We start from the raw sequence: 230,686 nt of genomic DNA on the forward strand, positions 1-230,686 counted from the left end.
GTGGACGCATCACTGGTGTTCGGGTTGTCATGCCAATGGCACTGCCCGGTAGCTAAATGCGGAAGAGATAAGTGCTGAAAGCATCTAAGCACGAAACTTGCCCCGAGATGAGTTCTCCCTGAGACTTTAGGTCTCCTGAAGGAACGTTGAAGACGACGACGTTGATAGGCCGGGTGTGTAAGCGCAGCGATGCGTTGAGCTAACCGGTACTAATGAACCGTGAGGCTTAACCTTACAACGCCGAAGATGTTTTGGCGGTTGAGAGATGATTTTCAGCACTGATTCCGGATTTTCGGGAACGAAAGATAAAAGATTCGTTTCCGGCAACAGAATTTGCCTGGCGGCACTAGCGCGGTGGTCCCACCTGACCCCATGCCGAACTCAGAAGTGAAACGCCGTAGCGCCGATGGTAGTGTGGGGTCTCCCCATGCGAGAGTAGGGAACTGCCAGGCATCAAATAAAACGAAGGGCCCTGTCGGAAGACAGGGCCTTTTGTTTTATCTGTGGTCTGCCGGTGAGCACTCTCCTGAGGAGGACAAATCCGCCGGGAGCGGATTTGAACGTTGCGCAGCAACGGCCCGGAGGGTGGCGGGCAGGACGCCCGCCATAAAATGCCAGGCATCAAATAAAGTGAAGGAGCCCCTCCGCCAGGACGGGCTTTTTTGCGTGTGCGGTAACTATAAAAATGTAGGCCTGATAAGCGCAGCGCCATCAGGCAACCTGCACCGCCGGATGGCGGCTCCACCTTATCCGGCCTACAGGAATTATCCCGCCTACGAAGCTGGTGTTCTTGTAGAACCGACAAGAGTACATCCCACCCAATCGTTAACGATGAACTATCCTTTACACGTGCTTATATAAGCAGTGAGGATTTTCATTGGCTATCAAACCTTTTAACTACCAGCAAGACTTTTCCAGCATTGACTTCCGCCAGCAGCCTGAATTGTATCAGGTTGGACGAGGCGAGCAGGGGGTGCTACTGGTTGAACCCTACAAAAGCGAAATTCTTCCTTTCTGGCGCTATAAAGATGAAGCATCGGCGATGAAATCCGCAGAACAGATCTACCAGTTGTTCGAAGCTTACCGGCAGCAGGATGATTTCGTTGGTATGGACATGGCGCGTAAATTTATTCAGATGGGATACACCCGCGCCAGGCGATACGCTAACTATAAAGGCGGTAAAAAGTATGCAGAAGACGGCAGCCTGAATACACGGGGTAATGATCCTATTAAGGCCGCGGCGGCAACGGTTTTCAAAGGTTGGTGGGATAAAATTCGTCAGGACGAAGACTATCTGAAACGGAAACGCCAGCATCAGGCACGGTGGGGATAAAAATTAGCAAACAAATAATTAACACTTTATTTACTTTTTGGTCTCGCGTAATCTGAATCTCCAAAATAAAAGGCCGATTAAGCCTGGCAACAAGGAGAACAGTATGGCAGAAATTATTCAGCGTATAGATAAAAACAACGCTGAGGCTCCGGAGATGCGGCGACGCATATGGGCTATCGTGGGGGCCTCTTCCGGAAACTTAGTGGAATGGTTTGATTTCTACGTCTACTCTTTCTGCTCGCTCTATTTTGCACATATCTTCTTTCCTTCTGGTAATACCACCACTCAGCTTTTACAAACAGCAGGCGTCTTTGCCGCCGGTTTTTTAATGCGGCCTATCGGTGGTTGGCTGTTTGGACGCATTGCCGATCGACGCGGGCGCAAAGCCTCAATGTTGATTTCGGTGTGCATGATGTGCATGGGGTCGCTGGTGATTGCCTGCTTACCTGGTTACGATACCATCGGCACCTGGGCACCGGCGCTGCTACTTATTGCAAGGTTATTTCAGGGGCTCTCGGTAGGGGGAGAGTATGGGACCAGCGCGACATATATGAGTGAAGTTGCGCTTGAAGGTCGTAAGGGATTTTTCGCGTCGTTTCAGTACGTTACGCTTATCGGTGGCCAACTACTGGCATTGCTGGTCGTTGTGATTTTGCAGCAGGTTCTGGAGGATGCTGAGCTTCGTGCCTGGGGATGGCGTATTCCCTTTGCGCTGGGCGCCGTGCTGGCGGTTGTGGCGTTATGGCTACGTCGCCAGCTGGATGAAACCTCGAAGCATGAGACTCGCGCATTAAAAGAAGCCGGTTCGTTGAAAGGTTTGTGGCGTAATCGCAAAGCCTTTTTGATGGTGCTTGGTTTCACCGCGGCAGGCTCGCTGTGCTTTTATACCTTCACCACCTATATGCAGAAATATCTGGTAAATACAGCAGGTATGCATGCCAATGTCGCCAGCGGCATTATGACGGCTGCGCTGTGTGTTTTCATGTTGGTGCAGCCGTTATTCGGCGCGTTATCCGATAAGATTGGCAGGCGCACTTCTATGCTATGTTTTGGCGCGCTTGCGACGCTTTTCACCGTTCCAATTCTCTCCGCGTTGCAGAATGTGACGTCGCCTTATGCCGCATTTGCTTTAGTGATGTGCGCGCTATTGATTGTGAGTTTCTATACCTCGATTAGCGGGATCCTGAAAGCGGAGATGTTTCCGGCGCAGGTTCGCGCCCTGGGCGTCGGTTTATCTTACGCGGTAGCAAACGCGTTATTTGGCGGCTCTGCGGAATATGTCGCGCTGTCGCTAAAATCTGTCGGTATGGAGAGTTCGTTCTTCTGGTATGTTACCGCGATGGCCGTTCTGGCTTTCCTGGTTTCGCTGATGTTGCACCGTAAAGGAAAGGGCTTACGCCTTTAGTATCGCGCCATTTGCCAGATAGCGTAACCGGTTGTCGCGCCAGCGACATCCCAGACAAAATCTTTCCAGCTCCAGCCGCTGCCTTCCGGGCGGCTGTCCCAGAGTTCTTTTGAGGCTCCGAGACTCAAAGAAAACATCAGCCCTATCGCTGCGCTGCGGTCAGGGCTTACTCCCTGGCGACGCGCATACTCATTACCGGCTGCCGATAGCATCGCTGATGCCATAAAATGTTGGGCTTTATCCTGACCGCTCCAGTGGTCGTTAGCCAGATGGCTGCACCCGGAGAGAAACAACACCGTAAAAGGAATCAACACGCGCACCAGTTCACTCCTAAGAGAAAACCCCGTACAGGACGGGGCTTCGATTACAGGATACGGCTAATTAATCTGTCGATGCGGATCCGGCGCAGGCGGCGAATCAATTTACGCACTTTTATCGGATAGTCGGCAATGCTCTGCAGGTCACGATAATGTTTTACGATGGTTGTGTGCGTTCTGATAAGTTCCAGCTCTTTTTCCCGCTGAGGGGCAAGCTCCTGCTTAGGATCGTGGATCAGAATGGCGTTTTCCAGATCCAGACGCCAGGCGCGAGGATTCAGATTGTTGCCGGTGAGTAGCATCCATTTATCATCTACCCACATCCCTTTCAAATGATAGGTATTGTCGTCATCTTTCCACAGACGCACCACAAGCTGATCGGTATTGACGTAATACTGTAAACGGCTCAGGAAGCGGCGCAGGTTAATCTCATAGAGATAGGGCAGCGCGCCAATGATCTTGAACGGTTCATCTTCCGGAATGTAAAAATCATTCGCGGTTTTATCGCCAACAATGATTTCGACTTTCTTTCCGTCGCGCAGTAGCTGAATAATATTCCGCACCAGTACCGCTGGTAGATTGAAGTAAGGGGTACAAATGGTGAGCTTATGCTCCGCACAGGGCATGAGATGGAAAATGGTTTTGTTCAGCAGACTGGATTTGCCAAGCCCGACCAGCGGCGTAACGGAGAGCTGCTCGTCATTAGCGTCACCCTGAAAATGATATGACGCATCCCGCAGCTCCTGACGGTATAAGCGGATATCGTTTTTAATCTCCGGGCTTTTCGGACGCTGGGTATTATCCAGACGATTCACACCACGGCCATTCATCAGATTTTGCGTCACCCAGTCAAACATGATGTCTGCCATTTGCCGATTGCGAATCAGCTGGTAGCGATCGTAGCGATATTTGTCATGCTGATGGAGATAGACATCGTTCAGGCTGGCGCCGCTGTACAGGACGCTATCATCAATGATAAAGCCTTTAAAATGCAGTACGCCAAGCGCTTCTCGCGTATTAATCGGTACGCCGTAAACCGGGACATCAATGCCGGGGTTTTCCTGCGCCAGTCGGCAATACCAGTCTGCATTGGTATTCGAGGCTGCTGCGCCAATGCGCCCGCGTTGCGCGCGATGCCAGTCGACCAGCACCCTCACGTCCAGTTCAGGACGCTGCCGTTTAGCCGCATAGAGCGCGTCGAGTATACCTTTACCCCCATCGTCCTGTTCCAGATACAGGGCAACGATACAAATACGCTGCGTCGCGCTGGCGATTTTCTCCAGCAGTGTCTCCCGAAAAGTAGCAGGAGTATAAAAGAAATCTACATCATCAACTGACTGAGAAATCTTAGGGAGTTGGGCAAGGTGTTGTTGATGTTTATTACGCTTAAATTTTGACAACATCACAGTGCATTTCTTCTCTGTTCATTGAAGGGTCCTCTGTGCTATGCAGACGACATAAGCGAGCAATAATAACATCAGTACCCGTTAAAGTGGTCAACATTTCCAGTACATTACTCACGATTCATCACATTTGGCCAGATTCAGCGTCAATCCCACGATGCCCTCGTCGAGCTGAATATCGACCTGAAATCCCAGTTTTCTGGCCAACGCGACCATGCCGCGATTGTTCGGCATCGTAATACCGTTCAGCCGCTTCAATCCGTGATCGCGAGTATAGGCAATCAATTTCTCCATTAAACGGCGTCCTAAACCCAACCCTTTGAGATCTGAACGCACCAATACGGCAAATTCGGCATCTACGTTGTCAGGATCGGAAATCGCGCGCGTTACGCCGAGGATCTCTTCAGCGTTGTCCATCCGCCTCACGGCCACAAAGGCCATTTCTCGATCGTAGTCGATCTGCGTCATGTTGGCTAAATCTTCATGGGTGAATTCGTTGATCTCGCTGAAATAACGGTAGTAAAGATCCTCTTTGGTGACCTGGGCGATGAATTGTCGTAGTTGGGGCTCATCTTCCGGCAGGATCGGACGGAACAGGCAGCGATCGCCATTTTTCATCTCCACCCACTCTTCAAGCTGGTGGGGATAGGGGCGTACCGCAAGTCGACTTTCGTTATCGCCATCAAACGGGGCAATATCCAGCGTCACATCCAGCGCGGTAAACTCACTGGCGGAAGCCAGCAGCGGATGGATATCCAGACGCTGAATTTCCGGGCAGTCGACAATCAGGTTTGAAACCTGGACCAGCAGCTGGCTTAAACCGACAATATCCAGCGGACGCAGCGCGCTACGGGCGCGAATTTTCCGCTGTTTAATGCCCTGAATCACCAGATAGCGCGCCAGATTCATGTTGAGCGGCGGCAGCGCGACGACCGCCTGCTCTTCCGGACGCCACTCTACGCCGCCTTCACCCAACATAATCAAAGGACCAAACACCGGATCGTGCTCGACCACCACTCGAAGCTCCTGCGCGCCGGCGCGGTTAGCCATGCTTTGTACCAGCAAACCGTGAATCCGCGCCTGCGGCCAGGCCATCTTTACACGATCAAAAATGGCGTTCGCGGCCTGTTGTACCTCGCTTGCGGTCCGCAGGTAAAGCATGACCCCCTGAACTTCAGATTTATGCGGAATGTCGGGCGAGCGCAGCTTGAGAGCTACCGGATAGCCTATCTGTTCGGCGATATGCACCGCTTCAGCGCTGTCGCTGGCAATCCAGGTTGGGAGCGTGTGCAGCCCATAGGCGTGTAAAATCGGCTGTACTTCATGGGTATCCAGTGAGGCGGCGCCTTCCGCAATCGCCCGCTGTAACAGATTATGCGCCTCAGCGGTATTGGACGTCAGGTTACTCGGCAACGCTGGCGTTTCCCGCAGTTGCTTCTGGTTACGCCGGTATTCCACCATATGCATAAACGCGGTAATCGTGCCTTCCGGCGTACGGTAGGTTGGTAATCCGGCTTCGCTGAACAGCCGTCTTGCCTCCTGAGACGAGAACTCGCCGCACCAGTTTGTCAGCAGCGTAACAAACTTGCCTCTGGGGTGGCGCTTAATCGTCTCGATCAGGGCATGGGCGCTTTCCGTACCCGGCGCGGCAGCGCTGGGAGAGTGGATAACCATAAGCGCGTCAAAATCCTGACTGGCGAGCAGGATATCCAGCGTTTTGACGTAATGTTCGCTGCTGGCGTCATCACACAGATCCAGCGGATTGGCAATATCTATGTGCGGGGGAAGCGCCTGCCGTAGTTGCAGGCAGGTCTCTTCGCTCAACGTCGCCAGCTTGCCGTTACGCGACCACAACTCATCTAACGCCAGCGCGGCAGGCGCGGCGCCATTGCTGATAATCATCAGTCTGTCGCCGCGTAGCGGACGCATATGGCTCAGTGTTTCGACGGCGGAAAAAAGCTCGTGCGTATCCTGGACTCGCAGCAGGCCTGCGCGCTGGATGGCCGCATCCCACGCAGGGTCCATTCCCGCGCTGGTATTAAGTAAACGCTGGGCTGCCGGGCTTCGGCCGCTTTTAATCACCAGAATCGGTTTGTTACGTGAAGCGCTACGGGCGGCGGAAACAAAACGGCGGGCGTCGCTTAACTGTTCCAGATAGAGCAAAATCGCGCTGGTCTTGCTGTCGCGCGCCAGATAGTCCAGTAGTTCATCGACATCAATATCCAGGCTATCGCCCAGCGCGATAAAGTAGGAAAAGCCCATTTCACGCTGTTGCGCCCAGTCAAGAATAGTATTGGAAACGGCGGCAGACTGGGAAATAAAAGCGAGCTTGCCCTGTTTAATCGGGACGGGAGAAAAGCTGGCATTCAGCCCTTGCCACGGCGCGAGGAGCCCAAGACTGTTTGGACCCAGCAGACGCATTTTATAATGCCGGGCACAGGCAAGAAGTTCTTCATGTTGCGACGTGGGAGCAGAAAGGATAATGCACGTTTTACACCCTTTCGCGCCAAGCGCGTCCAGTAATGCCAGGTTACGGCTGGCGTTAGTGCATAAAATAGCCAGATCGGGGGTGAAAGGGAGACTGGCGATATCCGGCCAGGCCATGACGCCTAAAACGGCTTTCCAGGCGGGCGTCACGGGAAGGACGGGGCCATTGAATCCGCCCGCCAACAAGTTACGCATCATCAGGTAACCCGCGCGGTGGGGCTTCATTGATGCGCCAATCACCGCGATCGATTTTGGCCGCAGTAGCGCTTCCAGTCCTTGCTGGCTCATACCGGTTTCCCTTACACAGAAGTGACCGGATAATTTTAAACGCTTTCGCTATTTTATGCTGTGACGTTTCCCGGATGTTGCGTTTTTCCTGCCAGATAGCGCGTTTTAAAACGGGTGAAATGTTCACCTAAACTGGTTGCCGCCTCGGTATCTCCCGCCAGATCTAACAACGCTATGGCGACTTCGGCGGTACAATATTGCCCTTCGGCATGGATTTCACGCAGACGATAAGCTGAAAGACGCGATAAATCGACGGAAATGACCGGCAGATGATCCAGATAAGGGCTTTTACGAAACATTTTACGTGCTTCGGGCCAGGTGCCGTCCAGCATAATAAACAGCGGCGGTTTCCCGGCGGGCGGGGTGGAAATGACCTCGCGCGCTTCGCCGGCGTAGGACGCAGGAAAGACCACTATCGGTTGATAATCCGGATGCTGTACCAACTCCAGCAACGCCTGCGGCGGCTCGGTACGCGACCACTGAAACGCCGCGGTATCCGGCAAAATATCGGCTATCAGCCGGCCGGTATTGCTGGGTTTCATCGGTTCAGTGTCAAACATGACCAGACAAAAACGGCTTTTCGCCTGAGAAGGCGTTAACGTATCACACAGGCAAGATTTTAGCGGCAGCAGGCAGCGTTGACAGCGGCGAACCCGATTGCCTCTGGCAAGAAAAGGGCGTGTAGCGCGCGCAAGCCGTTCGGCGCGTAACTGAAGGACAGCGTTATTGGTCATAGAAAGCGTTTGCGGAGAAAAACGCTATTGTGGCAGAGGTGAAAACGGGGCACAAGATGCGCCCCGTGGCGTTTACAGCGCTTCGTTCAGCCAGCTGTCGAAAGGCGCTTTAGGCACTGCGCCATTAAGCATATCGACCACCTGTCCATGTTTAAAAATCATAATCGTCGGGATGCTGCGGATACCGAAACGGGCGCTGAGTTCCCGTTCCGCCTCGGTATTCACTTTGACGAAACGGACTTTACCGCTGCGCTCTTCTGCGACATCCTCGAAGATTGGCGCAAAGTTACGGCAAGGGCCGCACCAGGGGGCCCAAAAGTCGATCACCACTGGAAGATCGTCCTTCAACAGTTTGTCCAGCGTTTCGCCGGTCGCATTAATGACTTCTCCGTCAAACAACTCATGACCGCAGCGTCCACATTTTGCCGCGTCCTGAAGCCGATCGTCGGGGATGCGGTTAATGGCCTGACAATGGGTACAAACGGTGTTCATAGCTAACCTCTGAATACGTCGGAAGACGTCCCGCTGCGCGCGGGATGTTTCTATAATGTTACATATTATCGAGGAGTCTGTGCTAAACAACAATGTGTTTTATTCAATGAGTACAATAGTCGCAAGCTTTTAAACGAAATCATGGCTAACCGGATGCACATCGGGTAATCTTCGCGCTTCGCGCAGCGCTGGTGGAGAAAAGCATGAACGATGAATTAAAAAACAAAAGCGGCAAAGTCAAAGTGATGTATGTCCGTAGTGATGATGACTCTGATAAACGCACCCATAACCCGCGTACCGGGAAAGGGGGAGGCCGCCCAGCAAAGTCTCGCACTGACGGTGGACGTCGCCCCGCCCGTGATGAGCGAAATAATCAGAGCCGTGACCGTAAACATGAAACTTCGCCGTGGCGCACCGTGTCCCGCGCGCCAGGCGATGAAACGCCTGAGAAAGTCGATCATGGTGGTATTAGCGGTAAAAGTTTTATTGACCCTGAAGTTTTGCGTCGCCAGCGTGCGGAAGAGACACGCGTCTACGGCGAAAATGCCTGCCAGGCGCTATTCCAGAGCCGTCCTGACGCCATCGTGCGCGCATGGTTTATCCAAAGCGTGACCCCGCGTTTTAAAGAGGCGCTGCGCTGTATGGCGGCGAATCGTAAAGCCTACCATGTGGTGGATGAAGCCGAACTGGCAAAAGCTTCCGGCACCGAGCACCACGGTGGCGTGTGTTTCCTGATTAAAAAGCGTAACGGTACGACCGTTAAGCAATGGGTAAAGCAGGCGGCGGATCAAGACTGTGTGCTGGCGTTGGAAGATGTCGCTAACCCGCATAATCTGGGCGGCATGATGCGTAGCTGCGCGCACTTCGGCGTGAAAGGCGTGGTGGTACAGGATGCGGCGTTGCTGGAGTCCGGCGCGGCGATTCGTACCGCGGAAGGCGGGGCGGAGCATGTCCAGCCAATCACTGGTGAAAGCATTGTTGACGTACTGGATGATTTTCGTCAGGCGGGGTACACCGTGGTGACGACGTCCAGCGATCGCGGTCAGGCGCTCTTTAGTACGACCCTGCCGGAAAAGATGGTGCTGGTCTTAGGCCGTGAATATGACTACCTGCCGGAAGCGGCGCGCGAACCCGACGATCTGTGCGTGAAAATTAACGGCACCGGGAACGTGGAAAGCCTGAATGTGTCGGTTGCGACAGGCGTGCTGCTCGCCGAGTGGTGGCGACAGAATAAAGCGTAAGGGCTGCAGCCCGGTGACGCAACGCGCGCCGGGCCAATGATGTACTTCCTGCCGCCCGGTCAGACAAGGCGCTTTCGCGCCGTTATCCGGGCGATAAAACGGCGAGCCGCCAACGTTATTCACTCTCAGCCGGTAATACTGGCGTCCAGTCGATAGTTTTCTCGCCGTGTTGTTCCAGCCATTGGTTCGTTAGCGCAAAATGGTTACAGCCAAAAAATCCACGGTGCGCAGAGAGTGGCGAGGGATGCGGGGCTTTCAGAATATGGTGGCGCTGTGGATCAATAATCGCGCCTTTCTTCTGGGCGTGCGAGCCCCACAGCAGGAAGACGACCCCTTCGCGGTGTTGGTTAATCAGGCTTATCACTTTATCCGTAAAGGTTTCCCACCCCAGGCTGGCATGAGAGTGCGCCTGGCCTGCCCGTACCGTGAGCACCGTATTCAGTAACAGTACGCCCTGGCGCGCCCAGCTTTCCAGATAACCGTGCGCGGGGCGAACAAAGCCGGGAATGGAGGCTTCCAGCTCTTTGTACATATTCACTAATGACGGCGGGGGAGCGATCCCAGGACGCACGGAAAACGCCAGACCATGTGCCTGGCCGGGGCCGTGGTAAGGATCTTGTCCCAGGATCACCACCTTAACGTCGCCCAGTTCCGTAAAGCGAAAGGCGTTAAACACATCTTTTTGCGGCGGGTAGACCGTGATACCCGACTGACGCTCGCCAGCAACAGTGTGAAGCGTATTGATAAAGTAAGGTTGCTGTTTCTCATCAGCCAGCACATCGTGCCAGGTTAACTCAGTCGCCATCTCGCTCTCCTGCGAATTTCCAGTTCCCTTAGCTTAACTGCTTCTTTCTGCAGTGCAAAATCCTGCGTGCTACAAAAACGGTTACCTACAAAAGATAGTTGAAAATTTATGTAAAAAGTTTATAGGTCTGAATGGTGTAAGTTGATGTAAAACAATAAATTCCCTTCATCACCCTTTTTGTGGTGTGGTTTTTATTGATTTAAATCAAAGAATGAAGGGTGATCGAAGGGTATATATACACTCAAGCAACAATGGTTTTACCAATTGGCCGGGATTAGGCCGACCGAAATCAAATAATTTTGCCTGGGGAGGCATCACATGATTACAGGTATCCAGATTACTAAAGCCGCTAACGACGACCTGCTGAATTCCTTCTGGCTGCTGGACAGCGAAAAAGGCGAAGCGCGCTGCATCGTTGCAAAATCCGGCTTTGCTGAAGATGAAGTTGTGGCTGTCAGCAAACTGGGCGAGATTGAATACCGTGAAATTCCGATGGAAGTTAAACCGGAAGTACGCGTTGAAGGCGGTCAGCATCTGAACGTTAACGTTCTGCGTCGTGAAACACTGGAAGATGCGGTTAAGCATCCGGAAAAATACCCGCAGCTGACTATTCGTGTTTCTGGTTATGCGGTGCGTTTTAACTCCCTGACGCCGGAACAGCAGCGCGACGTTATCGCTCGTACCTTTACCGAAAGCCTGTAAGGCTTATCCGGTAATAACAAGCGGAAGAGGCCGGGCCTTTTCCGCTTTTGTTTTATTTGGGTCAGTAAAAAATCCGCACCGCGCAGTACACCAGCAGTAACGCCAGAATGATATTTAACTGGCGACCATAATGGCGAAACGCCCGCTGAAACAGATGTCCCGCCAGCGCCCAACACACATTACCGAACGTGCCGATCAATGCCAGCAATATACTGACGCCGATGACCCAGTTCAGCGCCTGCGTTTGCGGTAAAACAAATGTAGACAGAGCGGTAATGCCGTAAAGAATAATTTTGACGTTCACAAACTGCAGGCCAAAGCTTACCCAAAAGCCAACCGGTTTTGGTCTGGCGTTCTCATCCGCCGCTGGACTGGTGGCAATTTTCCACGCCAGCCACAGGATATACGCAGCCCCCACCCAACTGAGTAAATGAATGATTGCCGGATCGATAACCGCAAGGGAAAACGCGATCCCGGCGCACAGCAGCATAACGACCAAAAATCCCAGACTCATACCTGCCAGTACACGAATACTCTGCCGAAAACCATGTGCAGTTGCTGCGCTAAGCGCGAGAATATTGTTAGGGCCGGGGGTAAGGGCGGTGATTAATGTATAAGTCCAGAAAGCGCTTAAAAGCATCGGTGTCACTTGTCATCTCCTCTGTTTTAGCAGACAGTACCCGATATGAAATATTTAAAAAAATGAATGTTTTTTAATTCTGAATTCGAGATTTTCGATAGGTTGGTGGTTATGGATCTGCGTCGGTTTATTACGCTGAAAACGGTAGTGGAAGAGGGCTCGTTTCTGCGGGCTTCGCAAAAGCTGTGCTGTACTCAGTCGACGGTAACTTTTCATATTCAACAGCTTGAACGTGAGTTTTCCCTGCAACTGTTCGAGAAAATAGGGCGCCGAATGTGCCTGACCAATGAGGGGAAAAAGCTGATGCCGCATATCCATGAACTGACGCGTGTGATGGAGTTGATTCGTGAAGCCGCAAGGCAGGATGCGGAACCCGGCGGAGAGCTGCGCGTGGCGACAGGTGAAACCTTACTGGCGTACAAAATGCCGCAGGTTTTACAACGTTTTAAGCTGCGAGCGCCGAATGTCAAATTGTCGCTACAGTCGCTGAATTGCTATGTGATACGTGATGCGTTGCTGAATGACGAGGTCGATCTGGGCGTTTTTTATCGCGTAGGTAATGATGACGCGCTCACGATGCAGCAACTGGGGGAGCAGTCGCTGGCGCTGGTGGCCTCTCCACTGCTACAGGATGCTGATTTTACGCAGCCAGATCAGCATATTCCCTGTAGCTTCATCATCAATGAACCGCAATGTGTCTTCCGCCAGCTGTTTGAAAGTACGCTACGGCAGAGGCGGATTACGCTGGAAAACACCATTGAACTGTGGAGTATTGAAAGCATTAAACAGTGTGTGGCTGCTAACCTGGGCATCAGCTTTTTACCACGTTTTACCGTTGAACGAGAACTTAGTACCGGTCAGTTGAAAGAGCTGCCGTTTAGCGCGCCGTCGCTATCGATCATGGCGCTGTGCGCCCATCATGCCGGGAAAGCGGTCAGCCCGGCAATGCAGATATTTATGCAGTGTATGGAGGCGTGTTTTACCGTGGAAGATAAAAAAATGCCGGGTTAACGAACCCGGCATTATCATCACTCTTCGCTGGATTGCTCCTGCATTTTCGTACCGCTTGGCTTGCGGCGCTTACCGATATTTTTTGTATCGCGGTGACGTTTCTTCACGCGCGGCTTCTCTTTTTCTTTCTCTTTTTTCTTCTCGGCGCGTTTCGCCAGCACTTTTTTCGACGGTTTGCCGGTCAGCTTTTCGCTTGGCGCACGCGTGGTCGGGCGAAGCTCATCAATGACGCGCGCTTTTAGCGGCTCTTCGATGTAGCGACCGATTTTCAGCAGCAACAGATGGTCGTGGGCTTCTACCAGCGAGATTGCAGTGCCTTTGCGACCCGCACGGCCTGTACGACCAATGCGATGCAGATAGGTATCGCCACTGCGCGGCATGTCGAAGTTAATGACGTGGCTAACGTCAGGAATATCAATCCCGCGTGCCGCGACGTCGGTCGCGACCAGGACGTTAACGCGACCGTCGGTGAGACGCTTAATACCTTCGTTACGTTTGATCTGCGCCATCTCACCTTCAAGATAGCAATTGTTGATCCCTGCCAGACGCAGCGTTTCAGCCAGTTCATGGACGCGTTCACGTTTACGTACAAACACGATAGAACGGGTTGCATCGTCTTGTTTTAGCAGGTGCTTCAACAGCGCAACTTTATGTTCGAAATTGTCGGCACGGTAGTACCACTGGTGAATTTTCTTGCGCTCGCGGGTTGACGGATTGGCGGAAACCTCAACCGGGTCTTCCAGCAGGCGCTCGGCAAAATCTTTAATCGCATCGCCTTCCAGCGTGGCGGAGAACAGCATCGTCTGTTTACGCCAGCGGGTCTCACCAGCGATATGTTCAATGTCCTGAGCGAAGCCCATGTCGAGCATCCGGTCAGCTTCGTCAAGGATCAGTGTTTCAACCGCCCGGCAGTCAAAGTTCTCTTCTTTTATATATTGCAGCAGACGGCCCGTCGTGGCGACCACGATATCCTGGTTTTCGCTAAACACTTCAGCATGGTTCATATAGGCCACGCCGCCGGTAATCGTGGCGATATCCAGATGAGTATGCTTAGCCAGTTCACGAGCGTGATCGGCAACCTGCATTGCCAGTTCGCGGGTTGGCGTCAGGATCAGAATGCGCGGCGGCCCCGATTTTTTACGCGGAAAGTCGAGCAGGTGCTGCAACGCCGGCAGCAGATATGCCGCCGTTTTACCGGTGCCTGTCGGCGCAGAACCGAGTACATCACGGCCATCGAGCGCAGGCGGAATGGCGGCAGCCTGAATGGCGGTCGGGCGAGTGAAACCTTTATCCTGGAGGGCATCCAGCAGGCTTTCGTCGAGTTCAAGTTCGGAAAAAGTCGTTACAGTCATGTTCTACCTCTGTGTGGGGCGCTGATTATAGACGTTACGGCCGCAATCTTCATCTGTTTGTATGGATATCCCTTCTCAGGTATTGTTTTCACCCGGCGCTGTCGCCGTTTTTTGCAAGGTTGTTTTTACATGTCTCAGTCTGGCTCCGTTCTTCGTCGTAACGGATTTACGTTTAAACAGTTTTTTGTCGCACACGATCGGTGTGCGATGAAAGTGGGAACTGACGGTATTTTACTCGGGGCGTGGGCGCCGGTCGCGGATGTAAAGCGAATTCTGGATATCGGTACTGGAAGCGGTCTGCTGGCGTTAATGCTGGCGCAGCGGACGGATGACAATGTGCCTATTGACGCCGTGGAACTGGATGCCGGGGCTGCCATGCAAGCGCAGGAAAACGTGGCTCACTCTCCCTGGCCGCATCGAATAACGGTGCATACTGACGATATTCAGCGTTGGGCGCCTCGCCAGACGGTACGCTTTGATCTTATTATCAGCAACCCGCCTTATTACGAACCCGGTGTGGAATGCGCCACGCCGCAGCGGGAGCAGGCGCGTTACACCGCTACGCTGGATCACCAGACGTTATTGGCTATTGCGGCGGATTGTATTACCGAAGATGGCTTTTTTTGCGTAGTCTTGCCGGAACAAATAGGTAACGCTTTTACGCAGCAAGCGCTCAACATGGGATGGCATTTGCGATTACGTACTGACGTTGCGGAAAACGAAGCGCGCTTGCCGCACCGGGTTTTGCTCGCATTCTCCCCGCAAGCCGGGGAGTGCTTTAGCGACAGATTAGTGATTCGCGGGTCAGACCAGCATTATTCTGAAAGTTATACGGCGCTGACCCAGGCATTTTATCTGTTTATGTGAGGCGTTAACGGCGAAAGGATCGATGGGCCTGATTCAGCCAGTTGTTGCGGATAATCCAGCGTAAAGTGCAGCCCCCGGCTCTCTTTACGCATCATCGCGCAACGCACAATCAGTTCGGCCACTTGCACCAGATTGCGCAGCTCCAGTAAATTATTCGAGACGCGAAAGTTGGCGTAATACTCGTCAATCTCTTGTTGCAACATGGTAATACGCCGTAGGGCGCGCTCCAGCCGTTTCGTCGTGCGCACAATCCCCACATAGTCCCACATCAGCAGGCGCAGTTCATGCCAGTTATGCTGAATCACCACCCGCTCATCGGCGTTCTCCACGCGGCTTTCATCCCAGGCGGGAAGGGCGTCAACGCTGTGGACAGAAGGCATTCGCCTGTCGATATCCATTGCTGCGGACCAGCCGTACACTAAGCATTCCAGCAACGAGTTGGACGCCATACGGTTAGCGCCGTGCAGGCCGGTGTAACTGACTTCGCCAATGGCATATAAGCCGTCTACATCGGTACGACCATAATCATCGACGACCACGCCGCCGCAGGTATAGTGCGCGGCAGGAACAATGGGAATCGGTTCTTTGGTTAAATCCATCCCCAAATCGAGCAGTTTCGCATAGATCATCGGGAAGTGCTGGCGGACAAAATCGTCAGGCTTGTGGCTGATATCGAGAAACATACAGTCTGCGCCGAGTCGTTTCATCTCATGGTCAATAGCGCGGGCGACAATATCGCGCGGCGCCAGTTCCCCGCGTTCGTCAACGTCCGGCATAAACCGTGAACCGTCCGGACGTTTAAGGTATGCGCCTTCGCCACGCAGCGCTTCGGTAAGGAGAAAATTACGCGCCTGCGGGTGATAAAGGGCGGTGGGATGAAACTGGTTAAATTCCAGATTAGCGACCCGACAGCCTGCGCGCCAGGCCATCGCGATACCGTCACCGGAGGAAATATCCGGGTTAGTGGTATATTGATAAACCTTTGAGGCGCCGCCGGTCGCCAGCACCACCGACTTCGCATGACAGGTTTCAACCCACTCTTTATTGCGATTCCAGATCCAGGCGCCGACGACCCGGCGAGGCCCCGGCAGACCCATTTTATCGGAGATAATTAAATCAACGGCGTTGCTGCGTTCCAGCACCTGAATATTAGGATGATTTTGCGCCCGACTGACCAACGTGGTTTCGACTTCCTTTCCGGTAGCGTCGGCGGCATGAAGGATACGGCGATGACTATGGCCGCCTTCACGCGTGAGATGATAGCTCTCCTTGCCGTTTGGCTGGACATGCGTATCAAACAGGACGCCCTGATCGATAAGCCACTGCACGCAGGTACGGGCGTTGCTGGCGACAAACTCCACCGCGTGGCGATCGCAAATTCCGGCGCCGGCAATCAGCGTATCTTCGACATGCGACGCTATACTGTCGGTTTCATCAAACACGGCGGCAATACCGCCCTGCGCATAAAACGTGGAGCCCTCGCTCACCGGCCCTTTACTCAGGACGATAACCTTATGTTTTTCAGCCAGACGCAGCGCCAGCGAGAGTCCGGCCGCGCCGCTGCCGATAATTAACACATCACAGGACAGTTCAGGAGTTGTCATCATGGTTTTTGTTTAATTTACTAAACATGGTTGCGGCAGATTAGCACTATATGGCGCTAAAAAGCACGTTATGATTTCGCTGGTGTTGTGCTTATTAAACATAAAATAAAAATACGGCGAGAGATAAACGGCAAAAAATATTTTATAGGGCAGGGTGTTAGCGTCGGATTTTGTAGTGAAATAAAGATGCTGTTAGGTTACTCTGCAAACGACGAAATGGGCATTTCTGTACAGATAGTGCGTTGTTCAGCATCTGTAGACTTATAATGGAAGATAAGACCTGTCTACAACATGACAAACAAAAACAAATGCGTAACGGAACTTTACGAAACATAGACACTCTAACCTGTTGCTTGCTCATAGTGCGGCTTATGGAGTGGCGTTTCGAAAGCGCGTGGAAATTTGGTTTGGGGAGACATTACCTCGGATGAGCGAGCAGTTAACGGACCAGGTCCTGGTTGAACGGGTCCAGAAGGGAGATCAGAAAGCCTTTAACTTACTGGTAGTGCGCTACCAGCATAAAGTGGCGAGTCTGGTTTCCCGCTATGTGCCATCGGGCGACGTTCCCGATGTCGTACAGGAATCATTTATTAAGGCCTATCGCGCGCTGGATTCTTTCCGGGGGGATAGTGCTTTTTATACCTGGTTGTATCGTATTGCGGTCAATACCGCGAAGAACTACCTGGTTGCGCAGGGGCGTCGTCCGCCTTCCAGTGATGTAGACGCGATTGAAGCAGAAAACTTTGAAAGCGGCGGCGCGCTGAAAGAAATTTCGAACCCTGAGAACTTAATGTTGTCAGAAGAACTGAGACAGATAGTTTTCCGAACTATTGAGTCCCTCCCGGAAGATTTACGTATGGCAATCACCTTACGGGAGCTGGATGGCCTGAGCTATGAAGAGATAGCGGCTATCATGGATTGTCCGGTGGGGACGGTGCGTTCACGTATCTTCCGGGCGCGGGAAGCTATTGATAATAAAGTTCAACCGCTTATCAGGCGTTGACGATAGCGGGATACTGGAAAAGGTATTAGGCATGCAGAAAGAAAAACTTTCCGCTTTGATGGATGGCGAAACGTTGGATAGTGAGCTGCTCAAAGCGCTTACGCACGACCCGGAAATGCAGAAAACCTGGGAGAGTTATCACCTGATCCGCGATTCAATGCGGGGGGATACGCCTGACGTTCTCCATTTCGATATATCCGCCCGCGTGATGGCCGCTATTGAAAACGAGCCAGTACGTCAGGTGACGCCATTAATCCCTGAGGCCCAACCCGCTCCGCAGCAATGGCAGAAAATGCCGTTCTGGAAAAAAGTGCGTCCGTGGGCGGCGCAGCTTACCCAAATGGGCGTGGCGGCGTGCGTTTCACTTGCAGTTATCGTCGGTGTCCAGCACTATAATGGGCAATCTGAAACATCCCAACAACCTGAAACGCCGGTTTTCAATACCCTGCCTATGATGGGGAAAGCCAGCCCGGTAAGTCTGGGAGTGCCTTCTGAAGCAGCGCCTGTCGGCAGTCAGCAACAGCAGGTACAGGAGCAGCGTCGTCGCATTAATGCCATGTTGCAGGACTATGAACTGCAGCGCCGACTGCACTCCGAACAGCTTCAGTTTGAGCAGGCGCAAACCCAGCAAGCCGCGGTACAGGTGCCAGGAATCCAAACTTTAGGAACGCAATCGCAGTAATGAAGCAACTTTGGTTTGCCATGTCCCTTGTGGCGGCTAGCCTGTTCTTCTCAGCAAACGCCTCGGCCGACCCTGCGTCCGGGGCGTTATTGCAGCAGATGAACATCGCCAGTCAGTCACTGAATTACGAGCTGTCATTCGTCAGCATCACGAAACAAGGCGTTGAATCTCTGCGTTATCGACACGCACGCCTGGATAGTCGCCCGCTTGCGCAATTGCTACAGTTGGACGGTCCCCGCCGGGAGGTCGTACAGCGTGGTAATGAAATCAGTTATTTTGAACCGGGCCTTGAGCCGTTCACCCTGAACGGTGATTATATTGTCGATTCCCTGCCTTCCCTGATTTACACCGATTTCAAGCGTCTGGCGCCTTACTACGACTTTATTTCCGTCGGACGCACCCGTATCGCAGACAGATTGTGCGAAGTTATCCGCGTTGTGGCGCGCGATGGTACGCGTTACAGCTATATTGTCTGGATGGACATGGACACCAAACTGCCGATGCGCGTTGATCTGCTGGATCGCGATGGCGAGACGCTGGAGCAGTTCCGCGTTATTGCGTTCACGGTGAGTCAGGATATCGGCAGCAACATGCAGGCGCTGGCGAAGGCGAATCTGCCGCCGCTGCTTTCTGTTCCCGGTGGCGAAAAAACGAAATTTAACTGGAGTCCATCCTGGGTGCCGCAAGGCTTTAGCGAAGTTTCCAGCAGCCGTCGTCCGTTGCCGACGATGGATAACCTGCCTATCGAATCGCGGCTTTATTCTGACGGTCTGTTTAGCTTTTCCGTCAATGTGAACCGGGCGACGCAAAACAGCAGCGATCAGATGCTGCGCACCGGGCGCCGAACGGTTTATAGCAGCGTTCGCGACAACGCGGAAATCACCATTGTCGGCGAGCTTCCGCCGCAAACGGCGAAGCGCATTGCCGACAGTATCAAATTCAGGGCAGTACAATGATTAAAGAGTGGGCAACCGTTGTCTCCTGGCAGAATGGTCAGGCGGTGGTGAGCTGCGACGTTAAAGCGTCATGCAGCAGCTGCGCCTCCCGTGCGGGATGCGGCAGTCGCGTGCTGAATAAATTAGGGCCGCAAACCACGCATACTATTGTTGTGCCAAGCGCGGAGCCGCTGGCGCCGGGGCAGAAAGTCGAGTTGGGCATCGCCGAAAAAAGCCTTTTAGGTTCGGCGTTGCTGGTCTATATGTCGCCTTTAGCAGGGCTATTTCTTTGTGCGGCGCTTTTTCAGATGCTGTTTGGATCTGACCTTGCCGCATTAAGCGGGGCCGTGCTGGGCGGCGTGGGCGGTTTTCTGGTTGCCCGCGGCTATTCCCGAAAACTGGCGGAGCGCGACGCCTGGCAGCCGGTGATTTTAAACGTTGCCCTCCCGCCGGACCTTGTTCGCGTCGAAACTACCTCAATAGAAACGCGCCAGTAAACGTTTTGCCCAACGGTACACCTGCCGCGTTGGGGTGTTGTCCCGATAAGCATGCGCTTTTCCTGCGTTGCGGTGTTTTACAGGGAAAAGCGAGGCGTTTTCCAGTTCCCGCTCTCCTTACACTATGAACATTTCCTCGCCTTAGCGTTGTAGTGTAGAATGCGGCGTTTCAGTTAAAACAGACGTTAAGCTCAGAACAGCGACCTCTAAAGTCTGGTCAACCAGGCGTAAGGCATAATAATTTATCTCTATGAAGAACATACGTAACTTTTCGATCATTGCTCACATTGACCACGGTAAATCGACGCTGTCTGACCGTATTATCCAGATCTGCGGTGGCCTGTCTGACCGTGAAATGGAAGCTCAGGTACTTGATTCGATGGATCTTGAGCGTGAGCGCGGTATTACTATTAAAGCCCAGAGTGTGACGCTGGATTTTAAAGCGTCTGATGGTGAAACTTATCAACTGAACTTTATCGACACGCCGGGACACGTTGACTTTTCCTATGAAGTTTCCCGTTCGTTAGCCGCCTGCGAGGGCGCGCTGCTGGTGGTGGATGCCGGCCAGGGCGTAGAAGCGCAAACGTTGGCGAACTGCTACACCGCGATGGAAATGGATCTTGAAGTGGTGCCGGTGCTTAACAAGATTGACCTGCCGGCCGCCGATCCGGAGCGTGTGGCGGAAGAAATCGAAGACATTGTCGGTATCGATGCGACGGACGCGGTACGCTGCTCCGCCAAAACGGGTGTCGGCGTGACGGATGTTCTGGAACGCCTGGTGCGCGATATCCCGCCGCCGCAAGGCGATCCGGACGGCCCGCTGCAGGCGCTGATTATTGACTCCTGGTTCGATAACTACCTGGGCGTGGTATCGCTGGTGCGTATTAAAAACGGCACCATGCGTAAAGGCGACAAAATTAAAGTGATGAGCACCGGGCAGACCTACAACGCTGACCGCCTGGGGATTTTCACGCCGAAACAGGTTGATCGTACCGAGCTGAAGTGCGGCGAAGTAGGCTGGCTGGTCTGCGCCATTAAAGATATCCTCGGCGCGCCGGTTGGCGATACCTTAACCTCAGCGCGTAACCCAGCGGAAAAAGCGTTGCCGGGCTTTAAGAAGGTGAAACCGCAGGTCTATGCAGGTCTGTTTCCGGTCAGCTCCGACGATTATGAAAGTTTCCGCGACGCGCTCGGCAAGCTGAGCCTGAACGATGCCTCACTGTTTTATGAACCGGAAAGCTCCTCGGCGCTGGGCTTTGGTTTCCGCTGCGGCTTCCTCGGCCTGTTGCACATGGAGATTATTCAGGAGCGTCTGGAACGCGAATACGATCTGGATCTGATCACCACTGCGCCGACCGTGGTTTATGAAGTAGAAACAACGGCGAAAGAGACTATCTATGTTGATAGCCCCTCCAAGCTGCCGCCGTTGAATAACATTTATGAACTGCGCGAGCCTATCGCCGAATGTCATATGCTGTTACCACAAGCCTATTTAGGTAACGTTATTACGCTGTGTATTGAGAAACGCGGCGTACAAACTAACATGGTGTATCACGGTAACCAGGTCGCGTTGACCTATGAAATCCCGATGGCGGAAGTGGTGCTCGACTTCTTTGACCGTCTGAAATCAACGTCGCGCGGCTATGCGTCTCTGGATTATAATTTCAAGCGCTTCCAGGCTTCCGATATGGTGCGTGTTGATGTGTTAATCAACAACGAGCGTGTCGATGCGCTGGCGCTGATCACGCACCGTGATAACTCGCAAAGCCGTGGTCGCGAGCTGGTGGAGAAGATGAAAGATTTGATTCCACGCCAGCAGTTTGATATCGCGATTCAGGCGGCGATTGGTACGCATATTATTGCCCGTTCGACGGTAAAACAGTTACGTAAAAACGTGCTGGCGAAGTGCTACGGCGGCGATATCAGTCGTAAGAAAAAACTGCTGCAGAAACAGAAAGAAGGTAAGAAACGCATGAAGCAGATCGGTAACGTCGAGCTGCCTCAGGAAGCGTTCCTCGCCATTCTGCATGTCGGTAAAGACAATAAATAATCCCTAAGGAGTTGGCATGGCGAACATGTTTGCCCTGATTCTGGTGATAGCCACACTGGTGACGGGCATTTTATGGTGCGTTGATAAGTTTGTTTTCGCGCCAAAACGTCGGGCGCGCCAGGCTGCCGCGCAAACGGCGTCGGGAGATGCGCTGGATAACGCTACGCTCAATAAAGTGGCGCCTAAGCCGGGCTGGCTGGAGACCGGGGCGTCGGTTTTCCCGGTTCTGGCGATCGTTCTGATCGTTCGTTCATTTCTTTATGAACCTTTTCAGATCCCGTCAGGCTCAATGATGCCGACACTGCTTATCGGCGATTTTATTCTGGTGGAAAAATTTGCCTACGGCATTAAAGATCCGATCTACCAGAAAACCCTGATTGAAACCGGTCATCCAAAGCGCGGGGATATTGTGGTATTTAAATATCCGGAAGATCCTAAGTTAGATTACATCAAACGCGCAGTCGGTTTGCCGGGCGATAAAATCACTTATGATCCGGTTGCGAAAGAGGTGACGATTCAGCCTGGCTGTAGCTCCGGTCAGGCGTGCGAAAACGCGCTACCGGTTACCTACTCTAACGTTGAGCCGAGCGATTTTGTACAGACCTTTGCCCGCCGTAACGGCGGAGAAGCGACCAGCGGTTTCTTTGAGGTTCCGCTAAACGAGACAAAAGAAAACGGCATTCGCCTGACCGAACGTAAAGAGACGTTAGGCGATGTGACCCACCGCATCCTGATGGTGCCGATAGCTCAGGATCAGTTGGGCATGTATTACCAACAGCCAGGACAACCGCTGGCGACCTGGGTTGTACCGCCGGGGCAATATTTCATGATGGGCGACAACCGCGATAACAGCGCGGATAGCCGTTACTGGGGATTTGTTCCGGAAGCGAATCTGGTCGGTAAAGCGGTCGCTATTTGGATGAGCTTTGATAAGCAGGAAGGGGAGTGGCCGACAGGCGTACGCCTGAGTCGTATCGGCGGTATTCACTAACTGTGACGAAATGATTGTTCACGCTGCCGTCTTTTTAGCGGCAGCGTGAATTATTTCCTGGATAAATTCCCTCAGACTAACGACATCCCCTGTCGTTGTGTATAGAATATTCCCCCGAAGTTTTAGGTTGGCGCCGTTTGGTCGCCACGGCACACGAAACAGCGTTGGTTATAGACAACCTTCTTTCCGCTGCAGCGATGCGGCAGGACAGATGACGTGTATCAGGTCTGTTTCGTGTGCTGGATTGTTGACGCATTCATTTATTGGTATCGCATGAACCCCATCGTAATTAATCGGCTTCAACGGAAGCTGGGCTACACTTTTAATCATCAGGAGCTGTTGCAGCAGGCATTAACTCACCGCAGCGCCAGCAGTAAACATAACGAACGCCTGGAATTTTTAGGCGATTCAATCCTGAGCTTCGTTATCGCTAACGCGCTTTATCACCGTTTTCCACGGGTGGATGAGGGAGATATGAGCCGTATGCGCGCCACGTTGGTACGTGGTAATACGCTGGCGGAATTAGCCCGTGAATTTGATTTAGGCGAGTGCCTGCGTTTAGGGCCGGGCGAATTAAAAAGCGGCGGATTTCGTCGGGAGTCCATTCTGGCGGACACCGTGGAAGCGTTAATCGGCGGAGTATTTCTCGATAGCAATATCCAGACCGTCGAGCAGTTGATCCTTAACTGGTATAAAACCCGTCTGGATGAGATAAGTCCGGGCGATAAACAAAAAGATCCTAAAACGCGCTTGCAGGAGTATTTGCAGGGTCGCCATCTGCCGCTGCCATCTTACCTGGTTGTGCAGGTGCGCGGCGAGGCGCACGATCAGGAATTTACTATCCACTGCCAGGTCAGCGGCCTGAGCGAACCGGTGGTTGGCACGGGTTCCAGCCGTCGTAAGGCGGAGCAGGCTGCCGCCGAACAGGCGCTGAAAAAACTGGAGTTGGAATGAGCACTGACAAAACTTACTGCGGATTTATTGCCATCGTCGGACGTCCGAACGTTGGCAAATCCACCTTGCTGAACAAACTGCTCGGGCAGAAGATTTCGATCACTTCCCGTAAAGCGCAGACCACGCGCCACCGCATTGTCGGTATTCATACCGAAGGCCCGTATCAGGCAATCTATGTCGATACCCCGGGACTGCATATGGAAGAAAAGCGCGCCATTAACCGTTTGATGAATAAGGCGGCGAGCAGTTCGATTGGCGACGTTGAGCTGGTGATTTTCGTTGTGGAAGGCACCCGTTGGACGCCGGACGACGAAATGGTCCTGAACAAACTGCGCGATGGCAAAGCGCCGGTTATTCTCGCCGTTAACAAGGTGGATAACGTGCAGGAAAAAGCCGATTTGCTGCCGCACCTCCAGTTCCTGGCAAACCAGATGAACTTTCTTGATATCGTACCGATCTCTGCTGAAACGGGTATGAACGTCGATACCATTGCCGGTATCGTGCGTAAACATTTACCGGAAGCGATTCACCACTTCCCGGAAGATTACATCACCGATCGCTCTCAGCGCTTTATGGCGTCTGAAATCATTCGTGAAAAGCTGATGCGTTTTCTCGGCGCCGAGCTGCCGTATTCCGTTACCGTTGAGATTGAACGTTTTGTTACCAACGAACGCGGCGGCTATGATATCAACGGGCTGATCCTCGTCGAGCGCGAAGGGCAGAAGAAGATGGTGATTGGCAACAAAGGCGCCAAAATCAAAACCATTGGTATTGAAGCGCGTAAAGACATGCAGGAGATGTTTGAAGCGCCGGTACACCTGGAACTGTGGGTGAAAGTGAAATCCGGCTGGGCCGATGACGAACGCGCTCTGCGCAGTCTCGGTTACGTAGACGATCTGTGAGTTAACACAGCGTGGAAGGGTGGCAGCGCGCATTTGTCTTGCACAGTCGCCCCTGGAGCGAAACCAGCCTGATGCTGGACGTCTTCACGGAAGAATCGGGGCGCGTGCGCCTTGTCGCCAAAGGCGCGCGATCTAAACGTTCCAATTTGAAAGGCGCGTTACAGCCTTTTACACCGTTATTGTTACGCTACAGCGGACGCGGCGAGGTGAAAACCCTGCGCAGCGCCGAGGCAGTTTCTCTGGCGCTGCCGTTAAGCGGTATTACGCTCTATAGCGGCCTGTATATCAACGAACTCCTCTCTCGCGTACTGGAATATGAAACGCGCTTCTCCGAACTCTTTTTTGATTATCTGAACTGTATTCAGGCGCTGGCGGGAACCACCGGCTCGCCTGAACCGGCGTTGCGACGTTTCGAACTGGCGTTGCTGGGTCATCTGGGGTATGGCGTCAATTTCACCCACTGTGCAGGCAGCGGCGAACGGGTGGATGACACCATGACCTACCGTTACCGCGAAGAAAAAGGCTTTTTCGCCAGCGTCGTCATCGATAACAACACCTTTACCGGACGGCACCTGAAAGCGCTGGAGGCGCGGGAATTTCCGGATGTAGATACCCTGCGTGCCGCTAAACGCTTTACCCGTATGGCATTAAAGCCGTATCTTGGGGGAAAACCGTTAAAAAGCCGGGAGCTGTTCCGGCAATTTATGCCCAAACGCACAGTAAAAACGAAGAAAGATTAACGAGGATTGTCATGGCTGAATTACTGTTAGGCGTCAATATTGACCACATTGCCACGTTACGTAATGCGCGCGGCACCGACTATCCGGATCCGGTACAGGCGGCGTTTATTGCTGAACAGGCAGGCGCGGACGGCATTACCGTACACCTGCGCGAAGATCGTCGCCACATTACCGATCGCGATGTGCGCATTCTGCGTCAGACGCTGCATACGCGTATGAATCTGGAGATGGCGGTGACCGAAGAGATGCTGGCGATCGCCGTAGAAACCAGGCCGCATTTCTGTTGTCTGGTACCGGAAAAACGCCAGGAAGTCACCACCGAAGGCGGCCTGGATGTGGCCGGACAGCGCGATAAAATGCGTGATGCCTGTGCGCGCCTGGCGGCGGCTGGCATCCAGGTTTCGCTCTTTATCGATGCCGATGAAGCGCAAATCAACGCGGCGGCGGAAGTCGGCGCGCCGTTTATCGAAATCCATACCGGCTGCTACGCCAACGCAGAAACCGATGCGGAACAGGCAAAAGAGCTGGCGCGTATTGCCAGCGCCGCGACCCTGGCGGCCCGTCTGGGGCTAAAAGTAAATGCGGGTCATGGCCTGACCTACCATAACGTCAAAGCTATTGCCGCACTGCCGGAAATGCACGAGCTCAATATCGGTCATGCCATTATTGGTCGGGCGGTGATGACGGGGCTGAAAGAGGCGGTGGCTGAAATGAAACGTTTGATGCTGGAAGCGCGCGGCTAATGGCGATTCTCGGCCTGGGAACGGATATTGTAGAGATTGCCCGCATTGAGGCAGTGATCTCCCGTTCCGGCGAACGTCTGGCAAGGCGTGTGCTCAGTGACAACGAGTGGGCTATCTGGGAGACGCATCAGCAGCCGGTGCGTTTTCTCGCCAAGCGTTTTGCGGTCAAAGAGGCGGCAGCGAAAGCTTTTGGCACCGGCATCCGCAACGGTCTGGCGTTTAATCAGTTCGAAGTGTTTAACGATGAGCTGGGAAAACCACGTTTGCGGCTGTGGGGCGAGGCGTTAACGCTGGCGGAAAAACTCGGTGTGGCGCACATGCATGTCACGTTGGCCGATGAACGCCATTACGCCTGCGCTACGGTCATTCTGGAAAGTTAGATTTGCCGGATGGCGGCGTAAACACGTTACCTGACCTACAGGCCGATATATTGTCGGCCTGATAAGCATAGCGCCATCAGGCATTGTTGCGTTGGAAGTGCGTTAACCCGCTTACAGTTTATCTGCGTGATGCATCAGAACAAACTTATCCCACAACTGTTCTTCGGTTTCGACATGGGCGGGATCCTGCAAAATCGTATTGGGGATCGGACAGACTTTCTGACAGGTCGGCGTTTCGTAATGGCCTACACACTCGGTGCATTTGTCGCTGTTAATCTCATAAATGCTGTCGCCCATTGAAATCGCCTCATTCGGGCACTCCGGCTCGCACATATCGCAATTGATACATTTTTTGGTGATTAACAGCGCCATCAGGAAATTCTCAGAAACAACACAAATCGGGCGGGCATTATACGCCTATTTTCTGCTCGGGCCAGCTCTTTTCTGGCGCTGATTTGTTATCTACAGTGTAAAAATTTTTGATCTGCTTGAGCAGGCAGATGGTTGCGTTATCCAGTGAAAGGTCATTACTGTGCACCAGCATGACAGGAATAAAGAATGCGGGGATGCCCAGTGAAACCAGGCGAACATTTTTGGGTGTCGATAAATGGGTTAGCGAGCGGGTAATAAATGCGATGCCAATCTGCGCTTCGGCATACTCAAGGCATGAGTAGTGGTTATCCAGTTCGCAGATGACGTTAGGAACGACTTTGCGGTTATTAAATTCTGTGGTGATGATCCCTCTTAATAGCAGAGAGTCATTAAGCACGATAATGGGCTGGTCGTTTAAATCTTTTAGATGCAGACGTTCGCGTGTCGCCAGAGGATGAGAAAGTGGGATTGCAGCGATAATTTCATCTTCAAACAGCATGGTCGAGCTTAGCTGGGCAGGGAGCGCTGTTCGATAAACAATGCCAATATCAACGGCGCTATCCGTCAGCTTTTTAATGGTTTGCTCAGTTGAGAACTCTTTAACATTTAAAGATATTTCCGGATGGTGCGCCATAAAGTTGCGAAAAGCGGGCAGGACCAGGTAGCTGCCTGACACCCCGATTGAAATAGTATCGCGCTGTTGATCCTGATAGGGAAGAAGTTCATTTTCGGCATTTTTTAAATCCAGCATTATTTTGTTAGCGTGTCGTTGCAAAATAATGCCTGCTTTTGTTAATTTAATTCCTCTACCTTTTCGCTTAAATAATATTGTTTTAAGTGATGACTCAAGTTGTTTGATTTGCTGACTTAATGATGGCTGAGTGATAAACAGGCGACTGGCTGCCCGACCATAATGTAATTCATCACACAATATCAGGAAGGAATGTAGTTGTTTGATATTCATTAAAATTTAATGCCAATCGATTGGGTTTTGTTATAACGATTATAAAAAATACCAAATTGTTTGCCTATTTTGCTTTTTTTAAACTGTGATCAGTGCATTTTAAAAAGGGAAAATTATGTCGGCATCAATCAACCGCTGGGGAATGCTTGCCGCTCACGTGTGCATCAATTTTGTGCTCGGGGGCGTCTACGCATTTAGCTATTTCAAAACACCACTCATGGCGCAATATCACTGGGATCCGGCTACGCTGGCGTTAGCATTCTCTATCAACATGGGGATCATTCCTTTACCGATGATTTGGGGCGGGAGAATGATCGACAATGGTAAAGGAAAGCAGGCGATAGTTATCGGTGGTATCCTGTTTTCTTTAGGTTTTATCTTGTCCGGGTTTGTGGATAATTTGCCCATGCTGTTTTTAACCTACGGCGTCATTGCCGGGTTGGGATCGGGCCTGGCTTTTACGGGTAATCTTAATAATATTCTGAAATTTTTCCCTGACCGTCGCGGTCTTGCCAGCGGTATCGTACTGGCGGGTGTTGGCGTCGGGACGCTACTTTGCACCCGCCTGGCCGAATATTTTATGGCGCAAACTCACGATGTTAGTCGGGCGTTGTTATATCTGGGTATTGTTTATCTGGTGGTTATTTTTATCGTCCAGTTCTTTATTCGTAGCGCGCCAGCAAAAGATAGTGGAGGAATTAAAGCGTCGCCACTGGATAAAGACTATCGGCACATGCTGAAAGATCTGCGCTTCTGGCTGCTGTTTATGATTCTGGCGCTGGGCGTGTTCTCTGGGATGGTAATTAGCTCAAGCTCTGCGCAAATTGGTATGACGCAGTACGGTTTACTGTCCGGTGCATTAGTCGTTAGCCTGGTCTCGATATTTAACTCAATTGGTCGCCTGTTCTGGGGAGGGTTAACCGATAAATTAGGCGGCTATAATACACTGGTTATTGTTTACCTCTTTACTTGCTTGTGTATGCTGCTGTTATTTTTCTTCAATGGCAATACTTCGGTATTTTATTTCAGCGCTCTGGGCGTGGGCTTTGCTTATGCCGGTATATTAGTTATCTTCCCTGGCTTGACCAGCCAGAATTTTGGTATGCGTAACCAGGGACTAAACTACGGCTTTATGTATTTTGGTTTTGCCGTCGGTGCGGTTATTGCTCCTTACGTCACGTCCGCTATTGCAAAATATACCGGAAGCTACAATACAGTATTTATTTTGACAACGGTGCTATTGCTTATTGGAGTCGTGTTGACCCTGATAACGAAAAAATATGTCGCAACGGTTTTAGCCAAAATTCATTAATCAGATAATAAGGAAATAAAAATGAAAATTGCAATCGCAGGTGCAGGCGCTATGGGATGTCGTTTTGGCTATATGCTGCTGGAGGCCGGGCACGACGTGACGCTTATCGATAGCTGGCAGGAGCATGTCGACGCTATTCGTAGCAAGGGGTTGTTTGTCGAAACGGAAACGACTCAGAAGTATTACCCCATCCCTGCTATGTTGGCTGATGAATCCCAGGGGGAGTTTGAGCTGGTTATTCTGTTTACCAAAGCCATGCAGTTGGATAGCATGTTACAGCGTATTAAGCCATTACTGCCAGCCGCGAAAGTGGTGATGATTTTATCTAACGGCTTGGGAAATATCGAAACGCTGGAGAAATATGTCGATCGGCAGAAAATCTATGCGGGTGTGACGTTATGGTCCAGCGAACTGGAGGGGGCTGGGCATATTATGGCCACCGGTACCGGAACGATTGAACTGCAGCCGATTGCCAGCCAGGATTCGGCTCAAGAGGCTAAGGTCATTGCCACCCTTAATAGCGCGGGATTGAATGCTGAAATAAGCCCTGACGTATTATTATCGATCTGGAAGAAAGCAGCCTTTAATAGCGTAATGAACACCTATTGCGCGCTACTGGATTGTAATGTCGGCGGATTTGGTCAGCGGCCTGGTGCTTTAGATTTAGCGCAAGCGGTAGTTGATGAGTTTGTATTGGTTGCTGCCAGCCAGAATATTCCGTTGACTGAGCAAATGGTGATGAATACGGTGAAGAAAGTGTTCGATCCGCGTGAGAGCGGCCACCACTATCCTTCTATGCATCAGGATTTACATAAAGGCCGACTGACTGAAATCGACTATTTAAATGGTGCGATTGCGCGAATCGGCGCTCAGAACAATATTGCTGTACCGGTTAACACACTCCTGACGCAATTGATTCACGCTAAAGAAGCGCAATAAACTTGATGGCTCTTCTGCATGAGGCGGAAGAGCCATTTTCAAACCAGTTTTTTTACCAGCGCCTCGCTATGGCGAATACGCTCCGGCGCCCGCTCTAAATCCTGTTGTACCAGCGCCATAAACAGTAAGTCGGTCAACATCATTTGCGCATGTGTCGAAGAGATAGCGGCGCTGCGCGTCGCCTGCTCTTCAGCAATCGTATACAGACAGCGGGTGGCGCGCTGCTGCAAGGCGTTGGGAGAAAAACCGGTAATGGCCAGGATTTTCGCGCCTGCGCGTAATGTTTCGTCCGCCGCCAGGTTCAGCTCGCGCCGCTCCCCGGAATAAGAGATCGCCAGCAGCAGATCCTCCGGCGCCAGCGCCTGCACCGTCGCCAGCAGGGCGTGCATATCGCGCTCAACCACCGCGTTAATGCCAATCTTCAGTAGCTTCCAGGCAAAATTTTGCGCCACCAGCCCAGAGGCGCCAATCCCGGTGATCACAATACGGCGGGCGTGGCGCAGCATCGTGACGCTTTCTAACAGCTTTTCTTCACTGTTAACGTCCAGCGTGGCGTGCATCGCCGCCACATTCTCTTTAATTAATTTTTCCCCGACCAGGCGCATCGGATCGTCGCCGCGAATCTGGTTATGAACGGGAACGGAATGCGGATTAGGATTGCTGGCCAACGCTTCGCTGAGAGCCAGTTTCAATGCAGGAAACCCTTTAAACCCCAGTTTTTGCGCGAATTTGACTACGCTGGATTGGCTGACGCCCGCTTCGGCCGCCAGTTGCTGCGAGCTCAGATGTCGCGCCGTATCCGGTTGCGCGAGCAGATAATCCGCCAGTTTCCTGTCGCTTTGCGCGAGATCCGGATAACGCTGGCGAATACGAATCAAACAGTTCATGGGCAGCTCCTGCGAAACGTGATGGCGACGACAAAACGAAATTTCACTCGCCTGGGGGAATATTCTATTCCATCATGGACGCTTATTATGAATTAAAAATTCCAGAGGGACAAAAATGAATCTTGGTACCTTAGTGTCTGAAACCCGTAACCCGCAAACGATGGATCTGGATGCGTTGCCTACTTCTGAATTAGTTAAGCGTTTTAATGAACAGGATACGCTGGTAGCGGAAGCAGTAAAAGCCACTCTGCCTGACGTTGCGCGTGCGGTGGATGCCGCGGCGGCGGCGCTGAAGTCTGGCGGACGTATCATCTATATGGGCGCGGGCACCAGTGGTCGGCTTGGCGTACTGGATGCCTCAGAATGCCCTCCGACGTTTGGCGTTCCGCACGGTCTGGTCGTCGGGCTGATTGCCGGTGGGCCGGGCGCGTTGCTGAAAGCGGTCGAAGGCGCGGAAGACAGCCAACAGGCAGGCGAAGACGATCTTGTCGCGCTAAATCTGCAAGAACAGGATCTGGTCGTGGGGCTCGCGGCGTCGGGTCGTACACCCTATGTGATTGGCGGCCTGCGCTATGCGCGACAGTCCGGTTGTACCACTGTTGCCGTCTCCTGTAATCCAGATTCGCCGATTGCGCGGGAGGCTAATATCGCTATTTCGCCCGTTGTCGGGCCGGAAGCGCTTACCGGCTCCACGCGGCTGAAATCCGGCACCGCGCAGAAAATGGTGCTCAATATGATTTCTACCGGCGCGATGGTGAAATTCGGCAAGGTCTATCAAAACCTGATGGTGGATATGAAAGCCACCAACGTCAAACTGGTCGATCGCGCGTGTCGGATGGTCGTTGAAGCGACCGGGATAGGTCGTGAAGAAGCAGAAGCGTTGCTGAAACAGACCGATTTTGAGGTTAAGCCCGCCATTTTGATGGCGCTTACGGGGCTGGATGCTGCAGCCGCCAGGGAAAAACTCGCCGCTCATCAGGGCTTTTTAAGGGCGGCGTTAGAACACTAAAGAGGTGTGTATGGATAAGACGGCAGCGCTCGCCAGCGACATTTTACGTGGTATCGGCGGAGAGCAAAATATTCTGCGCCTGGAAAACTGTATGACGCGAGTCAGGGTGGAGGTACAGGACGACAGCCAACTGGATATTCCGCGCTTAAAAGCGTTGCCTGGCGTCAGTGGATACGTAAAGCAAGGGGAGCAACATCAGCTGATCGTTGGGCCGGGGAAGGCTGCGCAGGTGGTTGATGCGATGCGCGTGCAGATTGCCGCAGGTGGTGTAAAGCCGGACGATGCTATGGCGCGTACCAAATCCGAGGCGAAAGCGAAGTATAAAGCGCCGATGAGCGATGCGTTGCGTAAGCTGGCGAATGTTTTTATACCGCTTATCCCCGCCTTTATCGCATCCGGCTTGATTACCGGCATTATCAACATTCTTAAACGTCCGGATATCGTCGGCGATGTTGCCGTCCACTATCCTAACCTGCTGGGCCTGATGGGGATATTTGGTAGCGCGGTATTCGCTATCATGAACATTCTTGTTGGCGTCAATACCGCGAAAGTCTTTGGCGGATCGCAGGCGTTAGGCGGCGTGATGGCGGGGATCCTTTCCAGCCCGCAACTGGCGCAGATTACGCTCTTTGGCGAGGTGCTTCAGCCGGGACGGGGCGGCGTTATCGCCGTCCTGCTGGTGGTGGCGTTAATGTGCTGGATTGAGCGCCAGTTCCGTAAGCTGCTGCCGGGGTCGCTGGAGTTAATTCTTAACCCTTTATTGACGACTGTTATCACCGGCGCGGTAGCGATTGTCGCTCTGCAACCGCTTGGCGGCTGGATTTCAGACGCTATCGCTCACGGCGCGTCCTGGGCTATCGATCGCGGCGGTTTTCTGGTGGGCGCGGTGTTAGCCGGAACCTTCCTGCCGTTGGTACTGACCGGGCTGCATCAGGGGCTGGTGCCTATTCATGTGGAGCTGGTGCAAGCGCACGGCTATAACGCGCTGTTTCCCATCCTGGCGATGGCGGGCGTTGGTCAGATAGGCGCGGCCATTGCCGTACTGATGAAAACCCGCAATGCGCGGCTCAAAAAGGTGATTAAAGGCGCGCTTCCGGTCGGACTGCTGGGGATTGGCGAGCCGCTGATTTTTGGCGTCACGCTGCCATTGGGTAAGCCATTTATTGGCGCTTGCCTCGGCGGCGCGGTAGGCGGGGCGTTGATCAGCTACTGGAAAGTGGCGACGGTAATTACCTTTGGTATTTCCGGTTTGCCGCTGGCATTAACAATTGTTGCCGGAAAAGTCCTGTTCTATCTGTTAGGCTATTTAATAGCGGTAATTGCCGGGTTTATTTTTACCTGGCTGCTGGGGTTCAATGATCCAGAGGAGTAAGGTTTGGTCAGCCACGAGCGTCGTGTCGTCTTTTTTGATTTGGATGGAACGTTACATCAACAGGATATGTTCGGCAGTTTTCTGCGTTATTTGCTGCGCCGTCAGCCGCTAAATGCGCTGCTCGTACTGCCGTTGTTGCCCATTATCGGTATCGGTTTACTGGTAAAAGGGCGTGCGGCCCGCTGGCCGATGAGTCTGTTGTTGTGGGGCTGTACTTTTGGCCATAGCGAAACGCGTTTGCAGGCGCATCAGGCGGATTTTGTCCGTTGGTTTCGCGCTAACGTCACGGCGTTTCCGGTTGTACAGGAGCGTCTGACCACCTATCTATTGAGCTCTGACGCGGATATCTGGCTTATTACCGGTTCTCCGCAATCCTTGGTAGAGCAAGTCTATTTTGATACGCCGTGGCTGCCGCGCGTTAACCTCATCGCCAGCCAGATGGCGCGACGGTATGGCGGCTGGGTATTAACCGTGCGCTGTCTGGGCCATGAAAAAGTCGCGCAACTGGAACGTAAAATCGGTACGCCGCTGCGTCTTTATAGCGGCTACAGCGACAGCAAACAGGATAACCCGCTGCTTTATTTTTGCCAGCATCGCTGGCGGGTGACGCCGCACGGCGAGTTGCAGCAGCTCGAATAGTGAAACGCATAGCGTCTGTGTATAATGCCGCCCGCTTTCATTACCGGAGTTACCTCTTTGTCTGATGTCGAATTAGATCACGAATACTGGATGCGCCACGCGCTGACGCTGGCGAAACGCGCCTGGGACGAACGCGAGGTCCCGGTTGGCGCGGTATTGGTGCATAACCATCGCGTCATTGGCGAAGGCTGGAATCGACCCATTGGCCGCCACGATCCTACTGCGCACGCTGAAATAATGGCGCTGCGTCAGGGGGGGCTGGTATTGCAGAATTACCGGTTACTGGATACCACGCTGTATGTCACGCTGGAACCCTGTGTGATGTGTGCAGGCGCTATGGTGCATAGCCGCATTGGACGCGTTGTCTTTGGCGCGCGCGATGCAAAAACCGGCGCGGCCGGATCGCTAATTGACGTGCTGCACCATCCGGGAATGAATCACCGGGTCGACATTATTGAAGGGGTGCTGCGCGATGAATGTGCGACGCTGCTCAGTGATTTTTTCCGTATGCGTCGTCAGGAAATTAAAGCCCTGAAGAAAGCCGACCGTGCGGAAGGCGCGGGGCCGGCAGTATAGCGCAATGCCGGATAAGACGTTGCGCGTCGCCATCCGATAAGACCATCGCGCTATTTTTCTTCTTTCTTCTGCGGCGTAAACAGTAAAGACGGCGAATGCGTCAGGTAGCCTGATGACTGCGATAAAAACGACAGGAGGGGGAAGGGCGCTTTATTCAGCTCCTCCGGCGACACCGCCGGGTAATCCTGCGCCAGTTTCATGGCTTCCGCTTCCTGCTTTTCTTTTTCCTGCAAATACCCCACTAAACTTATCTGGTATTTACGGATATTTTCCACATAAGCATAAGCCTCATGTCCACGCGCGTAACCGTAGGTTAGCTTACTGTAATACGGTTTTTGGCTTAACAGAGGCAAACGCTGCTTCACATCGGTCCAGCTATCCGGATTGCCTTTGGTTTTTACCGTCAGCGATCTGGCATCGAGCATGTGCGCATAACCCATATTGTAGGCGGCTAAGGCAAACCAGATACGCTCGTCTTCCGGAACGGTTTCGGGAACTTTAGCCATCATATCTTCAAGATAGCGAGCGCCGCCGCTGATGCTTTGCTCCGCATCGGTACGGTCGGTCAGCCCCAGACTTTGGGCGGTATTTTTAGTCAGCATCATCAGGCCGCGCACGCCGGTTGGCGAGGTCGCCAGCGGGTCCCAGTGTGATTCCTGATAAGAAATCGCCGCCAGCAGGCGCCAGTCTATCTCTTTGGCATATTTTTTAAATAACGGCTCCAGCTCCGGCAGGACGTTATCCACCGCTCGCAGGAAAGAGCGGGTATCAACGTAGTCGAAATCATCGCCATGCCCCAGATATTTCTCTTCGATCCGCGCCAACGACCCGTCTTCATTGATCGAATTGAAAAAATCGAGCAGCGCGGCGGAGAGCGTATTATCGTCGTCCAGTCGGCTAAACCAGGTCACGGGCTGTTCATCCGTGACATCCAGCGCCACGGCCAGCTCGGGATGAACGCGCTGAAACAGACTGATCGCCACTGAATCGGCAATGGTGTAATCCAGTTTGCCGCTGATGACCTCTTCCAGCAGCGTCGTCGAGCCTTTTTTATCATCCACTTTCCAGCTCAGGTCGGGAAACTTTGTCTCTTTTAAACGCTGTAAGTCATTGACTACGACGTGCCCTGGCGCAATGGTAAGCTGATTCTCGTTAACGGTCGCCAGCGAACGTGGGCGATATTGTCCGACCCGGTAGACGAGCTGTTGCGAAACCGAGTAATACATGGGACCGGGCTGATAGTTTTTAACGCGTGCGCTGTCGTAGACCAGCCCAGCCGCGAGCAGGTCGGCATTGCCGTTATCCAGATCGTCAAACAACTGGCTGATATTCTGGCGCACCGTCACTTTCAGCTTCACGCCGAGATAGTTGGCGAACTGCTGCGCCAGTTCATAGTCCAGACCATATTTTTTACCGTTGATAACGGAATAGGTTAATGGCGAGTCGATCGTACTGACGCGCAGTATCCCCCGGGCTTGAATCGCGGCGATATGGTTTTCGGTTTTACCGAACCAGGGGATTGAGGGCCAAAGGGCTGCTGCCAGCAGCAGCGTCAATATGCCGATGAACAGATAATTAATCTTTAATTTTTTCAATTAGTTAATTCTCTGGATCGTGCGTTGCCTCAGGCTGAAAATGATGTTTTGCTGCAATAGATAAGTCATTAATGAGCGGCATTTTGCGTAACAATGCGCCAGTTGGCAACTTATTCGCAACGATAGCCGCACCGTATGACAAGAAAAAGCGGTGATTTTATTTCTACGCAAACGGTTTCGTCGGCGCGTCAGATTCTTTATAATGACGGCCGTTTCCCCCCTTGCGCACACCAAAGCTTAGAAGACGAGAGACTTATGATGGAAATTCTGCGTGGTTCGCCTGCACTGTCTGCATTCCGTATCAATAAACTGCTGGCGCGCTTTCAGGCTGCCAACCTCCAGGTCCACAATATATACGCTGAGTATGTCCATTTTGCTGACCTGAACGCCCCGTTAAATGATAGCGAGCAGGCGCAGCTTACCCGTCTGCTGCAATACGGCCCGGCGCTTAGCAGCCATACGCCGGCGGGTAAACTCCTGTTGGTCACACCGCGTCCTGGTACCATCTCCCCCTGGTCTTCAAAAGCAACGGATATCGCCCACAACTGCGGCCTGCAACAGGTTGATCGTCTGGAGCGCGGCGTAGCGTACTATATCGAGGCTTCGACGTTGACGGCGGAACAGTGGCGACAAGTGGCCGCAGAGCTGCACGACCGTATGATGGAGACGGTGTTCTCTTCTTTAACCGATGCGGAAAAACTGTTTATCCACCATCAGCCTGCGCCGGTTTCCAGTGTCGATCTGCTGGGAGAAGGCCGTCAGGCGTTAATTGACGCCAACCTGCGTCTTGGTCTGGCGCTGGCGGAAGATGAAATCGACTATTTGCAGGAGGCGTTTACCAAACTGGGGCGCAACCCGAACGATATCGAACTGTACATGTTCGCCCAGGCGAACTCCGAGCACTGCCGCCACAAGATTTTTAACGCCGACTGGATTATCGACGGTAAACCGCAGCCGAAGTCGCTGTTTAAAATGATTAAAAACACCTTCGAAACCACGCCGGACTATGTGCTCTCTGCCTATAAAGACAATGCCGCGGTGATGGAAGGATCTGCGGTGGGGCGCTACTTCGCCGATCACAATACTGGCCGTTACGATTTTCATCAGGAGCCCGCGCACATTCTGATGAAGGTCGAAACGCATAACCACCCAACCGCTATCTCTCCGTGGCCGGGGGCGGCGACCGGTTCCGGCGGCGAAATTCGTGATGAAGGCGCCACCGGGCGTGGCGCGAAACCAAAAGCCGGGCTGGTGGGCTTCTCCGTTTCCAACCTGCGTATTCCGGGCTTTGAACAGCCGTGGGAAGAGGATTTTGGCAAGCCGGAACGTATTGTCACCGCGCTGGATATCATGACCGAAGGTCCGCTGGGCGGCGCGGCGTTTAACAACGAATTTGGTCGCCCGGCGCTGACCGGCTACTTCCGTACTTATGAAGAGAAAGTGAACAGCCACAATGGCGAAGAGCTGCGCGGCTATCACAAGCCGATCATGCTGGCGGGCGGGATCGGTAATATCCGCGCCGATCACGTGCAGAAAGGCGAGATCGTCGTCGGCGCGAAGCTGATCGTCCTTGGCGGCCCGGCGATGAATATCGGCCTCGGCGGCGGCGCGGCATCGTCAATGGCTTCCGGCCAGTCTGATGCGGATCTCGATTTTGCCTCTGTTCAGCGCGACAACCCGGAAATGGAACGCCGCTGCCAGGAAGTGATCGACCGCTGCTGGCAGTTGGGCGACGCTAACCCAATCCTGTTTATCCATGATGTGGGCGCGGGCGGTCTCTCCAATGCGATGCCGGAGCTGGTGAGCGACGGCGGGCGCGGCGGGAAATTCGAACTGCGCGACATTCTTAGCGACGAGCCGGGCATGAGCCCGCTGGAAATCTGGTGTAACGAATCCCAGGAGCGCTACGTACTGGCGGTCGCGGCTGACCAGTTGCCGCTGTTCGATGAACTGTGTAAGCGCGAACGTGCGCCGTATGCGGTCATTGGCGATGCTACCGAAGAACAGCATCTTTCGTTGCATGATAACCATTTCGACAATCAGCCGATCGACCTGCCGCTGGATGTCCTGCTGGGCAAAACACCGAAAATGACCCGCGATGTGCAAACATTGAAGGCGAAAGGCGATGCGCTGAACCGCGCGGATATCACGATTGCCGACGCGGTAAATCGTGTTCTGCATCTGCCGACCGTGGCGGAAAAAACCTTCCTTGTCACTATTGGCGACCGTACCGTCACCGGTATGGTGGCGCGTGACCAGATGGTTGGCCCGTGGCAGATCCCGGTAGCTGACTGCGCGGTCACTACCGCCAGCCTCGACAGCTACTACGGCGAAGCGATGTCGATTGGCGAGCGCGCGCCGGTGGCGCTGCTGGACTTTGCCGCCTCCGCCCGTCTGGCCGTCGGTGAGGCGTTGACTAACATTGCCGCGACGCAGATTGGCGATATCAAGCGCATTAAGCTTTCCGCTAACTGGATGGCGGCAGCCGGTCATCCTGGCGAAGATGCCGGTTTGTATGACGCGGTTAAAGCGGTGGGAGAGGAACTCTGTCCGCAGCTTGGCCTGACGATTCCGGTGGGCAAAGATTCGATGTCGATGAAAACCCGCTGGCAGGAAGGCAACGAACAGCGCGAAATGACCTCGCCGCTGTCGCTGGTGATTTCCGCGTTTGCCCGCGTGGAAGATGTGCGTCACACCCTTACGCCGCAGCTGTCAACGGAAGATAACGCCTTGTTGCTGATCGATCTTGGCAAGGGCCACAACGCGCTGGGCGCAACGGCGCTGGCGCAGGTCTATCGTCAGCTTGGCGACAAACCCGCGGACGTGCGTGACGTCGCGCAACTGAAAGGCTTCTATGACGCCATGCAGGCGCTGGTCGCTGCGCGTAAATTACTGGCCTGGCACGACCGTTCCGACGGCGGTCTGCTGGTGACGCTGGCCGAGATGGCCTTTGCCGGCCACTGCGGCGTGCAGGTCGATATCGCCGCGCTGGGCGATGACCATCTGGCCGCACTGTTCAACGAGGAGCTGGGCGGCGTGATTCAGGTACGCGCTGAAGACAGAGACGCGGTCGAAACGCTGTTGGCGCAGTACGGCCTTGCTGACTGCGTCCACTACCTTGGTCAGGCCCTGGCTGGCGATCGCTTTGTGATTACCGCTAATGACCAGACGGTATTCAGCGAAAGCCGCACTACGCTGCGTGTCTGGTGGGCGGAAACCACCTGGCAGATGCAGCGTCTGCGCGACAATCCGCAATGTGCCGACCAGGAACACGAGGCGAAAGCGAATGATGCCGATCCGGGCCTCAACGTGAAGCTGTCGTTTGATATTAATGAAGATATCGCCGCGCCGTACATTGCGACAGGCGCACGACCGAAAGTCGCTGTACTGCGCGAGCAGGGGGTGAACTCTCATGTGGAGATGGCGGCGGCGTTCCATCGTGCGGGCTTTGACGCGATTGACGTCCATATGAGCGACCTGCTGGGCGGTCGTATCGGTCTGGGCAACTTCCATGCGCTGGTGGCTTGCGGCGGCTTTTCCTACGGCGACGTGCTGGGGGCGGGCGAAGGCTGGGCGAAATCCATTCTGTTTAACCATCGGGTGCGCGACGAATTCGAAACCTTCTTCCATCGTCCGCAGACGCTGGCGCTGGGCGTGTGCAACGGTTGCCAGATGATGTCGAATCTGCGCGAGCTGATCCCGGGCAGCGAACTGTGGCCGCGTTTTGTACGTAACCATTCTGACCGCTTCGAAGCCCGCTTCAGCCTGGTAGAAGTGACGCAAAGCCCATCGCTGCTGCTGCAAGGAATGGTAGGCTCACAGATGCCGATTGCGGTTTCCCATGGGGAAGGGCGCGTTGAGGTGCGTGACGATGCGCATCTTGCCGCGCTTGAGAGCAAAGGCCTGGTCGCCCTGCGCTACGTTGATAACTTTGGTAAGGTGACCGAAACCTATCCGGCTAACCCGAACGGTTCGCCGAACGGCATCACGGCGGTGACGACCGAAAACGGTCGGGTGACGATTATGATGCCGCATCCGGAGCGCGTATTCCGCACCGTCGCCAACTCCTGGCACCCGGAAAACTGGGGCGAGGATAGCCCGTGGATGCGTATCTTCCGTAATGCGCGTAAGCAGCTTGGTTAATTAGCCCGATAGCCATTAAGCCCCTCTTCACGAGGGGCTTTTTTGTAGACGGCGCTTATCAGGCCCACGGGGAAGCGTGGTTGTAGCTACCGTCTTGAATGTCAAGCGGTAGGCCGGATAAGGCGTTTACGCCGCCATCCGGCAATAAACTAGTGCTTATGCCGCAAGATTAAAGTGTCGGGAAATCCCGACATGAGTGGGGGATAGGTTGTCGCCAAAAAGAGACATTTAACTATTTGATTTTAAATTGTTTTATTTTTAGGTGTTGCAGGTGTTGCTGATTGGCGACAGAAAGGGCAAAAAACAGACAGAGCCATTTTTAGCATGAATAACGATATTTTTCATATCTATCATTGTGTTAACAAAGTCTTTTGAATGTTGGCACAATTACTGCATAATGATAACCAGTGGCTCATTCACCTTCTTATGTCAGCCCCTTAGGGACGCGCTACATAAACTTCGAATGACGCACAACAAGGTGCCTGCCGTCCAACTTCTGATAATAGCGTAGCTTTATCAACCTCCGGGCGAAACGTCGAGTTAGGCACCGCCTTATTCCATAACAAAGCCGGGTTTAGCCCGGCTTTGTTGTATCTGGCGCTTCCCTCGGTTAGCATCTTTTTTATTCTTCTTTTATGTGAGCGACACGTTGAAGCGCTGGTCTGTTTTCCCCCGTTCTTTACGACAATTGGTCATGCTGGCCTTTTTGCTGATCCTGCTGCCGTTGCTGGTTCTGGCCTGGCAGGCGTGGCAAAGCCTTAACGCGTTAAGCGATCAGGCTGCGGTGACTAACCGCAGCACGCTTATTGACGCCCGGCGCAGCGAGGCGATGACCAACGTCGCGCTGGAGATGGAGCGAAGCTACCGACAGTATTGTGTGCTTGACGATCCGACGCTGGCAAAAGTGTATCAAAGCCAGCGTAAGCGCTATAGCGATATGCTGGACGCCCATGCCGGCGTCTTGCCGGATGATAAGTTGTATCAGGCGTTACGCCAGGATTTAAACGCGCTGGCGCAATTGCAGTGTAAAGATAGCGGCCCGGAAGCGGCAGCGGCCGCGCGTCTGGAGGCCTTTGCCAACGCGAATACGGAAATGGTGCAGGCGACGCGTACCGTGGTTTACTCGCGCGGGCAGCAGTTACAACAAGAAATCGCCGAGCGCGGACAATTTTTCGGCTGGCAGGCGCTGGTGCTATTTCTGGTGAGCCTGGCGATGGTGCTACTTTTTACCCGCATGATTATCGGGCCGGTGAAAGGAATTGAACGGATGATTAATCGCCTGGGCGAAGGCCGTTCTTTAGGGAATACCGTCACCTTTACCGGTCCGCGTGAATTACGATCGGTGGGGCAGCGCATTATCTGGCTGAGTGAGCGTCTGGCGTGGCTGGAATCCCAGCGCCATCAGTTTCTACGTCACCTGTCCCATGAGCTGAAAACTCCGCTGGCCAGTATGCGCGAGGGGACAGAGCTGCTGGCCGATCAGGTGGTTGGGCCGCTGACGCCGGAGCAAAAAGAGGTGGTCGATATTCTGGATGGCAGCAGTCGTAATTTACAAAAATTGATTGAGCAATTGCTTGATTACAACCGGAAACTGGTAGACAGTGCCACAGAGCTGGAAGCGGTCGATATCGCGCCGCTTGTGGATATGGTGGTTTCCGCCCACAGTTTGCCTGCCCGCGCTAAAATGATGCATACCGATGTCGACCTGGAGGCCGAACGCTGCATAGCAGAGCCCATGTTGCTGATGAGCGTGCTGGATAATCTCTATTCCAACGCGGTGCACTATGGCGCTGAATCCGGTAACATTTGTATCCGTAGTCGCTCTCAGGGCTCCACGGTTTATATCGATGTGGTTAATAGCGGCGAACCGATTCCGCAAACCGAAAGAGAAATGATTTTTGAGCCTTTTTTCCAGGGAAGCCACCAGCGAAAAGGGGCGGTAAAAGGCAGTGGGTTAGGGCTGAGTATCGCCAGAGATTGTATTCGTCGAATGCAGGGAGAGATCCAACTGGTGGATGACAACGCGCAGGAAGTTTGTTTTCGCATCTCGCTGCCATTGCCTGCATCTGACAAACACTAATATGAATTTAAGCCTGGTGCGTATGTCACACGTTTTCGTCCAAACTATTAAACGATGCCTTTTGCGGTGGGGAATACCGGTGGGCATATCGTGTCTGGCGCTGACCGCATGTGTTCCCCATGCTTCACAGCAACTGCCCGGTAGCGCAGCGCAGGACACGCTCCCCCATTATCAACTGGCGGATTATCTCCCGACGGCGTGCGCGGATATCTGGTCGCTACGCGGGCAGGCGGTGGAGACGAATCCGCTGTACTGGCTACGCACGATTGACTGCGCCGATCGTCTGATGCCGGTTCAGTCGCGCGCAGAGGCGCGCGCGTTGACGGATGATAACTGGCAAAATGCCTTCAGGCGCGGGATTTTACTGGCGGATGCAAAAATTACGCCGCCGGAGCGGCGCGCCATAGTGACCCGTCTGGAGGCGTTAAGCGCGCAAATACCGGCTCAGGTACGGCCCGTCTACCAAATCTGGCATGACGGTCAGGCGCTGCAATTAGCGCTTTCTGCCGAACGTCAGCGTTATAGCAAGCTCCAGCAAACGTCAGATAGTGAGCTGGATGCGCTGCGCCAGCAGCAACAGGCCTTGCAAACGCAGCTCGATCTTACCACCCGTAAGCTGGAGAGTTTAACCGATATTGAGCGCCAGCTTTCGACACGAAAACCGGCAGGGAATTACAACGCCGATACGCCGCATACGAATGACAAACCCGCGACGTCTGAAGAAGGCGCGGCGCCGTCGCCGTCACAAGATGAGGTAACGCCATGATAAGCCGTAAACCGGCGCACCTGCTGCTGGTCGATGACGATCCCGGATTACTGAAATTGCTCGGTATGCGCCTGACCAGTGAAGGATACAGCGTCGTGACCGCAGAGAGCGGCCAGGAAGGACTGCGGGTACTGCATCGGGAAAAAGTGGATCTGGTAATAAGCGACCTGCGCATGGACGAAATGGATGGTATGCAACTGTTCACAGAAATTCAGAAAGTACAGCCAGGAATGCCGGTTATCATTCTGACGGCGCATGGCTCCATTCCGGATGCGGTGGCCGCTACCCAGAAAGGCGTATTCAGCTTTTTGACGAAGCCGATCGACAGAGACGCGTTATATAAAGCGATAGATGAAGCGCTGGAACAGTCCGCTCCCGCGACGGACGATAGCTGGCGCAACGCTATCGTTACCCGTAGCCCGCTGATGCTGCGACTGCTTGAACAGGCGCGCATGGTCGCGCAGTCGGATGTCAGCGTATTGATTAACGGACAAAGCGGCACCGGAAAAGAGATTTTCGCACAGGCGATTCATAATGCCAGCCCGCGCAGTAACAAGCCGTTTGTCGCCATCAACTGCGGCGCGTTACCGGAACAGTTGCTGGAGTCCGAATTATTCGGCCATGCGCGCGGCGCCTTTACCGGCGCAGTGAGCAATCGTGAAGGGTTGTTCCAGGCGGCGGAAGGCGGCACGCTGTTTCTGGATGAAATTGGCGATATGCCCGCGCCGTTACAGGTGAAGCTGCTGCGGGTGTTACAGGAGCGCAAAGTCAGGCCGCTGGGCAGCAATCGCGATATTGATATCGACGTGCGAATTATTTCCGCGACGCACCGCGATCTGCCGAAGGCGATGGCGCGGGGCGAATTTCGTGAAGACTTGTACTACCGGCTGAATGTCGTGAGCCTGAAAATTCCGGCGCTGGCGGAGCGTACCGAGGATATTCCGCTGCTGGCTAATCATCTGCTCAGACAGTCGGCACAGCGGCATAAACCGTTTGTTCGCGCCTTTTCTACTGATGCAATGAAACGGCTGATGACGGCAAGCTGGCCTGGCAACGTGCGTCAACTGGTCAACGTCATTGAACAATGCGTGGCGTTAACCTCTTCGCCGGTGATCAGCGATGCGTTGGTCGAGCAGGCGCTGGAAGGCGAAAACACCGCGCTGCCAACTTTTGCCGAAGCGCGAAACCAATTTGAACTGAACTATCTGCGCAAGTTACTGCAAATTACCAAAGGTAACGTGACGCACGCGGCAAGGATGGCGGGGCGCAACCGCACGGAATTCTATAAGCTACTCTCCCGTCACGAACTGGATGCGAATGATTTCAAAGAGTAGTTTTCATGCCGTAAAGTAGCGCGAAATATGTTACGTTTAACCGATCAAAACACAGGCGACCTTTTCAAGGAATAGCATGAAAAAGATTGATGCGATTATTAAACCCTTCAAGCTGGACGATGTCCGTGAAGCGCTGGCCGAGGTAGGTATTACCGGCATGACGGTCACTGAAGTCAAAGGCTTTGGCCGTCAAAAAGGCCACACCGAGCTGTATCGCGGCGCGGAATATATGGTGGATTTTCTGCCGAAGGTAAAAATTGAAATCGTTGTGCCTGACGACATCGTGGATACCTGTGTTGACACCATCATTCGTACCGCGCAGACGGGGAAAATCGGCGACGGTAAGATCTTTGTCTTTGATGTCGCCCGCGTTATTCGTATCCGTACTGGCGAAGAAGACGACGCGGCTATCTGATGTGCCGATTCGCTGCCCGTCCCCTCCTTGTGGGCAGCGAACCACCGTTTAATCGCCCTGCGGTAGCGCCGATGTAGTCCGGGTGCAAACCCATCTCAGGCCGACAATGGCGACGATCAGCGCCACGCAACTTAGCGTCCACTCGCCCATTTGCGAGAAAAAGTGTCCGTAGGCGGCTACCGCCGTATCACTAATTTGCGATTCCGTGGTTTGTTGCGCGACGACGCCAGCCAGCCAGTTAGCGACCGCGCCGGTCGCCAGCATATAAATACCGGTCAGCACGCCCGTGACGCCAGGCAGGTTGAGGCGGGTAATTTGCGCCATCGCGACCGGATCAATAAACAGCTCTGCAAAGCCCATCAGTGCCAGCCCTGCGATCATCATTCCCATTGATGCCTGCCCGTCTAACCGGGCCTGATGCGCGTTTAGCGCCAGCAGCATAAAACCGCCGCCCATTAATACCAGCCCCACGGCAAATTTAAGCCAGACGCGCAGCACCGAGCGGGCGCTCTCTTTCGGGCTGCTCAGCCACGCCAGCACCACGCCCGCCGCCATCACCGCAATCGCATTGACCGACTGGAACAATGCGGTGGGGACGGTCATATTCAGCCAGTGGCGGTTGACAAAACGGTCGATGAATAAACTGATCGAACTTCCGCCCTGCTGCGCCAGAACCCAGAAGAGAGTGCCGGTGATCATTAACAGAACGATTTGCCACAAGGCGCGACGGTGCTCGGGAAATTTAACCATAATACGGGCGATAAGTTGCGCCGCGAAGACGCAGACAATGGCCAGCACATAGCCAGACCAGTTATTTTCCAGCAGGAGGGTGAAGAATACCGGCGCGATACACAGCATTAATACCAGCCAACCCCAGGTTGGAAGGGCGAATTTAACCGCCCGCAGCGCGGGGCGATTAACCCCACGCGTCTGCTGAAAGTGGCGATGACCGCTTAAAAAGATGAGCAGGCCGATGAACATTCCCACGCCCGCCAGCGCAAAGCCGACATGCCAGCCATACCACTGCGCCGCCAGACCACAGGCGATCGGCGCGGCTATCGATCCAATATTCCCGGCGGCGTAGAGCAGCGAGAATCCCCCGTCGCGGCGGTTGTCATCAGGGGCGTAAAGTTCGCCCAGCAGACAGCTAATATTGGATTTAAACAAGCCGTAGCCGCAGATAATAATGGCCAGCGCCGCATATAAACTCAGCGTTGAATCAGATTCTAAGCCCAATACCACATGACCCAGCGTCATCAATAAGGCGCCGGTGATAACCGCCACGCGGTTGCCAAGCAGGCGGTCGGCAAGCCAGCCGCCAAGAATAGGGGTAACGTAAACTAAAGAGGCGTAGGCGCTGAAGAGGTTGATCGCGTGGCTGTCATTAAAACCAAGCTGGTGGGTAAGATAAAGGATGAGTAAGGCACGCATGCCGTAAAAGCTGAAGTATTCCCAAATTTGAATCGCCACGATGTAAAAAATCGCGCGCGGTTGTGAGGGTGTTTTCATAAAGTCTCCTTGCTGCGTGAAAAAAGGGAAGTGGCAAGCCACTTCCCTTTGGTACTTATTTCGTATTTTCTTTCAGCACCTTAACGGTGTAACGTCCGTCTGCCTGACGATAGGCGCCGTGGATATCGGTTTCGAAGCCCGGATAGTGGGCGCCGATTTCGCACAGCATTTGCAGGAATTCCAGTACCGGACGGCTTTCCTCGGTGATCATTTCACCAGGCATTACCAGCGGCACTCCCGGAGGGTAAGGAAGGATCATATTGGCGTTGACGCGTCCAACCATCTCTTCAAGATACACCTCTTCCGTTTCGCCATGCAGCTCTTTCTGGAACGCAGTATACGGCGTCATCACCATTTTCGGCAGCACTTCAAACGCACGGTACATTAAGTCCGGCAGATTATGATGTTCGACCAGTTTATGAATATTCTGCGCCAGTTCCTGGATGCGCATATTTTCATAAAACTCAGGCGCTTCGCGGTACAGTGCCGGCAGAATGTTTTTGACGCGCAGGTTCAGGTCAAAGGCGCGTTTAAATTCAGTGAGCGCGCGCAGCAGGCTCAGAGCTTTGGTTTTGTCGATACCAATGCTGAACAGGAACAGCAGGTTGTATGGACCGGTTTTTTCTACGATGATGCCACGTTCATCGAGATATTTGGCGACCAGACTTGCCGGAATACCGAACTCATCCATCGTACCGTCTTTCTTCATCCCCGGCGTCAGGATAGTGACTTTGATCGGGTCGAGGTACATGTGTTCGTTATCGATATTTTTGAAGCCATGCCATGCGCTATCTGAACGCAGCGGCCAGCACTCAGCTCCATCGATATGTTCCGGCTGCCATACGTCAAAGAACCAGCCGTCAGATTCGCTTTTCAGGCGTTTAATTTCTTTACGGAATTTAATCGCACGTTCAATAGAGCCGTTAATCAGGCGTTTACCCGCATTACCTTTCATCATCGCCGCTGCGGTTTCAGTAGACGCTACGATACCGTAGTGCGGAGAAGTGGTGGTATGCATCATGTAGGCTTCGTTAAAGGTTTCTTCGTTAATGTCGCCTTTAACATGAATCATGGATGCCTGTGAAAACGCCGCCAGCAGTTTATGCGTGGACTGGGTTTCATAAATGATTTTGCCTTCTACACGGTCGCCGCTCATACCGCATTTACCCTGATAAATAGGGGAGAAATTGGTATAAGGCACCCAGGCGGAGTCAAAATGAATGGACTTCACATCCAGAGTTTTCTTGATGTAGTCAGTGTTATACAACAGACCGTCATAGGTTGAGTTAGTAATAACAGCGTGGACCGGCCAGGTTGCGTTAGGCGTCTCTTTTACCCGTTTAGCGATAGTGGCGTGCTGGAACTCGCTTTGCGGGATACCGCCAAGAATACCGTAGGCGTTACGGGTTGGGCGGAAATAAATCGGCGTAATGTCGCTCATCATCATCAGATGGGTCAGCGATTTATGGCAGTTACGGTCAATCAGTACCGTGCTGCCTGCCGGCGCGGAGTACATACCGACGATTTTGTTCGCCGTAGAGGTGCCGTTCGTCACCATGTAGCTACGTTCGGCGTTAAAGACGCGGGCGATATACTCTTCCGCTTCTTTATGCGGGCCGGAGTGGTCCAGCAGCGAACCCAGTTCGGAAACGGAAATCGAAATATCGGATTTCATCGTGTTCGGGCCGAAGAAATCATAAAAGATGCTGCCGACGGGGCTTTTCTGGAAAGCGGTCCCGCCCATGTGGCCAGGCGTACAGAAAGTATATTTCCCTTCGCGCACATATTTGAACAACGCTTTTGTCAGCGGCGGCAGAATATTGTCGATGTATTCATCGGTATTCTGGCGAATTTTCGCCGCGATATCGGCTGCGGCGCCTAAAGCATATTCAAAGAAGCGAACCTGCATTCTCAGATCGTTGAGGCTGACGTCCAGCGTAGAGTAGCTGTTGGCGAAGGCGTACAGCGGCATATACTCGTTCAGCTTGCTAATCTCTTCGCAAAGCTCAAGGTTATATTTATCCCAGTCGAAAATGACGCCGCAAAGGCGGGAGTTATTTTCAATCAGCTTCAGCAGGTCTTCTCGGTCGTTTGGATAGACGATACGGAAATTTAAACCTTCCAGTGCACGATGCAGTTCACGAATAGGCTCTTCTTTAAAGTAGACGCCCATGTGGTTCATGATAGCAATAACGTTCATAGTCTTGTTCCTGGTAAAGTGGGCCCCTCCCGCTACGCTATAGCAGGTGACGAAAGGGGCTTTGAGAAAAAGGAATTAGCGGTTAAAGCGCTTCAGCCGTATTGTTGTCGCTGTCGTTGTTCTGGCGCTGGTGCATTTTGCGACCGTAGAACATCAGGATGATCAGACTGACGATAAAGGTGCCGGAGAGTTCGAAGGAGCTGGCGCCCATCAGTGCGATGAAGCAAAATGCGCAGCCCAGTACAGAACAAATCAGGCTTACCGAGTTACGGATGTTGAACCCTTCGAAGCGAATCAGGTCAACACAGGAGTAGAAGTACGGCAGCATGGTAAGCAGTACGGCAATCCCGGTCAGTTCGCCGAACAGGTCGGACGCTTTACCGCCGCTGGAGTTCATGATGGTGATCAGAATCATCAGCGCCGTCATTTTCACCGCAGCCAACAGCAGACCTTTTTTCGGAATACCGTTTTTATCCATTTCACCGTAAATTTTCGGGAAGTTGCCGTCGTTGGCGGCGCGAACCCCAGCCTGGCCGACCAGCATCATCCAGGAGCCCAGAGACGTCAGGCAGGCGAAAGCGGTAAAGGCGGAAACCAGCGGCGCAGCCCAGCCACCCAGAATCGTGGAGGTACTGATAGCGAACGGCGCGCCGGAAGAGGCCATAACGGAAGCTGGGAACATCCCGGCGATAACCTGAGTCGCGGCGATATAGATGATGCCTGCCAGCGCGGTACCCAGCATGGTTGCCAGCGGTACGGTGCGTTTCGGGTTTTTCACCATGCCGGTGCTGACGGCGGCAGACTCAACGCCAACGAACGCCCACAGGCAGAGCAGAATACTTTTAACAATGGCGTGAGAGTCGGTCGTCGTAGACGTGTTCCAGTTCGCGTGATAGGTCGCGATATCGAACCAATGCCAGCCGGCGACTGCGGTCAAGACTACCGGGATCAGCACCAGGAATAGGCCAATCGTTGTCAAGCGGCTGACCCAGGCCCCGCCCAGCATATTAATAAAGGTGAACAGCCAGACGATAGCAATACAGGCAATACCTGCCGGTATTGGATTATTTAATGCCGGGAAGAACGTAGAAAGATAAGAAACAGCGGTAATGCCGATGGCTAAGTTACCAATCCAGTTTGCGTGATAATAAAGAACGCCAGTCTGGAAACCAAACGCCGGAGATATTTCCCCAGCATAAGCGATAGGGCCACCCTGTTGAGGGTTTTTGGTTGCCAGCCTCGCATAAACATAAGCCAGCGACATTGCCCCAATAATAGAAATTACCCAGCCCCAGATGGCAATGCCACCAATACTGGCAAGGTTGGCGGGTAATAATGCAATCCCGCTCCCCATCATATTACCGGCAACGACGCCAGTACAGGCAAATAGCCCGATCTTTTTGACAGAACTCATGTTCATTTCTCCTGAGCTGTATTTTTAAGAACCGGGCTTATGCTTCATATATGCTGCGTGCCCGTTCAACTGTCGACAAGATTAACGAATGGGTTGAGATAAGTCCTAAAGAAAAAGTGAAATAAACACAAACATGAAAAAACTGATAGATTGATTTTTTTTGAATTAACATATAAATATCATGGAAAATATCATGAAAGGATAAACATCGTTTAATTACAAAGAGTTATATTTACATATCTTTGCAATGAATATGTTGCCAAAATTAACATAAGTTATTTTTGGCAACATGTTTTTCACAAAATAAAAGCGAAAAATTTAATATCTTTTCGCTTTTATTTGTCATGGTTCAGCGTTAAATTTAATCTTCTGCCAGAAAACTATTCAGATAAGGGACAATTTTCTGAACGGATGTCTGAAATACGCCGTTCTCGATCCAGTACAGAGTGTTTTCACCTGGACGTAAATTAAAGGCGGTCAGATAGGCATCAGCGGCCAGACGATTCTCACCTTTCATTTCGTAAACTTTCCCCAACAGGACATAGTTAAACCACGACATTTCAAGCTCGATGCTTTTATTGATTTCCTCATACGCTGCATCGATATCACCTTTGCCTAACAGATCGACGGTCTTGATTTTATAATAAACAGACGTTTTCTCAACGCCCGGAATTTGATCTATTTTTTTAAACTCTTCGTTCAGTGCGGCCACTTGTTCTTTATCAAACGGCTGCTGTGATTGCCGTAATACATCTACCAGCACTTTATATTCATAGGCATAGTTGAAATCAGGCGTTTCCTTAATAATGCCATTCAGAATATCGCTGGCTTTACCTAGCGCCTGCGCATCGCCGCTCAGAATAAGCTGGCGCGCCTCATAAAAACGCATCAGCGCGGTATTTTGCGGCGTTCTGAACAGGGCCAGTTGTTCTCGCATACGATTAGGCCAGGGCTGTGTTAAAACGAAAGACAGGCTATTAAACAGATCATCCTGGATGGACAACTGGTTAGTATTGGTGACGAAATAACGCTTATCCAGCATGGTTGAACCATCGGCGTTATCAATGAGCACTACAGACATAAAGCACTGCTGCGCCCGATAGTGGCGCTGATTGACAAACTGAATGGTTAACGTCTTACCGGAGCTGCTTGGCTCATTGACCCGGTAATTGGTTTTATCGTGCACCATAAAAGTCGAGTAGGTGTTCAGCAGGTCGGTGATTAAGCCGCCCAGACCGATGGCGTAGGACTCCTGCGAGACCCAGTTATTACAGGAATTGCCGCCTTCAAAACGAACATCTATATCTCGTGGGTTAAGTAATAACCGCGTTTTTGTTACCGCGGCATTATGATCTACCACCGACATCACGATAAACACCACCAGCGTCGCCAGCGAGAGCAGGAACATCACCCACGTCCAGAAAGCGGCGATACGCGGCTTTTTCGCCTTTTTAGTCGGCGTTTGCAAAGAGGCGGGCGGCACAGGCGTAGCGGCAGTAGCCCCCTCTGTCGGTTCTGCATTCGTTGCTGCGATCGGCGGCGGCGGCGACGTTGATGAATTATCGATCTCATCGCTATTTTCTTCGCACCAGATAACCGGCGCCGTCAGCTTATAGCCGCGTTTAGGTACGGTAACGATGTATTCAGCATTGCTGTCTCCGCCATCTCTTAATGATTTGCGTAGTTCAGAAATGCTTTGGGTGACAACATGGTTGGTCACGATGGTGCGCATCCAGACATGATCAATAATGTTATCCCGGCTTAACACTTCATCCGGATGATGCGCAAAATACATCAGAAGATCGATCAGCCGTGGTTCAAGAGTAATCTGGCGTCCCTGACGACTGATCTGATTAACAGAAGGTGTAACCAGCCACTCTCCAATGCGTACAACAGGTTGCTGCATAAAAAGATGCCCTAACGAGCTAAGTCAAACGTTAATAATAACACGATTTGCACAGACTTTTTTTATTCCCCTTTTTTGTAAAAGAAAGGCATAAAAAGCAGCGCAATAAGCAGGAGAACAGGGAGGAAAACGGGCGTTCGCCTTAACGATAACGCCCGTTTTTTCAGCGGATTTCTTGCAATTACAGCACTTTATGCGGGCCGAAGCATTCGTAATGAATGTTTTCGTTATTCACGCCAAGGGAAACCAGTTGTTTTGCGGCAAACTGCATAAAGCCTACCGGGCCGCAAAGATAGAACTGCATTGCCGGATCGCTGATCGCGGCTTCCAGTTTGCTTAAATCCATCAGCCCTTCGCTGTCGAAGAGGCGTTGGGCGCGATCGGCCTCGGTCGGTTCGCGGTACCAGGTATGGGCAGTGAAACGCGGCAGTGTACGGCCCAGCTCGCTCACTTCGTCGGCAAACGCATGGACGTCGCCGTTCTCCGCCGCGTGGAACCAGTTCACCTGCGCGGTATGCTGTTCTTTCGCCAGCGTATCGAGCATCGCTAACATCGGCGTCTGGCCGACGCCAGCGGAAATCAGCGAAACGGGGGTATCAGCGGCGACATTCATAAAGAAGTCACCTGCCGGCGCAGCCAGATGCACCACATCGCCCACGCTGGCGTGGTGGTGTAACCAGTTTGATACCTGGCCGCCGTCTTCACGCTTCACGGCAATACGGTACCCTTTGCCATCGGGTTTACGGGTCAGTGAATATTGGCGGATCTCCTGATGCGCAAAACCTTCCGGCTTCAGCCAGACCCCCAGATACTGCCCGGGACGGTATTCCGCCACCGTACCGCCGTCGACTGGTTCAAACTCAAAGCTGGTGATCAGTGCGCTACGCGGGGTTTTTGCAACGATGCGGAAGGGGCGCGTGCCTTCCCAGCCGCCGTCTTTGCTGGCGTTCTCGTGATAAATCTCGGCTTCCCGATGAATAAAGACGTTAGCCAGTACGCCATAGGCTTTGCCCCACGCGTCCAGCACTTCCTGGCCCGGGTTGAACATTTCGTCCAGCGTCGCCAGCAAATGCGTCCCGACGATGTTGTACTGCTCCGGCTTAATCTGGAAGCTGGTGTGCTTCTGCGCGATTTTTTCTACCGCCGGCAGCAACGCCGGTAAATTTTCGATATTGCTGGCGTAGGCCGCGATAGCATTAAACAGGGCTTCACGCTGATCGCCGTTACGCTGGTTGCTCATATTGAAGATTTCTTTGAGCTCCGGGTTATGCGTAAACATACGGTCGTAGAAGTGGGCGGTCAGTTTCGGTCCTGTTTCAACCAGTAGGGGAATGGTGGCCTTTACTGTAGCGATGGTTTGTGCGTCAAGCATACGTGCTTCCTTTATGTGAAAATCTAATGATGTATATCAAATACATCTTATAAAAATACCCTTGCATTGTAAATGGTTCTTCTCTGCTTTACGTTATGGAGGTAACAACGTGAAAAATCTGCATCACAAAGCTGAAAAGAAATCCGTTGAAATTCGTCAGGCTCTCGTTCAGGAAACCCTTATCTGACGCATAGGTAATCGTTTGCGTAAAAACCTTTGTCAAGACCTGTTATCGAAGAATGATTCGGTTATACTGTTGGCCGAAGTCCCACGGACTGCCTTTTCAGGCACAAATTTTATTGTTAGCTGAGTCAGGAGATGCGGATGTTAAAGCGTGAAATGAACATTGCCGATTATGATGCCGAATTGTGGCAGGCTATGGAGCAGGAAAAAGTACGTCAGGAAGAGCACATCGAACTGATCGCCTCCGAAAACTACACCAGCCCGCGCGTGATGCAGGCGCAGGGGTCTCAGCTGACCAACAAATACGCTGAAGGATATCCGGGCAAGCGCTACTACGGCGGTTGCGAATACGTTGATGTCGTAGAGCAACTGGCTATCGACCGCGCGAAAGAACTGTTCGGCGCCGACTACGCTAACGTGCAGCCGCACTCCGGTTCTCAGGCTAACTTCGCTGTTTACACCGCGCTGCTGCAACCGGGCGATACCGTTCTGGGTATGAACCTGGCGCAGGGCGGCCACCTGACTCACGGCTCCCCGGTTAACTTCTCCGGTAAACTGTACAACATCGTACCTTACGGTATCGATGAGTCCGGTAAAATTGACTATGACGAGATGGCGAAGCTGGCCAAAGAGCACAAGCCGAAGATGATTATCGGTGGCTTCTCTGCCTACTCCGGCGTGGTTGACTGGGCAAAAATGCGTGAAATCGCTGACAGCATCGGCGCATACCTGTTTGTCGACATGGCGCACGTGGCGGGCCTGATTGCCGCAGGCGTTTACCCGAACCCGGTTCCCCATGCTCACGTTGTCACCACCACCACCCACAAAACCCTGGCGGGTCCGCGCGGCGGCCTGATCCTGGCGAAGGGCGGCGATGAAGAGCTGTACAAAAAACTGAACTCCGCCGTGTTCCCAAGCGCGCAGGGCGGCCCGCTGATGCACGTGATCGCGGGTAAAGCGGTAGCACTGAAAGAAGCGATGGAGCCGGAGTTCAAAGTTTACCAGCAGCAGGTGGCGAAAAACGCCAAAGCGATGGTAGAAGTGTTCCTGAACCGCGGCTACAAAGTGGTGTCTGGCGGCACTGAGAACCACCTGTTCCTGCTGGACCTGGTGGATAAAAACCTGACCGGTAAAGAAGCTGACGCCGCGCTGGGCCGTGCTAACATCACGGTGAACAAAAACAGCGTGCCGAACGATCCTAAGAGCCCGTTCGTGACTTCCGGTATCCGCATCGGTTCTCCAGCGGTCACTCGTCGCGGCTTCAAAGAAGCGGAAGTGAAAGAGCTGGCTGGCTGGATGTGTGACGTGCTGGACAACATCAATGATGAAGCCACCATTGAACGCGTGAAAGCGAAAGTACTGGATATCTGCGCCCGCTTCCCGGTTTACGCGTAAGCGCTTATGCTGTGAAAATGGCCCGATGGCGCTGCGTCTGTCGGGCATTACTTATGCGCCATAACGTGACGCCGCCGGAAGTCATTATCCGGCGGCGTTGCCGTTTGAACTTCTCCCTCCGCTTGTTAATCTTATGTTACCCTTGCCAGCGCAACCGTTTACCGCCAGACTATCGCCTCCAAACGGGAGGGAATCATGGCATTGCATTCCACGCGCTGGCTGGCGCTCAGTTATTTCACCTACTTCTTTAGTTACGGTATTTTTCTGCCCTTCTGGAGCGTCTGGCTCAAAGGTCTTGGGCTAACGCCGGAAACCATCGGTCTTCTGCTGGGCGTGGGTCTGGTCGCGCGTTTTCTCGGTAGTCTGCTCATTGCGCCTCGCGTAAGCGATCCTTCGCGGTTGATCTCCGCGCTGCGCGTACTGGCATTGCTGACGCTGGTATTTGCGCTGGCATTTTGGGCAGGAACGCATGTCGCGTGGCTAATGGTGGTGATGGTTGGGTTTAACCTCTTCTTTTCACCACTGGTGCCGCTGACCGATGCGCTGGCCAATACCTGGCAAAAGCAAATTACCCTGGACTATGGTCGGGTGCGGCTGTGGGGGTCCATCGCCTTCGTGATAGGGTCGGCGCTGACCGGTAAGCTGGTGAGTTTATACGATTACCAGGCGATTCTGGCGCTACTGACGCTCGGCGTCGCCTCGATGTTGCTGGGTATGTTGTTACGTCCCAGCGTGCCGCCGCAAGGGGAAAGCCGTCAGCAGGAGAGCGCAGGCTGGCCCGCCTGGCGTACGCTGGTGGCACAAAGTTGGCGTTTTCTCGCCTGCGTCTGTTTGCTGCAAGGGGCGCACGCCGCCTACTACGGTTTTAGCGCCATCTACTGGCAGGGGGCTGGCTATTCAGCATCGGCGGTCGGCTATTTATGGTCGTTGGGCGTGGTGGCGGAAGTGATCATTTTCGCCCTGAGTAAAAAGCTATTTCGCCGGTTTAGCGCCCGCGACTTGCTGTTGCTTTCCGCTGTGTGCGGCGTGGTACGCTGGGGACTGATGGGCTGGAGTACGGCGTTGCCGTGGCTGATTGTGATACAAATCCTGCACTGTGGCACGTTTACCGTTTGCCATCTGGCCGCCATGCGCTATATCGCTGCGCGTCAGGGAAGCGAGGTGATTCGTTTGCAGGCCGTCTATTCCGCTGTGGCGATGGGCGGCAGCATCGCGATTATGACGGTATTTGCCGGTTTTCTGTATCAACATCTGGGCGGCGGCGTGTTCTGGATTATGGCGCTGGTGGCATTGCCCGCTATCTTCCTTCGGCCCAAAGTGGTTGCCGCGTCATGATTCCAGGATCTTGCGGATCTGCTGCTGTTGGTGCTCTGTGAGGGTGCGATCCGCATGAATTAATGGCGGTGAGAAGAGCGGTAGCGGCGTGGCGTAAGGGGTAACAATCAGCGCTACGCCGCGCGGGCATCCCTCTTTTTGAAATGCCTGGAGCGATAGCCGTCTGATATTCAGCGGCAACAGGGTCAGTTCACGCAGTTGCTGCTCAATATGCGTCTCCAGCGCATCATTTTTATCCGCTAACAATACGATCTGTCTCTCATGCAAATCGTTATCCTGCATTAGCCAGGCGCCGAAAATCACTGCCACCAGCCCCGTCTCTTCCTCGGAAAAGTGGATACCATATTCGGCTTCAAACCCGGCGAGCGCCTCACGTGTGGTGCGAACCAGACGCGGATAAAGACGGTTGAACTCTTCCGGAAGCGTATTATCGATGCCAATCGTGAATAAACTTCGGTTCAGCGCCTGGGCGAGATGGACATACAGCTGATCGTTAAGCCCTTGTTCGTCGCTGAAGCGTACGTTCCCTTTTTCTCGAAAGCGCAGCACCAGCCGCGCCACCTCCAGTCGCAGTTGCTGCGCCCGTTGATGCGTGTCGCGAATCGGGTCGGGGAGGCGAATCATTGAAAACAGTAACGCCATAAACAGCGCTTCATTGAGCGGTGCGGCCTGCATCACGTGGCGCTGCCAGTGACGACCAATTTCCTGGGCGAGTGGATATTCCGCGCACGACTGCGCCCAAATCTGCTGTACAGGGTTGAACTCCGGGGTGATGCCGGCATGGTGTTGTAGCAGACAATACTGTAAAAAGAGACGCAGGAACTGCACGTCGCGATGTTCAAATGGTTTTTGCAACCGGCGGGCGCACAGATTGATGAGCGCGTGCAGATTAATATCGTCATACAGCGGACGCGCGATACCGCGCTGCTTTAGCGCGTTTTTTAAGGCCGGGGTAAACTGTTGCGTGACGAAGGTCGGGCATAAACGCAGGCCGCGCCTGAGCCAGTGTAAAAGGCAAAGGCGCTGATCGAGTGCTGTACCTTCGATCCGATAGCAACCGTTCTGGCATGTTGTGATGGCAAGGCGATGATAGCGCTGGATCTCCAGGCTTGTCTCTGTGATATCCTCACGGGCAGTATCATCATCAACGCCATTAAGCGCGCTGAAGATTTCCACCGTGGCAATTGGCTCCGGCTGGAAAAGCGTCAGCAATACCTGACAGCGGCGCTGGGGAGCGGAAAGTACAGATGGTGGGGCAATTGTCGGCATCATCTGTCAGGTCTCCCGTTAGTTTGTCTGGTAAGGATAGCTAAAGTTTGCGTGTGAAAAATGTGATAAGCGTGCTTTTAGGCCAGGAATGCTGAGGAGTGTCACAGAATTTTTATCGCGAGGAACAGATGAAGCCAGTGAAACGCAGCGCCTTAACACTATTTCTTGCCGTTTTATCTTTCGTGGCGGCGGCGCATCCGCACAGCTTCATCCGTCTGCAAACGCAGGTGGTCAGTGAAAATGAGCAATTTGTGGCGTTAAAAATGCGCTGGACAATGGACGCGCTGACGTCCGCAGATCTGCTGTATGACGCCGGAAACGCGGCACCGGGGTCAGAAATATGGAAAAAGTTGGCGGCGGAAGTGATGGCTAACGTACTTGGGCAGCACTACTTTACAGAAGTGTGGCGCAATGGCGCGAAAGTGAAGTTTAAAAACAGGCCGACAGAATACGGTATGACGCGTGACGCGCATCAGGCGGTATTGACCTTTACGCTGCCGCTGGCTGAACCGCAGCCGTTAAGCGGACAGACTTATACCTTTTCAACGTTTGATCCCTCTTATTATGTCGATATGCATTATGACCAGGACAGCGATATCACGATGCCGGAACCGCTGCGCGAAAAGTGTCGGATTCAGGTTTATACTCCTGCGCCCGGCGAAGAGACGCTACGTTTCGCCCAGTCGCTGGATAAAGAGGACGCGCCGCCGGAGGATATGGATTTAGGTAAACAGTTTGCCCAAACGGTGACCTTGCAATGTCAGTAATTTTTTCTCAACGCACTCCGGGGCGACGCTGGCTCTCGCTGTGGCCATTGGCGTTATTCCTGCTGCTGATGCTGGTTGGCGGTCTGTGGATATGGCAGGCCTGGCCGCAGGTGATGTTGAAAAGCGCTCTTTGGCAGCGGGACGTGAATCAGCAGTTGAGCGCGCTGCTTAACGCGGTGGCGACGCATCCTGAGCGGGCGGGCGGATCGTTGCTTCTGCTGAGTTTTATGTATGGCGTGCTTCATGCGCTGGGGCCGGGACACGGCAAAGTGGTGATCGCGACATGGCTGGCGACGCATCCTTCGAAGCTGAAATCGAGTATCGTGTTAACCCTCGCCGCCGCGTTATTGCAGGGGCTCGTGGCTATCGGGTTGGTGGTGGGCGTGCTGACCGTATTGCAACTTCCGGCCAGGCAGCTCCATCTGAGCGGTTTCTGGCTGGAAAAGGGGAGCTATGCGTTAGTTGGCGGGCTGGGCATCTTGCTGTGCTGGCGGGCCATAAAAAGGTTACGCGCGCTGCTACGTAAACCTGTCTTTATCGCTTTTACGCCGCGCCATGTTCACCATGAAAAATGCGGCTGCGGGCATCAGCATTTACCGACGCAGGAACAATTGCATAGCGGCGATGACTGGCGCGCGCGACTCATGATCGTACTGTCTATGGGGATGCGGCCCTGTTCCGGTGCGATAATGGTGCTGTTATTCAGTAAAGTGATTGGCGTTTTTAGCTGGGGAATGGCGTCGGTACTGGCAATGGCGGCGGGAACCTCGCTAACGATTACCTCACTGGCGCTGCTGGTACACACTTTTCGTGCTCTGGCGGTGAAACTCAGTGGAAACAAAGCGCCGGCGTTATGGCGGCAGGTAGGCTGGTCAACGCTGGCGCTGGCCGGAGGGGTCATACTGCTTGTCGCGGCGCTGGTCATGTGGTTTAGCGTGCCGCAGCCTGTGGGCGGGCTGCGGCCATGGCGTGGTTGATTAGTGCCCGGCGGGTTTGAGATGCATCCGCGCGACGGATTCGTCTTCAGCCCAGTAAATGCGTTCGGCGACCATCGCTTCCGGATTGAGCTGAACGCCGCGCAGTACCCGTTCTTTAAAACGCAGATAGCCGCCTTTGTCGATCAGATGGCCCATATGTAGATAGATCGGTTTTCCGCCGAGCATCTCTTTTTCAAATTCATACAGGTTAACGATCACCTGCTTTATCACATCTTCAGTCACCCAGTTGAGGAAGAGCTTGCCGACGCGCGGCGTCTTTTTACTGGTGCGTCCGCCCAGACGGACTTGCCAGAGCTGATCCGGCTTACGTTGCCAGGCCAGCGTCGGACAGGCCAGCACGCACTCGCCGCAGCCGATACAGGCGGACTCTTCTTTGACCGCTTTGCCGTTCTTCAGCGCCAGGCAGCCTACCGCGTGGTGACTACAGGCCTTCACGCAGGCGCCGCAACCGATACAGCGATCGGCAGTGAAGCGCATTTTCGCCACGCCAATAATTCCCAGATCGGCCATTGACGCCTTCGCGCAATCATTCGGGCAGCCGACGATGACCGTTTTGAGATGATAAGGGCTGGGATAGACCAGTTTTTCAAGACGACGGGACAGACCGGTCGTGTCAGTGTTGGCTTTCTGGCAAATGCGGTTCCCCTGACAGGCGACAATATTTCGCCCGCCAATAGCGAGATAGCCCGCTTTGGTATCCTCAACCTGGACGTCGCACAGTTCTATTTCAATCTCGCGAAGAAACGGCTCCAGCGCGGCGTTCACGTTGTCGATATCTTCGTAACGGATACCCGGCATCGCCAGCTTCTGGCGGGTAGTGAGGTGAATTTGTCCGTTGCCCCAGGTTTCGGCGATGTCACGCGCCACCGTTAGCAAATGCGCGGGCAAAATACCGCCGGGAATGCGGACGCTGATCATGGCTTCGCCGCGCACTTTTGACAGGCGATATTCGTTTTTCGCACGGGCTTTAATGATATCAATATCAATGCTCATGATGTTCTCCTTAATCGGCAAAACGTTGCGCGACGGCGTAGTTAAATATCGGACCGTCGGTGCAGACATACACTTCGCCCATACGGCAGTGGCCGCACTTCCCGACGGAGCAGGCCATCCGGCGTTCGTAGTCCACCCAGATTTGCTCCGGCTTGAGCCCTTTTTGCAGCAGCATTTTTACGGTAAAGGTAATCATTATTGGCGGCCCAACGACGATGGCCTGCATAGTGTCGATATCGCTAAGCGTCATGTCGGCAAGCCGATCGGTCACCCGGCCAATCTGGTAACGGTCATCAGCCTCGCCTTCATCCAGCGTGAGCACCAGATTATGTTTGCCGCGCCACGTCGCCATTTCTTCTTTGTACAGCACGCAATCGCGATTTTTATAGCCGAGAATCATATCCAGTTGACCAATTTCCTGGGGATTCTCAACGAAATAGCGCATTAAGCCTTTCACCGGCGCGACGCCCGTACCGCCTGCGACAACCAGTAAGGGCTTATGGCGCAGCGTATCGACCGGATAGCCATTGCCATAGCAGCCGCGTAGCCACACGTTGTCGCCTTCTTTCAGCGTAAAGAGGGCGCTGGTCACTTTTCCGACATTACGGATCAGCAGATCTATCCAGCCGTCGCCGTAGTCGGAAACGGAGATGGGCGCTTCGCCGACGCGCGGCAGCGACACCTCAACAAATTGCCCCCAGTGCGCAGGAAAATCGACGGCCACGCGGAAATTCCACTCCAGCGGCGTGTGGCGAGTAATACTGAGGATGCGGTACGCCGCAGGCAGCAAACTGTGCTGCGGTTTATCATGACAGGAACAATGTGACATGCGTTATGCCTCCTCTGCCAGCGCCTGCCGAACGGCAGCGGTCATTTTGTTGATAATCAAAGAAAATTTGATGTATTGCGGGCAGCGATCGTCGCAGCGGCCGCAGCCGACGCACATATGTTCAATGCCGTTGCGCGCTTTGTAGTCATTGACCTTATGCAGGGCGCGGTAGCGCAGACGCTCGCCGGGTTTTTCGCGAAAACCATGACCGCCGGCCATGTCGCTAAAGCCCGGCACCATGCAGCTTGCCCACTGGCGACGGCGTTCGCCGCGCTGCGGATTTTCATCATAGGCGACGTCAAAGACGCTATAGCAGGTACAGGTTGGGCACCCGGTAGTGCAGCGGCCACAACTGATGCAGCGGCTGTCGTAAGCGTCCCATAGCGGATGGCGGGTGAGAATGTCGCGAATTTTTTGCGGATCGTGGCAAACGCTGTCCGGCGTGACGACGGTTTCCCGGTTTTCGCTGACGAAAGAGGGGGTATAGTCAGCCTCCTGCCCCAGCCCTTGTATCGCCGCCTCGATAAAGGGATCGCGGATGCTGACAAGCGCGCCCTCATCGCTAAAACGCATGGCGGCGCTATAACAGTCAGTTTTATTAGTACCCATTGAGACGCAGAAACAATTTTCGAAGCTTTCTTCACACTCAATAAGGACGAAACGAATATGCTCCCGTAGCAGTTGATAACTGTAATCGGAATTATTCCCATTTGATAAATACATATAATCCAGCCGCGACATGGCGTTAATGTCGCAGGCGCGGGCAAAGATGATTATCGGGGAAATGTCTGTCTCGGCAATTTGAATGGTGTCTTTATCGAAATAAAAGAGCGTTTCGGTGATAGGGGCAATTATGGTATTCGGCGACATGTGCGATTTCTCGTGCCAGATGAGATCGCGCCAGCCGCTAATCCGTTGATAAATAATGTTGTCAGTGTCGGAAAAACGTCCGCCGCGAAACTCTGCGGACGGGGCAAACACGCGCCATTTTTTGTTTAATCGCTGGATAAGCAAACTAAACTCGTCAGGCGTAATTTTGATAGCCATCACATACTCCACAGTAATATTCAGGAAAAACAAATGAAAATAAATTGTTATAAAAATCAGTTGAATATTACTGTTACGCTAGCGCTAATCCACTGCCTTCGCTAACGGGAAAAAATGGTTTTTACTATCGGTATAATAAATATATTCTTAATCATAAAATATGCATATATACAGCGTCGCGCTATTTAGCGGATAGCGCGGTCTGAATAAATTTAATCATTGCATCACGGTAAAGGTTTGCATAACGTCCGGAAAAAGCATCAATGTGATCGCCGTCAGGAATGAAGATTTTTTGTTTGGGCTCCCGGGCGAGGGCATACAATTTCTCACTGTCCTGCCAGGGAATAACATGGTCTGCCGTGCCATGAAGAATCAATACCGGAATGGGGCTGACGCTGGCAATATTACGATCCGCGCTATAGCGGTCATCAAGCAAATAGCCGCTGCCCGGGATCATCTGGTTGGCGATGGAGGAATAGGATAAAAACGTTGAGTCGAGGATAATCGCACGTATCCCCGCCTGGTCGGCGTAGCGCATATTTGCGCAGCCTACGCAGTGGCCTACGGCGGCCAGTACATTATTGCCGCCCAGGCTCTGCCCCAGCAGTACCAGGCGCTCGGGGTTAACGTCGGCGCGATGCCGCACATAATCTATCGCGCTTTTCGTATCGTCCAGTAGCCCCTCTTGTGATGGGGTACCCTCCGATTCGCCAAAACCACGGTAATCAAACATAAACAGGTTTACGTTGCGTTCTGGCAGCCAACTGACTAACGGCCAGTGCGCCGACATATTTCCGGCGTTGCCATGGACATGAATCACCGTCGCGACGGCGTTTTCCGGCCTGCCGAAAGCAGTGGGAATAAACCAGCCGTGCAGATGCGTGCCATCTTTGGCGGTAAAGGTAATGGATTCAGCTTCGGCAGGGGTTGGCCCATAGACTTTATTGTCCGGGTAATAAAAGGCATTGATCGCTACGCGGGGTAGCAGATAAATACAGACCACAATGATAAACAGAATAAAAAGGGATTTGACGATGCGTCGGGTATGTTGAAGGGTCATGTTCGCTTCCTTGCCGCTTTATGCCAATAGCGGAGCAGGGAGCGATCGTACAAAAACATGCAGGCAAGTAAAGCGATGAGGCTGTGTTTAGGAAAAACGCCTGAAAAGGCACGGCGGATGAGTGGCCCCATCCGCCGAAGAGACTTAGCGCTTCAGCGCATCGCTCAGTTCGTCGCGCATATTCGCCAGCATGGCTTTAACGACGCGCGGATTCCCCGCCACGATATTACCGGTCATCATGTAGTTATGACCGCCGGTGAAATCGCTGACGATACCGCCCGCTTCACGAACCAGCAGTTCGCCCGCGGCGAAATCCCACGGACGAAGGCCAATTTCAAAGAAACCATCGACACGACCTGCAGCCACATAGGCCAGATCCAGCGCGGCGGAACCGGTGCGGCGGAAATCGGCGCATTCGGTGAACAGCTTGCCGATAATATTAATGTAGGTGGTCGCGTATTGTTTGGCTTTGAACGGGAAGCCGGTAGCGAGAATAGTGCCGTCCAGATCGCGCGCGGTACTGCCGCGCAGACGGTAGCCGTTCAGTTGCGCGCCCTGACCGCGGGTGGCGGTGAACAGTTCGTTACGCATCGGATCGTAAACGACAGCCACTTCAGTACGGCCTTTAATGCGTACGGCAATGGAAACGGAGAAGTGTGGCAGACGTTTGATGAAGTTGGTGGTGCCATCCAGCGGATCGATAACCCATTGAACATCCTGATCTGTGCCAACGTGCTCACCGCTTTCTTCGGTGATAATAGTGTGTTGCGGGTAAGATTTGCGAATGGTGTCGATAATTACCGCTTCAGCGGCCTTATCTACGTTGGTCACAAAATCGTTACTGCCTTTTTGGCTCGCTTCTACAGCGTCCGGAGTTTCATAGTTTTTGGCAATTACATTACCCGCCTTGCGCGCTGCGCGCACGGCGATGGTCAGCATCGGATGCATCGGTCTCTCTCACTGGATGTTAAAGAACGGGAAAACGGCGCAGAGTATAGCAGCGAGATCGGAATCTGTCTTGGTTTTATGGTAAGATGTCAGAATAATCTTTAGCTGAAGAAAGACAATGCTGCAAAACATTCGAATTGTGCTGGTGGAAACCTCCCACACCGGCAATATGGGCTCCGTGGCTCGCGCTATGAAAACCATGGGCTTAACTAACCTGTGGCTGGTAAACCCGTTGGTGAAACCGGACTCCCAGGCCATCGCCCTGGCGGCAGGCGCCAGCGATGTGATCGGTAATGCGCAGATCGTCGATACGCTGGACGAAGCGTTGGCTGGCTGTAGCCTGGTGGTCGGCACCAGCGCCCGTTCCCGCACTCTGCCGTGGCCGATGCTTGATCCGCGCGAGTGCGGCTTAAAAAGCGTGGCGGAAGCGGCAAATACGCCGGTTGCGCTGGTTTTTGGTCGTGAGCGTGTCGGGCTGACTAACGATGAGTTGCAAAAATGCCATTATCACGTCGCTATTGCCGCTAACCCGGAGTACAGCTCGTTGAATCTGGCGATGGCGGTACAGGTCATCGCGTATGAAGTCCGCATGGCCTGGCTGGCGACGCAGGAAAACGGCGACGCGGCAGATCATGAAGAGACGCCGTATCCGCTGGTGGACGATCTTGAACGTTTCTACGGCCATCTGGAGCAGACGTTGCTCTCCACTGGCTTTATTCGCGAAAACCATCCGGGGCAGGTGATGAATAAATTGCGCCGTCTGTTTACCCGCGCCCGCCCGGAAAGCCAGGAGTTGAATATTCTGCGTGGGATTCTGGCGTCTATTGAGCAGCAGAATAAAGGCAAGTAACCGCATCAATATCGCACGGAACGCTAAATACCTGACTAATTTACTCAAGTAAATAGTTGACCAAATTACTCGGGAATGTCAGACTTGTCCCTGCTATGCAATACCCCCATTTTACAATAAAAAACCCCGGGCAGGGGCGAGTTTGAGGTTAAGTAAGACATGAGACTGACATCTAAAGGGCGTTATGCCGTGACCGCAATGTTAGACGTTGCGCTCAACTCCGAAGCGGGCCCGGTACCGTTGGCTGATATTTCTGAACGTCAGGGGATTTCCCTTTCTTATCTGGAACAGCTATTTTCCCGTTTACGTAAAAACGGTCTGGTTTCCAGCGTACGCGGGCCGGGCGGCGGTTATCTGCTGGGTAAAGATGCTGGCAGCATTGCGGTCGGCGAAGTGATCAGCGCGGTTGATGAATCCGTTGACGCGACCCGTTGCCAGGGCAAAGGCGGCTGCCAGGGCGGCGATAAATGCCTGACCCATGCGCTGTGGCGTGATTTAAGCGATCGTCTGACCGGTTTTCTCAACAATATTACCTTAGGCGAGCTGGTGAATAACCAGGAAGTTCTGGATGTGTCTGGTCGCCAGCACACGCATGACGCGCCGCGCGCCAGTGGTCGTGCGCAGGACGCTATCGACGTTAAATTACGCGCTTAATTAAAATATTACGCCATCTCTTCTGGCGGCCTCATGCGGTGAATGCCGCGGTCGTCTGAAGGATGAAGCGTAAAAAAGAATTCAGAATCAGGCCGGGACGCGGACGTCCCGTCAACACGGTCGTACATCCAGCCGGTTGCCTGATTCCTTGCATTGAGTGATGTACGGAGTTTAAGAGCAATGAAATTACCGATTTATCTCGACTACTCCGCAACCACGCCGGTGGACCCGCGTGTTGCCGAGAAAATGATGCAGTTTCTGACCCTGGACGGAACCTTTGGGAACCCGGCGTCTCGTTCACACCGTTTCGGCTGGCAGGCTGAAGAAGCCGTCGATATCGCCCGCAACCAGATTGCTGAACTGGTCGGCGCCGACCCGCGTGAAATCGTCTTTACCTCAGGGGCGACGGAGTCTGATAACCTGGCGATCAAAGGCGCTGCCAACTTTTATCAGAAAAAAGGCAAGCACATCATCACCAGCAAGACCGAGCACAAAGCGGTGCTGGACACCTGCCGTCAGCTTGAGCGCGAAGGGTTTGAAGTGACCTACCTGGCGCCCCAGCGCAACGGCATCATCGATCTCAACGAGCTCGAAGCAGCGATGCGTGACGACACCATTCTGGTTTCCATCATGCACGTGAACAACGAAATCGGCGTGGTGCAGGATATCGCGACCATCGGCGAAATGTGCCGCGCGCGCGGTATCATCTACCACGTTGACGCCACCCAGAGCGTGGGCAAACTGCCTATCGACCTGAGCCAACTGAAAGTGGATCTGATGTCCTTCTCCGGTCATAAAATTTATGGTCCGAAAGGCATTGGCGCGCTGTATGTGCGTCGTAAGCCGCGTATTCGCATTGAAGCGCAGATGCATGGCGGCGGGCACGAGCGCGGTATGCGCTCTGGTACTCTGCCTGTCCACCAGATTGTCGGCATGGGCGAAGCTTACCGTATCGCGAAAGAAGAGATGGAGACCGAAATGGCCCGTCTGCGCGGTCTGCGTAACCGTCTGTGGAACGGCATCAAAGATATTGAAGAAGTTTACCTGAACGGCGACCTTGAGCAGGGCGCGCCAAACATTCTCAACGTGAGCTTTAACTACGTTGAAGGCGAGTCGCTGATCATGGCGCTGAAAGACCTGGCGGTCTCTTCCGGTTCCGCCTGCACCTCCGCCAGTCTGGAACCGTCCTACGTGCTGCGCGCGTTGGGCATGAATGACGAGCTGGCGCATAGCTCTATCCGTTTCTCTTTAGGTCGTTTTACCACTGAAGAAGAGATCGACTACACCATTGATCTGGTTCGTAAATCCATTGGCCGTCTGCGTGACCTTTCTCCACTGTGGGAAATGTACAAGCAGGGTGTGGATCTGAACAGCATCGAATGGGCACATCATTAATCGGTATCGGAATCAGGAGAATTTATAATGGCTTACAGCGAAAAAGTAATCGATCACTATGAGAACCCGCGTAACGTAGGGTCGTTTGACAACAACGACGATAACGTGGGAAGCGGCATGGTTGGCGCTCCGGCCTGCGGCGACGTTATGAAGTTGCAGATTAAAGTTAACGATGAAGGTATCATTGAAGACGCGCGCTTCAAGACTTACGGCTGCGGTTCCGCTATCGCCTCCAGTTCTCTGGTAACGGAGTGGGTGAAAGGAAAATCCCTGGACGAAGCGCAGGCGATTAAAAACACCGACATTGCAGACGAACTGGAGCTGCCGCCGGTGAAAATTCACTGCTCTATTCTGGCGGAAGACGCGATTAAAGCCGCTATTGCGGATTACAAAAGCAAACGCGAAGCGAAATAAAATAGAACGTTAACATTGAGGTTTTGTTATGTCGATTACACTTAGCGACAGTGCAGCAGCGCGAGTTAATACCTTCCTGGCCAACCGTGGTAAAGGGTTTGGTCTGCGTCTGGGCGTGAGAACCTCCGGCTGCTCAGGTATGGCTTATGTACTGGAATTTGTTGACGAGCCAACGGCGGAAGACACCGTGTTTGAAGACAAAGGCGTTAAGGTAGTGGTTGACGGCAAGAGCCTGCAATTTCTGGACGGTACACAGCTGGACTTCGTAAAAGAAGGTCTGAACGAAGGGTTTAAATTCTCCAACCCGAATGTGAAAGATGAGTGTGGTTGCGGCGAAAGCTTCCACGTGTAACCGTGTTCCGCTGTTATACCGAGCATTCGTGCTGCAGAAAAGCGGCAAGCGAGTGAATCCCCAGGCGCTTACTTGAGTAAATGACTGGGGGAACCCGCGAAGACAACGCATCTGCGGCGCGAAGTAAGAAGGTATAACCCCACCGTGGTCGCCTGCGTGTGGGGTTTGTTCTGACAGGCTATCCCTGAGAATGTTATGGATTACTTCACCCTCTTTGGCTTACCAGCCCGTTATCAGATTGACACCCAGGCGCTGAGCCTTCGTTTTCAGGATCTGCAACGCCAGTATCACCCTGACAAATTTGCCAACGGCACCCAGGCGCAGCAGCTTGCCGCCGTCCAGCAATCCGCCACGATCAACCAGGCCTGGCAAACGCTGCGTCACCCTTTGACGCGCGCGGAGTATCTGCTTTCCTTACACGGGTTCGATCTGGCCAGCGAGCAGCATACGGTACGCGACACCGCGTTTCTGATGGAACAACTCACGCTTCGCGAAGAGCTGGACGATATCGAACAATCAAAAGACGACGTGCGGCTGGAAAGCTTCATCAAACGCGTACAAAAGATGTTTGATGCTCGTCTTCAGCAAATGGTGGAACAGTTGGACAACGCCGCGTGGGACGCGGCGGCGGACACGGTGCGCAAACTGCGGTTTCTCGATAAACTGCGAAGCAGCGCAGAACAACTCGAAGAAAAGCTGCTCGATTTTTAACTGGAATCTAACATGGCCTTATTACAAATTAGTGAGCCTGGTCTGAGCGCCGCGCCGCATCAGCGTCGTCTGGCGGCGGGCATCGACTTAGGCACTACCAACTCTCTGGTTGCGACGGTTCGCAGCGGCCAGGCGGAAACTCTGCCTGACCACGAAGGGCGCCACCTGTTGCCTTCAGTGGTTCACTATCAGCAGCAGGGCCATACGGTCGGTTACGCTGCGCGTGACAATGCCGCGCAGGATACGGCCAACACTATCAGCTCTGTGAAACGCATGATGGGACGCTCGCTGGCGGATATCCAGGCGCGCTATCCGCATCTGCCTTACCGGTTTAAGGCAAGCGTTAATGGGCTGCCGATGATTGACACGGCGGCTGGATTGCTCAATCCGGTACGCGTATCGGCTGATATTCTCAAAGCGCTGGCCGCGCGGGCTAGCGAATCGCTCTCCGGCGAGCTGGATGGTGTGGTGATTACCGTTCCCGCCTATTTCGATGATGCCCAACGTCAGGGGACGAAAGACGCCGCGCGGCTGGCAGGCCTGCATGTACTGCGCCTGCTCAACGAACCGACGGCGGCGGCGATTGCCTACGGTCTGGACTCAGGCAAAGAAGGCGTTATCGCTGTTTACGATCTCGGCGGCGGTACCTTCGATATCTCTATTTTACGCCTGAGCCGCGGGGTGTTTGAAGTGCTGGCGACGGGCGGTGATTCTGCGCTCGGCGGCGACGACTTTGACCATCTGCTGGCGGACTATATTCGCGAGCAGGCGGGAATTGCCGATCGTAGCGACAATCGCGTTCAGCGCGAATTGCTGGATGCCGCGATTGCGGCGAAAATCGCCTTAAGCGATGCCGATACTGTTCGCGTTAACGTTGCGGGCTGGCAGGGGGAGATCACTCGCGAGCAGTTTAACGATCTCATTTCCGCGCTGGTTAAGCGCACGCTATTGGCCTGCCGTCGCGCATTGAAAGATGCCGGCGTTGATCCCCAGGACGTTCTGGAAGTGGTCATGGTCGGCGGTTCGACCCGTGTACCGCTGGTGCGTGAGCGGGTGGGCGAATTTTTTGGCCGCACGCCGTTAACCGCTATTGACCCGGATAAAGTGGTCGCTATTGGCGCAGCGATTCAGGCCGATATTCTGGTCGGCAACAAGCCGGACAGCGAAATGCTGCTGCTGGACGTGATTCCACTCTCTCTTGGGCTGGAAACGATGGGCGGCCTGGTGGAAAAAGTCATTCCGCGCAACACCACTATCCCGGTGGCGCGCGCGCAGGATTTCACCACCTTCAAAGACGGCCAGACCGCGATGTCTATCCATGTGATGCAGGGCGAACGCGAACTGGTGCAGGACTGCCGCTCGCTGGCGCGCTTTGCGCTGCGCGGGATTCCGCCGCTGCCGGCGGGCGGGGCGCATATTCGCGTGACCTTCCAGGTAGACGCCGATGGCCTGTTGAGCGTCACCGCAATGGAAAAATCCACCGGCGTCGAGGCCTCCATTCAGGTCAAACCTTCCTATGGCCTGACCGATAGCGAAATCGCCTCGATGATCAAGGATTCCATGAGTTTTGCCGAGCAGGACGTGAAAGCGCGTATGCTGGCGGAGCAAAAAGTCGAAGCCGCGCGCGTGCTGGAAAGTTTGACCGGCGCGCTAACTGCCGACGCCGCGCTGTTAAGCGCCGCAGAACGTCAATGCATTGATGATGCCGCCGCACATTTAAGCGCGGTCGCACAAGGCGATGATGTTGACGCCATAGAACAAGCCATTAAAAACGTAGATAAACAAACCCAGGAATTTGCCGCTCGCCGCATGGACCAGTCGGTTCGTCGCGCGTTGAAAGGCCATTCCGTAGACGAGGTTTAACATGCCGAAGATTGTTATTCTGCCTCATCAGGATCTTTGTCCGGATGGCGCAGTTCTGGAAGCTGAGACCGGTGAAACCATTCTTGACGTTGCGCTGCGCAACGGCATCGAGATTGAACACGCCTGTGAGAAATCGTGCGCCTGCACCACCTGTCACTGTATTGTACGTGAAGGCTTCGACTCCTTGCCGGAAAGTTCGGAAGAAGAAGACGATATGCTGGATAAAGCGTGGGGGCTGGAGCCGGAAAGTCGACTGAGCTGCCAGGCCCGCGTTACCGACGACGATCTGGTTATCGAAATTCCACGTTACACAATCAACCATGCGCGTGAGCATTAACAGAGGGTAGTATGGGACTCAAGTGGACCGATAGCCGCGAGATCGGCGAAGCGTTATACGACGCATATCCTGATGTCGATCCTAAAACCGTTCGTTTCACCGATCTGCATCAGTGGATCTGCGAACTGGACGATTTTGACGACGACCCTAACGCATCCAATGAAAAAATTCTGGAGGCGATTCTGCTAGTCTGGTTGGATGAAGCAGAGTAATTTTTGCGTCATGATCCTCGCCGCAGGTGCGTTGGCTACGTTCGCTCACCCCAGTCACATAGTTTGCTATGCTCCCGGGGATGATGAGGGACATCCTTGTCCCTCACCAGAGGCAGCCTTTGGCTGTGCAAATTCGTTCCCGACGAATTTGTCGCTCACTTGCCGCCTTCCTGCAACGCGAATCATTTAGCAAAAGATCTAACGGGCTGCCCTACGGCGGCCCGTTTGCTAATAAGGAAAATAACAATGACAGAAGCCATGAAAATTACGCTTTCCACGCAGCCTGCCGATGCGCGCTGGGGCGATAAAGCCACTTACAGTATTAATAACGACGGTATTACCTTGCATCTTAACGGTAAAGACGATCTGGGATTGATCCAGCGTGCGGCGCGTAAAATCGACGGCCTGGGAATAAAACAGGTCGCGCTGACAGGCGAAGGATGGGATACCGAGCGTTGTTGGGCATTCTGGGCGGGTTACAAAGGACCAAAAGGCGTCCGTACCGTAATGTGGCCGGATTTAGACGATGCCCAACGTCAGGAGCTGGATAACCGCCTGACCATTATTGACTGGGTGCGCGACACCATTAATGCTCCGGCGGAAGAGCTTGGGCCGGAGCAACTGGCGCAGCGCGCGGTGGATCTGCTGTGCAGCGTCGCGTGCGATAGCGTCACTTACCGTATCACCAAAGGCGAAGATCTGCGCGAGCAGAACTATATGGGGCTGCATACCGTAGGCCGTGGTTCTGAGCGTCCGCCGGTGCTGCTGGCGCTGGATTACAACCCGACGGGAGACAAAGATGCGCCGGTTTATGCCTGCCTGGTCGGTAAAGGTATCACCTTTGACTCCGGCGGCTACAGTATCAAACAAAGCGCTTTTATGGACTCAATGAAATCCGATATGGGCGGCGCGGCGACAGTAACGGGCGCGCTGGCGTTCGCCATTACCCGTGGGTTGAATAAACGCGTAAAACTGTTCCTGTGTTGCGCCGATAATCTGATCAGCGGCAATGCGTTTAAACTGGGCGATATTATTCGCTACCGTAATGGCAAGAATGTTGAAGTCATGAATACCGATGCGGAAGGGCGACTGGTGCTGGCGGATGGCCTGATTGACGCCAGCGCGCAACACCCGCAGCTAATCATTGATATGGCGACGTTAACCGGCGCGGCGAAAACGGCGCTGGGTAACGACTACCATGCGCTATTCAGTTTTGACGATACGCTGGCGGGGCGCTTGCTGACCAGCGCGGCGCAAGAGAATGAGCCGTTCTGGCGTCTGCCGCTGGCGGAGTTCCACCGTAACCAACTGCCGTCTAACTTTGCGGAACTGAACAACACCGGCAGCGCGGCTTATCCCGCCGGGGCAAGCACCGCCGCGGGTTTTCTGTCGCACTTTGTTGAAAATTACCGCGAAGGCTGGCTGCACATTGACTGTTCCGCCACTTATCGCAAAGCGCCGGTTGAGCAGTGGGCTGCCGGGGCAACCGGTCTGGGTGTGCGCACCATCGCGAATCTGCTGACCGCCTGAACGGTGTTTTTGTAGGCCGGGTAAGCGAAGCGCCACCCGGCATTTTGCCTGATGGCGACGCCGTGCGTCTTATCAGGCCTACAACCCATATACATAATTTGTGATTCCTATGTCCGAAACTAAAAATGAATTAGAAATTTTGCTGGAGAAAGCGGCGACTGAGCCCGCGCATCGTCCGGCATTTTTCCGTACCTTACTGGAGTCCACCGTCTGGGTGCCGGGCAGCGCTGCCGAAGGCGAGGCGATTGTGGAAGACAGCGCTCTGGATTTGCAGCACTGGGAAAAAGAAGACGGCACGACCGTCATTCCCTTCTTTACTTCTCTGGAGGCGCTGCAGCAGGCCGTGGAAGACGAACAGGCGTTTGTGGTGATGCCGGCGCGCACGCTGTTTGAAATGACGCTTGGCGAAACGTTATTCCTCAACGCTAAATTGCCGACCGGCAAAGAGTTTATGCCGCGTGAAATCAGCCTGCTTCTCGCTGAGGAAGGCAGTCCGTTAAGTACGCAGGAAGTGCTGGAAGGCGGCGAGTCGCTTATTTTATCCGAAGTGGCCGAGCCGCCGTCGCAGATGATTGATTCCCTCACTACGCTGTTTAAAACCATCAAACCGGTGAAACGCGCATTTCTCTGCGCGATTAAAGAACATGCGGACGCCCAACCCAATCTGCTGATTGGTATTGAGGCTGACGGCGAGATTGAAGAGATCATTCACGCAGCGGGCAATGTGGCGACCGACACGTTACCGGGGGACGAACCGATCGATATTTGCCAGGTGAGGAAGGGCGAGCAGGGTATCAGCCATTTTATCACCGAGCATATCGCGCCGTTCTACGAGCGCCGCTGGGGCGGGTTCCTGCGCGATTTTAAACAGAACCGAATCATCTGAAGAAAAGAAAGCCGCCCAACAGGGCGGCCTCCTGGCTTACCTGCTCTGGACGTTGAGCGTTACGGGAACAGAGCTACCTGGGTGGCTTCTGTCTGCGTGAAGACACAACGTGCCAGAAACAAGAAGCACGACACAAAAGTATCGTACCTTCATGTTGCGGTCCTTGCGAAGACCGCATCACGGCAGCACCGCTGGCGATAATGCCGTGATAGCAGGCACTACGGTGTGCCTGCGCTTACGGCCATGGGTTATCCTCTCCTGAAGCCAGCGCCCGTTTGCGAGACGGCGGAAAGGGCCGGGAAAGATAATACCTCAAATGTTGAATAGTTTCCCGGTAAATCATATTGACATTTGCTCCCTTAAAAGGGAGTATTAATCCCCTACGGTGTGCCTGCGTTGCTATGGCAACAAAGCCTGCTGGAAAGGCCGCGAACCGGACCAGCACAAAAAAACCGCTCAATTGAGCGGTTTTTTTGTGGCCTGCTTAAACAGAATTTATGTAGATTCGCTTTAAATCAGCCTGAACGGTAGGCCGGATAAGCGTGAGCGCCACCCGACATCATGTCGATTAATCGACGAGCGCGTCCAGTTTTGCCCAAAACGCCTCATGATAATCCTCCAGGTCAAGTAAAGCGGCATCGCGTTGTTCATTCATTTTTTGCTGTGCCTTCCATTGCGGAAGATGTAAATCCTCTTCGGTAAAGCCAATGTCTTTAGCGCCCGAAATAATATTATAGAGATATTCCACCAGAGAAGACTCCGCCAGCCAGAATTCATTACGTTCCATGCGGGCAATAGGGTATTCGCCGTTGGCATCCCGTTCTGTGATATAGATAAAAATGGCCTGATCGCCGACATGATCGATACGAATTAATGCCGGAAGACGGGGATCGTTACTCCAGACAGGCATCAGATCTTCAATATCAATACCTGAGCTATCCATGCCAACGCCGTAATACGCCTCTTCATCAGGGGAGTAAGAATGAATTACTCCCTCTTTATCAATAGATCTTTGTAATGTTTCAATCACAGGCATATTATAATTGCTAAGTAGATCGCGGTCGTAGGCCAGTAGCGCCTTCAGGCTTTCAGGTAACTCAGTGGTTTCCGTATTTTGCGGATCGCGATACTTACGCACTCGCAGACGACTTATTTCCTCGGCAGACATAGGAGTAGGTACCTTATTACGGTTAACCTTTTTAACCAACTCAATTAAATTAGTGAGTGAAATATCCATTTTCCATCCTTAAAAAATTATATTTACAGGAGTTATTTTCCGGTGAAAACAAAAACAGCGGTAATGATACTCCTTATACCGGACGTAAAGTATTTACCGATAAAAAATAGGATTTTATTAAGAGAAAATAATGCCCGTTTGCAGGACAGCGGAAAAGAGCGGAATAAAAACAATGTCTGTAGATCGTTTTACATCAGCCTGAACGGTAGGCCGGATAAGCGTGAGCGCCATCCGGCATGGCGGATATTAAGCGGGTTCAACCGGTAAATCGGTACGCGCGCCCCATTCGCTCCACGCGCCGTCGTAAAGCGTGACGTCAGGCACATCCAGCGTGGCGAGCGCCAGCACCACGACCGCGGCCGTCACGCCGGAACCGCAGCTGGCGATAATCGGTCTGTCGAAACTCACGCCGTGGCTGAAAAAAACCTCATTCAGTTCGTCAGTGGTCTTTAATTCGCCCTCATACACCAGTTCCGTCCACGGGACGTTTAGCGCGCCAGGAATGTGTCCGCGCCTCAGTCCCGGACGCGGTTCATCAGCCTGAGCGTTAAAACGCGCCGCCGGACGCGCGTCAACGATTTGCGCGGTTTTTTCATGGCTTGCCAGCAATACGTCGGTGAGACGCACCACGGCTTGCGGCGTGAATTTCGCCTCAAACTCGCCTCCTTCATGCGCTTCCTCGCCTTCGCGCAATAGCCATTCGTCGCGCTGCCAGCCCGCCAGCCCGCCCGCCAGAATGGACACTTTCTCGGCACCGAACGTGCGCAGCATCCACCATGCCCGCGGAGCGGAGAACAGATTGCCTTCATCGTATATGACCAGGTGTTTATCCTGACGAACACCCAGTTCACGCATGGCTACCGCAAACGCTTCCGGGCGCGGCATCATATGCGGCAGCGGCGATGCGCGATCGGAAAGCGCTTCAATATCAAAAAACAGCGCGCCGGGAATATGTCCGGCGCGATATTCGCCCGCCATATCACGATGTTCCTGTCCTGGCGGCGCCATACGGGCGTCAAGAATCTGTATTTCCGGATCATCAATATGTTCGGCAAGCCAGTCGGCGGCGACAAAAAAGGCGGTGGTCATGGGCATCTCCATTGTTACCTGATTATGGTCAAATTGTCGGACGTTTCCCGAAAAGGGACAAGTAGAAGAGGCTGTTTTGGCTGGCGAAACCACATTTCTGCGTAAAATTTTCGCATCATCACAGTAATACGGACTTACACAATAAAATTTCTCGCGCATAATATCTCATCAACCGTTGCTGACAGGCCGTTAAGGCCAGGGATGAAAGATGAAACATTTACGCGTGGTGGCCTGCATGATCATGCTGGCGCTGGCGGGATGCGATAACAACGATAAAACCGCCCCGACGACTAAAAGCGAAGCGCCAGCCGTAGCGCAGCCCTCGCCCGCGCAAGACCCGGCACAGCTACAAAAGCTGGCGCAGCAAAGCCAGGGCAAAGCGCTCACGCTATTAGACGCCTCCGAAGCGCAGCTTGACGGCGCGGCGACGCTGGTGCTGACGTTTTCAGTTCCTTTAGATCCTGAACAGGATTTCTCCCGTGTGGTTCACGTGGTTGATAAGAAAAGCGGCAGCGTTGACGGCGCATGGGAGCTGGCGCCAAATTTAAAAGAGCTAAGGTTACGTCATCTGGAACCTGAACGCGTGCTGGTGGTCACGGTTGATCCTGCCGTTAAAGCGCTGAATAACGCCACCTTCGGCAAGTCTTATGAAAAAACGATTACCACGCGTGATGTCCAGCCCAGCGTCGGCTTTGCCAGCCGAGGATCGCTGCTACCGGGGAAAATCGCGGAAGGACTGCCGGTCATGGCGCTTAACGTCAACCACGTTGATGTGAACTTTTTCCGCGTTAAGCCCGGATCGCTGGCGTCATTTGTCAGCCAGTGGGAGTACCGTAGTTCTCTCTCTAACTGGGAGTCCGACCATCTGCTGAAAATGGCGGATCTGGTTTATACCGGTCGTTTTGATCTTAATCCGGCGCGTAATACGCGTGAGAAACTGCTGCTGCCATTAAGCGATATTAAGCCGCTGCAACAGGCGGGCGTATATGTGGCGGTAATGAATCAGGCTGGACACTACAACTATAGTAATGCCGCTACGTTGTTTACCCTTAGCGATATCGGCGTGTCCGCGCACCGTTACCATAATCGGCTGGATATCTTTACGCAAAGCCTGGAAAACGGCGCGGCGCAGTCGGGAATTGAGATCGTTCTTCTGAATGATAAAGGGCAGACGCTGGCGCAGGCGACGAGCGACGCGCAGGGGCATGTGCAACTGGAGGCTGATAAAGCGGCGGCGCTATTACTGGCGCGTAAAGAGGGGCAGACCACGCTGCTCGATCTCACGCTTCCGGCTCTGGATCTGTCGGAATTTAATGTCGCTGGCGCGCCCGGCTACAGCAAGCAGTTCTTTATGTTCGGCCCGCGCGATCTCTACCGACCGGGCGAAACGGTTATCCTCAACGGATTACTGCGCGATAGCGACGGTAAAACGCTGCCCGATCAACCCGTTAAGCTGGAAGTGGTAAAACCAGACGGACAGGTGATGCGTACCGTCGTCAGCCAGCCGGAAAACGGGCTATACCGTTTGAATTATCCGCTGGATATCAACGCGCCGACCGGCTTGTGGCATGTCCGCGCCAACACCGGCGATAATTTGCTGCGGAGTTGGGATTTCCACGTGGAAGACTTTATGCCGGAGCGGATGGCGCTCAACCTGACGGCGCAAAAAACACCTCTGGCGCCTGCGGATGAGGTGAAATTCTCCGTTGTCGGCTATTACTTGTATGGCGCGCCTGCTAACGGCAATACCCTGCAAGGGCAACTTTTCCTGCGTCCGCTGCGCGACGCTGTCGCGGCGTTGCCTGGCTTCCAGTTCGGCAATATTGCTGAAGAGAATCTTTCGCGCAGCCTGGACGAAGTTCAACTGACGTTGGATAAAGGCGGACGTGGTGAAGTGAGTGCTGCCAGCCAGTGGCAAGAAGCGCATTCGCCGCTGCAGGTAATTCTACAAGCCAGCCTGCTGGAGTCTGGCGGTCGTCCGGTCACTCGTCGCGTAGAGCAGGCGATTTGGCCTGCCGATACGTTACCGGGAATTCGTCCACAGTTCGCCGCCAAAGCGGTATACGACTACCGTACGGATACCACCGTTAATCAACCGATTGTCGACGAAGACAGCAACGCCGCATTCGATATTGTTTACGCCAACGCGCAGGGCGAGAAAAAAGCGGTGTCTGGTTTACAGGTGCGGCTCATCCGCGAGCGTCGCGACTATTACTGGAACTGGTCGGAAAGCGAAGGCTGGCAGTCGCAGTTTGATCAAAAAGATCTGGTGGAGGGCGAGCAGACGCTGGATCTGAACGCGGATGAAACCGGAAAAGTCAGCTTCCCGGTGGAATGGGGCGCGTACCGTCTGGAGGTCAAAGCGCCGAATGAGACGGTCAGCAGCGTTCGTTTCTGGGCCGGCTATAGCTGGCAGGATAACAGCGACGGTAGCGGCGCGGCGCGTCCGGATCGCGTCACCCTCAAACTGGATAAAGCGAGTTATCGTCCAGGCGATACCATGAAATTGCATATCGCCGCGCCGGTCGCTGGTAAAGGTTATGCGATGGTGGAGTCCAGCGACGGTCCGCTGTGGTGGCAGGCGATCGATGTGCCGGCACAAGGTCTGGAGCTCACGATTCCGGTGGATAAAACCTGGAATCGCCACGATCTCTATCTCAGTACGCTGGTGGTGCGTCCCGGCGATAAATCTCGTTCCGCGACGCCAAAACGCGCCGTGGGGTTACTACACCTACCGCTGGGGGATGAAAACCGCCGCCTCGATCTGGCGCTGGAAAGCCCGGCTAAAATGCGCCCGAATCAGCCGCTCACCGTCAGGGTGAAAGCCAGCGTTAAACACGGCGAAATGCCAAAACAGATCAACGTGCTGGTCTCCGCGGTCGATAGCGGCGTATTGAATATCACCGATTACGCGACGCCGGACCCGTGGCAGGCGTTCTTCGGTCAAAAACGCTACGGTGCGGATATCTACGATATTTACGGCCAGGTCATTGAAGGGCAAGGACGGCTGGCGGCGTTGCGTTTTGGCGGCGATGGCGACGACCTTAAGCGCGGCGGAAAACCGCCGGTAAACCATGTCAATATTATCGCGCAGCAGGCGCAGCCGATTACGCTCAATGAGCAGGGCGAAGGCGTCGTAACGCTGCCGATTGGCGACTTTAACGGCGAACTGCGGGTTATGGCGCAGGCATGGACAGCGGACGATTTTGGCCGCGGCGAAAGCAAAGTCGTTGTCGCCGCGCCAGTGATTGCCGAGCTGAATATGCCGCGTTTTCTGGCGGGAGGGGATGTTTCGCGACTGGTGCTGGACGTCACCAATCTGACCGACCGTCCGCAGACGCTGAATATTGCGCTCGCCGCCAGTGGGTTACTGGAACTGCTTAGCCAGCAGCCGCAACCGGTCAACCTGGCGCCGGGCGTGCGCACTACCTTATTCGTTCCGGTACGCGCGCTGGAAGGTTTTGGCGAAGGCGAAATCCAGGCGACCATTAGCGGTCTGACTCTGCCGGGAGAAACCCTCGACGCGCAGCATAAGCAGTGGCAAATCGGCGTGCGTCCGGCCTGGCCTGCCCAAACGGTAAATAGCGGCATTGCGCTGGCGCCGGGAGAGAGCTGGCATGTACCAGAGCAGCATCTGGCAAACGTCTCGCCAGCCACGTTGCAGGGACAACTGCTATTAAGCGGAAAACCGCCGCTCAATCTGGCGCGCTACATTCGCGAGCTGAAAGCATATCCGTACGGGTGCCTGGAACAAACCACCAGCGGGTTATTCCCGGCGCTGTATACCAATGCCGCTCAATTGCAGTCGCTCGGTATTACCGGCGATAGCGATGAAAAACGGCGCGCTGCGGTGGATATCGGCATCTCCCGGATACTACAGATGCAGCGTGATAACGGCGGTTTTGCGCTATGGGATGAAAATGGGGCGGAAGAGCCCTGGCTAACGGCCTACGCGATGGATTTCCTTATTCGCGCGGGCGAGCAGGGATATAGCGTCCCGCCGGAAGCCATTAACCGGGGCAATGAGCGACTGCTGCGCTATCTGCAGGATCCCGGCACGATGCTGATTCGTTATAGCGATAATACCCAGGCCAGTACTTTTGCCGCTCAGGCTTACGCCTCGCTGGTACTGGCGCGTCAGCAGAAAGCGCCGCTCGGCGCGCTGCGCGAAATCTGGGAGCGCCGTAGTCAGGCGGCTTCAGGACTGCCGCTGATGCAATTGGGCATCGCGTTAAACACGATGGGTGATGCCAGACGCGGCGAAGAGGCCATTACGCTGGCTCTGAATACGCCGCGTCAGGACGAACGGCAATGGATAGCGGATTACGGCAGTTCTCTGCGCGATAACGCTCTGATGTTGTCGTTACTGGAAGAGAACAACCTCAGACCGGACGCGCAAAACGCGCTATTAAGCTCGCTTTCTGAGCAGGCCTTCGGTCAGCGCTGGCTCTCTACCCAGGAGAACAATGCCTTGTTCCTCGCCGCGCATTCGCGACAGGCCAGTGCGGGCGCCTGGCAGGCGCAGACCTCGTTAGAGGCGCAGCCGCTGTCGGGCGACAAGGCGCTGACCCGTAATCTGGATGCTGACCAGCTGGCCGCCCTTGAGGTGACGAACATCGGTAGCCAGCCGCTATGGCTGCGTCTGGATAGCAGCGGCTATCCCTCATCTGCGCCTGAGCCTGCCAGCAACGTTTTGCAGATTGAACGACAAATACTGGGGACCGATGGTCAGCGCAAATCGCTGTCCTCGTTGCGTAGCGGCGAACTGGTGCTGGTCTGGTTAACGGTAGTGGCCGATCGCAATGTGCCGGATGCGCTGGTGGTGGACCTGCTCCCGGCCGGGCTGGAGCTGGAAAACCAGAATCTGGCTGACAGCAGCGCCAGCCTGCCGGAGAGCGGTAGCGAAGTGCAAAATCTGCTTAATCAGATGCAGCAGGCGGATATTCAGTATATGGAATTCCGCGACGATCGGTTTGTGGCTGCCGTCGTTGTCAATGAGGGCCAGCCCGTGACGCTGGTCTACCTGGCGCGCGCGGTAACGCCGGGGACGTACCAGCTTGCGCAACCGCAGGTGGAATCGATGTACGCGCCTCAGTGGCGGGCAACCGGCGCGAGCGAGGGGCTGCTGATTGTGACGCCTTAAATGAACGGTTGGCGTGGTAAACGTGGCCGCTGGCTGTGGCTGGCGGGCGCGCCGCTTTTTATTTTCCTGGCGTTATGGGCAGCGGATAAACTCTGGCCGCTGCCGCTCAATGAGGTCCATCCTGCGCGGGTCGTGGTAGCCCATGACGGTACGCCGCTGTGGCGCTTTGCCGACGCCGGGGGGATCTGGCGTTATCCGGTGACGATTGAAGAGGTCTCTCCCCGCTACCTGGAGGCCCTAATCAATTACGAAGATCGCTGGTTCTGGCGGCACCCTGGCGTTAACCCTTTCTCCGTCGCGCGCGCGGCATGGCAGGATCTTACCGCCGGGCGCGTTATTTCCGGCGGCAGTACGCTGACTATGCAGGTGGCGAGACTGCTGGACCCGCATTCGCGCACGTTCGGCGGTAAAATCCGCCAGCTTTGGCGCGCCCTCCAGCTTGAATGGCATTTGTCCAAGCGCGATATCCTGACGCTGTACCTGAACCGCGCGCCGTTCGGTGGCACGCTACAGGGTATTGGCGCTGCAAGCTGGGCCTACTTCGGCAAGCCGCCCGCGCGCCTGAGCTACGCTGACGCGGCGCTGCTGGCCGTATTGCCGCAGGCGCCGAGCCGGTTACGCCCCGACCGCTGGCCTGCGAGAGCCGAAGCGGCACGGAATAAAGTGCTGGATCGGATGGCGGAGCAGGGCGTCTGGCCTGCCGAAACGGTACGCGAGTCGCGTGAAGAGCCGGTCTGGCTGGCGCCGCGTCAAATGCCGCAACTGGCGCCGCTTTTTGCCCGAATGATGTTGAGTAAAAGCCGGAGCGACAAAATTGTGACCACGCTGGACGCCGGATTGCAGCGGCAACTGGAAGATCTGGCGCGGGCATGGAAAGGGCGGCTGCCTGCACGCAGTTCGTTGGCGATGATCGTCGTCGATCATACCGATATGAGCGTGCGCGGCTGGGTAGGATCGGTAGACCTTAATGACGACAGCCGTTTTGGTCATGTCGACATGGTAACGGCGATCCGATCGCCGGGATCGGTACTCAAACCCTTTGTGTACGGTCTGGCGCTGGATGACGGCTTGATCCATCCCGCATCATTATTACAGGACGTTCCGCGCCGCACCGGAGATTACCGCCCGGGAAACTTCGACAGCGGATTTCACGGCCCGGTCAGCATGAGCGACGCGCTGGTACGCTCGCTGAATCTGCCTGCCGTTCAGGTACTTGAAGCCTATGGGCCGAAACGATTTGCGGCAAAACTGCGTAACGTCGGCCTGCCGCTATATTTGCCTGCTGGCGCGGCGCCCAATCTTTCGCTGATTCTGGGCGGCGCGGGCGCGCGGCTTGACGAGATGGCGGCGGCATACAGCGCGTTCGCTCGTCATGGGAAAGCGGCGAAACTACGGTTACAGCCGGACGATCCGCTGTCGGAAAGACCATTAATGTCGCCGGGAGCGGCGTGGATCATTCGACGGATTATGGCGGATGAAGCGCAACCCTTGCCGGATAACGCGCTGCCGCGCATTGTGCCGTTGGCGTGGAAAACCGGCACCAGCTACGGCTATCGCGATGCGTGGGCTATTGGCGTTAACGCGCGCTATATCATCGGCATCTGGACAGGCAGACCCGACGGCACGCCTGTGGTGGGGCAATTTGGTTTTGCCAGCGCGGTGCCATTGCTTAACCAGGTCAATAATCTGTTACTGGCGCATACGGGACGCCTGCCGGAAGATCCGCGTCCGCAGGCGGTAAGCCGCGGCGTCATTTGCTGGCCGGGTGGACAGACTCTGCCTGCCGGAGACAGCAACTGTCGCCGCCGACTGGCGACATGGCTGCTTGACGACAGCCAGCCGCCCACGCTGCTGTTACCTGAGCAGGAAGACATCAACGGTATTCGTTTCCCGGTCTGGCTGGATGATACGGGGCGGCGTGTCGCTGCCGACTGTCCGCAGGCGCGTGCGCATACGTTTATCGTCTGGCCGCGGCCGCTGGAGCCGTGGCTGCCGCCTGCGGAAAGACGTAGCGCCCGCTTGCCCGCGGCGTCCGCTTACTGTCCGCCGCTACAGGGCAATGATGCCGCGCCGTTAATGCTGTCAGGAGTGAGGGATGGCGCGGTGATCAGGCAATTGCCAGGCCAGGAAAACGTTACGCTGCCCGTCTCGACTACCGGCGGTAAAGGGCGTCGCTGGTGGTTTTTAAATGGCGAACCTGTTAATGGCGCAAACAATCGTCTTTCTTTATTACTCAATATCGCTGGACGTTATCAACTTGTCGTAATGGATGAGTCCGGTCAGGTTGCTGCGGTTAATTTTGAATTAATACGTTAACAACTCTTCAGAATAAATTATGAATTTCATTTAATTTAAAGTTAATGAGAATTATTAATTTTTCCGGAATTATCCTTAATGAGGGAGCTTGATAAATATCAAGAGAACCAGCGCATAAAAACGTGAGAATGGGTTTTTATTTGACGAGTCGGATCATGAAAAATATAAAAAGCCAGGGAAATGGCGAACAGCCCGCTATTTCTCGCCGCCACTTTATCCAGGCCAGCTCCGCGCTTATTGCGTTACCGTTTGTCTCCTCGCCAGCTATCGCTCAGGCGCGCGCTGTGACGGCAACTGAAAACAGGCCTGCGGAAAAAGTCGTTCAGACATGCAGCACTTTTGACTGCGGGGGCAAATGCGATATTCGGGCGCATGTTAGTGACGGTATCGTGACGCGAATTTCAACGCGACCGGATAATGCGCTGGATGCGCAAATGCCGGTGATGCGTGCCTGTGTTCGTGGACGCGCATACCGTAAATTTGTTTATCACCCCGATAGACTTAAATATCCCATGAAGCGCGTAGGAAAACGCGGTGAAGGAAAGTTCGAGCGAATTTCCTGGGATGAAGCGACAACCTTAATCGCCGATAATTTAAAATCGATTACTGAAAAATATGGCCCGGCTTCGCGCTATGTTCATGTTGGCACCGCCGTTTCCGGCGGCACCTTTTCCGGCGATAAAATGGCGCGTCGCCTGCTGAATCTGACCGGCGGCTATCTCGAAAGCTACCATTCTGTGAGCATGGGCAATACGGCGGCCGCGACGCCTTATACTTACGGCATTGCCGCCAGCGGCAGTTCGCTGGATACGCTTTTGGAGACCAAACTGGTGATTCTGTGGGGCCATAACCCGACGGAGACCATTTTTGGTCATACCAACTATTTCTTGCAGAAGATGAAGCAGAACGGTACGCGGTTTATCGTGGTCGATCCGCGCTATTCCGACACCGTTTCGTCGCTGGCGGATCAGTGGATCCCGCTACTGCCCACCACCGACAATGCGCTGATGGACGCGATGATGTACGTCATCATCAGCGAGAATCTGCACGATCGCGCATTTATTGCGCGCTACGCTATCGGTTTTGACGAAGACTCAATGCCGGAAGGCGTACCGGCTAACGAATCGCTGGTGGCGTATCTGACCGGCGCCAAAGACGGTGTCGTTAAGTCCCCCGAGTGGGCGGAAAAGATCACCCATGTGCCGGCGCAAACCATACGCCAGTTAGCGCGTGATTACGCGAATACCAAACCCGCCGCGTTGATTCAGGGGTGGGGACCACAGCGCCACAACTGCGGCGAGCGCACCGCGCGCGGTTCGACTCTACTGGCGACCATTACCGGTAATGTCGGCATCAAAGGCGGTTGGGCTGCGGGTTACGGCGGCTGCGCTAACCGTAAATTCGCCGCGGGTCCGGAGATGCCGGATAACCCGGTAAAAGCCAAAATTTCGGTGATGAACTGGGTGCAGGCCGCAGACGACGCCAGCAAAGTGACGCCGGATATGGGACTGAAAGATGCCGATAAGCTGGACAGTAACATCCGTATTCTGTTCTCGCTGGCCGGGAACTATCTGGCGAATCAGAACCCCGATCTGCACCAGGCGGTACGCGTACTGGAGGATGAATCAAAGATCCAGTTTATTGTCGCCAGCGATCTGTTTATGACGCCGAGCGCGAAATACGCTGATCTACTGCTGCCGGAAACCAGCTTTATGGAACGTTGGAACATCGGTGAAACCTGGGGCACGGCAAGCTACCTGATACTCTCTGAAAAACTGATCGAGCCTGAATTTGAGCGTCGCTCCGACTACGACTGGCTACGTGAGGTGGCGGCGAAATTAGGCATTGAAAACGAATTTAGCCAGGGGCGCGATGAGAAAGCGTGGATTGAACACATCTGGGAACAGACGCGCCTGGCGATGCCGGACGAAAATCTGCCGGATTTCGCCACGCTGCAAAAGACCCGTCAGCATCTGTTCAAAAGCGCGCCATTTATCGCCTTTGAAGACAATATTCGCGATCCGGACAATCATCCGTTCCCGACGCCGTCAGGGAAAATAGAGATCTTCTCGAAGCGCCTGTACGACATGCAGCATCCGGAAATCCCGGCGTTGTCGCACTACGTTCCCGCGCATGAAGGCCCGGAGGATGCGCTGGTGAAAGATTTTCCGCTCCAGTTAATTACGTGGAAAGGAAAAAACCGCGCCAACTCAACGCAATACGCTAACCCGTGGCTGATTGAAGTGCAGCAGCAGACATTGTGGATCAACCCGCAGGATGCGCAAACGCGCGGCATTACGCATGGCGACATGGTACGCATTCATAACTCACGCGGGATTTGCGAAATCCCGGCGGAAGTAACGCCGCGCATTATTCCCGGCGTTGTCGCGATGCAGGCCGGCGCCTGGTGGCAGCCGGATGAAAACGGCGTTGATAAAGGCGGCTGTGCGAACGTCCTCAGCTCGGCCCGTATTACCGCGCTGGCGAAGGGAAATTCACATCAAACCATGCTGGTGGAGGTGGCTAAAGCATGAGTCAGTTTACACATTACCCGCCGGTGAGCGATAAACAACTGGGGTTTTTTATCGACTCCTCACGCTGCTCCGGTTGTAAAGCCTGCCAGGTGGCCTGCAAAGACAAAAACAATCTGGAAGTAGGCCGTCGTTTCCGCCGCGTCTATGAAGTCAAGGGCGGAAGTTTCATCCCGACCGGGCAGGGCGGGGTCAGCAATAACGTATTTGCTTATACGCTTTCTATTTCCTGCAACCACTGTGCAGACCCTGTCTGCACCAAAAATTGCCCGACTACCGCTATGCATAAACGCCCGGGCGACGGCATTGTGCGCGTTGATACCGACAAATGCGTCGGCTGTGGCTATTGCGCCTGGTCCTGCCCTTATGGCGCGCCACAGCTTAACGAGCAGACCGGCCAAATGTCCAAGTGCGACATGTGCGTTGATTTACTGGCGAAAGGTGAATCGCCCGTCTGTGTCGCGACCTGTCCGCTTGAGGCCATCAAGTTTGGCCCGATTGATGAACTGCGCGCGAAGTACGGTAGCGTATGCGACGTTAACGGGCTGCCAGATTCATCCATAACCAAGCCTAATCTGGTTGTCAAAGCGCATCAGGGCGCAGAAAAAGAGGGTAAACGCCATGCATGAGTTACCGCTGCTGATTTTTACGCTCTGTTTGCAAGGGTCTGTGGGTGTGACTCTGTGGCTGGCGTTGGGCCGCCAGTACGCCGTAGAGGGACGCGTGCCTGCACGCGGCGCGCTTCCCGCGATGGCGGGGGCGTTTGTACTGGCCTGCGTGGGGCTGCTTGCTTCAGCGCTGCACATGGGCTATCCCCTGAATGCGCTAAATGCGTTACGTCATGTCGCCAGTTCGTGGCTGAGTCGCGAAATCGTCTTTGCCAGCCTTTATCTGGCGGCGCTGGGACTGGGGGTTGTGCTGCTGTTTTTCCGAAAGCCAGGCTGGCAGCCGCTGCTGGCGCTGGCGGCAACGTTCGGGCTGGTGGATGTATTCTGCATGGCCCAGGTTTATATCCATGCCTCGGTGGCGACCTGGCAGCATAGCAACACGCTGGCGCTGTTCTTTGGCACGTCAGGCATTATCGGCTCGGTAGTCATTGCGCTGGCTTATCTGCGCAACGCTGGCGCCGCAATGCGCTGCGCTGTGGTGGTGGTCGCACTGATGGTGCTGATTCGCCTGATCATGCAGCCGCTATGGCTGGCGGATATTAATGCGGTGGATACGACGGTCGTCACTTTCCCGCATCATCCGCTACAGGCGCTGGCGCAGTTGCGTGACGTCTATCTTCTCGGCTGGTGTGTCTCAGCGGCGGGAATGCTCTGCTTTGCCGCAGGCGGTCTGCGAAACGCCAGAGGGACGCTGGTGGCGGGCAGCGTATTGCTGCTTATCGGCGAGATTATGCTGCGCTACGTCTTCTTTAGTATTGGCTGATGGTTAACCTGACGATCGATCCGGCGGTAGACGTGACGCAGGCTTGCGTCCGTCGTCGCTTTCGTTTTTCTTCCTGCCGCGCTTGCGCCAATGTTTGTCCGGCGCAGGCGTTTTCGCTGGCGCAGGGGCAGGTCAGCATAGATACGACGCGCTGCATAGCCTGTGGCGACTGTCTGTTTGTCTGTCCTGTTGACGCCATTACCGGTATCAAACCGGTTAAACGCTTTGTGCAGGGGGATACGTTGGTGGGGCCGTTTTCGCTACAGGCGCCAACGGTCGATGAACTGCTTCTCTGGCACAGCCAGTACGGTATTCGCTTTATTGATATTGCGGTGGAGCGATCGGCGCAGTGGCTGATGGCGCTGGCGGGGCTAAATTTAGCGCTGCGCCGCTACGGCGAGCCGGGCTGGTCTTTCAAACACGTTGTCGGCGCGGAGATTAACGCCTCGCGGCGCACTCTGTTTCATGTTCCGCGCGACGCCATTACCCCGTGCGCCGTCGAGCCGGGGAAACGGCGTCTCAGAGAGGCGTTTTCCGCGTTCAGCGAATGCGTACCCGAAATCAGTCCGCAAGAGTGCAGGATGTGCGGCGCCTGCTGGCGAAGCTGCCCGGAGAACGTTATCCAGTTTGACGACAATACCCTGACGATAGTGGCGGCGCGTTGTACGGGATGCGGCGGCTGTGCGGCGGTATGTCCGCATCAGGCGCTGCGGCTGCGGTTTGACGTGGAACCCGCCTCAACGCGGCATAGTGCGGCGTATACGCTCACCTGCGAAAGCTGCAAACGTACTTTTCATGCTCTCACGCCTGAACACACGCACTGCGTGCTGTGTCAGTCCCCTGAGTTTGCTGTGCGCCTTTAACTTTTGTTGCTAATGCTCATTTTATTTTAAAAAAATGTTACCTGCATCCATAGGCAATTGATGGGATGCTCTTTATAATCCGCGCCTGACATAACAACAGAACATATTTCAGAGGTAAACATGGCTATTGAACGGACTTTTTCCATCATTAAACCCAACGCGGTGGCAAAAAACGTTATTGGCAGCATCTTTGCGCGCTTTGAAGCTGCAGGGTTCAAAATTGTTGGCACTAAAATGCTGCACCTGACCGTTGAGCAGGCGCGCGGCTTCTATGCTGAGCACGACGGCAAGCCGTTCTTTGACGGTCTGGTGGAGTTCATGACCTCTGGCCCTATCGTGGTATCCGTGCTGGAAAGTGAAAATGCGGTACAGCGTCATCGCGATCTGCTTGGCGCCACCAATCCGGCGAACGCGTTGGCGGGTACGCTGCGCGCCGACTACGCTGATAGCTTAACTGAAAACGGCACCCACGGTTCGGATTCGCTGGAATCCGCGCAGCGCGAAATCGCCTTTTTCTTCGGTGAAGGCGAAGTGTGCCCGCGCACCCGTTAATCTCCTTCGTCTTTCACGCTGCAAATGCGTTGGCGATAAATTATCGGTTCAAATATTATTTTTGCTAATGCCGCGTGCAGACGTGGCATCCTTACGCCAGAATTTGTACAATGCAGCGCCCCCGGACGAGCAGTAAGCTTACCGGGGCGTTTCTTTTTTCAACCCTCCAGGGGCCATAACGTGTAATAACGAGGCCGGAATAGCATATGTCTGAACAAATTGTCACACCTGAAAGCAGTACCCCGGTAGTTCTTAACAACGAAACAAAAATCAACCTGCTGGATCTCAACCGTCAGCAGATGCGCGAGTTTTTTAAAAACTTAGGTGAAAAGCCTTTCCGCGCCGATCAGGTGATGAAATGGATGTATCACTATTGCTGCGATAATTTTGATGAGATGACCGACATCAACAAAGTGTTGCGCGGCAAATTAAAAGAGGTCGCGGAAATCCGCGCGCCGGAGGTCGTTGAAGAGCAGCGTTCCTCAGACGGCACCATCAAGTGGGCGATTGCTGTCGGCGATCAGCGCGTTGAAACGGTCTACATCCCGGAGGATGACCGCGCTACGCTGTGTGTCTCTTCACAGGTAGGATGCGCGCTGGAGTGCAAGTTTTGTTCAACTGCGCAGCAGGGCTTTAACCGCAACCTGCGCGTATCGGAAATTATCGGTCAGGTCTGGCGTGCGGCGAAAATCGTCGGCGCGGCCAAAGTCACCGGCCAGCGTCCAATCACCAACGTGGTCATGATGGGGATGGGCGAGCCATTGCTTAACCTGACCAATGTCGTACCGGCGATGGAAATTATGCTCGATGACTTTGGTTTCGGCCTGTCCAAACGTCGTGTCACGCTCTCAACGTCCGGCGTGGTGCCTGCGCTGGATAAACTGGGCGATATGATAGATGTCGCGCTGGCTATCTCCTTACATGCGCCGAATGACACTATTCGCGACGAAATCGTCCCGATCAACAAAAAATACAATATCGAAACGTTCCTGGGCGCGGTTCGCCGCTATCTGGAGAAATCCAACGCCAATCAGGGGCGCGTGACGATTGAATACGTGATGCTTGACCACGTCAACGACGGCACTGAACACGCGCATCAACTGGCGGAGCTACTAAAAGAGACGCCTTGTAAGATTAATCTGATTCCGTGGAACCCGTTCCCTGGCGCGCCGTATGGCCGCAGCTCTAACAGCCGTATCGATCGCTTTTCTAAGGTTTTGATGAGTTATGGTTTCACGACCATCGTACGCAAGACGCGTGGCGATGACATTGATGCGGCATGCGGACAGTTGGCTGGCGATGTGATTGACCGTACCAAACGTACCCTGCGTAAGCGTATGCAGGGAGAGGTGATTGACATCAAGGCTATTTGATAGCAGTTGCGCCACGGGGCATTCATTATACCGTGGCGCAATGTCAGTTGAATAATGTCTGGCGTTGTACTTGTCTGGTCAATAATAACGGTGCGTTTTTGTCGACTTTAAGGCAGTATGTAATGGTGCAACAAGAGTTTAGCCTTGTGTCTTAGCGGTTTTGTCATCTGCGGCCTGACAGGCTTATACTGTCTGACTAAGGTTAACTAACCTGATGTTTCGCGGTGTGGGCGGGCATTACGGCTCGTCGGCGCCTGAATCCTAATTTACACGTACCTGTAGCTGTAGCGAATGAATACTGAAGCCACGCACGACCAAAATGAAGCACAAACCACCGGCGTTCGTCTGCGCAATGCCCGTGAACAACTCGGACTCAGCCAGCAGGCTGTCGCTGAGCGACTTTGCCTGAAGGTTTCTACGGTACGCGATATTGAAGAAGATAAGGCGCCGTCCGATCTTGCTTCAACCTTCCTGCGCGGATATATCCGCTCATATGCGCGTCTGGTGCATGTTCCAGAAGAGGAACTGCTGCCGGGGCTGGAAAAGCAGGCCCCGCTGCGCGCCGCCAAAGTCGCCCCGATGCAGAGTTTCTCATTAGGAAAGCGTCGTAAAAAACGCGACGGCTGGTTAATGTCTTTTACCTGGCTGGTACTGTTTGTGGTCGTAGGGCTGACCGGCGCCTGGTGGTGGCAGAACCACAAGGCGCAGCAGGAAGAGATCACAACAATGGCCGATCAAAGCACGGCTGAACTGAACGCAGATAAAGACAGCGGCCAAAGCGTACCGCTGGACACCGGTGCCGCGACAAGCCAGGATACGACGCCAGCGCAAACGGCTCCGGCGCCTGCGACGCCGGTTGATTCGACGGCGGCGACGCAAAATACGGTAGTCGCGCCTTCGCAGGCGAATGTCGATACGGCTGCGACATCTGCCGCGCCAGCGGCAACGGAGACGCCGTCCGCGCTGCCGACCAGTCAGGCTGGCGTAGCGGCGCCTGCTGCCGATCCGAACGCGCTGGTGATGAATTTTACCGCTGACTGTTGGCTCGAAGTCACTGACGCCACGGGTAAGAAGCTGTTTAGCGGTATGCAGCGTAAAGATGGTAATTTAAACCTAACCGGTCAGGCGCCTTATAAACTTAAAATTGGCGCGCCGGCCGCGGTGCAGATCCAGTATCAAGGAAAACCTGTCGATCTGAGCCGCTTTATCAGAACTAATCAGGTTGCGCGTCTGACCCTTAATGCCGAACCGACACCGGCGCAGTAACAGACGGGTAACGCGGGAGATTTTTCATGCATAACCAGGCTCCGATTCAACGTAGAAAATCGACACGTATTTACGTTGGGAATGTGCCGATTGGCGATGGCGCCCCCATCGCCGTCCAGTCGATGACTAACACGCGTACCACTGACGTGGAAGCGACGGTTAATCAGATCAAAGCGCTGGAGCGCGTTGGCGCAGATATTGTTCGTGTTTCTGTACCGACCATGGACGCCGCCGAAGCGTTCAAGCTTATCAAACAGCAGGTTAACGTCCCGCTGGTTGCCGATATTCACTTCGACTACCGCATTGCGCTGAAGGTGGCGGAATACGGCGTTGACTGCTTGCGTATCAACCCCGGCAATATCGGTAACGAAGAACGTATTCGTATGGTGGTGGACTGCGCGCGCGACAAAAACATCCCTATTCGTATCGGCGTAAATGCCGGATCGCTGGAAAAAGATCTGCAGGAAAAATACGGTGAGCCGACGCCGCAGGCGCTGCTGGAATCAGCCATGCGCCATGTCGATCATCTCGATCGTCTCAACTTTGATCAGTTCAAAGTGAGCGTAAAAGCGTCCGATGTATTCCTTGCCGTTGAGTCTTATCGTTTGTTGGCTAAACAGATCGATCAGCCGCTGCATCTGGGGATCACCGAAGCGGGCGGCGCGCGTAGCGGGGCGGTTAAGTCGGCGATCGGTTTAGGTCTGCTGTTATCGGAAGGCATCGGCGACACGCTGCGCGTATCGTTGGCGGCCGACCCGGTGGAAGAGATCAAAGTCGGTTTCGATATCCTGAAGTCGCTGCGCATTCGCGCGCGCGGCATCAATTTCATCGCTTGCCCGACCTGTTCTCGCCAGGAGTTCGACGTTATCGGCACGGTGAACGCGCTGGAGCAGCGTCTGGAAGATATCATCACCCCGATGGACGTCTCGATCATCGGTTGCGTAGTGAACGGGCCGGGCGAAGCGCTGGTATCGACGCTGGGCGTGACGGGCGGCAATAAGAAAAGCGGCCTGTATGAGGACGGCGTGCGTAAGGACAGACTCGATAACGACGATATGATCGCGCAGCTTGAATCCCGTATTCGCGCGAAAGCAAGTCAACTGGATGAAGCGCGTCGGATTGACGTGTTGCAGGTTGAAAAATAAGAACGTGATGGGAAGCGGCGCGCTTCCCGTGTATGATTGAACCCGCATGGCTCCCGGTTCGTTCGGGGAAGCGCTGAGGGTTCATTTTTATATTCAGAAAGAGAATAAACGTGGCAAAAAACATTCAAGCCATTCGCGGCATGAACGATTATCTGCCTGGCGAAACCGCCATCTGGCAGCGCATTGAAGGCACACTCAAAAACGTGCTCGGCAGCTACGGTTACAGTGAAATCCGCTTGCCGATTGTAGAGCAGACCCCGTTATTCAAACGCGCGATCGGTGAAGTTACTGACGTGGTTGAAAAAGAGATGTACACCTTTGAGGATCGCAACGGCGATAGCCTGACATTGCGCCCTGAAGGTACGGCGGGCTGTGTACGCGCCGGCATCGAACATGGTCTCCTGTACAATCAGGAACAGCGTTTGTGGTATATCGGCCCGATGTTCCGTCATGAGCGTCCGCAAAAAGGCCGCTACCGTCAGTTCCATCAGCTAGGCGCCGAAGTCTTTGGCTTACAAGGCCCGGATATCGACGCGGAACTGATTATGCTGACCGCACGCTGGTGGCGCGCGCTGGGTATCGCTGAACACGTTAGCCTGGAGCTGAACTCTATTGGTTCCTTAGAGGCGCGTGCGAACTATCGCGATGCGCTGGTCGCGTTCCTCGAACAGCATCAAGAGACGCTGGACGAAGACTGCAAACGCCGTATGTATACCAATCCGCTGCGCGTGCTGGATTCAAAAAATCCGGACGTGCAGGCGCTGCTCAACGACGCGCCCGCTCTCGGCGACTATCTTGATGACGATTCACGCGAGCACTTTACCGGTCTGTGTAAATTGCTGGACGCGGCGGGGATTGCCTACACCGTCAACCAGCGTCTGGTACGCGGTCTGGATTACTACAACCGCACCGTATTTGAATGGGTAACAAACAGTCTGGGGTCACAGGGTACCGTCTGTGCGGGGGGGCGTTATGATGGTCTGGTGGAACAACTGGGCGGTCGCGCTACCCCGGCAGTGGGCTTTGCGATGGGCCTGGAACGACTTGTTTTGTTAGTTCAGGCAGTTAATCCGGAATTTATTGCCTCTCCTGTTGTCGATATATACCTGGTGGCTGCCGGCGCACAAACGCAGTCTGCGGCAATGACGCTGGCGGAGCGGCTGCGCGATGAAATGCCAGGCGTGAAGCTAATGACAAACCACGGCGGCGGCAACTTTAAGAAACAGTTTGCCCGCGCCGATAAGTGGGGCGCCCGTATTGCACTGGTTCTTGGCGAATCTGAAGTCGCCGATGGGACTGTTGTAGTGAAGGATTTGCGCTCCGGTGAGCAAACGGCAGTGGCGCAGGACAGCGTCGCCGCGCATTTGCGCACTTTATTGGGCTAAGGAGAAGGACAGCGTGGAAATTTACGAGAACGAACACGACCAGGTGGATGCGATTAAACGCTTCTTTGCCGAAAACGGCAAAGCGCTGGCTGTCGGAGTGATTTTAGGGGTTGGCGCGCTGGTTGGCTGGCGTTACTGGAGCAGCCATCAGACGGAGTCCGCGCGTGCTGCTTCTCTGGCGTATCAAAATGCGGTGACGGCGGTAAGCGCCGATAAGCCGGATAGCATTCCCGCCGCTGAAAAATTCGCGGCTGAGAATAAAAATACCTATGGTGCGCTGGCGTCTATGGAACTGGCGCAGCAGTTTGTGGATAAGAATGAACTTAAAAAAGCCGAAGCCCAGTTGCAGCAGGGGTTGGCGGCCACCAGCGATGAAAATCTCAAAGCGGTGATTAATCTGCGTCTCGCTCGCGTTCAGTTGCAGCTTAAGCAAGCCGACGCCGCGCTGAAAACTCTGGATGCCGTTAAAGGCGAAGGATGGACAGCCATTGTCGCTGATTTGCGCGGCGAAGCGTTGCTGAGTAAGGGTGATAAAAAAGGCGCGCGCAGCGCATGGGAAGCGGGCGTCAATAGCGATGCTTCTCCGGCGTTGAGCGAAATGATGCAGATGAAAATCAATAATTTGTCCATCTGAGAGGGACCCGATGCAATTGCGTAAATTACTTCTGCCAGGGTTGCTTTCCGTTACCCTGCTCAGCGGCTGTTCACTGTTTAGCGGCGAAGAAGATGTCGTCAAGATGTCTCCATTACCGCAGGTTGAAAACCAGTTTACCCCGACCACTGTCTGGAGCACCTCTGTCGGTAACGGAATTGGCGAATTTTATTCTAACCTTCATCCGGTAATGGCAGATAACGTGGTCTATGCAGCCGATCGCGCGGGCGTGGTAAAAGCGCTCAATGCGGATGATGGCAAAGAGATCTGGTCTGTGAATCTGGGCGAGAAAGACGGCTGGTTCTCTCGTTCGTCCGCGCTGTTGTCCGGCGGCGTCACTGTCGCGGGCGGTCACGTCTATATCGGCAGTGAAAAGGCCGAGGTTTATGCGCTGAATACCAGCGACGGTACCACAGCATGGCAGACGAAGGTCGCAGGCGAAGCGTTGTCTCGTCCGGTTGTCAGTGATGGAATCGTCCTTATCCATACCAGCAACGGTCAGTTGCAGGCGCTAAATCAGGCGGATGGCGCCATTAAATGGACGGTGAACCTGGATATGCCTTCGCTGTCGCTGCGCGGCGAATCTGCGCCGGCAACCGCGTTCGGCGCGGCTATCGTTGGTGGTGATAATGGCCGCGTCAGCGCCGTGCTGATGCAACAAGGGCAGATGATTTGGCAGCAGCGTATCTCCCAGGCCACTGGCCCAACGGAAATTGACCGTCTGAGCGACGTCGATACCACGCCGGTTGTGGTAAACGGCGTCGTTTACGCGTTGGCGTATAATGGTAACTTAACGGCGCTGGATCTGCGCAGTGGTCAGATTATGTGGAAACGCGAGCTGGGGTCGGTCAATGACTTTATCGTCGACGGCGACCGTATCTACCTGGTCGATCAGAACGATCGTGTGCTGGCGCTGACCACTGACGGCGGCGTAACGCTGTGGACGCAAAGCGATCTGCTGCACCGTTTGCTGACCTCCCCGGTGCTGTATAATGGTGATTTAGTCGTCGGCGATAGCGAAGGTTATCTGCACTGGATTAATGTCGATGACGGGCGTTTTGTGGCCCAACAAAAAGTAGACAGTTCTGGTTTCCTGACCGAACCGACGGTGGCGGATGGTAAACTGCTCATCCAGGCCAAAGACGGTACGGTCTACGCGATTACACGTTAATCGTCACGGTTGTGCGTTTTAAAAAACGGCTCCTGGTGTAGGGGCCGTTTTCCTGTTTTTAACAACGGCGTAAAAATGACGCGCGTTGTCTGATGATTTTTTAAATGAGGCTTTAAACATGGTACCTGTGGTCGCGCTTGTCGGGCGCCCTAACGTCGGAAAATCCACGCTATTTAACCGTCTGACCCGCACCCGAGATGCGCTGGTTGCGGATTTCCCGGGTCTGACTCGTGACCGTAAGTACGGTCGTGCGGAGGTTGAAGGCCGCGAGTTTATCTGTATCGACACCGGCGGTATTGACGGCACCGAAGACGGCGTCGAAACGCGGATGGCGGAACAGTCGCTGCTGGCGATTGAAGAAGCGGATGTGGTGTTATTCATGGTAGATGCGCGCGCTGGTCTGATGCCGGCGGATGAAGCGATTGCCAAACATCTGCGCTCCCGTGAAAAACCGACCTTCCTGGTGGCGAATAAAACGGATGGTCTCGATCCCGATCAGGCGGTTGTCGATTTTTACTCGCTGGGATTAGGCGAAATTTACCCTATCGCCGCCTCACATGGTCGCGGCGTATTGAGCCTGCTGGAACATGTGCTTCTGCCGTGGATGGATGATGTCGCGCCGCAGGAAGAGGTGGATGAAGACGCGGAATACTGGGCGCAGTTCGAGGCGGAACAAAATGGTGAAGAAGCGCCGGAAGATGATTTTGACCCGCAAAGCCTGCCGATAAAGCTGGCGATTGTCGGTCGCCCGAACGTAGGTAAGTCCACACTCACTAACCGTATTCTCGGTGAAGAGCGCGTGGTGGTATACGACATGCCGGGCACCACTCGCGACAGCATTTATATCCCGATGGAACGCGACGAACGGGAATATGTGCTGATTGACACGGCGGGGGTGCGTAAGCGCGGAAAAATCACCGATGCGGTAGAAAAGTTCTCGGTGATTAAAACATTGCAGGCGATTGAAGACGCTAACGTCGTACTGTTGGTTATCGATGCGCGCGAGGGGATCTCCGACCAGGATTTGTCTCTGCTGGGCTTTATCCTCAATAGTGGGCGCTCACTCGTTATCGTAGTCAACAAATGGGATGGCCTGAGCCAGGAAGTCAAAGAGCAGGTGAAAGAGACGCTGGATTTCCGTCTGGGCTTTATTGATTTTGCCCGCGTTCATTTTATCTCTGCGCTACACGGCAGCGGTGTCGGCAACCTGTTTGAGTCCGTACGCGAGGCTTACGACAGTTCCACTCGCCGGGTGAGCACTGCGATGCTGACCCGTATCATGACGATGGCGGTGGAAGATCATCAGCCGCCGCTGGTGCGCGGTCGCCGTGTGAAACTGAAATATGCCCACGCTGGCGGCTATAACCCGCCGATTGTGGTTATTCACGGCAACCAGGTAAAAGATCTGCCAGACTCCTATAAGCGCTATCTGATGAACTACTTCCGCAAGTCGTTGGAAGTGATGGGGACGCCGATTCGCATTCAGTTTAAAGAAGGGGAGAACCCGTATGCGAACAAGCGTAACACACTGACGCCAACGCAAATGCGCAAACGTAAGCGTCTGATGAAACATATCAAGAAAAGCAAGTAATGCTTTTTCAGTAATATTCCAGGCCTGACAAGCGCTGCGCTATCAGGCCTTTCAAGTAAAAGTGAGTCATGCGCCTGAGGAGAATGTTATGGAAATAACCTGCCCCGTTTGCCATCACGCGCTGGAGCGCAATGGCGATACTGCGCATTGCGAGACATGCGCTAAAGATTTCTCGTTACAGGCACTTTGTCCTGACTGCCGCCAGCCGTTACAGGTTTTGAAAGCCTGCGGCGCAGTGGACTATTTTTGCCAGAACGGTCATGGTTTAATTTCAAAAAAACGGGTTAATTTCGTCATTTCCGATCAATAAAACCGCTGTCGACGTTGCGCCGCAGAGCAGAGGCGCCGACGTCTTATCCGGCTAAGGGCAAAAGCGTTATTCGATACTCCCGTAATATCAGCATAGTATCCTGCCCGGCGGTTATTTTATTCTTTTTATTGATTCAACTATTTATAGGGAATATTATTCCCGAAAATTAATATTAGAAATAAATAACAGCTTTCTTTTTATTTATTATATCAATATTATAAATCTGTTTCATATTAAACTTTTCTTTTTAGGAATATATTTAGGCCTGTTAGTTATGATTCCATCTGAATCATCCATATAATATCTTTTCATAGAGGCGTGTTTATTTAACGACAGGGATATCATATGGTGCGAAGGATTCGCATTCTGGTTTTGCTATTAGTGTCTGGAGTCTCAGTTGCGGCTTCTGGCGCAGATAACTCTGCATCTGCAAATGATGAAAGCCACTCCTCCCTGCCTGATTTAGCCAGCGAATCCGCGAAAAAAGAAGAACAGGAAAATAAAGGAAAGTCCTTTAAAGAACAGGGCGCTGACTACTTTATTAATTCCGCCACCCAGGGCTTTGATAATCTCACCCCGGAAGCGCTGGAATCCCAGGCGCGTAGCTATTTGCAAAACCAAATCACTTCCTCAGCACAGTCATATCTTGAAGGTGTAATGTCACCTTATGGCAAGATCCGTACCAGCCTGTCCGTGGGCGAAGGCGGCGATCTGGACGGCAGTTCGCTGGATTATTTTATTCCCTGGTATGACAACCAGAGCACGCTTTTCTTTAGCCAGATTTCGGCTCAGCGTAAGGAAGACCGCACCATTGGTAACTTTGGGCTTGGCGTTCGCCAGAACGTCGGCAACTGGCTGCTTGGCGGCAACGCATTCTATGACTACGATTTTACGCGCGGTCACCGTCGATTAGGTCTGGGAACCGAAGCCTGGACGGATTACCTGAAATTCTCCGGCAACTATTACCATCCTCTTTCTGACTGGAAAGACTCCGAAGATTTCGACTTTTATGAAGAACGACCCGCGCGCGGCTGGGATTTCCGCATGGAAAGCTGGCTGCCGTTTTATCCGCAGCTTGGCGCTAAATTAGTTTACGAACAGTACTACGGCGATGAAGTAGCGCTGTTTGGCACCGATAATCTGCAAAAAGATCCTCATGCCGTCACTTTGGGGCTGGAATATACGCCGGTACCGCTGGTCACGGTTGGTACGGATTACAAAGCCGGTACTGGCGATAGTAACGACTTTAGCGTTAACGCGACCGTGAACTACCAGATAGGCACGCCGCTGGCGGCGCAGCTCGATCCGGAAAACGTTAAAATTCAGCACTCCTTAATGGGCAGCCGCACCGATTTTGTCGATCGTAACAATTTCATCATTCTCGAATATCGTGAGAAAGATCCGCTGGACGTCACGTTGTGGCTGAAGGCTGACGCCACCAACGAACACCCGGAATGCGTGATTGAAGATACGCCTGAGGCCGCGGTGGGGCTGGAGAAATGTAAGTGGACGGTCAACGCGCTGATTAACCACCATTACAAAATTATTTCTGCCTCCTGGCAGGCGAAAAACAACGCCGCCCGTACGCTGGTGATGCCGGTGGTAAAAGCTAATGCGTTAACCGAAGGCAACAATAACAGCTGGAATCTGGTGCTTCCTGCCTGGGTTAATGCCGATACCGAAGAGCAGCGCACCGCCCTGAACACCTGGAAAGTACGCATGACGCTGGAAGATGAAAAGGGCAATAAGCAGAACTCCGGCGTGGTGGAAATCACCGTCCAGCAGGATCGCAAAATTGAGCTGATCGTCGACAACATTGCCGATACCGATCGCAGCGATCACAGCCATGAAGCCAGCGCGCTGGCCGATGGCGAAGACGGCGTGGTGATGGATCTGCTGATCACCGATTCCTTTGGCGACTCCACGGATCGCAATGGTAACGAACTGGTGGACGATGCCATGACGCCCGTGTTGTACGACAGCAATGATAAAAAAGTCACGCTGGCCCAGACGCCCTGCACCACGGAAACCCCCTGCGTGTTTATTGCCAGTCGTGACAAAGAAGCGGGGACGGTGACGCTTTCCAGCACCCTGCCGGGGACTTTCCGCTGGAAGGCGAAAGCAGACGCCTATGGCGACAGTAACTACGTTGATGTCACTTTTATCGGCGACAACCTGAGCGCGCTGAATGCGGTGATTTATCAGGTCAAAGCCGCCAACCCTGTCAACCTTATCGGCAAAGAAGATAGGCACCCTACGGTCAATAATGCTTACCGTTTCCTGCTGTGGCGCGACAAAAATAAAGACGGCGTATTCCAGATGTCCGAGCAGCTCACGGAAGAAGAGATGGCGCTGTACGACTACCAGTGGGAGTTTACCGGGCAGAGTACAAACGGACATACCGGCGCGCTGGCCAACACCATGAATGAAGATCTTGTCCTGCCAGTAACCAATAAAGAGGCGGCGCAGAAGTTTGCCGCCAATGTGGAAGATGGCGTTCAGGGTTACGGCATACGCGTTACGTATAGTCAGAAATAGCGTCAGCGTTGTGGCTGACCAGCCAGCCGCTGAATTTTGAGAAAAAGGAGAGTCTGAATGCAAGCAACAGTAAAACGGCGGCTGACGAAGGTCGCTTTAGCATTAGTAGTTGCCGGGTATTGCGCCGCGCCAGCGGTGGCGGCAAACGGTAATCTGAAATCGGGGCAGTGGCAGATTGTCTCTGAACAGACGGGCACCATTCAGGGTACGGTGCCGTGGATTACCCGTGCGGCGGATAAAACTGCGGATACCGACAAAGATCACGTAACGGTAACTATCGATCGCGGCGATCGTAAAATTGTGACCGAAGGCGATAAGCAGTTCCACGTTGGCGATAAGGTCACGGTGAACTGGGCGATTGGCGATACGGAAGGCGACCTGGATGTCGACAACGCCGCCACGAAACTGACGGTGCAGTGGATGAGATACAGCGACCAGAATGGTAGCAATCCCGAAGAGATTGGCACCAAAGGCAGCGATACCTATGAAATTCAGGCGGGTGACGCAGACCATTATATCGGTATCAAAATCACCCCAACCACCACCACCGGTGACCCAGCCGTGGCAACCGAACTGCTGTTGAAAGACCTGTCGACCGATGCGGGCGGTGGTGCGGATGGCGACGACATTCCGGAAGGTCCGGTGGTGGATGAAAACGTCCATGTGGTTATCTATGAGTCTGGCTCAACCACCAACCTGCTGGGTACCTCTACTCCGCTCAAAACCGACACCACCTATAAAGTGCTGCTGTGGAGCGATAAGAACAGCAACGGTACCTATGATACCGGTGAAGACGTTACCAGCCAGTACGACTACCGCTGGAAATTCGTTGGCACCAGCGCAATTGCAGGTACTGGCACTGGCGGTATCGTCAACGAAAACTGGAACGATAAAGACCTTGTTATCCCTGTCACCAACGTCGACGCGAAAGCGGCGTTCGAAGGTGCGGAAGGCGGCGTTACCGTGGGTAGCGACGGTGTCCAGGGCTTTGGTCTGTCCATCGACTACAAACGCAAATAAGTTGTCCTCAACATACCACTCCCCGCGGGGAGTGGTATTTTCCGCGCACTTTGCTTAGCCGCGCGCTAAGCAAAGTGGGTTGAATTACGACAGAGAATGAAAACGGGTGGCTATCGCTCATGGACAGGAATCGGCAAGTGAATAAAGTTGTACATTTCTTACTGACATTACTGATCATGTTTGCAGTGTCGATCGCACCTGCGCAGGCGCTATTGAAGGGAGGAACCTGGCAAGAGCTGAACTCAGTCACCGGTGCGGTTAACGGCACCGCGCCGCTGGCCGACGGCGCTATTATCCCCCTTTACCAGGGAAGTACGCTGCTTGACCCGAGCAAAACCCACGATATTGAATTCAGCGCCATGCCGCGCGATTTTAGCGCGGATGCTACCTCAACCTCGATGCGGGCGGTCAATTCCACCGATACCGAAGGCGATCTCTTTAGCGATCCGCCCACCATCGCCTGGGAAAACCGCCAGCCGCCCGCCATGGGCCTGGTATGGGCCGATGCCGCCACGCCCGACACGCCGCTCTCGCCGCAGCCGGTTCCGAACCTGACCTTTTGCGCCCAAAACCTCGCCGGGCGACAGCTGGTGGCCTGGGCGCAGGTGGAAGATGAAACCAACGTTCCCGCGCTGTGGCTCTTTACGAATACCGGGGTGCCGAATTATACGACCATTCCGCTGTTAAGCCCGAAAGTGGCGCTGAATATCAAACCAGCGGTGAGCGATCCTGTTTCTGTGAGCGGCGATCATGTCGATGCCAGTTTTGAAGCATCGAAAGTTAAGGTCGGAGAAAGTATTACTCTTACTGTCACCACCAAAGCGTGTGATGGCGAACCTGCGATCAATGCGCCGTTTGTGATCCGTCGCGAGGATGCAATAAATCGCCAGGGTGTGGTCAATAACGCTAACCCGGTGCGCGTTGGCAATACCGAGTTAACGACTGCGCAAACAGAATATCATGGTGTAACGGACGGGCAGGGCAACGCCACGGTGGTGGTAACGCAAGAGAACGGTCCGGGGGTAAAAACGCGACTTATCGTCTCTTCGCAAAACTATCCCACGCTGACCGACAATGTCGACGTCATTTTCACCACCATCACCAGCCCGGACAGCGATAAGGCCAGTATGTACGGCCACATGATAGAGAGCACCACCGCGACGCTGAACGGTATAACCTACACTTTTACCCGCCCGAAGCTGGCGGCGGAAGCGAGCGGCGCTGACAAAAGCGTCGTCGATACCAACGAAACCTGGGCGCTGTTCGACTGGAACGGCGCCGATAACCATTGCAATATTCTGCCGGACGCCGAACAACTGGTGCAGATGCGACATGAGCACAGCACGCTGGCAACGTACACCGGCTGGCCAGCGACGGACGATGCCGAATACTGGTCGTCGACCAAAGATCAGATGAGCGGCTACCACGCTGCCGTACATATGAACAGCGCGTCGGTTGCCAGGGCCGCCGACAGCGACACGCTGCTGGTCAGCTGTGTGGATAAAGCCCAGCCTGCGGCGCACCCGCAGATTACTCTCTCCCCACAAGGACCGTATAAAGCGCAGGTGGGGGAGTCGATTGATCTGACGATGACCGTAGTTGACCGGGACACGCAAAAACCGCTGCCTTACCGCTACATGGAGCTGTTTATCGACCCGGCGAAAAACCGCAAAGGGGAACATCAGGACGCATGGGATAACCTGCGGGTCACCGTTGATTCCGAAGGTATGAGCGCCTCGTCGCCGGAGCACTATACCGGCGTGACTGACGTCAACGGCCAGGCGCACCTGACGTTAAAACATAACAGCGGCCTGGGCGTCGAAACGCCCATCCGCATCGTGATGCCGGACGACGAAGGCGGCAACGTCGAGCTGTCCTTTAGCGTAATTTTCACCGTGGTCACCAGCCCGGACGTGGACGGCGCCAACATGTGGGGCCATATGCGCGGCGTGGTGGACGCGGGCAACCTGTACAAACGTCCGCTGCTGGCGGTGGAGGCCAGCCATAAAGACGGCCAATTCAGCGAAAATAACGAAGAGTGGGCGACGTTTAACTCCGTGGCGTCGGCCACCGCGCAGTGCGGTGTCGGCCAGGTGCCGGATCAGTCGTCGCTGGCGCATTTGTACAGCGAACATGCGGGCGGACAGATGGAAAGCGAGCACGGCTGGCCGACTGAAGATTATTTCATCGCCGCCGACAGCGACGCCTCCGGGACGGTACACGTCAACCTCGAAAACGGCGATAGCGGCAAATTTACCGATACGCCCAACTACCTGACCTGCTCGGCCAATGAAATGGTGGCGGTGCTGGACGTCTACTTCAACGACGACCCGGTGATCAAAAACGCCGACGCCAAAGTGGGTGAACAGGTTAAGATGAACATCCATTCGCGCAACGCCCTTAACGGCATGGCGATCGGCAATACCGACTTCACCATCACCATGGCGAACGGCAAGCGGCGTGACGGGCTGACGACCGGCTTTACCGATACCAGCAACGGCGAGATGCAGTTTGACGACGTGGGCTACGTTGCCGGGCAGGTTTATCACGGGATCACCGACGCTAACGGCGATGCGACCATTATCCTCACCCAGAAAAAGGGCGTGGGGCTGCTGACGCCGTTAAATATTGCGCCCGTCGATTCATTAATCAGCACGCCGGTTTCCCGCAGCGTGAAGTTTACCGTCGCCACCAGCCCGGATACGGCAAAAGCCAAAATGTGGGGCCATATGGCCGACACGATTACCGTGGGCGACTGGACTTTTGAGCGGCCCAAACTGGCGGGTGAAGTGAGCAACCCGCTGCGTACCCAGGACGAGAGCAATGAGACCTGGGCGCGCGTGGCCCATAGCGACGCGGTGGGCAACCCGGATGCGGGCGGCTGCGCGGCGAACCGCCTGCCGCGCATCGACCAGCTTGAGGCGCTGTATAACGCCAACAGCGGCGGCAAGATTCACAGCATTCAGGGCTGGCCGACCTATCTTAACTACTGGTCGTCCACCTACCAGAGCGCCACCACCTGGAAACTGATCGCGCTGACGAACGGCAGTGAATTTGCCAACAGCAACGTCTCGATTTACGCCAGCTGCCTGGCCAGCGATAACCCGGTGGCGGCGTCCATCACCATTGAACCGGTCAATCCGTCGCAGTGGTACGACGGCAGCGACGTCCACGCGGTCAAAGTGAAAAAGGGCGAGACGATGCAGCTCAAGGTGACGGTGAAGGACGCCAGCGGCAACCCGATCCCGGAAGCGCCGTTTGTGCTCACCCGCGGCGACGGTTACGATCGCCGGGGCGAAAAGTATACCGCTCAGGACGGTGACGATCTGCAAGGCATCGTGACGCCCGTGGTGATCGACGGCGAATCGCTGGCATGGACCACCACCAAAATGGGGTCGCAGACCGGCACTGACGGCACCCGTATCATCAGCGTCACCCGCCCGGACACCCACGGCACCCGCACCGCGATTAACGCGACGCTGTATGAAAATGCCGCCGTGAGTGCCAGCATCGACACTATCTTTACCGTCGTCACCAGCCCGGATGTCAGCGTTGCCCGCATGTGGGGGCATATGGCGCCATCGCTGACGGCGGCGGATGGCGCGGTGTACCAGCGCCCGCTGCTGTACGCTGAGCTGTCCAGTACGGACAATACTGCGTCTAAGCAAGAAACCAACGAAACCTGGGCGGTTTTTCATGGGCCAGCCAGTGAAGGGGCCAATCCGGCCCGTTGCGCGGCGGGCTATTACCCTGCCGTTGAGGCGCTGGATTCGCTCTACAGCAAATACCCGAGCCGAACGATAAATACCGCCCAGGGCTGGCCGGTCTACTATTCTTACTGGAGCGGATCGAACTCGACGTCATTTTCCAGCGGGGCAAAACTTGACTTCTATTACGCAGTCGATCTGGCTGATGGTTCGCGTCGGTCAGAAAACAGCGCGACCAGCACTGCCTGGCAGTATCAAATTTGCGCCACGACGCCGCTGCCGCAGGCCACGCAGATTACCCTCACCTCCCCGCAGGCGATGGATGACGCTATTCAGGCGGTGAAGGCGAAAAACAGCGAGTCGATCCCGCTGCTCATCACCACTACCGATGCGATGGGCAACCCGGTGCCTTATGCGACTTTTTCGCTTAAACGCGACGCCGGGAAGGCGCGCAACCCTGACTATAATAAATTTGTAGCCACTAACGGCACCAACATGACGGTGACGCCGCTCACCGGTGCGCAGCAACAGTTTTACTATGCCACATCGGTTCTGACCGGCGCCACCGGCGCGGATGGTACGCTGGCCCTGACGCTTGCCGAACCCGGCGGCATAGGGTTGAAAAACCAGCTGACCGCGAATCTGAACGATACGCCGACGGCGACCTCATCGCTGCCGGTGGTGTTCACCGTCCTCACCAGCCCGGACAGCGACAAGGCCAACATGTACGGCCATATGCCGGAGACCTTCACCGCCAGCAACGGCGCGGAGTTTAAGCGCCCGCTGGTGGCAGGCGAGCCCTCATCGGAGGCGCACACGGATACCTATTTCGAAACCAATGAAAACTGGATCATGGTGAATAGTTTTAATACCGGCAATTACGGCGGGTGTCCGATGAACCAGATGGCTGCGATAGATGATTTCACTGCGCTGTACAACGATCACCCAAGCGGCAAGGTGGCGACCGATATTGGATTGCCCGTCGGGAAGCGGTGGTGGGCGGGGGATAGCCTGCTGAAAGGCTCAACCCTTTACTGGCAGTATAAAGATCTCAAGACGGGGAAAAACTACAGCATGTCGGAAAACCCGGGTAACTACTACTTACAACTCTGCCTGACAACATCGCGCAGCGGGCTGAATATCGCGCTCTCTTCCGACGCATGGAACGCCGATAAATCGGCGGCCGTGGCGAAAAAAGGCGAAACGATACCGATGACGGTAACGGTGACTAACGACGCCGGGCAGCCGCAGGCCGGGGTGGCCGTACTGTTGACGCGTGATTACGCTTATTCGCGCGGTGCGGTGGATAAGCAATACATTGAACCAGGCGTGATTGGCGAGCCGGTTCCGTTTACAACTTCGCCTGCGAATATGATGCTGACGCCGGTTGCACCTGCGGGTACGGCAGTGGCGTTTAATAACCAGAATGGCCTCAGCACAAAATGGTCTGGCTTCACCGGCGATGACGGTAAGTTGCGGTTTACGTTAACTCAGGATAAATCGCTGGGGTTAAAAACGTCTGTCACGGCGGCGCTTGCGAATCAATTTGATGAGGCGGCGAGCGTGGATGCAATCTTTACGGTACAAACCAGCCCGGACACGCCGTATGCGTCATACTGGGGTCATATGCCGGATACCGTGCAGGTGAACGGCGTTACGCTGCGCCGCCCGTACCTGAAAGCCGAGCTCTCTGCCGCGCCCCGGGATACCTGGCCGTTTAATAATGAATTCTGGGGGACGAACTATTATTATCAGTCCGAACACGTGGAAACGTCGTTGACGCATCTTTGCGGATCGCAGGAAAATATAGCCTCGCTGGACGATCTGAAAGCGTTGCAGAGCGTTATCGGCACGTTGCAATGGCCGACGACATCATCCTGGGACTATGTGTCGCAAGATGAAGGTCAAAGCAATAAGTACTACTGTTCATTTAACGAAACGACCGGCCAGACAACCTGTACTCGTGAAAAAGCGACGACCTCGGGCTTAGGCTCGTGCCGGGTGCCGTAGTGAATGGGGAATGGGGCCGGGAGCGCGTTTGAATGTTGGGTGACGCTTTGCGGCGCCCAACCTGGGTATCCCTTGTAGCTGGCGCTGTTCCGGTAGCGATGTATTTTTACGTTTTTGTATTCATGGAATGAACTGCAACGAAATGGACTTTTCTCAGGTACGTCAGTGAAATCGAAAAAGTGTGTCGGTTTTTTACCCTGGCTGCTGCTATGCGCCCTCAGTTTAACGCCTTTCTTCGCGCAGGCCGTGCGAAGCAGCGGCGCATGGCAGGAACTCACTGAGCAAACTGCGGCTATTAATGGCACTCCGCCTCAGGCCGACAGTGTAACGATCCCGGTATATCAGGGCAGCGTGCAGTTGCGCTCTGATGCGGCGAATCCTGTTGACTACTCCGCGAAGCCCAGCCAGTTCAGCACCAGTGATGCTGGCAGCGCGCTGACCTTAACCAATCCGCACGACACCGAAGGCGATATCTTCGCCGTGCCGCCGCTGGTCTGGCAGGCTGAACGCGCGCCCACCGTCACGCTGGTGTGGGCCGACGCCGCCACGCCGGACACGCCGCTTGATCCACAACCCGTCAGCAATATAAGTTTCTGCGCGCAGAATCTGGCGGGCCGCCATCTGGTGGTCTGGTCGCAACTGGATACCTCAACCGCCATACCGCCGCTGTGGTTGCTTACCCGCACCGGCGTGCCTTATAACACGGCGGTCGAAGTGCTTGATCAAAAGTTTGCCGTGGATATCGCGCCCGCCGTGGGCGACCCGGTAACGCTCGCCGCCGATCATCTGGATGAGTCGCTCAACGCCGCAAAGGTCAAAGCGGGCGAAAGCATCATGCTGACGGTAACGACCAAAGACTGCGGCGGCGAACCGGAGGGCAACGTTGATTTCGTGATTACCCGCGGCGACGCGCAAAACCGCCAGGGCGTGGTAAACAATGCCGCGCCGGTGCGCGTCGGCAACACCGAACTGACCACCACCGCCACGGAATATCATGGTACGACCAACGCCGAGGGCGTGGCGACCGTGGTCGTCACCCAGGCGAACGGCCCGGGCGTTAAAACGCCGCTGATAGCGCACCCGTCGAGCGCGCCAGCGCTGAAAGCCAGCGTGGACGTGATTTTTACCACCCTCACCAGCCCGGACAGCAGCAGCGCCAACATGTACGGTCATATGGCAGAGACGTCCACCGCCACGGTGGACGGCGCAAGCTACACCTTTTACCGCCCCAAACTGGCGGCGGAAACCGACGGTGAAGACCGCACCGCCAGCATCAACAATGAAACCTGGGCGCAGTTCAACTGGGGCCACGCCGACGCGCACTGCGATATTCTGCCGGATGCACGCCAACTGGAAGGGTTAAAAATTGCGCGCGGCGATCTGGCCACCACCCTCGGCTGGCCGGTAGGGCTGACATCCGGTGATGAAGAGTACTGGTCCTCCTCCCAGGGATCGACTGCCACTGACCATATCAGCATTGATATGCGCAGCCGCGCCCTTACGCAGATGCCGGACGCCACGCAATCGCTGGTTAGCTGCGTGGATAAAGCCCCGCCTGCGGTCACGCCGAAATTAGTGATTAGCGCCGATAATTTTGATTCAACGGTCAACGCGGCGAAAGTGAAGGTGGGCGAAGAGATCAACATGAAGATCACCGTCACCGACAGCGCCACCAATAAACCGCTGCCTTATCGCTACTTTAACGTCTACCTGGGCGACGAGCAAAATCGCCAGAATCAAAAGAACGCCGATATTGATAGCGGGCATCAGTGGACGGATGATCCGGTAATTATCACCAATCTGGCAGGCAGCGACGGCCACTATCATGGCGTCACCGACGCCAACGGTCAGTTCTCGCTGGTGTTGACTCAGGATAAGGGTGCGGGCGTATTAACCCCGGTGCGCGTGGTGCTGTTCGACGGCACGGAAGCGACGCAGAACGTGATTTTTACCGTCGTCACCAGCCCGGACGTGGCGCAGGCGCGCATGTGGGGCCATATGCAGGGCGTGGTGGAAGCGGGCAATATCTACAAACGCCCGCTGCTGGCAGAAGAGGCCGCGCAGGATACCGGTTCCGAATTTGAGAATAACGAATACTGGGCGACGTTTAACTCGGTAACGGCGGCGACGAACCAGTGCGGTACCGGCCAGGTGCCGGGGCAACTGCTATTGGATACGCTGTATCAGGCCCATTCCGGTAACGCGATGGAAACGACCTACGGCTGGCCGACGCAGAAACACAGCTATATCGCGGCGGATACTGATGGTTCCACCACCGCGCACGTCAACCTGGCGACCGGCGCGGACAGCATGTTCAGCGGCGCCGAACCGAACTATCTCTCCTGCTCCGGCAATGAGTTGGTGACCAGTCTGGACGTTTACTTTAATGGCGATGAGTCGTTACGTAATGCGGTAGCCAAAGTCGGCGAACAAATCACGATGAACGTCCATTCCGTTAATGCGCTGAACGGGTTAAGTGTGCCCAACGCCAGCTTTACCGTCACCATGTCGCACGGCAAAAATCGCGACAACGCCACCACGGGCTTTACCGATCCCAGCGACGGAACGCTGGTGATGGGCGGAACGCCTTTCGGCTCTTCCCAGGCGTCGATGACGTACCAGGGCATGACCGATGCCGAGGGCAACGCCACGCTGGTGATTGAACAGCCGCAGGGCGTGGGCTTGCTGACGCCGCTGAGCGTCCTGCCGGTCAACTCACTGATTACCACGCCCATCAACCGCAGCGTGAAATTTACCGTTCCCACCAGCCCCGATACGCCGGAGGCGCAGATGTGGGGCCATATGGCGGACACGCTCACCGTGGGTGATATGGAATTCCAGCGGCCAAAGCTGGCGGCGGAAGCGACTGCCGCCACCCGTACCCAGGAGCAGGATAACGAAACCTGGGCGCGCGTCAGCCACGCCGACGCGCTGAATAACCCCAACGCCGGGGGCTGCGAGGCCGGCCATCTGCCGCGCGCCGATCAGCTTGCCGCACTGTATGCCTCCAGCGACGGCAATAAAATCCACACAGTATCCGGCTGGCCGACGACGTATGACTACTGGTCTTCCACCTTCGCCAGCGCCGCTACATGGCAGGCGGTATCACTGGCTGCGGGCGGCTATACCGCTTCCGGCGATGCGTCGGACTACGTGAGCTGTCTGGTCAGCAAAAATCCGACGGCGGCGTCTATCACCATTGAGCCGGTGGATGCGGCATTGTGGTATAACGCAAACAGCGAACACGCGGTGAAGGTGAAAAAGGGCGATACGCTCCAGCTTAAAGTGACGGTAAAAGACGCCAGCGGCAATCCGCTGCCGCAGGCGCCGTTCGTGTTAAGCCGCGGCGACGGCTATACCCGCCAGGGGGAGAAACATATCGCCGGTAGCGGCGACGGCATCGTCTCGGCGGTGGTGATTGACGGCGATTCGCTCAACGACACCGCCACCAAAATCGGCGGCATGACCGGTGAAAACGGCAGCAAAATCATCAACGTCACCCGCCCGGATGCCCACGGGACGAAAGTCGCGATTACGGCGGCGCTGTACAATAACGCCAGCGCGACGGCCAGCATCGATACTATTTTTACCGTGGTCACCAGCCCGGACAGCGACAAAGCCAAAATGTGGGGCCATATGCCGGAAACGACGACGGCGGCCAACGGCGAGGTGTTTAAGCGCCCGCTGTTATCGGCTGAAATCGCCAGCGGCGTTACCCACGGCGACAATACGGAAAACAACGAAGCGTGGGGAATAGTCGATTTTGAAATGGCGAACGACGCCTGCGGCGCGGGATACGTGCCGACCCTTGCCGATATGCAATCGCTGTACGACGCCAGGCCCGGCGGCGCCATGAATACCCAGCAGGGCTGGCCGCTGGACGGTAAAAACTACCAGGACAGCACCGCCGATTTGAGCCGGAGTACGCAAAACCGCTACGTTAAGTCGATTAATCTGCGCGACGGCGGCGTCGGTTCGCTATTGTGGAATGAACAACTCTATTTTGTCTGCCTGCAAAACGCCCATCCGGCGGCGACGCAGATAACGCTCATTTCGCCTGTGTATAACGACAGCGACGGATTCGCCAAAGCGAAAGTCGGCGAGACCATCCCGGTCATCATCACCACGCGGGATGCCCAGGGCAACCCGGCCGCCGACACGCCGGTTATCTTTACGCGCGGCGACAGCGTCGGGCGCGCGAATCAGGAGGTGAATAGCTCGGCGGCGGCGGATATACAGATAAACCACAGCGACGGGCGTAGCAGCGGCGCTAACTATTACACCGCCACGGGCGCCGACGGCACGCTGACGCTGAATATCAGCCAGGACAGCGGCGCGGGCTTTAAAACGCCGCTGACGGCGGCGATAGAGCACAACGGCGTAACGAGCGCGCCGCTGCCAGTCATCTTTACCGTGGTCACCAGTCCGGACACGCCGAAGGCCAACTACTGGGGCCATATGGCGGAAACGCTGACCGACAGCAGCGGCGTGGCGTACAGGCGTCCGCTGCTGGCCAGCGAGTTTAGCGCTACGCCCGGCAAAACGCTGACCATCGCCAACGGCTACTACGACAAAGGCGAAACCTGGGGCATGATAACCGTCGATAAAGCCTGGAACGGCACCGGTGGCGGCTGTGGGCGCGACACGCTACCGACCGTAGCCAACCTCCAGACGCTGTACGGGACATACCCGGATAACGCCATGCGCAGCCGTAACGGCTGGCCGATGACCAGTTCAGGCAACAACAACGTCAGCCGCTACTGGTGGGCGGGGGATTACGTGATATCGTCAGACGGCACGAAGTCGCTCTACGCGGCGGTCAACCTGTTTAACGACGGCAATGATGTCAAAACGACGACCAGCACCTCGATGTACTACATGCAGACCTGTCTTGCCTCGCCGCGCAGCGCCGCCGCCAGCCTGACGCTGACGCTGGCAGGCCAGGATGAAACCACCGGAAGCGCAAAGGCGAAGAAGGGCGAGCAGATGGCCGCCACCATCGACGTGAAAGACGCCGCAGGTCAGCCGATGAAAAACGTGATGGTGAAAATCAGCCGCGGATCTTCGTACAATCGCGCCAACAGCGCCACATCGTCCTCAAGCGTCACAGACGATATTACGCTGCGTAATGTGATGCCGTCCGGCCTTGCGACATACCTGCTGGATACTTCGGCGAAATATCTGTATGCGCAAACCGATGCCCTGGGACAGGTGACATTTACCCTTGCGCAGGACAGTACCGCCGGTTTAAAGACCACTATCAGCGCCGCCACGATGGACGGCAGCAACCTGACGGACAGCAAAGACGCTATCTTTACCGTTATCACCAGCCCGGACAGCGACAAGGCTTCATACTGGGGCCATATGCCGGAAACCTTTACCAACAGTAAGGGGGTTGAATTTAAGCGACCGCTGCTGCGCGCTGAACTTTCTTCAACGGCGGACACGTCGGGTTATACGGAAAATAACGAGACCTGGTATACCTGGAGCCGTTATCCGAATATGTATCAGGACACCGCCAGCCCGTGCGATCGGCTGGGGTTGCCGACGGTAAATGATTTACAGACGCTATATACCGATTATCCCAATGGCGCACTCACGACAACGCTTGGCCTACCGGTGGCATCAGGAAAATATTGGGGGGCGGGTAACTCAGTACCAGATGCCACGCACTCAGACAGTCAGTTTCAGTATGTCAGACTCAGCGATAATAATACGCTGACAACCAAAGCCAATACCGCCACGGCGCAGCTTTGTCTGGCAAAGCGCCGGGACTTGTCGATAGAACTCACCTCCAGCGACATGGATGCGGATAAAGGCGCTCCAGTGGCGAAGAAGGGCGAGAGCCTGCCGTTGACCGTCACTGTGAGGGATGGTTCCGGCACGCCGCAGCCCAATACCGCTATCCGTTTGGGACGAACGCTTTCGATAGACCGGGCGGGTGTCGTTGATGGCAGTTCCGGCGGCGGAGGCATGATACTCACATCGGTTGCACCGTCTACGGGCTCAATGACGTTTAACTGCACGGCATCTTCGTGCACAAGCTATTGGTACGGCATGACGGATGAGAATGGTAAAGCGCAACTCGAAGTGACGCAGGATGATTCCCGTGGCCTGAGAACACCGCTGCAGGTGATGCTTGTCGACGATCCGCTGACAGTTAGCGATATGGACGTCATTTTCACCGTCATTACCAGCCCGGACAGCGATAAAGCCAAATACTGGGGACACATGCCGGAAACCGTGACCAACAGCGCGGGCGTGAAGTTCCGGCGTCCGCTGCTGGCGGCGGAGATGACGTCGAATAGCGGTACTTACCTGGTTAACAATGAAACATGGCCCTTAGTCACCGCAGCGAACACTGAAAAAGCGGGCGCAACCGGCTGTGATGCGGAATACCAGCCGTTGTCAGGCGATCTGCAAACGTTGTATAGCGACAATCCTAACGGCGCAATCGGTACAAACTACGGCTGGCCGGTGGCGGGGAACAAATCCTGGTGGGCGGCGGATCGTGCGCCGAATACCGCATATTACCAATTTATAAACCTGAATAGCGGCGGTAAGGGCACCGCCAGTTCATCGACTGCCACCGGTGCTCAGGTGTGTCTGGTCGAGCCGCGTACTTCTACTCCTGCCAGTATTACGCTGACCTCGACGGCGATGGACAGCGCGAAAAACGCGGCGGTAGTGGAGAAGGGAAGCGCGATGCCGTTAACGGTGACGGTAAAAGATAGCAGCGGTAACCCGGTCGCCAACGTCGGTTTTACGTTGTCACGTGGCGATTCGAAAAATCGGGCAGGTATGGTGATAACGGATGGCGACGTGGCAGCGGATGCCGGAGCAGACGATCTCATGCTTAAAGAGCTGACTCCCGCAAGCGCCAGCCAAAGTATGACCACCACCGGGATTGTCTTTACCGGCACTACCGGCAGCGACGGTACGGCAACGTTTACGCTTAATCAGGATAAAAGCCTGGGGTTGAAAACGCCACTCACGGTGAAAGTGACGGACAATACGACTCTTCACGCATCGCTGGATGTGATTTTTATGGTACTTACCAGCCCGGATACGGATAAAGCGTTGTTCTGGGGAAATATGTCGGATACGACATCCGTCAACGGAAAAACGCTGCATCGTCCGTGGCTTCAGGCTGAGATGCTGTCAGGCGTAACGCCAGTATTTACCAACGGAGTGCATGCAAATAACGAGTACTGGGCGATGGCGCATACGGTGGACAACACGAAATGGGATATTGCCAAACAGTGCGGTAGCCTTAGCAAAGCACCGGATAATAACGACCTGTTGACGCTGTATCATTCAATTAGCTCGTTAGGCTGGCCGACGCAGGGCTATCCCTATTTATCTAAATCAACCTCAAGCGGCGGCATGTATTGCGGCGTAGATGAGAATACCAAGAGTCAAAACTGCGCCATTAAGCCGGCAGGCACAGCGGGTTATGCGACGTGCGTGGAGTAACGTATTATGCGTCTGGCACGAAAATAATCTGCTTTTCACATTCAATTGAGCTTCATGAAAAAGTGAAAGTAGCATTCATTGAAAAGTATATGTTCTGCTAATTGGCGTCACCACCGTTTGCCACGCGTGTGTAAAAGCGCCGTTTCCCTTCTGTAACCCGGCATCTGGCGCTACGTATATACTCTAAATAATTCGAGTTGCAGGAAGGCGGCAAGCGAGCGAATCCCCGGGAGCTTACTAAAGTAAGTGACTGGGGTGAGGGAACGCAGCCGCAGCACATGCAACTTGAAGTATGACGAGTATATTTAAAATAACGCCAGGTGTCGCATGATAATCACACCTTTTTGTTTCACGCATTTATTTATTTTAATATATGAAGTTATTAAATGTTATTCACGACATAAATATTTATTAAATGGATGAATTTATTTATATCAATTATAAATCAACCAGAAATTGACCTGGCATTGAAATAAGCCTTGAAATTAGTTAATAATTTGGCTTGGATAATATATTGTTTCAGGTGATTGCAACCATTCATAGAGCTGTATTTTTGTTATTTATTATTTAACTCATTGATAATGTAGCATTTAAAGGCTATTTGTAGCCCAATCAAAATCCAGTTTGCTTCGTGAACGTTATTAAAGGGAAATTTAAAAATTGAACAGGACTTACAGTATTGTCTGGAGCGCCGTGCGAAATATGTATGTCGTGGCTTCAGAATTGGCGCGAGGCCACAGCAAAGTTAAAGCGCAAGTATGCGCGAGTGAAATCCATTCTCCAAACCAAAAGTCCGAATATGGACAAATAATAAAAGCAACGCGCGCGGCGCTGGCTTGCGCCGTGGCTGCGGCACTCGGATTTTTCAGCCCGCTGGCTATGGCCGATAATCAGGTATCATATGCTGATGCGCAGCCCCACGTTCTGGATGCGTCAACGCCGCCGATGAGCTATTCGGGCACCGATGAAGGCGCGGCGCTATATGTCTCGGGTGTCGCCACCGTCGGCTGGCAGCCCACCACGGTCACAGGGACTGGGCTCGTCATTGAAACAAGCGGAGGCGGGGCTGATGATCCGGATGGCGGTAAGTATGTTTCCAACGCCATTTCGCTGGATCATTACGCTATCCTTGAGCTTACCGACGCGAAGATAACCACTACGGGTATTTATACCCAGGGTATTTCCGCAGCGGATGGCAGCAAACTGACGTTAACAGACAGTACGCTAACGATTGACGGCAATTTCGGCGTAATGACGTTGTATACGGGTTCAGAAGCAACGCTGGACGGTACCATCGTTGAGGCAGCTAACAGCAGCAGCGCGCAGGTGCAACAAGGCAGTACGCTGAACGTGCTGGACGGTAGCACAATCACCCTGGCGCAAGGCCAGATAAACGTTGTTGCCGGAAACACCGCGACAGACGAGGGTTCCACCCTGAACCTCTCTGATAGCTCGGTCAGCTCTGCAGGTACGATGAGCACCATCCAGGGTACCAATAAGGCCGCTCTTAATCTCACCAACGCGACCATAACACATACCAATGCCAGCGGCGCGGCGGTACAGGCCAATAACGCCACTACCCTGGATATTACAGGCGGCAACATTACCTCTGCCGGTACGGGCGTGTATATTCTGGCGTCGGACGCCAGGATCGACGGCGCCACCATCAACGCCGACGGCGACGGTATCTTTATAACCAGCAAAAGAAAACTCGACGGGTATGAGGATCTCAACGCGCTGACGGTCAACAAAGCACAGGTTAATTCAGACACGATTGCGCTGCATGTGGACACTGGCACGACGATTAACGCTCCTATCGTGCTGACCGACAGCACATTTGAAGCGCCGGAAGTGATCAAGCTTGGCAGCAAGGCGGTAATTCAGGCCAACAATACGACATTGATCGGTGACGTTGCTCAGAGTGACATGTCATCGTCATCGCTCTCTTTAAGCCAGGGGTCCACGTTAACCGGTAGTGTAGATGCGATGTTTACTACGCTGTCGCTCGACGACACCAGCCAGTGGAACATGACCGACCCGTCAACCGTCGGCAATCTGACCAACGACGGCGATATTACGCTGGGCAACGCGAGCGGTTCGACAGGTATGCTGCTGACGGTGGACAATACCCTGACCTTACAGGATAACAGCCAGATAAACGCGACGCTGGATACCGCCAACAGCGCGCCAATTATCAAAGCCGCCAACGTCACGCTGGACGGGACGCTGAACCTTAGCTCAACGGCCACCTTTGTCGCGCCCGAAACCGACGAACACTTTGGATCGATCACGCTGATTGATTCACAAAGCGCAATCACTACCGATTTTGACAGCGTAACACTGGATGCTGACACCTCCGCTATGCCGGATTATCTGACGATCAACGCGGGCGTTGATGCGGATGATAATACCAACTACGAGTTGTCTACGGGCTTGAGTTGGTACGCGGGCGCAAATTCTGCGCGCGCTGCGCATGGCACTTTTACCGTTGATGCAGGCAGTACCTTTACCGTCACCAGCGAACTGGACGAAACCACGGCGACCTCCAACTGGAACGGCAGCAAGCTAACCAAACAAGGCGACGGCACGCTGATCCTCAGCAACACCGGCAACGACTACGGCGATACTGAAATTGACGGCGGCATTCTGGCCGCCAAAGACGCCGCCTCGCTCGGCACTGGCGATGTGACGATTGCAGAAAACGCAACGCTTGCGCTGAGCCAGGGCACGCTGGATAACAACGTGACCGGCGAGGGCCAAATTGTCAAAAGCGGTAGCGATGAGCTGATCGTGACCGGCGATAACACTTACAGCGGCGGCACCACCATTACCGGCGGTACGCTGACGGCTGACCATGCGGATTCGCTGGGCAGCGGCGATATCGACAACAGCGGCGTGCTTAAGGTGGGCGAAGGCGATCTGGAAAATACGCTTTCCGGCAGCGGTTCGCTGGTGAAAACCGGTACCGGCGAGCTGACGTTAAGCGGCGGCAACGATTACTCCGGCGGCACCACTATTTCCGACGGTACGCTGACGGCTGACCATGCAGATTCGCTGGGCACTGGCGCTGTTGCTAACAGCGGCGTGCTTCAGGTCGGCGAGGGCGAGCTGGAAAATACGCTTTCCGGCAGCGGCTCGCTGGTGAAAACCGGTACGGGCGAGCTGACGTTAGGCGGCGATAACAGCTATTCCGGCGGCACCACCATTACTGGCGGCACGCTGACGGCTGACCATGCAGATTCGCTGGGGACCGGGGCTATTGCCAACAGCGGCGTGCTTAAGGTCGGCGAGGGCGAGCTGAAAAATACGCTTTCCGGCAGCGGCTCGCTGGTCAAAACCGGCACAGGCGAGCTGACGCTAAGCGGCGATAACAGTTACTCCGGCGGCACCACCATTATCGGCGGTACGCTGACGGCTGACCATGCGGATTCGCTGGGTACCGGAGCTGTTGCCAACAGCGGTGTGCTTCAGGTCGGCGAGGGCGAGCTGGAAAATACGCTTTCCGGCAGCGGTTCGCTGGTGAAAACCGGTACGGGCGAGCTGACGTTAAGCGGCGACAACAGCTATTCCGGCGCCACCACTATCACTGACGGCACGCTGATTGCCGCCAACGTCAACGCGCTGGGCAGCGGCAATATCGACAACAGCGGTACGCTGATGCTGGACGCCAACGGCACATTTGAGCTTGCGAACATCACCACCCATACCGGCGCCACGACCGCGCTGGCGGCGGGCAGCACCCTTGACGCGGGCCAGCTCACCCAGGAAGACGGCAGTACGCTAAGTATTGACCTCGGCGCGGCCACCGACGACGCCGTGATTACCGCCGACAGCGTCACGCTGGGCGGCACTCTGAATGTTACCGGCATCGGCAGCGTTACAGACAGCTGGACGCCTGAGGCATACACCTATACGCTGATTGACAGCGACAGCGCCATTACGAGCGATTTCGACGATCTGACCATTGCAGGGATGAACCGCGAAGATGTTGACTTCCTGACTATCGACGGAAAAGTCGATGAAGCAGACAACACCCACTATGATCTGACGGCCTCCCTCTCCTGGTATGCGGACAGAGACAACGCCACTACCGACGCCCACGGCACCTTTACCCTGAGCGACCCTGACGGCAGCTTTAACGTTGCGGCTACACTGACAGACGTTGACGATACGCTGGATCCGGGTAGCAGATGGGACGGTAAATCGCTGACCAAAGAAGGCGCAGGCACGCTGCTCCTCTCTGGCGACAACGACTACAGCGGCGGCACCACCATCAATGAAGGTACGCTGGTCGCCGCCAGTACGACGGCGCTGGGCACCGGTCTGGTAGACAATAATGCCACGCTGGTGCTGGACGCAGACGGTGAAGTCAGCGCGGTGGGCGGCATCACCACTCATAGCGGCGCGACGACCCAACTGGCGCTCGGCACCTCGTTGGATCTCGGCGACAGCGCGTTAATTCAGCAAGATGGCAGTACGCTGAACGTTGAGCTGAATAGTGACTCAGTGCAACCGCTGATTACCGGCAGCAGCGCCACGCTTGGCGGCGATTTGGTCGTCAGCGACGCCAGCCTGCAAGCGCGCGCCTCCGACGCGGAGTTCCAGTCCTTTAAACTGATGGATATGACCAGCGATATCAGCGGCGACTTTACCAGCCTGACGATGAACCTCACTGACAAGCCGGACTATCTGACCGTAACCGGGACAATCAATCCTGAAGATGCGTCAGAATATCTGCTTACCGAAGGGCTGAGCTGGAATGCGACCGCCACGTCAGCGACGCCAGCACACGGCACCTTCACTCTGGGCGCAGGCGATAGCTTTGAAGTCACCAGCGTACTGGGCGATAAAACCGGCAACGGCGACTGGGATGGTAAAACGTTGACCAAACTGGGCGCGGGTAAACTGACGCTGAGCGGCGTGAACACCTACACCGGCGATACTAACGTACAGGAAGGCACGCTGTGGCTGGCCGGAGACGGTACGATTGGCGAAGTGGGCAGCCAGCAGGCGGTGAACGTCGCTTCTGGGGCGACCTTCGGCGGCAGCAATGGTACGACCGTTAACGGTAAGGTGACCAATGAAGGGACGCTGGTCTTCGGCGACAGCGAGGAGACAGGCGCTATCTTCACCCTCAATGGCGATCTGGTCAACATGGGGACGATCGCCAGCGGCAGCACCTCCAGCACGCCGGGCAATACGCTTTATGTTGATGGCAATTACACCGGCAACGGCGGCTCGCTTTATCTGAATACCGTCCTGGGCGACGATGATTCGGCGACCGATAAGCTGGTGATTACCGGCGATGCCTCCGGCACCACCGATCTGTACATCAACGGCATCGGCGATGGAGCACAGACCACTAACGGTATTGAAGTGGTGGATGTTGGCGGCGTATCGACCAGCGATGCGTTTGTGTTAAAAAATGAAGTTAACGCCAGTCTGTATACCTACCGTCTGTACTGGAATGAAAGTGACAACGACTGGTATCTGGCGTCAAAAGCACAGTCTGATGATGACGACAGCGGTGGTGATGACAGTGATGTCACGCCTTCGGATGGCGGTGACGATGGCGGTAATGTCACGCCTCCGGACGATGGCGGCGATGGCGGTAATGTCACGCCTCCGGACGATGGCGGCGATGTCGCACCACAGTACCGTGCGGATATCGGCGCGTACATGGGCAACCAGTGGATGGCGCGCAACCTGCAAATGCAGACCCTCTATGACCGCGAGGGCAGCCAGTATCGTAACGCAGATGGCAGCGTATGGGCGCGCTTCAAAGCGGGTAAAGCAGAATCAGAGGCTGTCAGCGGCAATATCGATATGGACAGCAACTACTCCCAGTTCCAGTTAGGCGGCGACATTCTGGCCTGGGGCAACGGCCAGCAGAGCGTTACCGTTGGCGTCATGGCGAGCTACATCAACGCCGACACCGACAGCACCGGTAACCGTGGCGCGGACGGTAGCCAGTTCACCAGTAGCGGCAACGTAGACGGCTACAACCTCGGCGTCTATGCCACCTGGTTTGCCGATGCCCAAACGCATAGCGGCGCGTATGTCGATAGCTGGTATCAATACGGTTTCTACAACAACAGCGTAGAGAGCGGTGATGCGGGATCTGAATCTTACGATTCAACCGCTAACGCCGTCTCGCTGGAAACCGGTTATCGCTACGATATTGCGCTTAGCAACGGTAATACTGTCAGTCTGACGCCGCAGGCGCAGGTTGTCTGGCAGAATTACTCAGCGGATAGCGTGAAGGATAACTACGGCACCCGGATCGATGGTCAGGATGGCGACAGTTGGACAACGCGTCTGGGTCTGCGTGTTGACGGCAAGCTGTACAAAGGCAGCCGTACGGTTATCCAGCCGTTTGCTGAAGCTAACTGGCTGCACACCAGCGATGATGTGTCGGTATCGTTTGATGATGCTACGGTGAAACAGGATCTTCCGGCTAACCGTGCGGAGCTGAAAGTGGGTCTGCAGGCAGATATCGATAAGCAGTGGAGCGTTCGCGCTCAGGTTGCCGGGCAGACTGGCAGCAATGACTTTGGCGATCTGAACGGTAGCCTCAATCTGCGCTATAACTGGTAAGTTAGACAAAACCGGGCGGGTGTTCCCTGCCCGGTTTTGAGGCGAATGACAAACCGGTTGATCGTCAGATTATGGCTACACCTTATCCGACGTGGCGCGTAGGTTGGCTGAGGCGAAGTCGAAACCCAACATCGCGCTGCAAAGGGTGGGGGAGTGTTGGATTACGTGCCCGGCGTGACGGATTTGACTTCACTTTCAAGCCAGCCGTCCTCCAGTCTCGTGGTCATGATATCGCCTGCTTTGACCTGTTTGATCTTTTTCAGCACCTTGCCGTCCGTTGTCGTCGAAACCGTATAGCCGCGCGCCAGCGTGGCTAACGGGCTGACCGCTTCCAGATGCGTGACCGCGTTGCCAAAACGCTCGCGCTGTTCGCTTAACCGTGAGCGGATATTCTCCGTCAGACGATATTCCAGCTGTTGGATGCGCGACTGCGCGCGGTGAATGCGCGGCTGCGGATTTTGCTGGCTCAGGCGTTGACTTACGCGCTGTTGGCGTTGATTGGCCTGCTTAATCCTGGCCTCAAGCGCAAATCCCATCCGTTGGCGTAGACGTTCCAGCGCGGTTTGCTGACGGGCCAGACGCAGTTGCGGATGTTGCTGTTGCAGACGGTGAAAAATCTGCGTGAAACGGCGGCTGCGATTGGCGAGGTAGTAGTCCATCGCCATGCCCAGACGCTGCTGGGCGGACTGGATCTGACGCAACAACTCCTGCTGGTTACGGCTGACAATTTCTGCCGCTGCTGATGGCGTAGGCGCGCGCAGGTCGGCGACAAAATCAGCTATCGTGACGTCCGTTTCGTGACCGACGGCGCTGACCACCGGAATGCGGCTTGCAAAAATCGCCCGCGCCACGCGTTCGTCGTTAAAACTCCACAAATCTTCCAGCGAACCGCCGCCGCGCCCGATGATCAGTACATCACACTCGCCCCGCGCGTTCGCCAGTTCGATAGCACGAACGATCTGCCCCGGCGCGTCGTCGCCCTGTACCGCGGTTGGATAGATAATAACGGGCAGGGATGGGTCACGACGCTTCAGCACATGGAGAATATCGTGCAGCGCCGCGCCGGTTTTCGAGGTGATCACCCCCACGCAGTGGGCCGGGGAGGGCAACGGCTGTTTATGCTGCTGATCGAACAAGCCTTCGGCCTGGAGTTTGGCTTTTAGCTGCTCATATTTCTGCTGCAACAAGCCTTCGCCAGCCGGCTGCATACTTTCGGCGATGATTTGATAATCGCCGCGCGGCTCGTACAGCGTAATGTTGGCGCGTACCAGCACCTGCTGCCCGTGCTGCGGACGGAACGTCACCCGGCGGTTGCTGTTACGGAACATCGCACAGCGCACCTGAGCGGTATCGTCTTTGAGCGTAAAGTACCAGTGGCCCGACGCAGGCTGCGTGAAATTAGAAATCTCGCCGCTGATCCATACCTGTCCCATCTCCTGTTCTAACAGCAGACGAACCGTCTGGTTAAGGCGGCTTACGGTAAAAATTGAGGAAGTTTGAGAGGATAACATGTGAGCGGGATCAAATTCTAAATCAGCAGGTTATTCAATCGATAGTAACCTGCTCACGGGGGATCGCAAGCACTATTTGCAAAAAAATGTAGATGCAACCGATTACGTTCTGTATAATGCCGCGGCAATATTTATTAACCTCCCAGGTGAGATATTGCCCATGCTACGTATCGCTAAAGAAGCCCTGACGTTTGACGACGTCCTCCTTGTTCCCGCTCACTCCACCGTTTTGCCGAATACTGCCGATCTCAGCACGCAGTTGACGAAAACTATTCGTCTGAATATTCCTATGCTTTCTGCGGCGATGGACACCGTGACGGAAGCGCGCCTGGCAATTGCCCTGGCCCAGGAAGGCGGCATTGGTTTTATCCACAAAAACATGTCCATTGAGCGCCAGGCGGAAGAAGTTCGCCGCGTGAAGAAACACGAGTCCGGCGTAGTGACCGACCCGCAGACCGTCCTGCCAACCACCACGTTGCATGAAGTGAAAGCCCTGACCGAGCGTAACGGTTTTGCGGGCTATCCGGTGGTGACTGAAGATAACGAGCTGGTGGGTATCATCACCGGTCGTGACGTGCGTTTTGTGACTGACCTGAACCAGCCGGTGAGTGTCTACATGACGCCGAAAGAGCGTCTGGTGACCGTTCGTGAAGGCGAAGCCCGTGAAGTCGTGCTGGCAAAAATGCACGAAAAACGCGTAGAAAAAGCGCTGGTCGTTGATGATAACTTCCATCTGCTTGGCATGATTACCGTAAAAGATTTCCAGAAAGCGGAACGTAAACCAAACTCCTGCAAAGATGAGCAGGGCCGTTTACGTGTCGGCGCGGCGGTCGGCGCAGGCGCGGGCAACGAAGAGCGCGTTGACGCGCTGGTGGCGGCAGGCGTTGACGTACTGCTGATCGACTCCTCTCACGGTCATTCAGAAGGCGTGTTGCAACGTATCCGTGAAACCCGTGCTAAATATCCTGACCTGCAAATCATCGGCGGCAACGTCGCGACGGGCGCAGGCGCTCGCGCACTGGCGGAAGCCGGTTGCAGCGCGGTGAAAGTCGGTATTGGCCCGGGTTCCATCTGTACCACTCGTATCGTGACTGGCGTGGGCGTTCCGCAGATCACCGCTGTTTCTGACGCAGTTGAAGCGCTGGAAGGCACCGGGATTCCGGTTATCGCTGACGGCGGTATCCGTTTCTCCGGCGACATCGCCAAAGCCATCGCCGCAGGCGCGAGCGCGGTAATGGTGGGCTCTATGCTGGCCGGTACCGAAGAATCCCCGGGCGAAATCGAACTCTACCAGGGCCGTTCGTACAAATCTTACCGCGGCATGGGCTCGCTGGGCGCGATGTCCAAAGGTTCCTCCGACCGTTACTTCCAGAGCGACAACGCCGCCGACAAACTGGTGCCGGAAGGTATCGAAGGCCGCGTAGCCTATAAAGGTCGCCTGAAAGAGATCATTCACCAGCAGATGGGCGGCCTGCGCTCCTGTATGGGGCTGACCGGTTGTGCTACCATCGACGAACTGCGTACTAAAGCGGAGTTTGTGCGTATCAGCGGTGCGGGCATTCAGGAAAGCCACGTTCACGACGTGACCATCACCAAAGAGTCCCCGAACTACCGTCTGGGCTCCTGATTTTCTTCGCCCGACCTTCGCGTCGGGCGATTTATTTAATCTGTTTCACTTGCCTCGGAATAAGCGTCAATGACGGAAAACATTCATAAGCATCGCATCCTCATTCTGGACTTCGGTTCTCAGTACACTCAACTGGTTGCGCGCCGCGTGCGTGAGCTGGGTGTTTACTGTGAACTGTGGGCGTGGGATGTGACAGAAGCACAAATTCGTGACTTCAACCCAAGCGGCATTATTCTTTCCGGCGGCCCGGAAAGCACCACCGAAGAAAACAGCCCGCGCGCGCCGCAGTATGTCTTTGAAGCAGGCGTGCCGGTATTTGGCGTCTGCTACGGGATGCAGACCATGGCGATGCAGCTTGGCGGTCATGTAGAAGGTTCTAATGAGCGTGAATTTGGTTACGCGCAGGTCGAAGTATTGACCGACAGCGCGCTGGTTCGCGGTATTGAAGATTCCCTGACCGCAGACGGCAAACCGCTGCTGGACGTGTGGATGAGCCACGGCGATAAAGTGACGGCGATTCCGTCCGACTTCGTGACCGTCGCCAGCACCGAGAGCTGCCCGTTCGCCATTATGGCCAACGAAGAAAAACGCTTCTACGGCGTACAGTTCCACCCGGAAGTGACCCACACCCGCCAGGGTATGCGCATGCTGGAGCGTTTTGTGCGTGATATCTGCCAGTGTGAAGCCCTGTGGACGCCGGCGAAGATCATCGACGACGCCGTGGCGCGCATTCGCGAGCAGGTGGGCGACGACAAAGTGATCCTCGGTCTCTCCGGCGGCGTGGATTCTTCCGTAACCGCAATGTTGCTGCACCGCGCGATCGGTAAAAATCTGACCTGTGTATTCGTCGACAACGGCCTGCTGCGTCTCAACGAAGCCGAGCAGGTGATGGACATGTTTGGCGACCATTTTGGTCTGAACATTGTTCACGTACCGGCAGAAGATCGTTTCCTGTCAGCGCTGGCTGGCGAAAACGATCCGGAAGCCAAGCGTAAGATCATCGGTCGCGTTTTCGTTGAAGTGTTCGACGAAGAAGCGCTCAAACTGGAAGACGTGAAATGGCTGGCGCAGGGCACCATCTACCCTGACGTTATCGAATCTGCGGCGTCTGCAACCGGTAAAGCGCACGTCATCAAATCTCACCACAATGTCGGCGGCCTGCCGAAAGAGATGAAGATGGGGCTGGTTGAACCGCTGAAAGAGCTGTTCAAAGACGAAGTACGTAAGATTGGTCTGGAGCTGGGCCTGCCGTACGACATGCTGTACCGTCACCCGTTCCCGGGGCCGGGCCTCGGCGTACGCGTACTGGGCGAAGTGAAGAAAGAGTACTGCGACCTGCTGCGTCGCGCGGACGCTATCTTCATTGAAGAGCTGCGCAAAGCGGATCTGTACGACAAAGTCAGCCAGGCGTTCACCGTCTTCCTGCCAGTACGCTCCGTTGGCGTCATGGGCGATGGTCGTAAGTACGATTGGGTGGTCTCCCTGCGTGCCGTCGAAACCATCGACTTTATGACCGCGCACTGGGCGCACCTGCCGTATGACTTCCTGGGTCGTGTTTCCAACCGCATCATCAATGAAGTCAACGGGATTTCCCGTGTGGTGTATGACATCAGCGGTAAACCACCAGCTACCATTGAGTGGGAATAAGCCGATAATCCTTCCTGTGTTTTCATGAACAGGTAAAAGTGAATTTAACCCTCTGTTTTTGCAGAGGGTTTTTATTTATGTGCATAGATGAGTTTTCTGTGTAGTGCACAGCTTCTGGCGGCAAATTTGACGTAATCATGAACCCACGAAGGTTGGCTGTATCTTGCCGTGGTCGTTGATTTGTTCTCGCGCAAAGTTATCGGTTGGTCAATGCAACCACGAATGACAAAAGACATTGTCCTGAATGCGCTTCTGATGGCCGTGTGGCGACGTCATCCCCAAAAACAGGTGCTGGTTCAGTCTGATCAGGATAGTCAGTACACCCGCTATGAATGGCTGAAATCGCACGGACTGGAGGTCAGTATGAGCCGTCGTGGCAACTGTCATGACAATGCGGTTGCAGAAAGCTTTTTCCAGCTACTGAAGCGTGAACGGATAAAGAAAAAGATCTACCAACGACTCAGAAGTGTCCAGGTTATTCGTGGCGATTCAGCCCAAATAAGGGGTATTTAAAATATAGTAACTTTATTCTTCAACTATATAACCAACGTCCAGCTTTAGCACTTTCAACGAGCATACCAACTGTTAGTGGCTTACGCGGATCAGGCTCTTTACTTCCAAAGTACTCTGGGTTCAGATAGTTGAGTATGTCAAATCCTTCTGAATCTATATTCCAACGCTCGAAGTACTCTTGTAGAAGTTCTTCACTATCTTCAAAAACGAGTTTTAGATCATCCCTAATACTGGTATCAAGCGTGATGGTTCGCTTTGGCCCACAGAGAAAGTACTTTTTAGTGTTATATTCCTGATCGATAAAATCGATAATTTCTTTCTCAATATCTCTCATTAGAAGTACGTCCACTGAATGTGATCTTTAGGAACCGCCACACGATTAAATGTATCTTTAATATCACGCTGGATATCATAAATCGTAGTGAATGTCATAACTCAATCGAGCCAGGGTACATTACGACCAACGAAACGACCTAAATTATTCGTTGAGCTTAGCTGTAATGAGTTGATGGTTTTGCCTGTCAACGTTGGTGATCTGATCCCTCGTGGCTCTTTACAAAACAAATCCTGACGTATGGGACTGGTCACCTTATTCTCCTTCCACGGTGGTTATCTTCGCATTGATTCTGGCGGATAGGGCGGAACCGCAGGTGACCTTTGAGTATACGTTTACGGTAAAGCACTGCATCGACACAATAGCGGGTTTCCTGAAGTGCGTTGAGGTTGAGCGGCATCCGGCTATCGCAGAGATACTTACACAGTTTGAGAGTACCGTACGTCAGTGCCCGCTGGGATGCCAGATTTGCCCTGAACTTGTGCCAGCTACCGGGAGTTTAACCACGCTGAAGGCTATCGGGTTTTGTATTCGGCCGAGGGAATCTTAGTAACCGCGCATGTGATCTTATCACCCAGGCAGGATATCCCGCGGTTGCTCTTTAAGCGTCTGATCATGGCCTGAACCCATTGAGTGGGTTGTCTTTTTGCGTTAACGCTAAAGCTTCTTTTTCTTGCGCGGGCTTTTTAACGGATAACAGCTTAACGTTGTCCCGGCGTGGTGACAGAAAGCGATGATTGTTGCGCTTCTTTTTTATCCTGATGGTGCTGCCAGGCGCCGATAGAAGAGTAGACGAAACGTCCAAAGAAGAAGAGAAAACTGATAAGCAGTACGATACGGGTCATGCGAGTGTTAAATCGATGTCGTTTTCGCATACTGTTGGCCTGACTCACAAAGGGTTCCTTAACGTTGGCCCAGCGGTATGGGCGGGATCAGGCTGGGTTCTTCAAGGGTATTATCAAGGCGAAGAACGTAACAAGCCTGCGTTCACTCTACATTAAGGCATACTGCGAACCGATGGTCAATTCCTCTTAATGTAAAATTGCGTCAGTTGATTTATCTTATATTGTTATGGAAGATAATTTTAGTATTTACATTAATAATAAATTAATGATAACAAAGAATAAAAAGGCGAATAAAGGCTGCAGGAGAAAGGTAATAATTGACTTAAATCAAATGTTACTTTTGTTTAATAATTACAATCGATGACTATCGTGTGATGTATATCGCATCATCAATTTAAAGTCAGGTGGGATGCCTGTCTGTTAACGCCCCTTTGGGATTGGGGGGTTCTGCTGAGCATCTATGAAACTAAATAAAACTTATATAAATATCAGAGATAAATGGTGGGGACTACCGCTCATCCTTCCTTCGATTTTACTACCTGTTTTAAGTAGCGCAAATACTTATGCGCTTACCAGCACTGGAAATGTGGTTCTTTTTTACCTGCCGTTAGCTTTTATGCTTAGCCTGATGCTCTTTTTCGGCTGGGCAGCACTGCCGGGCATTGTGCTTGCTATCTTCTGGCGCAGATACCCGCAGACAGGACTGTATGAAACCCTTTCTGTGACGATGCACTTTATCATTACTATCGTGCTAAGCTGGGGCGGCTATCGTGTCTTTTCCCCCCGGCGAAACAATGTTTCCCACGGCGACGCCCACCTGTTGTTTCAACGAATATTCTGGCAGGTATTTTGTTCAGCAACATTATTTCTGGTCATCTACCAGTTTGCCGCTTTTGTTGGCATGTACGAAAGCAAAGCCAGCCTGATGGGGGTAATGCCCTTTAATATCAACACGCTGATTAATTACCAGGCGTTACTGGTCGGTAACCTTGTCGGCGTGCCATTGTGCTATTTTATTATTCGTACTCTCCGCAATCCGCTGCACCTGCGGGGGTATTATCAGCAATTAAAGCTACAGATTGATAGCAAGGCCACTAAAAAAGAGATCGTTATTTGGCTGGCCGTATTGACTACACTAATGTTTATACTGTGTATGCCATTGACTGATAATAGTTCAATATTTAGTACCAACTATACGCTTTCGTTATTATTGCCGGTCATGCTGTGGGGCGCGATGCGCTATGGCTATAAGTTTATTTCAATTATCTGGGCCGTCGTGTTAATTACGTCGATTCATTATTATCAGCGTTATATGCCCTGGTATTCAGGTTATGATACGCAATTAGCGATTACCTCTTCGAGCTATCTGGTTTTTTCTTTTATTGTTAATTATATGTCTGTACTGGCCACGCGTCAGCGCGTAGTGAGTGGTCGCGCACGGCGGCTGGCCTATCTTGACCCGGTTGTACATCTTCCCAATTTACGTGCGTTAAACCGCGCGCTCCAAAATGCGCCCTGGTCTACGATCTGTTTTTTACACGTGCCGGGCCTGGAGCTATTGGGTAAAAATTATGGCGTCATGCTACGCATCCAGTATAAGCAAAAGCTCTCTCACTGGATTACGCCGATGCTGGCCTCAAATGAGTGCGTCTACCAGATGTCAGGGCACGACCTGGTGCTGCGTCTTAATACAGAGTCGCATCAGCAGCGTATTGAAGCGCTGGATAAACATATTAAGCAGTTTCGGTTTATCTGGGACGGACTGCCGCTACAGCCCCCTGTCGGCGTGAGTTACTGCTGCGTGCGTTCTCCGGTTAGCCACCTTTATCTGCTGTTGGGCGAATTAAGCACCAGTTCCGATCTTTCGTTGACGACTAACGCGCCGGAGGATTTACAGCGGCGCGGCGCAATGCACCTGCAGCGCGATTTGAAGGGCAGAATTGCGATGATGAATCGCCTGCAACAGGCGTTGGAGCACGATCATTTTTTCCTGATGGCGCAGCCTATTTTCGGTGTTCGTGGGGACGTTTACCATGAAATCTTACTGCGACTCAGGGATGACAACGGCGACGTTATCAACCCGGACAATTTTTTACCCGTGGCGCATGAGTTTGGATTGTCTTCCGCTATCGATCTCTGGGTGATTGAAAACACGCTGCGGTTTATGGCGGCCAGCCGGGAATATATGCCCGCGCATCGTTTTGCCATTAATCTGTCGCCAACATCGGTATGCCGCGCTCGTTTCCCTGCAGAAGTTAAGCAGTTGCTTACGCAATATCAGGTTGAACCCTGGCAACTGGTTTTTGAGGTAACGGAAAGCAACTCTCTCACCAATGCTGAGCAGGCGCAGTTGACGCTGGGACAGCTACAGCAGTTTGGCTGTCAGATAGCGATTGATGATTTCGGTACTGGCTACGCCAGCTATGCGCGGCTGAAAAACGTTGACGCCGATATTCTTAAAATTGATGGCAGTTTTATTCGCAATATAGTGTCAAACAGTCTCGATTATCAGATTGTGGCTTCTATTTGTCATTTAGCGCGAATGAAAAATATGCAGGTCGTCGCGGAGTATGTCGAGAGCGAAGAAATACGAAGCGTCGTGCTCTCGTTGGGGATCGACTATCTTCAGGGATATTTAATTGGCGAGCCGCAGCTATTATCTGAGATTCAGTAAAGACAGACGCCGCGGCGCGGCGTCTGGCTCACAATTTACGCGGCGATCTCCGGCGAGCTTTCTTCCTCAATATTGAGACGCCAGCCAGTTACAGCTTCCCAGTACTGCTGTTCTTTTTCCAGATCAAGCAGTACCAGCGCATTCTGGCTGAACCAGTCATGCGGAAAACATAACGTCCAGTGGCTGTCATCGGTCGTTAGTCGCAGCGTTGGCGGCGTAGTGGTCGCCTGCCGCTGGTTGTTCAGTAATACGCCCAGCCGAAGTAGCTGAATTAACGGCAGATACTGTTTTTTCTTAAACAGCGTAAAGCGGGGCATATCATCCAGTTTTATGGCTTTACGATGGTAACGCACCAGCGTCGCCATCATCATTTGCTGCTCCTGATTAAAGCCGGGCAAATCGCTGTGTTGCAGAATATAAGCCGAATGGCGATGTAAACCGCTGTGATTAATATTCAGTCCAACCTCATGCAGCATTGCCGCCCAGCGAAGCAACGCTTCAAGCTGCGGATGCGCCAGTTTTGGCTGCTGGGCCTGCCACTGCTCGTACATCTGCATGGTGGTTTCCAGCACGCGTCTGGCCTGTTCTCTGTCAATGTTGTATTGATTGGCCAGACTTTTTGCGGTACGGCTGCGAACATCCTGATGGCGGAAGCGGCCTTCCATTTCATACAGCACGCCTTCGCGCAACGCGCCGTCGGAAAGGCGAAGCTCGCGGATAGCCAGAGCATCAAAAACGCCGCACAGAATCGCCAGGCCCGGCACAAAGACCGCTTTTCGTTCTTCAGACAGACCCGGCAGGCTGAGCGCATTAAAGGAGCGGTGCTTCAACACTTCTGACTTCAGTTTATCGAGGCGATCCGGCGTAATGAAGCCATCTTTCTCACCCAGCGCCAGGAGAACTTCATGAGCGGCCTTAATCGTACCGGAAGCGCCCATCGCTACGTTCCAACCCTGAATACGATACTGCCAGGTTAAGGTTTCCAGTTTTTGCGCCGCCGCCATTCGGGCGCGCTGGAAGTTTTCTTTATTGATAACGCCGCCGGGAAAGTAGAGCTGCGCGAAGCTCACGCAGCCCATACGACGGCTTTCAACCAGCCTGGGTTCGAAGTTTTCGCCAATGACCAGCTCTGTTGACCCGCCGCCGATATCGATCACCAGCTTGCGGCCTTTTTCCGGCTGCGTATGTTCTACGCCCATAAAAATCAGGCGCGCTTCTTCGTTACCGGAAATAATCTCTATCGGGTAGGGAATAACCTTTTCCGCGCGTTTGAGAAAATCAGCGGCATTTTGCGCCTGACGTAACGTATGGGTGCCTACGATACAGACGCTGGAAGGGGAGAAACCTTGTAAGCGTTCAGCAAACAGCGACAGACAGCTAAGCCCCCGTTCCATGGCTTCTTCGCTGAGTTTATTATCTGCGCCCAGCCCGTCCGCCAGATGGACGCGCTGTTTTAAACGCCCGATAATCTGCATTGCGCCGTCAACCACGCGGGCAATGACCATATGAAAGCTGTTTGAGCCGAGATCGACCGCAGCGAACTCCTGCGGACGAGGGGATTTATCGTAAATTGGCATAGCGTTAGTCTGGTTGCTCGAGTGATTTGATGTAGTCATAAATTGCCAGCTGCGCCTGGACTTTACGGCGATTGCCGCGCGGTACGTAGCGGTTGCTGAGTTCTTTATCGATAAAACGCGCTTTTACCGTGTCGCTAAACAGAATGTCAATGATATCCAGGACGCGTTGTTTAAGCCGCGGGTCGAGGATAGGCGTAGCGACTTCGATACGGTAGTCAATATTACGCGTCATCCAGTCAGCTGAAGAGAGCCAAACTTGCTTATCACCGCCGTTTTCGAAAATATAAACCCGATCGTGTTCCAGATAGCGATCCACAATGCTAATCGCACGAATATTATCGCTAATGCCTTCCAGTTGCGGAATAAGAGAACACATACCGCGTACCAGCAGATTGACCTGGACGCCCGAACCCGACGCGGCGTATAGCCTGTCGACCAACCCTTTATCAACCAGGTTGTTAAGCTTTAAGGTAATCCCTGACGGTAAGCCTTGCTGGGCATTGGCGATTTCACGATCGATCATCTCATACAGCAGACGCCGTGAGTTTTGTGGAGAAACCATCAAATAATCGAAAGTGACCGGGCGATAGGGGTTTTCAATAAAATTAAAGACCCGACGCACTTCATTGGTAATGCGCGCATCGGCGGTCAGCAGCGAATAATCGGTATACAGCCGCGCTGTTTTTTCGTTGAAGTTACCGGTGCCGATATGCGCATAACGCACCACGTCATCACCCTCTTTTCGTGAGATGAGAAAGAGTTTGGCGTGAATTTTCAGCCCGGGCGCAGAGAAAATAACATGGACGCCCGCTTCGGTTAACCGCTTGGCCCAGTGAATATTTGCCTCTTCATCGAAGCGCGCCTGCAACTCCACCACCACGGTGACTTTTTTGCCGTTATGGGCGGCATGGATCATCGAGTCAATAATGCGCGAGTCTTTCGCTACGCGATAAATATTGATTTTGATCGCCAGCACGCTTGGGTCAAACGACGCCTGACGCAGCAGTTCCAGCACATGTTCAAAGGTGTGATAAGGATAATAGAGCAGCACATCACGTTCACGAATCGCGTCGAAACCGTTACGAAATTTCTCTTTATCAAACCAAAGATGGCGTAACCGCGGTAACGGTTTATTGACCAGGTTGGCTTTACCGACATTCGGAAAATTAATAAAGTCTTTAAAATTGTGGTAGCGCCCGCCGGGTACGATTGAGTCATACCGGGAGATCGTCAGTTTTTCCCGCAGTACGTCGACCAGCGCGGCGGGCATATCGCGTTGGTAGACAAAGCGCACAGGCTCAGCGGTCAGGCGCTGCTTCAGGCTGGAAGACATCAGCTCCATCAGACTGGATTCCATCTCATGCACCAGGTCATATTCGGCATCGCGGGTCATTTTCATCGAATAGGCATTAAGCGCGTCATAGTCGAAGAACCCTTTAAAAATGTCATCCAGGCAGTAGCGCAGAATATTATCCAAGAGGATCATCGGCTTGCGTCTGCGCGGTGTCTCCGGCGGCAGATTAACGAAGCGTGGGACTTTGTCGGACGGTATCTCCAGCAGCGCATAGTTGATGGTGTCGCCGCGGATAATCTCCACCGCCAGATAGGTGTAATCATCTTTTAAAAACTGAACAAGATCCGTCTCCCGGTTAATGAGAATCGGGGTAATATGCTGGCGCAAATAGTGCTTAAAATAGTGGCGCAACCAGCTTTGTTGGTTCACCGAGAGCTGACGCTCGTTGATCAGAAAGATTTGATTACGCGCCATTTCCAGCAGTAATTCGTTGTACAGGCCGTCGAACTCCTGGTCTGCTTTCAACACGCGGGACTGAATTTTGCCTAACAAATGGCGTGAATGAGAATTTGAACCCTGTTCTTCGCTGATAATAATACGTCGTTTCAGTTCAGCGAAACGCACTTTGTAGAACTCGTCGAGGTTATTAGAATAGATTCCCAGGAACCGCATCCGCTCAATCAACGGGTTGGATTTATCCGCTGCTTCCTGTAACACGCGTTCGTTAAATGCTAACCAGCTCAGTTCTTTCTCGATATATAGCTTTTCCTGACCCATTACTACCTATACTCCGTTTTATTCACGGGACACTGCCTGATGATTATGGCGAGCATTACGCGTTAATGTCCAACTGCGCCAGAAAAATATGACAATAAACTGATAGCATAAAGGAAGGGAAAAGAGTAGGCCGGATAGGCATTTATGCCGCCATCCGGCAAGCAGACGCAGTCCTGTCCGATGACGTATTATTCGTCAGACGCATAACCTTGCGGCGGCAGACGACGCCCGTCCAGCCAGGCGGCGTTATCGCGCATCTTTAGACGCCCCTGCGCAAACCAGCTAATCACCAGCGGATAAATCGCATGTTCCTGAGTCTGTACGCGTGCGGTGATATCATCTTCGCTGTCGTCGGCAAAAACCGGCACCTTCGCCTGGAGAATGACCGGGCCGCCGTCGAGTTCGTCTGTCACGAAATGTACCGAAGTACCGTGCTCCTCATCGCCGTTTTCCAGCGCCTGGCGATGGGTATGCAACCCCGGATATTTTGGCAGCAGGGAAGGGTGAATGTTCAGCAGACGCCCGTAGTAATGCGCGACAAACATCGGACTCAGAATACGCATAAAACCGGCCAGCACGACCACATCGGGCGCATACGCGTCTATCTTGCGAATCAACTCGCGATCGAAGGCGTCGCGGCTGTCAAACCGATCGGCAGTCAGCGCTTGCGCCGGAATACCGGCTTCTCTGGCGCGTTCAAGGCCGAACGCGTCGGCCTTATTGCTGAATACTGCCCTGAGGGTGCCTTTAATTTTCTTCGCTTCGCAGGCATCGATAATCGCCTGTAAATTGCTTCCATTGCCGGAAATCAGCACCACAATATTCATTATTCAATAACCACACGCTGTTCGGAATCAGAGGCTTTGATGATACCGATTTTCCATGCGTTTTCACCTTTCTCGTTTAGCAGAGCAAGCGCTTTGTCCGCCTCCGGAGCGGAGAGCGCAATCACCATGCCGACGCCGCAGTTAAAGGTACGGTACATTTCATGTCGGCTGACATTACCGGCGGTTTGCAGCCAGGTAAAGATGGCGGGCCACTGCCAGGACGACTCATTAATTACCGCCTGGGTATTCTCCGGCAGAACGCGCGGAATATTTTCCCAAAAGCCCCCGCCGGTGAGGTGGGCGATAGCGTGTACATCGACGTTTTCAATCAGTTCCAGAACCGATTTTACGTAGATACGGGTCGGTTCAAGCAGATGATCGGCCAGCGGCTTCCCTTCCAGCAGAGTGGTTTGTGGGTCGCAGCCGCTAACGTCAATAATTTTCCGCACCAGCGAATATCCATTCGAGTGCGGGCCGCTGGAGCCGAGTGCAATCAGCACGTCGCCTTCGGCAACCCGGGAGCCGTCGATGATTTCTGATTTTTCGACTACGCCGACGCAGAAACCCGCCACATCGTAATCTTCGCCGTGATACATGCCCGGCATTTCCGCCGTCTCGCCGCCGACCAGCGCGCAGCCGGATTGCAGGCAGCCTTCGGCAATACCGTTGATCACGCTGGCGGCGGTATCGACATCCAGTTTACCCGTGGCATAGTAATCGAGGAAAAACAGCGGTTCCGCGCCCTGAACGACCAGATCGTTTACGCACATTGCCACCAGATCAATACCGATAGCGTCGTGGCGCTTTAAGTCCATCGCCAGGCGAAGTTTGGTGCCTACGCCGTCAGTGCCGGAAACCAGTACCGGTTCACGATATTTTTGCGGCAACGCGCACAGCGCACCGAAACCGCCCAGACCGCCCATAACCTCCGGGCGGCGAGTTTTCTTCACTACGCCTTTGATTCGATCAACCAGAGCGTTACCCGCATCAATATCGACGCCGGCATCTTTATAGCTAAGAGAGGTCTTATCGGTCACTGCCTGGTTCCCCACGTTTTTTTTGCGGTAAAAGTTAAATTCGGCGCAATTCTAACAGGGAAAGCAAACGTTTGCGAGCGTGGTCTGCGCCCTGGTTATCCGGGCGATTTTTTTTGCATGGTTTCGGTCGCTGCTTGAAAATTTCCCTGTTGGTAAAAAAGAAAAGGATATCCAGCACTTGGTTTACGACAGGCGGTCGGGACAGGTCATTCACCCTTAAAATTGCTAATATTCAAACGGTTGTTAGCCTTTATCGCCTGTTTCAACGTGAGTGATTTATACTCACTTTTCCGCTATCTGCGCTTTTGGTTGATCCAGGTCAAGCATACATTGTGTTGCGTCAGAGAGGAAAAGCGGTATAATCCGGCGATTTTTTTTGTGGTTGCCAGTCATCTGAGGATAGGAGAAGAGTATGAAGATCGTGGAAGTCAAACACCCACTCGTCAAACACAAGCTGGGTCTGATGCGTGAAAACGACATTAGCACTAAACGCTTTCGTGAACTCGCCTCAGAAGTAGGCAGCCTGCTGACGTATGAAGCGACAGCCGACCTGGAAACGGAAAAAGTCACCATCGAAGGCTGGAATGGCCCGGTGGAAATCGACCAGATCAAAGGTAAAAAAATTACCGTTGTGCCGATTCTGCGGGCGGGTCTGGGCATGATGGAAGGCGTTCTGGAAAATGTACCGAGCGCGCGTATCAGCGTAGTCGGGATGTACCGTAACGAAGAGACGCTTGAGCCAGTACCTTATTTCCAGAAACTGGTATCGAACATTGATGAGCGCATGGCGCTGATCGTCGACCCGATGCTGGCGACCGGCGGTTCTGTCATCGCGACCATCGACCTGCTGAAAAAAGCAGGCTGTAGCAGCATTAAGGTGCTGGTGCTGGTCGCCGCGCCGGAAGGCATTGCGGCGCTGGAAAAAGCGCACCCGGACGTTGAACTGTACACCGCCTCTATCGATCAGGGGCTTAACGAGCACGGATACATTATTCCGGGGCTTGGCGATGCCGGCGATAAGATTTTTGGTACCAAATAAGTGAATAAATAATTAAAAGCCGACTTTAAGAGTCGGCTTTTTTTTGAATAAAACCACTCATAACAAACACACTTAGAGGAAAACACTATGACGCGCCGTGCTATCGGGGTGAGTGAAAGACCGCCGCTTTTACAGACAATCCCGCTTAGTTTACAGCACCTTTTCGCCATGTTTGGCGCGACCGTGCTGGTGCCAGTTCTGTTTCATATCAACCCCGCGACGGTGCTGTTGTTTAACGGTATCGGAACACTGCTGTATCTCTTTATCTGCAAAGGTAAAATTCCGGCCTACCTCGGATCGAGCTTTGCCTTTATTTCCCCGGTACTACTGTTGTTGCCGCTGGGTTATGAAGTGGCGCTGGGCGGTTTTATTATGTGCGGCGTGCTGTTCTGTCTGGTCTCTTTCATCGTTAAAAAAGCGGGCACCGGCTGGCTGGATGTGATGTTCCCGCCTGCGGCAATGGGCGCAATCGTTGCCGTCATCGGTCTGGAGCTGGCTGGCGTCGCGGCGGGGATGGCCGGATTACTGCCTGCGCAAGGGCAGTCGCCGGACACGAAAACAATTATTATCTCCATGGTCACGCTGGCGGTGACGGTGTTCGGCTCCGTACTGTTTCGCGGTTTCCTGGCGATCATTCCGATTTTGATCGGCGTGCTGGCGGGCTATGCGCTGTCATTCGCGCTGGGGGTGGTCGATACCACGCCGATTGCCCAGGCACACTGGTTTGCGCTGCCGACCTTCTATACGCCGCGTTTTGAATGGTTCGCGATCCTGACGATTCTGCCCGCGGCGTTGGTCGTGATTGCTGAGCATGTCGGTCATCTGGTGGTGACGGCGAATATCGTCAAAAAAGATTTAGTGCGCGATCCCGGTTTGCACCGCTCGATGTTCGCTAACGGACTGTCGACGATCATTTCCGGTTTCTTCGGCTCCACGCCGAATACCACCTATGGGGAAAATATTGGCGTCATGGCGATCACCCGCGTTTACAGTACCTGGGTTATCGGCGGCGCGGCGATTTTCGCCATTCTGCTTTCCTGCGTCGGCAAACTGGCGGCGGCGATTCAGATTATCCCGTTACCCGTGATGGGCGGCGTCTCGCTGCTGTTGTACGGCGTCATCGGCGCGTCGGGGATTCGCGTCTTGATCGAATCGAAAGTCGACTACAATAAAGCGCAAAACCTGATCCTCACCTCGGTGATTTTGATCATCGGCGTGAGCGGCGCGAAAGTGCATATCGGTGCGGCAGAATTGAAAGGGATGGCGCTGGCGACCATCGTCGGGATTGGCCTGAGCCTGATTTTTAAACTGATTAGCCTGTTGCGTCCGGAAGAAGTGGTACTGGAGGCAAATGATGCGGAGTCTCCGCATCAGTAACGGGTTGCCGGGCAGCGATGCTGCCCGGTTCTATCTCACGGGAATTATGTGGTAAACTCAGCGCGATTTTATGTCATCCTGGGTTGAGGTATCTCTGAACACACCGGCACAGCTCTCTTTGCCACTTTATCTTCCTGACGACGAAACTTTCGCAAGTTTCTGGCCGGGGGATAACGCCTCTCTACTGGCCGCGTTACAAAACGTGTTGCGCCAGGAACATAGTGGATATATCTACCTTTGGGCGCGTGAAGGCGCGGGCCGCAGCCATTTGCTGCACGCCGCCTGCGCTGAATTGTCGCAGCGTGGAGATGCGGTAGGCTACGTCCCGCTCGATAAACGTACCTGGTTCGTGCCGGAAGTGCTCGACGGTATGGAACACCTCTCGCTGGTGTGTATTGATAACATTGAGTGTGTCGCTGGCGATGAACTGTGGGAGATGGCGATCTTTGATCTCTATAACCGCATTCTGGAGTCCGGTAAGACGCGGTTATTGATCACCGGCGATCGTCCGCCAAGACAGTTAAATCTGGGCTTGCCCGATCTCGCTTCCCGTCTGGACTGGGGGCAAATCTATAAACTCCAGCCTCTTTCCGATGAAGACAAACTTCAGGCGCTACAGTTGCGCGCCCGGTTACGGGGGTTTGAACTGCCGGAAGATGTCGGGCGGTTTTTACTCAAACGTCTTGATCGCGAAATGCGCACGCTGTTTATGACGCTGGATCAGCTCGATCATGCGTCGATCACTGCCCAGCGAAAACTGACGATCCCGTTTGTCAAAGAGATTCTGAAACTGTAATACGCCGCGACGGCGGCGTTCAACGGTTAACCGAGGATGTCCAGCACCTGCTCAGGCGGTCGGCCAATGCGCGCCTGACCATTTGCCACTACAATGGGGCGCTCCATCAGTTTAGGGTGTTCAACCAGCGCCTGGATTAACGCCTCTTCACTCAGCTCGCTATCCGCCAGGTGAAGCGTTTTATAGAGATCTTCTTTCTGGCGCATCAGTTCGCGCGCGCTGGACATGCCCAACATACGCAGCAGTTCCCGCACGGTGGCGGCGTCGGCGGGCGTATCCAGATAAAGCACCACTTCCGGTTCCACGCCGTTAGATTTCAGCAGGTTCAGCGTGTCGCGGCTCTTCGAGCAGCGCGGGTTATGGTAGATTTTAATCGTGTCGGTCATGAGTTCTCCTTGTGACGCCATCCGGCTAATAAACGGCGATTACATTTTCGTGTATGGCTTGAAGCGTTCCTGTAACTGGCGCAACTGGTCGATACGCGCATCGTAACGCGCCTGTTGCTGACTACCCAGTTTTGCCTGGGCGCTGGCGCTGCTGAGCAGTGAAATTGCCTGATCCAGTCGTCCCGCCAGCGCATAACTTTCAGCGCGCGCCGCCAGCTCCTGATCGCGGTTGTTCAGCGCGGCTTCGGCCTGAGCAAGCAGATCCCAGCCGTTACCGTCATCTTTATGGCTAAAGGTGTAGCGATTCAGAATGGTTTCCGCCGCTTTTGGCTGGCCTCCCTGGAGGTACGCATTGGCGAGGTTTAACTGCAGCACAGGATTAACGCGCAGATCGCGGGCATTTTTCAGGCGATTAATCGCGTCGTTGGCTCTTTTCTGCCCCAGGTCAATATCGGTGGCGAGGTCAAGATACCAGGCATTGTTCGGTTCCGCGCTTAATAGCGGCTGCAACGTTTTGCGCGCTTCATCGTACTTGCTCGCTTCCATCGCCTGCAACGCCCGGCCATATTGCGCCGCATGTTGCTGACGCACGTTGCCTTTAGACCACTGATCCAGCAGGTCGCTGGTGAGCTGGTTACGTCCGGAATTGTACATTCCCAGGGCGCGCGCTTTGGCGAAATAAAAGTCGGCGGAAGATTGCACCACGACCGGGCGCATCTGGTTGGCACGGTTGCGGGCATCCGCAAGGCGGCTTTCCGGTAAGGGGTGAGTGAGCAAAATTTCAGGCGGGCGCGTGGAGTAACGCGCCTGGTCGAGCAGTTTTTCGAGGAAAGAGGGCATCGCCTGTGGGTCAAATCCGGCGCGTTGCAGTACCTGAATACCAATACGGTCGGCTTCTTGCTCATTTTGCTGGGTGAAACTTATCATTCCCTGGCGCGTTCCCGCCAGAGTACCGGTTAGCGCCGCCATACCGGCCTGTGGGCTGGCCATGGCCAGCAAAATGGAACCCAGCGCACCCACCCAGGTAAGCGGCGCACTGCGCTTTTGATCTTCCATCGCGCGCGCCAGGTGGCGCTGCGTCACGTGGGAGATTTCATGCGCCATGACTGAAGCTAGCTGGCTTTCGTTATCCGCGTAGCGAAAAAGCGCCGAGTGCAGCACCACATTGCCGCCAAAGAACGCGAACGCGTTGATTTCGTCATTATTGATCAAGAAAAAATGGAAGGGCGTTTTGACGGAGTCGGCGTGCGAGACCAGACGCATCCCCAGCGCGTTAATGTATTGCACCAGCAGCGGATCGTTGATTAACGGCGCGCTGCCGCGTAGCTGGCGCACATAAAAGTCGCCCATTTGCATCTCTTGTCCGATAGAAAGCGTGCTTCCTGCCGAGGTTCCCATATCGGGCAGCGTGTCGGCAGGGTCGGCAAATGCGGGCGCGACCTGACCGAGAGCCAATGCTGCAATGAGGGTTGCCACCAGGTTTTTTTTCAACTGCCTGAACATAACCTCTATCCTGTTGTTTTGAGATAGCCCTTTGACCAACGTCGTGAAATATCGTTCCACGCTCCGACACTTCATAAGTGTAACTGTGATGAGCACAGACTCACTATTTTAGTTTCCTGAATCAACGATAAAAAGCGAAGTCTTTTTTGTGACATTTCGATACAATTCGGCATCACAATCCCGCAGTTGAGTTCTGGGAAGGGTTTTATGCTCGAAATGTTAATGCAATGGTATCGCCGTCGCTTCAGCGACCCGGAGGCGATTGCCTTGCTGGTCATTCTGGTGGCTGGTTTTAGCATCCTCTTTTTCTTTAGCGGCCTGTTAGCGCCGCTGCTGGTCGCTATCGTACTGGCCTACCTGCTGGAGTGGCCGACGGCGCGCCTGCAGGCGATTGGCTGTTCCCGGCGCTGGGCAGCCTCCATTGTCCTTATCCTCTTTGTCGGCATTCTGTTATTAATGGCGTTTGTGGTGATGCCGATTGCCTGGCAGCAGGGTATTTACCTGATTCGTGATATGCCCGGTATGCTGAATAAACTGTCCGATTTTGCCGCGACCTTGCCGCGACGCTATCCGGCGCTGATGGATGCGGGCATTATTGATGCGATGGCGGAAAACATGCGTACCCGGATGCTTAACATGGGCGATTCGGTGGTGAAGTATTCGCTGGCTTCGTTAGTCGGGCTACTGACGCTGGCGGTATATCTGGTGCTGGTGCCGCTGATGGTCTTTTTCCTGGTAAAAGATAAAGAGCAGATGCTGAATGCCGTGCGCCGCGTGCTGCCGCGTAATCGCGGGCTGGCGGGGCAGGTGTGGAATGAGATGAATCAGCAGATCACCAACTATATCCGCGGAAAAGTGCTGGAGATGGTGGTGGTGGGCGTAGCGACCTGGCTGGGCTTTTTGCTGTTTGGCCTCAACTATTCGCTACTGCTGGCGGTACTGGTGGGCTTTTCGGTTCTGATCCCCTATATCGGCGCCTTTGTGGTGACAATTCCGGTGGTGGGCGTCGCGCTGTTTCAGTTTGGTCTGGGGACGGAATTCTGGAGCTGTTTTGCCGTTTATCTCATTATTCAGGCGCTGGATGGCAATTTGCTGGTACCGGTACTTTTCTCCGAAGCGGTGAATTTGCATCCGCTGGTGATTATTCTGTCAGTGGTGATTTTCGGCGGTCTGTGGGGATTCTGGGGGGTGTTTTTCGCCATTCCATTGGCGACGCTGATTAAAGCCGTTGTCCATGCCTGGCCGGATGGTCAGGTGACGGATGCCTCATCCTGAGCGGTCAGTACAAAAGTTGTAAAGCGTGAACGACATCATAGTGCCCTGCCGCCATTTTGCGCACGCCTGATGAGGGACAAGCGCTTAGAAAGCCGCTCTTTTTTTTAATGCCGCACCGTGTTGCGGCATTTTTATTGTCGGAACCTACAAAATTCTCGCTGTAAAGCCGCCAAAATTTGGTGACTTAGCCTAAGCATTCTTCTGAGAAATTCGTTAATAAGTGACATCATTGATGCGAGATTGTTTTTTTAATGTGAAGCGATAACGAAACAGGGAATGAGTGTGTTGAGAAAACATTACTTGAAAGGGTATACCGCGCGGCAAATTGTACAGCGAGCCATGAAAATTATTCCTTACTCGGTAAACGTCATGGATGAGCATGGCGTCATTATCGCGTCTGGCGAACCTTCGCGGCTTCGCCAGCGTCACGAAGGGGCCATTCTGGCGCTGAAGGAAAACCGTATTGTAGAAATTGATTCCTCTACCGCCAATCAGCTTAAAGGCGTGCGATCCGGCATTAATCTTCCCATCTCTTTTCATGAACAGCTTATCGGCGTGGTCGGCATTACCGGCGAGCCGGAGGAGGTTCGCGCGTATGCCGAGCTGGTTAAAATGGCGGCGGAGCTGGTGATCGAGCATATGGTGCTGATCGAACAGCGACAATGGGATAAACGCTATCGCGAAGAGCTGATCAACCAATTGATTTTGCGAGAAAATTCAACAGAGTCGTTGCGCTCCATGGCGGCCTATCTGGGTATTGATCTGGCGGTTCCCAGAGTGGTGCTGATTATTGAACTTTCCCAGCCGGATCGCGAAGCGCTGCGCAATGTAATGGATTATTTCGAGAATCACGCGCGTAACCATTTGGTGACGTTTACCGAATTTAATGAATTAATCATTATTAAGCCTATCACGTTAAAAGAGGGAAAGTGGAATACCCGCCAGGAAATGGGCGAATTGCAGATTTTTAAATCATGGGCTGCATCATCGGGCTTTAGCCGTATTTTGGTTGGGGGCTATTTTGCCGGCGAGACGGGATTGCACCGATCTTTGCTCACAGCGAGAGCCACGCAGGCGATGGCGAAAAGACAAAAGCTGCGCAGCCAGTACATTTTTTATCATGACCACGCGCTTCCCGCGCTGCTAAGCGGGCTGTCTGAAAGTTGGCAAGTGCAGGAGTTATCGCGTCTGTGGCTGCAACTGGCGCAACATGACGCGAAAGGCGTATTGCAACAGACGCTGCGGACTTGGTTTGAACATAATTGTGACCTGACGCAAACGGCCAAAGCATTGCATATTCATGTGAATACATTGCGCTATCGCTTACAGCGCTGTGAGGATATTACGCACATAAAAATCAACGAGTTAAAAAGTACGCTTTGGCTTTATATCGGTATGGAGCTCCAGGCCGAATCTGTACCGTCCGACAAGTTACCGCTGCCAGGTCGAATCGAAATTTGTTGAAAGCTCCAGCGGATTTTTAGGCGGGTTTTTCCATACTGCGCGCTCCATGTTAAAGGAGGCGCAGTATATGACGTCGATATCCACCCTGGGAGCCATTGCCGCATTGGTTGTGGCCATCGTATTAATTTTAAGAAAAGTGTCGCCAGCCTACGGCATGATGGCGGGCGCGCTGGTCGGCGGTTTGATTGGCGGCGCCGATCTTCTGCAAACCGTGTCGCTGATGGTGTCAGGCGCGCAGGGCATCGTTAATGCCGTATTGCGTATTCTGGCCGCAGGCGTACTGGCGGGCGTATTAATTGAGTCCGGGGCGGCGAATACGATTGCTGAGACGATTGTCCGCAAAGTGGGGGAAACCCGGGCATTATTGGCATTAGCCATTGCCACACTATGTTTGACCGCCGTCGGCGTATTTATTGATGTGGCGGTGATTACCGTCGCGCCGATTGCGCTGTCGATTGCGCGTAATGCAGGGCTGTCAAAAAGCGCTATTCTGCTGGCGATGGTTGGCGGCGGCAAAGCGGGTAACGTGATGTCACCCAACCCGAACGCTATTGCCGCCTCTGATGCGTTTCATGTTCCTCTTACCTCTATTATGCTGGCGGGCGTGGTTCCGGGCATCGTTGGGCTTATTATCGCCTATCTGTTAGCGAAACGGCTGAATAATAAAGGCGCGGGCGTCGCCGATCATGAAGTGACTCACCATGATGACTCCGTCGCCAGACCAGGCTTTCTGGTGGCGATTAGCGCGCCGCTGGTCGCTATTTTCCTGCTTTCTCTCCGTCCGTTTGCCGGCATTTCCATTGACCCGTTAATTGCCCTGCCCGTAGGGGGATTGGTCGGTCTGCTGTTGATGGGACGCGCGCGCCACTGTAACCAGTACATGGTCGCCGGTCTGATGCGTATGGCGCCTGTCGCTATTATGTTGCTGGGAACCGGTACGCTGGCCGGCATTATCGCTAATTCCGAACTTAAAGATGTCCTGATTCATGGCCTCACCGCTTCGGGATTGCCATCCTGGCTGCTGGCGCCCGTGTCTGGCGCCATGATGTCAATGGCGACGGCCTCAACCACAGCGGGAACGGCGGTGGCGTCCGGCGTTTTCTCTCCCACGTTACTTGAACTTGGCGTTTCCGCCCTGGCGGGAGCCGCTATGATCCATGCGGGCGCCACGGTGCTGGACCATCTGCCGCACGGCAGCTTTTTCCACGCGACGGGCGGCAGCGTCAATATGCAAATTCATGAACGTTTAAAGCTAATGCCGTATGAAACGCTGGTGGGGTTAGCCATTACCTTTATTTCTACTCTGATGTTCGGTTTCTTTGGTTTTGCAGGATAATCCCTATGAAAATTGTTATTGCTCCTGATTCATTTAAAGAAAGTTTGTCCGCAATGGCGGTCGCTGAGGCGATAGAAAAGGGGTTCCGCGAAATTTATCCTGACGCCGACTACGTTAAAGTGCCCATGGCGGATGGCGGGGAAGGAACTGTACAATCAATGGTGGAGGCCAGCGGCGGGCGTTATGTTGACCAGTGGGTACAAGGCCCGCTTGGGCAACCGGTGGCCGCGCGCTGGGGAATGCTGGGCGATAGCGATACCGCCGTGATTGAAATGGCGGTGGCATCCGGGCTGCATCACGTTTCGCCTGAATTGCGCAACCCGCTTAATACCACCAGCTACGGCACCGGCGAGTTAATCGTCGCGGCGCTGGAGCGTGGCGTAAAGCGTATTATTCTGGGAATTGGCGGCAGCGCGACGAATGACGGCGGCGCGGGGATGATGCAGGCGCTTGGCGTTATATTGCGCGATAAACAAGGGCGCTCGCTTTCTCCGGGCGGCGAGGCGCTGGCGGCGCTGGCGTCTATCGATTTGTCCGGTTGTCACCCATTGCTGCGTAAGGTATCGATAACCGTGGCGTGTGATGTCAACAATCCGTTGTGTGGTCCCCAGGGCGCATCGGCCATCTTTGGCCCACAAAAAGGGGCGACAGCGGAAATGGTGAACACCCTGGACGCGGCGCTGGAAAACTGGGGCCGACATATTTATCAGGCTACGGGGCGTGAGGTGATTAATGCTCCCGGCGCGGGCGCGGCAGGTGGAATGGGCGCCGCGCTTTTAGGGTTGCTCAATGCGGAATTACGCGCCGGCGTAGAGATTGTCGTGGAAACGCTACAGCTTGAGCAGGCGGTTAAAGATGCCGATCTGGTGATTACCGGAGAAGGGCGGCTGGACAGCCAAAGTATTTGCGGCAAGACGCCGATTGGCGTCGCCAGAGTGGCGAAGCGGTATCATAAACCGGTTATCGCGCTCGCCGGTGGGCTGCAACACGATCATCACGTTGTGTATCAGCAGGGTATCGATGCGGCGCTGTCGATTTTGTCGCATATCGTTACGCTGCCGGAAGCCTTACATGAGGCGGAATATAACCTGAGCCTGTCGGCGCGCAATGTAGCGGCGATATGGCGTCTGGCGCGGCAAGCCTGACGGCGCATTCCCTTTCCAGGCCGCACATCAGCGCGGCCTGAGGCTTTTACGCGTTTTCTTTCAGCCAGTTCAGCACCACATCATGGTGATTGCTGGTTTTAAAATCATTAAAGACGTGTTCAATCTTACCATCAGCGTCAATCAAAAAGCTGATGCGGTGAATGCCGTCATACGTTTTGCCCATAAACGACTTTTCGCCCCAGACGCCGAACTGTTCACACACCTGATGGTTTTCATCGGACAAAAGGGTAAAGTTCAGCAGCTCTTTTTCAGCGAAACGGGAGAGTTTTTCAGGTTTATCGGTGCTGATGCCCAGCACGTCCACGCCTGCTTTTTTGAGCTCGTCCATGTTATCGCGTAAGCCGCAGGCCTGCACGGTACAGCCGGGTGTCATGGCTTTTGGGTAGAAATAAACCAGAACGCGCTGTCCCTGGAAGTCGGTCAAATTTACTTGTTCCCCGTCTTGATCCGGCAAGCTAAATTTCGGTGCGATATCACCGGCTTTCAGTGGATTCATTACTTAACTCCATCCTGTTCATCATGTTGTGAGTAATTGACGACGTTTATACTGCCTTGCGCATTGAGTTCTGTACATAGTGCTTTAAAGGCTTGCTCAATATTTGCGGAATTTTGCGACGCCGGGCTATGTGCGGTGATTTGAATAAATAATTGCGCAGCTTTATCACCTTCAGCCGGCTGTGTGCGGGAGACCAGCTCCGCAATATTCATTTCATGACTATTAAACAGCGCGGTGAATCGCTCAATTAAATGCGGGGAGTCGGCGACCTCAACCTGAACCCATACCGTCGCGGGCATTGCCGGGCGGGGACGGTCGGACGTCCGTTTCATCACAATCAGCAGATCCAGCTCCGCGCCTTTTAACGGCAATGTCGATTCAATCAAGGTAATCGCGTTCCACGTGCCGGACAACAGCATAATAAACGTGAATTCATCGCCCAGCATCGCCAGTCGGCTGTCTTCGATATTACAGCCGCAACTGCTGACATGGCGAGTAATGGTATTCACAATACCGGGCCTGTCGGCGCCCAGCGCAGTGATAACCAAATAGTGTTGTGATGACGGTGTCAAACCAGTTATTCCTTTGAGCGGTGAGGTAATCTTAAGGAAACCATAAAAAAAACCTGCATACAACAATCAGAACGGCTTTGGTCGCTTGCTTTTATTGCCATACCAAACGTACCATTGAGAGACTTGTTTGCACAGAGGATGGCCCATGTTCACGGGAAGTATTGTCGCGCTTGTTACGCCGATGGATGAGAAAGGTAACGTCAGTAGGTCTTGCCTGAAAAAACTCATTGATTATCATGTCGCCAACGGTACCTCGGCGATTGTTTCGGTTGGCACTACCGGCGAGTCTGCCACGCTAAGCCATGATGAACATGGCGATGTCGTGATGATGACGCTGGAACTGGCTGACGGACGTATTCCGGTTATCGCCGGCACGGGCGCAAACGCGACCGCGGAAGCGATTAGCCTGACGCAGCGTTTTAACGATAGCGGCATTGTTGGCTGCCTGACGGTAACGCCGTACTACAATCGCCCCACGCAGGAAGGTTTGTTCCAGCATTTCAAAGCCATCGCGGAACACACTGACTTGCCGCAAATTCTGTATAATGTGCCGTCCCGTACCGGTTGCGACATGTTGCCGGAAACCGTGGGTCGTCTGGCGGAAATAAAAAATATTATCGCTATCAAAGAGGCGACAGGGAACTTAACCCGCGTTCACCAGATCAAAGAGCTGGTTTCAGACGATTTTATTCTGCTTAGCGGCGATGACGCGTCTGCGCTGGACTTTATGCAACTGGGTGGTCATGGCGTGATTTCCGTTACGGCTAACGTAGCGGCGCGCGAGATGGCTGACATGTGCAAACTGGCGGCGGAAGGGCAATTTGCCGAGGCGCGCGCTATCAACCAGCGTCTGATGCCGTTACACAACAAACTATTTGTCGAACCCAATCCTATCCCGGTGAAATGGGCATGTAAGGCATTGGGTCTTGTGGCGACCGACACGCTGCGCCTGCCAATGACGCCTATCACGGACCATGGTCGTGACATCGTCAAAGCAGCGCTTCAGCATGCTGGCCTGCTGTAAAGTTTAGGGAGATTTGATGGCTTACTCAGTACAAAAGTCGCGCCTGGCGAAGGTTGCGGGTGTTTCGCTTGTTTTGCTGCTCGCTGCCTGTAGTTCCGATTCGCGCTACAAGCGCCAGGTAAGCGGCGATGAATCCTATCTGGATGCCGCGCCGCTTGCTGAACTTCACGCCCCGGCAGGAATGATCCTGCCGATAACGACCGGCGACTACGTTATTCCGGTCACGAAGGGGAGCGGCGCGGTTGGTAAGGCGTTGGATATCCGTCCGCCAGCGCAGCCGTTAGCGTTAGTGAGCGGCGCGCGTACCCAGTTCTCTGGCGATACCGCTACGCTATTGGTGGAAAATGGTCGTAGCAGCACGCTGTGGCCGCAAGTCGTCAGCGTGATTCAGGCGAAAAATTATCCGATTGAAAAACGTGACGATGCCAGCCAGACCCTGACGACCGATTGGGTGAACTGGAACCGCCTGGATGAAGACGAACAGTATCGTGGACGTTATCAAATCTCGGTGAAGCCGCAGGGCTATCAGCAGGCGGTAACGGTAAAACTGGTTAATCTGGAACAGGCTGGCAAGCCGGTCGCTGACGCGGCGTCGCTGCAGCGCTATAGCACTGAAATGATGAACGTCATTTCCGCCGGTCTGGATAAGACCGCTACGGATGCGGCAAATGCCGCGCAGAACCGTTCCGCCGCAACGATGGATGTGCAGAGCGCCGCTGATGATACCGGTTTACCTATGCTGGTCGTTCGCGGTCCGTTCAACCTCGTGTGGCAGCGCCTCCCGGCCGCGCTGGAAAAAGTGGGCATGAAAGTCACCGACAGCACTCGCTCTCAGGGCAGCATGGCGGTAACGTACAAACCGTTGTCTGACAGCGACTGGCGGGATCTGGGCGCTAGCGACCCGGGCCTGGCATCCGGAGACTATAAATTGCAGGTCGGCGATTTAGATAACCGCAGCAGCTTGCAGTTTATCGATCCTAAGGGGCATACTCTGACGCAAAGCCAGAACGACGCGCTGGTTGCCGTCTTCCAGGCAGCGTTCAACAAGTAATTTAACAGGGCTGGAGTAATCCGGCCCTTTTTTCTGATAAGATACGCAAACGTGTGCGTCGGTACAAAAACGCGATTTAACCGCTATTTCGCACCACAATTACAGGCCGACGTCTCCGGCAGGCGTAGCAGGAAATGAATACTTATCGTTAATTCACACCCAGGAGTGTTAAAGATGCAAAAGCAAGCTGAGTTGTATCGTGGTAAAGCGAAAACCGTATACAGCACGGAAAACCCGGACCTGTTGGTGCTCGAATTCCGCAATGATACGTCAGCAGGGGATGGCGCGCGCATTGAACAGTTTGATCGCAAAGGCATGGTAAATAACAAATTCAACCATTTCATTATGACCAAACTGGCCGAGGCGGGCATCCCGACCCAGATGGAACGTTTGCTGTCTGATACCGAGTGTCTGGTGAAGAAGCTGGAGATGGTGCCGGTTGAATGTGTGGTGCGCAACCGTGCGGCAGGGTCGCTGGTCAAGCGTCTGGGCGTGGAAGAAGGCATGGAGCTTAACCCGCCGATATTCGATCTGTTCCTGAAAAACGACGCGCTGCACGACCCGATGGTGAATAGTTCCTACTGTGAAACGTTCGGTTGGGTAAGTCAGGAAAATCTGGCGCGTATGAAAGAGCTAACCTACAAAGCCAACGACGTACTGAAAAAACTGTTTGATGACGCGGGTCTTATCCTGGTGGATTTCAAACTGGAGTTTGGCCTGTATAAAGGCGAAGTGGTGCTGGGCGATGAGTTTTCGCCGGACGGTAGTCGCCTGTGGGATAAAGAGACGCTGGACAAAATGGACAAAGACCGCTTCCGCCAGAGCCTGGGCGGTCTGATTGAAGCCTATGAAGCCGTTGCGCATCGCCTGGGCGTGAAATTAGATTAATTCCGCTTCTGACCGGGGGGCAACCGCTCTCCGGTATCATCCTTTCCTCATTCTGATAGCGTTTACCTGTGGTAATCCTGCGCCTGACCGCCTACGATCATCTGTATAACAAAGAGAGAATGAGGTGATTATGCGCTGGCAAGGGCGTCGTGAAAGTAACAATGTAGAGGACAGACGTAATCGGCCAGGCGGCCCCTCGCTGGGTGGCCCTGGCTTTCGTCTTCCGCGCGGAAAAGGCGGCATCATTCTGTTGGTAGTGGTGTTGGTCGCAGGGTACTATGGGGTGGATTTAACCGGTCTGTTGACCGGTCAGCCGGTTTCGCAGCAGCAGTCGACGCGTTCGATAAGCCCCAATGATGATGAAGCGGCAAAATTTACCTCGGTGATCCTGGCGACGACCGAAGATACCTGGGGGCAACTCTTTCAAAAAATGGGGCGCGGCTATCAGCAGCCAAAACTGGTGATGTACCGTGGTATGACGCGTACCGGCTGTGGTGCGGGTCAGTCCGTAATGGGGCCGTTTTACTGCCCGGCGGATGGCACCGTTTATATCGATCTCTCATTTTACGATGATATGAAAAATAAGCTGGGCGCGGACGGTGATTTTGCCCAGGGTTATGTCATCGCCCACGAAGTCGGCCACCACGTACAAAAACTGTTAGGTATTGAGCCGAAAGTACGCCAGTTGCAGCAAAACGCGTCGCAAACGGAGGTGAATCGCCTTTCGGTGCGCATGGAGCTACAGGCGGATTGCTTTGCCGGCGTGTGGGGACACAGTATGCAGCAGCAAGGCGTACTGGAGGCGGGCGATCTGGAAGAGGCGCTCAATGCCGCACAGGCTATCGGCGACGATCGCTTACAGCAACAGGGGCAGGGGCGCGTCGTGCCGGATAGTTTTACCCACGGCACCTCAGAACAGCGCTACAGCTGGTTTAAGCGTGGATTTGACAGCGGTGACCCGGCGCAATGTAATACGTTTGGCAAAAACTTTTGATAAACCGGGGCAGGGATGTCTGATATCGATGCGCTACGGGCGTTAACGTCGCAAATGACACAGGAAGGTATTCGCCGTTTACTGGTCATCAGCGGCGATGCGGCGTGGTGCCGGGAACGGGCCGAGGCGATACGCGCTGTATTGCCCGGTGACTGGCTGTGGGTCGCGCCTGACGCGCCCGCCCAGCCGCGCTGTACGCCACAGGCGTTACAAACGCTGCTGGGCCGTGAATTCCGTCATGCGATATTTGATGCCTGGCAGGGCTTTGACGCCGCAGCGTTTGCCGCCCTGAGCGGGACCTTGCAGGCCGGAAGCTGGCTGCTTCTGCTGATGCCGCCGTATGAGACGTGGGAAAGCCGGCCTGATACCGATTCACTGCGCTGGAGCGACTGCGCGCAGCCTATCCCTACACCGCAGTTTGCACAGCATCTTAAACGGACTCTCTCCCGCGATCCGCAAACGCTGCTGTGGCGACAGCACCAGCCGTTTTGCTGGCCATCTTATCCTTTCCGTGGACGCTGGCGACCCGCCACCGGCGAGCCGCAGCCGGAGCAGGCGGCTATCTTATCGCGTTTACGTGAAATGCCGCCCGGCGTGGCGACGGTGATTGCCCCCCGTGGGCGCGGCAAATCGGCGCTGGCCGGGCAATTCATCTCCCGGATGGCGGGCACGGCTATCGTGACCGCACCGGCGAAAACGGCAACGGATATCCTGGCAGCGTTTGCCGGTGAGCGGTTCTGCTTTATGGCGCCGGATGCGTTGCTGGCGAGCGGGGCAAGAGCCGACTGGCTGGTAGTTGACGAGGCGGCGGCAATCCCCGCGCCGCTGCTGCTGCAACTGGTTTCGCGCTTTCCCCGCATACTACTCACCACCACCGTTCAGGGCTACGAAGGCACCGGACGCGGTTTTTTACTTAAGTTTTGCGCCCGTTTTCCGCAGCTTCACCGCTTCACGCTTCGTCAGCCTGTCCGCTGGGCGCCAGAATGCCCGCTGGAAAATATCGTCAGCGAGGCGCTGATATTCGACGATGAAGCGTTTGCGCAGGCGCCACATGGCGCGATAGAAATCTCGGCGTTTTACCAACAGGCCTGGGTGAATACGCCCGCGTTGCCGAGGGCTGTGTATCAGTTACTGTCGGGGGCGCACTATCGTACTTCGCCGCTGGATCTGCGCCGAATGATGGATGCGCCAGGACAGCATTTCTTGCAGGCCACGGCGAATAACCGTGTGGCGGGCGCCCTCTGGCTGGTCGAAGAGGGCGGGTTATCCGCAGAACTCAGTCAGGCTGTATGGTGCGGTTTCCGGCGGCCGCGTGGGAATCTGGTGGCGCAGTCGCTGGCGGCGCACGGTAGCGACCCTTTAGCCGCGACGCTGGTTGGGCGTCGCGTAAGCCGTATCGCAGTGCACCCCGCTCGCCAGCGTGAAGGCATCGGTCAGCAGTTGATTGCCTGCGCGTGCATGCAGGCGGCGCAGTGTGATTATCTTTCCGTCAGCTTCGGCTATACGCCGGAGCTGTGGCGTTTCTGGCAACGCTGCGGCTTTGTACTGGTACGGATGGGCAACCATCGGGAGGCGAGCAGCGGTTGCTATACGGCGATGGCGTTATTGCCGCTGAGCGACGCGGGAAAACGGCTGGCGCAGCAGGAACACCGACGTTTGCGCCGCGATGCGGATATCCTGACGCAGTGGAACGGTGAGGCGATACCGCTGGCGGCGTTAGATGAACAGGCGCTTAATGATGAAGACTGGCGTGAGCTGGTCGGTTTTGCGTTCGCGCACCGTCCGCTACTGACATCGTTAGGTTGCCTGCATCGTTTACTGCAATACAGCGCATTGCCATTACCGGCGCTGAGAGGGCGGCTGGAAGAAAAAGCCAGCGATGCCGAACTGTGCGCCCGGCTACGCATTTCAGGCCGTAAAGCTCTGCTGGCGTTGCAGCGTGCGCAGGCGGCGCAGGCGCTGATTGCGCTGGATGCCGGACGAACGCAGCGTTTGCGCGACGTAATGTCCGGCGGTGGGGACCATGCCGGATAGCGATACCTGTCCGGCATGATATCCGGTTACTTTTTCGGCTGATCTTTCTTCGGCCAGTCGTCTTCATCGTCCCACTTATCGTTAAAATCGCGATGCGGGGGCAGCTCAGGTTTATTGGCAAGGAATTTCTTATGGTCGATGCGTTTGAGATCTTTGATCACATTCAGCAGTACGCCTACCAGAAACACCAATACCAGAATCCACCAATATTTTGCCAGCCAGTCCATGCTTATTTCCTCTTACCGGAACGCTCATCAGGCGACGAGCTGTTCCATAATGCGTTGATACATACGGGCCAGTAGCTGGAGATCGGCGGCATTCACACATTCATTAATTTTATGAATGGTGGCGTTCACCGGCCCCAGTTCTACCACCTGCGCTCCCATACGGGCGATAAAACGTCCGTCGGACGTACCGCCCGTCGTCAGTAATTGCGGTTTAATTTCATTATAGTGCTCAATGGCGTTTACTACCGCGTCCACCAGCTTGCCGCGTGCGGTCAGGAACGGCTGGCCGGAAAGCCACCAGTCTACGGTATAGCGTAGCTGATGCTTCTCAAGCAGCGCATGTACCCGCTCTTTGATCATCTCATCGGTCAGTTCCGTGCTGAAACGGAAGTTAAACTGCACGAACAGTTCGCCGGGAATGACATTATTGCTGCCGGTGCCTGCCTGGATATTGGCTACCTGCATACTGGTGGCCGGGAAAAAGTCATTGCCCCGATCCCACTCGATAGCGACCAGTTCATTAAGAAAAGGCGCAGCGCGATGAACAGGGTTATCCGCCAGATGCGGATAGGCGACGTGCCCCTGAACGCCATGAATAGTGAGGTTACAGGTGAGAGAACCGCGACGTCCGTTTTTGACGACATCGCCCACAATTTCGGTACTGGAGGGTTCGCCGACCAGACAGTAATCCAGCCGCTCGTGACGGGCCATCAGCGCTTCAACCACCTTTACGGTGCCATTTTTTGCGCTGGCTTCCTCATCAGAGGTAATCAAAAACGCGAGGCGGCCCCGGTGATGAGGATGCTGCGCAACAAATCGTTCAGCAGCCACCACCATGGCCGCCAGTGAACCTTTCATATCCGCCGCGCCGCGACCGAACAACATTCCGTCGCGAATCGTAGGCTCAAACGGCGGATTGATCCAGCGATCGACATCGCCTGCCGGTACGACGTCAGTATGCCCGGCGAACGCCAGCGTTTCGCCACGCCCACGCCATGCCCAAAAATTTTGCGTGTCGCCAAAATCCATATGCTCAATGGTAAAACCGATTTTACGCAGGCGTTCAATCATTAATGCCTGACAGCCTGCGTCATCCGGACTCAGGGAGGGGCGACGAATAAGTTGCTGTGTCAGCTCAATAACCGGGCACGACATAGACTACACCTCATCAAAAAACTGCTGATAACGGGATTCACTGAAACCAAGCAGCATAGGCTTCCCGGGCGCGCAGAGCAATGGGCGTTTGATGATTGCCGGCTGTTCAACCATGAGAGCAGCGGCGGAGTCGGCATCGGTAATCCCGCTGCGGTCGCCTTCATCCAGTTTGCGCCATGTTGTGCCGCGCGTATTCAGTAACGGCTGCCAGCCGAGTTCGGCAATAAAGGTATTAAGAAGAGGGAGGTCTATGCCATCCACACGGTAATCGTGAAAACGATAATCAATGCCATGCTCCTCCAGCCAACGGCGCGCTTTTTTGATCGTGTCGCAATTCTTAATGCCATAGAGGGTAATCATATTGAATCCTTTAACGCGAAATTCGAATAAATAATCAATAGTATCGTCTGCGGGATAATAAGTGTGGCTGTTAATGGTTATTTATCCAGCGCTGATCGGCAATCAATATAACATTGTTGAGTGAATGTGAATAATGATTCCAAAACGTTCCAGATGTGGCTTGTTTATAATTCGCGAGGAAAATCCTATTTTGCGCACATGCAATTGTTTGTTTTTTAATCCGATTTGATAAAGTAGTAGAAAAGGTATTAATGTTGCTAAATATTGCAGTAAGTCACATAAAATTTACGGCTACAGCGCCATAGTAATATCATAGACAGCATAACCAGAGGATATCGCAACAATCGGTTAAATGAACTTCTCTCTATACCGCTAACTACGTAGAATACCCATAATAATAAGAGAGGCTATTATGATTGAACGTGAACTGGGGAACTGGAAAGATTTTATCGAAGTCATGCTTCGTAAATAAATGCCTGGAAGGCACCGCGCTCCCATAGGGGAAAAGAAAAGGCGACTCAACGAAAGTCGCCTTTTTTGTGCCCGGCACCTCGTATCAGGCTGGCCGGGATCTTATTCCGGGCGCGGCTTCAGCGGGAAGCGGCGACGTATCAGCACGAAAAACAGGGGTACAAAGAAGATAGCCAGAACGGTTGCTGAGATCATTCCCCCCATCACGCCGGTTCCGACAGCATGTTGGCTACCCGAGCCTGCCCCGGTGCTGGTGGCCATCGGCAATACGCCAAAGATAAACGCCAGCGAAGTCATCAGTATCGGTCGCAGGCGCTGGCGGCTGGCGTACAGCGTGGCGTCTAACAGCGCGTGTCCCTTCTGATTCATTTCGTTGGCGAATTCCACAATCAGAATCGCGTTTTTCGCCGAGAGGCCGATAACGGTCAACAGCCCCACCTGGAAGTAAACATCGTTTTCCAGCCCGCGCATCCAGGTGGCGAGTAACGCGCCGATGACCCCGAGCGGCACAACCAGCATCACCGAGAAGGGCACCGACCAGCTTTCATACAATGCCGCCAGACACAGGAAGACGACTAATAGCGAAATAGCGTACAGCGCAGGCGCCTGCGCGCCGGAGAGCCGTTCCTGGTAAGACATGGCTGTCCATTCCAGGCCAAAACCGCCCGGTAGCTGATGCACCAACGACTCCATGACATCCATCGCCGTCCCGGTACTGACCCCCGGCGCGGCCTCTCCGACAATTTCTACCGCCGAATAGCCGTTATAGCGTTCCAGACGCGGCGATCCGGTTTCCCAGCGCGAGGTGGCGAAGGCGGAGAAGGGGACCATGCCGCCCTCTTTGTTACGGACATACCAAAGATTAATATCATCCGGCAACATACGATATTTCGCTGCGGCCTGAACATAGACCTTCTTCACGCGGCCCCGGTCCATGAAGTCGTTGACGTAGCTCGACCCCCAGGCTGTTTGCAGGGTGTCGTTGATATCGTCAATCGATACGCCCAGCGCCTGCGCTTTCCGTTGGTCAATATCAATTTGCAGTTGCGGGCTGTCGTCCAGGCCGTTGTGGCGCACGCGGGTCAAGGAACTGTTTTTCCCGGCCAGCTCAATGAGTTGATCTCGTGCGGCCATCAGCGCGTCATGGCCTGCTCCGGCGTGATCCTGTAATTCCATATCAAAACCGGCGGAGCTGCCCAGACCGCTAATTGCCGGCGGGCTGCTGGCGAAGACGCGAGCTTCTTTAATCTGGTTAAATGCTTTTGTCGCCCGCTCAATAATGGCGAACGAGGAGCCGGTGGTGGGATCGCGCGCGTCCCAGTCTTTCAAGCGAACAAACATGCGCGCGACGTTTTGCCCGTTCCCGCCAGGGCCGGAACCGACCGTCGAGAAGACCGACATAATGTTGTCTTTCTCATGGGTGAAGTAATAGTTTTCAACCTTTTCAACAACTTTCAGGGTCTGCTGTTGCGTAGAACCGCTCGGTAGCTGGATAGACGTAGTGAACATGCCCCGATCTTCCTGCGGCAGAAAGGAGGTGGGAAGGCGCAAAAACAGGAACACCATGCCGCCAAGCAACAGAACATAAATCAGAATCCAGCGCAGGCTGCGATGCAAAATTTTCGCTACGCCTTTCTCATAACGTTCGGCATTACGATTGAAGGTACGGTTAAACCAGCCGAAAAATCCGCGTTGCCCGTGCTGCTCGCCTTTGTGCAGCGGTTTTAATAACGTTGCGCACAACGCTGGCGTCAGGATCATGGCGACCAGCACCGACAGCACCATTGCCGAGACAATGGTGATAGAAAACTGACGATAAATTGCCCCGGTGGTACCGCCAAAGAACGCCATCGGCACGAATACCGCAGACAGCACCATCGCGATACCGACCAGCGCCCCCTGGATTTGTCCCATGGATTTGCGCGTCGCTTCACGCGGCGTGAGCCCTTCTTCGCTCATGATACGTTCGACGTTTTCCACCACCACGATGGCATCGTCGACCAGGAGCCCGATCGCCAGCACCATCGCGAACATGGTTAATGTGTTAATACTGTAGCCAAACGCGTAAAGCACGGAGAAGGTGCCCATTAATACTACCGGCACGGCGATCGTCGGAATTAGCGTGGCGCGAAAGTTTTGCAGGAACAGATACATCACCAGGAAAACCAGCGCGATAGCTTCCAGCAACGTTTTGACCACATCGATAATCGAGGCTTTGACAAAGGAGGTGGTTTCATACGCGATCTTGTATTCCAGGCCGTGAGGGAAGTACTGCGCCAGCTCGTTGAGGCGATCCAGTACCAGCTTCGCGGTCGCCATTTCGTTCGCGCCGGAGGCCAGCTTAACGCCAAGACCGGAAGCCGGATTGCCGTTAAAACGGCTGAGGTAGTCATATTTTTCCGCCCCCAGCTCCACGGTGGCGACATCGCCCAGTTTGACCTCGGAACCGTCCTGATTAACGCGCAGGGTGATATCGCGAAATTGTTGCGGCGTTTGCAGCAGTGACTGCGCATTAATGGTGGCGTTCAGCGCCTGCTTGTCGACCGAAGGCGTACCGCCAAGCTGCCCGACGGCGATTTGCGCATTCTGCGACTCAATCGCATCGGTCACGTCTTTCGTGGTCATCTGAAAACTATTCAATTTGGCCGGATCGAGCCAGATACGCATAGAGTACTGTGAACCATAAGCGTCAATATCGCCCACGCCGTTGACGCGGCTGAGCGGGTCCTGAATATTACTGGCGACGTAGTCGGCGATATCCTGCTTGTCCATAGAACCGTCGGTAGAGACGAAAGCGATGGTCAAAATATTGGTATCGCCCGTTTTGCGTACCGTGACGCCTTGATCCTGTACCGCCTGCGGCAGTTTACGCATCGCGGACTGTAACTGGTTTTGCACCTGCTGAACCGCCTCATCAGGATCGGTTCCCGCAATAAAGCTCAGGGTGATGGTCGCCTGTCCGGTTCCGCTGCTTTGTGATGACATGTACATCAGATTATCGAGGCCCGTCATATTCTGCTCAATAACCTGGGTTACGGTATTTTCCAGCGTTTGCGCCGACGCTCCCGGATAATTCGCGGTAATACGTACGTTGGGCGGCGCCAGATCGGGATATTGTTCAACAGGTAAAGAGAAAATGGCTAACGCCCCTGTCAGACACAACAGGATAGCCAGCACCCAGGCAAAAATGGGGCGATCGATAAAAAAATTCGCCATTAAAGGGAAACCTCGTGTTTCTACATATCGTTATAGATTTGAACTGCTTCACTGTAGCGGCAAGCTACGAGCCAAACGTGGAGAAATAAAGGAGATAATGTAAATTATCATGCGCTTTTACAGCATACTTTTTGTGCCAACGCCGGAAAGCCTGACATCTGGCCTTCCGGTGATTTGCCGTTCTTTACGTTAACTGACTCTCTTCCTTGTTGGAGGAGCGAAAACTGATACTGACCAGCGTGCCGCCGCCGGAGGGTTGCGAAAAATTCAGCGTGCCGCCAAGCCGCTCCGCGCGCTCACGCATTATATTCAGACCATAGTGTCCGGCAGGCTCATGCGGTTCGCCGATACCAATGCCATTATCGCGAATATAAACGGTATGATCGCCGTCAGGCGCGGTGACGCAGCTCACGGCGATTTCGCTCGCGTTGGCGTGTTTAATGGCGTTCAGGACCGCTTCACGCACAATTTGCAATAAATGCACCTGCATTTGCGCATCCAGCGCCAGCGTGGGTAAACGGCAATCCAACGTGAGTTTGGCCGGAGTCTGACTCTGTAAATCTTCCAGCATCTCATGCAATGCGGAGGGTAAATCGGCCTGCTGTAACGTCAGACGGAACGTGGTGAGTAGCTCGCGAAGCTGACGGTAGGCGTCGTTCAGCGCTCTGGAAAAATCCGCCATGATGCTTTGCGCGCCGGCGTTATCCTCAGGAATAGCGCGCTTCAAAAGCGTTAACTGAATACGTAAATAAGAAAGTACCTGCGCCAGCGAATCGTGTAGCTCACGGGCAATCGTCGCGCGCTCTTCCATTAACAAAAGTTGCTGGAAGTGTTTTTGCGCCTGATTAAAGTACAAACCACGCCCCAGCATCGTGGAGACGCTGTTCAGCAGCGGCGTAGAGGCATTAACGTTGGGGCTTTGCCAGTGGAGTTCGCCATAGACCGTGTCCTGCATCGTCACTGGCAGCATTTGCATCGGCAGGTCGGGGCTTTGCATGCCTTCGCTAATCCGCCAGTTATCGCCCACGGTTAACTCCAGATACCAGGCGGCGTCATGTTCACGGACAATTTGCAAAATATGGCGAAAACAGTGGACATCGATTTGGCTGGTATTCAGTGCCTGAGAGCACTGGTATAACACCTCCAGGCGGCGATGCGCTTCGTGCAGATCGTGCGTTTTTTCTTCCACCGAGGCTTCCAGCGAACGGTAAAGTTTATGCAGCTCGCTCGACATCTGGCTAAACGTTTTCGCCAACAATCCCAGCTCATTGGGTAAGCTGGTATCCAGCGGCAGCGGGGCGAACTGACCATGTTCAATACGCTGACTGGCGGTGACCAGTTGATTTAGCGGGCGAACGACCTGCTGGCGGATACGTCGTAGGGTAAAAAAGACCAGCGTAAATATGCCGATACCGCCCGCCAGCGATATGGCGACGACCAGCATGACTTTACGCTCGGCGTAATGCTGTAATGCCAGAACGAAGAGATCAATTTGATCGACGTAATTGTTGATATTGGTCTGATACCAGGCAATGTCGCCGTCCTGTAGGCGGCTATTCATCTCCAGCCAGTTGGCGTGCAGGCGCGCGTAGCGAGTTTTCACCGCCTGCGGCACATACCAGGCGTTGAGATTTTGCAGTACCGGCGAGTTGAGCGCGTGCTGGAAAAGTTGACGATGCGCATTAATCTGCGGGCTACGGCTTTGCAGATCGTAACCCAGCCGATAGCTCTGCATTCGTAGCGAACCGGCGATATTGATCGCTTCGGCATCCCGTAAACTGCTGGTCAGCGTCAGTAATGCGCTGCCGGTGGACAGAATAGACAACAGCACAATATAGAAAAAAGCCTTAGCCAGACTGGCCGAGACCGGGCGTTTAACCGTCACACTGGTACTCCCCGCATTTAGCTGAACCGCAATTTCATTTGCTTTGAAATAAATTGATCTGCCACAGGTTCTGGACAGATAGTTGTGCTTCCTGGGCAGATGAACATTGCCGACCCCGCCTTCGTCAGTTAATAACAATGCTCATATAAAGAATAAGGTTTTTGCAACCAAAACAGAAGGACGCCATGAATCGTTTTATTATGGCCAATAGCCAGCAGTGTCTGGGATGCCATGCCTGCGAGGTCGCCTGCGTAATGGCTCACAATGATGAGCGACATGTTCTGACGCCACAGCGCTATCAGCCCCGAATTACTGTCATCAAACATCAGCGCCAGCGCAGCGCGGTCACATGTCACCATTGCGAAGATGCGCCCTGCGCCCGTAGCTGTCCGAACGGCGCGATCGCGCATATTAACGACAGCGTGCAGGTCAATGCGCAGAAGTGCATCGGCTGTAAATCCTGCGTCGTCGCCTGCCCATTCGGCACCATGCAGATGGTATTGACGCCCGTCGCGCCAAACCAGTTCAAAGCCAGCGCGCATAAATGCGATCTGTGTCAGGGACGTGAACAGGGGCCGGCCTGTGTGGAAAATTGCCCGGCGGATGCGCTGCAACTGGTCACCGAAGACTCGTTGACCCGTCTGGCCAAAACGCGACGGCTGCGTACCGCCCGGCAGGAGATTCGCCCCTGGCATACCGTGGATACACAACACAGTGGGACAGCAAGCAGCAAAGTCGAGCGTATGCAGGCGACGCCGCCGCGCGGCGAACCGGATAAACTGGCGATTGAAGCGCGTAAAACCACCTTTGAGGAAATTTATCTGCCGTTTCGCGCCGCGCAGGCCGAGCGTGAAGCGTCCCGCTGCCTCACATGCGGGGAACACAGTATCTGCGAATGGACCTGTCCGCTGCATAACCATATTCCCCAGTGGATCGAACTGGTGAAAGCCGGCGATATTGATGCGGCGGTAGAGCTTTCTCACCAGACCAACTGCCTGCCGGAAATTACCGGGCGCGTTTGTCCGCAGGACCGGCTATGTGAAGGCGCGTGTACACTCCGCGATGAGTATGGCGCGGTTACCATCGGCAACATTGAGCGCTATATCTCCGATCGCGCTCTGAGCAAAGGCTGGCGTCCCGACCTGTCGGACGTACAGAAGAGCGATAAGCGCGTGGCGATTATCGGCGCGGGGCCGGCAGGTCTTGCCTGCGCTGACGTGCTGGCGCGCCATGGCGTAAGCGCCACCGTCTACGATCGCCATCCGGAAATCGGCGGTTTGCTCACCTTTGGTATTCCGGCTTTCAAACTGGATAAATCTCTGCTGGCGCGCCGTCGGGAGATCTTCAGCGCGATGGGGATTCGTTTCGAGCTTAACTGCGAAGTAGGGAAAGATATTTCTCTGGAGACGCTGCTGGAGAGTTATGACGCCGTCTTTGTCGGGGTAGGAACCTATCGTTCCATGAAGGCTGATTTACCGAATGAAGACGCGCCGGGGGTATATGATGCGTTGCCATTCCTCATCGCCAATACCAAACAGGTGATGGGGCTTCCGGCGTTGCCTGACGAGCCGTTTATTGATACTGCGGGCCTTAACGTGGTTGTGCTGGGCGGCGGTGACACCGCAATGGACTGCGTACGTACGGCGCTGCGTCATGGCGCTGCTAACGTCACCTGCGCTTATCGCCGCGATGAGGCCAATATGCCGGGGTCGAAAAAAGAGGTGAAAAACGCGCGGGAAGAGGGCGCGAACTTTGAATTTAACGTTCAGCCGGTTGAGTTGGTGCTGGATACGCACGGGCGCGCCAGCGGTATTCGCTTTTTGCGTACGCGGCTTGGCGAACCGGATGGTCAGGGGCGACGCCGCCCGGTACCTGTACCGGACAGCGAGTTCGTGATGCCGGCGGATGCGGTCATTATGGCGTTTGGTTTTCATCCGCATGGTATGTCGTGGCTGGAATCGCATGGCGTGAAGGTGGATAACTGGGGACGTATTGCCGCCAGCGTCGAGAGCGAGTTTCGTTACCAGACGTCCAACCCGAAAATTTTCGCCGGCGGAGATGCGGTGCGCGGCGCCGATCTGGTGGTGACGGCGATGGCAGAAGGCCGACATGCCGCGCAGGGGATACTCGACTGGTTAGCTAAATAAGCGTATTTGTAGGCCGGTTAAGGCCTGGAACGGTTAAATGATTGAGTGATAAAAAATCTTAAACTTATTGGCTAACCTTACTCCGTTTGCAGAAATGTTGACGCTCGCAGGGCTGGACGCCCTGCGATAAACATTTTCCCGTCGGGTCGACGTTTAACAGGCCTGATGAGGCCAATCTTAGTATTGAAAATAGAGTGTAAATTGAAGGAAGGGACGCTATCAGAATCCCTTCTTAGAGCCTATCCCATTAGGGCTATTTTACTTGCCATTTTGGTCCTGGGCAGTGCTCGCCAAAACGCGTTAGCGTTTTGAACGCCGCTTGCGGCGGCCCGAAGGGCGAGCGTAGCGAGTCAAACCTCACGTACTACGTGTACGTGAGGTTTTTGCGCGCTGTCCGTGTCCAAACTGGCTGCGCCAATAACGCCTGGTGGGATAGGCTCTTAATTTTTATTTTAAGGAACCATATATCTGGTCAACAATCCAGCCATACGTCGCCGCAGGTAATAATCCACTGACAAAAACATTTGGATTCACTTTAGGATTTGCTACCGGCGAGTGCGGCCTGTTACCTAAAATCACAATCGCCATATGATTAACCGGATCGATAGACGTCAGCGTTCCGGTCCATCCGGTATGTCCATACGTTTGCGGACTGGCTAATACCCCGAACGTGGGGGTCATTGAGGCGTTGCCGTTAACGCGCCACCCCAGACCAAAGGTAGCGTCTTCTGGCGAGCGGCGAGTAAACTGCGCAACCGTTTTGTTGTCGAATAGCTTCACGTTACCGTAGCCGCCCCCATTGAGCATGACTTGCATTAACACAGCCATATCATGGGTGTCAGAAAACAGTCCGGCGTGTCCTGAAACGCCGCCCATTGAGTACCAGGCTTTTTCATCATGCACCTGGCCCCATAGTGTATTGGTGCGAATATTGGGGAAATGAATCACGCCGTCACGCGTGTTGCCATGTAGTTCCGTTGCGGCGATTTGCGGCGGCGTGAAGCCTTTCATCAGCGGGTTAAAGACGGTATGTTTTAATCCGAGCGGTTTATAAATGGTGGTTTCGACGTAGCGATCTAATGGCATTGCCGTTATCGATTCAATGATAAAACCAAGAATCATATAATCCACGTCGCTGTAGATATGCTTCGACCCAGGTTGATATTCCAGCGGTGTCTTTTTAATCATCTCCAGAGTAGTGCTTTTACTCTGTGAAAATAATTTACCGGCGACGTTTTTATTGGGATATTGTGGGTCGGCAGGAAAGCCCGCGACGTGATGAAGAATATCAATAATGCGGAGTTTATCTTTGCCTTTTATTTTATCCCCAGGCATATCCTTAAAGCCGGGGATATATTTTGATACCAAATCATTGACATCTATTTTTCCTTCATACACTAGTTTTTGCAATGCAAAGTTAGTGGCATACATTTTTGTGTTTGAAGCCAGGTCATACATCGTGTTAGTGGTCGCCCGAATGGGATGGGCTAACAGCGTGGAACCGTCATATTTTTTAGCATAGCCCCAGGCTTTTTGTAGAACAATATGATTATCTTTTATCACCAGAAGATTGATGCTGGGATATCCGGCATCAATTTGATTTTGAATCCAGCCATCAAGTCGGTGAAGTTTTTGGCTATCAAACCCCACCTGATCAGGGCTCGCGGTGGTCAATACCGGATACTCAACGGCAAAAGCTGAAAGGGAAAACGTCAGTAGAACCGTCGCAACGAGAGTAAATTTCATGATGATTCCCTCAGTCTCACTCCGGCCGTCAAATCATATCGCGAGCATGGACTCTGCGGCCCGGAGAAGCAGAATATGGTCATGGCAGTGACAGAAAAATATGGCTGTACATCCGTTCAGTCGGCATTAAGGATTAACCCTTCAGCAGACAAAACCGACCTCACGGCGTAATATTAATGCTCTTTTTACACCCTGGAGCCAGCATGTCGCAAACCATTACGCTTATTAAGGATAAAATTCTTTCTGATAATTATTTTACTCTGCGCAACATTACCTATGACCTGACCCGTCGTAATGGCGAGGTTATCCGTCACAAGCGTGAGGTTTACGATCGCGGGAATGGCGCAACCATTCTGCTTTACAACTCAACTAAAAAAACCGTGGTTCTGGTTCGCCAGTTTCGCGTGGCGACATGGGTCAATGGTAATCAAGACGGTATGTTAATTGAAACCTGCGCTGGCCTGCTTGATAACGACGAGCCGGAGGTCTGTATCCGTAAAGAGGCCATTGAAGAGACAGGGTATGACGTTGGTGAGGTACGCAAGATATTTGAGCTGTATATGTCGCCAGGCGGCGTCACGGAGCTGATTCATTTCTTCATTGCCGAATATCATGATAGCGAGCGTGCCAGCATCGGCGGCGGCGTGGAGGACGAAGAGATTGAGGTGCTTGAACTGCCGTTTTCCCGGGCGCTGGAAATGGTGCGCTCAGGCGAGATTCGGGACGGTAAGACCGTGTTATTGCTTAACTATTTACAGACGTCTCATCTAATGGACTGAAAAAAAAGAAATATATTTCTTTACACAAAAAAGACCAATCCGATAAATCTGATTGAGAACCCTGAGGCGCGCAAGGAAGATACCGCCTTAGCTGTGTTGTTCTGAATCTGGGGTTGTTCCGTTCATGCGCTACCGCGTTATTCTTTTTTGTCTGTTTGGCCTGTTGCCGGTCCAGCTACTGTGGGCTGCGCCAGCGCAACGGACTTTTTCCGACTGGCAGGTCACCTGCAATAACCAAAATTTTTGCGTAGCGCGCAATACTGGCGAACATCATGGGCTGGTGATGACATTAAGCCGCAGCGCCGGGGCGCGTACCGATGCGGTACTGCGTATCGATCGCGGCGGTTTGGCGCCGCCCGACGCTAAAGAAGCCGCAATTGCGCCTCGCTTATTGCTGGATGGCAAACCGCTTTCGTTCAACAGTCCACACTGGCGCGTGTCGCCCTGGCATCTCATGACCGGCGATCCTGCCACCATCACCGCATTTTTACAGACGATTCAGGATGCGCAGGCCATCACCTTAAAAAACGGCGTTCAGACGCTTTCGCTGGCGGGATTAAAAGCGGCATTACTGTTTATCGACGCGCAACAAAAACGTGTGGGCAGCGAAACCGCCTGGATTGAAAAAGGAAACGAACCGCCGCTCAGCGTGCCTCCGGCACCGGCATTAAAGGGGATCGCCGTGATTAATCCAACGCCCGTACCGCTGAGTGAGGAAGAACGCGACGATCTGCTGGACTACGCAGCATGGCGGGTAAACGGCATTCGTTGTTCGCTTGACCCGCTGCGTCGCGAGACGCAGGTCAGCGCGTTGACGGATGATAAAGCGTTATTGATTGTTAACTGCGAAGCCGGCGCCTATAACACTATTGATCTCGCCTGGGTAGTTTCACGCAAAAAAACGCTCGTCTCGCGCGCCGTGCGTTTGCGGCTGCCGTTTAATCGCGGCGTCGAAAGTAATGACATGGAGTTGATGAACGCCTTCTTTGACGAGAAAACGCGCGAGCTGGTGACGTTGGCGAAAGGGCGGGGGTTAACCGACTGTGGTATCCAGACGCGCTGGCGTTATGATGGCGATCGTTTTCGTCTGGTGCGTTATGCCGAAGAACCGAGCTGCGATAACTGGCACGGGCCGGATGCCTGGCCTACGCTGTGGATCACGCGTTGAATCCTGGTTGTTATCCCCTTTTCAGAATAGGGATACACCTATTGAGGTTTCATTTATGGTATAGAGATTGCTACGTTACGGTAGGATTGTTACTTTACCCGATAGCCTCACCACAGCAGGAAATAGTATGAAAATAAATAATGGCCCCGTATTATGCCCCCATTGTGGCTGCCTGAGCGCTTATTATGAAATAGATCGGCTGGCGGCGATAAGAGAAAAAGTGAATAAAGAAGGCGGATCAGCGGCGTGGGATTCAACATTGCAGGCGCATAAAAAAAAGGCCTTTTGCCTGATGTGCCATAAATCCATTGATGAGGTCGTCATCGGGCAGTCAGATGCGCCTGAGTCTACGAAGTAATTTTGCACAGCCTACAGAACAGGTCTGCAGACTGTGCAAAGTCTGTGTTGCTAACGCTCGCCTTAGCCTTTGATGTTTAGCACCCGGCGGGCTTTTTCTACAATATTTTCCACGGTAAAGCCAAAATACGGGAACAGTTTGTCAGCCGGGGCGGATTCACCGTATCCCGTCATGCCGATAATTGCGCCTTTTAGGCCAACATATTTATACCAGTAGTCGGCTATACCGGCTTCCACCGCGACGCGGGCGGTCACGTGCGCCGGTAGCACTGATTCGCGATATGCCTCGTCCTGCGCATCGAAAATATCCGTTGAAGGCAACGACACCACGCGAACGTTATGCCCCTCGCCAGTCAATTTTTCCGCCGCCTGTAGGGTAATTTCCATTTCCGATCCGGTAGCGATCAGAATGATATCCGGCTTGCCGCCGCTATCTTTCAGAATATAACCGCCGCGGGCAATCGCTTTCACCTGTTCCGGCGTGCGTTCCACCTGCGCCAGATTCTGCCGCGAGAGAATCAACGCCGTCGGCCCGTGGTGACGTTCAATGGCCAGCTTCCAGCCGACCGCCGCCTCAACCTGATCGCAGGGACGCCAGGTGCTGAAGTTTGGCGTTAAGCGCAGGCTCGCCAGTTGTTCCACGGCCTGGTGCGTCGGGCCATCTTCGCCCAAACCGATGGAGTCGTGGGTATAGACCATAATCTGCCGGGCTTTCATTAAGGCCGCCATACGTGCCGCGTTACGCGCATATTCGACAAACATCAGAAACGTGGCGGTATACGGTACAAAGCCGCCGTGGTGGGCGATGCCGTTGGCAATGGCGGTCATGCCGAATTCGCGCACGCCATAGTGGATGTAATTACCTGCCGGATCCTCTTTCAACGAGGTCGAACCTTTCCAGATAGTCAGGTTGCTCGGCGCCAGATCCGCCGATCCGCCCAACAGTTCCGGCAACAGGGGACCATAGGCATTGAGCGTATTTTGCGATGCTTTACGGGTGGCGATTTTGGCCGGATTAGCCTGCAAGTCGTTAATAAATTTTTGCGTGGCGGATTCCCATGCCTCCGGCAGTCCGCCGCTCATCCGGCGGGTAAACTCTGCGGCCAGCTCAGGATAAGCCTTCTCATAAGCAGCAAACTTTTCCTGCCACTGCTGCTGCGCTTTCTCGCCTTTTTCACGGCCATCCCACGCGCGGTAAATCTCTTTTGGGATCTCAAACGCCGGATGGTGCCATCCCAGCTTCTGGCGGGTCAGCGCCACCTCTTCTTCGCCCAGCGCCGCGCCGTGCGACTCCTCCTTCCCGGCTTTATTCGGCGAGCCAAAACCTATCACCGTCCGACAGATAATTAGCGAAGGTTTATCTTTTACGCTCTGGGCTTCGAGAATGGCTTTTTTCACCGCTTCCGGATCGTGCCCGTCAATGTCATGCACGACATGCCAGTGGTAGGCTTCAAAACGTTTGGCGGTATCGTCGGTAAACCAGCCTTCGGTTTCGCCATCAATGGAGATGCCGTTGTGATCGTAAAAGCCGATCAGTTTGCCCAGTCCCAGCGTACCAGCCAGCGAACACACCTCATGCGAGATCCCCTCCATCAGACAGCCGTCGCCCATAAAGACATAGGTGTAGTGGTCGACAATCTCATGGTCCGGCCGGTTGAACTGTGCGCCTAACGTACGCTCGGCAATCGCCAGCCCGACGGCATTCGCCAGCCCCTGGCCCAGCGGTCCGGTGGTGGTTTCAACGCCGGGCGTATAGCCAATCTCCGGGTGACCTGGCGTTTTAGAGTGCAGTTGACGGAAGTTTTTTAACTCCTCCAGCGGCAGGTCATAACCGGTTAAATGCAGCAGACTATAGAGCAGCATGGAGGCGTGACCGTTGGAAAGGATAAAACGATCACGGTCATACCAGGTCGGATCGGTGGGGTTATGTTTAAGAAAATCGTTCCATAGCACTTCAGCGATATCCGCCATCCCCATCGGCGCGCCGGGGTGCCCGGAATTGGCTTTTTGAACGGCATCCATGCTCAGCGCACGAATCGCATTGGCAAGGTCTTTACGGGACATAAATCACTCCATGCAAGGTTTATAGTTTGGCGGCAAGCAGGTCTTCCAGTTTGCGCTGGTCAATGGCAAAAAGACGGATACCTTCCGACAGCTTCTCTACGGCCATCGCGTCCTGATTATGTTCCCAGCGGAACTCCGCTTCCGTCATTGGCGTAGGGCGGTGGAACATCTGCGAGGAAGGCACCAGTTTACGGATCACCGGTTCTTCTTTTTCTTTCAGCTCTTTAAGCAGGTTAGGGGAGATAGTCAGTCGATCGCAGCCGGTTAGCGCGAGGATTTGCTCAGTACGGCGGAAACTTGCCCCCATCACGATGGTTTCATAGCGATGTTGTTTAAAGTAATCGTAGATATTGCGTACCGATTTCACGCCGGGATCTTCCTCCACGACATACGGCTCCAGTGGACTACGCGCCTGATACCAGTCGTAAATTCGGCCCACGAACGGAGAGATTAAATAGACGCCCGCTTCGGCGCAGGCGCGCGCCTGGGCAAAAGAGAACAACAACGTCAGGTTGCAATTAATGCCTTCTTTTTCGAGCTGTTCGGCGGCGCGAATACCTTCCCAGGTCGCGGCGAGCTTGATCAGAATGCGTGATTTATCAACATCCTGCTGCTGGTAGAGATCCACCAGATGGCGTGCTTTCTCGATACTTTTTTCTTTATCGAACGATAACCGCGCGTCGACTTCAGTGGAGACGCGACCGGGAATACTTTTCAGTATTTCCGCGCCAAAATTAACCGCCAGTTTATCGCTGGCTGCCGCAACCTGCTGTTCCTGCGTACCGCCGTGTTTTTTTCCCCAGGCAATCGCATCCTCAATCAAATGACCATACTGCTCAAGCCCGGCGGCTTTCAGCAGTAAAGAGGGATTTGTCGTGGCATCCTGCGGCTGGTAGTGGCGGATGGACTCGATGTCGCCGCTGTCGGCGACGACGGTAGTGAATTGTTTGATGCCGTCTAGCTGGTTCATAGGAAATACTCCTTGAAAAGTAAAGTGTTAGATGAGTGTGTTGATTCACACTTCTGAAAGATTGATACACTACATAACCAAAAAGCATAGCAGACAGGCATGGTATTGCTGGTATAAGCAGGTAACATGACCGTTATAAGTTGATAACAAACTCTTGCGCTGCGTCGTGATAGTTTGCAGACCTTCAAAGTTTGTGTTGCGCAGTACGGTGATAATGTGCGGCGCACCAGGCCGCGTCACTTTTTGAACGATACGTGAAAGGAACAACAAGATGGATGAGCAGTTAAAACAAAGCGCCCTTGATTTCCACGAATTTCCGGTACCCGGTAAAATTCAGGTTTCTCCGACTAAGCCCCTTGCCACCCAACGCGATCTGGCGTTGGCTTACTCGCCAGGCGTGGCGGCGCCCTGCCTGGAAATCGAAAAAGATCCGCTGGCAGCCTACAAATACACCGCGCGTGGCAACCTTGTCGCGGTCATTTCCAACGGTACAGCGGTGCTGGGGTTAGGCAACATTGGCGCGCTGGCCGGCAAGCCGGTCATGGAAGGCAAAGGCGTTCTGTTTAAAAAATTCGCCGGCATCGATGTGTTTGACATTGAAGTCGATGAGCTTGATCCGGACAAATTTATCAATGTGGTCGCAGCGCTGGAGCCGACCTTTGGCGGCATTAACCTTGAAGACATTAAAGCGCCGGAATGTTTCTATATTGAGCAGAAACTGCGCGAGCGCATGAACATCCCGGTTTTCCATGACGATCAGCACGGAACGGCGATCATCAGTACGGCCGCCATTCTTAATGGCCTGCGAGTCGTAGAGAAAAATATTTCCGACGTACGGATGGTCGTCTCCGGCGCAGGGGCGGCGGCAATCGCTTGTATGAACCTGCTGGTCGCGTTGGGGATGCAAAAGCACAACATCGTGGTGTGCGACTCTAAGGGCGTTATTTACAAAGGCCGTGAGCCGAATATGGCGGAGACCAAAGCGGCCTATGCGGTAGACGACAGCGGCAAGCGCACGCTGGATGAGGTCATTGACGGCGCGGATATTTTCCTCGGCTGTTCAGGCCCGAAAGTGCTGACTCAGGAGATGGTGAAGAAAATGGCCCGCGCGCCAATGATTCTGGCGCTGGCCAACCCGGAACCGGAAATTCTGCCGCCGCTGGCGAAAGAAGTGCGTCCGGACGCCATCATCTGTACCGGTCGTTCCGACTATCCGAACCAGGTGAACAACGTATTGTGCTTCCCGTTTATCTTCCGCGGCGCACTGGACGTCGGCGCGACGGCGATCAACGAAGAGATGAAACTGGCGGCGGTCCGTGCGATTGCCGAGCTGGCGCACGCCGAACAGAGCGAAGTGGTGGCCTCGGCCTATGGCGATCAGGACCTGAGCTTTGGGCCGGAATACATTATTCCGAAACCGTTTGACCCGCGTCTGATTGTCAAAATCGCTCCGGCGGTCGCGAAAGCGGCAATGGATTCCGGCGTGGCGACGCGCCCGATTGCTGACTTTGATGCCTATATCGATAAACTGACCGAGTTTGTCTACAAAACCAACCTGTTCATGAAGCCGATCTTCTCGCAGGCACGCAAAGATCCGAAGCGTGTAGTGCTGCCGGAAGGGGAAGAGGCGCGCGTGCTGCACGCAACCCAGGAGTTGATAACCCTGGGGCTGGCGAAGCCCATCCTGATCGGACGTCCGAGCGTGATCGAAATGCGTATCCAGAAACTGGGGCTACAGATCAAAGCGGGCGTTGATTTCGAGATCGTGAATAATGAATCCGATCCGCGCTTCAAAGAGTACTGGAGCGAGTATTACCAGATCATGAAGCGTCGCGGGGTAACTCAGGAACAGGCGCAGCGTGCGATGATCGGCAACCATACGGCCATTGGCGCGATCATGGTGCAGCGTGGGGAAGCGGATGCGATGATCTGCGGCACCATCGGCGACTACCATGAGCATTTCAGCGTCGTGAAAGCCGTCTTTGGCTACCGTGACGGCGTGCATACGGCAGGGGCGATGAACGCCTTACTGCTGCCAAGCGGCAACACTTTTATCGCCGATACTTATGTTAACGAAGATCCCACGCCGGAACAGTTGGCGGAGATCGCCGTAATGGCGGCGGAAACCGTTCGCCGCTTTGGTATTGAGCCGAAAGTCGCGCTGTTGTCGCACTCTAACTTTGGTTCCTCAAATTCGCTGTCCGCCAGCAAAATGCGCGAAACCCTTGAGCGGGTACGCGAACGAGCGCCCGATCTGATGATTGACGGTGAGATGCACGGTGATGCGGCGTTGGTGGAAAGTATTCGTAATGACCGGATGCCGGATAGCCCGCTGAAGGGAGCCGCCAATATTCTGGTGATGCCGAATATGGAAGCCGCCCGCATTAGTTACAACTTACTCCGCGTCTCCAGTTCCGAAGGCGTCACGGTCGGCCCGGTCCTGATGGGCGTGTCTAAACCGGTACATGTATTAACGCCGATCGCCTCTGTACGTCGTATCGTGAATATGGTGGCGTTAGCGGTAGTTGAAGCGCAAACCACGCCGCTTTAATAACGCATTACTCTCTCTTCTGGCGCAGGTTCTCCTGCGCTTTTTTTATGCGCCGCTGGGCTTCGCCATGGCATGAAAGGCTCGGGTGGGGATATTCTGGAACCTGTTGCGCTTACCCCTACTTATTTCACTGAATCTGTACTATGCACAAATCGAGTGATACGCATTATTTTTATCAATGGTAGTAATACAAAGAATAGTCGGTAAGTATTTATTGCGGAACAAGCTTAAATTCAGAATGACGCCTGAAAATGTGATGCACCACGATATTTATCGTTAACACCTTCGACAGAAGTCACTTTTATTTTCTTCCTCTTAGTGATCTACCTCACCTTTTACATCACCTTGCCGAATTTTGTTATTTACTCCGACAAAAAATTGCCACGATGACGGCAGTTTCAGTGGAGACGGTGAGCAATGAATAAAGAACGCATTATTCAGGAATTTGTGCCGGGCAAACAGGTCACTCTGGCGCATCTCATTGCGCACCCTGGTGAAGAACTGGCGAAAAAGATCGGCGTTCCCGATGCTGGCGCGATTGGCATTATGACCTTAACGCCGGGGGAAACGGCGATGATCGCTGGCGATTTAGCGATGAAGGCTGCGGATGTACACATCGGTTTTCTCGATAGATTTAGCGGCGCGCTGGTGATTTATGGCACCGTCGGCGCAGTAGAAGAAGCGCTATTACAGACGGTCAGCGGGCTGGGGCGATTATTAAACTTTACCCTGTGTGAGTTAACAAAAAGTTAATTGGTGGCGGTAATGAAACGTATTGCTTTTGTCGGCGCGGTCGGTGCCGGAAAAACAACGCTTTTTAACGCGTTACGGGGAAATTATTCCCTCGCCAGAAAAACGCAGGCCGTGGAATTTAATGATCATGGCGATATCGATACGCCGGGTGAATATTTTAGCCATCCCCGTTGGTATCACGCCTTAATTACCACGTTGCAGGATGTGGACACGCTGATTTATGTCCACGCGGCAAACGATAAAGAAAGTCGCTTACCTGCCGGGTTATTGGATGTTGGAACCCGTAAACGACATATCGCCGTTATCAGCAAAACGGACATGCCGGATGCCGACGTCGCCGCTACGCGGCAGTTGCTTTGCGAGATTGGGTTCCGGGAGCCGATTTTCGAGCTCAACGGCCACGACCCGCAAAGCGTGCGGCAGTTGGTGGATTATCTGGCGGCTCTCAGTGAACAGGAGGAAGAGGCAGGTGAAAAAACTTATCACAGCTAACGATATTCGTGCGGCCCACGCCCGCGGCGAACAGGCGATGTCGGTAGTGCTGCGCGCCAGCATTATTACCCCGGAGGCTCGCGAAGTAGCGGAACTACTGGGCTTCACGATTACCGAATGCGACGAGTCCGTTCCGGCATCCACATCGGCGCAGGCGTGTAAAAGCGAAAGCCAGCGCATTCGGGAAGCCATCATCGCGCAGCTCCCGGAAGGGCAGTTTACTGAAAGCCTGGTGGCGCAGTTGATGGAAAAAGTGCTGAAGGAAAAGCAGTCGCTGGAACTGGGGACGATGCAGCCGAGCTTTACCTCCGTCACGGGTAAAGGCGGCGTGAAAGTCATTGACGGCAGCAGTGTGAAATTTGGCCGCTTCGACGGCGCCGAACCGCACTGCGTCGGCTTAACCGATCTGGTTACAGAGCAGGACGGCAGCAGCATGGCCGCCGGGTTTATGCAGTGGGACAACGCCTTTTTCCCGTGGACGCTGAACTACGACGAAATCGACATGGTGCTGGAGGGCGAACTGCATGTACGCCATGAAGGCGAAACTATGATTGCCAAAGCCGGAGATGTCATGTTCATCCCTAAAGGCTCCAGCATTGAATTTGGCACGCCAACGTCCGTGCGCTTTCTGTACGTCGCCTGGCCTGCGAACTGGCAATCCGTATGAACGATTTCATCACCGAAACGTGGCTCAGAGCGAATCATACGCTCAGCGAAGGATCGGAGATCCATCTGTCCGCTGATGCACGACTGACGCCCTCGGCCCGGGAACTGCTGGAAAGTCGCCGCCTGCGCATTAAGTTTCTGGATCAGCAAGGTCGGCTGTTTGTCGATGATGACGAACAGCAGCCGCAGCCGGTACATGGCTTAACCAGTAGCGATACGCACCCACAGGCCTGCTGTGAACTGTGCCGCCAGCCGGTGGTGAAAAAGCCCGATACGCTGACCCATCTGACGGCGGACAAAATGGTCGCCAAAAGCGACCCGCGCCTCGGCTTTCGCGCCGCGCTCGACAGCGCCATCGCGCTGACCGTGTGGCTACAAATCGAACTGGCGGAACCCTGGCAGCCGTGGCTTTTCGATATCCGCTCGCGGCTGGGCAACATTATGCGCGCCGACGCTATAGATGAACCGCTGGCGGCGCAGTCTATCGTCGGACTGAACGAGGATGAGCTGCATCGCCTTTCCCACCAGCCGCTGCGCTATCTCGACCACGATCACCTGGTGCCGGAGGCCAGTCACGGTCGCGATGCGGCGCTGCTTAATCTGCTGCGAACCAAAGTCCGCGAAACGGAAACCCTCGCCGCACAAGTGTTTATTACCCGTAGTTTTGAGGTCTTGCGCCCGGACATTTTACAGGCGCTGAACCGTCTCTCCAGCACGGTTTACGTGATGATGATTTTGAGCGTGGCGAAACATCCGCTGACGGTCGCCCAAATTCAACAACGGTTGGGAGAGAAGCCATGATCATTGAACGCGCCCGCGAACTGGCGGTACGCGCCCCCGCCAGAGTCGTCTTTCCTGATGCGCTGGACGAACGCGTGCTGAAAGCGGCGCATTACCTGCAACAGTACGGTCTGGCTCGCCCCGTTCTGGTCGCCAGTCCGTTTGCGCTGCGTCAGTTTGCCCTGAGTCATCGTATGGCGATGGATGGCATTCAGGTCATCGACCCACACAGCAACCTGAGTATGCGCCAGCGTTTTGCGCAACGCTGGCTTGCCCGCGCCGGAGAAAAAACGCCGCCAGACGCAGTGGAAAAGCTTAGCGACCCGCTGATGTTCGCTGCCGCCATGGTGAGCGCCGGTGAGGCAGATGTGTGTATCGCAGGCAACCTGTCGTCAACGGCGAACGTGTTGCGCGCAGGGCTGCGGGTGATTGGCCTGCAACCCGGGTGCAAAACATTGTCGTCTATTTTCCTGATGCTGCCGCAGTATGCCGGTCCGGCATTAGGGTTCGCCGATTGCAGCGTAGTGCCGCAGCCGACGGCGGCGCAGCTGGCGGATATCGCTATCGCCAGCGCCGGCACCTGGCGGGCCATTACCGGCGAAGAGCCGCGCGTGGCGATGCTGTCATTTTCAAGCAACGGCAGCGCCCGTCACCCCAATGTCGCCAACGTGCAGCAGGCGACAGAGCTCGTTCGCGAACGTGCGCCGCAACTGCTTGTGGACGGTGAATTGCAGTTTGACGCCGCTTTCGTCCCGGAGGTCGCCGCGCAAAAAGCGCCTGACAGCCCGCTGCAAGGCCGCGCCAACGTGATGATTTTCCCGTCGCTGGAGGCGGGCAATATTGGCTACAAAATCGCTCAGCGTCTGGGAGGCTATCGCGCTGTTGGGCCGCTAATTCAGGGGCTTGCCGCGCCGCTTCACGACCTCTCCCGAGGCTGTAGCGTGCAGGAAATTATCGAACTGGCGTTGGTGGCAGCCGTGCCGCGCCAGGCTGACGTGAGCCGCGAACGCAGCTTACACACACTGGTTGAATGAACGGTCCCGTTCTGGACCCCTTTAATGAGAGGAAAACACGATGGAAGCATTAGGAATGATTGAAACCCGGGGCCTGGTTGCGCTGATTGAGGCCTCAGATGCGATGGTAAAAGCCGCACGCGTGAAGCTGGTCGGCGTGAAGCAGATTGGCGGTGGCCTGTGTACGGCTATGGTGCGTGGCGACGTGGCGGCGTGCAAAGCCGCAACCGATGCTGGCGCCGCTGCGGCGCAGCGCATTGGCGAGCTGGTCTCTGTACACGTGATTCCACGCCCGCACGGCGATCTGGAAGAAGTGTTCCCGATCAGCTTCAAAGGCGACAGCAACATTTGATGGTAGGCCGGATAAGACGCGCAGCGTCGCCATCCGGCATGAATGCGCGCCATTGCCTGATGGTGCGCAGATTCAAGGCCTACGACCCAACGGGCAATCCATGGAGGCGGATATGAAACTGGCAGTCGTCACAGGACAAATCGTATGTACCGTCCGCCATCAGGGACTGGCGCATGACAAATTGCTGATGGTGGAAATGATCGATGCCCAGGGCAACCCCGACGGGCAGTGTGCCGTCGCTATCGACAGTATCGGGGCGGGAACCGGAGAGTGGGTACTGCTGGTCAGCGGCAGTTCCGCGCGCCAGGCGCATCGCAGCGAATTATCACCGGTCGATCTGTGCGTCATTGGCATCGTCGATGAAGTGGTGGCTGGCGGGAAAGTGGTTTTCCATAAATAGGACTGAACATCATGAATCAACAGGATATTGAACAGGTGGTGAAAGCGGTACTGCTGAAAATGAAAGACAGCAGCCAGCCGGCCAGCACTGTTCATGAGATGGGCGTTTTTGCCTCCCTGGATGACGCAGTGGCGGCAGCAAAACGTGCCCAGCAGGGGCTGAAGAGCGTGGCGATGCGCCAGCTTGCTATTCATGCCATTCGCGAGGCGGGCGAAAAACACGCCCGAGAATTAGCGGAGCTTGCCGTCAGCGAAACCGGCATGGGACGCGTTGACGATAAATTTGCTAAAAACGTGGCGCAGGCGCGCGGCACGCCGGGCGTCGAGTGTTTATCTCCGCAGGTGCTGACCGGCGATAACGGCCTGACGCTGATTGAAAATGCGCCGTGGGGCGTGGTGGCCTCGGTCACGCCGTCCACCAATCCGGCGGCGACGGTGATTAATAACGCCATCAGCCTGATTGCCGCAGGCAACAGCGTCGTGTTTGCCCCGCATCCGGCGGCGAAAAAGGTCTCTCAGCGGGCAATCACCCTCCTCAATCAGGCGGTGGTCGCCGCCGGCGGCCCGGAAAATCTGCTGGTCACCGTGGCGAACCCGGATATCGAAACCGCCCAGCGGCTGTTCAAATATCCCGGTATTGGCCTGCTGGTGGTGACTGGCGGCGAAGCGGTGGTGGACGCGGCGCGCAAACATACTAATAAACGCCTGATCGCCGCCGGTGCCGGTAATCCCCCGGTGGTGGTGGATGAGACCGCCGACCTGCCGCGCGCTGCACAATCCATCGTCAAAGGCGCATCGTTTGATAACAACATCATCTGTGCTGACGAAAAAGTGCTGATTGTGGTGGATAGCGTCGCAGACGAGCTGATGCGTCTGATGGAAGGTCAGCACGCGGTGAAACTGACCGCCGCTCAGGCCGAACAGCTCCAGCCGGTGCTGCTGAAGAATATCGATGAACGTGGTAAAGGCACCGTCAGCCGTGACTGGGTCGGTCGTGACGCGGGCAAGATCGCCGCAGCCATCGGCCTGAACATCCCGGATCAAACGCGCCTGCTATTTGTGGAAACGCCAGCTAACCATCCGTTTGCCGTCACTGAAATGATGATGCCGGTACTGCCGGTGGTACGGGTCGCCAACGTCGAAGAAGCCATCGCCCTGGCGGTTCAGCTTGAAGGCGGTTGCCACCATACGGCGGCGATGCACTCGCGCAATATCGACAACATGAACCAGATGGCGAACGCCATCGACACCAGCATTTTCGTCAAAAACGGGCCGTGCATTGCCGGGCTTGGATTGGGCGGAGAAGGCTGGACCACCATGACTATCACCACGCCAACTGGCGAAGGGGTGACCAGCGCGCGTACCTTTGTGCGGCTGCGTCGATGCGTGCTGGTGGATGCGTTTCGCATTGTATAAGGGATGACTCATGGCGCACGACGAACAACTCTGGCTCACTCCAAGACTGCAAAAAGCGGCGGCCCTGTGTAACCAGACGCCCGCCGCCAGCGACACACCACTGTGGCTGGGCGTCGATTTGGGCACCTGCGACGTGGTGTCGATGGTGGTCGACGGCAACGCCCAGCCGGTGGCGGTGTGCCTTGACTGGGCCGACGTTGTGCGTGACGGCATCGTCTGGGATTTCTTCGGCGCCGTCACCCTCGTGCGCCGTCATCTCGACACCCTTGAACAGCAGCTTGGCTGCCGCTTTACCCACGCGGCGACCTCGTTCCCGCCGGGCACCGACCCGCGTATTTCGATCAACGTGCTGGAGTCTGCTGGGTTAGAAGTCAGCCACGTACTGGATGAACCGACGGCGGTGGCGGATCTGCTGGCACTTGATAATGCAGGCGTGGTGGATATTGGCGGCGGCACTACCGGCATTGCCATCGTCAAACAGGGCAAGGTGACTTACTCCGCCGATGAAGCCACTGGCGGGCACCATATCTCCCTGACGCTGGCGGGCAACCGCCGTATTCCCCTGGAAGAGGCGGAACAGTACAAGCGCAGCAATGCCCAGGAGATTTGGCCGGTAGTGAAGCCGGTGTACGAAAAAATGGCGGAAATCGTTGCTCGCCACATTGAAGGGCAAGGAATTGCTGATTTATGGCTGGCGGGCGGCTCCTGTATGCAGCCGGGCGTGGAGGCGTTATTTCGCCAGCGTTTCCCGGAGTTACAGGTGCATTTGCCGCAGCACAGCCTGTTTATGACCCCGCTGGCGATAGCCAACAGCGGGAGAGCGAAAGCGGAGGGACTCTATGCAAGCTGAACTACAGACGGCGCTATTTCAGGCATTCGACACCCTGAATCTGCAACGGGTGAAAACGTTCAGCGTACCGCCGGTCACGCTGTGCGGACTTGGGGCGCTCGGCGCCTGCGGCCAGGAAGCGCAAGCGCGAGGCGTAAGCCATCTGTTTGTGATGGTCGACAGCTTCCTGCATCAGGCGGGAATGACCGCGCCGCTGGCACGCAGCCTGGCGATGAAAGGCGTGGCGATGACAGTCTGGCCGTGTCCGCCTGGCGAGCCGTGCATCACCGACGTTTGCGCGGCGGTGGCGCAACTGCGTGAGGCGGCGTGCGACGGCGTAGTGGCCTTTGGCGGCGGTTCGGTGCTGGACGCGGCGAAAGCGGTCGCCCTGCTGGTGACTAACCCTGACCAGACGCTGAGCGCCATGACCGAGCACAGTACATTACGCCCGCGTCTGCCGCTGATTGCGGTGCCGACCACCGCCGGAACCGGTTCTGAAACCACCAACGTGACGGTGATTATCGACGCGGTCAGCGGGCGCAAGCAGGTACTGGCACACGCGTCACTAATGCCGGACGTGGCGATTCTTGATGCTGCCGTGACCGAAGGCGTTCCGCCAAACGTGACGGCGATGACCGGTATCGATGCGTTGACGCATGCGATTGAGGCCTACAGCGCGCTCAACGCCACGCCGTTTACCGACAGCCTGGCGATTGGCGCGATAGCGATGATTGGCAAATCGCTGCCGAAAGCCGTGGGTTACGGCCACGATCTGGCGGCGCGTGAAAATATGTTGTTGGCCTCCTGTATGGCGGGAATGGCCTTTTCCAGCGCCGGTCTGGGGCTGTGTCATGCGATGGCGCACCAGCCAGGTGCTGCGTTGCACATTCCGCACGGACAGGCCAACGCCATGCTGCTGCCGACGGTAATGGGCTTTAACCGGATGGTTTGCCGCGAGCGCTTCAGTCAAATCGGTCGGGCGTTAACCAATAAGAAATCGGACGATCGCGATGCGATTGCGGCGGTGAGCGAGCTGATTGCCGAAGTGGGGCAGAGCAAACGGCTGGCTGACGCTGGCGCCAAACCCGAACACTACAGCGCGTGGGCGCAAGCCGCGCTGGAGGATATTTGTCTGCGCAGTAACCCACGCACCGCCACACAGGCACAGATTATCGACCTGTACGCGGCTGCCGGGTAATGCCTGTAGGCCGGATAAGGTGCTCGCACCGCCATCCGGCAATAACACGGCGTTAATGCCGGAGGCGACGTAAACGTCTTATCCGGCCTACAAATCATAAATGGCAGGGAGTAAGGGCTATGGGAATTAACGAAATCATCATGTACATCATGATGTTCTTTATGCTGATTGCCGCCGTGGACAGAATCCTGTCGCAGTTCGGCGGGTCGGCGCGCTTCCTCGGTAAATTTGGCAAGAGTATTGAGGGGTCTGGCGGCCAGTTTGAAGAGGGCTTTATGGCGATGGGCGCGTTGGGACTGGCGATGGTCGGTATGACCGCGCTGGCGCCGGTGCTGGCGCATGTACTGGGGCCGGTTATTATCCCGGTATACGAAATGCTGGGCGCGAACCCATCCATGTTCGCGGGTACGCTGCTGGCCTGTGATATGGGCGGATTCTTCCTCGCCAAAGAGCTGGCCGGCGGTGATGTCGCGGCGTGGCTATACTCAGGGTTAATACTTGGGTCGATGATGGGGCCGACCATTGTGTTCTCCATTCCGGTGGCGCTCGGCATTATCGAACCGTCTGACCGCCGCTACCTGGCGCTTGGCGTACTCGCGGGTATCGTCACCATTCCCATTGGCTGCATTGCGGGGGGACTGATCGCCATGTACTCAGGCGTGCAGATCAATGGTCAGCCAGTGGAGTTTACCTTCGCGCTGATCCTGATGAACATGATCCCGGTATTGATCGTCGCGGTGCTGGTAGCGCTGGGGCTGAAGTTCATCCCGGAAAAAATGATCAACGGTTTCCAGATTTTCGCCAAATTTCTGGTGGCGCTGATCACCATCGGTCTGGCGGCTGCGGTGGTTAAATTCCTGTTGGGTTGGGAGTTGATTCCGGGACTCGACCCGATCTTTATGGCGCCAGGCGACAAACCCGGCGAAGTGATGCGCGCCATTGAAGTGATCGGCTCTATCTCCTGCGTGCTGCTTGGCGCGTATCCGATGGTGCTGTTACTGACCCGCTGGTTTGAAAAACCGTTGATGAATGTCGGTAAACTGCTGAACGTAAATAATATTGCGGCGGCAGGCATGGTAGCGACCCTGGCGAACAATATCCCCATGTTCGGCATGATGAAGCAGATGGATACCCGCGGCAAAGTGATTAACTGCGCATTTGCCGTCTCTGCGGCGTTCGCGCTGGGCGACCATTTAGGCTTCGCCGCTGCCAACATGAACGCCATGATTTTCCCGATGATCGTCGGCAAGCTGATCGGCGGCGTGACGGCGATTGGCGTGGCGATGATGCTGGTGCCGAAAGACGACGCCGCCCAGGTGAAAACCGAAGCGGAGGCGCAATCGTGAACACTCGCCAGCTACTGAGCGTCGGTATCGATATCGGCACCACCACCACGCAGGTGATCTTCTCGCGCCTGGAGTTGGTTAACCGTGCGGCGGTGTCGCAGGTGCCGCGCTACGAATTCATCAAACGCGACATTAGCTGGCAAAGCCCGGTCTTCTTTACGCCCGTGGATAAGCAGGGCGGTCTGAAAGAGGTAGAACTTAAAGCGCTGATTCTGGCCCAGTATCAGGCCGCAGGCATCGCGCCTGAATCGGTGGACTCAGGGGCTATCATTATCACCGGCGAAAGCGCCAAAACCCGCAACGCCCGTCCGGCGGTCATGGCGCTCTCGCAGTCGCTGGGCGACTTTGTGGTCGCCAGCGCCGGGCCGCATCTGGAATCGGTCATTGCCGGTTACGGCGCCGGAGCGCAAAGCTTGTCTGAGCAGCGGATGTGCCGGGTGCTGAATATTGATATCGGCGGCGGCACGTCTAACTACGCGCTGTTTGACGCGGGAAAAGTCAGCGGCACCGCCTGCCTTAACGTCGGTGGTCGCCTGCTGGAAACCGACGCTCAGGGGCGCGTGGTTTATGCCCATCAGCCGGGGCAGATGATTATCGATGAGGTGTTCGGTTCGGGTACTGATGCTCGCGCCTTAGCTGCCGCACAGTTGGGGCAGGTGGCGCGGCGGATGGCGGATCTCATCGTCGAGGTTATCACTGGCGCGCTCTCGCCGCTGGCGCAATCGCTGATGCAAACCGGGCTGCTGCCCGCCGATATTACGCCGGAGGTGATCACCCTTTCCGGTGGGGTAGGTGAATGCTACCGCAACCAACCTGCCGATCCGTTCTGCTTTTCTGATATCGGGCCGCTGCTGGCGACCGCGCTGCATGAGCACCCGCGTCTGCGCGAGATGAACGTGCAGTTTCCGGCGCAAACCGTACGCGCCACGGTCATCGGCGCGGGGGCCCATACGCTGTCGCTTTCCGGCAGTACTATCTGGCTGGAAGACGTCCAACTGCCGCTGCGCAACCTGCCGGTGGCGATCCCGCAGGATGACGCCGATCTGGTGAACGCCTGGCGGCAGGCGCTTCTCCAGCTTGATCTCGACCCGCAAACCGACGCTTACGTGCTGGCGCTTCCCGCCACGCTCCCGGTGCGTTACGCCGCATTACTCACGGTCATCAACGCGCTGACGGCTTTTGTCGCGCGTTATCCCAATCCACATCCCCTGCTGGTGGTGGCCGAGCAGGATTTTGGTAAAGCGCTGGGCATGTTATTGCGCCCACAGTTACCGCAACTTCCGCTGGCGGTCATCGATGAGGTGGTCGTGCGGGCGGGAGACTATATCGACATTGGTACGCCTCTTTTTGGCGGATCGGTTGTGCCGGTGACGGTGAAATCACTCGCATTTCCTTCCTGAGGGAACGACTTATGAAACTAAAGACCACATTGTTCGGCAATGTTTATCAGTTTAAGGATGTAAAAGAGGTACTGGCTAAAGCCAACGAACTGCGTTCGGGGGATGTGCTGGCCGGGGTTGCCGCGGCAAGTTCGCAGGAGCGCGTAGCGGCAAAACAGGTACTGTCGGAAATGACGGTGGCGGATATCCGCAACAATCCGGTGATTGCCTATGAAGAGGACTGCGTGACGCGCCTGATTCAGGACGACGTCAACGAAACGGCCTATAACCGGATTAAAAACTGGAGCATCAGCGAACTGCGTGAATACGTGCTGAGCGATGAAACCTCCGTGGACGACATCGCGTTTACCCGCAAAGGCCTGACCTCCGAAGTGGTGGCGGCAGTAGCGAAAATCTGCTCCAACGCTGACCTGATCTACGGCGGCAAGAAAATGCCGGTGATCAAAAAAGCCAATACCACCATCGGTATTCCGGGCACCTTTAGCTGCCGTTTGCAGCCGAACGATACCCGTGACGATGTGCAGAGTATCGCCGCGCAAATCTACGAAGGGCTTTCTTTCGGCGCAGGCGATGCGGTGATCGGCGTTAACCCGGTGACCGATGACGTGGAGAACCTGACCCGTGTGCTCGACACCGTTTACGGCGTTATCGATAAATTCAATATTCCGACCCAGGGCTGCGTGCTGGCGCATGTCACCACCCAGATTGAAGCGATTCGTCGCGGCGCGCCGGGCGGACTGATTTTCCAGAGCATTTGCGGCAGCGAGAAGGGCTTAAAAGAGTTCGGCGTCGAGCTGGCTATGCTCGACGAAGCGCGGGCTGTGGGGGCGGAGTTCAACCGCATCGCCGGGGAAAACTGCCTGTACTTTGAAACAGGACAGGGCTCGGCGCTGTCGGCTGGCGCGAACTTTGGTGCCGACCAGGTGACGATGGAAGCGCGTAACTACGGGCTGGCTCGCCACTACGATCCGTTCCTGGTGAACACCGTGGTGGGCTTTATCGGGCCGGAGTATCTCTACAACGACAGGCAGATTATCCGCGCGGGTCTCGAAGATCACTTTATGGGCAAGCTGAGCGGCATCTCGATGGGCTGCGACTGCTGCTATACCAACCATGCCGACGCCGACCAGAACCTTAACGAAAACCTGATGATTCTGCTCGCCACTGCCGGTTGTAACTACATCATGGGGATGCCGCTCGGCGACGACATCATGCTCAACTACCAGACCACCGCTTTCCACGATACCGCCACCGTCCGTCAGTTGCTGAATTTACGACCGTCGCCGGAGTTTGAACGCTGGCTGGAAACGATGGGCATTATGGCAAATGGTCGTCTGACCAAACGGGCGGGCGATCCGTCACTGTTCTTCTGATGACGCGGGGATAACACCATGGATCAAAAACAGATTGAAGAAATTGTACGTAGCGTGATGGCGTCAATGGGACAGGACGTACCGCAGCCCGTCGCGCCGTCAACGCAGGAAGGCGCAAAGCCGCAGTGCGCCGCGCCGACGGTGACCGAAAGCTGCGCGCTGGATTTAGGTTCCGCAGAGGCAAAAGCCTGGATTGGCGTCGAGAACCCACATCGTGCGGACGTGTTGACCGAACTGCGTCGCAGTACTGCGGCACGCGTCTGTACAGGGCGTGCCGGGCCGCGTCCACGTACCCAGGCGCTGTTGCGCTTCCTGGCGGATCACTCCCGTTCGAAAGACACCGTGCTCAAAGAAGTGCCGGAAGAGTGGGTCAAAGCGCAAGGGCTGCTGGAAGTACGTTCGGAGATCAGCGACAAAAACCTGTACCTGACGCGCCCGGATATGGGGCGTCGCCTGAGCCCGGAAGCCATTGACGCGCTGAAGTCGCAGTGCGTGATGAACCCGGATGTGCAGGTAGTGGTCTCCGATGGCCTCTCTACGGATGCGATCACCGCCAACTATGAAGAGATTCTGCCGCCGCTGCTTGCCGGTCTGAAGCAGGCCGGGCTGAACGTCGGCACGCCGTTCTTTGTGCGCTATGGCCGCGTGAAGATTGAAGATCAGATTGGCGAAATTCTCGGCGCGAAGGTCGTCATCCTGCTGGTGGGCGAACGTCCGGGGCTGGGGCAGTCGGAAAGCCTCTCCTGCTACGCGGTCTATTCCCCGCGCGTGGCGACCACCGTCGAGGCCGACAGAACCTGTATTTCAAACATTCATCAGGGGGGGACGCCGCCAGTAGAAGCTGCCGCCGTGATTGTGGATTTGGCCAAACGGATGCTGGAGCAGAAAGCGTCCGGCATCAACATGACCCGTTAAGGAGACATCATGCCTGCATTAGATTTGATTCGACCTTCAGTGACTGCCATGCGCGTGATTGCCTCCGTGAATGACGGCTTTGCGCGGGAACTTAAATTACCGCCACATATACGTAGCCTCGGACTCATCACGGCAGATTCTGATGATGTGACCTATATTGCCGCTGATGAAGCGACAAAACAGGCGATGGTGGAAGTGGTCTATGGCCGCTCCCTCTATGCCGGGGCGGCTCACGGGCCATCGCCTACCGCCGGTGAGGTGTTGATTATGCTGGGCGGCCCGAACCCGGCGGAAGTGCGCGCCGGTCTGGATGCGATGGTCGCCAGTATTGAAAACGGCGCGGCGTTCCAGTGGGCGAACGATGCGGAAAATACCGCATTCCTGGCGCATGTGGTTTCGCGTACCGGCTCGTACCTCTCGTCTACCGCAGGTATTGCGCTGGGCGATCCAATGGCCTACCTGGTGGCGCCGCCGCTGGAAGCGACATTCGGCATTGACGCGGCGATGAAATCCGCTGACGTTCAGCTGGTGACTTACGTGCCGCCGCCGTCGGAAACCAACTATTCGGCCGCGTTCTTAACGGGAAGCCAGGCCGCGTGTAAAGCCGCCTGCAACGCCTTTACCGACGCCGTGCTGGATATCGCCCGTAACCCTGTCCAGCGTGCGTAACGGAGGCTGCCAATGATCAATGCCCTGGGATTACTGGAAGTGGACGGAATGGTCGCCGCCGTCGATGCGGCGGATGCCATGCTGAAAGCGGCCAACGTGCGTTTGCTCAGTCATCAAGTGCTCGACCCTGGCAGGCTAACGCTGGTGGTGGAGGGCGATCTGGCGGCGTGTCGTGCGGCGCTGGATGCCGGAAGCGCCGCCGCGCAGCGCACAGGCCGTGTGATTAGCCGCAAAGAAATTGGTCGCCCGGAAGAGGACACCCAGTGGCTGATTGGCGGGTTTGCGCGTGCGACAACGCCGACTGAGAAAGCGCCCCAGGTACCCGCAACGCCTGAGTTCGCTGAAGCGTTACTGGCGCTGCTGGCATCAGTACGCCAGGGAATGACGGCGGGAGAGGTTGCCGCGCATTTTGGCTGGCCGCTGGAGCAGGCCAGAAACGTGCTGGAACAACTCTTTTCTGACGGAGCGTTGCGTAAACGCAGTAGTCGCTATCGCATCAAAAATTAATCTGTCGGAGGGCCGGGCGTCCTGGCGGGCGTCCGGCATAGAAGATCATGAAAAAGACCCGTACAGCGAATTTGCACCATCTTTATCATGAAGCGTTACCCGAAGACGTTAAACTTACGCCCAGAGTCGAGGTGGACAATGTTCATCAGCGACGGACGACGGATGTCTATGAACATGCTCTGACTATCACCGCCTGGCAGCAGATCTACGATCAGTTACACCCGGGTAAATTTCATGGCGAGTTCACGGAAATCCTGCTTGATGAGATTCAGGTGTTCCGTGAATACACCGGCCTGGCGCTGCGTCAGTCGTGTCTGGTTTGGCCAAACTCTTTCTGGTTTGGTATTCCGGCGACGCGCGGCGAACAGGGATTTATCGGCGCGCAGGGGCTCGGCAGCGCCGAGATTGCCACCCGACCGGGAGGCACCGAGTTTGAACTGAGCACGCCGGATGATTACACCATTCTGGGCGTCGTTATCTCGGAAGATGTTATTTCCCGTCAGGCCACGTTTTTGCATAACCCGGAAAGGGTGCTGCATATGCTACGTAACCAGTTAGCGCTGGAGGTAAAAGAGCAGCATAAAGCGGCGCTGTGGGGCTTTGTGCAGCAGGCGCTGGCCACCTTTAGCGAGAGTCCTGAAACCCTGCATCAACCTGCGGTGCGTAAGGTCTTGAGTGATAATTTATTGCTGGCGATGGGCACGATGCTGGAAGAGGCGAAGCCGATTCATAGCGCCGAGAGCATCAGCCATCAGGGATATCGTAGGCTACTGTCGCGGGCGCGGGAATATGTGCTGGAAAATATGTCGGAGCCGCTGACGGTGCTCGACTTATGTAACCAGCTACACGTAAGCCGTCGCACGCTGCAAAATGCGTTTCACGCCATTTTGGGCATTGGCCCCAATGCGTGGCTGAAACGTATTCGCTTAAACGCAGTACGCCGGGAACTGATTAGCCCGTGGTCGCAGAGCGCCACGGTCAAAGATGCCGCGATGCAGTGGGGATTCTGGCATCTGGGGCAATTTGCCACCGATTATCAGCAATTATTTGCCGAAAAACCGTCGTTGACGCTGCATCAACGGATGCGGCAATGGGCTTGATGGCATTCTTGTGCCGGATGCGACGCTTTGCGTCTTATCCGGCCTACGGGGCGGTGCCGTTGTGGTTGTAGGCCTGATAAGCGTAGCGCTATCAGGCTTTTTTCTGATTTTTCATGCGACGTTACTCTGTGTTGTGTCCAGTTGATAAGATCTTCTTTTTTAATATGGACATTTAAGTATGCAAAAACGACTGCTATTTCTCGGCCTTCTCTTGGTCAACCTGCCCGTTTTGGCACAAGACGAAATTCCAACCGCTTTAACGTCATATTACCAACCTTCTTTGGATGAATTGCAAAGCCGTATATGGTTGAGAAAAGATCAACCCGATCTGCAATACTCTGCTTGTCTGGATAAACAGGTATCAACTGAGCAGCGGATTGTTGTGATGTGTGGTTATCTTACCGGAGCATCGGAGCCTGATACCGCCCCATTTGATATCTGGTATCTGAACGGGGACGCCATAACCGCACGTATAACGACGGAAGGTTATGGTCGTATGGGAACATCTGGTGGTGCGAAAGCGGTAAAAATTGGCGACAGGTGGGGCGTGGTGCTGAAGTCCAGTTATATGATGCAGGGCTTTGAACAAACCTTTCAGCAGTTTTATGTTGCGCAAGGGAAGAATATTCAACTGATTGCCAGTCTGCCAACTTATTCCAGTAGTGAAGATTTCGGTGCCGAAAAGGAAGGTTATTCGATAGATAAGCTGGATACTCAGGTGGCATTTGCACAGAAATATACTGGCACCTATCCGAATATGCTTTTACATGCCACCGGAGTATTAGAGGGCGAGAAAATCGATAAGCAGTGGTCGGTGCCGTTTGACTCAAAAACTAATAAGTATCTTATCCCGGAAGAGATTGATATTGGTTATTGATGCCATGCTGTTTTGTAGGCCTGATAAGCGTGGCGCTATAAGGCAATTACACCCAGTCGCGTACCTGAATAAACTCGCTCAGCGCCGCTTCCGGGCTACCCGCTTCTGGCTGCCAGTCGTACTCCCAGCGCACCAGCGGCGGCATCGACATCAGGATAGATTCAGTGCGCCCGCCGGTTTGCAGACCAAACAGGGTGCCTCTGTCCCACACCAGATTGAACTCCACGTAGCGCCCGCGGCGATAAAGTTGAAAATTACGCTCCCGCTCTCCCCAGACCATCGCTTTGCGTCGTTCGACAATCGGTAAATACGCCTCGGTGTAGCCGTTGCCGACCGCCTGCATAAAGGCGAAGCAGTAGTCGAAATCCGGCGTATTCAAATCGTCAAAAAACAGGCCGCCGATACCGCGCTGCTCGTTACGATGCTTGAGGAAAAAGTAGTCGTCGCACCACTTTTTATAGCGCGGATACACATCGTCGCCAAACGGCTGACACAGGTCGCGGGCGGTGCGGTGCCAGTGAACGGCATCCTCTTCAAAGCCGTAGTAGGGCGTTAAATCGAACCCGCCGCCAAACCACCACACCGGATCGGCGCCCGGTTTTTCGGCAATAAAAAAGCGCACGTTAGCATGGCTGGTGGGAATATACGGATTGTGCGGATGCACCACCAGCGATACGCCCATCGCTTCAAAGCTACGCCCGGCGAGTTCTGGCCGATGCTCGGTGGCGGACGCGGGCATTGCATCGCCGTGAACGTGAGAGAAATTAACGCCCGCCTGTTCGAAAATCCCGCCGTTGCGTAATACCCGGCTGCGTCCGCCGCCGCCCGCTTCGCGTCGCCAGCTATCTTCGACAAAGTTTGCGCCATCCACAGCGGATAACTTTTGGCAAATATCATCCTGCAGGCGTAGCAGAAACTGTTTTACGTGATGTGCATCGGGTTTCATGATTACCGTTTCTTCGTGTGTGCTTTCTGATTATCAAACCAGTGAAAATAACTGATGATGCCGTTGGCGATCGCCGTAGCGATTTTCTGGCGAAACGCCGTCGTGCCCAGCAGGCGTTCTTCTTCCGGATTGGTAATAAACGAGGTTTCGACCAATACCGACGGAATTGACGGTGATTTTAGCACCACGAAAGCCGCTTGTTCGGTAGTGCGGCTGTGTAATTTATGTATAGGTTTGATTTTCTTGAGAATATGCGAACCCAGCGTCAGACTGTTTTTAATCGTATCGGTTTGCACCAGATCAAACAAAACTTGTTGTAATAGATGATCCCGGTCAGTGGCTTTTTTACCCGCCACTTCGTCCGCGCGGTTTTCACGCTCGGAGAGATACTTCGCCATGGCGCTACTGGCCCCGCGGTTGGAAAGCGCAAAAACGGAAGCGCCCGCCGCTTTCGGGTTGGTAAAACCATCGGCATGAATGGACATAAACAGATCCGCGCCGTGCTTATGGGCGATTTCCACCCGATCGTACAGCGGAATAAAGGTATCCCCTGTCCGGGTTAAACGCGCATCGATTCCGTGATTTCGCAAAATAGCGCGCACGTTTTTGGCAATTGCCAGTACGACGTGTTTTTCCTGAGAACCGTTGCGGCCAATCGCGCCGGTATCGATGCCGCCGTGTCCGGGGTCGAGCATCACCAGCCGTTTACTGCCGGTTTTTTTGGTTTTGGGTTTGCTGTGACCATTACTGGTTTTTAGCGTTTCTTCTTTGGCTATTGCGTGCGACATACCTGACAGCGTCAGGGCCGCCAGACCTGTTTTGAGTACCTGGCGGCGCGATGTGAGAGTTTTTAGGAGTTTAAAAGTGCTCATACGGCCTGAGTTGTGAAAATTAAGTTCAAGATGTTATATCGTATCGCGTAATCCGTTACGACGGTTGGTGATGAGAATTGTTTTACTTTTCATTTCAATACGTGACACATCGCCATTATGCCATTTTTTCCGCTACATCGCGTCAGATATTGGCTGAATCAGATGTTTGCGCCATAATCTTGGTTTTTCCACCCGAAAAGGCAACGAATACCATGGAAATACGCGTTTTTCGCCAGGAAGATTTCGAAGAGGTGATTACCCTCTGGGAGCGTTGCGACCTGCTGCGTCCATGGAACGATCCTGAAATGGATATTGAACGCAAGGTGAATCACGATGTCAGCTTGTTCCTCGTTGCGGAAGTTAGCGGCGAAGTCGTCGGTACGGTAATGGGCGGTTATGACGGGCATCGCGGCTCGGCGTATTACCTGGGCGTTCACCCGGAGTTCCGCGGGCGCGGCATTGCGAATGCGTTGCTTAACCGGCTGGAAAAAAAACTCATCGCTCGCGGGTGTCCGAAAATCCAAATTATGGTGCGCGATGATAACGACGTTGTGCTGGGCATGTATGAACGTCTGGGGTATGAGCATTCTGACGCCCTAAGTTTGGGTAAACGCCTGATTGAAGATGAAGAGTACTGAGTTTCATCCAGCCGATTATGATGTACACGGACGTTTACGCCTGCCGTTTCTGTTCTGGTGCGTACTGCTACTTCAGGCGCGCGCCTGGGTACTCTTTGTCATTGCCGGTTCATCCCGTGGACAGGGTAATACTTTGTTAAACTTTTTTTATCCCGACCATGACAATTTTTGGCTGGGGCTGTTGCCCGGCGTTCCGGCGGTAGTGGCGTTTTTGCTCAGCGGGCGGCGTGAAGCGTTTCCTGGTGTGTGGCGCTGGCTGCGCGGACTCCTGATTCTTGCTCAACTGGTGTCGTTGTGCTGGCTGCCGGTGATGTGGCTGGGTGGCGACCCGGTCAACGGCGTCGGGCTGGCGCTGCTGCTGGCGGACATCGTCGCGCTGATCTGGCTGTTAACCAATCAACGTTTGCGTGCCTGTTTTTCCTTTGAGAAAGAATAACGGCACTTTTTGGCGAACCCGCACTCCAACCAACGTTAATTAATAAAAGAAAGGAAGTGAGATGAAATCGCTGCGTTTGACTTTACTCGCACTGCCGCTGGCGCTGACCGGCTGCTCGACGCTCTCCTCGGTCAACTGGTCTGCCGCAAATCCATGGAACTGGTTTGGTTCCTCGACAGAAGTCACTGAGCAAGGCGTGGGAGCGCTGACCGCCGCCACGCCGCTGGAAGAGCCGGCTATTGCAGAGGCATTAGATGGCGATTATCGCCTGCGTAGCGGTATGAAAACCGATAACGGCAACGTGGTGCGCTTTTTCGAAGCGATGAAGGGCGACAATGTCGCGATGGTGATCAACGGCGAGCAGGGAACCGTGAGCCGTATTGATGTGCTGGACAGCGATATCCCAACCGCCGCGGGGGGCAAAATCGGTACGCCGTTTAGCGACCTTTACAGCAAAGCTTTTGGTCACTGCGAGCCGGTTTCCAGCGATAGCCATACCAGCGTCGAATGTAAAGCCGAGGGAAGTCAGCATATTAGCTATGTTTTCTCCGGCGAGTGGAGCGGACCGGAAGGCTTAATGCCTCCTGATGACGTCTTAAAAAACTGGGACGTGCGCAAAATTATCTGGCGTCGTTAATTTGCGCCTGAACAAACCGCTTCGCTTAAAAACAAGGTAAAATAGCCTCCATTAATGCCACGACTGCGTGGCATTCTCATTTTCAGGAGGAATCATGTCTCAGGTTCAAAGTGGCATTTTGCCGGAACATTGCCGTGCGGCAATTTGGATTGAAGCCAATGTGAAAGGCGACCTGGACGCCCTGCGCGCGGCCAGCAGAACATTTGCCGATAAACTGGCGACCTTCGAAGTCAAATTTCCGGACGCCCATCTTGGGGCCGTTGTGGCGTTTGGCAACAACACCTGGCGCGCTCTGAGCGGCGGCGTCGGGGCGGAAGAACTGAAAGATTTTATTCCTTATGGTAAAGGGCTGGCGCCGGCCACGCAGTATGACGTGCTGATCCATATCCTTTCCCTGCGCCACGATGTGAATTTTTCTGTTGCCCAGGCGGCGATGGAAGCCTTCGGCGACTGTATCGACGTGAAAGAAGAAGTTCACGGTTTCCGTTGGGTGGAAGAACGCGATCTGAGCGGCTTTGTCGACGGGACAGAGAACCCGGCGGGCGAAGAGACGCGCCGTGAAGTGGCGGTGATCAAAGATGGCGTGGATGCCGGCGGCAGTTATGTGTTCGTGCAGCGTTGGGAACACAATCTCAAGCAACTTAACCGGATGAGTATTCACGATCAGGAGATGATGATCGGGCGTACCAAAGAAGCCAATGAAGAGATTGACGGCGATGCGCGTCCGGCAACGTCTCACCTGAGCCGCGTCGATCTCAAAGAAGATGGCAAAGGGCTGAAGATTGTACGCCAGAGCCTGCCATACGGCACCGCCAGCGGTACTCATGGTCTCTATTTCTGCGCTTACTGCGCACGTCTGCACAATATCGAACAGCAGCTTTTGAGTATGTTCGGCGATACCGACGGTAAACGCGACGCAATGCTGCGCTTCACCAAACCGGTGACTGGCGGCTACTATTTTGCGCCGTCGCTGGATCGCCTGTTAGCGCTATAAGGTAAAACCCTGTCGGATGGCAGCGCAAACGCTTTATTCGACCTACGATTGGTAGGCCTGATAAGCGCAGCGCCATCAGGCAGAACAGCATGAAACAGCATGAAAATGCCCATCCCCGCCTCCGCGGGGATTTTTTTACCTAATATTTACCTGAATTAGTGAGCTATTCCTCAGCACTTATTTGTTATTACTGTATTTTCAGTGTTAATGGAGTGTAAGACTCCATATTCAAAAGGAGACATTGAAAATGGGTAAACTCACGGGCAAGACAGCATTGATTACGGGCGCATCGCAGGGCATTGGCGAAGGGATCGCTCGCGTATTCGCACGCCACGGCGCGAACTTAATCTTGCTGGATATCTCCGATGAGATTGAAAAGCTGGCGGATGAGCTGGGCGGGCGCGGACATCGCTGTACTGCCGTTAAGGCTGACGTCAGAGATTTTGCTTCGGTGCAGGCGGCGGTTGCGCGCGCCAAAGAGACTGAAGGTAGAATTGATATTTTGGTGAATAACGCTGGCGTGTGCCGTCTGGGCAACTTCCTCGATATGAGTGAAGAAGATCGCGATTTCCACATTGATATTAATATTAAAGGTGTCTGGAACGTCACCAAAGCCGTCCTGCCGGAGATGATTAAACGTAAAGATGGCCGCATTGTGATGATGTCTTCCGTCACGGGAGATATGGTGGCGGACCCGGGTGAAACGGCCTATGCGCTGTCAAAAGCCGCCATTGTCGGTTTAACCAAATCGCTGGCGGTAGAGTATGCGCAGTCCGGTATTCGCGTGAATGCCATTTGCCCCGGTTATGTAAGAACGCCGATGGCGGAAAGCATTGCCCGTCAGTCTAATCCTGACGATCCGGAGTCGGTATTAACGGAAATGGCAAAAGCCATTCCGCTACGCCGCCTTGCCGATCCGCTGGAAGTAGGGGAACTGGCGGCATTTCTGGCTTCCGATGAGTCCAGCTATCTTACCGGAACGCAAAACGTCATTGATGGCGGCAGTACCCTGCCTGAAAGCGTAAGCGTAGGCGTCTGATTGATGCCGGTCTCCTCCTCACGCCGCGTGGGGAGGGATTCTCTTATTCCCTTTTCAACTTTCAAATCATCAAACGGTATATAAAACCGTTACTCCTTTAGCGCTGGTTATAAATATGATGACCATAAGAAAGTCATTAAATTTATAAGGGTGCGCAATGGCCGTTAACTTACTGAAAAAGAGACCCCTGACGCTGGCAGCAATGCTATTACTGGCAGGGCAGGCGCAGGCAACGGAGCTGCTGAACAGCTCATACGATGTCTCCCGCGAGCTGTTTGCCGCCCTTAACCCGCCGTTTGAGCAACAATGGGCGAAGGATAACGGCGGCGATAAGCTGACGATTAAGCAGTCTCATGCCGGGTCATCAAAACAGGCGCTGGCGATTTTGCAGGGACTGAAGGCAGACGTCGTGACCTACAATCAGGTGACCGACGTACAGATTCTCCATGATAAAGGCAAACTGATCCCTGCCGACTGGCAAAGCCGTCTGCCGAACAACAGTTCGCCATTCTATTCCACGATGGGCTTCCTGGTGCGCAAGGGGAACCCCAAAAATATTCACGACTGGAGCGATCTTGTACGTTCCGACGTGAAGCTGATTTTCCCTAACCCGAAAACCTCCGGCAACGCCCGTTACACGTATCTGGCGGCATGGGGCGCGGCGGATAACGCGGACGGCAGCGATAAAGCCAAAACCGAACAGTTTATGACCCAGTTCCTGAAAAACGTCGAAGTGTTTGATACCGGCGGCCGCGGCGCTACGACTACCTTTGCCGAGCGTGGTCTGGGCGATGTGCTGATTAGTTTTGAGTCGGAAGTGAACAATATCCGCAAACAATATGAAGCCCAGGGATTTGAAGTGGTGATCCCGAAAACGAACATTCTTGCTGAATTCCCGGTTGCCTGGGTAGATAAAAACGTGCAGGCCAACGGCACAGAAAAAGCCGCCAAAGCTTACCTGAACTGGCTGTATAGCCCGCAGGCGCAGACCATCATCACCCATTACTACTACCGCGTGAATAACCCGGAAATCATGGGCAAGCAAGCAGATAAATTCCCGCAGACCGAACTGTTCCGCGTGGAAGAAAAGTTTGGTTCCTGGCCGGAAGTGATGAAAACGCACTTTGCCAGCGGCGGCGAGCTGGACAAACTGTTGGCGGCGGGGCGTAAGTAATGCTTGCCGTTTCTTCCCGACGCGTGCTGCCCGGCTTTACGTTAAGCCTCGGCACCAGTTTGCTGTTTGTCTGCCTGATCCTGCTGTTGCCGTTGAGCGCGCTGGTGATGCAGCTCTCACAGATGAGCTGGGCGCAATACTGGGATGTTGTGACCAACCCACAGGTGGTGGCTGCCTATAAAGTGACGCTGCTGGCGGCATTTGTGGCGTCGATTTTTAATGGCGTGTTTGGTCTGCTGATGGCGTGGATTTTAACCCGCTACCGTTTTCCGGGGCGCACGTTGCTGGATGCGCTGATGGATCTGCCGTTTGCGCTGCCGACAGCGGTGGCGGGGTTAACGCTGGCCTCGCTGTTCTCAGTGAACGGTTTCTACGGTCAGTTTCTCGCGCAGTTTGATATCAAAGTGACCTATACCTGGCTCGGTATTGCGGTGGCGATGGCCTTTACCAGCATTCCATTTGTGGTACGCACCGTCCAGCCGGTACTGGAAGAGCTGGGGCCGGAATATGAAGAAGCGGCGCAAACGCTGGGGGCCACCCGGCTGCAAAGTTTTCGCAAAGTCGTGCTGCCTGAGCTGTCGCCTGCGCTGATTGCCGGCGTGGCGCTCTCTTTTACCCGTAGCCTGGGCGAGTTTGGCGCGGTGATTTTTATCGCCGGAAATATCGCCTGGAAAACAGAAGTGACCTCGCTGATGATTTTTGTGCGTTTGCAGGAGTTTGATTACCCCGCCGCCAGCGCCATTGCCTCGGTGATCCTTGCGGCATCCTTGCTGCTGCTGTTCTCTATCAATACTTTGCAAAGTCGCTTTGGTCGACGTGTGGTAGGTCATTAATGGCGGAAGTGACTCAATTGAAGCGATACGACGTCCCCCGCATTAACTGGGGAAAATGGTTTTTGATTGGCGTCGGGATGCTGGTTTCGGCGTTTATCCTGCTGGTGCCGATGATTTACATCTTCGTGCAGGCGTTCAGCAAAGGGTTAATGCCGGTACTGCAAAATCTGGCCGATCCGGACATGCTGCACGCCATCTGGCTGACGGTGTTGATTGCCTTGATCGCAGTGCCGGTGAATCTGGTGTTCGGCATTCTGCTGGCGTGGCTGGTGACGCGCTTTAACTTCCCCGGACGTCAGCTATTGCTGACCCTGCTGGATATTCCCTTTGCCGTCTCACCGGTGGTGGCCGGTCTGGTTTATCTGCTGTTTTATGGCTCCAACGGCCCGTTGGGCGGCTGGCTGGATGAGCATAATTTGCAAATGATGTTCTCCTGGCCGGGGATGGTACTGGTCACTATTTTTGTCACCTGCCCGTTTGTGGTGCGCGAACTGGTGCCAGTGATGCTCAGTCAGGGCAGTCAGGAAGATGAGGCGGCGATTTTACTGGGCGCATCCGGCTGGCAAATGTTTCGCCGCGTGACGTTGCCGAATATTCGCTGGGCGTTACTCTACGGCGTGGTATTAACCAACGCTCGCGCGATTGGCGAGTTTGGCGCGGTGTCGGTGGTGTCCGGCTCGATTCGCGGCGAAACGTTATCGCTACCGTTACAGATTGAATTGCTGGAGCAGGACTACAACACCGTCGGCTCCTTTACCGCCGCCGCATTGTTGACGCTAATGGCGATTATTACCCTGTTTTTGAAGAGCATGTTGCAATGGCGTCTGGAGAATCAGGAAAAACGCGCGCAACAGGAGGAAAATCATGAGCATTGAGATCGCCAGAATTAAGAAATCGTTTGGTCGCACTCAGGTACTGAATGATATCTCGCTGGATATTCCTTCCGGCCAGATGGTTGCCTTGTTGGGGCCGTCTGGTTCCGGCAAAACGACGCTGCTGCGCATTATTGCCGGGCTGGAACATCAGTCCAGCGGCCATATTCGTTTCCACGGTACGGACGTTAGCCGCCTGCACGCGCGTGAGCGTAAAGTCGGTTTTGTGTTTCAGCACTATGCGCTGTTTCGCCATATGACGGTGTTTGACAACATCGCTTTTGGCCTGACGGTGCTGCCGCGACGCGACCGCCCAACTGCGGCGGCGATTAAAACGAAAGTGACGCAATTGCTGGAGATGGTGCAACTGGCGCACCTCGCGGATCGCTTCCCCGCCCAGCTTTCCGGCGGACAAAAACAGCGCGTGGCGCTGGCGCGCGCGCTTGCCGTGGAACCGCAAATTCTACTGCTGGATGAACCCTTTGGCGCGCTGGATGCCCAGGTACGTAAAGAGTTACGTCGCTGGTTGCGCCAGCTACATGAAGAACTGAAATTCACCAGCGTCTTTGTCACCCACGATCAGGAAGAGGCGACGGAAGTGGCGGATCGGGTGGTGGTGATGAGTCAGGGCAATATCGAACAGGCTGATGCGCCGGATCGGGTGTGGCGTGAACCGGCAACCCGCTTCGTACTGGAGTTTATGGGCGAGGTGAACCGCCTGACAGGCACCGTCCGCGGCGGGCAGTTTCACGTTGGCGCGCATCGCTGGCCGTTGGGTTATACGCCCGCGTACCAGGGGCCGGTCGATCTGTTCCTGCGTCCGTGGGAGGTGGATATTAGCCGCCGCACCAGCCTGGATTCTCCGCTACCAGTACAGGTCATTGAGGCCAGCCCGAAAGGTCACTATACACAACTAGTGGTGCAGCCGCTGGGGTGGTATCACGATCCGCTGACGGTGGTGATGGCGGGTGACGACGTCCCGCAGCGCGGCGAGCGTTTGTTTGTCGGCTTACAGAACGCACGTCTCTATCATGGCGACCAGCGTATTGAGCCCCATGAGGCGCTTGCTCTTGCGGAGTCTGCCTGATAGGTTAATTTGCAGGTTTATCGCCCGGTGGCGCTTCGCTTACCGGGCCTACAGCGTATATCGTGATTTTGTAGGCCGGGTAAGCACAGCGCCACCCGGCATTTTTATTGAGCTGAAAACGTGAATACATTAGAACAAACCATCGGCAATACGCCGCTGGTCAAATTACAACGTCTGGCGCCGGATAACGGCAGTGAAATCTGGGTCAAGCTGGAAGGCAATAATCCGGCAGGATCGGTGAAAGATCGCGCGGCGCTATCGATGATTGTCGAGGCGGAAAAGCGCGGGGAAATTAAACCGGGCGATGTCCTGATTGAAGCGACCAGCGGCAACACGGGCATTGCGCTGGCGATGATCGCCGCGCTGAAAGGTTATCGCATGAAGCTGTTGATGCCGGACAACATGAGCCAGGAGCGTCGGGCGGCAATGCGGGCCTATGGCGCGGAACTGATTCTGGTCACTAAAGAGCAGGGAATGGAAGGGGCGCGCGATTTAGCGCTCGCTATGTCTGAACGAGGCGAGGGTAAACTGCTCGATCAGTTTAATAACCCCGATAATCCCTACGCCCACTACACCACCACCGGCCCGGAAATCTGGCGGCAAACGCAGGGGCGGGTAACGCATTTTGTCTCCAGCATGGGCACGACCGGCACCATTACCGGCGTGTCGCGTTTTCTGCGCGAGCAGGAAAAACCGGTCACCATCGTTGGCCTGCAGCCGGAAGAGGGCAGCAGTATTCCGGGCATTCGCCGCTGGCCTGCGGAATATATGCCGGGCATTTTTAACGCCTCGCTGGTAGATGAGGTGCTGGATATTCATCAGAATGATGCCGAAAACACCATGCGTGAACTGGCCGTTCGTGAAGGCATTTTCTGCGGCGTGAGTTCCGGCGGCGCGGTAGCGGGCGCGTTACGCGTCGCACGAGCCACGCCCGGCGCGATAGTGGTGGCGATCATCTGCGATCGCGGCGACCGTTACCTTTCGACCGGCGTGTTTGGTGAAGAGCATTTCAGCCAGGGGGCAGGGATTTAAACTAGTGAGTTCAGCTGATTGGGATAAACACAGGCAACGGCGCCTTTGACAAGCGGGAATATCCTGCCGATTTTCTATGTGCGCCAGCGCATTACCGCCGCCTTTTATAATAAAAGCTCGTCTGTTGTTCTTATTGTTGTATTTGTTCCTGGCAAAGCGTCATGTAATGCTTGCTGCTTTCTACCAGCCTGGCTGAACCAGGCCGGTAAAGTGACGGCGCTTTAAACATATAAATCAGTTGTACTTGTTGCTGGCAGGCCATCTCTGTCACTGGTACGTGAAATAACGTTAACGCCGCATTTTTCGTACCGTAAACCGCGTTACCCTGCGAATCCCGGCCATAATACGCTTGCGCCAGCATCATGGCATACAGCTCGTCGTCGCGGTACAGGCTGTCCAACCAGAACACCCAGATCGCGGTCCTGAAATGCCCATCCACGCCAGCTTGGGTATAGAGCAATCTGGCAGTATAAGATTTGGGATGTATTTTGGCCGCAGCGCGGCGCAAAAAACGCGTCTGCGGCGATTCGGACAACCAGAAAGAGGCGCTCTGTAATGCGGTCTGGGCTATGGGACGAATTTCCAGATAATAGTAAACGATTAACCCTACAGCAAACGCTAACAGAAGCGCGATAACGCCTTTAAAAAACCACAGTAACACGCCTGGCATTATGATTTTTTCTTACTCAACATTCTTATCCGTTTCCGCAATAAGCGCATGTAAATAAGGCTGCGCGTTTTCATCGCTTTTACTGGGAATTTTAACGATATAGGGTTTTCCGGTGATGGACGACGACGACGCGACTTTATCGATAAACTGTTCGGCGGTGTCGATACGATTGCGCGTGTTGCCCAGTTTTAAGCGCAGGTGCGATACGGCTTCCTCGCAGTTATGCGCATCACCGTTACGAACGAATGTCAGATCCTTTTTCTGCGCCAGCGCATTAAGCATGGCGTTAATGCGCGCTTCTTCGTGGGCGTTTAGCTTCGCCCAGGCGGGTAGGGTCAGCAGGAGCGCAACGACGGCGCAGACAATTTTCTTCATGGTAAAATCCTTTTTCATGCGATAATCACTGCACCTCAGACCGTTAGCCGGGTAATAAGTTGCACTCCTGGTGTGGTTATTTCTGTGAGTGCGCCAGCGTGAGTTCATCCAGAAAACGCCACAGCTTTTCATTCATCTGCTGGTAATCCCATGCGCGCATCTCGGCGACCGAGCGGATAAAACGCTTCCCTTGCGCGTCAGCCAGCTCCTGCTGCGAATGTTGGATTAATCCTTCAACCGCCTCGACGGTAAATTCCATATGACACTGGAAGCCGTAGACAAAATTGCCGTACTGCACTATCTGACGTGGACAGCCTTCGCTTTCGGCCAGCACGGTCGCCTGATCGGTGAGTCCTGGCATATCGTTGTGCCAGTGGCCGACGGTTAACGGGGAGCCAAAGTGGGCGATAAGCGGATGCCGCAGACCGGCTTCAGTGAGCGTAATAGGGTAGTGACCAATCTCTTTTTCCGGACTTTGGCACACAGCGGCGCCCAGCGCCTCGCCAATGAGCTGCGAACCAAGACAAATGCCAATAACCATTCGCCGGGCCGTAATCGCCTGATTAATTAAGTGCTGTTCGGCGCGAGAGTCAAAGTACGGGTACTCTTCGCGGGTGGTGCGCGGCGACTGCGGACCGCCAAATACCACGAGCATATCGAACTCATCGGCATTGGGCGGTAGCGCTTCTCCGGCATAGACGCGCGACCATGAAATGGTATAACCGCGATCTTCAGCCCATTTCAGATAAGCGCCAGCGGATTCAAACGACTCATGGACAACAAAATGAACTCGCACGTTATTTTCTCCTGTTAGCGATTTAGCGCCTGATGGATATCAGCCGCCAGCGTGTTGATCTCGCTGTCATTTAATGTCGACAGCGTGATACGTAGACCGTGAGACGGCGCGCTTACGCCAAAGGCTTCTCCCTCACGTACCAGCCAGCCGGATTTTGCCAGCGTAAACGCGGTAACCTGGCTATGGGTGTCCAGCGGGAGCCAGGCATTCACGCCGTCGCCGGGAGAAATGGCGATGCCATATTGCTGTAGGGCGCGGGCCAGTTTTTGTTGCCGGGCGGCGTAAAACAGCCGCGTTTGCGCCAGCCTGTGCTGATACTCAGGGTCGGTCAGGCAGGCGTAGACCAGATCCTGTAACAGATGGCTGACCCACTGACTACCGGCATTTAGCCGCAGCCGAAGTTTTGCCGAGGTCGCGCTGTCGCTGGCGACAATAGCAAGACGTAAATCGGGGCCGAGGGCTTTGGAAACGGAGCGTATCACCGCCCAGTGTTGCGTTGTCTGCGCAATAACCGGCTGCCAGGGCGACGAAGAAAGTAGAGCGAAGTGATCGTCGATAATGACCACTACCTGAGGGTAACGCGCCAGTATATTTTGCAGCGCAGCGGCACGGCGAGCGCTCAGGCTACAGCCGGTAGGGTTGTGCGCGCGCGGCGTTAAGATCACTGCCCGCGCGCCCTGATTTAGCGCCTGTTCCAGCTTTTCAGGCTGCATTCCTTCGCTATCTACGCTGACCGGGCTGGCGCTAAAACCGGCATAGCGCAGCATATTGATACTGCTTAAAAAACAGGGATCTTCCACCGCGACGCTGTCGCCCGGCAGCAGATGCGCGCAAAGCAGTCTTTCGATAGCGTCGATAGCTCCGCTGGTGATATCAATTTCGCCTGCGACGGGGGTGGCATCCCGTAGCCAGCGCGCCGCCCAGGCGTGTAGTTCAGGGGAAACGGGCGCATCGCCGTAGAGATGCGGCGTGCGGCTGAGACGGGCAAAATAACGGCTAAGGTCAGGCAGACGCTGCGGATCGGGATTGCCGCCGGAAAGGTCGTGCAGAGGCGTATGCGGATCGCCGCCTTCCAGCGCTACGGGAGACGGACTGCCTTTAATCACCGTCCCATTGCGGCCTAAACTTTGCGCCAGTCCCGCCGTTATCAGCCGTTTATACGCCGCTGCGACGGTATTGCGGTTCACCTTTAATTCGCTTGCCAGCTCCCGTACCGGCGGGAGCGAATCCTCCGCCCGTAACGTGCCGGCGATAATGTGTTGACGGATACTGTCAAAAATTTCGTTAGCGGTTTTTCCGTCGATCATTATTGACCTATGACAAAATGAATTTTAGCATATGACAATGATAATGAGGCGGTAGCCTGCTGTCCAGCGAGAGGAAAATTTTATGGGACAAGAGAGTGATATTCAGTCAGTGCTCTTCGACGACAACCATCGGGCATTACAGACCGATATCGTCGCCGTCCAGTCACAGGTCGTGTACGGCAGCGTAGGCAACAGTATCGCTGTTCCGGCCATTAAAGCGCAGGGACTACGCGTGACGGCGGTTCCGACGGTGCTGTTCAGCAATACGCCGCACTATAAAACCTTTTATGGCGGCATTATTCCCGCCGAGTGGTTTGCAGGCTACCTTACGGCGTTGAATGAGCGCGATGCGCTACGTGAATTAAAAGCGATTACCACCGGTTACATGGGCAGCGCAGACCAAATTGTCTTGCTTTCGAAGTGGCTAATGGCGATCCGGGCTTCGCATCCGGAGGTGTGTATTCTTGTTGATCCGGTCATTGGCGATACCGACAGTGGAATGTATGTGCAGGCGGAAATTCCGCAGGCTTATCGCACGCATTTGTTGCCGCAGGCGCAGGGGCTAACGCCGAACGTATTTGAGCTGGAGATGCTGAGTGGTAAACCGTGTCGCACGCTGGAAGAGGCGGTGGCGGCGGCGCAATCTCTGCTTTCCGATACGCTGAAATGGGTGGTTATCACCAGCGCGCCGGGCGAATCTCTGGAGACCATAACGGTTGCCGTCGTTACCGCGCAGGTCGTGGAGGTCTTTGCCCATCCGCGGGTGGCGACGGAGTTAAAAGGGACGGGAGATCTCTTCTGCGCCGAGCTGGTCAGCGGTATTGTGCAGGGAAAAAAACTGATGACCGCGGCAAAAGATGCGGCGCAGCGCGTGCTGGAGGTGATGACCTGGACACAGCAGTGTGGCTGTGATGAGTTAATTCTGCCGCCGGCAGGGGAGGCGCGATGAAGAGTTATCGGCTGGTGGTTCGCCAGCAGGGACGTATCGTGGGGCATTTTGAAACGAGCGGGCTGGACGCGCTGGAAGATATTTGCGTAGCGCGGGCGATGTTTGGCATCACTGGCGGCTATCAGTGCGAGTTGCAAGTGTCCGATTCCGAACGCAGGATGCTGGAGAGTGGCCCGGATGGGATGAAGATCCTGATGCGCGAGAAGTGCTTTCGCCCGGTGACCTCGCAGTTGTAACCCGTGGATTGGCGCTGAAATGTTCGCAACCTTGTAGGCCTGATAAGCGTAGCGCCATCAGGCAGTGCGCCGCACCACCGCCGGATGGCGGCGCAAGTACAGGCAAAAAAAATGGCGCCCAAAGGCGCCATTCTTCACTGCGGCAAGAATTACTTCTTAATGCGGATAACCGGAGTTTCACCCACGGTCACGCTACCGGACAGTTTGATCAGTTCTTTGATTTCATCCATGTTGGAGATAACAACCGGAGTCAGGGTAGACTTGGCTTTTTCTTCCAGCAACGGCAGATCGAACTCGATGACCGGATCGCCAACTTTCACGCGCTGACCTTCTTCAGCAATACGCTTGAAGCCTTCGCCTTTCAGCTCAACGGTGTCGATACCGAAGTGAACGAACAGCTCAATGCCGCTATCGGATTCGATAGAGAACGCATGGTTGGTTTCAAAGATTTTGCCGATGGTGCCGTCAACAGGGGCGACCATTTTGTTACCGGTTGGTTTGATAGCGATGCCATCACCAACGATTTTTTCAGCAAAAACTACATCCGGCACGTCTTCGATGTTGACGATCTCGCCAGAGAGCGGGGCAACAATCTCAATAGTTCCGGTGTCTTTCTTATCATCAGAAACCAGAGATTTTAGTTTATCGAACAAACCCATGATCTTCTCCTAAGCAGTAAATTGGGCCGCATCTCGTGGATTAGCAGATTGTTTTTTCTTCAATGAACTTGTTAACCAGCGTCATTAACTCGTCCGTTGTCGGTTGAGCAAGAGCCTGCTCTGCTAACACCTTCGCATCTTCGAAGTTCGTGTTACGGATAATCTTCTTAATGCGCGGGATAGAAATGGCGCTCATAGAGAATTCGTCCAGACCCATCCCCAGCAACAGAAGTGTAGCACGTTCGTCGCCTGCAAGCTCACCACACATGCCAGTCCATTTACCTTCTGCATGAGAAGCATCAATAACTTGCTTGATCAAGTTCAGTACGGACGGTGACATTGGCTGGTAAAGGTGTGAAATCATATCATTACCACGGTCAACTGCCAGGGTGTACTGCGTTAAATCATTGGTGCCGATACTAAAGAAATCAACTTCTTTGGCTAAATGACGCGCAATTGTCGCCGCAGCCGGTGTTTCCACCATCACGCCAATCTCAATGCTTTCGTCAAATGCTTTACCTTCGTCACGCAGTTCCTGTTTGTAGATTTCAATCTCTTTGCGCAGCGCGCGAACTTCTTCAACAGAGATGATCATCGGGAACATAATGCGCAATTTACCGAAAGCGGAGGCACGCAGAATCGCGCGAACCTGGTCACGCAGGATCTCTTTGCGATCCATGGCGATACGCACGGCGCGCCAGCCCAGGAACGGGTTCTCTTCTTTCGGGAAGTTCATGTACGGCAGCTCTTTGTCGCCGCCAATGTCCATGGTACGGACGATAACCGCCTGCGAGCCGCACGCTTCAGCGACCGCTTTATAGGCGGCAAACTGCTCTTCTTCCGTCGGCAGCGCGTCGCGATCCATGAACAGGAATTCAGTACGATACAGGCCAACGCCTTCCGCGCCGTTACGCTCAGCGCCTTCAACGTCGCGAACGGTACCGATGTTGGCGCAAACTTCAACCTGATGTCCATCCAGCGTGATTGCCGGCAGATCTTTCAGTTTTGCAAGTTCCGCTTTCTCGGTCGCAACCTGCTCCTGGACGGCGCGCAGTTGCTCAATAACATCGTTGGTCGGGTTGACGTAAACCTGGTTGTTTACGGCATCCAGAATCAGATAGTCGCCGTTTTTCACCTGAGCGGTGACGCTACCGGTACCTACGATCGCTGGCAGTTCCAGAGAACGCGCCATGATGGAGGTATGAGACGTGCGTCCGCCCGCGTCGGTGATGAAGCCCAGCACTTTCTGCAGGTTCAGCTGTGCAGTTTCTGACGGCGTCAGGTCAGCGGCAACCAGGATAACTTCTTCCTGAATCGCGCTCAGATCGATAATGGCCAGACCCAGGATGTTGCGCAGCAGGCGCTTACCGATATCACGTACGTCAGCCGCACGCTCTTTCAGGTATTCGTCATCCAGTTCTTCCAGGGCAGTGGCCTGACCTTCGATAACTTCATGCGCGGCTGCGTCAGCCGTCATGTGCTTATCTTTAATCAGGGCTATGATTTCCTGCTCCAGCTCCTCATCTTCGAGCAGCATAATATGCCCTTCAAAGATGGCTTCTTTTTCTTCACCGAACGTTTCACCAGCTTTTGTCTTGATCGCTTCCAGTTGCGCAGATGCCTTGGCACGACCGCTCAGAAAACGTTCAACTTCCTGATCAACCTTGTCGGCAGAAATTTTTTTCCGGTCAATGACGATTTCGTCTTCTTTCAGCAGCAGTGCTTTGCCGAAAGCGATACCCGGGGATGCTAAAATGCCTGAAATCATAACCCTACCTTACTTGTGACTGATTTTTAAAAGAACCCGGAAAAAAACTTACTCGAGTTCCGCCATCAGTTTGACCAGATGTTCAACCGCTTTCTGCTCATCTTCACCTTCTGCGGAGATGGTGACGACGGTGCCTTGAGTCAGGCCCAGAGTCTGCAGTTTAAACAGGCTTTTCGCGCTGGCGCTTTTGCCGTTGGAAGTCACAGTAATCTCAGAAGTGAAGCCTTTTGCTTCTTTAACAAACTGAGCAGCAGGGCGGGTGTGCAGACCGTTCGGAGCGGTAATGGTAACTTCTTGCTGGAACATTGTATTTCCCCAACTTATAGGTTTAGTGTTGTGGAACTAAAGTCTAGCCTGGCGGCTCAACTTTAGCCTGTATTGTTAGCGCCGGCGTAAACGGGACGCGACACAAAAGGTGTTCTACGCAATCCGTTGCTGGCAACTTATGGCCGCTGACGTTTCGCTCGTCATTAAACATTATGCCGCGAAAGGAAGAGTTGAACCAAATCATAAAATCGATTCAGCTAACGCTTTTCCTGTAACGATTAATTTCGCGCATCAAAATAATTAGTCTGGTTAAATACCAGTTCCGGCAGGGTGAATCAATGCCAGGTGAGGTGAAAGTTTGAAGCAGGCCACAAAAAAGCACCCAAAAAGGTGCTTTTTTACGCGTTTTTAACATGCTGGCATCACTGTTGCAGTTCTTTCTCAGTAAAGAGATCGGCGAACAACGCGGTGCTCAGATAACGCTCACCTGATGAAGGTAGGATAACCACAATATTCTTATTGGTAAAGCTTTCATCTTCCTGCAGCTTAAGCGCTGCAGCAACCGCGGCACCGGAAGAAATTCCTGCCAGAATACCTTCCTCTTCCATCAGACGGCGCGCGGTAGAAATGGCTTCTTCATTGGTGATGCCAACCACTTTATCAATCAGTTTCAGATCCAGGTTGCCCGGGATGAAGCCTGCGCCGATGCCCTGAATTTTATGCGGGCCTGGTTTGATCTCTTCACCAGCCAGCGCCTGGGCAATAACCGGGGAGTCAGTGGGTTCTACCGCAACGGTGATAAGATCGGTTTTACCCTTCGTCCCTTTGATATAACGCGTGACGCCGGTTAACGTACCGCCAGTGCCGACGCCGGAGATAAACACATCCACCTGACCATCGGTGTCTTCCCAGATTTCCGGGCCGGTGGTTTTTTCATGGATTTCCGGGTTGGCAGGGTTGCTGAACTGCTGGAGCAGGAGATATTTTTGCGGATCGCTGGCGACAATTTCTTCGGCTTTCTGAATAGCGCCTTTCATCCCTTTCGCCCCTTCGGTCAGCACCAGATTCGCGCCTAATGCTTTGAGTAGCTTGCGGCGTTCAATGCTCATGGTTTCCGGCATGGTCAGGGTGAGTTTGTAACCGCGCGCGGCGGCGACATACGCCAGCGCAATACCGGTGTTGCCGCTGGTCGGCTCCACCAGTTCCACGCCAGGTTTCAGTACGCCACGCTTTTCGGCATCCCAAATCATATTGGCGCCGATACGGCACTTGACGCTGAAGCTCGGGTTGCGCGACTCCACCTTCGCCAGAATGCGTCCATTACCGATACGGTTCAGTCGAACCAGCGGCGTATGACCGATAGTCAGCGAGTTATCTTCATAAATCTTACTCATGGCCTGTCCTTAACTGTATGAAATTGGGATACCTTCCCAGCATACCTTCCAGCCAGATATGGGGAAGTAAGGATTTCGCATATCTATATGCTGATGGGAAATAATGGTTATCAGTATGGAATAAGAGACAGCATAAGCCATCTCTTATTTATACATTTTTACGTTATTTCCATAACGCGTGCTTAGCACGCCAGCAATCAACCCACATTGCCGTCGCGCCACAGACGGCGACAGGCATAATGAAAAGGTTAAGCACCGGAATCATCGTAAAGAGGCTGGTGAGCGCGCCAAATTGCATATTCGCCACCTTCTGCGTGCGCAACGCGGCGCGCATCGTTTTAAACGGCACTTTGTGGTTATCGAACGGGTAGTCGCAATACTGGATCGCCAGCATCCAGGCGCTGAACAAAAACCACAGCACCGGCGCGATGGTTTGGCCAATGCCAGGAATAAAATAGAGAACCAGCAGCACAATAGCACGCGGCAGATACCACGCCAGCTTTTGCCATTCACGTTTCATAATGCGCGGTACATCTTTCATGATGCCGAGTATGCCGGTATCTGGCGGCGTGGCGCCGGTTAACCGCGCCTCAAGCTGTTCGGCTAAAAGGCCGTTAAACGGCGCGGCGATCCAGTTGGCGAGGGTAGAGAAAAAATAGCCAAAGACCAACAGAACAGAGATAACTGCAATCGGCCACAGCAGATAGCTCAGCCATTGCAGCCAGTCCGGCACATGACTCATCAACGAAGGTATCCAGGCGTCAAGCTGGGTAAACAGCCACCAAAATGCGCCGCCCATCAGCACAATGTTGACCAGCAGAGGTAAAATAACAAAGCGGCGGATTCCCGGTAGGGTGACTAACTTCCATCCTTGCGAGAAATAATAGACGCCGCTACGTGGTACGGTTGTGGATGATGAAACCATATTCAGGACATACTCCTTTTTCTTAAAGCCCTGGGTAAACGTGGGATATCTTACCCGGTTATCAGACGGTGGATAGTTCGGAAATGTTCGAAAAAACAGCAAAAAGCACATTTTCCTTCATCTTTATGCTGCGAAAGCCAACAGTACACTTGCACTTGACGTAATCGGCAAATACTCTTAGTGAGTAAATGTTTGCCGTGGTGGCAAGGTGTTAGAACAACAGAGAATATAATGATGCAGGATTTGCGTCTGATATTAATCATTGTTGGCGCGATCGCCATAATCGCTTTACTGGTACATGGTTTCTGGACCAGCCGTAAAGAACGATCTTCTATGTTCCGCGATCGTCCACTAAAACGCATGAAATCGAAACGCGACGACGACTCGTATGACGACGATGTCGAAGAAGACGAAGGCGTGGGTGAAGTTCGTGTTCACCGCGTAAATCATGCCCCCGGCCAGTCGCAGGAGCATGATGCCCCTCGTCAGTCGCCGCAACACCAGTACCAGCCGCCTTATGCGTCTGCGCAACCGCGTCCAGCGGCGCCGCCGCAGCCGCAAGCGCCGATGCAACAGCCGGTTCAGCAACCGGTCCAACCTGCGCCGCAGCCTCAGCAGGCTCAGCCATCTGCGCCGCCGGTACAGCCGCCGCAACAGCAGCCTGCACCGCCGTCGCAAGCGCCGCAGCCTGTTGCGCAGCCCGCGCCGCCGCCATCAGCGCAAACCTTCCAGCCTGCGGAACCTGTGGTTGAGGCGGAACCGGTAGTGGAAGAAGCGCCGGTTGTGGAAAAACCGCAGCGTAAAGAGGCGGTCATCATTATGAACGTCGCGGCCCATCATGGCAGCGAGCTTAATGGTGAAGTGTTACTGAACAGTATTCAGCAGTCAGGCTTTAAATTTGGCGATATGAATATTTTCCATCGTCATTTGAGCCCGGACGGCAGCGGCCCGGCCTTGTTCAGTCTCGCGAATATGGTCAATCCGGGAACGTTCGATCCTGAAATGACGGACTTCACTACGCCTGGCGTCACTATCTTTATGCAGGTACCGTCTTACGGCGATGCGCTGCAGAATTTCAAGCTGATGCTGCAATCCGCGCAGCATATCGCTGATGAGGTCGGTGGCGTCGTGCTGGATGACCAGCGTCGGATGATGACGCCGCAGAAACTGCGCGAATATCAGGACCGCATCCGCGAGGTGATGGACGCTAACGCCTGAGGTTAACGCAGGTGTGACATTTTTAACGTAACCCCCGCCTGTCGGGGGTTTTTTATCATTGATGGTGTGATATGGAACCAATCGAACAACAACTGACAGAACTGCGAACCACGCTTCGCCATCATGAATATCTGTATCATGTGATGGATGCGCCAGAGATTCCCGACGCCGAATATGACCGCCTGATGCGGGAACTGCGAGAGCTGGAGGCGCAACGTCCGGACCTTATCACGCCGGATTCGCCCACGCAGCGCGTTGGCGCGGCGCCGCTGACGGCATTCAACCAGATTCGCCATGAAGTACCGATGCTGTCGCTCGATAACGTATTTGATGAAGAAAGCTTCCTGGCGTTTAACAAGCGAGTGCAGGATCGTCTAAAAAGCACGGAAAATGTCATCTGGTGCTGCGAGCTAAAGCTGGATGGCCTGGCGGTCAGCATTCTGTATGAAAACGGCGTGCTGGTGAGCGCAGCGACGCGTGGCGACGGCACCACCGGTGAAGATATCACTTCAAACGTGCGCACGATTCGCGCCATTCCGTTAAAGCTGCACGGCGATAACATTCCGGCGCGTCTTGAAGTTCGCGGAGAGGTATTTTTACCGCAGGCCGGGTTTGAAAAGATCAATGAAGACGCGCGCCGCACTGGCGGCAAAGTGTTTGCTAACCCGCGTAACGCGGCGGCGGGCTCGCTGCGTCAGCTCGATCCGCGTATTACGGCGAAGCGACCGCTAACATTTTTCTGCTACGGCGTCGGTATTCTGGAAGGCGGCGAGTTGCCGGATACGCATCTGGGACGTTTGCTGCAATTTAAAGCGTGGGGGTTACCGGTCAGCGATCGCGTGACGCTGTGCGATTCTCCCCAGGCGGTACTGGATTTTTATCACAACGTCGAAAAAGATCGCCCCACGCTCGGTTTTGATATTGACGGCGTGGTGATTAAGGTCAACTCGCTGGCTTTGCAGGAACAGCTGGGCTTTGTGGCCCGCGCGCCGCGCTGGGCGGTGGCGTTTAAATTTCCTGCTCAGGAGCAGATGACTTTTGTGCGCGACGTTGAGTTTCAGGTCGGGCGTACCGGGGCGATTACGCCGGTGGCGCGTCTGGAACCGGTTCAGGTGGCTGGTGTGCTGGTCAGCAATGCCACGTTGCATAATGCCGATGAAATTGAACGGCTTGGCTTGCGCATTGGCGATAAGGTGGTTATCCGTCGGGCAGGCGATGTGATCCCTCAGGTGGTCAATGTGGTTCTGTCCGAACGCCCTGAAGAGACGCGTCCGATTGTGTTTCCAACGCACTGTCCGGTGTGCGGATCGGACGTAGAGCGCGTCGAAGGCGAAGCCGTTACCCGTTGTACCGGCGGGCTGATTTGCGGCGCGCAGCGTAAAGAGTCGCTGAAACATTTTGTGTCGCGCCGGGCGATGGATGTAGACGGGATGGGCGATAAGATCATCGACCAACTGGTGGAAAGGGAGTATGTCCATACGCCAGCGGATCTGTTCCGTCTGACGGCGGGTAAACTGACCGGCCTGGACCGAATGGGGCCAAAGTCCGCGCAAAATGTTGTAAACGCGCTGGAAAAAGCCAAAGCGACGACCTTTGCGCGTTTTCTCTATGCGCTGGGCATCCGTGAAGTGGGTGAAGCGACGGCGGCGGGGTTGGCGGCTTATTTCGGCACGCTGGAGGCGCTACAGGCCGCCACCATTGACGAGTTGCAGAAAGTACCTGACGTGGGGATTGTGGTCGCTACGCACGTCTTTAACTTTTTTGCCGAAGAGAGTAATCGTGACGTGATTGGGCAGCTACTGGCGGAAGGGGTGCACTGGCCCGCGCCGGTAGTCATTAATGTGCAAGAGATCGATAGCCCGTTTGCCGGTAAAACCGTGGTACTAACCGGTAGCCTGAGCCAGATGTCCCGCGATGACGCTAAAGCGCGTTTAGTGGCGCTGGGCGCGAAAGTGGCAGGCAGCGTATCGAAGAAAACCGATCTGGTGATTGCCGGTGAAGCGGCGGGTTCCAAACTTGCCAAAGCGCAGGAACTGGGCATCAATGTCATTGATGAAGCGGAAATGATCCGCTTACTGGATGCCTGAGATGGAAAAAGAGCAGCTGGTTGAAATCGCCAACACCGTGATGCCGTTCGGCAAATATCAGGGACGTCGATTGATCGACCTTCCGGAAGAGTATTTGCTGTGGTTTGCCCGTAAAGATCAATTTCCGGCGGGTAAACTGGGGGAGTTGATGCAAATCACGCTGCTGATTAAAACCGAGGGGCTGACGCAACTGGTGCAGCCCCTGAAACGCCCGCTTTAAGCTTTCGCGGCGCGGCTTTCCTGCTGCGCCTGTAACTTCTCGGTCTGGCGTTTGTAGCGCCGCGCCAGCCCTGCGCAGACCATCAGTTGGATCTGGTGGAAGATCATCAGCGGTAATACCATCATACCCAGCACTGACGTCGGAAACAGAATATTGGCCATCGGGATCCCGTTGGCCAGGCTTTTTTTCGAACCGCAGAAGACAATAGTGATTTCGTCGGCTTTATTGAAGCCGCATTTACGAGCGACAAAGACGTTAATGGCTATGACGATCGCCAGCAGTATGAGGCTGACCACGACGATAAACAGCAGCGATCCCCAGCCGACTTTGTGCCAGATGCCGTTGACCACCGCTTCGCTGAACGCCGAGTAGACCACCAGCAAAATAGAGGTCTGATCTGTTTTCGCGATCCACTTTTTGTTGCGCGCGACCCAGTTGCCGATCCACGGGCGAGACAGGTGTCCCAGCACAAAAGGCAGCAGCAGTTGCAGCATAATTTTGCCCACCTCTTCCAGACTGCCCTGCGCGCCATGAATATTCATTACCAGACCGACCAGCAGCGGCGACAGGAAAATGCCCAGCAGACTGGACGCAGACGCTGAGCACACCGCGGCCGCGACGTTACCGCCCGCGAGTGAAGTAAATGCAATCGCCGACTGCACGGTGGCGGGCAAAATGCACAGATACAGAAAGCCGCTGTAGAGCATAGGGTCGACATTGACAGGCGCCCACCAGGCAAACAGTACGCCGAGGACAGGAAAGAGCACAAAAGTGCTGCACATGACCCACAGATGCAACCGCCAGTGGCTGCCGCCAGCGATGATCGCTTCACGCGAAAGCTTCGCGCCATGCATAAAAAACAGCAGAGCGATGGCCGCTGTCGTAATGCCTTCAACGACAGGCACAAAGCTGCCTTCCGCCGGGAAAAAAGAGGCCAGTAGTACCACGGTGATAAGTGTCAGCGTGAAAGGGTCAAGGATACGAAAAAGTTTCATAAAAACTCCTGAAAGTCGGTGCAGCTATTTTGCGTTTTTCGCTTTGAGAAATAAAATTGATTTATTGCATCTATATATGAATCTAGTCGATGAACTATTCACTGCGTCAACTGCGTATTTTTATTACCGTCGCCCAGGCCAAAAGTTTCAGTCGGGCAGGGGACAGGATTGGACTGAGCCAGTCTGCGGTCAGTCATAGCGTAAAAGAGCTGGAGCGGCAAACCGGCGTCAGACTGTTGGATCGCACTACGCGTGAGGTGGTGCTGACCGAGGCGGGGCAACAACTGGCGACGCGTCTGGAGCGGGTGCTTGATGAACTGAACAGCATACTGCGCGATGCAGGCAGAGTAGGGACACAATTAACCGGCACCGTGCGCGTTGCCGCGAGCCAAACCATTTCTGCGCATCTTATTCCGCAATGCATTGCCCAAAGTAATTCACTTTATCCCGCTATTGATTTTGTATTGCACGATCGTCCGCAGCAGTGGGTGCTGGAGAGCATCCGCCAGGGTGAAGTGGATTTTGGCATCGTTATCGATCCCGGCGCAGCGGTGGATTTACAGTGTGAAGCCATCTTATCAGAGCCTTTTTTACTGTTGTGTCGCCAGGATCATCCGCTGGCGCATCAGGAATGGGTAAGCTGGCAGGATCTTAAACAGGCCTCGCTGGTCTTACAGGATTATGCTTCCGGCAGTCGACCGCTGATTGATGCGGCGCTGGCCCATTTTGCTATTGAGGCGGATATCGTGCAGGAGATTGGTCACCCGGCCACGCTGTTTCCAATGGTGGAAGCGGGAATCGGCATCAGCGTGCTGCCCGCGCTGGCGTTACCGCTCCCGCAGGGCAGCCACTTACAGGTTAAACGGCTGACGCCCGTAGTTGAAAGGCAGCTCATGCTGGCGCGGCGAAAAAACCGATCGCTCTCCACGGCGGCGCAGGCGTTGTGGGACGTGGTGCGTACTCAGGCCAGCGAATTAACCGCCGCGAGGGCGAAAGATCCGCTGTATCAGCTATAAATATCTATCTGTCCGTGTGTGAGGTGCGGTCTTGCCCTGCCATTTTTGACAGGGCAGTGTGTTAAAACAGGTATTTGATGGAATAAATAATGCCATCCTGCAGGAAGGATTCTCCTAACTTATTATCAGCGTAACGATATTGTACTCCTGCGGTCAGGTGAGGAGTCGCATTCCACCACAGCGCTACTGCGCCATTAATGCCATCTTTCCCGCCATTGCCCGCAGCGTAGGACGCATCGCGGTCAAACTCATACTCATTCCAGTTCGTTACGCTGAATTTCTCACTACCCAACGAGAAGCTATAGCCGGCCACCCAACCTAATACATAACCATTATCGCCTGTGTAGTAGGTCTGATCGGTATAACGTTTGGCAAAGAAGGGTTTAAACCAGTAACCGTTACCTGTGAAGTTATAGCCTAAACCATAGAGAAACATGTCATCATGGAAATTAGCGCGATGAGGTGAACCGTACGTCCCGTAGGCATGGAGATAGAGGTTTAATCCTGTATCGCCCAGATAAATACGGTTGGTATTTTTAAAGGTGTAACGCTGTTCGCTGCCTGGTTTAGCGTGGCGGCCATTGTAAAAATTTTCCCAGTCGAAGAACCCGTACATTTCTCCCCAGCTAAAATTCGCTCCGCCTTCCAGTTCCAGGTACCCAAAATCATCTTTATGAGATTTTTTACTGGTTTTTTCCGTGGTGTCTGATGTCCAGTCGAGGTAATGGAGGCCGATATCGGCGAACCCGCCTTTAAATTCCGCATGGGTGAGTGTGGGAATAATGAGTAAAGAAGAAAGCGTCAGAGTAAGAATTTTTTTCATAGCATATTTCCCTATGCCGATAATTATTAATGGGTTAATTAAAAAGAGGCAATTTATAAATATGAAAGCGGCATATTGTTAATATGAAGTGCAAGCAAAAACCAATACTGTTTTCCCTCTGTATTAATACAGAAGCGATCTAAATCTATCGATATTAAATGGCTATTGATGACACGTGAAAAGTGTATTGGTCAGCAAGGGGCGATGGTCGTTATAAAAAGGAGTCAAATTAAATCCGATAGAACAAGGAAACTTATGCCTCACGCTCTTTTTTCTCATAATCCTGAGTATTGTGTTGATATTATTCATGCACATAAACCGGCATTTACCCCGCGAGTCGCGTTTATTTTAGGCTCCGGGTTGGGGGCTCTGGCGGACCAAATCGAAGATGCGGTAGCCATTTCTTACGAGAAATTGCCGGGATTTCCCGTCAGCACCGTACACGGCCATGCTGGTGAACTGGTGCTTGGCCATCTGGCGGGGGTTCCGGTGGCCTGTATGAAAGGCCGCGGGCATTTTTATGAAGGGCGTGGAATGGCGGTGATGACCGATGCCATTCGCACGTTGAAATTACTGGGCTGTGAAGTGTTGTTCTGTACCAATGCGGCAGGATCTCTGCGCCCGGAAGTGGGGCCGGGTAGCCTGGTTGCGCTTAGCGATCACATTAATACGATGCCCGGTACGCCGATGGTGGGGCCAAACGATGATCGTTATGGCGATCGCTTCTTCTCGCTGGCTAATGCTTATGACGCAGATTATCGCGCCATGCTTCAGTCCGTTGCGGCAGAGGAGGGATTCACCCTCACTGAAGGCGTATTTGTTTCTTATCCGGGTCCGAACTTCGAAACGGCGGCAGAAATCCGCATGATGCAGATTATTGGCGGCGATGTGGTCGGAATGTCCGTTGTCCCTGAGGTGATTAGCGCACGTCATTGTGGCCTCAAAGTTGTTGCCGTCTCAGCGATCACCAATCTGGCGGAAGGGCTGGGCGATGTAAAACTCTCCCATGCGCAAACGCTGGCGGCGGCTGAACTTTCCCGGCAGAACTTTATCAATCTGATTTGCGGCTTTTTACGTAAGCTGGCCTAAACACAATGACTACGGCCCCGTATTGGGGCTTTATCTCACGGCAAGGAATAAAAAATGGGTATTACGTCCCGCTTAAAAGTCATGTCGTTCTTGCAATATTTTATCTGGGGGAGCTGGCTGGTTACCCTGGGCTCTTACATGATCAACACTCTGGATTTTACCGGCGCGAATGTCGGTATGGTCTACAGCTCAAAAGGACTGGCAGCGATTATCATGCCGGGCATTATGGGGATCATTGCTGATAAATGGCTGCGCGCTGAGCGAGCCTATATGCTTTGCCATCTGGTTTGCGCGGGGGCGTTATTATACGCCACCACCGTTACCGATCCCCAGACGATGTTCTGGGTGATGTTGGTGAATGCGATGGCGTATATGCCAACAATTGCATTATCCAATAGCGTTTCGTACTCCTGTCTGGCGAAAGCAGGTCAGGATCCGGTAACGTCATTTCCGCCCGTGCGCGTTTTCGGCACAATAGGTTTTATTGTTGCGATGTGGACGGTGAGCCTGATGGGGCTGGAACTGAGCAGTGCGCAATTATACATCGCTTCTGGCGCATCGTTATTGCTGGCCCTGTATGCGCTGACGTTACCGAAAATTCCGGTAGCCGAGAAGAAGGCGAACACCACGCTTGCCAGTAAGCTCGGACTGGATGCTTTTGTTCTGTTTAAAAATCCACGCATGGCAATCTTCTTTTTGTTTGCGATGATGTTGGGGGCGGTGCTGCAAATTACCAATGTCTTCGGTAATCCGTTCTTGCATGATTTTGCCCGTAACCCAGAGTTTGCCGACAGCTTTGTGGTGAAGTATCCCTCTATCTTGCTTTCAGTTTCGCAGATGGCGGAAGTGGGCTTTATCCTCACCATTCCGTTCTTCCTTAAACGCTTTGGTATTAAAACGGTAATGCTGATGAGCATGCTGGCGTGGACGCTGCGTTTCGGCTTCTTTGCCTTTGGCGATCCATCCCCGTTTGGCTTTGTGCTATTGCTGCTGTCGATGATTGTTTATGGCTGCGCATTTGATTTCTTCAACATCTCAGGGTCAGTATTTGTAGAGCAGGAGGTGGACTCAAGTATTCGCGCCAGCGCGCAGGGGCTGTTTATGACCATGGTTAACGGCGTGGGGGCGTGGATTGGGTCTCTTTTAAGCGGTATGGCCGTGGATTATTTTTCTATTGATGGCGTAAAAGATTGGCAAACCATCTGGCTGGTTTTTGCCGCCTACGCTCTGGCATTGGCCGTTATTTTTGCATTGTTCTTTAAATATCAGCACCATCCAGAAAAACTGTCGACCAAATCATTAGCACATTAATTTTATTTGACTGGCGAGAGGATGTTCGCCAGTCCATTTTTATGAACAAGGACACAGTATGAAAGAAATTATTCTCTCCTCCGGTATTGGATTTGGTATTGGCGCATTTTTTACTTTATGCCGTATACCTATTCCTGCACCAAATGTTTTACCCGGGGTTTTATCTATTGTATTTATGTATATTGGGTATCTTGTCGTTAAATCTATTTTTTACTAGGTAATATGGTAAATTCCAGACGTTATCCCTTACTCCTGGAGTGCGATAGTGATGGAACGAGCCCATCGTATTGATCTAAAGCTATTACGTTATTTCCTCGCTGTTGCAGAAGAATTGCATTTTGGCCGGGCTGCTGCCCGGTTAAATATGTCACAACCTCCCTTGAGTATCCATATCAAAGAACTTGAACAGCAACTGGGTACATTGCTGTTTATTCGTCATTCCCGCAGCGTTGCATTAACCCATGCCGGGAAAGTTTTAATGGAGGAGTCACGTCGCTTGTTAGCCAATGCAAATCAGGCGCTGGCGCGAGTGGAGCAGATTGGTCGCGGTGAAGCGGGGCGCATTGAACTGGGTGTGGTTGGTACGGCGCTGTGGGGAAGAATGCGTCCTGCGATGCGTCACTTTTTGAAAGCAAATCCCAATGTTGAAGTACTTTTTCGCGAAAAGTCTCCAGGTATGCAAATGGCGTTGTTAGAGCGTCGGGAACTTGATGCAGGGATCTGGCGTATGGCTATCGAACCAGCAGTCGGTTTTACCAGCATACGTTTGCATGAATCTGCATTCATGGTTGCAGTTCCGGAAGATCACGATCTGGCATCCAGAGATTCTGTGCCGCTGTCGGCGTTGCGCAATGAATATTTTGTTACGTTGCCTTCCGTACATTCTGATTGGGGATTTTTACAACGTGTATGCCAACAGGCGGGTTTCTCGCCAATGATTATTCGGGAAGTGGTTGAGCCGCAAACGGTGTTGGCGATGATCAGTATGGGGATCGGGATTACGTTGATGGCTGATGGCTATGCGCAAATGAGCTGGCCGGGTGTGGTGTTCCGTCCGTTAGAGGAACGTATTCCGGCGGATTTGTATATTGTGTATGACCAGCAGCAGGCAACGCCAGCACTGGAGAAACTGGTGGCGGCGTTGACGGTATGATGTCTGTGCCGGATGGCGACTAACGTCTTATCCGGCCTACGCGGCGGTGTCGTCTGTAGGCCTGATAAGCGCAGCGCATCAGGCAAGACCCGAACCTGCTGCAGGTTCGAATCTTCCATATCGCAGATAGCAAAAAAGCGCCTTTAGGGCGCTTTTTTACATTGGTGGGTCGTGCAGGATTCGAACCTGCGACCAATTGATTAAAAGTCAACTGCTCTACCAACTGAGCTAACGACCCGAAGTGGTGGGTGATGACGGGATCGAACCGCCGACCCCCTCCTTGTAAGGGAGGTGCTCTCCCAGCTGAGCTAATCACCCACTTCGGTACTTCACAATAAGAAATTTAGCTGGCGAGAAAGTGGTGGGTGATGACGGGATCGAACCGCCGACCCCCTCCTTGTAAGGGAGGTGCTCTCCCAGCTGAGCTAATCACCCACTTCTCAATTTCTTATCTACACGGCGGAGACTACATAAAGTAGTTGGTGGGTGATGACGGGATCGAACCGCCGACCCCCTCCTTGTAAGGGAGGTGCTCTCCCAGCTGAGCTAATCACCCCCGCTGTGTGGAGTCGCATTATAGGGAGAGTTGAAAATGAGTCAACGCATTTTCTAAAGTTTTTGTTTGTTCGTCGTAAAATTAAACAAAACGATCGTGAATTACCCCGCACTGCATGATTTCTATACGGAAATAGCAAAGCGCAGCGTTCTGACCGGATCAACATTGAGGAATCAAGCCACAGTGATAGAATACAAGGCTATTCATCTTTCCAGGATTTGCCGGTTGTCGGCATCTTTATAAACGTAAGGCCATTTCATGAAAATCAAAACTCGCTTCGCGCCTAGCCCGACAGGTTATCTGCACGTCGGCGGCGCGCGTACTGCTCTTTATTCCTGGCTTTTCGCACGTCACCACGGCGGTGAGTTCGTGCTGCGTATTGAAGACACCGATCTTGAGCGTTCCACGCCGGAAGCCATTGAAGCCATCATGGATGGTATGAACTGGCTGAACCTGGAATGGGACGAAGGCCCATATTTCCAGACCAAACGTTTTGATCGCTATAACGCGGTGATTGACGAGATGCTGGAGGCGGGAACAGCCTATAAATGCTACTGCTCTAAAGAGCGTCTGGAGCAACTGCGTGAAGATCAGATGGCGAAAGGCGAGAAGCCGCGTTATGACGGGCGTTGCCGTCACAGTCACGAACATCATGCCGACGATGAGCCATGCGTGGTGCGCTTTGCTAACCCGCAGGACGGTTCCGTTATTTTTGATGATCAGATCCGTGGGCCGATCGAATTCAGCAATCAGGAACTGGACGATCTGATCATTCGTCGTACCGACGGTTCGCCGACCTACAACTTCTGTGTGGTGGTGGACGACTGGGATATGGAAATTACCCATGTGATTCGTGGCGAAGACCATATCAACAATACTCCGCGCCAGATTAACATTCTGAAAGCGTTAAACGCGCCGGTGCCGATGTACGCGCATGTGTCGATGATTAACGGCGACGACGGTAAAAAGCTGTCTAAACGTCACGGTGCGGTGAGCGTGATGCAGTATCGCGATGACGGTTATCTGCCGGAAGCGTTGCTGAACTATCTGGTGCGTCTGGGCTGGTCCAGCGGCGATCAGGAGATCTTCACCCGCGAAGAGATGATTAAACTGTTCTCCCTCGGTGCGGTGAGCAAGTCTGCGAGCGCGTTCAACACCGATAAACTGCTGTGGCTGAACCACCACTATATCAATACGCTGGCGCCGGAATATGTGGCGACGCATTTGCAGTGGCATATCGAGCAGGAAAATATCGACACCCGTAACGGCCCGCAGCTTGCTGAACTGGTGAAGTTGCTGGGCGAGCGCTGCAAAACTCTGAAAGAGATGGCGCAGAGCTGCCGCTACTTCTATGAAGACTTCAGCGAGTTTGACGCCGATGCGGCGAAAAAACACCTCCGCCCGGTGGCGCGTCAGCCGCTGGAAGTGGTGCGCGACAAGCTGTCGGAGATTACGGACTGGTCAGCAGAAAACGTCCACCACGCGATTCAGGCCACGGCGGATGAGCTGGAAGTGGGGATGGGTAAAGTGGGGATGCCGCTGCGTGTGGCTGTGACCGGTGCCGGGCAGTCGCCTGCGCTGGATGTCACCGTACATGCGATTGGTAAAACCCGCAGCATTGAGCGTATCAACAAAGCGCTGGGCTTTATCGCCGAGCGTGAAAGTCAGCAGTAACGCCAGCTGAAATAGAATAAACGGCAGGGCAGACGCCTGCCGTTTATTATTTGTTAGTCCGCCTCATTGATACCTAAACGCGTCAGAAATCCGCGAATACCTTCCCGCGATAAAAACAGCGCCAGTTTTTCCTGTTCCTGAGCAGACATATTTTCAACGGCATCAATAATTTGTCGATAAGCGTGACTGTGCGCCGCGTTCGCATATTCTGCGAAAGCCTCTTCCGCCTGATAAAACGCAGGCAGTTTGCGAAAAGCCGGAATATTGAGAATAAACTCCCGCACGCTGGCATCAATATGGATGAGTCTTGCGCGTCCGCCTTTGACGCCGGGAAATTTTTCGGTTTTCCAGTGTTGTTCTCTGATCCAGCGATTGACGGTTTGTCTGGCCACGCCGAGGCATTCAGCCAGCTCTTCAGTGGTCATTTTACTGCGTAATCTTTTCATATTATTTGCTATCGCGTATCCCTAAGCGTTGTAACAAACCGGTAATCCCTTCACGCACGAGGAGAGAGGTAAACTGTTTCTGCTCGGATGAGGTCATCTCTTTGGCGAGCGTCATGAGCAGCGCTTCAAGCGATGCGTTGCTGGCAGGCGTGAATGTGTCTGCGTGATGGTCAACTGAACGTTCAGCGCTGCGGATATATTCACGAACCTGTTCGTTTACATGAACCAGACGGGCTTTACCGCCCTGGACGCCAGGTTTGGGCGATGTTGCCCAGCCTTCTTTCCGTACCCATTTATTGATGGTTTGTCGGCTGTAACCGGTGAGATTAGCGAGTTCTTCTGGCGTCATCCGTTCCTTGAACATAACGATTCCCTGAATAGTCGTGGGGTTAATTAGTGGTTCATTTTATAGCACCATTTTAGTCGAAACCGTGACGTGTTTAACTACTGAATGCGAGTTGTGCCGCAATGTCCTTTATTTGAATGCTTTTTCAGCGATTGAATTCGGCAAGTTCATTTTGCCGTTGACACATGCCGAGGGAATTCATATGATGCCGCCCGTCAACTCGACAAGCTTTACGTAGTGGGGCTATAGCTCAGCTGGGAGAGCGCTTGCATGGCATGCAAGAGGTCAGCGGTTCGATCCCGCTTAGCTCCACCAAATTTACTCCCGATAAATTTGGCGTATACGTAAAAGCACTATGGGGCTATAGCTCAGCTGGGAGAGCGCTTGCATGGCATGCAAGAGGTCAGCGGTTCGATCCCGCTTAGCTCCACCAACATTCAAACCCTCGCTGAAAAGCGGGGGTTTTTGCTTTTTGTCACAAAATTTATGGCCTCTGATCTGCTCTTCAGGTGCGTTTGTTTGCCGCTGCTTTTGCGGTCAATATGAGCTTTTGTTAGATTGCTTCATAATGCGAATATACTTATTATTCATGCGCCTTATATAATGATGTGAGCATTAAAGCAATGCCGGATAAGTGTAACGTATTAAAAAATATAAAAATATTCTTACTGGCCTTCTGCCTGACCGTTCCGGCTATTCTGTTATCTCGTCTCATTTCTCCCCGCGCCACAATTGATTCCAGCTATATCTTTCTGGCCTGGCTACCGCTCTGCGTCATGTTTTCCGTGCTGTTTTTATTTGGCCGCCGTGGCGTCGCGCCGATGGTAGGCGGAATGATGTTGACTAATGAATGGAATTTTCATTTACCTCTGCCACAGGCGATGGTGCTGCTATTTTGCCAGACGTTTCCCGTGTTGCTGGTTTGCGCTATCGTACGCTGGCAGCTGGGCGCGCGCTGGCGCTACGGAATACCCAACCAAGGCATCTGGCTACGCGTTTTCTGGTTAGGGTTAATGACGCCGTTTGGTATAAAAATCAGTATGCATCTGGCGGGGCACTACCTGGCTTTCCCGGTGACCATCTCTACCTTCTTTGGCACCGGCACCGCTATTTTCTCGATTGTCGATTTATTGAGTCTGATTTCTGCCGCGCTTATTTTTACCCTCTTTTTCTATTATCCGCTGCGGATGATAGTCAGCCCGCACTATATGCGTATTTTCTGGCGGAGGGATGTCGCTCCTTATCTCGCCAAAGAAAAACGCCTGTTTACGCTTCTCTGGTTTGCCACTCTGGCGACGCTATTAGCGGTGCTGTGTACGCCTTTCGAGACAAAGTATATTGCTGGCTATCTGGTGCCAGTTCTGTTCATTGGATTTACCATCGGCGTGGGGAAAATCAGCTATCCGCTGTTGAATTTTAGTTGGGCTCTCACTGCGCTATTCCTGCTTAGCTATAACCGCAATTTTCTGCAGGGCGTGGGTTCAGAATATTCGCTGGCATTTATCCTTTCAGTTCTCATTTCTTTTAGTATTTGTTTGTTGTACATGGCGCGGATTAATCAGCGTAGCGAATGGTTGAATCGACAGTGGCACTCGCAGGCATTGACCGATCCGTTGACGCAACTGCCTAACCTGCGCGCGCTGGAGCAGTTTCTTTTACAGGATGCCGGGCAAAGCGTGTGTTATCTACGCATGGAAAACCTGGAATTTCTGAGCCGTCATTACGGTATGCAGATGCGCGTGCATTGCGAACGCGAGGTGTTTCGCGTGTTGCAGCCGCTGCTGCTGGAAAAGGAGAAAATTTTCCATCTGCCGGGCAGTGAATTATTGCTGGTATTGACGGGACCGGAGACGGAAGCCCGCCTGCAATATATGCTCAATGTGCTTAATAACCGCAAAATTTACTGGAACAATACCGGTCTGGACATGGAATATGGCGCATCGTGGGGAACATTCGATGGTCGCCAGGAAACCTTGCAACCGCTGTTGGGGCAATTAAGCTGGCTGGCGGAACAATCCTGTTCGCACCGTCGGGTGCTTGCACTGACCCAGAGTATTGAAGCCGCTTCCGGGCAGACGACGGAACGGGTGCTGCGGTTGCAGAAAATCCGTCAGGCGCTGGAGCGCGGCGCGCTGGTTTTGTATGCGCAACCCATTCGCGACGCGCAGGGAAAAGGGTATGACGAGATTCTGACGCGGCTTCGGTGCGACGACGGTATCATGATGCCGAATCAGTTCATTCCGCTTATCGCCCAGTTTAACCTGAGTGTACGGTTTGATATGCAGGTGATGGAAGCGCTCCTGCAATGGTTGTCCGCGCATCCTTCGGCGGAGCAGGGGGCGCGTTTCTCGGTTAATTTGATGCCGCTGACGCTGCTGCAAAAAGAGACGGCGTCGCGCATTATGCAGCTTTTTAAACGCTATGGCGTCCCGCCTGCTTCGGTCATCATCGAAATTACTGAAGAACAGGCCTTCTCTCATTCCGAAATCAGTATGCACAATATCAACCAGCTGCGTAAGTTTGGCCTAAAAATCGCCATTGATGATTTCGGCACCGGCTATGCAAACTATGAACGGCTAAAACGCCTCAAGGCGGACATCATTAAAATCGACGGTTGTTTCGTAAAAGATATTCTGACGGACTCCCTGGATGCGATGATCGTGAAATCCATCACTGATTTAGCGAAAGCGAAATCGTTGAGCGTCGTGGCTGAGTTTGTTGAAACGCCTGCGCAGCGCGATCTGCTATTGCAGCTTGGCGTACACAGTTTGCAGGGATATCTGATTGGCCGCCCGCGCCCGTTAGGCAAATAAGCGGCATAAAAAAACCGGGGATAGCTCCCCGGTTTCTACATTAAACGCAGACTTACAGTACCAGCGCCGCGATAGAGGCGGACAGTACGCTCACCAGCGTAGAACCGTAAACCAGTTTCAGACCAAAACGGGAAACCACGTTGCCTTGCTCTTCGTTCAGGCCTTTAATCGCGCCCGCAATAATACCGATGGAAGAGAAGTTCGCGAAGGACACCAGGAAGACGGAGATAATGCCTTCAGCGCGTGGAGAGAGGGTAGAGGCGATTTTCTGCAGATCCATCATCGCCACGAATTCGTTGGAAACCAGTTTGGTCGCCATGATACTTCCTACCTGCAGCGCTTCACTGGACGGTACGCCCATTACCCATGCGACCGGGTAGAAGATGTAACCCAGAATGCCCTGGAAGGAGATGCTGTAGCCGAACCAACCGGTAACCGTTGCGAACAGCGCGTTCAGCGCCGCGATCAGCGCGATGAAACCGATCAGCATCGCCGCGACGATAATCGCCACTTTAAAACCTGCCAGAATGTACTCGCCCAGCATTTCGAAGAAACTTTGGCCTTCATGCAGGTTCGACATCTGAATATTTTCTTCGCTGGCATCAACGACATAGGGGTTGATCAGCGACAGAACGATAAAGGTGCTGAACATGTTCAGAACCAGCGCTGCGACCACATATTTAGGGTCCAGCATGGTCATATACGCGCCCACGATAGACATGGAAACGGTAGACATCGCCGTTGCAGCCATGGTGTACATGCGGTTACGGGACATTTTGCCGAGGATATCTTTATAAGCGATAAAGTTCTCAGACTGACCGAGGATCAGCGAGCTGACGGCGTTAAAAGATTCCAGTTTGCCCATACCGTTTACTTTGGACAGCAGGAAACCAATAGCGCGGATGACCACTGGCAGAACACGGATATGCTGGAGAATACCGATCAACGCGGAAATAAAGACGATCGGGCACAATACTTTCAGGAAGAAGAACGCCAAACCTTGATCGTTCATACTGCCAAAGACGAAGTTTGTCCCTTCGTTGGCAAATCCGAGCAGTTTTTCAAACATCTCGGAGAAACCTTTTACGAAGCCAAGGCCAACATCCGAGTTCAGGAAGAACCAGGCCAGTAATACTTCGATAACAAGTAACTGAATGACGTAACGAATGCGAATTTTTTTACGGTCGCTGCTAACCAGCAGTGCGAGTACCGCAACAACGGCAAGCGCCAGGACAAAATGAAGGACGCGGTCCATATTTGCTCCAAATATGAGGCAGGTTTAATTTTCGTGCACATTCTATGCAACAGCCGTAAAGAAAACGAGATCCAACACACACTATAATAAGGACCTGTGACGAGATTCAAAATTAGTGATCTGTAATACACTTTTACTGTACTGAATATGAAAATGAAAAGTTATATCAGTGTGCTAATCTTGTAATGTTAAGCCAAACTGTTCTGATACAGGTCGTCATCGTATCGGTCTATCGTTTCACACTATCAAAGTAATCACCCGTACCCATTGAAATGCACTTGATAATCATTATCAATAAACATAGCATGAAACATAGCAAAGGCTATGTTTTTGAGGCAAAAGATGACTGACAATCGCGTAGAGAATAGCAGCGGACGGGCGGCGCGCAAGCTAAGGCTCGCATTAATGGGACCTGCGTTCATTGCCGCGATTGGTTATATCGATCCTGGTAACTTCGCGACCAATATTCAGGCCGGCGCCAGCTTTGGCTACCAGCTACTCTGGGTGGTGGTCTGGGCGAACCTGATGGCGATGCTGATTCAAATCCTCTCGGCAAAACTCGGAATCGCCACGGGCAAGAACCTGGCGGAGCAAATTCGCGACCATTATCCGCGCCCGGTAGTCTGGTTTTACTGGGTACAGGCGGAAATCATCGCGATGGCCACCGATTTAGCTGAATTTATCGGCGCGGCAATAGGTTTTAAGCTGATCCTGGGCGTCTCTTTATTACAGGGCGCGGTATTGACCGGTATCGCGACGTTTCTGATTTTAATGTTACAACGCCGCGGTCAAAAACCGCTTGAAAAAGTCATCGGCGGTTTACTGCTTTTTGTCGCCGCCGCTTACATTGTGGAACTGTTTTTCTCTCAGCCTGATATGGCGCAGCTCGGCAAAGGAATGGTTATCCCGGCGCTACCGAACCCGGAAGCCGTATTCTTAGCCGCCGGCGTGCTTGGCGCGACGATTATGCCGCACGTGATTTATCTGCACTCGTCATTAACACAGCATCTGCACGGCGGAACGCGGCAACAACGGTACTCAGCAACGAAATGGGATGTCGCTATTGCCATGACGATTGCCGGTTTTGTCAATCTGGCAATGATGGCGACCGCCGCGGCGGCGTTTCATTTTAGCGGCCACACTGGCATCGCCGACCTCGATCAGGCATACCTGACGCTGGAACCGTTACTAAGCCATGCGGCGGCAACAGTGTTTGGTCTTAGTCTGGTTGCGGCAGGGCTTTCCTCCACCGTGGTAGGGACTCTGGCGGGGCAGGTGGTGATGCAAGGGTTTGTCCGTTTTCACATTCCGCTGTGGGTACGGCGCACCATTACCATGCTGCCCTCATTTATTGTGATTTTGATGGGGCTGGACCCTACCCGAATTCTGGTGATGAGCCAGGTGCTGCTGAGTTTTGGTATTGCGCTGGCGCTGGTGCCGCTCCTGATTTTCACCAGTAACGCTACGCTAATGGGCGAGCTGGTGAACACGCGGCGGGTAAAACAGGTTGGCTGGATAATTGTCGTGCTGGTCGTCGCCCTGAATATCTGGTTGCTGGTTGGAACGGTGATGGGATTGTCATAAAGACAGAAAGATAGCAGGCCCGATGCGTGGGCGTCATCGGGCTGTTATTCAGCAGGAGGCTTAGTGATGATGTTTGTGACCCCGGCCTCGCCCGCGATGATCGTCGCGATCGCGCCAGCCTTCCCGATAACCGCGTTCATACGCTTTACGCTTATCCCAGCCGCGATGATAGCCGTTGTCATGGCGCCACCAGCGATTTTTACGCCATTCATAATGGTTGTGCCAGTAATCACGGTCGCGCCAGCGACCACCGTCCCAGTAGTTACCGTAATCATCGCGATCGCCAATCTGTAATTTTATTGAGGGCAACAGGGTGATTTCGCCCGCATTCGCGGCAAGCGGTGTAAAAGCCAGCAAGGCTGCCGCCAGAATCAGTGACCTGAACATACTTTCTCTCCTTCACGATCGAGCCGTCGCCGGCCTGTTAATGCAATATTACAAAGCAGTAAAGATTTGTTTCATCGCCTTAACTCTTAAATCATGAAGGAGAGCATTTTTTGCTAAAAACGGCCCTCCAGAATAGCGTCAATTTCTGCACATTCCGCCGCTGAAAAACGGCGATTGGCCAGCATTCCCACGGCATCTTCGATTTGCGACGGTTTGCTGGCGCCAATCAGTACCGAGGTAACGTTATCGTTACGCAGCACCCAGGCGAGCGCCATCTGAGACAATTTTTGGCCCCGTCGCGCGGCCAGTTCATTCAACCGGCGAACTTTTTCCAGTTTGTCGGCGGTAATCTGTTCTGGTTTAAGGAAACGGCTTCCGCTCGCCGCGCGGGAATCTTCCGGAATGCCATTCAGATAACGGTCAGTGAGCTGCCCGCCCGCCAGCGGCGAGAAGGCAATACTACCGACGCCTTTTTCCTGCAACAGCGCCAGCAGCCCGTCCTCTACCCAACGCTCAAAAAGCGAATATTTAGGCTGATGAATCAGGCAAGGCGTGCTGAGATCCTCCAGAATATCGATAGCTTGTCTGGCCAGATCGGCAGGATAGTTAGAGATCCCCACGTACAACGCTTTGCCCTGGCGCACAAGGTGATCTAACGCTTTCATCGTCTCTTTAAGCGGCGTTTCGGGATCGGGACGATGGTGATAAAAGATATCGACATACTCCAGCCCCATACGTTTCAGGCTTTGATCGAGGCTGGCGATAAGGTATTTCCGTGAACCCCAGTCGCCATAAGGGCCATCCCACATGGTGTAGCCCGCTTTGGTGGAGATGATCAATTCATCACGCCACGGTAAAAAATCTTCCTGCAGAATGCGGCCAAAATTGCATTCTGCGGAGCCCGGCGGCGGCCCATAATTATTGGCGAGATCAAAGTGGGTAATGCCCAGATCGAACGCGCGTTGCAGCAGCGCCCGGCTATTTTCTACCCGTGTCGCATCGCCGAAGTTGTGCCATAACCCCAGCGAAATGGCGGGAAGTTTGACGCCGCTGCGCCCGCAGCGACGATACTCCATTGTGTGATAACGATTTTCATCGGGCTGATAAATCATGACCTTTCCCCCTGTGGCGTGAATAAATAGTGTATACGGTTACACTCGCCAGGCGGTATCCGGCTTTTACTGTTTGCCGCTGTAAACATTGTTTTCCAGGCTTTCATCCCCACCGTGCTGGACAGCCATCGGCATTCCTTAATACTCAACATAATGTCAACGTCAGAAGGAAAGCTGTCATGCAAAACCCCTATACCGTGGCCGACTATTTGCTGGACAGACTGGCAGGATGCGGCATTGGCCATCTTTTTGGCGTACCGGGCGATTATAACTTGCAGTTTCTTGACCATGTGATTGACCACCCGACCCTGCGTTGGGTGGGATGCGCCAATGAGCTGAACGCCGCTTATGCCGCGGACGGCTATGCGCGCATGTCGGGCGCTGGAGCGCTACTCACCACCTTTGGCGTGGGAGAACTTAGCGCTATTAACGGTATCGCGGGCAGTTACGCGGAATATGTCCCGGTCTTGCATATCGTCGGCGCGCCCTGTAGCGCTGCGCAGCAGCGTGGCGAATTGATGCACCATACCCTCGGCGACGGCGATTTTCGTCATTTTTATCGCATGAGTCAGGCGATATCCGCTGCCAGCGCAATATTGGATGAACAGAACGCCTGCTTCGAGATTGACCGCGTATTGGGTGAAATGCTTGCCGCACGCAGGCCAGGATACATCATGTTGCCCGCCGACGTGGCGAAAAAAACGGCCATCCCGCCTACGCAGGCGCTGGCGTTGCCCGTGCATGAAGCGCAAAGCGGCGTGGAGACGGCTTTTCGTTACCACGCCCGTCAGTGCCTGATGAACAGTCGGCGCATTGCGCTATTGGCCGACTTTCTTGCCGGGCGTTTTGGTTTACGACCACTGTTGCAGCGCTGGATGGCGGAAACGCCCATCGCTCATGCGACACTACTGATGGGGAAGGGGCTTTTTGATGAACAGCACCCGAACTTCGTTGGCACCTATAGCGCAGGCGCCAGCAGCAAAGAAGTGCGTCAGGCCATAGAGGACGCCGATAGGGTTATCTGCGTCGGCACCCGTTTTGTCGATACCCTTACGGCCGGATTCACCCAACAATTACCGACGGAACGCACGCTGGAGATTCAGCCTTACGCGTCGCGCATCGGCGAAACCTGGTTCAACCTCCCGATGGCGCAGGCGGTGTCTACGCTGCGCGAACTGTGCCTGGAATGCGCTTTTGCGCCGCCGCCGACGCGTTCCGCCGGACAGCCAGTGCGGATTGATAAGGGAGAACTGACCCAGGAAAGCTTCTGGCAAACCTTACAGCAGTATCTCAAACCCGGAGATATTATCCTTGTCGACCAGGGGACTGCAGCTTTTGGCGCTGCCGCGCTGTCGCTTCCTGACGGCGCGGAAGTTGTGGTACAGCCGCTGTGGGGATCTATCGGCTATTCCTTGCCCGCCGCGTTTGGCGCGCAAACCGCCTGCCCCGATCGGCGGGTGATTCTGATTATTGGCGATGGCGCGGCGCAGCTCACGATTCAGGAGATGGGCTCGATGTTACGCGACGGGCAGGCGCCGGTCATCCTGCTGCTCAACAATGACGGCTATACCGTAGAGCGCGCCATTCACGGCGCGGCCCAGCGGTACAACGACATCGCGAGCTGGAACTGGACGCAGATACCACCGGCGCTAAACGCGGCGCAACAGGCGGAGTGCTGGCGGGTGACGCAGGCTATCCAACTGGCAGAGGTCCTCGAACGTCTGGCGCGCCCACAACGTCTGTCATTTATTGAAGTGATGTTGCCAAAAGCCGATCTGCCGGAATTACTGCGTACCGTGACCCGGGCGCTGGAAGCCCGCAACGGGGGATAATGGCCCCCGCTGCGCCGGATTAGGGTTCGTGACGGTTGGCGGCCAGCAACGGTTTTCCCGCCAGCAATAGCCAGGCGGGGAGCATCACAATGCAGAGCAGCGGCAGCAGATTGGTATCCGGTACGACGACTGCCGCCATAAACAGACTGAGCCAGCCGTCGCGCGTCACTACCAGCACTAAGCCAAGAATCGCGCAGGAGACGGTAATCGCCGCGGGTACGGCCTCAACATGGGCATGGAGCATGAGCCCCAGCGCCGCGCCGATAAACACAGCCGGAAAAATGCGCCCGCCGCGAAAGCCGCTCGCCGCCGCGATGACCAGCGCGGCGAGTTTGACGACGGCTAAGGTAAAATAATCTCCCGCGCCCAGCGTCTGGCTAAACGCCATTTGTTGCATTTCGTCCAGGCCTTTAAACAGGGTAAGCGGCCCGCCAATGACGCCCAGAATACCCAGTATAAAACCGCCAATGCCGAGAATCAGGACCGGATTTTTCAGGCGGTGCAGCAACTCATGCAGACGCGGAAGGCACCAGACGGCGACCATCCCGGCGGCAATGGCGATCGCCGCGACGATCGCTCCGCTGGCAATGTCCACCAGCCGCATCTGCGTGTAATGGGCGATGGGTAACGAAAAATGCGGATGAAAGAACAGACTGGTGGTGAGTGACCCCGCCGCTGCCGCCATTAACGGCGCAAACAGGCGATCCCACATGGGAATATCGTTAGAGCCGCTAAGTGTTTGCGAAAAAATCAGCGCTGCGGCGACGGGCGTGCCGAACAGCGCGCCGATGGTGCCCGCTGAGGCCAGAATCGTCCAGTCTAACG

At 54.2% G+C, this 230,686-nt stretch carries 193 protein-coding genes, 6 tRNA genes, 2 rRNA genes and 3 pseudogenes (1 of these 204 cut by a window edge); 134 read left to right on the top strand and 70 right to left on the bottom strand.

What is annotated here, in order from left to right; translation table 11 throughout:
• The 4 genes from J4613_RS16075 to J4613_RS16090 all read left to right on the top strand — a co-directional run.
• Positions 1-234, top strand: a 23S ribosomal RNA gene (locus J4613_RS16075); the annotation flags it as partial.
• Between the two features lie 102 nt (positions 235-336).
• Positions 337-452: ribosomal RNA gene (rrf, locus tag J4613_RS16080) — 5S ribosomal RNA — on the top strand.
• Positions 453-877: 425 nt separating this feature from the next.
• On the top strand, positions 878-1,333 hold the full coding sequence (locus J4613_RS16085) for a DUF4385 domain-containing protein (RefSeq protein ID WP_000985653.1): 456 nt from the start codon (positions 878-880) through the stop codon (positions 1,331-1,333).
• 103 nt (positions 1,334-1,436) lie between these two features.
• Positions 1,437-2,738 carry an MFS transporter gene (locus tag J4613_RS16090; RefSeq protein ID WP_000807814.1) on the top strand — a complete coding sequence of 434 codons (1,302 nt, stop codon included), beginning with the start codon at positions 1,437-1,439 and terminating at the stop codon, positions 2,736-2,738.
• Here J4613_RS16090 and J4613_RS16095 read toward each other — a convergent pair.
• The 5 genes from J4613_RS16095 to trxC form a co-directional block, all read right to left on the bottom strand.
• Positions 2,735-3,058 (bottom strand): YfiM family lipoprotein, encoded by a 324-nt coding sequence (locus tag J4613_RS16095; protein ID WP_053445213.1) that lies wholly within the window; start codon positions 3,056-3,058, stop codon positions 2,735-2,737. The two genes, J4613_RS16090 and J4613_RS16095, sit on opposite strands and share 4 nt — an antisense overlap.
• Positions 3,059-3,102: 44 nt before the next feature.
• The gene (gene pssA / locus J4613_RS16100; protein ID WP_000949286.1) at positions 3,103-4,458 is read right to left on the bottom strand and encodes a CDP-diacylglycerol--serine O-phosphatidyltransferase; all 1,356 of its coding nucleotides are present in this window, start codon (positions 4,456-4,458) and stop codon (positions 3,103-3,105) included.
• A gap of 114 nt (positions 4,459-4,572) precedes the next feature.
• Positions 4,573-7,233: a protein lysine acetyltransferase gene (pat, locus tag J4613_RS16105; protein ID WP_023221097.1), complete on the bottom strand. Its 2,661-nt coding sequence runs from the start codon at positions 7,231-7,233 to the stop codon at positions 4,573-4,575.
• A 53-nt stretch (positions 7,234-7,286) separates the two neighbouring features.
• A complete protein-coding gene (gene tapT, locus J4613_RS16110; RefSeq protein ID WP_000183642.1) occupies positions 7,287-7,967 on the bottom strand; it encodes a tRNA-uridine aminocarboxypropyltransferase in 681 nt (226 codons plus the stop codon).
• A gap of 72 nt (positions 7,968-8,039) precedes the next feature.
• A complete protein-coding gene (trxC, locus tag J4613_RS16115; protein ID WP_001098732.1) occupies positions 8,040-8,459 on the bottom strand; it encodes a thioredoxin TrxC in 420 nt (139 codons plus the stop codon).
• 203 nt (positions 8,460-8,662) lie between these two features.
• Between trxC and J4613_RS16120 the strand changes: the two genes are divergently transcribed.
• Positions 8,663-9,700, top strand: coding sequence for a tRNA/rRNA methyltransferase (locus J4613_RS16120; protein WP_001619563.1), 1,038 nt, complete (start codon positions 8,663-8,665; stop codon positions 9,698-9,700).
• Between the two features lie 115 nt (positions 9,701-9,815).
• Here J4613_RS16120 and ung read toward each other — a convergent pair whose 3' ends face one another.
• On the bottom strand, positions 9,816-10,505 hold the full coding sequence (gene ung / locus J4613_RS16125) for a uracil-DNA glycosylase (protein WP_000179978.1): 690 nt from the start codon (positions 10,503-10,505) through the stop codon (positions 9,816-9,818).
• Positions 10,506-10,823: 318 nt separating this feature from the next.
• Between ung and grcA the strand changes: the two genes are divergently transcribed.
• On the top strand, positions 10,824-11,207 hold the full coding sequence (gene grcA, locus J4613_RS16130) for an autonomous glycyl radical cofactor GrcA (protein WP_000627811.1): 384 nt from the start codon (positions 10,824-10,826) through the stop codon (positions 11,205-11,207).
• Between the two features lie 61 nt (positions 11,208-11,268).
• Here the strand turns inward: grcA and eamB are convergent, their stop codons facing one another.
• Entirely contained in the window at positions 11,269-11,856 is a 588-nt protein-coding gene (gene eamB, locus J4613_RS16135; RefSeq protein ID WP_000188414.1) for a cysteine/O-acetylserine transporter, read from the bottom strand.
• A 102-nt stretch (positions 11,857-11,958) separates the two neighbouring features.
• On the opposite strand from eamB, the gene J4613_RS16140 reads away from it, so the two are divergent.
• Positions 11,959-12,858, top strand: a complete 900-nt coding sequence (locus tag J4613_RS16140; RefSeq protein ID WP_111742539.1) for a LysR family transcriptional regulator — start codon at positions 11,959-11,961, stop codon at positions 12,856-12,858.
• 17 nt (positions 12,859-12,875) lie between these two features.
• On the opposite strand, the gene srmB is transcribed toward J4613_RS16140, so the two are convergent.
• The gene (srmB, locus tag J4613_RS16145; RefSeq protein WP_000219174.1) at positions 12,876-14,210 is read right to left on the bottom strand and encodes an ATP-dependent RNA helicase SrmB; all 1,335 of its coding nucleotides are present in this window, start codon (positions 14,208-14,210) and stop codon (positions 12,876-12,878) included.
• A gap of 129 nt (positions 14,211-14,339) precedes the next feature.
• Here srmB and trmN point away from each other — a divergent pair, with 129 nt between their 5' ends.
• A complete protein-coding gene (gene trmN / locus J4613_RS16150) occupies positions 14,340-15,077 on the top strand; it encodes a tRNA(1)(Val) (adenine(37)-N(6))-methyltransferase TrmN (RefSeq protein ID WP_000083343.1) in 738 nt (245 codons plus the stop codon).
• Here trmN and nadB read toward each other — a convergent pair.
• Positions 15,062-16,684, bottom strand: coding sequence for an L-aspartate oxidase (nadB, locus tag J4613_RS16155; RefSeq protein WP_000989181.1), 1,623 nt, complete (start codon positions 16,682-16,684; stop codon positions 15,062-15,064). The genes trmN and nadB overlap by 16 nt on opposite strands.
• 263 nt (positions 16,685-16,947) lie before the next feature.
• On the opposite strand from nadB, the gene rseD reads away from it, so the two are divergent.
• The 12 genes from rseD (at position 16,948) to acpS (ending at position 26,558) form a co-directional block, all read left to right on the top strand.
• A complete protein-coding gene (gene rseD / locus J4613_RS16160) occupies positions 16,948-17,112 on the top strand; it encodes a rpoE leader peptide RseD (protein ID WP_014344135.1) in 165 nt (54 codons plus the stop codon).
• Positions 17,109-17,684, top strand: coding sequence for an RNA polymerase sigma factor RpoE (gene rpoE / locus J4613_RS16165; protein WP_000003307.1), 576 nt, complete (start codon positions 17,109-17,111; stop codon positions 17,682-17,684). Before rseD ends, rpoE begins: the two co-directional genes overlap by 4 nt.
• A gap of 31 nt (positions 17,685-17,715) precedes the next feature.
• Complete coding sequence (gene rseA / locus J4613_RS16170; RefSeq protein ID WP_020839156.1) at positions 17,716-18,366, top strand: anti-sigma-E factor RseA; 651 nt, start codon at positions 17,716-17,718, stop codon at positions 18,364-18,366.
• Entirely contained in the window at positions 18,366-19,322 is a 957-nt protein-coding gene (gene rseB / locus J4613_RS16175) for a sigma-E factor regulatory protein RseB (RefSeq protein ID WP_000812019.1), read from the top strand. Before rseA ends, rseB begins: the two co-directional genes overlap by 1 nt.
• Positions 19,319-19,798 (top strand): SoxR-reducing system protein RseC, encoded by a 480-nt coding sequence (gene rseC / locus J4613_RS16180; protein WP_000589087.1) that lies wholly within the window; start codon positions 19,319-19,321, stop codon positions 19,796-19,798. The genes rseB and rseC overlap by 4 nt, the downstream gene beginning before the upstream one ends.
• Before the next feature lie 250 nt (positions 19,799-20,048).
• On the top strand, positions 20,049-21,848 hold the full coding sequence (gene lepA, locus J4613_RS16185) for a translation elongation factor 4 (RefSeq protein ID WP_000790154.1): 1,800 nt from the start codon (positions 20,049-20,051) through the stop codon (positions 21,846-21,848).
• Positions 21,849-21,864: 16 nt separating this feature from the next.
• Complete coding sequence (lepB, locus tag J4613_RS16190; protein WP_000002559.1) at positions 21,865-22,839, top strand: signal peptidase I; 975 nt, start codon at positions 21,865-21,867, stop codon at positions 22,837-22,839.
• A 273-nt stretch (positions 22,840-23,112) separates the two neighbouring features.
• Entirely contained in the window at positions 23,113-23,793 is a 681-nt protein-coding gene (gene rnc, locus J4613_RS16195) for a ribonuclease III (protein ID WP_001068341.1), read from the top strand.
• Positions 23,790-24,695, top strand: coding sequence for a GTPase Era (gene era, locus J4613_RS16200; RefSeq protein ID WP_000102228.1), 906 nt, complete (start codon positions 23,790-23,792; stop codon positions 24,693-24,695). Before rnc ends, era begins: the two co-directional genes overlap by 4 nt.
• An 11-nt stretch (positions 24,696-24,706) precedes the next feature.
• A complete protein-coding gene (recO, locus tag J4613_RS16205; protein WP_000399380.1) occupies positions 24,707-25,435 on the top strand; it encodes a DNA repair protein RecO in 729 nt (242 codons plus the stop codon).
• Between the two features lie 11 nt (positions 25,436-25,446).
• Positions 25,447-26,178, top strand: coding sequence for a pyridoxine 5'-phosphate synthase (gene pdxJ, locus J4613_RS16210; RefSeq protein WP_000818964.1), 732 nt, complete (start codon positions 25,447-25,449; stop codon positions 26,176-26,178).
• A complete protein-coding gene (gene acpS / locus J4613_RS16215) occupies positions 26,178-26,558 on the top strand; it encodes a holo-ACP synthase (RefSeq protein WP_000986043.1) in 381 nt (126 codons plus the stop codon). Before pdxJ ends, acpS begins: the two co-directional genes overlap by 1 nt.
• Positions 26,559-26,669: 111 nt before the next feature.
• Here acpS and J4613_RS16220 read toward each other — a convergent pair whose 3' ends face one another.
• Together J4613_RS16220 and J4613_RS16225 are read right to left on the bottom strand one after the other, a co-directional pair.
• Positions 26,670-26,930: a YfhL family 4Fe-4S dicluster ferredoxin gene (locus J4613_RS16220; RefSeq protein WP_001196291.1), complete on the bottom strand. Its 261-nt coding sequence runs from the start codon at positions 26,928-26,930 to the stop codon at positions 26,670-26,672.
• A 37-nt stretch (positions 26,931-26,967) separates the two neighbouring features.
• A complete protein-coding gene (locus J4613_RS16225; RefSeq protein WP_001022463.1) occupies positions 26,968-27,894 on the bottom strand; it encodes a LysR family transcriptional regulator in 927 nt (308 codons plus the stop codon).
• Positions 27,895-28,009: 115 nt separating this feature from the next.
• On the opposite strand from J4613_RS16225, the gene J4613_RS16230 reads away from it, so the two are divergent.
• Together J4613_RS16230 and J4613_RS16235 are read left to right on the top strand one after the other, a co-directional pair.
• Complete coding sequence (locus tag J4613_RS16230; RefSeq protein ID WP_001276364.1) at positions 28,010-29,206, top strand: OFA family MFS transporter; 1,197 nt, start codon at positions 28,010-28,012, stop codon at positions 29,204-29,206.
• A gap of 21 nt (positions 29,207-29,227) precedes the next feature.
• Positions 29,228-30,145, top strand: a complete 918-nt coding sequence (locus J4613_RS16235) for an oxidoreductase (protein WP_000684036.1) — start codon at positions 29,228-29,230, stop codon at positions 30,143-30,145.
• A 38-nt stretch (positions 30,146-30,183) separates the two neighbouring features.
• Here the strand turns inward: J4613_RS16235 and J4613_RS16240 are convergent, their stop codons facing one another.
• Positions 30,184-31,032: a MurR/RpiR family transcriptional regulator gene (locus J4613_RS16240; RefSeq protein ID WP_000995703.1), complete on the bottom strand. Its 849-nt coding sequence runs from the start codon at positions 31,030-31,032 to the stop codon at positions 30,184-30,186.
• A 115-nt stretch (positions 31,033-31,147) separates the two neighbouring features.
• Here J4613_RS16240 and murQ point away from each other — a divergent pair, with 115 nt between their 5' ends.
• From murQ to tadA, 4 genes are read left to right on the top strand one after another with little or no spacing between them, the layout of a single operon-like run.
• Entirely contained in the window at positions 31,148-32,041 is an 894-nt protein-coding gene (murQ, locus tag J4613_RS16245) for an N-acetylmuramic acid 6-phosphate etherase (protein ID WP_061582385.1), read from the top strand.
• A 10-nt stretch (positions 32,042-32,051) separates the two neighbouring features.
• On the top strand, positions 32,052-33,413 hold the full coding sequence (locus J4613_RS16250) for a PTS transporter subunit EIIC (protein WP_000361663.1): 1,362 nt from the start codon (positions 32,052-32,054) through the stop codon (positions 33,411-33,413).
• A 3-nt stretch (positions 33,414-33,416) separates the two neighbouring features.
• Entirely contained in the window at positions 33,417-34,052 is a 636-nt protein-coding gene (yfhb, locus tag J4613_RS16255) for a phosphatidylglycerophosphatase C (protein ID WP_000253558.1), read from the top strand.
• Positions 34,053-34,076: 24 nt separating this feature from the next.
• Positions 34,077-34,628 carry a tRNA adenosine(34) deaminase TadA gene (tadA, locus tag J4613_RS16260; RefSeq protein ID WP_001134563.1) on the top strand — a complete coding sequence of 184 codons (552 nt, stop codon included), beginning with the start codon at positions 34,077-34,079 and terminating at the stop codon, positions 34,626-34,628.
• Positions 34,629-34,678: 50 nt separating this feature from the next.
• Here the strand turns inward: tadA and mltF are convergent, their stop codons facing one another.
• Positions 34,679-36,223, bottom strand: a complete 1,545-nt coding sequence (gene mltF / locus J4613_RS16265) for a membrane-bound lytic murein transglycosylase MltF (RefSeq protein WP_001650370.1) — start codon at positions 36,221-36,223, stop codon at positions 34,679-34,681.
• Positions 36,224-36,457, bottom strand: a complete 234-nt coding sequence (locus J4613_RS16270) for a hypothetical protein (protein WP_078060672.1) — start codon at positions 36,455-36,457, stop codon at positions 36,224-36,226. It abuts the gene before it with no gap.
• 21 nt (positions 36,458-36,478) lie between these two features.
• Here J4613_RS16270 and purL point away from each other — a divergent pair, with 21 nt between their 5' ends.
• From purL to glnB, 5 genes are all read left to right on the top strand, one after another.
• On the top strand, positions 36,479-40,366 hold the full coding sequence (gene purL / locus J4613_RS16275; protein ID WP_024149324.1) for a phosphoribosylformylglycinamidine synthase: 3,888 nt from the start codon (positions 36,479-36,481) through the stop codon (positions 40,364-40,366).
• 649 nt (positions 40,367-41,015) lie between these two features.
• Positions 41,016-42,446 (top strand): two component system sensor histidine kinase QseE/GlrK, encoded by a 1,431-nt coding sequence (gene qseE / locus J4613_RS16280; protein WP_023245303.1) that lies wholly within the window; start codon positions 41,016-41,018, stop codon positions 42,444-42,446.
• Position 42,447: 1 nt separating this feature from the next.
• On the top strand, positions 42,448-43,212 hold the full coding sequence (qseG, locus tag J4613_RS16285) for a two-component system QseEF-associated lipoprotein QseG (protein WP_111742263.1): 765 nt from the start codon (positions 42,448-42,450) through the stop codon (positions 43,210-43,212).
• On the top strand, positions 43,212-44,546 hold the full coding sequence (gene glrR, locus J4613_RS16290; RefSeq protein WP_024131115.1) for a two-component system response regulator GlrR: 1,335 nt from the start codon (positions 43,212-43,214) through the stop codon (positions 44,544-44,546). The genes qseG and glrR overlap by 1 nt, the downstream gene beginning before the upstream one ends.
• A 76-nt stretch (positions 44,547-44,622) precedes the next feature.
• The gene (gene glnB / locus J4613_RS16295; RefSeq protein ID WP_000717694.1) at positions 44,623-44,961 is read left to right on the top strand and encodes a nitrogen regulatory protein P-II; all 339 of its coding nucleotides are present in this window, start codon (positions 44,623-44,625) and stop codon (positions 44,959-44,961) included.
• A gap of 48 nt (positions 44,962-45,009) precedes the next feature.
• On the opposite strand, the gene dtpD is transcribed toward glnB, so the two are convergent.
• The 5 genes from dtpD to hmpA form a co-directional block, all read right to left on the bottom strand.
• Positions 45,010-46,470, bottom strand: coding sequence for a dipeptide permease DtpD (dtpD, locus tag J4613_RS16300; protein WP_000856793.1), 1,461 nt, complete (start codon positions 46,468-46,470; stop codon positions 45,010-45,012).
• A gap of 55 nt (positions 46,471-46,525) precedes the next feature.
• Complete coding sequence (cadA, locus tag J4613_RS16305) at positions 46,526-48,670, bottom strand: lysine decarboxylase CadA (protein ID WP_001100652.1); 2,145 nt, start codon at positions 48,668-48,670, stop codon at positions 46,526-46,528.
• A gap of 82 nt (positions 48,671-48,752) precedes the next feature.
• Positions 48,753-50,084, bottom strand: a complete 1,332-nt coding sequence (gene cadB / locus J4613_RS16310) for a cadaverine/lysine antiporter (protein WP_000100008.1) — start codon at positions 50,082-50,084, stop codon at positions 48,753-48,755.
• 361 nt (positions 50,085-50,445) lie between these two features.
• Positions 50,446-51,990 (bottom strand): lysine decarboxylation/transport transcriptional activator CadC, encoded by a 1,545-nt coding sequence (gene cadC / locus J4613_RS16315; RefSeq protein ID WP_001187144.1) that lies wholly within the window; start codon positions 51,988-51,990, stop codon positions 50,446-50,448.
• Positions 51,991-52,171: 181 nt separating this feature from the next.
• Complete coding sequence (gene hmpA, locus J4613_RS16320; RefSeq protein ID WP_000883146.1) at positions 52,172-53,362, bottom strand: NO-inducible flavohemoprotein; 1,191 nt, start codon at positions 53,360-53,362, stop codon at positions 52,172-52,174.
• A 324-nt stretch (positions 53,363-53,686) separates the two neighbouring features.
• Here hmpA and glyA point away from each other — a divergent pair, with 324 nt between their 5' ends.
• A complete protein-coding gene (gene glyA, locus J4613_RS16325; protein ID WP_000919178.1) occupies positions 53,687-54,940 on the top strand; it encodes a serine hydroxymethyltransferase in 1,254 nt (417 codons plus the stop codon).
• A gap of 195 nt (positions 54,941-55,135) precedes the next feature.
• Positions 55,136-56,275 carry a 3-phenylpropionate MFS transporter gene (locus tag J4613_RS16330; RefSeq protein WP_001173729.1) on the top strand — a complete coding sequence of 380 codons (1,140 nt, stop codon included), beginning with the start codon at positions 55,136-55,138 and terminating at the stop codon, positions 56,273-56,275.
• On the opposite strand, the gene csiE is transcribed toward J4613_RS16330, so the two are convergent.
• Positions 56,270-57,547 carry a stationary phase inducible protein CsiE gene (gene csiE / locus J4613_RS16335; protein WP_000982964.1) on the bottom strand — a complete coding sequence of 426 codons (1,278 nt, stop codon included), beginning with the start codon at positions 57,545-57,547 and terminating at the stop codon, positions 56,270-56,272. The genes J4613_RS16330 and csiE overlap by 6 nt on opposite strands.
• 125 nt (positions 57,548-57,672) lie before the next feature.
• Between csiE and J4613_RS16340 the strand changes: the two genes are divergently transcribed.
• Both J4613_RS16340 and J4613_RS16345 read left to right on the top strand, forming a co-directional pair.
• A complete protein-coding gene (locus J4613_RS16340) occupies positions 57,673-58,311 on the top strand; it encodes a DUF1007 family protein (RefSeq protein ID WP_000805728.1) in 639 nt (212 codons plus the stop codon).
• A complete protein-coding gene (locus tag J4613_RS16345) occupies positions 58,302-59,288 on the top strand; it encodes a nickel/cobalt transporter (protein ID WP_000111019.1) in 987 nt (328 codons plus the stop codon). The genes J4613_RS16340 and J4613_RS16345 overlap by 10 nt, the downstream gene beginning before the upstream one ends.
• On the opposite strand, the gene asrC is transcribed toward J4613_RS16345, so the two are convergent.
• From asrC to suhB, 5 genes are all read right to left on the bottom strand, one after another.
• The gene (gene asrC / locus J4613_RS16350) at positions 59,289-60,302 is read right to left on the bottom strand and encodes a sulfite reductase subunit C (protein ID WP_000020685.1); all 1,014 of its coding nucleotides are present in this window, start codon (positions 60,300-60,302) and stop codon (positions 59,289-59,291) included.
• Between the two features lie 10 nt (positions 60,303-60,312).
• Positions 60,313-61,131, bottom strand: a complete 819-nt coding sequence (asrB, locus tag J4613_RS16355) for an anaerobic sulfite reductase subunit AsrB (RefSeq protein WP_000017587.1) — start codon at positions 61,129-61,131, stop codon at positions 60,313-60,315.
• A 3-nt stretch (positions 61,132-61,134) separates the two neighbouring features.
• Complete coding sequence (gene asrA, locus J4613_RS16360; RefSeq protein ID WP_103133488.1) at positions 61,135-62,178, bottom strand: anaerobic sulfite reductase subunit AsrA; 1,044 nt, start codon at positions 62,176-62,178, stop codon at positions 61,135-61,137.
• Positions 62,179-62,359: 181 nt separating this feature from the next.
• The gene (locus tag J4613_RS16365) at positions 62,360-63,238 is read right to left on the bottom strand and encodes an alpha/beta hydrolase (RefSeq protein WP_000174944.1); all 879 of its coding nucleotides are present in this window, start codon (positions 63,236-63,238) and stop codon (positions 62,360-62,362) included.
• A gap of 144 nt (positions 63,239-63,382) precedes the next feature.
• Positions 63,383-64,186, bottom strand: coding sequence for an inositol-1-monophosphatase (suhB, locus tag J4613_RS16370; RefSeq protein WP_000553473.1), 804 nt, complete (start codon positions 64,184-64,186; stop codon positions 63,383-63,385).
• Positions 64,187-64,304: 118 nt separating this feature from the next.
• Here suhB and trmJ point away from each other — a divergent pair, with 118 nt between their 5' ends.
• The 11 genes from trmJ (at position 64,305) to sseB (ending at position 73,390) form a co-directional block, all read left to right on the top strand.
• A complete protein-coding gene (gene trmJ, locus J4613_RS16375) occupies positions 64,305-65,036 on the top strand; it encodes a tRNA (cytosine(32)/uridine(32)-2'-O)-methyltransferase TrmJ (protein ID WP_000940032.1) in 732 nt (243 codons plus the stop codon).
• A gap of 159 nt (positions 65,037-65,195) precedes the next feature.
• Positions 65,196-65,690, top strand: coding sequence for a Fe-S cluster assembly transcriptional regulator IscR (iscR, locus tag J4613_RS16380; protein WP_001241346.1), 495 nt, complete (start codon positions 65,196-65,198; stop codon positions 65,688-65,690).
• Positions 65,691-65,870: 180 nt separating this feature from the next.
• The gene (iscS, locus tag J4613_RS16385; protein WP_000775263.1) at positions 65,871-67,085 is read left to right on the top strand and encodes a cysteine desulfurase; all 1,215 of its coding nucleotides are present in this window, start codon (positions 65,871-65,873) and stop codon (positions 67,083-67,085) included.
• Positions 67,086-67,112: 27 nt separating this feature from the next.
• Positions 67,113-67,499: a Fe-S cluster assembly scaffold IscU gene (gene iscU / locus J4613_RS16390; RefSeq protein WP_000331704.1), complete on the top strand. Its 387-nt coding sequence runs from the start codon at positions 67,113-67,115 to the stop codon at positions 67,497-67,499.
• A 28-nt stretch (positions 67,500-67,527) separates the two neighbouring features.
• On the top strand, positions 67,528-67,851 hold the full coding sequence (gene iscA, locus J4613_RS16395) for an iron-sulfur cluster assembly protein IscA (RefSeq protein ID WP_000028952.1): 324 nt from the start codon (positions 67,528-67,530) through the stop codon (positions 67,849-67,851).
• 195 nt (positions 67,852-68,046) lie between these two features.
• Positions 68,047-68,562, top strand: a complete 516-nt coding sequence (gene hscB / locus J4613_RS16400; RefSeq protein ID WP_000384398.1) for a co-chaperone HscB — start codon at positions 68,047-68,049, stop codon at positions 68,560-68,562.
• A 12-nt stretch (positions 68,563-68,574) separates the two neighbouring features.
• Complete coding sequence (hscA, locus tag J4613_RS16405) at positions 68,575-70,425, top strand: Fe-S protein assembly chaperone HscA (protein ID WP_001196652.1); 1,851 nt, start codon at positions 68,575-68,577, stop codon at positions 70,423-70,425.
• Position 70,426: 1 nt separating this feature from the next.
• Positions 70,427-70,762: an ISC system 2Fe-2S type ferredoxin gene (gene fdx, locus J4613_RS16410; RefSeq protein ID WP_001124466.1), complete on the top strand. Its 336-nt coding sequence runs from the start codon at positions 70,427-70,429 to the stop codon at positions 70,760-70,762.
• Positions 70,763-70,773: 11 nt separating this feature from the next.
• Entirely contained in the window at positions 70,774-70,974 is a 201-nt protein-coding gene (gene iscX / locus J4613_RS16415) for a Fe-S cluster assembly protein IscX (RefSeq protein ID WP_000523621.1), read from the top strand.
• Between the two features lie 246 nt (positions 70,975-71,220).
• The gene (gene pepB / locus J4613_RS16420; protein ID WP_000133541.1) at positions 71,221-72,504 is read left to right on the top strand and encodes an aminopeptidase PepB; all 1,284 of its coding nucleotides are present in this window, start codon (positions 71,221-71,223) and stop codon (positions 72,502-72,504) included.
• A 109-nt stretch (positions 72,505-72,613) separates the two neighbouring features.
• Complete coding sequence (gene sseB / locus J4613_RS16425; RefSeq protein ID WP_001533245.1) at positions 72,614-73,390, top strand: enhanced serine sensitivity protein SseB; 777 nt, start codon at positions 72,614-72,616, stop codon at positions 73,388-73,390.
• Positions 73,391-73,958: 568 nt separating this feature from the next.
• Here sseB and J4613_RS16430 read toward each other — a convergent pair.
• Together J4613_RS16430 and sseA are read right to left on the bottom strand one after the other, a co-directional pair.
• The gene (locus tag J4613_RS16430) at positions 73,959-74,627 is read right to left on the bottom strand and encodes a DUF5066 family protein (RefSeq protein WP_000355343.1); all 669 of its coding nucleotides are present in this window, start codon (positions 74,625-74,627) and stop codon (positions 73,959-73,961) included.
• Between the two features lie 246 nt (positions 74,628-74,873).
• Positions 74,874-75,716, bottom strand: a complete 843-nt coding sequence (sseA, locus tag J4613_RS16435; RefSeq protein ID WP_000205251.1) for a 3-mercaptopyruvate sulfurtransferase — start codon at positions 75,714-75,716, stop codon at positions 74,874-74,876.
• Between the two features lie 208 nt (positions 75,717-75,924).
• Between sseA and J4613_RS16440 the strand changes: the two genes are divergently transcribed.
• The 20 genes from J4613_RS16440 (at position 75,925) to shdA (ending at position 120,793) form a co-directional block, all read left to right on the top strand.
• Positions 75,925-80,859: an alpha-2-macroglobulin gene (locus J4613_RS16440; RefSeq protein ID WP_198871419.1), complete on the top strand. Its 4,935-nt coding sequence runs from the start codon at positions 75,925-75,927 to the stop codon at positions 80,857-80,859.
• Complete coding sequence (gene pbpC / locus J4613_RS16445; protein WP_023200122.1) at positions 80,860-83,175, top strand: peptidoglycan glycosyltransferase PbpC; 2,316 nt, start codon at positions 80,860-80,862, stop codon at positions 83,173-83,175.
• A 155-nt stretch (positions 83,176-83,330) separates the two neighbouring features.
• Positions 83,331-85,709 carry a DMSO/selenate family reductase complex A subunit gene (locus J4613_RS16450; RefSeq protein WP_021000600.1) on the top strand — a complete coding sequence of 793 codons (2,379 nt, stop codon included), beginning with the start codon at positions 83,331-83,333 and terminating at the stop codon, positions 85,707-85,709.
• A complete protein-coding gene (locus J4613_RS16455) occupies positions 85,706-86,335 on the top strand; it encodes a DMSO/selenate family reductase complex B subunit (protein WP_000077440.1) in 630 nt (209 codons plus the stop codon). Before J4613_RS16450 ends, J4613_RS16455 begins: the two co-directional genes overlap by 4 nt.
• On the top strand, positions 86,328-87,137 hold the full coding sequence (locus J4613_RS16460; protein ID WP_021000599.1) for a dimethyl sulfoxide reductase anchor subunit family protein: 810 nt from the start codon (positions 86,328-86,330) through the stop codon (positions 87,135-87,137). Before J4613_RS16455 ends, J4613_RS16460 begins: the two co-directional genes overlap by 8 nt.
• Entirely contained in the window at positions 87,137-88,000 is an 864-nt protein-coding gene (locus tag J4613_RS16465; RefSeq protein ID WP_111742265.1) for a 4Fe-4S binding protein, read from the top strand. Before J4613_RS16460 ends, J4613_RS16465 begins: the two co-directional genes overlap by 1 nt.
• A gap of 120 nt (positions 88,001-88,120) precedes the next feature.
• Entirely contained in the window at positions 88,121-88,552 is a 432-nt protein-coding gene (gene ndk / locus J4613_RS16470; RefSeq protein ID WP_000963846.1) for a nucleoside-diphosphate kinase, read from the top strand.
• 206 nt (positions 88,553-88,758) lie between these two features.
• Entirely contained in the window at positions 88,759-89,925 is a 1,167-nt protein-coding gene (locus J4613_RS16475; protein WP_000003206.1) for a bifunctional tRNA (adenosine(37)-C2)-methyltransferase TrmG/ribosomal RNA large subunit methyltransferase RlmN, read from the top strand.
• A 291-nt stretch (positions 89,926-90,216) separates the two neighbouring features.
• Complete coding sequence (gene rodZ, locus J4613_RS16480; protein ID WP_001090889.1) at positions 90,217-91,191, top strand: cytoskeleton protein RodZ; 975 nt, start codon at positions 90,217-90,219, stop codon at positions 91,189-91,191.
• A gap of 26 nt (positions 91,192-91,217) precedes the next feature.
• Positions 91,218-92,336 (top strand): flavodoxin-dependent (E)-4-hydroxy-3-methylbut-2-enyl-diphosphate synthase, encoded by a 1,119-nt coding sequence (ispG, locus tag J4613_RS16485; RefSeq protein ID WP_000551804.1) that lies wholly within the window; start codon positions 91,218-91,220, stop codon positions 92,334-92,336.
• Positions 92,337-92,446: 110 nt separating this feature from the next.
• Entirely contained in the window at positions 92,447-93,721 is a 1,275-nt protein-coding gene (gene hisS / locus J4613_RS16490; RefSeq protein WP_111742266.1) for a histidine--tRNA ligase, read from the top strand.
• 13 nt (positions 93,722-93,734) lie between these two features.
• The gene (locus J4613_RS16495) at positions 93,735-94,355 is read left to right on the top strand and encodes a YfgM family protein (RefSeq protein ID WP_000409190.1); all 621 of its coding nucleotides are present in this window, start codon (positions 93,735-93,737) and stop codon (positions 94,353-94,355) included.
• 10 nt (positions 94,356-94,365) lie between these two features.
• Positions 94,366-95,544, top strand: a complete 1,179-nt coding sequence (bamB, locus tag J4613_RS16500) for an outer membrane protein assembly factor BamB (RefSeq protein ID WP_001177072.1) — start codon at positions 94,366-94,368, stop codon at positions 95,542-95,544.
• 118 nt (positions 95,545-95,662) lie between these two features.
• A complete protein-coding gene (gene der / locus J4613_RS16505) occupies positions 95,663-97,135 on the top strand; it encodes a ribosome biogenesis GTPase Der (protein ID WP_000249411.1) in 1,473 nt (490 codons plus the stop codon).
• 88 nt (positions 97,136-97,223) lie between these two features.
• Positions 97,224-97,445: a zinc ribbon domain-containing protein gene (locus tag J4613_RS16510; RefSeq protein WP_000406466.1), complete on the top strand. Its 222-nt coding sequence runs from the start codon at positions 97,224-97,226 to the stop codon at positions 97,443-97,445.
• A 345-nt stretch (positions 97,446-97,790) separates the two neighbouring features.
• On the top strand, positions 97,791-99,983 hold the full coding sequence (gene sinH / locus J4613_RS16515) for an intimin-like inverse autotransporter SinH (protein ID WP_000252219.1): 2,193 nt from the start codon (positions 97,791-97,793) through the stop codon (positions 99,981-99,983).
• Between the two features lie 57 nt (positions 99,984-100,040).
• Positions 100,041-101,003 (top strand): SinI family autotransporter-associated protein, encoded by a 963-nt coding sequence (locus J4613_RS16520; RefSeq protein ID WP_001149073.1) that lies wholly within the window; start codon positions 100,041-100,043, stop codon positions 101,001-101,003.
• Positions 101,004-101,122: 119 nt separating this feature from the next.
• Positions 101,123-106,720, top strand: a complete 5,598-nt coding sequence (gene ratA / locus J4613_RS16525) for a DUF823/DUF824 repeat adhesin RatA (protein ID WP_000375789.1) — start codon at positions 101,123-101,125, stop codon at positions 106,718-106,720.
• Positions 106,721-106,885: 165 nt separating this feature from the next.
• Positions 106,886-114,196 carry a DUF823/DUF824 repeat adhesin RatB gene (gene ratB, locus J4613_RS16530; protein ID WP_111742267.1) on the top strand — a complete coding sequence of 2,437 codons (7,311 nt, stop codon included), beginning with the start codon at positions 106,886-106,888 and terminating at the stop codon, positions 114,194-114,196.
• Between the two features lie 660 nt (positions 114,197-114,856).
• Positions 114,857-120,793: a fibronectin-binding autotransporter adhesin ShdA gene (gene shdA, locus J4613_RS16540; RefSeq protein ID WP_111742268.1), complete on the top strand. Its 5,937-nt coding sequence runs from the start codon at positions 114,857-114,859 to the stop codon at positions 120,791-120,793.
• Positions 120,794-120,954: 161 nt separating this feature from the next.
• Here the strand turns inward: shdA and xseA are convergent, their stop codons facing one another.
• Positions 120,955-122,304, bottom strand: a complete 1,350-nt coding sequence (xseA, locus tag J4613_RS16545) for an exodeoxyribonuclease VII large subunit (protein ID WP_000953162.1) — start codon at positions 122,302-122,304, stop codon at positions 120,955-120,957.
• Between the two features lie 160 nt (positions 122,305-122,464).
• Here xseA and guaB point away from each other — a divergent pair, with 160 nt between their 5' ends.
• From guaB to J4613_RS16560, 3 genes and pseudogenes are all read left to right on the top strand, one after another.
• Positions 122,465-123,931, top strand: coding sequence for an IMP dehydrogenase (guaB, locus tag J4613_RS16550; protein WP_000944174.1), 1,467 nt, complete (start codon positions 122,465-122,467; stop codon positions 123,929-123,931).
• A 69-nt stretch (positions 123,932-124,000) separates the two neighbouring features.
• Positions 124,001-125,578, top strand: coding sequence for a glutamine-hydrolyzing GMP synthase (gene guaA / locus J4613_RS16555; protein WP_000138293.1), 1,578 nt, complete (start codon positions 124,001-124,003; stop codon positions 125,576-125,578).
• A gap of 123 nt (positions 125,579-125,701) precedes the next feature.
• A pseudogene (locus tag J4613_RS16560) lies at positions 125,702-126,031 on the top strand (DDE-type integrase/transposase/recombinase); the annotation flags it as partial.
• A gap of 79 nt (positions 126,032-126,110) precedes the next feature.
• Here the strand turns inward: J4613_RS16560 and J4613_RS16565 are convergent.
• Together J4613_RS16565 and J4613_RS22880 are read right to left on the bottom strand one after the other, a co-directional pair.
• Complete coding sequence (locus tag J4613_RS16565) at positions 126,111-126,440, bottom strand: DUF1493 family protein (protein WP_001619362.1); 330 nt, start codon at positions 126,438-126,440, stop codon at positions 126,111-126,113.
• A pseudogene (locus J4613_RS22880) lies at positions 126,425-126,640 on the bottom strand (hypothetical protein); the annotation flags it as partial. The pseudogene J4613_RS22880 and the gene J4613_RS16565, both read right to left, overlap by 16 nt.
• A gap of 265 nt (positions 126,641-126,905) precedes the next feature.
• On the opposite strand from J4613_RS22880, the pseudogene J4613_RS22735 reads away from it, so the two are divergent.
• Positions 126,906-127,049, top strand: a pseudogene (locus tag J4613_RS22735) (hypothetical protein); the annotation flags it as partial.
• A 77-nt stretch (positions 127,050-127,126) separates the two neighbouring features.
• On the opposite strand, the gene J4613_RS16575 reads toward J4613_RS22735, so the two are convergent.
• Entirely contained in the window at positions 127,127-127,318 is a 192-nt protein-coding gene (locus tag J4613_RS16575; protein ID WP_000075924.1) for a YfgG family protein, read from the bottom strand.
• 178 nt (positions 127,319-127,496) lie between these two features.
• Here J4613_RS16575 and J4613_RS16580 point away from each other — a divergent pair, with 178 nt between their 5' ends.
• Both J4613_RS16580 and J4613_RS16585 read left to right on the top strand, forming a co-directional pair.
• Entirely contained in the window at positions 127,497-127,634 is a 138-nt protein-coding gene (locus tag J4613_RS16580) for a hypothetical protein (protein WP_001540598.1), read from the top strand.
• Between the two features lie 96 nt (positions 127,635-127,730).
• Entirely contained in the window at positions 127,731-129,944 is a 2,214-nt protein-coding gene (locus J4613_RS16585) for a sensor domain-containing phosphodiesterase (RefSeq protein WP_000773648.1), read from the top strand.
• A 35-nt stretch (positions 129,945-129,979) separates the two neighbouring features.
• Here J4613_RS16585 and ppx read toward each other — a convergent pair whose 3' ends face one another.
• From ppx to purM, 4 genes are all read right to left on the bottom strand, one after another.
• On the bottom strand, positions 129,980-131,521 hold the full coding sequence (gene ppx, locus J4613_RS16590) for an exopolyphosphatase (RefSeq protein ID WP_001123326.1): 1,542 nt from the start codon (positions 131,519-131,521) through the stop codon (positions 129,980-129,982).
• Between the two features lie 4 nt (positions 131,522-131,525).
• The gene (ppk1, locus tag J4613_RS16595; protein ID WP_000529555.1) at positions 131,526-133,592 is read right to left on the bottom strand and encodes a polyphosphate kinase 1; all 2,067 of its coding nucleotides are present in this window, start codon (positions 133,590-133,592) and stop codon (positions 131,526-131,528) included.
• A 188-nt stretch (positions 133,593-133,780) separates the two neighbouring features.
• Positions 133,781-134,419, bottom strand: a complete 639-nt coding sequence (gene purN, locus J4613_RS16600; RefSeq protein WP_001028589.1) for a phosphoribosylglycinamide formyltransferase — start codon at positions 134,417-134,419, stop codon at positions 133,781-133,783.
• Positions 134,419-135,456 (bottom strand): phosphoribosylformylglycinamidine cyclo-ligase, encoded by a 1,038-nt coding sequence (gene purM / locus J4613_RS16605; RefSeq protein ID WP_000130477.1) that lies wholly within the window; start codon positions 135,454-135,456, stop codon positions 134,419-134,421. Before purM ends, purN begins: the two co-directional genes overlap by 1 nt.
• A gap of 412 nt (positions 135,457-135,868) precedes the next feature.
• Here purM and upp point away from each other — a divergent pair, with 412 nt between their 5' ends.
• From upp to J4613_RS16620, 3 genes are all read left to right on the top strand, one after another.
• Positions 135,869-136,495, top strand: coding sequence for a uracil phosphoribosyltransferase (upp, locus tag J4613_RS16610; protein WP_000706208.1), 627 nt, complete (start codon positions 135,869-135,871; stop codon positions 136,493-136,495).
• An 87-nt stretch (positions 136,496-136,582) separates the two neighbouring features.
• On the top strand, positions 136,583-137,872 hold the full coding sequence (gene uraA, locus J4613_RS16615; RefSeq protein ID WP_000198341.1) for a uracil permease: 1,290 nt from the start codon (positions 136,583-136,585) through the stop codon (positions 137,870-137,872).
• A gap of 94 nt (positions 137,873-137,966) precedes the next feature.
• Positions 137,967-138,668, top strand: coding sequence for a DnaA inactivator Hda (locus J4613_RS16620; protein ID WP_061835882.1), 702 nt, complete (start codon positions 137,967-137,969; stop codon positions 138,666-138,668).
• Positions 138,669-138,694: 26 nt separating this feature from the next.
• Here J4613_RS16620 and arsC read toward each other — a convergent pair whose 3' ends face one another.
• Positions 138,695-139,054 (bottom strand): arsenate reductase (glutaredoxin), encoded by a 360-nt coding sequence (gene arsC / locus J4613_RS16625; protein ID WP_000132648.1) that lies wholly within the window; start codon positions 139,052-139,054, stop codon positions 138,695-138,697.
• Positions 139,055-139,093: 39 nt separating this feature from the next.
• Positions 139,094-140,557 (bottom strand): beta-barrel assembly-enhancing protease, encoded by a 1,464-nt coding sequence (gene bepA, locus J4613_RS16630; protein ID WP_000489630.1) that lies wholly within the window; start codon positions 140,555-140,557, stop codon positions 139,094-139,096.
• 207 nt (positions 140,558-140,764) lie between these two features.
• Here bepA and J4613_RS16635 point away from each other — a divergent pair, with 207 nt between their 5' ends.
• From J4613_RS16635 to J4613_RS16650, 4 genes are all read left to right on the top strand, one after another.
• Entirely contained in the window at positions 140,765-141,832 is a 1,068-nt protein-coding gene (locus tag J4613_RS16635) for an AI-2E family transporter (RefSeq protein WP_000892056.1), read from the top strand.
• Between the two features lie 276 nt (positions 141,833-142,108).
• Positions 142,109-143,296 (top strand): sugar diacid recognition domain-containing protein, encoded by a 1,188-nt coding sequence (locus tag J4613_RS16640; protein WP_080083441.1) that lies wholly within the window; start codon positions 142,109-142,111, stop codon positions 143,294-143,296.
• A 67-nt stretch (positions 143,297-143,363) separates the two neighbouring features.
• A complete protein-coding gene (locus J4613_RS16645) occupies positions 143,364-144,632 on the top strand; it encodes an SLC13 family permease (RefSeq protein WP_000200859.1) in 1,269 nt (422 codons plus the stop codon).
• 5 nt (positions 144,633-144,637) lie between these two features.
• Positions 144,638-145,777 (top strand): glycerate kinase, encoded by a 1,140-nt coding sequence (locus J4613_RS16650; protein ID WP_111742269.1) that lies wholly within the window; start codon positions 144,638-144,640, stop codon positions 145,775-145,777.
• 46 nt (positions 145,778-145,823) lie between these two features.
• Here the strand turns inward: J4613_RS16650 and bcp are convergent, their stop codons facing one another.
• Positions 145,824-146,294: a thioredoxin-dependent thiol peroxidase gene (gene bcp / locus J4613_RS16655; protein WP_001068686.1), complete on the bottom strand. Its 471-nt coding sequence runs from the start codon at positions 146,292-146,294 to the stop codon at positions 145,824-145,826.
• Positions 146,294-146,866 (bottom strand): glycine cleavage system transcriptional repressor, encoded by a 573-nt coding sequence (locus tag J4613_RS16660; protein WP_000189061.1) that lies wholly within the window; start codon positions 146,864-146,866, stop codon positions 146,294-146,296. Before J4613_RS16660 ends, bcp begins: the two co-directional genes overlap by 1 nt.
• Before the next feature lie 145 nt (positions 146,867-147,011).
• On the opposite strand from J4613_RS16660, the gene dapA reads away from it, so the two are divergent.
• The 5 genes from dapA to tmcA all read left to right on the top strand — a co-directional run bounded on the left by dapA (position 147,012) and on the right by tmcA (position 152,857).
• Positions 147,012-147,890 carry a 4-hydroxy-tetrahydrodipicolinate synthase gene (dapA, locus tag J4613_RS16665; protein ID WP_000494020.1) on the top strand — a complete coding sequence of 293 codons (879 nt, stop codon included), beginning with the start codon at positions 147,012-147,014 and terminating at the stop codon, positions 147,888-147,890.
• 16 nt (positions 147,891-147,906) lie between these two features.
• Positions 147,907-148,941: an outer membrane protein assembly factor BamC gene (gene bamC, locus J4613_RS16670; RefSeq protein ID WP_000331877.1), complete on the top strand. Its 1,035-nt coding sequence runs from the start codon at positions 147,907-147,909 to the stop codon at positions 148,939-148,941.
• A 174-nt stretch (positions 148,942-149,115) separates the two neighbouring features.
• Positions 149,116-149,829 (top strand): phosphoribosylaminoimidazolesuccinocarboxamide synthase, encoded by a 714-nt coding sequence (purC, locus tag J4613_RS16675; RefSeq protein WP_001171630.1) that lies wholly within the window; start codon positions 149,116-149,118, stop codon positions 149,827-149,829.
• 130 nt (positions 149,830-149,959) lie between these two features.
• Positions 149,960-150,823 carry a neutral zinc metallopeptidase gene (locus tag J4613_RS16680; RefSeq protein WP_001267523.1) on the top strand — a complete coding sequence of 288 codons (864 nt, stop codon included), beginning with the start codon at positions 149,960-149,962 and terminating at the stop codon, positions 150,821-150,823.
• A 15-nt stretch (positions 150,824-150,838) separates the two neighbouring features.
• Positions 150,839-152,857: a tRNA cytosine(34) acetyltransferase TmcA gene (tmcA, locus tag J4613_RS16685; RefSeq protein WP_080083439.1), complete on the top strand. Its 2,019-nt coding sequence runs from the start codon at positions 150,839-150,841 to the stop codon at positions 152,855-152,857.
• Positions 152,858-152,883: 26 nt separating this feature from the next.
• Here the strand turns inward: tmcA and J4613_RS16690 are convergent, their stop codons facing one another.
• The 3 genes from J4613_RS16690 to J4613_RS16700 are packed head-to-tail and all read right to left on the bottom strand — an operon-like array spanning position 152,884 to position 154,599.
• Positions 152,884-153,084 (bottom strand): YpfN family protein, encoded by a 201-nt coding sequence (locus J4613_RS16690; RefSeq protein ID WP_000383839.1) that lies wholly within the window; start codon positions 153,082-153,084, stop codon positions 152,884-152,886.
• 27 nt (positions 153,085-153,111) lie between these two features.
• Complete coding sequence (dapE, locus tag J4613_RS16695) at positions 153,112-154,239, bottom strand: succinyl-diaminopimelate desuccinylase (RefSeq protein ID WP_001277822.1); 1,128 nt, start codon at positions 154,237-154,239, stop codon at positions 153,112-153,114.
• 3 nt (positions 154,240-154,242) lie between these two features.
• A complete protein-coding gene (locus J4613_RS16700; protein WP_000631923.1) occupies positions 154,243-154,599 on the bottom strand; it encodes an ArsC family reductase in 357 nt (118 codons plus the stop codon).
• 412 nt (positions 154,600-155,011) lie between these two features.
• Here J4613_RS16700 and ypfM point away from each other — a divergent pair, with 412 nt between their 5' ends.
• The gene (gene ypfM, locus J4613_RS16705; RefSeq protein ID WP_001386977.1) at positions 155,012-155,071 is read left to right on the top strand and encodes a protein YpfM; all 60 of its coding nucleotides are present in this window, start codon (positions 155,012-155,014) and stop codon (positions 155,069-155,071) included.
• Positions 155,072-155,172: 101 nt separating this feature from the next.
• Here ypfM and acrD read toward each other — a convergent pair whose 3' ends face one another.
• The gene (gene acrD, locus J4613_RS16710; protein ID WP_001263081.1) at positions 155,173-158,286 is read right to left on the bottom strand and encodes a multidrug efflux RND transporter permease AcrD; all 3,114 of its coding nucleotides are present in this window, start codon (positions 158,284-158,286) and stop codon (positions 155,173-155,175) included.
• Positions 158,287-158,470: 184 nt separating this feature from the next.
• Entirely contained in the window at positions 158,471-160,171 is a 1,701-nt protein-coding gene (narQ, locus tag J4613_RS16715) for a nitrate/nitrite two-component system sensor histidine kinase NarQ (RefSeq protein ID WP_000216812.1), read from the bottom strand.
• A gap of 185 nt (positions 160,172-160,356) precedes the next feature.
• Here narQ and aegA point away from each other — a divergent pair, with 185 nt between their 5' ends.
• On the top strand, positions 160,357-162,318 hold the full coding sequence (gene aegA, locus J4613_RS16720; RefSeq protein WP_023197974.1) for a formate-dependent uric acid utilization protein AegA: 1,962 nt from the start codon (positions 160,357-160,359) through the stop codon (positions 162,316-162,318).
• A gap of 447 nt (positions 162,319-162,765) precedes the next feature.
• Here the strand turns inward: aegA and pbp4b are convergent, their stop codons facing one another.
• Positions 162,766-164,064 (bottom strand): penicillin binding protein PBP4B, encoded by a 1,299-nt coding sequence (gene pbp4b / locus J4613_RS16725; protein ID WP_000673295.1) that lies wholly within the window; start codon positions 164,062-164,064, stop codon positions 162,766-162,768.
• Between the two features lie 203 nt (positions 164,065-164,267).
• On the opposite strand from pbp4b, the gene nudK reads away from it, so the two are divergent.
• The 3 genes from nudK (at position 164,268) to J4613_RS16740 (ending at position 166,369) form a co-directional block, all read left to right on the top strand.
• Positions 164,268-164,843, top strand: a complete 576-nt coding sequence (gene nudK / locus J4613_RS16730; protein ID WP_000084037.1) for a GDP-mannose pyrophosphatase NudK — start codon at positions 164,268-164,270, stop codon at positions 164,841-164,843.
• A 124-nt stretch (positions 164,844-164,967) separates the two neighbouring features.
• Positions 164,968-166,011, top strand: coding sequence for a DUF1176 domain-containing protein (locus J4613_RS16735; protein WP_001270670.1), 1,044 nt, complete (start codon positions 164,968-164,970; stop codon positions 166,009-166,011).
• Positions 166,012-166,138: 127 nt separating this feature from the next.
• Positions 166,139-166,369 carry a hypothetical protein gene (locus tag J4613_RS16740; RefSeq protein WP_000700635.1) on the top strand — a complete coding sequence of 77 codons (231 nt, stop codon included), beginning with the start codon at positions 166,139-166,141 and terminating at the stop codon, positions 166,367-166,369.
• A 62-nt stretch (positions 166,370-166,431) separates the two neighbouring features.
• Here the strand turns inward: J4613_RS16740 and tkt are convergent, their stop codons facing one another.
• Positions 166,432-168,432: a transketolase gene (gene tkt / locus J4613_RS16745; protein WP_000087325.1), complete on the bottom strand. Its 2,001-nt coding sequence runs from the start codon at positions 168,430-168,432 to the stop codon at positions 166,432-166,434.
• A gap of 19 nt (positions 168,433-168,451) precedes the next feature.
• The gene (gene tal / locus J4613_RS16750; RefSeq protein ID WP_001072435.1) at positions 168,452-169,402 is read right to left on the bottom strand and encodes a transaldolase; all 951 of its coding nucleotides are present in this window, start codon (positions 169,400-169,402) and stop codon (positions 168,452-168,454) included.
• A gap of 271 nt (positions 169,403-169,673) precedes the next feature.
• Between tal and maeB the strand changes: the two genes are divergently transcribed.
• From maeB to J4613_RS16845, 19 genes are all read left to right on the top strand, one after another.
• On the top strand, positions 169,674-171,953 hold the full coding sequence (gene maeB, locus J4613_RS16755; protein WP_000344299.1) for an NADP-dependent oxaloacetate-decarboxylating malate dehydrogenase: 2,280 nt from the start codon (positions 169,674-169,676) through the stop codon (positions 171,951-171,953).
• Between the two features lie 417 nt (positions 171,954-172,370).
• On the top strand, positions 172,371-172,706 hold the full coding sequence (gene eutS / locus J4613_RS16760; RefSeq protein ID WP_001031445.1) for an ethanolamine utilization microcompartment protein EutS: 336 nt from the start codon (positions 172,371-172,373) through the stop codon (positions 172,704-172,706).
• Between the two features lie 12 nt (positions 172,707-172,718).
• Positions 172,719-173,198, top strand: a complete 480-nt coding sequence (gene eutP, locus J4613_RS16765; RefSeq protein ID WP_000820751.1) for an ethanolamine utilization acetate kinase EutP — start codon at positions 172,719-172,721, stop codon at positions 173,196-173,198.
• Positions 173,176-173,865 carry an ethanolamine utilization acetate kinase EutQ gene (gene eutQ / locus J4613_RS16770; RefSeq protein ID WP_000733867.1) on the top strand — a complete coding sequence of 230 codons (690 nt, stop codon included), beginning with the start codon at positions 173,176-173,178 and terminating at the stop codon, positions 173,863-173,865. Before eutP ends, eutQ begins: the two co-directional genes overlap by 23 nt.
• Positions 173,862-174,665, top strand: a complete 804-nt coding sequence (eutT, locus tag J4613_RS16775) for an ethanolamine utilization cob(I)yrinic acid a,c-diamide adenosyltransferase EutT (protein ID WP_111742270.1) — start codon at positions 173,862-173,864, stop codon at positions 174,663-174,665. The genes eutQ and eutT overlap by 4 nt, the downstream gene beginning before the upstream one ends.
• On the top strand, positions 174,662-175,678 hold the full coding sequence (gene pta / locus J4613_RS16780; RefSeq protein WP_023200853.1) for a phosphate acetyltransferase: 1,017 nt from the start codon (positions 174,662-174,664) through the stop codon (positions 175,676-175,678). Before eutT ends, pta begins: the two co-directional genes overlap by 4 nt.
• A 40-nt stretch (positions 175,679-175,718) precedes the next feature.
• Positions 175,719-176,009: an ethanolamine utilization microcompartment protein EutM gene (eutM, locus tag J4613_RS16785; protein ID WP_000387716.1), complete on the top strand. Its 291-nt coding sequence runs from the start codon at positions 175,719-175,721 to the stop codon at positions 176,007-176,009.
• 112 nt (positions 176,010-176,121) lie between these two features.
• Complete coding sequence (gene eutN, locus J4613_RS16790; RefSeq protein WP_001522340.1) at positions 176,122-176,409, top strand: ethanolamine utilization microcompartment protein EutN; 288 nt, start codon at positions 176,122-176,124, stop codon at positions 176,407-176,409.
• 11 nt (positions 176,410-176,420) lie between these two features.
• Positions 176,421-177,824, top strand: a complete 1,404-nt coding sequence (locus tag J4613_RS16795; RefSeq protein WP_023239930.1) for an aldehyde dehydrogenase family protein — start codon at positions 176,421-176,423, stop codon at positions 177,822-177,824.
• 10 nt (positions 177,825-177,834) lie between these two features.
• A complete protein-coding gene (gene eutJ / locus J4613_RS16800) occupies positions 177,835-178,674 on the top strand; it encodes an ethanolamine utilization protein EutJ (protein WP_000929675.1) in 840 nt (279 codons plus the stop codon).
• A complete protein-coding gene (eutG, locus tag J4613_RS16805; protein WP_001147501.1) occupies positions 178,664-179,851 on the top strand; it encodes an ethanolamine utilization ethanol dehydrogenase EutG in 1,188 nt (395 codons plus the stop codon). Before eutJ ends, eutG begins: the two co-directional genes overlap by 11 nt.
• A gap of 119 nt (positions 179,852-179,970) precedes the next feature.
• The gene (gene eutH / locus J4613_RS16810; RefSeq protein ID WP_000512359.1) at positions 179,971-181,197 is read left to right on the top strand and encodes an ethanolamine utilization protein EutH; all 1,227 of its coding nucleotides are present in this window, start codon (positions 179,971-179,973) and stop codon (positions 181,195-181,197) included.
• A complete protein-coding gene (gene eutA / locus J4613_RS16815) occupies positions 181,194-182,597 on the top strand; it encodes an ethanolamine ammonia-lyase reactivating factor EutA (protein ID WP_001097536.1) in 1,404 nt (467 codons plus the stop codon). Before eutH ends, eutA begins: the two co-directional genes overlap by 4 nt.
• A gap of 11 nt (positions 182,598-182,608) precedes the next feature.
• On the top strand, positions 182,609-183,970 hold the full coding sequence (eutB, locus tag J4613_RS16820; protein ID WP_000769990.1) for an ethanolamine ammonia-lyase subunit alpha: 1,362 nt from the start codon (positions 182,609-182,611) through the stop codon (positions 183,968-183,970).
• An 18-nt stretch (positions 183,971-183,988) separates the two neighbouring features.
• Complete coding sequence (gene eutC / locus J4613_RS16825) at positions 183,989-184,885, top strand: ethanolamine ammonia-lyase subunit EutC (protein WP_000372354.1); 897 nt, start codon at positions 183,989-183,991, stop codon at positions 184,883-184,885.
• 9 nt (positions 184,886-184,894) lie between these two features.
• Positions 184,895-185,554 carry an ethanolamine utilization microcompartment protein EutL gene (gene eutL / locus J4613_RS16830; protein ID WP_001111056.1) on the top strand — a complete coding sequence of 220 codons (660 nt, stop codon included), beginning with the start codon at positions 184,895-184,897 and terminating at the stop codon, positions 185,552-185,554.
• A gap of 12 nt (positions 185,555-185,566) precedes the next feature.
• Positions 185,567-186,061, top strand: coding sequence for an ethanolamine utilization microcompartment protein EutK (gene eutK / locus J4613_RS16835; protein ID WP_000606266.1), 495 nt, complete (start codon positions 185,567-185,569; stop codon positions 186,059-186,061).
• Positions 186,062-186,108: 47 nt separating this feature from the next.
• On the top strand, positions 186,109-187,161 hold the full coding sequence (gene eutR, locus J4613_RS16840) for an HTH-type transcriptional regulator EutR (RefSeq protein WP_000753665.1): 1,053 nt from the start codon (positions 186,109-186,111) through the stop codon (positions 187,159-187,161).
• A gap of 178 nt (positions 187,162-187,339) precedes the next feature.
• Positions 187,340-188,038 carry a hypothetical protein gene (locus tag J4613_RS16845; protein ID WP_001172085.1) on the top strand — a complete coding sequence of 233 codons (699 nt, stop codon included), beginning with the start codon at positions 187,340-187,342 and terminating at the stop codon, positions 188,036-188,038.
• A gap of 46 nt (positions 188,039-188,084) precedes the next feature.
• Here the strand turns inward: J4613_RS16845 and hemF are convergent, their stop codons facing one another.
• Both hemF and amiA read right to left on the bottom strand, forming a co-directional pair.
• Positions 188,085-188,984 carry an oxygen-dependent coproporphyrinogen oxidase gene (gene hemF / locus J4613_RS16850; RefSeq protein WP_111742271.1) on the bottom strand — a complete coding sequence of 300 codons (900 nt, stop codon included), beginning with the start codon at positions 188,982-188,984 and terminating at the stop codon, positions 188,085-188,087.
• 2 nt (positions 188,985-188,986) lie between these two features.
• Positions 188,987-189,856, bottom strand: a complete 870-nt coding sequence (amiA, locus tag J4613_RS16855; RefSeq protein ID WP_000102880.1) for an N-acetylmuramoyl-L-alanine amidase AmiA — start codon at positions 189,854-189,856, stop codon at positions 188,987-188,989.
• Between the two features lie 212 nt (positions 189,857-190,068).
• Between amiA and J4613_RS16860 the strand changes: the two genes are divergently transcribed.
• The 10 genes from J4613_RS16860 (at position 190,069) to cysM (ending at position 198,598) form a co-directional block, all read left to right on the top strand.
• Positions 190,069-190,494: a GNAT family acetyltransferase gene (locus J4613_RS16860; protein WP_000406008.1), complete on the top strand. Its 426-nt coding sequence runs from the start codon at positions 190,069-190,071 to the stop codon at positions 190,492-190,494.
• A complete protein-coding gene (locus J4613_RS16865) occupies positions 190,481-190,930 on the top strand; it encodes a DUF2919 domain-containing protein (RefSeq protein ID WP_000842937.1) in 450 nt (149 codons plus the stop codon). The genes J4613_RS16860 and J4613_RS16865 overlap by 14 nt, the downstream gene beginning before the upstream one ends.
• 61 nt (positions 190,931-190,991) lie before the next feature.
• Entirely contained in the window at positions 190,992-191,567 is a 576-nt protein-coding gene (locus tag J4613_RS16870) for an RpoE-regulated lipoprotein (protein ID WP_000838968.1), read from the top strand.
• A gap of 94 nt (positions 191,568-191,661) precedes the next feature.
• Positions 191,662-192,561 (top strand): porphyrinogen peroxidase, encoded by a 900-nt coding sequence (yfeX, locus tag J4613_RS16875; RefSeq protein WP_000084583.1) that lies wholly within the window; start codon positions 191,662-191,664, stop codon positions 192,559-192,561.
• Positions 192,562-192,808: 247 nt separating this feature from the next.
• On the top strand, positions 192,809-193,600 hold the full coding sequence (gene ucpA / locus J4613_RS16880) for an SDR family oxidoreductase UcpA (protein WP_000517460.1): 792 nt from the start codon (positions 192,809-192,811) through the stop codon (positions 193,598-193,600).
• A gap of 157 nt (positions 193,601-193,757) precedes the next feature.
• A complete protein-coding gene (gene cysP, locus J4613_RS16885) occupies positions 193,758-194,774 on the top strand; it encodes a thiosulfate/sulfate ABC transporter substrate-binding protein CysP (RefSeq protein ID WP_111742272.1) in 1,017 nt (338 codons plus the stop codon).
• Positions 194,774-195,607 carry a sulfate/thiosulfate ABC transporter permease CysT gene (gene cysT / locus J4613_RS16890; RefSeq protein WP_000881745.1) on the top strand — a complete coding sequence of 278 codons (834 nt, stop codon included), beginning with the start codon at positions 194,774-194,776 and terminating at the stop codon, positions 195,605-195,607. The genes cysP and cysT overlap by 1 nt, the downstream gene beginning before the upstream one ends.
• Positions 195,607-196,482 (top strand): sulfate/thiosulfate ABC transporter permease CysW, encoded by an 876-nt coding sequence (gene cysW / locus J4613_RS16895; RefSeq protein ID WP_000852705.1) that lies wholly within the window; start codon positions 195,607-195,609, stop codon positions 196,480-196,482. The genes cysT and cysW overlap by 1 nt, the downstream gene beginning before the upstream one ends.
• Positions 196,472-197,566, top strand: a complete 1,095-nt coding sequence (gene cysA, locus J4613_RS16900; RefSeq protein ID WP_000021072.1) for a sulfate/thiosulfate ABC transporter ATP-binding protein CysA — start codon at positions 196,472-196,474, stop codon at positions 197,564-197,566. Before cysW ends, cysA begins: the two co-directional genes overlap by 11 nt.
• Before the next feature lie 120 nt (positions 197,567-197,686).
• On the top strand, positions 197,687-198,598 hold the full coding sequence (gene cysM / locus J4613_RS16905) for a cysteine synthase CysM (RefSeq protein WP_001093873.1): 912 nt from the start codon (positions 197,687-197,689) through the stop codon (positions 198,596-198,598).
• A 130-nt stretch (positions 198,599-198,728) separates the two neighbouring features.
• Here the strand turns inward: cysM and J4613_RS16910 are convergent, their stop codons facing one another.
• From J4613_RS16910 to ptsJ, 4 genes are read right to left on the bottom strand one after another with little or no spacing between them, the layout of a single operon-like run.
• Positions 198,729-199,268 (bottom strand): transglycosylase domain-containing protein, encoded by a 540-nt coding sequence (locus tag J4613_RS16910; RefSeq protein ID WP_001119684.1) that lies wholly within the window; start codon positions 199,266-199,268, stop codon positions 198,729-198,731.
• Between the two features lie 12 nt (positions 199,269-199,280).
• On the bottom strand, positions 199,281-199,661 hold the full coding sequence (locus J4613_RS16915; protein ID WP_077910381.1) for a YfeK family protein: 381 nt from the start codon (positions 199,659-199,661) through the stop codon (positions 199,281-199,283).
• A 58-nt stretch (positions 199,662-199,719) separates the two neighbouring features.
• Positions 199,720-200,439, bottom strand: a complete 720-nt coding sequence (locus tag J4613_RS16920; RefSeq protein WP_001263765.1) for a GMP synthase — start codon at positions 200,437-200,439, stop codon at positions 199,720-199,722.
• A 14-nt stretch (positions 200,440-200,453) separates the two neighbouring features.
• On the bottom strand, positions 200,454-201,746 hold the full coding sequence (gene ptsJ / locus J4613_RS16925; protein WP_061376181.1) for a transcriptional regulator PtsJ: 1,293 nt from the start codon (positions 201,744-201,746) through the stop codon (positions 200,454-200,456).
• 82 nt (positions 201,747-201,828) lie between these two features.
• On the opposite strand from ptsJ, the gene pdxK reads away from it, so the two are divergent.
• Together pdxK and J4613_RS16935 are read left to right on the top strand one after the other, a co-directional pair.
• The gene (gene pdxK / locus J4613_RS16930) at positions 201,829-202,695 is read left to right on the top strand and encodes a pyridoxine/pyridoxal/pyridoxamine kinase (protein WP_023197976.1); all 867 of its coding nucleotides are present in this window, start codon (positions 201,829-201,831) and stop codon (positions 202,693-202,695) included.
• Entirely contained in the window at positions 202,692-202,931 is a 240-nt protein-coding gene (locus J4613_RS16935) for a hypothetical protein (RefSeq protein WP_000844541.1), read from the top strand. Before pdxK ends, J4613_RS16935 begins: the two co-directional genes overlap by 4 nt.
• A 149-nt stretch (positions 202,932-203,080) precedes the next feature.
• Here J4613_RS16935 and crr read toward each other — a convergent pair whose 3' ends face one another.
• From crr to cysZ, 5 genes are all read right to left on the bottom strand, one after another.
• The gene (crr, locus tag J4613_RS16940) at positions 203,081-203,590 is read right to left on the bottom strand and encodes a PTS glucose transporter subunit IIA (RefSeq protein WP_000522253.1); all 510 of its coding nucleotides are present in this window, start codon (positions 203,588-203,590) and stop codon (positions 203,081-203,083) included.
• Positions 203,591-203,630: 40 nt separating this feature from the next.
• Positions 203,631-205,358 (bottom strand): phosphoenolpyruvate-protein phosphotransferase PtsI, encoded by a 1,728-nt coding sequence (gene ptsI, locus J4613_RS16945; protein ID WP_000623114.1) that lies wholly within the window; start codon positions 205,356-205,358, stop codon positions 203,631-203,633.
• A 48-nt stretch (positions 205,359-205,406) separates the two neighbouring features.
• Positions 205,407-205,664, bottom strand: coding sequence for a phosphocarrier protein Hpr (gene ptsH / locus J4613_RS16950; protein WP_000487600.1), 258 nt, complete (start codon positions 205,662-205,664; stop codon positions 205,407-205,409).
• A 383-nt stretch (positions 205,665-206,047) separates the two neighbouring features.
• Positions 206,048-207,019: a cysteine synthase A gene (gene cysK / locus J4613_RS16955; RefSeq protein WP_000036904.1), complete on the bottom strand. Its 972-nt coding sequence runs from the start codon at positions 207,017-207,019 to the stop codon at positions 206,048-206,050.
• 163 nt (positions 207,020-207,182) lie between these two features.
• On the bottom strand, positions 207,183-207,944 hold the full coding sequence (gene cysZ / locus J4613_RS16960) for a sulfate transporter CysZ (RefSeq protein ID WP_000255008.1): 762 nt from the start codon (positions 207,942-207,944) through the stop codon (positions 207,183-207,185).
• A gap of 231 nt (positions 207,945-208,175) precedes the next feature.
• Here cysZ and zipA point away from each other — a divergent pair, with 231 nt between their 5' ends.
• From zipA to J4613_RS16975, 3 genes are all read left to right on the top strand, one after another.
• Positions 208,176-209,162 (top strand): cell division protein ZipA, encoded by a 987-nt coding sequence (gene zipA / locus J4613_RS16965; RefSeq protein WP_208293661.1) that lies wholly within the window; start codon positions 208,176-208,178, stop codon positions 209,160-209,162.
• A 71-nt stretch (positions 209,163-209,233) separates the two neighbouring features.
• On the top strand, positions 209,234-211,249 hold the full coding sequence (gene ligA / locus J4613_RS16970) for an NAD-dependent DNA ligase LigA (protein ID WP_000433268.1): 2,016 nt from the start codon (positions 209,234-209,236) through the stop codon (positions 211,247-211,249).
• A gap of 1 nt (position 211,250) precedes the next feature.
• On the top strand, positions 211,251-211,469 hold the full coding sequence (locus J4613_RS16975) for a DUF3820 family protein (protein WP_001519708.1): 219 nt from the start codon (positions 211,251-211,253) through the stop codon (positions 211,467-211,469).
• Here J4613_RS16975 and J4613_RS16980 read toward each other — a convergent pair.
• Positions 211,466-212,464, bottom strand: a complete 999-nt coding sequence (locus tag J4613_RS16980; protein ID WP_000765580.1) for a bile acid:sodium symporter family protein — start codon at positions 212,462-212,464, stop codon at positions 211,466-211,468. The genes J4613_RS16975 and J4613_RS16980 overlap by 4 nt on opposite strands.
• A gap of 89 nt (positions 212,465-212,553) precedes the next feature.
• On the opposite strand from J4613_RS16980, the gene J4613_RS16985 reads away from it, so the two are divergent.
• A complete protein-coding gene (locus J4613_RS16985; RefSeq protein ID WP_001109831.1) occupies positions 212,554-213,480 on the top strand; it encodes a LysR family transcriptional regulator in 927 nt (308 codons plus the stop codon).
• Between the two features lie 61 nt (positions 213,481-213,541).
• On the opposite strand, the gene J4613_RS16990 is transcribed toward J4613_RS16985, so the two are convergent.
• Positions 213,542-214,303, bottom strand: a complete 762-nt coding sequence (locus J4613_RS16990; RefSeq protein ID WP_000722938.1) for an outer membrane protein OmpK — start codon at positions 214,301-214,303, stop codon at positions 213,542-213,544.
• Between the two features lie 255 nt (positions 214,304-214,558).
• Between J4613_RS16990 and xapA the strand changes: the two genes are divergently transcribed.
• From xapA to J4613_RS17010, 4 genes are read left to right on the top strand one after another with little or no spacing between them, the layout of a single operon-like run.
• Positions 214,559-215,392, top strand: coding sequence for a xanthosine phosphorylase (xapA, locus tag J4613_RS16995; protein ID WP_047607533.1), 834 nt, complete (start codon positions 214,559-214,561; stop codon positions 215,390-215,392).
• Positions 215,393-215,446: 54 nt separating this feature from the next.
• Positions 215,447-216,703 carry a nucleoside permease gene (locus J4613_RS17000; protein ID WP_000513241.1) on the top strand — a complete coding sequence of 419 codons (1,257 nt, stop codon included), beginning with the start codon at positions 215,447-215,449 and terminating at the stop codon, positions 216,701-216,703.
• Between the two features lie 58 nt (positions 216,704-216,761).
• Positions 216,762-216,920, top strand: a complete 159-nt coding sequence (locus tag J4613_RS17005) for a DUF1427 family protein (protein ID WP_000658727.1) — start codon at positions 216,762-216,764, stop codon at positions 216,918-216,920.
• A 51-nt stretch (positions 216,921-216,971) separates the two neighbouring features.
• Positions 216,972-217,856, top strand: coding sequence for a LysR family transcriptional regulator (locus tag J4613_RS17010; protein ID WP_000438886.1), 885 nt, complete (start codon positions 216,972-216,974; stop codon positions 217,854-217,856).
• Between the two features lie 162 nt (positions 217,857-218,018).
• On the opposite strand, the gene J4613_RS17015 is transcribed toward J4613_RS17010, so the two are convergent.
• From J4613_RS17015 to J4613_RS17030, 4 genes are all read right to left on the bottom strand, one after another.
• Positions 218,019-218,094: transfer RNA gene (locus tag J4613_RS17015), tRNA-Lys, on the bottom strand.
• 4 nt (positions 218,095-218,098) lie between these two features.
• Positions 218,099-218,174 (bottom strand) — tRNA-Val (locus tag J4613_RS17020).
• A gap of 41 nt (positions 218,175-218,215) precedes the next feature.
• Positions 218,216-218,291, bottom strand: a tRNA-Val gene (locus J4613_RS17025).
• A 45-nt stretch (positions 218,292-218,336) separates the two neighbouring features.
• Positions 218,337-218,412 (bottom strand) — tRNA-Val (locus J4613_RS17030).
• Between the two features lie 258 nt (positions 218,413-218,670).
• On the opposite strand from J4613_RS17030, the gene gltX reads away from it, so the two are divergent.
• The gene (gene gltX, locus J4613_RS17035) at positions 218,671-220,086 is read left to right on the top strand and encodes a glutamate--tRNA ligase (RefSeq protein ID WP_000695624.1); all 1,416 of its coding nucleotides are present in this window, start codon (positions 218,671-218,673) and stop codon (positions 220,084-220,086) included.
• A 53-nt stretch (positions 220,087-220,139) separates the two neighbouring features.
• Here gltX and J4613_RS17040 read toward each other — a convergent pair whose 3' ends face one another.
• Positions 220,140-220,532, bottom strand: a complete 393-nt coding sequence (locus tag J4613_RS17040; protein WP_000826514.1) for a YfeC-like transcriptional regulator — start codon at positions 220,530-220,532, stop codon at positions 220,140-220,142.
• A 1-nt stretch (position 220,533) separates the two neighbouring features.
• Positions 220,534-220,896 carry a YfeC-like transcriptional regulator gene (locus J4613_RS17045; RefSeq protein ID WP_000472034.1) on the bottom strand — a complete coding sequence of 121 codons (363 nt, stop codon included), beginning with the start codon at positions 220,894-220,896 and terminating at the stop codon, positions 220,534-220,536.
• 221 nt (positions 220,897-221,117) lie between these two features.
• On the opposite strand from J4613_RS17045, the gene J4613_RS17050 reads away from it, so the two are divergent.
• From J4613_RS17050 to J4613_RS17060, 3 genes are all read left to right on the top strand, one after another.
• Positions 221,118-221,193, top strand: a tRNA-Ala gene (locus J4613_RS17050).
• A gap of 42 nt (positions 221,194-221,235) precedes the next feature.
• Positions 221,236-221,311 (top strand) — tRNA-Ala (locus J4613_RS17055).
• 190 nt (positions 221,312-221,501) lie between these two features.
• On the top strand, positions 221,502-223,691 hold the full coding sequence (locus J4613_RS17060) for a sensor domain-containing phosphodiesterase (protein WP_001112948.1): 2,190 nt from the start codon (positions 221,502-221,504) through the stop codon (positions 223,689-223,691).
• 52 nt (positions 223,692-223,743) lie between these two features.
• On the opposite strand, the gene nupC is transcribed toward J4613_RS17060, so the two are convergent.
• A complete protein-coding gene (nupC, locus tag J4613_RS17065) occupies positions 223,744-224,946 on the bottom strand; it encodes a nucleoside permease NupC (protein ID WP_000376347.1) in 1,203 nt (400 codons plus the stop codon).
• 342 nt (positions 224,947-225,288) lie between these two features.
• Here nupC and J4613_RS17070 point away from each other — a divergent pair, with 342 nt between their 5' ends.
• Positions 225,289-226,530, top strand: a complete 1,242-nt coding sequence (locus J4613_RS17070) for an Nramp family divalent metal transporter (protein WP_000131735.1) — start codon at positions 225,289-225,291, stop codon at positions 226,528-226,530.
• A gap of 60 nt (positions 226,531-226,590) precedes the next feature.
• On the opposite strand, the gene ypeC is transcribed toward J4613_RS17070, so the two are convergent.
• On the bottom strand, positions 226,591-226,917 hold the full coding sequence (ypeC, locus tag J4613_RS17075; protein ID WP_000490091.1) for a DUF2502 domain-containing protein YpeC: 327 nt from the start codon (positions 226,915-226,917) through the stop codon (positions 226,591-226,593).
• A 113-nt stretch (positions 226,918-227,030) separates the two neighbouring features.
• Positions 227,031-228,029: an L-glyceraldehyde 3-phosphate reductase gene (gene mgrA / locus J4613_RS17080; protein WP_000640287.1), complete on the bottom strand. Its 999-nt coding sequence runs from the start codon at positions 228,027-228,029 to the stop codon at positions 227,031-227,033.
• A 179-nt stretch (positions 228,030-228,208) separates the two neighbouring features.
• Here mgrA and J4613_RS17085 point away from each other — a divergent pair, with 179 nt between their 5' ends.
• The gene (locus tag J4613_RS17085) at positions 228,209-229,861 is read left to right on the top strand and encodes an alpha-keto acid decarboxylase family protein (RefSeq protein WP_001180860.1); all 1,653 of its coding nucleotides are present in this window, start codon (positions 228,209-228,211) and stop codon (positions 229,859-229,861) included.
• 19 nt (positions 229,862-229,880) lie between these two features.
• Here the strand turns inward: J4613_RS17085 and J4613_RS17090 are convergent, their stop codons facing one another.
• A protein-coding gene (locus J4613_RS17090) for an ion channel protein (protein WP_000468920.1) crosses the window boundary here: on the bottom strand, positions 229,881-230,686 show its 3' portion. Its footprint extends 430 nt past the window's final position; only the last 806 of its 1,236 coding nucleotides appear in the window; its start codon lies off the right edge, out of view; its stop codon occupies positions 229,881-229,883.

The sequence above is a fragment of the Salmonella sp. 32020114201800008SM genome (assembly GCF_017572025.1).
In the GTDB taxonomy this organism is placed as follows: domain Bacteria; phylum Pseudomonadota; class Gammaproteobacteria; order Enterobacterales; family Enterobacteriaceae; genus Salmonella; species Salmonella enterica.

Bases quoted from the DNA above. Each gene is read 5' to 3' on its own strand.
- trxC (WP_001098732.1), bottom strand. From the start codon at position 8,459: ATGAACACCGTTTGTACCCATTGTCAGGCCATTAACCGCATCCCCGAC.
- guaA (WP_000138293.1), top strand. From the start codon at position 124,001: ATGACGGAAAACATTCATAAGCATCGCATCCTCATTCTGGACTTCGGT.
- iscA (WP_000028952.1), top strand. From the start codon at position 67,528: ATGTCGATTACACTTAGCGACAGTGCAGCAGCGCGAGTTAATACCTTC.
- rseB (WP_000812019.1), top strand. From the start codon at position 18,366: ATGAAGCAACTTTGGTTTGCCATGTCCCTTGTGGCGGCTAGCCTGTTC.
- lepA (WP_000790154.1), top strand. From the start codon at position 20,049: ATGAAGAACATACGTAACTTTTCGATCATTGCTCACATTGACCACGGT.
- J4613_RS16450 (WP_021000600.1), top strand. From the start codon at position 83,331: ATGAAAAATATAAAAAGCCAGGGAAATGGCGAACAGCCCGCTATTTCT.
- ptsJ (WP_061376181.1), bottom strand. From the start codon at position 201,746: ATGATCGACGGAAAAACCGCTAACGAAATTTTTGACAGTATCCGTCAA.
- iscX (WP_000523621.1), top strand. From the start codon at position 70,774: ATGGGACTCAAGTGGACCGATAGCCGCGAGATCGGCGAAGCGTTATAC.
- J4613_RS16910 (WP_001119684.1), bottom strand. From the start codon at position 199,268: ATGCCAGGCGTGTTACTGTGGTTTTTTAAAGGCGTTATCGCGCTTCTG.
- J4613_RS16690 (WP_000383839.1), bottom strand. From the start codon at position 153,084: ATGGACTGGCTGGCAAAATATTGGTGGATTCTGGTATTGGTGTTTCTG.
- J4613_RS16345 (WP_000111019.1), top strand. From the start codon at position 58,302: ATGTCAGTAATTTTTTCTCAACGCACTCCGGGGCGACGCTGGCTCTCG.
- J4613_RS17045 (WP_000472034.1), bottom strand. From the start codon at position 220,896: ATGTTCAAGGAACGGATGACGCCAGAAGAACTCGCTAATCTCACCGGT.
- eutG (WP_001147501.1), top strand. From the start codon at position 178,664: ATGCAAGCTGAACTACAGACGGCGCTATTTCAGGCATTCGACACCCTG.
- asrC (WP_000020685.1), bottom strand. From the start codon at position 60,302: ATGAGCATTGATATTGATATCATTAAAGCCCGTGCGAAAAACGAATAT.
- J4613_RS16475 (WP_000003206.1), top strand. From the start codon at position 88,759: ATGTCTGAACAAATTGTCACACCTGAAAGCAGTACCCCGGTAGTTCTT.
- eutP (WP_000820751.1), top strand. From the start codon at position 172,719: ATGAAACGTATTGCTTTTGTCGGCGCGGTCGGTGCCGGAAAAACAACG.
- J4613_RS16220 (WP_001196291.1), bottom strand. From the start codon at position 26,930: ATGGCGCTGTTAATCACCAAAAAATGTATCAATTGCGATATGTGCGAG.
- rseA (WP_020839156.1), top strand. From the start codon at position 17,716: ATGCAGAAAGAAAAACTTTCCGCTTTGATGGATGGCGAAACGTTGGAT.
- guaB (WP_000944174.1), top strand. From the start codon at position 122,465: ATGCTACGTATCGCTAAAGAAGCCCTGACGTTTGACGACGTCCTCCTT.
- J4613_RS16640 (WP_080083441.1), top strand. From the start codon at position 142,109: ATGAGTGTGTTGAGAAAACATTACTTGAAAGGGTATACCGCGCGGCAA.
- purL (WP_024149324.1), top strand. From the start codon at position 36,479: ATGATGGAAATTCTGCGTGGTTCGCCTGCACTGTCTGCATTCCGTATC.
- eutM (WP_000387716.1), top strand. From the start codon at position 175,719: ATGGAAGCATTAGGAATGATTGAAACCCGGGGCCTGGTTGCGCTGATT.
- J4613_RS16915 (WP_077910381.1), bottom strand. From the start codon at position 199,661: ATGAAAAAGGATTTTACCATGAAGAAAATTGTCTGCGCCGTCGTTGCG.
- ung (WP_000179978.1), bottom strand. From the start codon at position 10,505: ATGGCGACTGAGTTAACCTGGCACGATGTGCTGGCTGATGAGAAACAG.
- pepB (WP_000133541.1), top strand. From the start codon at position 71,221: ATGACAGAAGCCATGAAAATTACGCTTTCCACGCAGCCTGCCGATGCG.
- ypeC (WP_000490091.1), bottom strand. From the start codon at position 226,917: ATGTTCAGGTCACTGATTCTGGCGGCAGCCTTGCTGGCTTTTACACCG.
- dtpD (WP_000856793.1), bottom strand. From the start codon at position 46,470: ATGAAAACACCCTCACAACCGCGCGCGATTTTTTACATCGTGGCGATT.
- J4613_RS16700 (WP_000631923.1), bottom strand. From the start codon at position 154,599: ATGATTACCCTCTATGGCATTAAGAATTGCGACACGATCAAAAAAGCG.
- xapA (WP_047607533.1), top strand. From the start codon at position 214,559: ATGCCTCACGCTCTTTTTTCTCATAATCCTGAGTATTGTGTTGATATT.
- J4613_RS16980 (WP_000765580.1), bottom strand. From the start codon at position 212,464: ATGAAACTTTTTCGTATCCTTGACCCTTTCACGCTGACACTTATCACC.
- J4613_RS16740 (WP_000700635.1), top strand. From the start codon at position 166,139: ATGAAAATAAATAATGGCCCCGTATTATGCCCCCATTGTGGCTGCCTG.
- ppk1 (WP_000529555.1), bottom strand. From the start codon at position 133,592: ATGGGTCAGGAAAAGCTATATATCGAGAAAGAACTGAGCTGGTTAGCA.
- acpS (WP_000986043.1), top strand. From the start codon at position 26,178: ATGGCGATTCTCGGCCTGGGAACGGATATTGTAGAGATTGCCCGCATT.
- eutN (WP_001522340.1), top strand. From the start codon at position 176,122: ATGAAACTGGCAGTCGTCACAGGACAAATCGTATGTACCGTCCGCCAT.
- rpoE (WP_000003307.1), top strand. From the start codon at position 17,109: ATGAGCGAGCAGTTAACGGACCAGGTCCTGGTTGAACGGGTCCAGAAG.
- pssA (WP_000949286.1), bottom strand. From the start codon at position 4,458: ATGTTGTCAAAATTTAAGCGTAATAAACATCAACAACACCTTGCCCAA.
- J4613_RS16440 (WP_198871419.1), top strand. From the start codon at position 75,925: ATGAAACATTTACGCGTGGTGGCCTGCATGATCATGCTGGCGCTGGCG.
- J4613_RS16990 (WP_000722938.1), bottom strand. From the start codon at position 214,303: ATGAAAAAAATTCTTACTCTGACGCTTTCTTCTTTACTCATTATTCCC.
- J4613_RS16235 (WP_000684036.1), top strand. From the start codon at position 29,228: ATGAAAATTGCAATCGCAGGTGCAGGCGCTATGGGATGTCGTTTTGGC.
- J4613_RS16865 (WP_000842937.1), top strand. From the start codon at position 190,481: ATGAAGAGTACTGAGTTTCATCCAGCCGATTATGATGTACACGGACGT.
- asrB (WP_000017587.1), bottom strand. From the start codon at position 61,131: ATGTCACATTGTTCCTGTCATGATAAACCGCAGCACAGTTTGCTGCCT.
- pbp4b (WP_000673295.1), bottom strand. From the start codon at position 164,064: ATGAAATTTACTCTCGTTGCGACGGTTCTACTGACGTTTTCCCTTTCA.
- tadA (WP_001134563.1), top strand. From the start codon at position 34,077: ATGCCGCCCGCTTTCATTACCGGAGTTACCTCTTTGTCTGATGTCGAA.
- trmJ (WP_000940032.1), top strand. From the start codon at position 64,305: ATGCTGCAAAACATTCGAATTGTGCTGGTGGAAACCTCCCACACCGGC.
- J4613_RS16635 (WP_000892056.1), top strand. From the start codon at position 140,765: ATGCTCGAAATGTTAATGCAATGGTATCGCCGTCGCTTCAGCGACCCG.
- lepB (WP_000002559.1), top strand. From the start codon at position 21,865: ATGGCGAACATGTTTGCCCTGATTCTGGTGATAGCCACACTGGTGACG.
- purN (WP_001028589.1), bottom strand. From the start codon at position 134,419: ATGAATATTGTGGTGCTGATTTCCGGCAATGGAAGCAATTTACAGGCG.
- cysZ (WP_000255008.1), bottom strand. From the start codon at position 207,944: ATGGTTTCATCATCCACAACCGTACCACGTAGCGGCGTCTATTATTTC.
- J4613_RS16340 (WP_000805728.1), top strand. From the start codon at position 57,673: ATGAAGCCAGTGAAACGCAGCGCCTTAACACTATTTCTTGCCGTTTTA.
- purC (WP_001171630.1), top strand. From the start codon at position 149,116: ATGCAAAAGCAAGCTGAGTTGTATCGTGGTAAAGCGAAAACCGTATAC.
- cadA (WP_001100652.1), bottom strand. From the start codon at position 48,670: ATGAACGTTATTGCTATCATGAACCACATGGGCGTCTACTTTAAAGAA.
- dapA (WP_000494020.1), top strand. From the start codon at position 147,012: ATGTTCACGGGAAGTATTGTCGCGCTTGTTACGCCGATGGATGAGAAA.
- J4613_RS16510 (WP_000406466.1), top strand. From the start codon at position 97,224: ATGGAAATAACCTGCCCCGTTTGCCATCACGCGCTGGAGCGCAATGGC.
- iscR (WP_001241346.1), top strand. From the start codon at position 65,196: ATGAGACTGACATCTAAAGGGCGTTATGCCGTGACCGCAATGTTAGAC.
- ppx (WP_001123326.1), bottom strand. From the start codon at position 131,521: ATGCCAATTTACGATAAATCCCCTCGTCCGCAGGAGTTCGCTGCGGTC.
- J4613_RS16240 (WP_000995703.1), bottom strand. From the start codon at position 31,032: ATGAACTGTTTGATTCGTATTCGCCAGCGTTATCCGGATCTCGCGCAA.
- eutK (WP_000606266.1), top strand. From the start codon at position 185,567: ATGATCAATGCCCTGGGATTACTGGAAGTGGACGGAATGGTCGCCGCC.
- bcp (WP_001068686.1), bottom strand. From the start codon at position 146,294: ATGAATCCACTGAAAGCCGGTGATATCGCACCGAAATTTAGCTTGCCG.
- csiE (WP_000982964.1), bottom strand. From the start codon at position 57,547: ATGATGCCGACAATTGCCCCACCATCTGTACTTTCCGCTCCCCAGCGC.
- gltX (WP_000695624.1), top strand. From the start codon at position 218,671: ATGAAAATCAAAACTCGCTTCGCGCCTAGCCCGACAGGTTATCTGCAC.
- maeB (WP_000344299.1), top strand. From the start codon at position 169,674: ATGGATGAGCAGTTAAAACAAAGCGCCCTTGATTTCCACGAATTTCCG.
- eutJ (WP_000929675.1), top strand. From the start codon at position 177,835: ATGGCGCACGACGAACAACTCTGGCTCACTCCAAGACTGCAAAAAGCG.
- rnc (WP_001068341.1), top strand. From the start codon at position 23,113: ATGAACCCCATCGTAATTAATCGGCTTCAACGGAAGCTGGGCTACACT.
- eutT (WP_111742270.1), top strand. From the start codon at position 173,862: ATGAACGATTTCATCACCGAAACGTGGCTCAGAGCGAATCATACGCTC.
- amiA (WP_000102880.1), bottom strand. From the start codon at position 189,856: ATGAGCACTTTTAAACTCCTAAAAACTCTCACATCGCGCCGCCAGGTA.
- J4613_RS17040 (WP_000826514.1), bottom strand. From the start codon at position 220,532: ATGAAAAGATTACGCAGTAAAATGACCACTGAAGAGCTGGCTGAATGC.
- J4613_RS16140 (WP_111742539.1), top strand. From the start codon at position 11,959: ATGGATCTGCGTCGGTTTATTACGCTGAAAACGGTAGTGGAAGAGGGC.
- trmN (WP_000083343.1), top strand. From the start codon at position 14,340: ATGTCTCAGTCTGGCTCCGTTCTTCGTCGTAACGGATTTACGTTTAAA.
- J4613_RS16795 (WP_023239930.1), top strand. From the start codon at position 176,421: ATGAATCAACAGGATATTGAACAGGTGGTGAAAGCGGTACTGCTGAAA.
- J4613_RS16090 (WP_000807814.1), top strand. From the start codon at position 1,437: ATGGCAGAAATTATTCAGCGTATAGATAAAAACAACGCTGAGGCTCCG.
- hscA (WP_001196652.1), top strand. From the start codon at position 68,575: ATGGCCTTATTACAAATTAGTGAGCCTGGTCTGAGCGCCGCGCCGCAT.
- sseA (WP_000205251.1), bottom strand. From the start codon at position 75,716: ATGACCACCGCCTTTTTTGTCGCCGCCGACTGGCTTGCCGAACATATT.
- era (WP_000102228.1), top strand. From the start codon at position 23,790: ATGAGCACTGACAAAACTTACTGCGGATTTATTGCCATCGTCGGACGT.
- J4613_RS16935 (WP_000844541.1), top strand. From the start codon at position 202,692: ATGAAGAGTTATCGGCTGGTGGTTCGCCAGCAGGGACGTATCGTGGGG.
- J4613_RS16460 (WP_021000599.1), top strand. From the start codon at position 86,328: ATGCATGAGTTACCGCTGCTGATTTTTACGCTCTGTTTGCAAGGGTCT.
- pat (WP_023221097.1), bottom strand. From the start codon at position 7,233: ATGAGCCAGCAAGGACTGGAAGCGCTACTGCGGCCAAAATCGATCGCG.
- J4613_RS17085 (WP_001180860.1), top strand. From the start codon at position 228,209: ATGCAAAACCCCTATACCGTGGCCGACTATTTGCTGGACAGACTGGCA.
- ucpA (WP_000517460.1), top strand. From the start codon at position 192,809: ATGGGTAAACTCACGGGCAAGACAGCATTGATTACGGGCGCATCGCAG.
- J4613_RS16250 (WP_000361663.1), top strand. From the start codon at position 32,052: ATGGATAAGACGGCAGCGCTCGCCAGCGACATTTTACGTGGTATCGGC.
- eutL (WP_001111056.1), top strand. From the start codon at position 184,895: ATGCCTGCATTAGATTTGATTCGACCTTCAGTGACTGCCATGCGCGTG.
- yfeX (WP_000084583.1), top strand. From the start codon at position 191,662: ATGTCTCAGGTTCAAAGTGGCATTTTGCCGGAACATTGCCGTGCGGCA.
- cadB (WP_000100008.1), bottom strand. From the start codon at position 50,084: ATGAGTTCTGTCAAAAAGATCGGGCTATTTGCCTGTACTGGCGTCGTT.
- grcA (WP_000627811.1), top strand. From the start codon at position 10,824: ATGATTACAGGTATCCAGATTACTAAAGCCGCTAACGACGACCTGCTG.
- J4613_RS16120 (WP_001619563.1), top strand. From the start codon at position 8,663: ATGAACGATGAATTAAAAAACAAAAGCGGCAAAGTCAAAGTGATGTAT.
- J4613_RS16860 (WP_000406008.1), top strand. From the start codon at position 190,069: ATGGAAATACGCGTTTTTCGCCAGGAAGATTTCGAAGAGGTGATTACC.
- fdx (WP_001124466.1), top strand. From the start codon at position 70,427: ATGCCGAAGATTGTTATTCTGCCTCATCAGGATCTTTGTCCGGATGGC.
- J4613_RS16985 (WP_001109831.1), top strand. From the start codon at position 212,554: ATGAACTATTCACTGCGTCAACTGCGTATTTTTATTACCGTCGCCCAG.
- J4613_RS16870 (WP_000838968.1), top strand. From the start codon at position 190,992: ATGAAATCGCTGCGTTTGACTTTACTCGCACTGCCGCTGGCGCTGACC.
- glyA (WP_000919178.1), top strand. From the start codon at position 53,687: ATGTTAAAGCGTGAAATGAACATTGCCGATTATGATGCCGAATTGTGG.
- iscU (WP_000331704.1), top strand. From the start codon at position 67,113: ATGGCTTACAGCGAAAAAGTAATCGATCACTATGAGAACCCGCGTAAC.
- suhB (WP_000553473.1), bottom strand. From the start codon at position 64,186: ATGCATCCGATGCTGACCATCGCCGTGCGCGCAGCGCGCAAGGCGGGT.
- J4613_RS17070 (WP_000131735.1), top strand. From the start codon at position 225,289: ATGACTGACAATCGCGTAGAGAATAGCAGCGGACGGGCGGCGCGCAAG.
- tmcA (WP_080083439.1), top strand. From the start codon at position 150,839: ATGTCTGATATCGATGCGCTACGGGCGTTAACGTCGCAAATGACACAG.
- eutB (WP_000769990.1), top strand. From the start codon at position 182,609: ATGAAACTAAAGACCACATTGTTCGGCAATGTTTATCAGTTTAAGGAT.
- J4613_RS16455 (WP_000077440.1), top strand. From the start codon at position 85,706: ATGAGTCAGTTTACACATTACCCGCCGGTGAGCGATAAACAACTGGGG.
- J4613_RS16465 (WP_111742265.1), top strand. From the start codon at position 87,137: ATGGTTAACCTGACGATCGATCCGGCGGTAGACGTGACGCAGGCTTGC.
- xseA (WP_000953162.1), bottom strand. From the start codon at position 122,304: ATGTTATCCTCTCAAACTTCCTCAATTTTTACCGTAAGCCGCCTTAAC.
- J4613_RS16735 (WP_001270670.1), top strand. From the start codon at position 164,968: ATGCGCTACCGCGTTATTCTTTTTTGTCTGTTTGGCCTGTTGCCGGTC.
- srmB (WP_000219174.1), bottom strand. From the start codon at position 14,210: ATGACTGTAACGACTTTTTCCGAACTTGAACTCGACGAAAGCCTGCTG.
- J4613_RS16645 (WP_000200859.1), top strand. From the start codon at position 143,364: ATGACGTCGATATCCACCCTGGGAGCCATTGCCGCATTGGTTGTGGCC.
- ptsH (WP_000487600.1), bottom strand. From the start codon at position 205,664: ATGTTCCAGCAAGAAGTTACCATTACCGCTCCGAACGGTCTGCACACC.
- pta (WP_023200853.1), top strand. From the start codon at position 174,662: ATGATCATTGAACGCGCCCGCGAACTGGCGGTACGCGCCCCCGCCAGA.
- aegA (WP_023197974.1), top strand. From the start codon at position 160,357: ATGAATCGTTTTATTATGGCCAATAGCCAGCAGTGTCTGGGATGCCAT.
- eutS (WP_001031445.1), top strand. From the start codon at position 172,371: ATGAATAAAGAACGCATTATTCAGGAATTTGTGCCGGGCAAACAGGTC.
- pdxJ (WP_000818964.1), top strand. From the start codon at position 25,447: ATGGCTGAATTACTGTTAGGCGTCAATATTGACCACATTGCCACGTTA.
- ratA (WP_000375789.1), top strand. From the start codon at position 101,123: ATGGACAGGAATCGGCAAGTGAATAAAGTTGTACATTTCTTACTGACA.
- J4613_RS16365 (WP_000174944.1), bottom strand. From the start codon at position 63,238: ATGACCCTTCAACATACCCGACGCATCGTCAAATCCCTTTTTATTCTG.
- eutH (WP_000512359.1), top strand. From the start codon at position 179,971: ATGGGAATTAACGAAATCATCATGTACATCATGATGTTCTTTATGCTG.
- mgrA (WP_000640287.1), bottom strand. From the start codon at position 228,029: ATGATTTATCAGCCCGATGAAAATCGTTATCACACAATGGAGTATCGT.
- asrA (WP_103133488.1), bottom strand. From the start codon at position 62,178: ATGGCTATCAAAATTACGCCTGACGAGTTTAGTTTGCTTATCCAGCGA.
- crr (WP_000522253.1), bottom strand. From the start codon at position 203,590: ATGGGTTTGTTCGATAAACTAAAATCTCTGGTTTCTGATGATAAGAAA.
- eutC (WP_000372354.1), top strand. From the start codon at position 183,989: ATGGATCAAAAACAGATTGAAGAAATTGTACGTAGCGTGATGGCGTCA.
- ptsI (WP_000623114.1), bottom strand. From the start codon at position 205,358: ATGATTTCAGGCATTTTAGCATCCCCGGGTATCGCTTTCGGCAAAGCA.
- J4613_RS17060 (WP_001112948.1), top strand. From the start codon at position 221,502: ATGCCGGATAAGTGTAACGTATTAAAAAATATAAAAATATTCTTACTG.
- glnB (WP_000717694.1), top strand. From the start codon at position 44,623: ATGAAAAAGATTGATGCGATTATTAAACCCTTCAAGCTGGACGATGTC.
- iscS (WP_000775263.1), top strand. From the start codon at position 65,871: ATGAAATTACCGATTTATCTCGACTACTCCGCAACCACGCCGGTGGAC.
- dapE (WP_001277822.1), bottom strand. From the start codon at position 154,239: ATGTCGTGCCCGGTTATTGAGCTGACACAGCAACTTATTCGTCGCCCC.
- tal (WP_001072435.1), bottom strand. From the start codon at position 169,402: ATGAACCAGCTAGACGGCATCAAACAATTCACTACCGTCGTCGCCGAC.
- der (WP_000249411.1), top strand. From the start codon at position 95,663: ATGGTACCTGTGGTCGCGCTTGTCGGGCGCCCTAACGTCGGAAAATCC.
- zipA (WP_208293661.1), top strand. From the start codon at position 208,176: ATGATGCAGGATTTGCGTCTGATATTAATCATTGTTGGCGCGATCGCC.
- tapT (WP_000183642.1), bottom strand. From the start codon at position 7,967: ATGACCAATAACGCTGTCCTTCAGTTACGCGCCGAACGGCTTGCGCGC.
- qseG (WP_111742263.1), top strand. From the start codon at position 42,448: ATGAATTTAAGCCTGGTGCGTATGTCACACGTTTTCGTCCAAACTATT.
- cadC (WP_001187144.1), bottom strand. From the start codon at position 51,990: ATGCAGCAACCTGTTGTACGCATTGGAGAGTGGCTGGTTACACCTTCT.
- hmpA (WP_000883146.1), bottom strand. From the start codon at position 53,362: ATGCTTGACGCACAAACCATCGCTACAGTAAAGGCCACCATTCCCCTA.
- cysA (WP_000021072.1), top strand. From the start codon at position 196,472: ATGAGCATTGAGATCGCCAGAATTAAGAAATCGTTTGGTCGCACTCAG.
- ispG (WP_000551804.1), top strand. From the start codon at position 91,218: ATGCATAACCAGGCTCCGATTCAACGTAGAAAATCGACACGTATTTAC.
- pdxK (WP_023197976.1), top strand. From the start codon at position 201,829: ATGGGACAAGAGAGTGATATTCAGTCAGTGCTCTTCGACGACAACCAT.
- J4613_RS16430 (WP_000355343.1), bottom strand. From the start codon at position 74,627: ATGGATATTTCACTCACTAATTTAATTGAGTTGGTTAAAAAGGTTAAC.
- cysK (WP_000036904.1), bottom strand. From the start codon at position 207,019: ATGAGTAAGATTTATGAAGATAACTCGCTGACTATCGGTCATACGCCG.
- upp (WP_000706208.1), top strand. From the start codon at position 135,869: ATGAAGATCGTGGAAGTCAAACACCCACTCGTCAAACACAAGCTGGGT.
- nudK (WP_000084037.1), top strand. From the start codon at position 164,268: ATGTCGCAAACCATTACGCTTATTAAGGATAAAATTCTTTCTGATAAT.
- bamB (WP_001177072.1), top strand. From the start codon at position 94,366: ATGCAATTGCGTAAATTACTTCTGCCAGGGTTGCTTTCCGTTACCCTG.
- uraA (WP_000198341.1), top strand. From the start codon at position 136,583: ATGACGCGCCGTGCTATCGGGGTGAGTGAAAGACCGCCGCTTTTACAG.
- J4613_RS16680 (WP_001267523.1), top strand. From the start codon at position 149,960: ATGCGCTGGCAAGGGCGTCGTGAAAGTAACAATGTAGAGGACAGACGT.
- murQ (WP_061582385.1), top strand. From the start codon at position 31,148: ATGAATCTTGGTACCTTAGTGTCTGAAACCCGTAACCCGCAAACGATG.
- J4613_RS16520 (WP_001149073.1), top strand. From the start codon at position 100,041: ATGCAAGCAACAGTAAAACGGCGGCTGACGAAGGTCGCTTTAGCATTA.
- hscB (WP_000384398.1), top strand. From the start codon at position 68,047: ATGGATTACTTCACCCTCTTTGGCTTACCAGCCCGTTATCAGATTGAC.
- J4613_RS16225 (WP_001022463.1), bottom strand. From the start codon at position 27,894: ATGAATATCAAACAACTACATTCCTTCCTGATATTGTGTGATGAATTA.
- bepA (WP_000489630.1), bottom strand. From the start codon at position 140,557: ATGTTCAGGCAGTTGAAAAAAAACCTGGTGGCAACCCTCATTGCAGCA.
- rodZ (WP_001090889.1), top strand. From the start codon at position 90,217: ATGAATACTGAAGCCACGCACGACCAAAATGAAGCACAAACCACCGGC.
- ligA (WP_000433268.1), top strand. From the start codon at position 209,234: ATGGAACCAATCGAACAACAACTGACAGAACTGCGAACCACGCTTCGC.
- pbpC (WP_023200122.1), top strand. From the start codon at position 80,860: ATGAACGGTTGGCGTGGTAAACGTGGCCGCTGGCTGTGGCTGGCGGGC.
- arsC (WP_000132648.1), bottom strand. From the start codon at position 139,054: ATGACCGACACGATTAAAATCTACCATAACCCGCGCTGCTCGAAGAGC.
- J4613_RS16580 (WP_001540598.1), top strand. From the start codon at position 127,497: ATGGAAGATAATTTTAGTATTTACATTAATAATAAATTAATGATAACA.
- sseB (WP_001533245.1), top strand. From the start codon at position 72,614: ATGTCCGAAACTAAAAATGAATTAGAAATTTTGCTGGAGAAAGCGGCG.
- cysT (WP_000881745.1), top strand. From the start codon at position 194,774: ATGCTTGCCGTTTCTTCCCGACGCGTGCTGCCCGGCTTTACGTTAAGC.
- rseD (WP_014344135.1), top strand. From the start codon at position 16,948: ATGGAAGATAAGACCTGTCTACAACATGACAAACAAAAACAAATGCGT.
- J4613_RS17000 (WP_000513241.1), top strand. From the start codon at position 215,447: ATGGGTATTACGTCCCGCTTAAAAGTCATGTCGTTCTTGCAATATTTT.
- J4613_RS16585 (WP_000773648.1), top strand. From the start codon at position 127,731: ATGAAACTAAATAAAACTTATATAAATATCAGAGATAAATGGTGGGGA.
- cysP (WP_111742272.1), top strand. From the start codon at position 193,758: ATGGCCGTTAACTTACTGAAAAAGAGACCCCTGACGCTGGCAGCAATG.
- J4613_RS16650 (WP_111742269.1), top strand. From the start codon at position 144,638: ATGAAAATTGTTATTGCTCCTGATTCATTTAAAGAAAGTTTGTCCGCA.
- J4613_RS16975 (WP_001519708.1), top strand. From the start codon at position 211,251: ATGGAAAAAGAGCAGCTGGTTGAAATCGCCAACACCGTGATGCCGTTC.
- sinH (WP_000252219.1), top strand. From the start codon at position 97,791: ATGGTGCGAAGGATTCGCATTCTGGTTTTGCTATTAGTGTCTGGAGTC.
- J4613_RS16230 (WP_001276364.1), top strand. From the start codon at position 28,010: ATGTCGGCATCAATCAACCGCTGGGGAATGCTTGCCGCTCACGTGTGC.
- hemF (WP_111742271.1), bottom strand. From the start codon at position 188,984: ATGAAACCCGATGCACATCACGTAAAACAGTTTCTGCTACGCCTGCAG.
- bamC (WP_000331877.1), top strand. From the start codon at position 147,907: ATGGCTTACTCAGTACAAAAGTCGCGCCTGGCGAAGGTTGCGGGTGTT.
- J4613_RS17005 (WP_000658727.1), top strand. From the start codon at position 216,762: ATGAAAGAAATTATTCTCTCCTCCGGTATTGGATTTGGTATTGGCGCA.
- acrD (WP_001263081.1), bottom strand. From the start codon at position 158,286: ATGGCGAATTTTTTTATCGATCGCCCCATTTTTGCCTGGGTGCTGGCT.
- J4613_RS16330 (WP_001173729.1), top strand. From the start codon at position 55,136: ATGGCATTGCATTCCACGCGCTGGCTGGCGCTCAGTTATTTCACCTAC.
- rseC (WP_000589087.1), top strand. From the start codon at position 19,319: ATGATTAAAGAGTGGGCAACCGTTGTCTCCTGGCAGAATGGTCAGGCG.
- cysW (WP_000852705.1), top strand. From the start codon at position 195,607: ATGGCGGAAGTGACTCAATTGAAGCGATACGACGTCCCCCGCATTAAC.
- J4613_RS17010 (WP_000438886.1), top strand. From the start codon at position 216,972: ATGGAACGAGCCCATCGTATTGATCTAAAGCTATTACGTTATTTCCTC.
- ndk (WP_000963846.1), top strand. From the start codon at position 88,121: ATGGCTATTGAACGGACTTTTTCCATCATTAAACCCAACGCGGTGGCA.
- tkt (WP_000087325.1), bottom strand. From the start codon at position 168,432: ATGTCCCGTAAAGACCTTGCCAATGCGATTCGTGCGCTGAGCATGGAT.
- J4613_RS16845 (WP_001172085.1), top strand. From the start codon at position 187,340: ATGCAAAAACGACTGCTATTTCTCGGCCTTCTCTTGGTCAACCTGCCC.
- eutR (WP_000753665.1), top strand. From the start codon at position 186,109: ATGAAAAAGACCCGTACAGCGAATTTGCACCATCTTTATCATGAAGCG.
- nadB (WP_000989181.1), bottom strand. From the start codon at position 16,684: ATGATGACAACTCCTGAACTGTCCTGTGATGTGTTAATTATCGGCAGC.
- nupC (WP_000376347.1), bottom strand. From the start codon at position 224,946: ATGGACCGCGTCCTTCATTTTGTCCTGGCGCTTGCCGTTGTTGCGGTA.